The organism is Streptomyces mauvecolor (assembly GCF_039532965.1).
Taxonomy (GTDB): Bacteria; Actinomycetota; Actinomycetes; order Streptomycetales; family Streptomycetaceae; genus Streptomyces; species Streptomyces violascens.
This window is the reverse complement of sequence record NZ_BAAASQ010000010.1, coordinates 56,461-270,138: the sequence shown is the minus strand read 5'-3', so window position 1 is coordinate 270,138 and position 213,678 is coordinate 56,461. Positions and strand designations below refer to the sequence as shown.

Here is a 213,678-nt window from a genome sequence, read left to right as displayed (position 1 = left end):
CCGGACCCCCGCGGGGACTTCGTCCCCTGCACCCCTTTTCGGGGCTCCGCCCCGGACCCCCGTTCGCGCCTGAAGGGCGCTCGTCCTCAACCTCCCCCAAGGCCTCAAGGGCCAGGGGGACCCCCATGACAGGCTGAAGATCCCGGCGCCGACCAGGACCACCCCTGAACCACCCACGGCCCGCAGCCAAACCACCACCCATCCCCGGGGCGGGATGTCCGCAGGAGCATCCTGTCGAGGTGAGCCCTGCTCGGAGCGCGGGGGAACTGCTCGACCGGCCACCCTCGGCGGGGGCGTAGGGGGCGGCGGGGCTCGACCTCCAGCGAAACGGCGGGCACGGGCCCGGCGCCGGCGACCGGGGCCGGGCGGGACGCGAAGATCACTGGCCCCGGGGCGGGCATCTCGTGCGACGGCGCCATGGCCGGCTTTTACTGGACGTTCCGTACGGATTCCCGAGGCATCCCCAAGGAGAATCGTCACACCACCCCGATTGGCGACTCCGCGAAATCACACGAAGCGCTCCGCGCAACACACCCCCGGCCGCACCCACCACAAACATTTGAATACCCCCACACCCTCAATGTCAACGCACAGCAAATTCACAGAATTACGCCACAGAAAAGGGGTGCGGGGCCTCCCCCGAAGTTTCGGAGGGAAGCCCCGCACCCCTTTTGGCGACCTCTTTAAGAAGGCCTCACAAACCCTTTGCCCGGGTCGGCGAGATCAGTGACGGTCGCAGACCTTGCGCGCCTTGTGCCAGGTCTTCGTCCAGTACCCGGGGTGGACCTTGCCGTGCCGGTCACGCGTGGCCTTGTGCCAGGTCTTCGTCCAGTACCCCTTGACCACGTGGCACCTCTCCTTGCCACCGTGCGCCGCTGTCACGACCGTGTGCGACGGCGCGGCTTCCGCGACGCCGACCGAGGAGAAAGCCACTCCTGCGGTGAGCGCGGCAGTAGCAGCGCCGAGAGCGATCACTCGCTTGAAACCTGCAATCATGACTCCACCTTTCTGCTTAGTAGAACCATCCGACGAGCTGGACAACGACAGTTTTATCACCGATGTCTCGACGGAATACGAGTAGGGCTCGGGCGCGCGGGAGCGTGAAGAGGTGGCGAGTTAAACCCCGCACGCCCCCAGAAAAGCGCCCCCCTTTATTTCACCCTGGCATTGATGACATGTTCAATTCCAGGGCTCGGTACGCGAGCGATTTCAGCGACACCTCCGCGGAAAATGAGGAGGCCGAGCGGCGTCCTGATCCACGCCCCACTGGGACGCAGGACGGAGCCCCTGGAAGGGGGCCGGGAGCCGGTGAGCCCGGGCAGCGGGCGGGCCGGGGGGGGCGACTCACCCCCGGGAGGCGTACACCGCCTCGATCCCCGCCACCACCACCCCGAGCCCCTCCTCGAACCGCTCGTCGAACCCCTCGAACATCTCCACCCCCGCCGCCGCGGCGAGCGGATACGCCGCGAGCAGTTCCGCCCGCTCCGCCACATCGACGCCCGGCCCCCGCTCGCCCGGCCGCGGGTCCGAGCCCTGCTCCTCCTCGACGAAGCCCATCGTGTAGTGGTACGTCGTCATCGCGGCCCGTACCGCGTCGCGGAATGCGAAGCCCGCGTCCACCATCACGCCGAGGTACACCTCCATGGCCTCCGCATGGTCGGTGCCGGTGAAGCGCGCACCCCCGTACACCTTCGCCCCGTCGCGGTACGAGAGCAGCATCGCGCGCAGGGCACGGTTGAAGGCGCGGAGCCCTTCCTGCCAGCTGTCGGAGTCCGCGCCGGGCACGCCGTCGGCGGTCATGCGCCGGTACATGACCGTCGCCATCTCGTCGACCAGGTCCTGCTTGTTCTTGAAGTGCCAGTACAGCGCGGGGGCCTTGACATCGAGCTCCTTCGCGATGGCACGCAGGGTGAGCCCGTCCAGGCCCAGCTCGTTCAGGAGCCGCAGCGCGGTGTCGGCGACCTGCGCCCGGTCGATCTTCGTCGTAGCCACCTTGACAACTTAACACCGTTAAGCCCATGCTTCCGAACATGGAACTTAACAGCGTTAAGGAAACCGCCCCGACCGCCACTCCCGAGACCTCGGCCACCGCCTCCGAGACCCCGGCCACCCCCCTCCCGGCAGCCGGCGCAGCCGCCACCACCGACGTCCTCATCGTGGGTGCGGGCCCCACCGGCCTCACCCTCGCCATCGACCTCGCCCGCCGCGGCGTCCCCGCCCTGCTCGTCGAGAAGGCGGACCGGCTCTTCCCGGGCTCGCGCGGCAAGGGCATCCAGCCCCGCACCCTGGAGCTGCTCGACGACCTCGGCCTGGCCGAGACCGCGCTGCGGGCCGGCCGCGACTACCCGCGCATGCGCGACTGGGTCGGCCCGGACGGCACCGAGCGCGGCCGCGAGTGGGACATGATCGAGCGCGCCCAACCCACCGAGCAGGAGCCCTACGCCAACGCCCTGCTGCTGGGCCAGGCCCGCTTCCAGGAGCTGCTGTACGCGCACCTCAAGAGCCTCGGCGGCGATGTCGCCTTCGGGACCGAGGTGACCGCGGCCACCCAGGACGCCGACGGCGTCACCGCGTCCCTCGCCGACGGCCGCACCGTCCGCGCCCGCTATCTCGTGGCCGGCGACGGCGGCCGCTCCGGCATCCGGCGCGCGCTCGGCATCGCCATGGAGGGCGAGAGCGTCGACCCCAAGCCGATGCTCGTCGCGGACCTGACCGTCACCGACGACGCCGTCGTCGACGACCTCAACTGGCATGTGTGGACGCTCAGTCCGGACGGCGGCGCCGTGCTCTGCCCGCTGCCCGGCGAGCCCAACCTCTTCCAGCTGATCGCCCAGTACTCCGACGAGAACGCCGTCCCGGACACCAGCGACGCGGGCGTCCGCAAGCTCGTCGCCGCCCGCACCGCGGTCACCGAGGAACAGATCGCCGAGGTGCACTGGGCCTCCGACTTCCGTCCCCGCGCGGCCCTTGCCGACCGCTACCGGGAGGGCCGGATCTTCCTCGCGGGCGACGCGGCCCACATCCACTCCCCGGCCGGCGGCCAGGGCCTCAACACCAGCGTCCAGGACGCGTACAACCTGGGCTGGAAGCTCGCCCAGGTGCTCCGTCACGGCGCCCCGGACACCCTGCTCGACACGTACGAACAGGAGCGCCGCCCCATCGCCGCCGACGTGCTCGGCATGAGCACGCGGCTGCACCGTGCGGCCATCATCGGCGAGAACAGCCAGCGCAGTTCCGAGGTCCGCCAGCTCGGCCTCGGCTACCGCGGCGGCCCGCTCGCCACCGGCCGCGCGGGCGCCCTGGAAGCCGGCGACCGCGCCCCGGACGGCAGGCTGCCCGACGGCAGGATCTTCGACCTGCTCCGCGGCCCGCACTTCACCCTGCTCGCCTTCGACACCCCCGCCCCCGCCCTCGCCGGAGACCTGGTACGGGTGCACGAACTGGGCCCGTACAAGGCGTACGGACGCGGGCTCTTCCTGATCCGCCCCGACGGCTACGTCGGCTGGGCGGGCGAGGACGCCACCGGTCTCGACGACTACCTCACCTCGATCGGCGCGGCCGAACGCCCTTGACCTCAAGTCCGGTTGAGCTTCTACGGTCCTGAACCATGGACAACGACACGCTGACCACCCCCGAGACCGGCGCATTCACCCCCACCCACGACGACGCCGGGCTCGCCTCCCAGCCCATCGGCTACTGGGGCTGGGCCGCGAGCAACGCCGTGGTGACCCGCGTCCGCGGCATGCTCGCCGAGCAGGGCCTCACCCAGCCCCAGTGGTGGATCCTCAACCAGACGGCCACGGCCCGCCCGCGCGCCGAGGTGGTGACCATGCTCCAGGGCTACCTGGAGGTGGGCTCCAGGGCCGTCGCGGACGGCATCGACGAGCTCGTCACCCGCGGACTGCTCACCCAGGACGCCGACGAGCACATCGAACTCACCGACGCGGGACGGGAGTTGCGGGAGCGTACCGCCGCCCGCCAGGGCGAGATGCGCGAGCTGATCCACGCCGGGATCACGGACGAGGAGTACGTACGCACCCTCAAGGTCCTCCAGCGCATGATCCACAACGTGGACGGCAAGGCCTGGCACCACTGAGCCGCCCTCCCTGTTGCGCACGCCCCTCCCGTTCCCCTCCGACCGCCAAATCGACGCCCAGGCAAACCCGTCCCGGCACCAGATGAACGTGCCGCGTCGGGCAGCGGAACTCCGCCGCCGCGGCCCCTTTTCCGGGCCGCGGCGGCCCTACTCTGTCGACGCCAAGGCCCGCCGGGCCGCAGCGGAACGCCGGGAAGAGGAAAGCCGTGACCAACACCCTGCCGCGGGTACGAAGCGCCGGCGGCGGTCAGCCGCAGCGGACGGCGGAGCGCGCCCCGGTGGCGGCCCCGGTCTCCCGGCTCCGCGCGCTCGACGGGCTGCGCCTGGTCGCGGCCCTCATGGTCGCGCTGTACCACTACGGCGGCCGCTCCGGCGACATCAGCAAGGGCTGGGGCGCCTCCCCCAAGAAGCTGTTCCCCGCCACCCACGAGTGGTTCTCGTACGGCTGCCTCGGGGTGCAGATCTTCTTCATCATCAGCGGCTTCGTGATCTGCATGAGCGGCTGGGGCCGCCCGCTGCGCTCGTTCTTCGCCTCGCGCGTGGCCCGGCTCTACCCGGCGTACTGGGCGGCCCTGATCATCGTCACCGCGGTGTTCGCGCTGCCCTGGGTCGTCTACAAGACGGTCACGCCCAGCGAGTTCGTAGTGAACCTGACGATGCTTCAGATGCCGGTCGGCGTGCACCGCGTGCTCGGGGTGTGCTGGACGCTCTGGGCCGAGCTGCGCTTCTACGCGCTGTTCGCCGTGTGTGTCGTCCTGCCCGGCGCGACCCGCCGCCGCGTCGTGCTGTTCTGCGCGGGCTGGACGCTGGCGGCCGCGCTCACCGCGACAGCCGAACAGCCGTTCCTGAGCGCCGTGTTCATGCCCGAGTGCGCGCCCTTCTTCATCGGCGGCATGGGCCTGTACCTGCTGCACCGCAACCGGCGGGACGTCACCGCCTGGGGCATCGTCGCGGTGAGCTGGGCCATCGGCCAGCACTACGCGGTCGCGGGCCTGTGGCACAAGCCGAACCCGGCGGCCTTCTCCAACCGGCACGCCTCGGTGATCATCGCCATCATCACGCTGGGCTTCCTGCTGGTCGGCGCGATCGCCCTCGGCTGGTTCCGCTGGGCGAACTGGAGCTGGCTCACCGTGGCGGGCGCCCTGACGTACCCGTTCTACCTGGTCCACGAACACCTGGGCTGGGTGGTGGTGGGCATACTGCACCGCAAGCTGCACATCCCGGCCCCGGCCACCTTCGCCCTGACGATCGCGGCGATGCTGGCCCTCGCCTGGCTCCTCAACCGCTACGTGGAACGCTGGGCGACCCCGATGCTGCGCAAGGCCCTCACGGCCCGCCCGGCAACCCTCTGACCGGGCCGCTCAGTCGCCGTCCCCGTCGAGCAGGACATCCACGGGCAGCTTCAGGCTCACGCCCACGGACTGCGGCACGACCACGTTCTGACCCCGCTCGTAGCGGGAGCGGGTGCGGTAGGAGTCGCCCACCGGATCCGTGAGGACGAGCACCTCGCCGTGCTTGCGGTCGGCGACGACGTACACCGGGATGCCGGCCTCGGCGTACGTCTCGGCCTTGGTGACCAGGTCGTTGCCCCAGTTGGAGGACGTCACTTCCAGGACGAGGCGGAAGACGTTCGGGGCGTAGCAGTTCTTCGTGACCAGGGCGTCCTTGTAGTCGGCGTCGACGATGGCCCAGTCCGGCTCGGCGTAGTCGTCGGGGCCGGTACCGAGCCACACGCCAATACCTTGGAGTGACTTCAGACCCGCGTCCCGGCCCCCTGCCTGCCGGAACAGGTAGGCGATCTCGTCCAGAGCCTCTTGATGCGGACCGTCGGGCGGTGGTGTCACAACGATGCTCCCCTTGAGGACCTCCACGCGATGTCCGGGCAGCGCTTCCGAGAGGCGGTCGGCGGCTTCGCCGATCGTCATCTCGTTCAGTATTACGGCCACGGCATCCTCCATTCGGGAAACCACTCTCCACCGAGAGTAACCGGAGGCATCCCGCGTTCGCCTCCGGTCACCTATTCGAGGGACCGCGTCCGTCCCTGCCGGGGGCTGTCAAGCCTCGTCGAGTTCGCCGTCGAGAAGCCAGTCCACGGACAGCTTCGGAGTCACGCCCACCGATTCCGGAACCACCAGGTGCGTGCCGCGCTTGTACGAGGCGCGCGCCTTGTACGTGCCCTCATGCGGGTCGGTGAACAGCAGCACCTCGTCGTGCCTGCGATCCACCACGACGTAGACCGGGACCCCGGCCTGGGCATAGCACTCCACCTTGGGCCCGAGGTCGTCGGCCCAGTTCGACGACGTCACTTCCAGCACCAGACGGAAGACGTTGGGGGCGTAGCAGTTCTTCTGGACGAGGGCGTCACGGAAGTCCGCCTCGACGACGGAGAAGTCGGGGATCGCGTAGTCGTCGGGCAGCGCGGGCAGCCACAACCCGATGCCCTGGACGTACCTGAGCCCGGCCTGCCGTGCGCCTGCCCTGTCGAAAGCCACGACCAGCCAAGTCAACGACAGTGCGTGCGCGCCGTCCGGCGGCGGTGTCACAGTGAGCCTCCCCTGGAGAATCTCCACGCGGTGCCCGGGCGGCAGTGCGCTGGAGAGCAGGTCGGCGGCTTCGCCCAACGTCAGCTCGTGTTGCAGTACAGCCACGGCATCCTCCTTTTCAGGGCTCACTCTTCACGAGCGTAACCGGGGGCGTACGGGTTCCGCCCCCGGTCACCCTTTCGAGGGATTCACCCCGCGAGGAGCGGCTCAGAACGCGTCCGTGGGCACATACGTCCCCCACACCTCGCGCAGCGCGTTGCAGACCTCGCCCACGGTGGCGCGGGCCTTCAGTGCGTCCTTCATCGGGTACAGGACGTTGTCCTCGCCCGCGGCCGCCTTCTTCAGCCCGGCCAGCGCCGCGTCCACCGCGGCCTGGTCGCGCTCGGCGCGCAGGGCCGCGAGGCGGGCCGCCTGCTGGGCCTCGATCGCCGGGTCGACGCGCAGCGGCTCGTACGGGTCCTCGGTCTCGATCTGGAAGCGGTTGACGCCGACCACGACGCGCTCGCCGGAGTCGGTCTCCTGGGCGATGCGGTAGGCGGAGCGCTCGATCTCGCCCTTCTGGAAGCCGTGCTCGATCGCGTTGACCGCGCCGCCCAACTCCTCGACCCGCTCCATGAGTTCGACGGCCGCCGCCTCCACCTCGTCGGTCATCTTCTCGACGACGTACGACCCGGCGAAGGGGTCGACGGTGGCGGTCACGTCGGTCTCGTACGCGAGGACCTGCTGGGTGCGCAGGGCGAGCCGGGCGCTCTTGTCCGTCGGCAGGGCGATCGCCTCGTCGAAGGAGTTGGTGTGCAGCGACTGGGTGCCGCCGAGCACGGCGGCGAGGCCCTGGACGGCGACACGCACCAGGTTGACCTCGGGCTGCTGCGCGGTGAGCTGCACGCCCGCGGTCTGCGTGTGGAAGCGCAGCATGAGCGACTTGGGGTTCTTCGCGCCGAACTCGTCCCGCATCACCCGGGCCCAAATACGCCTGGCCGCACGGAACTTGGCGACCTCTTCGAGGATCGTCGTCCGGGACACGAAGAAGAAGGAGAGGCGCGGCGCGAAGTCGTCGACGTCCATCCCCGCGGCGACCGCGGTGCGTACGTACTCGATGCCGTCGGCCAGCGTGAACGCGATCTCCTGCGCGGGCGAGGCGCCGGCCTCGGCCATGTGGTAGCCGGAGATCGAGATGGTGTTCCACTTGGGGATCTCGGCCCTGCAGTACTTGAAGATGTCCGCGATCAGGCGCAGCGAGGGCTTGGGCGGGAAGATGTAGGTGCCGCGCGCGATGTACTCCTTGAGCACATCGTTCTGGATCGTGCCGGTGAGCTTGTCGGCGGCGACTCCCTGCTCCTCGCCGACCAGTTGGTACATCAGGAGCAGCAGCGCGGCCGGGGCGTTGATCGTCATCGACGTCGACACCTTGTCGAGCGGGATGCCGCCGAACAGGATGCGCATGTCGTCGACGGAGTCGATGGCGACGCCCACCTTGCCGACCTCACCGGAGGCGATCGCGGCGTCGGAGTCGTGACCCATCTGCGTCGGCAGGTCGAAGGCGACCGAGAGGCCCATGGTGCCGTTGGCGATGAGCTGCTTGTAGCGGGCGTTGGACTCGACGGCGGTGCCGAAGCCGGCGTACTGCCGCATCGTCCACGGCCGCCCGGTGTACATCGACGGGTACACACCGCGGGTGAACGGGTACGCGCCGGGCTCGCCCAGCTTCTCGGCGGGATCCCATCCGGCGAGGGTGTCCGGTCCGTAGACCGGCTCGATGGGCAGCCCGGATTCCGACTCGCGCGCCATGTGCTGTGCCTCCCGCTAGAGCTTTACTACTCACTGGTACCCGCCCTCGCGACGGACTGTAGCGGTGGGCGTGCGGCGGGTGGAGAGGCGCACGCTGGGAGCTTGCTCACAGGTTTCGTGATACGACCAGCTGCTTTTGCAACCGTTCGGCGCGGGAATCTGTCTCTGGGGACACCAGAGAATCAGGGGGGCGACCAATGCGCCGGAACCACCAGAGCACTCTCATAGCCAGAACCCTCGCCGCGGCCGCCGTCATCGCGGTGGCCGTCGGGTGCAGTCCGCAGAGTTCCAAGGCGGCCGACGCGGGCGCTCCCGCGAAGCCCGGCTCGCCGTCACCCGCGTCATCGTCGTCGGCACCGGCCTCGTCATCCCCCTCCGCCTCCACCGACGACAAGCCGGCCGGCTCGCCCGCCCCCACCGGATCGGCCACCACCGCGGCCAAGCCCGCGCCCAAGGTCCTGATGTCGAACGGCGCCAAGGGCGACCAGGTCAAGGAGCTCCAGGCCAGGCTCGCCCAGATCGGCTGGTTCGACGACACCCCCACGGGCACCTACGGGGCCGCGACCACGGCGGCCGTCACGGGCTTCCAGGGCAGGCGCGGGCTCGCCGAGACGGGCACGACGGACAGCGTGACCTGGGACAGGCTCCTCGCGATGACGACGAAGCCGACGGCCGAGGAGCTGGCCGGCCAGACCGTCAACAAGCCGACCGCCAAGCTCGATCCGCGCTGCATGACGGGCCGCGTGATGTGCATCAGCAAGACCAGCCGCACGCTGTCCTGGGTGGTCAACGGCAAGGTGCAGTCGACGATGGACGTGCGCTTCGGCTCGCAGTACACGCCGACCCGCGAGGGCGTCTTCAAGGTCTTCGAGAAGAGCCGCAACCACGTCTCGACGATCTACCACACGGCCATGCCGTACGCGATGTTCTTCAGCGGCGGCCAGGCGGTGCACTACTCGTCCGACTTCGCGGCGCGCGGCTACAACGGCGCCTCGCACGGCTGCGTCAACGTCCGGGACAAGGGCAAGATCGCGGCGCTCTTCGACGCGGTGCACATCGGGGACAAGGTCGTCGTCTACTGGTAGCCGCCGGGCCCCTGGTGGGGGCCGGGTCCAGGAAGGGAGGGCGCGGGCGGGACCGGGGGAACGTGTCCCGCCCGCGCCATTCGCGCGGAGCCGTGGGTACGGGGGGAACCCCGGCTCATCTGCGCCGCCGATGACCAGTCGGCTCACTCAGTACTGCGCCGCCGTCTCAAAAAACGTTACTGCCGGTTCTGACCTGCGCTTCGGTACGGGTTTCCAGCCCCGCGCGAGCGGGTTTCAGTTCGGTACGGCCGGGGTGAGCGCACCCGGCTTGAGCCAGTCCAGGAGGTGGCTGGGCGGGGTGGCCACGAGGCTCGGTTTGCCGCCGCCTCCGCCGCCGTTCTTGCCGGAGCCGTCGCCCTTGCCCTTGCCTTTGCCCTTGTCGCCCGGGGTCCCGTCACCCGCACCGCCGGACTTGCCGCCCTTGCCGTCGAGCAGCAGATCGCAGAACGCCTTCACCGCGGCCGGGCCGTGCGCCGCGGACTCCAGGCTGCGGCGCTTGGCCTGGTCGAGCTTGCCCGAGCGGTAGTCGCGGCAGTCGTCGGCCGTTCTGGCGAGCCACTCGCTGCTGCCATCGTTGTCGCCGCCCGTGCCGCCGGGCTGCGGGCTGCCGTTCTTGTCGGTGTCACCGGTGCCGCCCGCGGCCGAGCCGTCGGGGCTCGCCGGGTGCGAGGCGTCGCCGGGCGTGCCCGGCCCGGTGGACGGCCCGTGCCGGTCGGGCGTCGGGGAGCCCGGGGGCAGCGCGTGCGAGGGCGAGGTGGCGATGGGGCCCGGGGTCACGTCGGCGGAGACGGTCGAGGCGGGCGTGGGGTCCTGCTCGTCGAACGCGAAGGGCCCGGGCAGCACGCCGGTGCCCGCGGCGACGGCGACCCCGCCGAGCGCACAGCAGGCCAGCGCGGCGGCGAGGCCGAGCCGCACCGGGGCGAAGCGTCTGCGCCGGGGCGCCGGATGCACCTCGGCGACGCGTCCGACCCGTACGACACCGAGGGCTTCCGCGTCGGGGGCGCTTTCGGGGCGAGCCTTGCGGAAGGCGGCCAGGGCGGCCGCCTCGCCGGGGAGTTCGCTGGTGGCCGGCTCGTTGTGGGCGAGGGAACGCAGCAGGGCCGAAAGCCGTTCCGCCTCGGCGCGGGCCCGCTCGTCACCGGGCTCGACCCCTTCGCCGCGCAGCAGTCGCTCGGCGGCATCCCCGTCAAGCCACTCGTGCCGCTCGTCAGCCATCACATGTCCTTCTGCGTCCGGGCGCGCGATTGCGTCACACCGCGTTCCGGCGCACGCGGCGACGGCACGGCACCCAGCTCCTCCACATCCTGGGCCACGTCCCCCGGGGGGCCGTCCGCGCCGAGCAGTTCAGCAAGCCGCTTCAGGCCCCGGTGCGCGGCGGTCCGCACCGCGCCGGGCCGTTTGCCCAGGGTCTGCGCCGCGCTCTTCGCGTCCAGACCGACCACGACGCGCAGCACCACGGCCTCGGCCTGGTCCTGCGGGAGCTGGGCGATGAGCGCCATCGTACGTCCGGTACCGAGCGCCTCCATCGCCTCGTCCGCGGTGTCCGACGCGGCGGCGTGCGAGGCCAGCTCGCTCTCGTCGCCGCCGACGGCGGGCCGGCGGCCGCGCATGCGGATGTGGTCGAGCGCCCGGTTGCGGGCGATGCGGGCGGCCCAGCCGCGGAACCGGTCGGCGTCGCCCGTGAAGCGTTCGAGGTCACGGGCGATCTGGAGCCAGGCCTCGGAGGCCACGTCCTCGGTGTCGGGTTCGCCGACCAGCGTGCGGATATAGCCGAGCAGGCGCGGGTGCACAGCACGATAGACAGCACGGAAGGCTTCCTCGTCCCCGTCCTGTGCCCTGAGCACCGCGGCGGTCAGCTCCGCGTCGTCCCCCAGCAATCCCTGCACCCTGTCTTGACTGGCTCGTCCTGATGTCACCGCTGGTCACCACTGTCGCGTCCCCAAACGCGAATCAGCACGCTACGGCCTCGACGCCCCATAAGTCCATGACTTGTACAACCTGCAACAACCCGCTGACACAGCGGGGTGTGACAGAAAACGCACGCTCGGCGCTGAAGCAAGTACGGGGTCGCCACAACGACCCCGCCGGAAGACGGCCGGGGCCTCTCCTGTGGGGGGTGGCGGCCCCGGTCGTCCTCCGCACCCCGCGTCCGGTCCGGCCTCTCAGCCGAGCCGGTCGGCCAGGGCCTTGAATTCCTCCCAGTCCATCGCCGGCGTCCGCGCGTCCCACAGCTTCTGGGCCGTCGCCCGCAGCGGCAGCCGGATGCCGCGCGCCACCTGCTCCTCGGTCTGCGCGCCCGGGTTGTCCGACCAGACGGCGAAGCGCCCGCCCAGGATCTGCCCGGCGTACTTGGCATCCACGGGCTTGGTTCCGCGCACCACCGACGGCGTCCACTCCTCGTAGATCCGCTTGCCCGTCGGGTACTTGTAGCTCCCCGGCTCGCCCAGGACGTAGTACAGGTACTCGTCGTTGAGGTTGACCAGCGGGCGCCCCTCGGCGAGGAACTCCTCCGGCGCGCGCTCCCCGGGCTCCTTGCCGGTCCAGTACTCGACCTCGCGGCCCTGGTCGGCGGCCACCTTGCCGCCGGGGAAGAACCCGTCGTTCCACGCCTTGAAGGTGCGGCCGGTGCCGGCCGAACGGAGCGCCGCCGCACGGTCGTTGAGCCAGCCCGTCGCCAGGTCCTCGACGTCCGCCTTCGGTCCGTACTTGGCGCGGGCCGTCGCCGCGAGAGACGGAAAGGCGGTTTCGGGAGTGTCCGGTGCCTTCACCGCGAGCGCCTGGTACTCGTCGCCGCCCAGGTGCCAGTACGCCCCGGGGAACAGGTCGGCGTACTCGCGCAGCAGATCGTCCACGATGCGCCCCGACTCGGGGTTGGCGATGTCGATGGCGCCCCTGACCGGCTTGCCGTCCTTGTCGCGCAGCTGGAGGCCGGGGTGGGCGGCGAGCACCGCGCCGAGGTGGCCCGGCGAGTCGATCTCGGGCACCACCGTGATGTGCAGCTTGGTGGCCAGCGCCACGATCCGCTGGACCTCGCGCTTGCTGAGGTGGTCGCGCGAGACGACCTCGGGGTGACTGGAGGACTCGATGCGGAAGCCCTGGTCGTCGGAGAAGTGCAGGCCGAGCTGATTGAGCTTCAGGTCGGCCATCTGCCGCAGCTGGTCCTCGATCCAGGCCGCGCCGTACTGCTTGCGCGCGATGTCGAGGTTGAGCCCGCNCGTACTGCTTGCGCGCGATGTCGAGGTTGAGCCCGCGCTGCGGCTTGTCCGGCCGGTCCTCGACGACGCCCTCGGGCATCACCCCGCCGCCCTTGAGCGCCTGCTTGAGGGTGCGGGTGCCGTAGAACACCCCGGCGTCGTCGGGCCCGGTGATCTGCACCCGGCGGTCCCGGGTGGTCAGCGTGTACGACTCGGGCGCGGCCTTCTGGCCCTTGGGCGGCGGGGTCAGCGCCAGCTCGATGTCGCCCTCGCGCGGCTGCCCGCCCGTCGCGTAGTCGACGCCGAGCTCCTGGGCGAGCAGCTTGCCCTCGTCGGTGAGGCTCTCGCTGCCTACGGCCACGATCACCCGCGACGAGTCGACCGGCCGGAAGCCGGGGCCGCGCGCGGGCCGGTGTTCGCGTACCGACGGGATGGTGCGGGGCAGCGAGGAGATCGGGTAGATCGGCGACGGCGAAGGCAGCACCGAGGAGGCGCGCTTGTTGTCGATCGGGCCGCCGTGCCCGCCGTGGGTGTCGTCGTCCGGCCAGACCGCGATGATCAGCGCGAGCACCGCGATGCCCGCGAGGGCCACCTTCAGCATCAGCGCCCGTCGGCCGCGCGGCCGGTGCAGCCAGGCCGGACGGGAGCGCGGGGCACGCGGCCGGGAGGCGCGCGCCTCGGACGACGGCGAGGACGACCGCTCCGGGTCGCCGGGTCCCGGCATCCGGGCCCGTGACATCCTGAAACGCGACATCACTCAGAAACCTCCCGTCCAACAACAGTAAGGGCGAATCCGGGCACCCCGGATACCGCACCGACAACTGGGGTGAAGGTACGCCGAAGTGCCCGGGTGATCGTCCACCGTGCACGCGGCGGCTTGCCCGTCCGGGTGAAATTCGCGCAACCGTCGCACGGCCTCTGCTCCACGTGGATAGCGTGGCGGCACTCCCACCTCCCTTGCCACTCCAGTCTCCGTGCTCCGCAGCCCGTCCTGTTCCGTACTACCCGTCCCGCGCAGTGTTTCGAGGAGCCCACGCTGTCCAGCGATTCCCACGCCGGCCCCCGGAAGCGACCGCCGACACTCCATCACACTCCTCGTGCCCAGGGGCGGGCGGCCATACCGAATCAGGTGCGGGGCACATCCGTTCCGGCGGCCCCACCTCGGCCGGGCGGCCTCGACGGGTTCAACCGCGCTCCGCAGGGCTCGGCCGAAGCGGCCCTGCTCGTCTGCTGTGCGAGCCGCCGCTGGGCCGCCCGGATCGCCGCCCACCGCCCCTACCCCGACCTCGACGCCCTGCTCGCCGCGGCCGACGAGGCCAGCTACGACCTGAGCGCCGCCGACCTCGACGAGGCGCTGGCCGCCGAGTGCTCGCCGGGCCTGCACGAGAGCGCCCCGCAGGCCGCGCACACGGCGCTCGCGGCGGCGCACGCCGCATACGAGAGCCGTTTCCGGCACGCCTTCGTGATCTGCCTCGACGCGTTCAGCCCGACCGAGCACCTCAACCAGGTGCTGAGCGGGATCCGGCTGCGCATGAACAACGAGTGGGACGAGGAGCGCTCGATCGCCGCCGACGAACTGCGCCGGCTCGCCCGCGCCCGACTCGCCCACCTTGTGGCCGACCACCCCGAACATCTCGTGGCCAACCAGCCCGAATCCGACACCCCCGGCCCCGCACACCGCGTTCTCTAGGCCGTACGAGCCTGTTTGATTGCCTGTTTGATCACACCTATGGACCCGGCGCAAGGGAACCGACATCACGTCGCTACGATGACCGGGGCCGGTGGACCGTACCCGGCCGGGTCAGACCGACAGAGAAGCCGGCCGGCCCTAAACACCGCTCCCGGAGGGTTCTTCCGTGCCGGCTGGAACGCTGTACCGCGGCCGGGAAGGAATGTGGTCCTGGGTGGCTCATCGAGTCACCGGCGTCCTCATTTTCTTCTTCCTGTTCGTACACGTCCTCGACACCGCTCTCGTGCGTGTCTCCCCCGAGGCGTACGACAAAGTCGTGGCGACTTACAAGACGCCCATCGTCGCGTGCCTGGAGTACGGCCTCGTGGCCGCCATCCTGTTCCACGCGCTCAACGGCCTGCGCATCATCGCCGTGGACTTCTGGTCCAAGGGCCCGCGTCTCCAGAAGCAGATGCTCTGGTCCGTCGTGGTCATCTGGCTCGTGCTGATGGCGGGCGCGCTCTACCCGGTGCTCGGCCATGCCGCTCGTGAACTGTTCGGGAGCTGAGGACTGAGATGTCTGCCGAAACCTCTTCCGCTGCCGCGATCGGGGAAGTCGAGGGCGTGAGCCTGTACGACACCGATCACCCGGCCCCGCTCATCGAGGCCCCGCGCAAGCGCACCAAGAAGACCCCGAAGTCGACCCGTACGAACTTCGAGCTGTACGGCTGGCTGTTCATGCGGCTGTCCGGCATCGTCCTGGTCGTCCTGGTCCTCGGCCACCTGCTGATCCAGCTCGTCCTGGACGGCGGCGTCTCCAAGATCGGCTTCGCCTTCGTGGCGGGCCGCTGGGCGTCCCCGTTCTGGCAGGTCTGGGACCTGACCATGCTGTGGCTGGCCATGCTGCACGGCGCCAACGGCCTGCGCACCGTCATCAACGACTACGCGCAGCGGGACAACACCCGCTTCTGGCTGAAGATGCTGCTCTACACCGCCACGGTGTTCACCGTCCTGCTGGGCACGCTGGTGATCTTCACCTTCGACCCGAACATCCGCTAGGCCACGGGCTGAGGGACTGAGGAATTCTCTGATGAAGATCCACAAGTACGACACCGTCATCGTCGGCGCCGGCGGCGCCGGCATGCGCGCGGCCATCGAGTCGACGAAGCGCAGCCGCACCGCCGTGCTGACGAAGCTCTACCCCACCCGCTCCCACACCGGTGCGGCGCAGGGCGGCATGGCCGCCGCGCTCGCCAACGTGGAGGAGGACAACTGGGAGTGGCACACCTTCGACACGATCAAGGGCGGCGACTACCTGGTCGACCAGGACGCCGCCGAGATCCTGGCGAAGGAGGCCATCGACGCGGTCCTCGACCTGGAGAAGATGGGCCTGCCCTTCGGCCGTACGCCCAAGGGCGAGATCGACCAGCGCCGGTTCGGCGGTCACTCCCGCAACCACGGCGAGGCCCCCGTCCGCCGTGCCTGCTACTCGGGCGACCGCACCGGCCACATGATCCTCCAGACCCTCTACCAGAACTGCATCAAGGAGGGTGTGGAGTTCTTCAACGAGTTCTACGTCCTCGATCAGCTCCTGGTCGAGGAGGACGGCGTCAGGAAGTCCGCCGGTGTCGTCGCCTACGAGCTGGCGACCGGCGAGATCCACGTCTTCCAGTCGAAGTCGGTCATCTACGCCTCGGGCGGCACCGGCAAGTTCTTCAAGGTGACGTCGAACGCGCACACCCTGACCGGTGACGGCCAGGCCGCGTGCTACCGCCGCGGGCTGCCCCTGGAGGACATGGAGTTCTTCCAGTTCCACCCGACGGGCATCTGGCGCATGGGCATCCTGCTTACGGAGGGCGCCCGCGGTGAGGGCGGCATCCTCCGCAACAAGGACGGCGAGCGCTTCATGGAGAAGTACGCGCCGGTCATGAAGGACCTCGCGTCCCGTGACGTCGTGTCCCGCTCCATCTACACCGAGATCCGCGAAGGCCGTGGCTGCGGCCCCGAGGGCGACCACGTCTACCTGGACCTGACGCACCTTCCGCCGGAGCAGCTCGACGCCAAGCTCCCGGACATCACGGAGTTCGCGCGTACGTACCTGGGCATCGAGCCGTACACGGACCCGATCCCGATCCAGCCCACCGCGCACTACGCCATGGGCGGCATCCCGACGAACGTCGAGGGTGAGGTCCTGAGCGACAACACCACCGTCGTCCCGGGCCTGTACGCGGCCGGCGAGGTCGCCTGCGTGTCGGTGCACGGCGCCAACCGCCTGGGCACCAACTCGCTGCTCGACATCAACGTGTTCGGCAAGCGCGCGGGCATCGCGGCCGCGGAGTACGCGCACACCGCGGACTTCGTCGAGCTTCCGGAGAACCCGGCGGCGCAGGTCCAGGCGCAGGTCGAGAACCTGCTGTCGGCGACCGGCACCGAGCGTGTGGCGGTCATCCGCAAGGAGCTGCAGGAGACCATGGACGCCAACGTCATGGTCTTCCGCACCGAGCAGACGATCAAGACGGCGGTCGAGAAGATCGCCGAGCTGCGCGAGCGCTACAAGAACGTGTCCGTCCAGGACAAGGGCAAGCGGTTCAACACCGACCTCCTGGAGGCCATCGAGCTGGGCAACCTGCTCGACCTGGCCGAGGTCATGGCCGTCTCCGCCCTGGCGCGCAAGGAGTCCCGCGGCGGTCACTACCGCGAGGACTACCCGAACCGCGACGACGTCAACTTCATGCGCCACACCATGGCGTACCGCGAGGTCGCGGACGGCGGCAAGGACTCGATCCGCCTCGACTACAAGCCCGTCGTCCAGACCCGCTACCAGCCGATGGAGCGTAAGTACTGATGGCAACCCCGACGATGGACAAGCTCGCGGCGCTGGAGGCGGACAACGGTTCGCACCTGATCACCGTCACCTTCCGCATCCGCCGCTTCAACCCGGAGATCTCCGAGGAAGCGACGTGGGAGGACTTCCAGCTGGAGATCGACCCGAAGGAGCGCGTGCTCGACGGTCTCCACAAGATCAAGTGGGACATGGACGGTTCGCTGACCTTCCGTCGCTCCTGCGCCCACGGCATCTGCGGTTCCGACGCCATGCGCATCAACGGCAAGAACCGCCTCGCCTGCAAGACGCTGATCAAGGACATCAACCCGTCCAAGCCCATCACCATCGAGGCCATCAAGGGCCTCACGGTCCAGAAGGACCTGGTCGTGGACATGGAGCCGTTCTTCCAGGCGTACCGCGACGTGATGCCCTTCCTCATCACGAAGGGCAACGAGCCGACGCGCGAGCGTCTGCAGTCGCCGGAGGACCGCGAGCGCTTCGACGACACGACGAAGTGCATCCTCTGCGCGGCCTGCACCTCCTCCTGCCCGGTCTTCTGGAACGACGGCCAGTACTTCGGCCCGGCCGCGATCGTGAACGCGCACCGCTTCATCTTCGACAGCCGTGACGAGGCGGGCGAGCAGCGCCTGGAGATCCTCAACGACAAGGACGGCGTGTGGCGTTGCCGCACCACGTTCAACTGCACGGACGCGTGCCCCCGAGGCATCGAGGTCACGAAGGCCATCCAGGAAGTGAAGCGCGCGCTGATCACGCGCCGGTTCTAGCCTTCTGTACGGCCGTACGCACGACTGCGCCGAGGGCCCCGCACCTGGAACTCGTTCCGGGGGCGGGGCCTTTTGCGTTGCTACTTTCCGGTGGTCAGCCGGATCGTACGGACGAGCGGGGTGCCCTCGTACAGGTCCGGATCCGCGGTCAGCACCGGGCATCCGTCCGGCCACTCCGCTGACGGCCGGGCCAGATGGACGGCGTGCGCGAGGCGCCAGTCAAGCCCGCTGCGGACCAATGCCCCCACGGTGGACGCACCCGCGAAGTCCAGCGCCACGATGTCCACGGCCTCCAGGGCGCCCAGATGTTCGGCGACCCCTTCACGTTGCGCGTCCGCCGCCGCGAGGCAGAGTGCGGGGATGTAGACATGCCGGGTCGCAGCGTGGTCCGTGTTCGACACGAACTGCGAGGCCAGACGGTTGCCCGCGCCGAGGGCGAGGAGGGCCGACTCGTCGTAGACGACAGCCATGCTGGCGCTCACAGGCTGTCCACCTCGCGCCCGGCCTCCAGGTCCTGCCAGACCTTCTCGGCCCGGTCGTGGTCCGCCTGCGTGAGCTTCACACCGAAGTGCTTCTCGCAGTACGCCTTGGTGGCCTCGTAGCGGGCTTCCAGCTCCTCCTTGGTGGGAGTCGCCCCGGCCAGCTCTCCGAGCAGGTCGCGCATGGTCATCCCACGTTCACGGGCAAGCACCATGAGGCGGTCGCGGACGGCAGGGTCAACCTTGATCGTGGTGTCGGCCATGACCACAGTATACCTCCGGTATACCTCGGTGGGCCTCTCGAGTTGAAGAGTCACGACATGCCTTTCCTTGAGGGAACCGCCCCGGAGAGGTCCGGGCCGGACGTTCCACCCCGCTGCGGCCGTCACCCTCTGGGGTGAATTCCCATACGGGGATGAGGAGTTGGCCGCACAGGCCGTCTAAGTCCTCGCACTCCGCAGGGAAACACCCTGTGCCAGGCAGAAGAGGTGGCCGAGGGGATGCATCAGCACGGCTGCGGCGCACCAGGATGCGGTGCGGTCACGCATGAGCACGCTGCTGAAGGTGGAGAGAGCGCGGGCGGGCGTTGTACGGTAAAAGCGCATGAGGAGGTAGGTCCTTGTGTCGGCCCCCGGGTGTTCGCGCGCCGCGGGGGCTTTCCATGTCCGTCGTCCGCTGTTCGCGGTGTCGGCGACTGTACAGCCACGCTAAGTGAGCGACGCAAGTCCCAACTCCCGCCCCGAACACGGCGGTTCACCCCCTCGAACACCCGGCCTGACCTGCGGCTCGCCCAGCCGGGCAGGCGTCCGGGGCGATGCCGCGCAGTTCACCCGCCCGGGTGAAGAAGTCCCCCGTTGCGTAACCTTCGGAACGGAGCGCTACGACGTCGGCGGCACTGGCGAGACCGGGCGTTCGAAAAAGGTTTCCAAGGACACCGTCGCCTGCGTGCCGCTCACGCCGTCGATCGCGTACAACCGGCGCAGGACGTCCTGGAGTTGTTCGGTCGACGAGGTGCGGACCTTCACCAGGACCGAGGCGCTGCCCGCGATCACGTGGGCCTCCTGGATTTCGGGGATGGCGGCGAAGGCCGCCGCCGAGTCGCCCATCCATGACGTCGAGTCGACCATGACGAAGGCCAGTACGCCCTGATCGAGCGCCGCGGGGTCCACCTCGATCGTCGTGCGCCGGATCACGCCGCGCTCACGGAGTTTGCGTACACGTTCGTGTGCGGCGCCGGCCGAGAGGCCGATCTCCTTGCCCAGTGCCGCGTACGCCGTGGTCGCGTCCTGCTGGAGCAGGGCGAGCAGCCGGCGGTCCATCTCGTCCACGTTTCCCATGGCGAGACCATATCCTGTTCTGGCATAGTCGTGATTGATCGAATGTCATTCAGTATCGATGCGCCAGGGGGAGATTGTGTCCGATCAGTTCCGTACTCCGCTGTACGAGATCCTGGACGAGCGGTTCCGTACCGGGCGGTGTGCCGTCGGGGACGACCGGCTCGAAGTGCTCTATGACAACTGCCGCTGGGCCGAGGGGCCGCTCTATCTGCCGGCCTGGCGGCAGTTCGTCTGGAGCGACATTCCCAACGACCGGATGCTGCGCTGGGACGAACACACCGGGGCCGTCTCCCTCTTCCGCTCCCCCGCCGGGCACCCCAACGGCAACACGCTCGACTGCGAGGGGCGGCTCGTCACCTGCGAGCAGGGCAACCGGCGGGTCACCCGTACCGAGCCCGACGGGCGGATCACGGTGATCGCCGACCGCTTCGAGGGCAAGCGGTTCAACAGCCCCAACGACGCGGTCGTCCACTCGGACGGATCGATCTGGTTCTCCGACCCCGACTTCGGCATCACCAGCGACTACGAGGGTGTCCGCGCCGAACCCGAGATCGGCGGCTGCCACGTCTATCGCGCCGACCCCTCGACCGGCGAGGTGCGGCTCGTCGCGGACGGGTTCGATGCGCCCAACGGGCTCGTCTTCTCGGCCGACGAGCGTCAGTTGTACGTGTCCGACACACGGGGTGGATGCGTTCGGGCATTCGAGGTGGGGGACGGCGGGGTGTTGTCCGACGGCAGGGTGTTCGCCGAGGCGGCCGACGGGGTCAGCCGGTTCGACAATCTGCGGTTCGACGACGGCGGGCGGCTCTGGGCGGCCGCCATGGCGGGCGGGGTGCACTGTTACGACCCCGACGGCACGCTCATCGGGCGGCTCCTCGTCCCCGAGCCGGTCTCCAACATCGCCTTCGGCGGGCCCAAGAACAATCGGCTCTTCATCACCGCCAACACGTCCCTCTACTCGGCGGTGACGGGGGTGACCGGGCTGCCGCGTGTGCGGGGTTGAGGGCTCCGCCTCCCCGGCGTCCGCGGCGAGGCCGGAACCCTCCGGACCCGGCCGGGGGCTGTCCGATTAGGCTCTTGCCGTGCCAGCAGAGAACGCGCCTGAAGAGACGGACCCCGATGCGGCCGGGTCCCGCCCCGCCAAGGGCGAGCAGACCCGCACGCTCATCCTGGAGACCGCGATGCGGCTGTTCCAGGAGCGGGGGTACGACAAGACCACCATGCGGGCCATCGCGCAGGAGGCCGGGGTCTCGGTCGGCAACGCGTACTACTACTTCGCCGGCAAGGAACATCTGATCCAGGGTTTCTACGACCGGATCGCGGCCGAGCACCAGGCGGCGGTGCGGGACGTCCTGGACACCGAGACCGACCTCGAGGCCCGGCTCGCCGGGGTGCTGAGGGTCTGGCTGGACATCGCCTCGCCGTACCACGAGTTCGCGGCACAGTTCTTCAAGAACGCGGCGGATCCGGACAGTCCGCTCAGCCCGTTCTCCTCGGAGTCGGAGCATGCGCGGGAGGCGGCGATCTCCGTGCACCGGGAGGTGCTGGCGGGCACGAAGACGAAGGTGCCGGCCGAACTCGTCGATGTGCTGCCGGAGTTGATGTGGCTGTCGCAGATGGGCCTGGTCCTGTACTGGGTCTTCGACCGGTCTCCCGGGCGGGAGCGGAGCTATCGCCTTGCGGGGCGGGGGGCGAAGCTGACCACCCGGGGGGTGGCGCTGGCTCGGTTCCGGGTGCTGCGGCCGCTGGTGCACGAGGTGCATGAGCTGTTTACGGACTTCCTGCCGGGCATGTCCCAGGCGGCGGCCTCCCGAAAGCGGGGGTAGCCCGTCGCCCTGGCCCGGCGGCGTGCGCTGGGGCTCCGCCCCAGACCCCGATAGCCCCTCCCCCGCCCCTCCCCGCCCCTTCCCCAGACCCTCCGGGGGTGGGCGGGGTCGGCTGCTGCGGGCCGTGCGTGGTGCTCGCGCAGTTCCCCGCGCCCCCTGGCAGCAGCGATCCTGGCCCGCACGGCACCTTCAGCTCGTCCGGTTTCTTGCACACTGCGCCGGACAGGCGTACCCAGCCTGTCCTGGGGGTCCCCCTGGCCCTTGAGGCCTTGGGGGAGTCTGAGGACGAGCGCCCTTCAGGCGCGAACGGGGGTCTGGGGGCGGGGGGGACTACAGGCCCAGGGCCTGTTTCACCTCCCCCGCCACCCCCACCACATCCCCCGTCGGAGACACCCCGTACCCCGGATGCGTCCGCACCCACTTGTCCTCCAGCGCGTACCAGTCGACCGGCGTCGGCGGCCGCCCCGTCGTGAGGGACGTCGACAGGGTGTCGAAGTATGTGCGCCAGCGCAGCGTGTACAGGCCGCCCACCAGGCCGGACCACTCCCGGTTCGCATAGTCGCGCAGACCCCCGCCGTCCGCCGCCCCCCGCGGCCCCCACACCGTGAGCAGCGACACCGCGTCGTACGCCAGCTGATCCTTCTCCGCCGCCGTCGCCCCCCAAGACCGCGCGTCCGCGACCCAGCGGCCCAGCAGATGGCCCCGGTCCGTCGCCACCACCCGCTCGAGCAGGGCCAGGCAGCGGAACCAGTCTCCCGTCAGCTCGGCGAACCGGTCCTTGTTCTTCGACTCGTACGCCTCCCGGATCTGCGGGAGCAGGACCCTGGAGCGGTTGGACAGGGTCTGGCGCGTTACGTCCATCAGGTCGTAGCGGTACGCGGTCGTGCTGCGCAAAGGTGGTGCCACCGCCAGCAACGCCGGCAGTGCGGCGTCGAACTCTGCTCCGTCATAACGGAGTCGAGGAGGGGACCAGGATGCCGCCGACTTCGTCGTCAGGCTCGGGCGGGCGCCGAACAGGCCGTCCGCCCCCTCGCTCCACGAGTCCTCCCGCGTCGTGCCGTACGCCGTGCGGCGAAGGACGTCCCATGCCTGCGCCGCGTGCGCGTCGGCGGCGCCGTAGCGGTACGTCGGCCATTGCTCGAACCAGGTCTCCAGGTCGAGCGGGCCGTCCGTCCAGGGCAGGTCGGAGAAGAGGGCGAAGGCGGCCGGGTTGTTGTCCGCGCCCTCCGGCATCAGCGCGATGCCGTCCAGGGCACTGTCCGGCTTGGTGCGCCAGCTCTCGTACAGGGAAGCCCAGTCCGGGGTGTTGGCGCCCAGCGCCGTATGGCCGCCGAAGTTCCAGATGGAGCCGAACGCGTACGGCGCGCCCTCCCAGGACTGTTCGCGGTCGGTGACGGACGGGAAGCGGTCGGAGAGCCCGTCGACGATGAACAGCTTCGTCTTGTCGACCGCTTCGATGATTTCGCGGTGCGGGTTCTCCTGCCAGCCGAGCAGGTTCCAGATCGCCCCGGGGTGCGCGGTGCGCAGCGCCTTCTCGACGGCCTTGGCCGCCGCGCCGATCGGGACGTCGCCGGGGGTGCCGCCCTCGTGCAGCAGGTCCATCTTGTACATGGAGGTCGCGCCGAGCAGTTCGGTCTGTACGCGGTAGAACGTGGCCGCGATGCGGGCGAAGTGGTCGGAGCGCGGGTCCAGCCAGTCGGGACGGTTGAAGCCCACCCAGGTGCCCTGCGGCACGACGTGCGCGCCCGGGTTGCGGGTGGCGAAGCCGGGCGGGACCGTGCCGAAGTAGCCGGGCAGCACCGGGGTCATGCCGAGTTCGCGGAGCCGGCCCACGATGCGCGCCGCCAACTGGGCTCGCTGGTCCATCAGTTGCTGGGAGACCGGGCCGCCGAAGCCCGACATGTTCTGGAGCAGCCACCACGGCTGATGGGAAGGGCCCGGGATCCAGGATCTCAACTCCGCGTCCGCGTACCCGTGCTGGAGGAAGGTGCGGTGGTAGACGGAGTCCGCGCCGAGGTAGACGAGCACCTCGTTGTAGCCGTGCAGGGCCAGGACGTCGAGCTCGCGCTCCCAGTACGTCCAGTCGTGGTAGGTGCCGGTGTAGCCGTCGTTGGTGTCGTTGAAGACGAAGCGGTGGGTGACGTTGGCCGTTCTCTCGATGGGCTCGGGCACGGCCGGGAGCCGGCCCGGCAGCCGGGTCTGTTCGCCCGCCCAGGAGATGTGGGCGTGCGCGACTTGTCTCAAGTACGTGTGGAATCCGGCGAGTTGAACGGCCGGGGTGCTGCCCTCGACGAGGATCCGGCCGGCTCCGCCCGAGACGCGGAAGCGGTCGCGGCCGGCCGCGCGCGGCACCGTGCGGAAGACGACCTGGTCGCGGTGGCCGGGCAGCAGCCGGGCCAGCGCCCGCGCGGCGGGCCCCTTGGCGGCCACGGCCCCGGCCTCGGTGGCGAACCCGGTCTCGGTGCCCGCCCCGAGGGCGAGGGCCGATCCGGCGAGTGAGCTCAGGAGCGTACGACGGGAAAGGCGCATCCCCCGACGGAAGCAGCGTGTCCCAGCGCGGTCAATGGAGCAGAACCGGTGACTCCTTGGACAAAAGCCCTTTGGGTGAACTGCTTTGTCTCAAACCCCGCCGACATCGCGGGTTCGAACCTGTCGCTTCTCTTTCCCCGGTTCGAACCCGCCACTGCCGGCGCGCCGGTTCCCGACCGTCCCGAGCGGCCTCAGATCCAGCCCAGTTCCCACAGCCGCCACACGCCCGTGCCGTCCGACAGGTACTGCGAGCCGCTGACGTCCTTGCTGCCCAGGACGTAGTTCTTGCCCTGCCACAGCGGGATCAGCGGGACGTCTTCGGCGACCTTCTCCTGGAGCGCCTTGAAGTCGTCGGCGGCCCGGCCGCGGTCGGTGAACTCCTGGGTGCGCTGAATGATCTTGTCGGTCTCCTTGTCGGAGTAGCCGTTGTGGAGGCTGTTGCCGGTACCGACGAGCGGCTGGCCGAAGTTGTCCGGGTCGGGGAAGTCGGCGAGCCAGCCGGCCGTGTACGAGTCGTACTTGCCCTCGGCGTAGTTCTGCTGCATCTTCGTCCAGTCCGGCTCGGCGATCAGGTCGACCTTGAACAGGCCGTCCCGCTCCAGCTGCTTCTTGAGCTGCTCGGCCTCCGCGCCGTTCGCGCCGAGCTTGCGGTACGCCATGGTGAAGCGGACCGGGAGCTGCTCGCCCTGCAGGAGCGCCTTCGCCCTGGCCGGGTCCGGCTTCGGGTAGGCGTCGAAGAACGCGGTGCTGTGCCCGGTGAAGCCCTGCGGGATCAGCGAGAAGAGCGGGTCGACGGTGCCGCTGTAGACGGCGTTGGCGAGCGCCTCGCGGTCGACGAGGGCGGCGGCGGCCTCGCGGACCCTGGTCCTGGAGACCGGGCTCGGCGACTTCAGGTTGAAGTTGAGCTCGCGGATGTCGTAGCCCGGCGAGGTCGTGATGCGCAGGCCGGATCCGGGCGAGAGCTTGGCGAGCACCTCGGGCGGCATCTCGCGGTGGGTGACGTCGACCTGCTTGGCCTGCCAGGCGGCGTTCAGCTGGTCGGCCTCGGCGAAGTAGCGGACCGTGACGGGCAGCCCGTGCTTGGTGACCGCGCCCTTGTATCCGGGGTTGGGTTCCAGGCGCGCGCTGACCGGCTTCCCGTCGGAGTCCTTCTTGTACTCCTTGAGCAGGTACGGCCCGGAGCCGATCACCGAGTTCTCCTTGCGCAGCCCGTTCGCCGGGTACTGGCTGCTGTCCACGATCGAGCCCGCGCCGGTGGCGAGCTTGGACGGGAAGGTGGCGTCCTTGCTCTTCAGGTTGAAGGTGACCGTGTCCCCCTCGGCCTGCACCGAGCCGAGCATCGAGAACAGCGGGGCGGGGCCCAGCTTGTCGGCGATCTTCAGCATCCGGTCGAAGGAGAACTTCACGTCCTCGGCCGTCATCCTGCGCCCGCTGGAGAAGCTGATGTCGTCGCGCATCACACAGCGGTACGTCTGGAGCTTCTGCCCGACGAAGGTGCAGCTCTTCGCGGCGTCCGGGACCGGGGTCGTGCTGCCCTGCCTGAAGGTGAGCAGCGACTGGTAGACGTTGTTGTAGATCGCCCAGGAGCCGGCGTCGTAGGCGCCCGCCGGGTCGAGCGAGGTGATCACGTCGGTGGTGCCGACGACGATGGGGTCCTTCTTCGCCGTGTCGGACGGCAGCAGCTGCCATCCGCCCACTCCGGCGACCACCACAGCCGCACATGTCACCACAATCCGCATACGGATCGACCGCATCGCCGTGCTCTCCTCGGAACGCCCCACCCCTGGTCGGCGCACGGAGTCAGCACGCTGCGCCTGTGATGACGCTCACCCAATCACACGACCTTCACATTGTGGAAGGGTCAACCTTCCACTCACAGCTACTTATCGGCCGGGCGTGACGGAGCTCTCGGCGGCGGCCGTCCGTTCACTCCTCAGGTGGCGCAGCGAACGGAACCCGATGGCTCCCACGCCCGTCCCCAGGAGAAACGAGGTGACGGCGAGCGTCAGGTGGACCCAGAAGTAGGCGGTCGGGTCCCCGGCGGCGTCGAAGGCGAGCCCGCTGCCGTCCTTCCACAAGTTCTTCACGAAAGTGGTCCAGATGACCCAGCTCCACGCACCGAAGGCGAGCAGGAACCAGGAGAGAGGGCGGCTGAGTTTCATGCGTCCAGTATCGGCGTCGGCCGCCGGGCACCTCCGGCCGGGTGGGAGCTCCCGGCGGGTCATCCATACGATGATCGGATCGCTGGCCGCAGCCTGTACGTTCTCGAACGTGTCTGCCGTGAACGTTTCCCAGAGGACCGCGTCCCCGAGGCCCGCGTCCGAGAACACCGCGTACGAGAAGAGCGGGCCCGGGAAGAGCGCGTCAAGCCCTCTCGGATCGCGTCTTCGCGTGTCCGGGCGGCCCGCCTCGCTCGCGCTGTCCGTCGCCGTGGCCTCGGCCGCCGTGCTGCCCGCCCTCGCGGCGGGCCCCGCCGCCGCGCTGCCCCGGGACGACAAACCGTCCCCGTCCGCCACGCCCGGCACCCCGGGCAAACCCCCCAACGACCCGCCGCCCGCGGACATGTCGAAGGTCGGCGGCGACCAGCTGGGGCAGCCCGGCACCCAGGTGCGGCTCGGTCCGGGCGCGCCGGTGCTGCCCAAGGACGTGACCGGACGCTCCTGGATCGTCGCGGACGCCGAGAGCGGCCAGGTGCTCGCCTCGCACAACGCGCACTGGCGGCTGCCGCCCGCCTCCACCCTGAAGATGCTGTTCGCGGACACCGTGCTGCCCAAGTTCCCCCGCGACCAGCAGCACACGGTCACCCCGGCCGACCTCGCCGGGATGGGTCCGGGCAGCAGCCTGGTCGGGGTGAAGCCGAACCTGTCGTACTCGGTGCACGACCTGTGGCTCGGGGTCTTCCTGCGCTCGGGCAACGACGCCGTGCACGTGCTCGCCTCGATGAACGGCGGCGTGCCCAAGACCGTCCAGGACATGCAGGCCCAGGCCGACGAGCTCCAGGCGCTGGACACCCGGGTCGTCTCGCCGGACGGCTACGACATGCCGGGCCAGGTCTCCAGCGCGTACGACCTGACGCTGTTCGCCCGCTCGGGGCTGCAGAACAAGGACTTCCGCGAGTACTGCTCGACGGCGACCGCGAAGTTCCCCGGCGCCGAGGGCAAGGACAACAAGCGCGAGACACTGGAGATCCAGAACACCAACCGGCTGCTCACCGGCGACCTCGGGCTCGCCCCGTACAAGGGCATCGCGGGCGTCAAGAACGGCAACACCACCAACGCGGGCTCGACCTTCACCGGGGTCGCGGAGCGCAACGGCAAGGTGCTGCTCGTCACCGTCATGAACCCCGCCTCGGGGGAGGGCCAGGCCGTCTACAAGGAGGCGGCCCGGCTGCTCGACTGGGGGTTCGCGGCGAACGGGAAGGTCACCCCGGTCGGCGAGCTGGTCCCGCCGAAGTCGGCGACGGCCGGCACCGGGACCGGCTCGGGCAACGCCCAGGGCAGCGCGAAGAACCGGACCGGGCAGGCCGCCCCCGCCAAGGGCGAGAGCGGCGGGATCGGCATCGCGCTCGGCGTCGCGGGCGGTGCGCTGGTCCTGGTCGCGGGCGCGATCTTCCTGCTCAACCGGCGCTGGCCGATTCGGAAGCGGTGACCTCCGGGTCGTCCTCCTCGGCCGGGGTGGCCGTCCATGCCGCACAGAACAGGAGCAGCTTCGCCGTGAAGTTGATCCAGAGCAGCAGCGCGATGGGCACCCCGAAGGCCCCGTACATGCTCTTGGCGGCGACGCCCTTCATATAGCCGCCGAGCAGCATCTTCAGGAGCTCGAAGCCGACCGCGCCGAGCAGGGCGGCCACCATCAGGCGGCGGCGCGGCGGGTTCACCCCGGGCAGCAGTGTCAGGACGTACAGCAGGAGCAGGAAGTCGGCGAGGACGGCGACGACGATCGCCGCGATGCGCAGCAGCACCCCGCCCGCGGCGCTCTGGTCGATGCCGAGCCGGTCGGCGGTCCAGCCGATCGCGGTGGAGCCGATGGAGGACGCGGCCCAGGAGGCGAGGCCCGCGCCGCCGAGGCCGAGCAGGATGCCGCCGTCCTTGAGCTTGCGCAGAATGGGGTTCTCGCCCTCGTCGGCTTCCTCCGTCTCCCACACCGCGCGCAGGCAGCCGCGCATCTGCGAGATCCAGCCGATGCCGGTGAGGAGCAGCAGGGCGCCCGCGACGCCGCCGACCGTGCCCGCGTTGTCGATGAGCCCCTGGAGGTCGAGCTGGTCGGAGATTCCGGGGACCTGTTCGGCGATGGTGTTCTGGAGCTTGTGCACCTGCGCGGTGGACAGCAGCGCGGCCGCGACGGCGGCGCCGACGGTCAGCAGCGGGAAGACCGCGAGGAAGCTGATGAAGGTGATGGCGGCGGCGAGCCTGGACCAGTGGACCCGGTCGAGCCGCTCGTACGAACGCCAGGCGTGCGTCCGCGTGAGCCGGGCGATCCAGGGCCCGACGACGGGGAGTTTCTTCAGCCAGTCCATGACGTACGACTACCCTCTCCGGTACGGAAAACGAGGGTCCTTGTACCCCAGAACCGCAGGCAGGTGGCTAGGGCCATGCCGAAAACCGCACCCGAAAGGGTGTCGGCGCGGGGCGAGGTGAAGCCGAGGCCGTAGTGCGAGACGGCGATGCAGAGCAGTTGCACGAGGGCGCCCGCGATGTTCACCGCGAAGAACACGGCGTACTCGCGCCAGCCGACCCGGCGCCCGCGGTAGGTGCCGAACGCGTTGCCGAGGTAGGCGACCGTGCAACCGGCCACGAAGGAAAGGGACTTGGCGGCGATCGGGTCCCAGCCGAGCCCGGAGCGCAGCCACACGAACAGGCCGAGGTCGGCCGCGTACGCGCAGATCCCGGCCAGCGCGAAGCCGATCACCTCGGACCGGGCGACGCTCACAGATCGGCCACCGCGAGAGCGTACATCGTGATCCAGGCCAGGCCGATGACCGCGAGCGCGCGGTCGCGCAGGACGACGTCCTCGGGCGCCCCCGCGCTCCCCCGGTCGGCGAAGACGGCGTAGCGCAGGATCGCCCCGATGAAGGGGACCATCGACAACTGCCGCCAGGGCAGCAGCGATCCGTTGGACACGCCGCCGCTCTCCAGCGCCCACATGCAGTAGGCGAGGACGGCGACACCGGCGGCGAGCTGCCACACGAAGCGCAGATAGCCGGTGGTGTACGCGTTCAGGAGCGAGCGGGTGGCGGCCCCGCGCCCCTCCATCTGGAGGGCCTCGGAGTACCGCTTGGCGGAGACCATGAACAGCGCGCCGAACCCGGCGGTGATCAGGAACCAGCGGGACAGCGGGATGCCGAGCGCGACCCCGCCGGTCATCGCCCGCATCAGGAACCCGGTGGTGACGACCACGAGGTCGACGACCAGGACGTGCTTCAGCTTGACGCAGTACGCGAGTTGCATGACGACGTACCCGGTGAGCAGCGTGGCCGTCATCGTGTTGCAGGTCAGCGCGGCGGCCAGCGGGGCGAGCACGGCGAGGACCCCGCCGGCCGCGTAGGCGACCCCGACGGGCACCCGGCCGGCGGCGACCGGGCGGTGGCACTTGTCGGGGTGGGCGCGGTCGGCCTCGGCGTCGCGGGCGTCGTTGATGAGGTAGACGGCGGATGCGGCGGCCGTGAACAGGACGAAGACCATGGAGAGTTGCGCGATGACGTGCGCACTGGTCAGCCGTCCGGCGGCGGCGGGCGCGGCCACCACGAGCAGGTTCTTGACCCACTGGCGGGGTCGCGCGGTACGCACCAGACCGCCGGGCAGCGCGAGCAGGCGCCGGGCGGCCGAGACCGGCCCCGCCCCGTCGAGGAGTGCCGTGCCGGGCTCGGTCATCGGCGCCCCCTTTCGAGTGGTTGGCGCATCCAGGCCGCGCCGGCCCGCGCGGTGACACCGCCGAGCAGGGCGCCCGCCGCGATGTCGCTCGGGTAGTGCACCCCGGCGACCATGCGGGACACGCACATCGCGGCGGCCAGCGGTGCCACGATGCGCGCCCCGGCGGGCCGCAGGCCCCCGTACGCGACGGCGGCCGCGGCCGCGGAGCTGGCGTGCGAGCTGGGGAAGGAGTGCCGCCCGGCGGTACGCACCAGGGGCTCGGCCGCCGGGAGTTGCGGGCGGGGCCTGCGGACGACGCGCTTCACGCCCATGCTGGCCAGATGGGCGGCAGCGACCAGGGCGGTGCCGCGCAGCCAGGCGCCGCGCCGGTCCCGGTCGGCGGCGGCCGCGGCGAGCCCGGCCGCGAGCCACAGCGCGGCGTGTTCACCGGCCCGGGACAGCGCCCGGGCGGCGGCGGCCACCCGCGGATCCGTGCCGCAGTCGCGCAGTGCGGCCAGGAGCCGCTGGTCGGCGTCGGTGCACGACGACTTCTGCATCTGCCACCCCTCTTCCGTGACGTCGGCCCGCCAACTGGCCGTAGGCCACGGGCGACTCTCCTGCGAGAGGGGAGGCGATTCTTGGACGAATGAGTCTGACACTCAGATAATCACCCATTTCGGTTAGCGGTTTATCGGCAACATAGACGCAAGGAAGGCCGCACAGCAGCGGAGGAGGTTCTGACAAAAGGGATGACATAGGCGATACCGTCGCATTCATGTCTGCCGACACGTCACCCGACACCGTGCCCGCGCCCCCCGGCCCGCCGACGTCCGTGAGCGGCTGGGGCCGCACCGCCCCCACCACGGCGCGGCTGCTTCGCCCGCGGAGCTACGAGGAGGCTGCCGCCGCCGTCCGGGCATGCGGGGCGCGCGGCACGATCGCCCGCGGGCTCGGCCGGGCGTACGGGGACGCCGCGCAGAACGCCGGCGGCGCGGTCCTCGACATGACCGGCCTCGACCGCATCCGCCAGGTCGACGCCGAGGCGGGCATCGTCGTCTGCGACGCGGGGGTGAGCCTGCACCGCCTGATGGAGGTGCTGCTGCCGCTCGGCTGGTTCGTGCCGGTGACACCGGGCACGCGGTACGTGACGGTCGGCGGGGCGATCGGCGCCGACATCCACGGCAAGAACCACCACGTCTCGGGCTCGTTCGCCCGCCATGTGCGCGAGCTGGAACTGCTCACCGCGGACGGCACGGTACGGACCGTCACGCCGGGCAGCGAGCTGTTCGACGCGACGGCCGGCGGGATGGGCCTGACGGGCGTGATCCTGCGCGCGACGGTCCAACTCCTGCCCGTACGCACCTCGTTGATGGCCGTGGACACCGAACGGGCCGTCGATCTGGATGACTTGATGACCCGCCTGGAGTCGGGGGACCATCGCTACCGGTACTCGGTGGCGTGGATCGACCTCCTCGCGCGGGGCGCCAGGACCGGGCGGGCGGTGCTGACCCGCGGTGAGCACGCGCCGCTCGACATGCTGCCGCCCCGCGCCCGCCGCACCCCGCTCGCCTTCCGGCCGCGCCGGCTTCCGCCCGCCCCCGCCTTCCTGCCGGAGGGGCTGCTCGGCCGCGCCTCCGTCTCGGCGTTCAACGAACTCTGGTACCGCAGGGCACCCAGGCACCGCACGGGCGAACTCCAGCGCATCTCGACGTTCTTCCACCCGCTGGACGGGGTGCCGCACTGGAACCGCGTGTACGGACGGGGCGGCTTCGTGCAGTACCAGTTCGTCGTCGGGTACGGACACGAGGAGACCCTGCGTGCCATCGTGCGCCGCATCTCGCGGCACGGCTGCCCCTCCTTCCTCGCCGTCCTCAAACGCTTCGGCGAGGCCGACCCCGGCTGGCTCTCCTTCCCCCTCCCCGGCTGGACCCTGGCCCTCGACATCCCCGCGAACCTGCCGGGCCTCGGCGCCCTCCTCGACGAACTGGACGAGGCGGTGGCGGGCGCGGGCGGCCGGGTCTACCTCGCGAAGGACGCGCGGATGCGGCCGGAGGCGGTGGAGCGGATGTACCCGAAGCTGCCCCAATTCCGTTCCCTGCGGCGGGAGTTGGACCCGGAGGGAGTCTTCCGCTCGGACATGGGCCGAAGGCTGGGCCTGTGAGCCTTTACGCACCCCTCGGCCCGCTCGGCCCCCTCAGCCACATCCGGCCCTGCCAGGCCGCCCAACAACCTACGGAGCCCTGATGAAGGACGCATTCGGTACCCCGCAGTCCCTGCTCGTGCTCGGCGGTACGTCCGAGATCGGGCTTGCCACCGCCCGGCGCCTGGTGGCCCGCCGCACCCGTACGGTCTGGCTCGCGGGCCGGCCCTCCCCCGCCCTGGAAGCGGCGGCGGCCGAACTGCGGAAGCTGGGCCCGGACGTCCACACCCTCGCCTTCGACGCGCTCGACTCCGACGCGCACGAGGCCGCCCTCGGCAAGGTGTTCGCCGAGGGCGACATCGACATGGTGCTGCTCGCGTTCGGGGTACTCGGCGACCAGTCCCGCGACGAGGGCGAGCCGCTCGCCGCGGTACGGGTCGCCCAGACCAACTACACCGGCGCGGTCTCGGCGGGCCTGATCTGCGCGAAGGCCCTCCAGACGCAGGGCCACGGCTCGCTGGTCGTGCTGTCCTCGGTGGCCGGCGAACGCGCCCGCCGCAGCAACTTCATCTACGGGTCGAGCAAGGCGGGGCTCGACACGTTCGCCCAGGGTCTGGGAGACGCGCTGCACGGCACGGGGGTGCACGTCATGGTCGTACGCCCCGGCTTCGTCCGTACGAAGATGACGGCGGGGCTGTCCGAGGCACCCCTGGCCACGACCCCCGAGGCGGTCGCCCTGGCGATCGAGGCGGGATTGCGGCGGCGGGCGGAGGTGGTGTGGGTGCCGGGGGTTCTGCGGGTGGTGATGTCGGCGCTGAGGCATGCGCCGCGCGAGGTATTCCGCCGCCTCCCGGTATGACCCGGGGCTCCGGCGCCCCCTGTCGGGCTAGCGCAGCGAGGGGTGGTCCAGGGTCGTGGCCTGGGCCGGGACTGTCAGCGTGCCCACCCCGAAGGGGTAGTCGTGGAGCTTGCGCCAGACCCCGTCCGAGCCCTGCTCGTAGAGGGCGAACCCCTCGCACGTCCAGGACGCCGAGAACCCCGCCAGGGACTCGTACGCCAGATCCATCGCCGCCTCGGAGATCCCGTGCGCCACCGTCACATGGGGGTGGTACGGGAACTGGAGCTCACGCACCAGCGGCCCCGCCTCGTCCCGTACCCGCTGCTGGAGCCAGGCGCAGTCGCCCGCACCCTCCACCACCTTGACGAAGACGACCGGGGACAGGGGACGGAACGTCCCGGTGCCTTCGAGCCGCATCTCGAACGCCCGGCCCGCCGCCGCGACGGCGGCCAGGTGCGCCTCGATCTCCGGCAGGCACTCCGCCTCGACCTCGTGCGGCGGAAGCAGGGTGACGTGCGTGGGGATGCCGTGCGCGGCGGGATCCCCGAAGCCCGCGCGCCGCTCCTGGAGCAGGCTGCCGTACGGCTCCGGGACCGCGATCGAAACGCCGAGCGTTACGGTCCCCACGTCGTTCTCCTCATGGTGTCGGTCGGATGCTGTGTGCTGTGCAGTGTGAGTGTGACGGGATTGCCGTCGGCTGACCAGAGCCCTTCGGCAGGGCTCCGGCCGGGCCGTCCGGTTCAGTGCTTGGCGGGCAGCAGGCCGACCCTGTCGTACGCCGTCGCCAGCGTCTCGGCGGCGACCGTGCGGGCCTTCTCGGCGCCCTTGGCGAGCAGCGAGTCCAGCGTCTCGGGGTCGTCCAGGTACTGCTGCGTACGCGTGCGGAACGGCGTGACGAACTCCACCATCACCTCGGCGAGGTCCGTCTTGAGCGCCCCGTACATCTTGCCCTCGTACTCGGCCTCGAGGTCGGCGATCGTCTTGCCGGTGAGGGTGGAGTAGATGGTGAGCAGGTTGGAGACGCCGGGCTTGTTCTCGGTGTCGTACTTGATCACCGTGTCCGTGTCGGTGACCGCGCTCTTGACCTTCTTGGCCGTCGTCTTCGGGTCGTCGAGGAGGTTGATGAGGCCCTTCGGCGTCGACGCCGACTTGCTCATCTTGATCGACGGGTCCTGAAGGTCGTAGATCTTGGCCGTCTCCTTGAGGATGTACGGCGCCGGGACGGTGAACGTCTCGCCGAACCGGCCGTTGAAACGGTCGGCCAGGTCGCGGGTGAGCTCGATGTGCTGGCGCTGGTCCTCGCCGACCGGGACCTCGTTGGCCTGGTAGAGCAGGATGTCGGCGACCTGGAGGATCGGGTACGTGAAGAGGCCGACGGTCGCGTTGCCCGCGCCCTGCTTGGCCGACTTGTCCTTGAACTGGGTCATCCGGCTGGCCTCGCCGAAGCCGGCCAGGCAGTTCATGATCCAGGCGAGCTGGGCGTGCTCGGGGACGTGGCTCTGGACGAACAGCGTGCAGCGCTCGGGGTCGAGACCGGCGGCAAGGAGCTGGGCCGCGGCGAGCCGGGTGTTGGCGCGCAGCTCGGCCGGGTCCTGCGGGACGGTGATCGCGTGGAGGTCCACGACCATGTAGAACGCGTCGTGGGACTCCTGCAGCGCCACCCACTGGCGGACCGCGCCGAGGTAGTTGCCGAGGTGGAACGAGCCTGCGGTGGGCTGGATTCCGGAGAGCACGCGGGGACTAGTCGAGGCCATGCTCAGCATTCTCTCAGGTGGGCGCGCCCACGCGGAAACCCCGCGCTTGTGACCGGCCCCACAGGTGCCCCACCCCTGCGGGGGCCCCGACCCCGACCCCGCTCCTCACACGCGAGCGCCCTTCAGGCGCGATACGGGGTCTGGGGCGGAGCCCCAGGAAATCAGTTCAGCCCACCCACCCCGGAGGGGCCGGGGAAGGGGCGGGGAGGGGCTCAATCCAGGGGGAGCCCCGGGGCCGGGTACGAGGCCATCAGGTCGGCCACCTCGGCCCGGATCGTCGACAGGGCCGCCTCGTCGCCGGCCCGCCCCGCCGTCACCCCCCGGTCGATCCACTCCGCCACCAGCGGCATGTGCGAGACGTCCAGACCCCGGGACGTCAGGGACGGCGTGCCGATGCGGATCCCGGAGGGGTCGAAGGGCTTCCGGGTGTCGTACGGGACCGTGTTGTAGTTGACCACCAGACCCGCCCGGTCGAGCGCCTTCGCCGCCACCTTCCCCGGCACGTCCTTGGGCGTCAGATCCATCAGGATCAGATGGTTGTCCGTGCCGCCCGACACCAGGTCGAAGCCCCGGGCCAGCAGAGCTTCGGCCAGCGCCTTCGCGTTGGCCACCACCTGGTGCGCGTACGCGCAGAACGCGGGCTGCGCCGCCTCGTGCAGCGCGACCGCGATCGCCGCGGTGGTCTGGTTGTGCGGGCCGCCCTGGAGCCCGGGGAAGACCGCCTTGTCGATGGCCTTCGCGTGCGACTCCCGGGACATCAGCATCGCGCCCCGCGGACCCCGGAGGGTCTTGTGCGTGGTGGTCGAGATGACGTCCGCGTACGGGGCCGGGGACGGGTGGGCGCCGCCCGCGATCAGGCCCGCGATGTGCGCGACGTCCGCGACGAGCACCGCGCCCGCCTCCCGCGCGATCTCCGCGAACGCGGCGAAGTCGATGGTGCGGGGCAGCGCCGTACCGCCGCAGAAGATCAGCTTCGGGCGCTCCTTGAGGGCGATGTCGCGCACCTCGTCGAAGTCGATCAGGCCGGTGTCGGCGCGCACGCCGTACTGCACGCCCCGGAACCACTTGCCGGTCGCCGAGACGCCCCAGCCGTGCGTGAGGTGGCCGCCCATCGGCAGGGCCATGCCCATCACGGTGTCGCCGGGCTCGGCGAACGCGAGGTACACGGCGAGGTTGGCGGGCGAGCCCGAGTACGGCTGGACGTTGGCGTGCTCGACGCCGAACAGGGCCTTGGCGCGGTCGACGGCCAGCCTCTCGACCTTGTCGATGTTCTGCTGGCCCTCGTAGTAGCGACGGCCCGCGTAGCCCTCGCTGTACTTGTTCTGCAGGACCGTCCCCGAGGCCTCCAGGACGGCCGTCGAGACGTAGTTCTCGCTGGGGATCAGGCGCAGGGTGTCCGACTGGAGCCGCTCCTCGGCGGCGACGAGCGCGGCCAGCTCCGGGTCGGTGGCGAGCAGGGCGGGGTGGGAAAGGGGAAGGCTCATGGCGTCCTCCGGGTCCGTTGACAGGTTCCCGGGGTGCCCAGGCGGGCGGCACCTCGTGCGGCAGGCCGCGCACGGCTCCCCCGGGGTCGCTTCCCCGCTCGCCAGTCGCCGTGCGTACCGAACACCCTACCGGCCACCTCCGACGGCAAGGTTTCTTCGTCCGGCATCCGAGCGACGATAGAAAAGGGCACCACCAACGCCCCATGCCGCATGACGATCGGAGAACCCGTGTCGACACACGCCGTGACCGAAGACGCCATCCGTTCCGCCGAGGCACACAGTGCGCACAACTACCATCCCCTGCCCGTCGTGGTCGCCTCCGCCGAGGGCGCCTGGATGACGGACGTCGAGGGGCGGCGCTATCTCGACATGCTGGCCGGCTACTCGGCGCTCAACTTCGGCCACGGCAACCGCCGGCTCATCGACGCGGCGAAGGCCCAGCTGGACCGCGTCACGCTCACGTCGAGGGCGTTCCACCACGACCGCTTCGCCCAATTCTGTACGGAGCTGGCCGAGTTGTGCGGCAAGGACATGGTGCTGCCCATGAACACGGGTGCGGAGGCGGTGGAGACCGCCGTGAAGACCGCCCGCAAGTGGGGCTACAAGATCAAGGGCGTACCGGACGGGCAGGCGAAGATCGTGGTCGCCCGGGACAACTTCCACGGCCGTACGACCACGATCGTCAGCTTCTCCACCGACCCGGAGGCCCGCGCGGACTACGGCCCGTACACGCCGGGCTTCGAGATCGTCCCGTACGGCGATCTCGACGCGATGCGGGCGGCGGTCACCGACGACACCGTGGCCGTGCTCCTGGAGCCCATCCAGGGCGAGGCCGGCGTGCTCGTCCCGCCGGCCGGATACCTGGCGGGTGTAAGGGAGTTGACCCGCGAGCGGAACGTGCTGTTCATGGCGGACGAGATCCAGTCCGGGTTCGGCCGCACCGGGAAGACGTTCGCGTGCGAGCACGAGGGCGTGGTGCCGGACGTGTACATCCTGGGCAAGGCGCTGGGCGGCGGTGTGGTCCCGGTGTCGGCGGTCGCCGCGTCGTCGGAAGTGCTGGGCGTGTTCCGGCCGGGCGAGCACGGCTCGACGTTCGGCGGGAACCCGCTGGCCTGCGCGGTCGCCCTGGAGGTCATCGCGATGCTGCGCACCGGCGAGTACCAGCAGCGCGCCACCGAGCTCGGCGACCATCTGCACCACGAGCTCGGACTGCTGACCGGCGCGGGCGCGGTCGAGGCGGTCCGCGGGCGCGGGCTGTGGGCGGGCGTCGACATCAATCCGTCGTACGGGACGGGCCGGGAGATCTCGGAGAAGCTGATGGACCGCGGGGTCCTGGTCAAGGACACCCACGGCTCGACGATCCGGATCGCCCCGCCCCTGGTCATCAGCAAGGAGGATCTGGACTGGGGCCTCGACCAGCTGCGCGCGGTCCTGGCGGAGCGATAGCCGCCGGCGTCCTCATGGGGATGGGCAGTCGGAGCCGGAGCAGAAGACGCTGAGCGCGGTCTTCAGGGTCTGCTCCTGCTCGGGCCACGCCTCGGCGGGAGCCGCGGAGAGCACTGCGTAGTGCTGGCCGCCGGGCGTCAGGAACGCGTAGTCCACCACCTGGCGCCGGTGGCCGAGCTGCTGGTTGTCGTACGCGTAGACGAGCCGTGCGGCCCGCGGGGCGACCCCGGGCACGGTCGCGTCGTTGCCGAGGCCGATCTCCTGGTACCCGGGGTTCTTCGCCAGCTCCCCCGAGGTCTGCTTCAGGGCGTCGTACGGGCTCAGGCCCGCCTCGGAGACGAGGTACACCTGGATGAGGCGGGTGCGGTCGGCCGAGTTGTAGAACACGCCCTTGGACCCCTGGTCCTCACGGGTCCAGCCCTGCGGTACGTAGAGCCTGAACCCCCTCGGATCCTGGGTGAGCCGGAATCCTGCGGGCACGGTGGCGGCGGGCGCCGCGGATGCCGGGGCGGAGGGGCTGCTCTTGTCGTCGCCGGTCCGGTCCGGGGTGCCGGAGGGCGCGCCGGAGGCGGGCGGGCTCGCCGCAGCGTTCGGGTGGTGCGTCCCGCCGCGGGCCAGGAGCCAGCCGCCGCCCGCGCCGGCCACCACGACGAAGACCATCGCCGCCACGACGACGGCGACGGGCACGCGGCGACGGGGGCCCGGCTCGGGGAGCGCGGGCGGGACCGGGTGCGTGCTGTCGTACGGACCGTGGGGGCCGGGTGCCGGGGGCGGCACCTGCGGGACCGGCGGAGATGTGGGCGGAGGTACCGGTGGGGGCGGTGGAGCCGCCGGGGAAGCGGCGTCCCGAACCGTCTCCCACTTCTGGGTGGCCGCGTTCCAGCGGACCTCGTCGTTGCCGCCACTCACCAGGGCTCTCACATCCCGATCAGGTCGCGGACCCGCTGGACCAGCGTCTCGCCCGAGGCGAGGAGGCCCGTGAGGGCGGTGGCGCCGGTGAGCAGCTCGCCGAGGCGGGCGAGGCGGCCCGGGGTCGCCTGCCCTTCGGCACGGATCTCGTCCTCGGTCCCGGCGAGTTCGGCGTCCAGGGCGCGGGTCTGGTCGTTGCGTACGAGCTGGGCGAGTCCGGCCCTGAACTCCACGATGGCGTCCAGGAGTTGGAGGTGGGCGTCGTCGGGCGCGGCCGCGCGGTAGACGCTGGTCACCTTGTTGTGGTCGCCGACCGAGACGGACCCGGTCACCCCGCTGATGTGGACGGATCGCTGGTTCCGCTGCGTATTGCCGTCATCCGGTGTGGTCATCTCAGCCCTCGTTCCTGACGGTGTTGTGGTCGCCGACGCTGATCGCACCCCGGGAGTTCTCGATCATGACGCCGCCCTGTGCGACATTGACGATCTTCTGCTCGAACTGCCCGGTGTCGTACCCGGCTTCGTACAGGGCGCTGCGCACGCCACTGGTCACCCTGTCCTCGATGGACTTCACGTAGCGCCGGTAGTCCATCGTCTGGAAGAGGGAGGTGTCGGGCGCCGCGGCCAGTTCGCGCACCGAGCGGGCGGGGCCGTCGGGCAGCGCCCGGCCGTATCCACCGGTGAGGCGGTGCCAGGTGGAGCCGATCGCGCGGGCCACCACGAGCAGCGAGCGGAACGCGGAGCCCGGGGTGCGCATCAGGGCCCAGGCCGCCTTGCCCAGGGGGGCACGGCAGTTGAAGTCGTGGGCGGCGCGGTCGGCGCGGAAGAAGTCCTCGCGCAGCGGGGGCAGGACGTGCGGCGCGATCTCCAGGACCAGCATGCCGCCCTGCGTGTGGACGCGTACGAAAACGGTGGTGACGAGGTGTTCCTCCCAGCCGCCGACCCGGATCCGCAGGAAGTGCCTGCGCGCCTCGCCGCCCTCCTCCAGGGCGGCGGCGCGGTGCTGCTCGAAGTCGCCGTCGCGGTACGGGGCGTGGGCGCGCGAGGGGAGCCCGTCGACGGGCAGGAAGACGTACTCGGTGACTTCGAGCTGGCGCAGCCGGTCGCGTACGGCGAGGGCTTCGGCGGCCACCGTGGGCGCGGGGATGCGGAGCTGGGCGATGAGGGGTTCGACGATGCGCAGGATCTCGGCGTTGCTCACCCGGGCCGGGCTCCGGTCGCCGAGCGACGTGCGGGGGCGCAGCTGGATGGTGACCGACCAGGGGTCGAACGGGTCGCCCGCGCCGCGGAAGGGGGCGTCGGCGCGGTAGACCGCGAGGCGGGCGTGCTGCTCGACGCGGATCATCGCGGCAAGGCGCTTGAGCCGCCCGTTGTCGTTGTTCTGGGCGGGGTCGGCGGCGAAGTCCTGGAAGCCTTCGGACGACAGCTCGCCCGCCATGATCCGGGCGAACTGGAGGCGCTGCAGGCCGACGCAGAGTGCGATCACGGCGAAACAGCCGGCGACGCCCCAGGCGAGACCCGGGCTGAAGCCCTGGCTCGCGGCGTCGAAGGTGCCGCCGCCGAGCAGCCGGGCGGGGCCGGTGACAGCGGTGGGCACGGAGTTGGCGCCCTCGAAGCCGTCGCCGAAAGCGTCGTACCCGCCGTTGCCGCTGCTCCCGTACCTGTACGCGCCGTTGTGCGCATCGGAGTCGAACCCGCCGAACAGCGAGATGACCAGCACGCCGCCGAACAGCGCCAGGAGCACCCGGGCCCACCAGCGCAGGAGGAACGCGGGGACGGTGCGGTACCAGGGGGCGGGGCTCGCGGTGCCGCGGATGAGGCGGGCGATGCCGAGCTGGAGGCAGGGGCCGAGGACCAGGAGGAGGGCGGTCCGGGTGACGACCACGCCGAGTATCCAGACCACCAGGATGCCCAGCGCCCAGGCGATCTCCAGGTTCCGGGCGCGCAGTGCGTGCGCGAGGACGCGGGCGGCGTCGAAGCCGAGGGAGGGGGCGGTGACGCGCTCCTCGTGGACGTACAGCTCGTCGATGACGGCGTCGCGGTACTCCTCGTCGAGGTAGGTGCCGGCGGCCATGAGGCGGGTGGCCTCGCTGAGCGAGGGGTGCACCGGCGGGAGCCCGCCGGGCTGCCCCGCCGCCTGCGCCTGCTGCGGCACGTGAGCCTGCGTCATGTCCTGCTCCCCGGGGACGGTGGGCGTACTCGGCGCCTCACCAACCTCCTTCCCCTGAAGGTGAGTTCGAGGCGCGACCAGGGTGGACATGGTAGCGACGAGGCGGGGTGCACGCCGCTCTGTTCACACCGTCCCCACGGGTTCCGCGGAGGCACACGGAAGGGGCAGGGGGAGCACGGAGGGGGCGCATCGGGAGCCTCACTCGCGGCGCGGGCCGATGGGGCCAACTAGCCCTCTTGACAGGGGATTTGGTCTGGACCAATGATGCCGGTCATGCCGAGCCCCCGCATCGCCCGTCGCCGCGCCCGCCGCGCCGCCCTCGCCGTCCTCGCACCCGTGCTGCTGCTCGCATGCCTCGCCGGGCCCGCGCGGGCGGATGCCGCCTGGCCGGAGCCGGTGCCCGTCGTCTCCCACGTCGACACGGCGGACCCGGTCGTCTTCCTCACCATCGACGACGGCTGGAACCACGACCCGGCCGCGCGGCAACTCCTCCTGGACCGCCAGGTCCCGGCGTCCCTGTTCCTGCTGCCGGGGGCGTACTCGTACGACGCCGAGTACTTCCGTACGCTGCTCGACCACGGACCGGCCGCCGTCGAGAACCACACGGTGAACCACCCCGATCTGACGACGCTGCCGGAAGCGGGCCAGAAGTCCGAACTGTGCGGGGCGCGCGAGCAGGCCCTCGCCCAGTTCGGCCTCGAACCACGGCTGGCCCGGCCGCCGTACGGCGCCTACGACGCGACGACGCGGCGGGTGGCCCGGGAGTGCGGAGCGAAGGCGCTGGTCACATGGACGTACGACTTCACGACGTGGTCAGGGGTGACCCCGCCGACGCCCTCGCTGCGGGCGGGGGACATCGTGCTGCTGCACTTCAACGACACGGTGTCGGCGGACCTGGCGCGGGCGCTGGCCGCGGCGGACGCGGCGGGGTTGCGGGTGGCTCCGCTGCGGTCGTACGTGCCCGAGTGACACCCGGGAGTCCGCCCGGGGTCCGGGGCGCAGCCCCAGGGCTCGGCCTCAGCGGATCACGTGCGGTACGAACCTCGCGTACTCGTCCGTGACGAGCCCCGCGGACTCGCGGATGCCCAGGCCCGCCGGCTCGGACTCCACCACCCACGCACCCAGCACCACCCGGTTCCCCGAGAAGTCCGGCAGCGGGGCCAGCTCCTGGTAGCAGCAGGGCTCTTCGGGCCGGGCGGGGGCGGACCCCGGGGGGTGCAGGGTGACGCCCGCGCCCTCCCGGCCGAGCAGGGGCTTCGCGACGTAACCCGAACCGGAAGCCAGGTCCCGCGGTCCGTCCAGGTACGCCGGAAGCAGGTTCGGATGCCCCGGGTACAGCTCCCACAGCACCGCGAGCAGCGCCTTGTTGGAGAGCAGCATCTTCCACGCCGGCTCGATCCAGCACGTCGTCCCCGTGCCGCCCCCGTTGTCGAGGGTGTCGAGCACCTGCGGCCCGAACGCGTCCGAGGCCAGCCACTCCCACGGGTACAGCTTGAAGCAGGCCCGGATGAAGCGGAGGCGGTCGTCCACGAAGCGGCCGGTGATGCTGTCCCAGCCGATCGACTCGACCGACAGCGCCTCCGTGTCGAGGCCCGCCTGCTCGGCCGTCTCGCGCAGATAGGCGACCGTCATGAGGTCCTCGCCGAGCTCGTCGGTGTCGGAGTGGGCGAAGTGCACGGGCCCGGCCGGCAGCAGCGGCGCCTGCCGCTTCCACGCCTCGACGAGGCGCTCGTGCAGCGAGTTCCACTGGTCCGCGCCGGGGAAGCGGTCCTCCATCCAGAACCACTGCGCGCTCGCCGCCTCCACGAGCGAGGTCGGGGTGTCCGCGTTGTACTCCAGCATCTTGGCGGGTCCGGTCCCGTCGTACCGCAGGTCGAACCTGCCGTACAGCGACGGGAGTTCGCCCCTGCGTCGCCACGACTCCGCCACCAGGTCGGCAAGGCGGCCGTCCATGATGCCCAGGTCCGCGAAGCGGCCCTTCTCGACGATGTGGGCCGCCGCCGCCAGGCACATGGCGTGCAGTTCCTCGACGGTCTCCTCCAGCGCCTCGACCTCGGGCAGCGTGAACGAGTAGTACGCGCTCTCGTCCCAGTAGGGGCGCAGCGAGTCGTCGGGGTAGCGGGTCAGCGGGTAGATCAGGCCCTGTTCCTCGACGGTCCGCTGCCAGTCGGGGCGCGGTTCCGTCTCATGCCGTTCCATGCTCCAGCCCCTCAGCCGCCGCTGGAGTCGCTGTGGCCGCCGAACCCGCCGCGCGAGACGCCGGACTTGTCGAAGGAGCCGCCGGAGACCTTGCCGCTGCGACTGGACCCGCCGTAGTAGTACTGACCGGTGCCGCCGCTCTTGCACTCGTACTTCGGCAGTTCCTTGTACGTGACCGGGTTGACGCAGCGCCGGTCCGGCTCGTCGCTGCACGCGGTGAGCGTGGCGGCGAGCACTCCCATCCCGCCGAGCACCACCGTCGCGGACCTGAACCTTCGCATCGCGGATCTCCCCCGTTCTCCTGCCGACTCTGCTGTGGGACGTGTTTTGGCCACACACTAGTTCCCGGCCATCGGCGACCTGCCCCCGGGCTTTCCCCGCCCTCCGGACCTGCGGCTACAGTCCCCCCTGTGTTCTTCGGGATGATCTGCGCGCTTGCGTCCGCGGTCTGCTTCGGTACGGCCACCGTCCTCCAGGCCGCCGCGACGCGCGCCGCCGAGCCGGGTACGGGGGCGGGCGCCGGTTCCGGTGTCGACGCGGCGCTGCTCCTGCGCGCCGTACGCCAGTGGCGCTATGTCGCGGGTCTCGCGCTCGACGGCCTCGGCTTCGTCTTCCAGATCCTCGCGCTGCGCTCGGTGCCGATCTACGCGGTCGGCGCGGCGCTCGCCGCCTCGCTCGCGGTGACCGCGGTGGTCGCGGCCCGCCTCCTCAAGGTCCGGCTCTCCGGTACGGAGTGGGCGGCGGTCGGGGTGGTCTGCGCGGGCCTCGCCCTGCTCGGGCTTTCGTCCGGCGCCGAGGGCAAGGAGGCGGGCCCCGCCTCCCTGCACTGGTGGCTGCTCGGGGTGGCCGCCGCGGTGCTGCTCGCGGGCGCGGTCGGGGGCCGGCTGCCGGACCGCGCCCGGGCGCTGGTCCTCGGGCTCGGCGCGGGCTGCGGGTTCGGTGTGGTCGAGGTCGCGGTCCGGCTCATCGACGACCCCTTCGACCTGACGAACCCCGCGCTCTACGCCCTGCTGCTCGGCGGCGGAGCCGCGTTCCTGCTGCTCACGTCGGCGCTTTCGCGCGGCTCGGTCACCACGGCGACGGCGGGCATGGTCATCGGCGAGACCATCGGACCGGCCGTGGTGGGCGTGGCCTGGCTGGGCGACCGCACCCGGGACGGACTCGGCTGGCTGACCGTCACCGGCTTCGCGGTGGCGGTGGCGGGCGCACTCGCCCTGGCCCGCTTCGGCGAGGCCCCGGAGCCGGACGCGGAGCCCTCGCTCCAGGACGTGCCGGGGCGCTGAGACCGGCCGTACCCCCTACGGCCGTACACCTACGGCAGCACGTTGCACAGCGCGTCCAGCGCCCCCGCCCACCCCGAGTCCGACGGCGTCCCGTAGCCCACCACCAACGCGTCCCGTTCCGGGGTGAGCTCGGGGTGGCGGTAGCGGGAGAGGCCTTCCAGGGCCAGGCCCTGCCAGGTGGCGGCTCGGATGATGGAGCGCTCGGTGCCGGGCGGGAGCTCGACCAGGGCGTGCAGCCCGGCCGCGATGCCGCTGACCCGCGCCTCGGGGGCCCGCTCGGCGAGCGCGGTCACCAACTGGTCGCGCCGACGCCGGTAGTGCAGCCGCATGCCGCGCACATGGCGGTCGTACGCGCCGGACCGGATGAACTCGGCCAGCGTCAGCTGGTCCAGCGAGCCGTTCGCCCACTCCCCGCCCTTGGCCTGGACGACCTCGCCCACGAGATGTTCGGGCAGCACCATCCAGCCCAGGCGCAGCCCCGGAGCGAGGGACTTGCTCGCGGTGCCGATGTAGACGACGTGCTCGGGGTCGAGGCCCTGGAGCGCGCCGACCGGCTGGCGGTCGTAGCGGAACTCCCCGTCGTAGTCGTCCTCCACGATCAGCCCGCCCGTGGTGCGCGCCCAGTCGACGGCCGCCGCCCGCCGGTCGGGCAGCAGCGGCACCCCGATCGGGAACTGGTGCGCGGCCGTCATCAGCACCGCCCCCACCCCCTTCATCGCCCCCAACTCCTCGGTGCGGGTGCCCAGGTGATCGAGGGGCAGCGCCGGGGTGCGCAGGCCCGCGTCGGTCAGCACCTTCCAGTGGAAGTCGAGGCCGTACGACTCGACCGCCACCTCCCGCGCCCGGCGGGCCCGCAGCACCTTCGCCATCAGCATCAGGCCGTGCAGGAACCCGGAGCAGACGACGATGCGGTCCGGCGAGGCGTACACGCCGCGCGCCCGGGCCAGATAGTCCGCCAGGACCGTGCGCAGCTCGACGCGGCCGCGCGGATCGCCGAAGCCGAAGGCCTCGTCCGGGGCGTCGGTGAGCGCCCGGCGGGCCGCCTTGAGCCATTCGGCGCGCGGGAAGGAGGCGACGTCGGGCGAGCCCGGCATCAGGTTGTACGTGGGCCTGCGGCGGGTCGGCAGGCGCCGGGCGTGGCTCCGGTCGGGGCGGGCCACGGCGCGCTGGGCCACCGTCGTTCCGGAGCCCTGGCGCGCGGTGAGCCAGCCCTCGGCGACCAGTTCGGCGTAGGCGTCGGCGACGGTGTTGCGGGCGATCCCGAGGTCGGCGGCGAGCGAGCGCGAGGACGGCAGCCGGGTGCCGGGGGTGAGCCGTCCCCCGCGTACGGCTTCGCGCAGCGCGTCCGTGAGGCCCGAGCGCAGGCCCGCGCCGCCCACGTCGATGTGCAGATCGACACCGAGAGTTTCCGGAGAAGTGGCCCAGGATTTCACCATGGGAATGGACCATACCTGGGTGCCACACGCCCCGTACCTTCGTTCCATGACCACGAACGAGACCAAGACGTACGCACCCGAGCAGTCCCCCCGCCTCCAGTGGGCCAAGGCCGCGCCCGAGGTCTACAAGGCCATGATCAAGCTGACCGCCGCCGCCGAGCGCGGGCTCGACCCGGTGATCGCCGAGCTGGTCAAGATCCGCGCCTCGCAGCTCAACCACTGCGCCCTGTGCCTCGACATGCACTCCAAGGACGCGATCGCGGCCGGCGAGTCGGTGGAGCGGATCGTGCAGCTCAGCGCCTGGGAGGAGTCGGCGCACTTCTACACGGAGAAGGAGCTCGCGGCGATCGAGCTGACCGAGGCGGTCACGGTCCTCACCGACGGCTTCGTACCGGACGAGGTGTACGAGAAGGCCGCCAAGCACTTCGAGGAGACCGAGCTCGCGCAGCTCATCTCGACCATCGCCGTGATCAACGCCTGGAACCGCTTCGGTGTGACCTGCCGCGGCGCGGCCGGCCACTACACCCCCGGAATGTACAAGTGAGCTCAGTGGCACGGGAGTTCCAGGTCCCCGAGGGCGTCTACCTGAGCCTCGCGGGGCTCAGCGCGACCGCCAAGCGGGGCCTGGGCGACCCGGTCCTCGCCGAGCTGGTGATGATCCGTGCGTCCCAGCTCAACCACTGTGCCTTCTGCCTGGACATGCACCTCGCGGCCGCCCGCAAGGCCGGCGAGGCCGAGGAACGGCTCGGGCTTCTGGCGGCGTGGGAGGAGGCCGGCGACCTGTTCACCCGGCAGGAGCGCGCGGCCCTCGCCCTCACCGAGGCCGTCACCGTCCTCACTGGGGGCACCTCCCGGACGAAGTCTGGGGGAGGCTTCGTACCCGACGCGGTGTACGAGAAGGCCGCCGAGCACTTCACCGAGACCCAACTCGCCCATCTCATCGCGGCGATCACCGTCATCAACAGCTGGAACCGCCTGATGGTGACCCGCCGCACGGCACCCGGAGAAACCGAATGGCACAGCTGAACCCTGCCGCCGCCTTCCGCGCCCTGCACCAGGGGCGCACCCCCGGCGATCCGCTGATCCTGCCGGGACCCTGGGACGCGGCCAGCGCCCGGGTCTTCGAGGAGGCCGGCTTCCCTGCCCTGGCCACGCCGAGCGCTGGGGTCGCGGCGTCGCTGGGGTACGAGGACGGTTCGACGCCGGCGGACGAGATGTTCGCCGCCGTGACCCGGATCGTGCGGTCCGTGTCGGTCCCCGTCTCGGCGGACATCGAGGGCGGCTACGGCCTCGACCCCAAGGAGCTGGTGGACCGGCTCCTGGAGACGGGCGCGGTCGGCTGCAACCTGGAGGACTCCGCCCAGGGCGCCCTCAAGGACCCGGCCCGGCACGCCGGCTGGCTGGCCGAGGTGCGCGCGGAGGCGGGCGACCGGCTGTTCATCAACGCCCGCGTCGACACGTACATCCGCGGCCTGCCCGAGCTGGACGCCGCGATCGCGCGGGCTCGGGCGTACGTGGCGGCGGGCGCGGACGGCGTCTACCCCTTCGCGGCCCCGGCCGAGCACCTGCCGGAGATCGCGAAGGCGGTACCGGTTCCGGTGAACATGGCGGTCCTGCCGGACGCCCCGGGACCGCGCCGCCTCGGCGAACTGGGCGCGGGCCGCATCACGTTCGGCCCCGGCCTCCAGATCCGCGCGACGAACGCGCTGCGGGACATCGCCCGCCAGGTGCGCGAGCTGTAGCCGCCGTACGCAGATGAGGGTGCCCCCGGCCGCACAAGGCCGGGGGCACCCTCGCATCCGCGGACCCGCTACTCGTCGTCCGGCTCGTCCTGGGCGCGCAGACCCGCCACCCACATCGGCATCAGCCAGTGCACGACGAGGACGCCGAGGAGCACCCGGAAGACCGTCGTTCCCCCGAGGGCGCCGCCCGCCATCCCGTATCCGCCGACGGCGACGGCGGCGAGGAACAGCAGGGCGGTGGTGATCCGGTGGGCGCGGGCCAGGACCTCGCTGCGCTCGGCGCGCTGGCGCTCGTCCAGGGCCCGGCGGCGCAGTTCGAGCAGGCCGCGCGTCGAGGCGTTGATGGCGCCGGTGGCCACGCACCACGGCAGCAGCAGCGCGAGCAGCAGGCACACCGCGACCACCGAGTCGTCGAGCACGCTGGCCAGGAAGGCCGCCACGAACACGGCGGTCAGCGCGATGTGCACGGCGACCAGAACCCGCCTGCGCCCCGCCGTCGCGTACAGCGGCGCCGCCTCGCGCCGGTTCATGGTCTGCTGCATCCACCGGTCGTAACGCGTCAGCTGGGCGTTCATCACTGGTTCCTCCCGTAGGCCTCGTCGGTGAGCGGGCGGAACGGTTCGAGGGAGAACAGCGCCTCCACCGGAAGCCCGAAGTACTGCGCGATCTTCAACGCCAGGTCGAGGCTCGGGTTGTACTGCCCCCGTTCGATGTAGCCGATGGTCTGGTAGTGGGCGCCCACTGCCTCGGCCAGGCTCTGCCGCGACACCTTGCGCTCGGCACGCACCATCGCCAACCTGTTGTGCACCTGCTCGCTCATGTATAAGAAGTACTACATTGCTGAGCAGACACACAACAGCGGGGAGTTTTCATGTTTGGGCGCAAGGAGCTTGCGGTGCTGGTGCTGCGCGACGCGGACACCGTGGTGCGGGCGCTGCGTGAGGCACTGGAGGGGGCCGGCGAGGCGGAGCGGCCGGGGCTTGAGGCGGCCGTCGAGATGGCCGAGCGGGCGGCGGCCGTGCCGGACCGCGAGCTGCGTGCCCGCTGGGTGCGCGAGCAGCGGGCCTCGGTCGGTTACCAGGGGCCGGACGACGAGTCGGTGCACGCCGTCAAGGCGCTGCGCCAGGCCCAGCCGGGGCTCAGCCTGCTCTCCGCCGTACAGCTGACGAAGGACGCGGCGGCGAAGTAGCGGGAAACGGGCGAAGCCCCGGCAGTGGCTGCCGGGGCTTCGTCGGAAGACGTGCTGCTGGGCTCAGATGAGGCCGAGCTCGCGGACCGCGTCGCGCTCCTCGGTGAGCTCCTTGACGGAGGCGTCGATGCGCTTGCGGGAGAACTCGTTGATGTCCAGGCCCTGGACGATCGAGTACTTGCCGTCCTTCACGGTGACCGGGAAGGAGGAGATGAGGCCCTCGGGGACGCCGTAGGAGCCGTCCGACGGGATGCCCATGGAGGTCCAGTCGCCCTCGGCGGTGCCGTTGACCCAGGTGTGCACGTGGTCGATGGCGGCGTTGGCGGCCGAGGCGGCCGAGGACGCGCCACGGGCCTCGATGATCGCGGCGCCGCGCTTGGCGACGGTCGGGATGAACTCGTCGGCCAGCCACTGCTCGTCGCCCACGACCTCGGCCGCGTTCTTGCCGGCGATCTCCGCGTGGAAGATGTCGGGGTACTGGGTCGCCGAGTGGTTGCCCCAGATGGTCAGGCGCTTGATGTCGGAGACCGTGGTGCCGGTCTTCTTCGCCAGCTGCGAAATCGCCCGGTTGTGGTCCAGACGGGTCATCGCGGTGAAGCGCTCGGCCGGTACGTCCGGGGCCGAGGCCTGCGCGATGAGCGCGTTGGTGTTGGCCGGGTTGCCGACGACGAGGACCTTGATGTCGTCCGCGGCGTTGTCGTTGATGGCCTTGCCCTGCGGCTTGAAGATGCCGCCGTTGGCGGACAGCAGGTCGCCGCGCTCCATGCCCTTGGTGCGCGGGCGGGCGCCGACGAGCAGGGCCACGTTGGCACCGTCGAAGGCGACGTTCGCGTCGTCCGTGATGGTGATGTCGCGGAGCAGCGGGAAGGCGCAGTCGTCGAGCTCCATGGCGGTGCCCTCGGCGGCCTTCAGAGCCGGGGTGATCTCCAGGAGGCGCAGGTTGACCGGCACGTCCGGGCCGAGCAGGTGACCGGAGGCGATGCGGAAGAGCAGCGCGTAGCCGATCTGGCCGGCCGCGCCGGTGACGGTGACATTCACGGGAGTGCGGGTCATGGCGATCTCCGTTAGAAACAGCGGGTGGTGGGGGTGGTTGCCCCTCGTTTCCGGGCACCCCGTACGCCGGAAACCTGACGTGCGACCGTCTGAATCTTGACGTGAAGAGATGTCCAGCGGTCAGGCTATCCGACCCTGGGCGTCCCACACCCCCGTACACCTGTGGGACGCCTCACGCTGATCGATCATTGACCGGTAGTGGCCGTTCCCGCCTTGCCCGTGGCACCCGCGGCGGCCTTTCCGGCGGCGCAGCCGCTCTTCCCGCTCTTCAGCGTGGCGCACGCCTTCGCGGCCGCCGGGCCGTCGACGGCGAGCATCTTGGTGTACGTGTCGCGGTACGCGTCCGCCACCACCGCGTCGCCCGCCGTGCCGCCCGAGCTGATCTGCACCCGGTCCCCGGGGGCGACCTGCTTGAGGCGGGCCCAGGCGGCCCCGCACGTCTTGCTGTAGCGCACCTCGACGACCGCGACGCCGACCTTGGCGCTCCCTACCGTCTGGACCAACTTGTCGGTGCAGCCCATCGCTTCGGGGTCCTGACCGGTGCAGGAGGCGGCCACGCACTTGACCCCGGCGGGCAGCACGGGCGCCGACGCGGAGCGGCTGGGAGCGGGCTTGGCCTGCTGCTTGTCGTCGCTCCTGCCGAGGTCGGTGAGGAGCACGGCGGACGTGATGACGAGCAGCGCGCCGACCACCCCGGCCAGGAACATGATGATCCGGCGCCGCTGGTGGCCCGGGGCGGCGGGCGGCTTGGGGGCCCACTGCTTCGCCTGCTTGGGCCGCCGGTCGGTGAGCCCCGCGCTGGGCGAGTGGGCGCGCACCCCGCCCGGCGGCTCGACCGGCCCGAACTCGCCGAGCGCGGCGCGCGCCTGCGCGACCTGCGTGGCACCCATGGTGCGGTCGTGCCGCTGCTCGGAGCGGCTCCAGGCCCGCTCGGCCAGCTCCCACATGGTGGTCAGATGGACGGGGTTGGTGCCGGTCACCTCGGCCAGCGCGAGGACGGCCGCCCTGGGGGCGAGGAGGCGGCCACCGAGATACCGCTCCCAGGACGTCTTGCTGTACCCGGTCCGGTCGGCTATGGCGGCGACGCTGAGCCCGCTGCGGTCCACCAGCCTGCGCAGCTGGCTCGCGAACTCCCGCACCTGCGGATCGAGTTCCTCCGGCAGCGCCTTCCAGCGAGGCATCGCTTCCCCCAAATGTCCGTCACTACCCCCAGGGATGCACGGGCCCAGGATGTCAGTTCCCGCAGTGGTGCGCACCGGGACGAAGGAGGTGACTCGGGACGGGTGGGGAGGTTCAGGGGCGGGCGCCGCCCGGGGTGACAAGGCCGGTCTCGTACGCCACCACCACCGCCTGGGCCCTGCTGTCCAGGTCGAGTTTGCTCATGGTGCGATTCAGGTGGGTCTTGACGGTGGCCTCGCTGATGAACAGCTGGTCGGCGATCTCCAGGTTCGACATGCCGCACGCGGTCAGGCGCAGCACTTCGGTCTCGCGGGCGGTCAGCGCGCCGATCTCGGGCGGCGGCCCGTCGCCGGGCCGGGCGGCGCGGGAGGCGAAGGCCTCGACCAGGCGGCGGGTGACGCTGGGCGCGAAGAGACCGTCGCCGCCGCCGACCGCGGCGACCGCCGCGAGCAGCCGCTCGGGACCGGAGTCCTTGAGCAGGAAGCCCGCGGCCCCGGCGCGCAGCGCCTGGTAGACGTACTCGTCGAGGTCGAAGGTGGTCAGGATGAGGATGCGCGGCGCGGGGTCGGGGGCCTCGGCGAGGATGCGCCGGGTGGCCTCGATGCCGGTCGTGCCGGGCATCCGGATGTCCATGAGGATCACGTCGGGGCGCGTCGCGGCGGCCAGGCGCACGGCTTCGGCGCCGTCGCCCGCCTCCCCCGCCACCTCGATCCCGGGCGCGGCCCTCAGCAGACCGACCAGTCCGGCCCGGATGAGGAACTGGTCGTCGACGACGAGCACCCTGATCATCCCGATGCGTCTTCTTCCCCCTGAACCGCCCCTGCGGAGGTCGGCAGGGTCAGGGTCACGGCGAACCCGCCTCCACTCCGCGGGCCGATGCTGACCGACCCGCCGTAGAGCTTGGCCCGCTCCCGCATGCCAATCAAGCCGTGTCCACCACCCGTACGCACTCTGTCCAAAATCACCCCCTCCCGCTCGGCACCCTTGCCCTCATTGATGACGGAAACCGTCAACTGGTGCTGTTCATAATGGAGTTGGACCTCTGCCCGGGTTTTTCCGGCGTGCTTGAGTACGTTGGTGAGCGCCTCCTGCACCACGCGGTAGGCGCACAGTTCGACGCCGGGCGCCAGCGGGCGCGGGGTGCCCAGGGTGCTTACGGTGACCGGGGTGCCGCCGGCCCGGATGCGGTCGGCGAGCTCGCCGATCCGGTCCAGGCCCGGCATGGGGGCGGCGGGCGCCCCGTCCTCGGCCTCGCGCAGCACCTGGAGCATCCGGCGCAGCTCCTCCAGGGCCTCGGCGCTGGTGCCGGAGATGGTGGCGAGCGCGGCCCGCGCGGTGGCCGGGTCGGAGTCGAAGACGAATCCGGCGAGCCCGGCCTGCACGGAGATCACCGACATGTGGTGGGCGACCACGTCGTGCAACTCCCGTGCGATCCGGCCGCGTTCGGCGGCCACCTCGCGGCGGGCCCGCTCGGCCTGTTCGCGCCGGAGCTGACGGGCCAGTTCGGTGGAGCGGCGGGCCATCGCCCCGAAGCGGATCAGGACGAGCGCGAACACGAGGGCCTGGGTGACGACGGACGCCATGGACCCGCGCGGGCTCGCCGCCACCCCGGCGTAGACCCAGGCCCCCAGCATGAGCGCCCCGCAGGCCACCGCCGTACGCAGGGCGCACAGGGAAGCCACCGTGTACAGCGAGAGCATCGGCCCGAAGGTGACCACGACGGGCCAGTACCCGCCGGCCACGTACACGGCGAAGACGAGGTGCGTCCACAGCAGCACGGCCAGCGGCGCCCGCACCCGGAACGCGAGCGGCAGCCCGGCGAGCGCGACCAGCAGATATCCCCAGGCGTCCAGCGGATCCCAGCCCTGGCTCCCGGACTCCTTGCCGAGCACCGCGGAGGCCCCGGTCAGGGCCACGGCGATGAGCGCATCGGCGAATTGGGGGCGGATCCGCATCGTCGCAGGGTAACCCCGGTGCGACCAGCGGGACGTCAACCCGGCGCAGTACCGCGGGAGTTGTAGGTGGCAGGCATCTACTGCCGCTGTTCCAGGGGGAGTTCAACCCGACGTGGGACGACCGGGGGCCGCACCGGCCGTAGGTTTTCCAGCAGCGGGACGGCGCCGCCCCGCACTCGCCCGGGGGAGAGTGCGGGGCGGCTCGGTACCTCGCCCTACCGGACCGTGAAGTGCACCGCGTCCTCCAGGAACGGCACGTTCAGCCAGGGCCGGGGCTGGGCCATCAGGGACAGCAGCACGATGGCGAGGCCGAGCACCCCGTACGTGGTGATGTCGGTGAAGCGGGACCGGACGGCCAGCATGCCGACGGACGGCAGCGTCCAGCGCAGAGCCGCCCCCGCCAGGAGAGCGGCGCCGATGATGACGAGCCCGACCCGGAAAGCCTGGCCGAACGGTTCGGTCGCCACTATGAGGAGCCCGAGGCCGACCGCGCCCAGAACGGAGAGCAGCGGCCACTGGCGGGCGGGTGCGGACGCGTCCCCGGGTGCGGCACGGCCGCCGCCCTCGGGGCGCGCGGTGTCCCGTGTGACGGACGGGAACCGTCGCGAGCCGCCCTTGCGGGGCCGCGCCGCGGGCGTGTCCGCGGCGGACTCGCCCGCGGCCGACGGCTCCGCGTCCTTGGACGGTTCGGGACTCGTACCAGCACCCATGGGCCTCAGGCCTTTCCGGTCAGCCCGCGTCGGCGGCGAGCTCGGCCGCCTCGACGACGTTGACGAGCAGCTGGGCGCGGGTCATCGGGCCGACGCCGCCCGGGTTCGGCGAGAGCCAGCCGGCGACCTCGGCGACGCCCGGGTGCACATCGCCGACGATCTTGCCGCTCTCGTCGCGGCTGACGCCGACGTCGAGCACGGCCGCGCCCGGCTTCACGTCCTCCGGCTTGATGAGGTGCGGGACGCCGGCCGCGGCGATGACGATGTCGGCCTGCTTGAGGTGCGTCGACAGGTCACGGGTGCCGGTGTGGCACTGGGTGACCGTCGCGTTCTCGGAGCGGCGGGTGAGCAGCAGCGGCATGGAACGCCCGATGGTGACACCGCGTCCGACCACGACGACCTCGGCCCCGTTGATCTCCACGCCGTGCTTGCGGAGCAACTGGATGATGCCGTACGGGGTGCAGGGCAGCGGGCCGGGCTCGTTGAGGACGAGGCGCCCGAGGTTCATCGGGTGCAGACCGTCGGCGTCCTTGGCCGGGTCCATCAGCTCCAGGATGCGGTTCTCGTCGATGCCCTTGGGCAGCGGCAGCTGGACGATGTAGCCGGTGCACGCGGGGTCCTCGTTCAACTCCCGCACCACCGCCTCGATCTCGTCCTGCGTCGCGGTCGCGGGCAGCTCGCGCTGGATGGAGGCGATGCCGACCTGAGCGCAGTCGCGGTGCTTGCCCGCGACGTACTTCTGGCTGCCGGGGTCCTCCCCGACGAGCACGGTCCCCAGGCCGGGCGTGACGCCCCGCTCCTTCAGGGCCGCCACACGGACGGCCAGTTCGGATTTGATCGCTGCGGCGGTGGCCTTGCCATCGAGAATCTGGGCGGTCATGTTTCCCATTCTTTCAGGGCGACGCTTGATCGCCCAAGTTGCACTTGCACAACACATCCAGCAACCGGCTGGACAAACTTATGTCTCATTTAGAACGATGACCCGCGCAGTGCCGCGGGCAGTGCCGGGGGGCAATCCGCTCAGAACAGCTATTCCTCCGCTCGGGCCGCGTCGTCCCCGCAACACCAACGGAGGAAAATCCGTCATGAGCTTCGGCGACCCGAACAACCCCTACGGGCAGCAGCCCCAGCAGCCCCCGCAGGGCGGCAACCCGTACGGCCAGCAGCAGGGCCAGCCCGGCTACGGCTACCCGCAGGGCCAGCAGGCCCCCCAGGGCGTCCCGCCGCAGGGCTACGGCTACCCGCAGCAGCCCGGCCAGGCCCCCGGCCAGCCGCCGTACGGCGCGTACCCGCAGGCGCCCGGCACCCTCCAGGCCAACAACGGCTACATCAACGTGCCGGTGCTCGGCACCGTCGAGATCGCCTCGATGGGCCGCCGCCTGTGCGCGCGTCTGATCGACGGCGCCGCGATCGGTGTCATCCTCGGCATCATCATGACCGTCGGCCTGGCCAGCGCCGTCGGCATCGCCAAGGACTGCGACGTCAACTCGGCCGACTACCAGTCCTGCATGAACGACGCGGGCGCGAGCATCATCACCGTGATGTTCACCTGGATCGCCGTCATCGGCGCCTTCACGCTGCTGTACGAGTGGCTGATGGTCTCCATCCTCGGCGCGACCCTGGGCAAGCTGGCCCTCGGCCTGCGCGTGGTGAAGGAGAACACGGGCCAGAACCCGGGTCTGGGCGCGGGCTTCATCCGCTACATCATCCCGATCGTCGGCGCGTTCCTCTGCTACATCGGCGCCATCCTGGTCTACCTGTCGCCGTTCTTCGACAACTCCGGCAAGCTGCAGGGCTGGCACGACCGGGCCGCCGGCACGCTGGTGATCAAGAAGGCGTAACCGTCACCGTACGGTCGCTTCGGGCCGCGCTCCTTCCCAGGAGCGCGGCCCTCCGCATGTGCGGGGTCAGTGGAAGAAGTGGCGCGTTCCGGTGAAGTACATCGTCACGCCCGCCTTCTTCGCCGCCTCGACCACCAGCTCGTCGCGGACCGAACCGCCGGGCTGGACCACGGCCTTGACCCCGGCGTTCGCCAGGATCTCGAAGCCGTCGGGGAACGGGAAGAACGCGTCGGAGGCGGCGTAGGAGCCCCGCGCGCGCTCCTCGCCGGCCCGCTCGACGGCGAGCTTCGCGGAGTCGACCCGGTTGACCTGGCCCATGCCGACGCCGACCGAGGCGCCGTCCTTGGCGAGCAGGATCGCGTTGGACTTGACGGCCCGGCAGGCGATCCAGGCGAAGGCGAGTTCCTTCAACTCCGCCTCGGACAGGGCCGCTCCGCTGGCCAGCGTCCAGTTCGCGGGGTCGTCGCCCTCGGCCTGGAAGACGTCGGTCTGCTGGAGCACCGCGCCGCCGGAGACCGCCTTGAGGTCGCCGGGCTGGTGCGGGGTGCCGGCCACCTTGAGCACCCGGATGTTCTTCTTGCGGGCCAGCACCTCGACGGCGCCGTCCTCGTAGTCCGGAGCCGCGATGACCTCGGTGAAGATCTCGGCGACCTGCTCGGCCATCGCCACCGTCACCGGCCGGTTGACGGCGATGACGCCGCCGAACGCGGAGAGCGGGTCGCACTCGTGGGCCTTGCGGTGGGCCGTGGCGAGGTCGGCGTCGACCGCGATGCCGCACGGATTGGCGTGCTTGATGATCGCGACGCAGGGCTCGTCGTGGTCGTAGGCGGCGCGGCGCGCGGCCTCGGTGTCCACGTAGTTGTTGAAGGACATCTCCTTGCCGTGCAGCTGCTCGGCGTTGGCGAGCCCGCCGGGCTGTCCGTCGGTGTAGAGGGCCGCGGCCTGGTGCGGGTTCTCGCCGTAGCGCAGGGTCGACTTGCGCTCCCAGGTGCCGCCGAGGAACTCGGGCAGCGCGGCGTCGCCCTCCTCGGGCGCGTACACATTGGTCATCCAGGAGGCGACGGCCACGTCGTACGCGGCGGTGTGCTGGAACGCTTCTGCCGCCAGGCGCTTGCGGGCGGTGAGGTCGAAGCCGCCGTTCTTGACGGCGTCGAGCACGGCCGCGTACCGCTGCGGGCTGGTGACGACGGCGACCGAGGGGTGGTTCTTGGCGGCGGCGCGGACCATCGAGGGGCCGCCGATGTCGATCTGCTCCACGCACTCGTCGGGGCTCGCGCCGGAGGCGACGGTCTCCTTGAACGGGTACAGGTTGACGACGACCAGCTCGAAGGGCCGCACGCCGAGCTCGTCGAGCTGCGCGCGGTGCGCGTCCAGGCGCAGGTCGGCGAGGATGCCCGCGTGCACCTTGGGGTGCAGCGTCTTGACCCGGCCGTCCAGGCACTCGGGGAACCCGGTGAGCTCCTCGACCTTGGTGACCGGCACCCCGGCGGCGGCGATCTTCGCGGCGGTCGACCCGGTGGACACCAGCTCGACCCCGGCCGCGTGCAGCCCTTGCGCCAGCTCCTCGAGGCCCGTCTTGTCGTAGACGCTGACCAGCGCCCGCCGGATGGGCTTGACGGTGTCCGTACTAACCGAGTTCACCGATCTGAACCTTTCGTCCCTCAATGCGGTAGCCGTTACGGGCCAGGCGCCCCACGACATCGACGAGCAGCGCTCGCTCGACTTCCTTGATCCGCTCGTGCAGAGCGGCTTCATCGTCCTCGTCCCGGATCTCGACCACGCCCTGGGCGATGATCGGGCCGGTGTCGACGCCGTCGTCGACGAAGTGGACGGTGCACCCGGTGACCCTGGCGCCGTACGCGAGCGCGTCGCGGACGCCGTGGGCCCCGGGAAAACTGGGCAGCAGCGCGGGGTGGGTGTTGACCACCCGGCCGCCGAACCGGGCGAGGAACTCCTTGCCCACGATCTTCATGAACCCGGCGGAGACCACCAGGTCCGGCGCGTACGCCCCGGTGGCCGCGGCCAGCGCCGCGTCCCACTCCTCGCGTGAGCCGTGGTCCTTGACCCGGCACACGAAGGTCGGGATCCCGGCCCGCTCGGCGCGCTCCAGGCCGGCGATGGAATCCCGGTCGGCGCCGACGGCCACGATCCGGGCGCCGTATCCGTGCGGATCGGCGGCGATGGCGTCGAGCAGGGCCTGCAGATTCGTGCCGGACCCGGACACCAGGACCACAAGGCGGGCGGGGCGGTGCGTTTCGGGCGGGGAAGCGGACGCGGAGGGGGGCGGGGAGGCCACAGCGGGGCTCTTTCTCGCGGTCGTACGTCTTTGTGTGGTCGTACGAACGAATCGTGCCCCTCGATACGGGGAACTCTACGAAAGCGCCGACCGTCAGCAACGATACCGGCACACCGGACGGCCCCCACGGGACGGGGGCCGGACCGCCAGGTAGCGTCTGGGAGGACGCCGCGAGACGAGACCTGTCTCACTTACTTGTTTCACTTACATGCGAGATGTGACCCCCTGGCCCGACCGGCCGGTCGCGGGTCCGAGGGGAAGACGTTCACCAGATGCCGGACCGACGCCACCAGCTGTTCGCAGCCCGCCAGTCCTCCACCCCCGGCTCCCCTCACTCGACGGACCCGGGGAACTCGGGACCGGAGGGCACGGGAAGCGGCACGGGAGCGGGCCCCGCCGACGACAACCCCTTCGCCCCGCCGCCCGAGGGCCGCCCCGACCAGCCCTGGCAGCCGCGCCGCCCGGAATCGGGCGAGGGCCATGACCCTCAGCAGGGTTCGCCCTGGGGCAGCCAGTGGAGCAACCAGCAGCCCGGCCGCGCGCCCGGCGGCTTCGGCCAGCGCCCCGAGCGTCCGGAGGGCGGCCCGGGCCAGAACCCGCCGCCCCCGCCCGGCCTGCGCTGGGACCCCACGGACCCGGCCCAGCGCCGCGCCCGATACGCGCTGCTCTCCGGAATGTGGGCGTTCTTCTTCGCCCTGTTCGACATGCCGGAGGTCGCCCTGCTCCTGGGGGCGCTCGGCCTGTACTGGGCGATCAGCTCCCTGCGCGCCAGGCCGAAGCCCCCTCAGGCGCCGTCCGCCACGTCCCCGGCCCCCGCCGCCCCGGCGCCGCCGCAGGGCAGGCCGCAGATGACGGCAGCGGTGACGGGCCTGGTCACGGCGGTCCTGGCGCTGACGGTGGTGGCGTCGACCTACACGATGCAGATCGTCTACCGCGACTACTACACGTGCGTCGACGACGCCCTGACCAAGTCGGGCCAGCTGGCCTGCAACGACCTCCTCCCGGAGAAGCTGGTGCCGCTGTTCGGGGTGAAGGAGTAGCCCCTGCGGGGCGGGCTCACTCGGTCTCGGTGCGGTCCGAGCCGGGAGATTCGGTGTCGCGGACGGGATCGGGCTTCGGGGTGGGACCCGAGAGCGGTCCGGGGTCACCTCCCGCTACCCGCCCGGCGCCGAGCCCCTCCGGCGCGCGAGAAGCGGGGCCCCATGTGCCGGGCTCCGGTGCCGGGTCCACCGGCAGCCCGAGATACCGGCGCAGCTCGGCTTCGACTTCCGTCACCGACCCGGCGTCAGCCCCCGTGCGAGGAGCGGGGCCTGCGGGCTTCGGTGCCGGGTTCATGGGCAGCGGGAGGTCCGGCGGAAGTCCGGGGCCATTTCTCGGCGCTGACCCGGCGTCAGCATTCAGCCCCTCCGGCATGCGAGGACCGGAGCCCGGGGTGGGCCCCCAGGTGCCGAGCCCCCGCGCCGGGTCGGCCGGCAGCGTGCGATCCGGTCGCAGTCCGGGATCACCTTGTCGCGGTCCGGGATCACCTTCCGGCGCTGACGCAGCATCAGCACCCAGCCCCTCCGGCATGCGAGGAGCGGTGGCTGAGGTGGGCTCCCGGTCGCCCGGCCCCCGCGCAGAGTCCACCGGCAGCCCGAGATACCGGCGCAGTTCGGCGTCCGCTCCCGATACCGGTCCGGCTCCGCCTCCCAGCCCTTCCGGCATGCGAGGAGCGGCGGCCGGGGTGGCGCCCGGCTTCGGGAAGGAGCGGGGCGGGGAAGAAGGCGCTCCGCCCCCCGCCAAGGACGTGTCCGCCATCAGCCCGCCCGACGCCTCCTTCAGCGCGGCCCACCGCGCCTCCCGGGCCCCGTCCTCATGCCACAGCCCGGCCCCGCCCACCGGCGTGAAGTCGTAGTCGTAGTCGGCCCCGCCCCCCTGGGTGACCGGCGCCGCAACCGCCTTGCGCCGGCGCGGCAGCCGCGGCAGCCGTGCGAGCACCCCCGCCATCCGGTCCCGCACGGTGCGCCGCTCGGCAGAAACCCACCTCCGGCACCCCCTCAGGATCACCGCCCCCGGCACCCCCACACCCACCGCCCACAGCAGGGCCGCGCCCCCGGTACGCCACCAGACCGGCCCCAGCACGGCCAGCGCCCCCGTGCCCAGCGGCCCGCCCGCCACCGCCGCGAGCAGCGCGATCGCGCACCCGCACAACATCGCCCCGAGCAGGGCGGACCGCGCGGTCTCCAGACGCCCCCACCCCTCGGCGGCGGCCACCCGCGCGGTGAACCCGGCCAGCACAAGACCCGCGGCCAACGGCACCCCCACCGCGGCCCAGTTCCACCAGGAGCCCTGCCCGCCGGTCGGCACCGCGGCGAGCAGCGGGAAGTTCGGCAGCGCGGGCGTACCCACCACTCCCAGCGGGCTCGCCACCGCCCCCGTGCCGACGGCGAAGCCGGGACCGAGCCCGTACGACGCGCCCCACACCGCCGCGTTCGGCACCAGCGCGACGCCGAGCAGCAGCAGCGCGAACCGCCCCGACGTGTCCTCCGCCAGCCGCAGGAACGCGTCCTGGGCGTCGCCGAGGTGCCAGAGGAGCCCGGCTCCCGCGAGCAGCGCGCCGCCGCCGAGCAGTGCCGCGGTGGCGGCCCCGGCGGCCCGCGCGGCAACGCTCGTACGAGCGGCCAGGAGCATGCGCCGTACCCACGCCGGAACGCGGTCCGGGAGCGGCCCGAGCGGGCGGCCGTGCGCGGTCCAGACGCCGGCCCCGACCGCGAGCGCCACGGTGAGCGGCAGGTGCAGCATCGCGCCGAGCGGGGCGGCGGGCAGCGGCCCGGTGGCCGCATACAGCAAGGCGGCGAGCGCGATCGCGAGGTATCCGCCGGTCACGCCCCAGAACACGGTCCGCGCGGAGGGCAGCGGCCCGAGGCTGCCGTCCTCGTACGCCTCGTCGACGTCGGGCAGCCGCACGTCGCGGGCCATGCGGTGGGCGAGCCAGATCGGCAGCACCGTCAGGAGCAGCGGCACCAGGCCCACCGGGGCCGGTGTGCCGCTCAGGGTCGTGGGCCTGACCAGCTGCGCGCCATGGGCGAGCAGCCACAGGGAGGCGGCCGTGCGCAGGGCGCCGCCGAGCCCGTTGTCGGGGTAGGGGGAGCAGATCCACAGCATCATCACGAGCACGGCCAGGGCGCCGAGCCCGAGCCCCGCCGCGATCGCGCCGCGCAGCAGACAGGTGGCGAGTACGGAGGAGCGCGCCTGGGCGGAAGACAACGGCAGGCTGCGGTCGGTCACTTGGGTCACCCGGGCCATGCTGCCAACGACACGCGCTTTCTGCGCGTAACCGGCGAATGGCCGATGTGTCGCTCAATATACGGTTATGTACTTTTTCACCCGGGGCGATTCGAGCTGCGTCGCCAAGGGTGCAACAGCCGCTACGGCCTTCGCGGGGAGCCCTGGGAGCCCTTCATGACACAGAGCACGGCCGATACCAATGACACCGGTGCCAGACCTCCCCTGCCCACCCCCAAGGAACGGCGCCGCCTGCGGGAGGCGAAGGACCTGAGCGAGGCGCAGATCGCGACGGCCGTCGGCGTCACGCGGGCGACCGTGCGCTCCTGGGAGACCGGCCGCACCACGCCGCGCGGCCGCAAGGGCGACACCTACGCCCGGCTGCTCGCCACCATCGAGGCGGAGATGGCGGCGGTGGCCGGCCAGGACGACCTCGCCCCGGTCGGCGGCGGAAAGGGCTCCGGCTCCGATGGGCAGGACACGGGCCGTCCGGCCACCGCCGCCCGGGCCGAGCCGGTGAAGGGCAACCAACAGCCGGCGAAGCCGCACGCGGCGAAGACCCGGCCCGAGCCGGCCGCGAAGAAGGCCGCGAAACCCCCGGCCACCCCTCACGTCCGCCACGAGCACGCGGCCCCGCATCCCGCTCCGGCCCCCTCCGTGCCCGTCCCCGCCAAGGAGGCGCTCACATCCGGCGCGCCGGCCGGGGGCGCCGCCCACGCCGTGCCGGAGCAGCCCCCCGAGCCGGAGACCGCCGAGCCCGAGGGCGCACCCGAAGCACCCGCCCCGCCCGCCGACCCGCACCCGGATCAGACCGCCCCGTCGGTCCCGCGCACGCCCGCCGAGGCGTTCGACGCGCTGTACTGCTCCACCGCCTCCGACCTCGCCCGGCAGGCCTATCTGCTCACCGGGCGGACCCGTCTCTCGCGCGAGTCGGTGGAGCGCGCCTTCCATCTGGCCTGGGAGAACTGGCCCGAGGTCGCCACCGACCGGGACCCGGAGGGGTGGGTGCGCGCGGCGGCGTACGAATACGCGATGGCTCCCTGGCACCGCTTCCGGCGCGCCCACAAGCACCCCGACCAGCCGCCCATCGAGCCCGAACGCCGGGCTCTGCTCGACGCGCTGCTCGATCTCCCGCCCGCCTACCGGCGCACGGTGCTCCTGTACGACGGCCTCGGGCTCGACCTGCCGGAGACCGCCGCCGAGACGGAGGCCAGCACCCCGGCCGCCGCGAGCCGCCTGCTGCAGGCGAGGAACGCCATCGCCCGCCGGGTGCCCGCGGCGGCCGGAGCCGGGACGCCCGAGGCCCTCTCGTCCGTACTGCGCGAACGCATCGCCGATCTCGCGGCCGCCGGGCCCTCCTCGGTCACCGCACTGCCGTCCGCTCCGGCCGTACGCACCGGGAGCGAGCGGCGCCGCCGGTTCTGGACCCGGGCCGCGATCGCCTTCACCACGCTGATCGTCGGGGCGACGATGTTCACCGTGGCGACGGTGCCGCAATTCCACGTGCTTCCGGTGCCGCCCGGCGAACGCGTCGCCGGCGTCCCTGCGATCAGCGGCCCGCAGCGGCTGACCGGCGAGGACGTCGAACTGCGCGACAAGCTGCGCACGGCACCGGGCCGCGGCCCGTACCGCGTGTTCCCGGACATCCGCTGACGACCCGTGCCCGGGTACGCACGAGGGCCCGCACCCCCCGAGGAGTGCGGGCCCTTCATGCGTACCCGAGGAGCTGGGCTCCGCGAGACGGTGCTCAGCCGGCGAGGATGGCGCGCGCCAGCTTGGCGGTCTCGGTCGGCGTCTTGCCGACCTTGACGCCGGCGGCCTCCAGGGCCTCCTTCTTCGCCTGGGCGGTGCCGGAGGAACCGGAGACGATGGCGCCGGCGTGGCCCATGGTCTTGCCCTCGGGCGCGGTGAAGCCCGCGACGTAGCCGACGACCGGCTTGGTGACGTTGGCCTTGATGTAGTCGGCCGCGCGCTCCTCGGCGTCGCCGCCGATCTCACCGATCATCACGATCAGGTCGGTGTCGGGGTCGGCCTCGAACGCGGCGAGCGCGTCGATGTGCGTGGTGCCGATGACCGGGTCGCCACCGATGCCGACGGCGGACGAGAAGCCGATGTCGCGCAGCTCGTACATCATCTGGTACGTCAGCGTGCCGGACTTCGACACCAAGCCGATACGGCCCGGCTTGGTGATGTCGCCCGGGATGATGCCGGCGTTGGACTGGCCCGGCGTGATCAGACCGGGGCAGTTCGGGCCGATGATGCGGGTCTTGTTGCCCTTGGAGTTCGCGTACGCCCAGAAGGCGGCCGAGTCGTGGACGGCGATGCCCTCGGTGATGACCACGGCGAGGGGGATCTCGGCGTCGATGGCCTCGATGACGGCGGCCTTGGCGAACGCCGGCGGCACGAAGAGGACGGAGACGTCGGCGCCCGTCTTCTCCATCGCCTCGGCGACGGAGCCGAAGACCGGGACCTCGGTGCCGTCGAAGTCGACGGTCGTGCCGGCCTTGCGGGGGTTCACGCCACCGACGATGTTGGTGCCGTCGGCCAGCATGAGCTTGGTGTGCTTCATGCCCGTGGCGCCGGTCATGCCCTGGACGATGACCTTGCTGTCCTTGGTGAGGAAGATAGCCATGGTGGTGTCTTAACCTCTTCCCTTACTTCGCAGCCGCGAGCTCGGCGGCCTTGTCGGCCGCGCCGTCCATGGTGTCCACACGCTGCACCAGCGGGTGGTTGGCGTCGCTGAGGATCTTGCGACCCAGCTCCGCGTTGTTGCCGTCGAGACGGACGACGAGCGGCTTGGTGACCTCTTCGCCCTTCTCGGCGAGCAGGGCCAGCGCCTGGACGATGCCGTTGGCGACCTCGTCGCAGGCGGTGATGCCGCCGAAGACGTTGACGAACACGGACTTGACGTCCGCGTCGCCGAGGATGATCTCCAGGCCGTTCGCCATCACCTGGGCGGACGCGCCGCCGCCGATGTCGAGGAAGTTGGCCGGCTTCACGCCGCCGTGGTTCTCACCGGCGTACGCGACGACGTCCAGGGTGCTCATGACGAGACCCGCGCCGTTGCCGATGATGCCGACCTCGCCGTCGAGCTTCACGTAGTTGAGGTTCTTGGCCTTGGCGGCCGCCTCGAGGGGGTTGGCCGCGGCCTTGTCCTCGAGGGCCTCGTGCTCCGGCTGGCGGAACTCGGCGTTCTCGTCCAGCGACACCTTGCCGTCGAGGGCGAGGATGCGGCCGTCCTTGGTCTTGACCAGCGGGTTGACCTCGACGAGGAGCGCGTCCTCGGCGACGAAGGTCTTCCACAGGGTCACCATGGCCTCGGCGACGCCCTCGGCCACGTCGGCCGGGAACTTCGCCTGGGCCACGATCTCGCGGGCCTTCTCGATGTCGACGCCGTCGACGGCGTTGACCGGGACCTTCGCGAGGGCCTCGGGGGTCTTCTCCGCGACCTCCTCGATGTCCATGCCGCCCTGCACCGACGCCATGGCGAGGAAGGTGCGGTTGGTGCGGTCGAGGAGGTACGAGACGTAGTACTCCGCCTCGATCTCCGGGGACAGCTCGGCGATCATCACCTTGTGGACCGTGTGGCCCTTGATGTCCATGCCGAGGATGTCGGTGGCGCGGGCGACGGCCTCGTCCGCGTCGGCGGCCAGCTTCACGCCGCCGGCCTTGCCGCGGCCACCGACCTTCACCTGCGCCTTGACGACCGACTTGCCGCCGAGACGCTCAGTGGCCTCGCGCGCCGCCTCAGGCGTGTCGATCACTTCACCGGCCAGCACCGGTACACCGTGCTTGGCGAAGAGGTCCCTCGCCTGGTACTCGAACAGGTCCACGCGCGTCCGTCCCTTTTCAGTGGTATCGCGGTTCCGTTGTCTGCTGGGCGTGCCGCGAAGGGCAACGTGACGGCGCTGTCACTGAGGGAGGCGTACACGGTGTCCGAGCACGCGGCATGTCCGTCTCGCAGGTTATCTCTGGAGGACGTAGGTCCCTAAATCACAGATCACACCTGGGCGGTGATACCTGTCACAGATCACCTGCTCAGGGCGCGCCCCGGTACGGCCCCGCTCACGCCTCGGGTATCGGGAGCGGCCGCCGCTCGATCGCCGCGGCCATCACCTCGGGGAACAGGTCCGGAGTGCAGGCGAAGGCGGGGGCGCCGAGCGCCGCCAGGACCGCGGCGTGCTCGCGGTCGTACGCCGGGGCGCCTTCGTCGGAGAGCGCGAGCAGGGCCACGAACTGCACGCCCGACGCCTTCATGGCGGCGACCCGCTTCAGCATCTCGTCCCGTATCCCGCCCTCGTAAAGATCACTGATGAGAACGACCACGGTGCCGGCAGGACGGGTGATCTGCGACTGGCAGTAGGCGAGTGCCCGGTTGATGTCGGTGCCGCCGCCGAGCTGGGTGCCGAACAGGACGTCGACGGGATCGTCGAGCTGATCGGTCAGGTCGACGACGGCCGTGTCGAAGACGACAAGGCGGGTGGCGATCGACCGCATCGAGGCGAGAACAGCACCGAAAACCGACGCGTAGACAACGGACGCCGCCATCGATCCGGACTGGTCGATGCACAGCACGACGTCCTTCTTCACTCCGCGCGCCGCGCGACCGTAGCCGACCAGCCGCTCGGGCACGACGGTGCCGTGCTCGGGCAGGTAGTTCTTGAGGTTGGCCCTGATCGTGCGGTCCCAGTCGATGTCGCAGTGGCGGGGCCGGCTGATGCGGGCGCTGCGGTCGAGGGCGCCGGTGAGGGTGGCCCGGGTGCGGGTCGCGAGCCGCCTCTCCAGGTCCTCGACGACCTTGCGCACCACCGCCCGGGCGGTCTCCCGGGTGGTCTCGGGCATCGCCTTGTTGAGCGAGAGCAGGGTGCCCACGAGGTGGACGTCGGCCTCGACGGCCTCCAGCATCTCCGGCTCCAGGAGGAGCGTGGCGAGCCCGAGCCGCTCGATGGCGTCGCGCTGCATGACCTGCACGACCGAGCTCGGGAAGTACGTACGGATGTCGCCGAGCCAGCGCGCGACGGACGGCGCGGACGCCCCGAGCCCGGCACCGCGGTCCTTGCCCCCGTTCTTGGCGCCGCCGTAGAGCGCGCCGAGCGCCCCGTCCATGGCGGCGTCCTGGCCGGTGAGGGCGCACCCGGTCCCCTCGGCGCCGGGCTCCCCGCCGAGCACGAGCCGCCAGCGCCGCAGCCGCTCGTCAGCACTTGGTTGCATGCTGGTCATCAATTCCCCATCTCCACACAGCAGTTGAAGCAATCAAGGGCATCAGGTCAGGCAAAGCTGTCCGATCGATAGAGGTCATGGGAGCCCTGGCGCCCCAGCAACAAGGCCACCAACGGAAGTACGGCATCGGCGCGCGCGGCATCGAGCCCGGCCCCGAATCCGGGCACGCCGCCGTCACCGGGGCCGGTCCGCACGCCAGGACCGCGCCGCACCAGCTCCCCGAGCGTGCGCCGCACCCCCGCTTCGTAGGCGGCGAACGTCCTGCGCAGCAGGGGCAGTACGTCGGTGAACGCATCCGGCGCCACACGCGTCAGCCAGCCGTCGACCAGGCCGAGCAGCCGCTCGTCGTGCACCAGGAGCATGCCGCCCCCGCCGACGAACCCCTCGATCCAGGCGGCCGCATCGGCGGGCGGCGTACCGGGCGAGAGCGCGAGCCCCATGTGGCGGGCGGCGTCCTCACCATCCATCCGCCCGTCGTCGAGCAGCAGCCGCGCCGCGCGGCCACGAAGGAGCCCGGGAACGGTGTCGCGCGAGGCGAGCCGGCCGAGCACGCCGGCCCAGCGTTCACGGAGGCGGTCCGGATCCGGCAGAAGACCCAGAGCAGCATGGACGGCATCCAGATGCGTGCGCATCTCGGCGGCGCCGTCCCCGTCCAGACCGGCGCAGGCGGGCGGCAGCCCGACGCAGATGCGCTCGGCGAGGCCGGCCGCGACCTCGGCGAGCCCGGCGGTCGTGGTGCCGCGCACGTCCCCGTAGCGCAGGGTACGGGCGAGGGCGGGCAGGGCCTGGGCGAGATGGGCGACGTCGGTGTCGAGCGCGGCCCGGTCGGCAAGGGTGCGCATCACCACAGGCAGCGCGTCCGGCAGGTCGGCCAGCAGACAGAGCTCGGCAAGCGAGGTGATCGCACCCAGAGCGGTCGCCGCCACCGCATCCGACTCGGCCTTGGCCGTGGCGGCACCCTGCACGGTGGTGCCCCACACCCCTGCCTCGGCGACCCGCACCGCCAGCTCGGGCTCCCAGCGCAGCCGCCAGCTCTCCCTGAAGGTGCCGGTGGAGCGGGACCGGGCCGGCTCGCCCCAGCCGATGCCGAGCAGCCGCAGCCGGTGCAGCAGCCGGCTGCGCCCGGCGTCGGTGTCCTTGCGCAGGTCGAGGTCCAACTCCCGCTCCAGCGCCTCCGGTCTGAGCCGCAGGCTGCGCTGGGTGCGTACGAGATCGCGTTGGAGGGGCACGGCGGGCGCGGCGTCGGGCACCTCGCCGAGCACCTCCCCCACGACGAGCCGCTCCCGGATCAGGCCGAGCGGCACGTCGGAGCCCTCGCACATCACGGCCCGTACGGCGTCGGTGGTCTCGGCGAGGCCGGGCAGTGGGCGGCCGCGCATCGCGGCGAGCGTCCCGGCGAGCCGGACGGCCTCGATGACATGGGCGGACGAGACCTGGCGGTCCTCGCCCCGGAGCAGCCCGGCGACCTTGGTCATCCAGCGCTCGACGGGCCGGTCGGGGGCGCTGAACAGGTGCCCGTACCAGCCGGGCGAGTCGATGCCCGCGCCGTAGCCGCTGCGCCGGGCGAGCCGACGGTGCGTCCAGGGCACCCAGGTCAGCTCGGTCCTGACCTTGGGCAGCCCCTTGAGGAGGGCGCGGTCGCCGGCCGCGGTGAACTTCCCGGCCAGCGCGGGCACGTGCCAGGCCCCGCAGACAACGGCAACCTGATCCCCGAACTCCCGCACAGCAGAACGCAATTGAGTCCGCATATAAGCCTCGCGAACCAGATCCACCGCATGACCGCCATCGCCATAGGTCTCGCGCAGGACGGCCATGGCCTCGCCGAGGGCAGCGAACGGCGCCCGGGGATCGGCCGCGGCGTCGCGGTGCTCGACGACGTCCTCCCACCAGCGCTCGGGATCGTCGTACCCGGCGGCCTCGGCGAGCGACCCAAGGGGATCGACCCGAGGCCCGGGCCCACCCTCCTCCACCGCCTCCTCCCCCACGGCGAGCGAATGAGAAGCGGGCAGATCGATGAATCGGACCTGCGCCCCGTGCTCCAGACCCCACCGGATGGCGACCCACTCCGGCGAGAACTCGGCCATGGGCCAGAAGGCGGACCGCGCCGGGTCGTCGACGACATGGGCGAGCAGCGCGACGGGCGGCCGCATGGCTTCGTCGGCAGCGAGGTCGAGCAGGGCATCCCCCTCGGGCGGCCCCTCGACGAGCACGGCCCGCGGCCGGGCGGCCTCCAGCGCGGCCCGTACGGCACGCGCGGACCCGGGCCCGTGATGACGCACGCCGAGCAGCAGAGGCCCGGTCACGCAGACACCTCGCGGCAGGCGCGGTAGAAGTCCTTCCAGCCGTCCCGTTCACGAACGACGGTCTCCAGGTACTCCTGCCAGATGACGCGGTCGGCAGCAGGATCGCGTACGACAGAACCAAGAACGCCGGCAGCCACGTCACTCGCCCTGAGCACGCCGTCGCCGAAGTGGGCGGCGAGCGCGAGGCCGCCGGTGACCACGGAGATCGCCTCGGCCGTGGAGAGCGTCCCCGAAGGGGATTTGAGCTTGGTGCGCCCGTCAGCAGTCACGCCCTCCCGCAGCTCACGAAAGACGGTGACAACCCGATGGATCTCCGTCATGCCGTCGGGCACGGAGGGCAGGTCGAGCGAGCGGCCGAGCTGGTCGACGCGGCGCGAGACGATGTCGACCTCGTCCTCCGCAGTGGCGGGCAGCGGCAGCACCACCGTGTTGAACCGGCGCCGCAACGCGCTGGACAGCTCGTTCACACCGCGATCGCGGTCATTGGCGGTGGCGATCAGATTGAAACCCCGTACGGCCTGGGTCTCGGCGCCCAGCTCCGGGATGGGCAGCGTCTTCTCGGACAGGATCGTGATCAGCGTGTCCTGTACGTCCGCGGGGATGCGGGTCAGTTCCTCGACCCGGGCGGTCATGCCCTGCGCCATGGCCCGCATGACGGGGCTGGGCACGAGCGCGTCGCGGCTCGGCCCGTGGGCGAGCAGCTGCGCGTAGTTCCACCCGTACCGAATGGCCTCCTCCGGAGTGCCCGCAGTGCCCTGCACCAACAAGGTGGAGTCACCGCTGACAGCGGCAGCGAGGTGTTCGGAAACCCAGGTCTTGGCGGTGCCGGGGACGCCGAGCAGCAGCAGCGCGCGGTCGGTGGCGAGGGTGGTGACGGCGACTTCGACGATGCGGCGCGGACCCACGTACTTCGGTGTGATCACGGTGCCGTCCGAGAGGACGCCGCCGAGCAGATAGGTGGCGACCGCCCAGGGCGAGAGCCGCCAACGGACCGGGCGGGGCCGGTCGTCGACAGCGGCCAGCGCCGCGAGCTCGCCCGCGAAGGCGTGCTCGGCGTGCGGCCGCAGGGCGCCTTCCACAGCGGACTCGGCACGGGATTGACGATTCTCGGACTCGATTTCGGACACGGTCATGGCTCCCCCTCCAGATCGTTCGAGACGTTCGATCGGCTTGTGGTCACCACCGTGCACCACGCCACTGACAATGCCCCCTCAGCTCTGAATCGTCGCAGGTCAGAGCCGATTGTCAGTGGTCGCCCGTACCTTCGGGGACATGACTCAGCAGGGGGTGCGCTGGACGTCGGAGCAGGTGCTCGCACTGGCACCTGACGATGCGTCACGCAAGGCGGGAAGCAGGCTCGGCACGGCCGGGCCGTGGTCGGAGAGCGGGTGCGACGACGCGGGGGCGGTGTGGGGCCTGTGCAAGGGCAGCGGCAGCAAGCCGTACCGGACGGTGATCGACACAAGTGGCCCGGGATACAAGTGCAGTTGCCCGAGCCGGAAGTTCCCGTGCAAGCACGCGATAGGCCTGCTGCTCCTCTGGTCGACGGACGAACAGCCGATGCCGGGCGGAACGGCACCGGACTGGGCGGAGCCGTGGCTGAAGGGAAGGCGCTCGAAGAGGCCGGACCAGAGCTCAACAGAGCACGAGATAAACCCGGTTGACGAACGGGCGGCCAGGCGGAGAGCCGAGAAGCGAGCGGACCGAATCACCACCGGAGCCACGGAGCTGGAGCAACGCCTGGCGGATCTGCTGAGCGGTGGCCTTGCCGCAGCGGAGCGTCCTGGGTACGGCCTGTGGGAGGAGACGGCCGCCCGCATGGTCGACGCCCAGGCACCCGGACTGGCCGCACGGGTCAGGGAGTTGGGCGCGATACCGAGTTCGGGCCCGGGCTGGCCGACGCGACTGCTCGAAGAGTGCGCCCTGCTGCACCTCCTGGACCGAGCCTGGCTCGGCCGGGAAGGACTGCCGGACGCTCTGGCCGCGACGGTCCGCTCACGCGTGGGCGCGCCCACGGCCCCCCAAGGCCCGGCGATCCGCGACAACTGGCAGGTCCTCGCCCAGTACGACACGGCGGACGCGAAGCTCACGACGCGCAGGATCTGGCTGTACGGAAAGAAGTCGGGCCGCTCGGCGCTGATCCTGGACTTCGGCGCGGCGGGCCGAGCCCCGGGGATCGCACTGCCGGTCGGCCTGGCGGTGGACGCCGACCTGACGCCGTACCCCGGCGCAGGCCAGCTGAGGGCCGCCCTGGGAGAGCGGTACAGCACACCGTCCGAGCCCGACGGCCCGCCCCCGGGCGGCACGGCGACCGAAGCGGTCGAGCGGTACGGCCAAGCACTCCTGGACGACCCGTGGCTGGAGTCGTACCCGGTGACCTTGACCGAGGCGATACCGATCCCCCCGAAGGACGGCTCCGATGACTGGCAACTGGCGGACGAAAAAGGTGAGTTGGCCATACCTGTAACGCCCGGCACAGCAGCGCGCCCGGCTCTGTGGAAACTACTGGCAGTGTCCGGAGGCGCCCCGACAACGATCTTCGGCGAATGCGGCCGCAGGGGCTTCACCCCGCTGGCGGCGTGGCCGGAGGAAACGAGGGAACTGGTGGCGCTGACGTAGCGGCAGGGCATCGTCCGAACGCAAATCGAGGCACTACGGGCGGGTGCGTGTCCGGCCGGGTGGGGACGTGGTGGGGTGCCCCCGCAAGGAGGAGCGCTGGTTCTGGGGGGGATGTTCGGTGGGCGGAACTGCGCGACGTATGAGGAGGTACCCCGCCGCGTTCACGCCCCCACTCCCCGGCAGTGCGCTCCGTACCGGCGATGCCACAGCCCCGGCCCGCGGCATCCGCCCGCACGGCCGACCGAAGGGCGGCGCCGCCACCACGGAGGCGAATCCCAAGCGAAACGAAGCCATGGAAAGGGGACTGGATGTCCGGCTCAACTAGCTCCTGGGAGGAGCTGGTGACCTCGGCACTCCTCGGCACCGAACGGCGCCCGGCAGCCGGCGGGCCCGGGGAACTTCTCGATGCCGCCGCGGCGCAGACCGTGCGACGCAGGGCGGGGCTGGTTCCGGCGCCCGCGGGAGTACGTCCGCAGGCCGCACCACCGGACGAGCGGCCCGCACTGCCGGAGGCGGCCCGGCGGCGGCTCGCGATGCTGCTCGCCGACCGTTCGGCGCCCGCGCATGCCGGGGGCCGGCGCGGGAGCGCGCCAGACCTGGGCGAGCTGCTCCCGCAATGGCTGGCCATCGCCAACGAGCGGGGCCTGCGCGCACCGTCGGAGCTGCTGCCCACGCTCCTCGACGCGGCCCGGGCCCGCACGGACCTGCGCCCCCAGGCCCTGGCGTTCGCGGGCCCGCGCGGGCTGTGGCTGGCCCGGCTCAACCCGGAGTGGCGCTTCGCGCTGCGCGGCGCGTCGGGCAGCGCGGCGCTGCCCGACCCCGGGGACACCGAATCCGTACAACTCCTGTGGGACGAGGGCCTGTTCGCGGAGCGGGTGGCGCTGCTCGCGGCGGTACGGGCACACGCCCCGGAGGCGGGACGGGCGCTGCTCGCCGCGACCTGGGCGACGGAGCGGGCAGAGGACCGGCTGATGTTCCTGGACTCGCTGCGCGAGGGGCTCGCGGCCGCGGACGAGCCGTTCCTGGAGCGGGCGCTGGCCGACCGGAGCCGCAATGTGCGGGCGACGGCGGCGGAGTTGCTCTCGGCGTTGCCGGGTTCGGCCCTCGCGCGAAGGATGGCGCAGCGGGCGACGTCCTGTGTGTCCCTGGACCGGACGGGCGAGGGGCCGCTGGTCTCGGTGGAGGCGCCGCACGAGTGCGATGCGGCGATGCAGCGGGACGGGGTCGCGCCGAGGCCGCCGGCGGGGCGGGGTGAACGGTCGTGGTGGCTGGGCCAGTTGGTGGAGTCGGCTCCGCTGGACACATGGCCGGTGAGGCTCGGCGGGCGCACGCCCCGCGACATCGTGGCGCTGCCCGTGGCCGACGACTGGGGGGACGAACTGCATGCCGCGTGGTGCAGGGCGGCGGTGCGGCAGCGGGATGCGGAGTGGTCTCGGGCCCTGCTCGGCGCGCCGTCGGCCCCGCCTGGGGAGGGCGCGGGTACGGCGTCCTTGGCGGAGCGGGCCAAGCTCCTGTCGATCCTGGCGGAGGACGAACGGGCGGACTGGGTGGCCCGGTTCATATCCGCGCATGGCCTGTCGGAGGCATTCCAGCTGCTCGGGGTGTGTGTGGTGCCGTGGGCGGGAGCGCTGGGGCGGGCGGTGGTGGACGCGCTGGAGATCGCCCGGGACGCGGGGAGCTATCCGTGGAGCTTCAGCGGGGTGATGGGCCTGGCGGAGCGCTGCCTCGATCCTTCGGAGTCGCCCCGTCTGGAGGCCCTGACGGCCACGCCGCCGGAGGGAGAGGGGGCGTCGCCGGGGGCCGGGGGATACTGGGCGGAGGCGTTTCAGCGACTGGTGGCGACGTTGCGCTTGCGCGCGGCGATGCGGGACGAACTGTGCGGCTAGCCCGGCCCAAGGGGCTCCGCCCCGCATCCCCCGAACGGGAGGGGCTCCCATCGCGGCGGAGCCGCACAATGTCACAGTCCCGCGCCCCTGGCAGGGTCGATCCTGGCCCGCACCGGAGCACTTCAGCCTGTCCGGCACCTGAGGACGAGCGCCCTCAACGCGCCAACGGGGTCTGGGGCGGAGCCCCAGGATCGACCACCGGCCTCCGGGGCCAGCCGTTACGCTCCCGCCGGCTGGCGGACGTTCGCGTTGACCCAGGTGACGATCGACGCCGTGGTCGCCCCCGGCGTGAAGATCTCGGCCACGCCGAGTTCCTTCAGCGGCGGGATGTCGGCCTCGGGGATGATGCCGCCGCCGAAGACCTTGATGTCCTCCGCGTCGCGCTCCTTCAGGAGCTCCAGCACCTTCGCGAACAGCGTGTTGTGCGCACCGGAGAGGATCGAGAGGCCGATCGCGTCGGCGTCCTCCTGGATCGCGGTGTCGACGATCTGCTCGGGCGTCTGGTGCAGCCCGGTGTAGATGACCTCCATGCCGGCGTCACGCAGCGCCCGCGCGATGACCTTGGCCCCGCGATCGTGACCGTCGAGCCCCGGCTTGGCCACCACCACGCGGATCGGACCGGTTACACCCATCACTGCCTCCACATGTCCCACCTGCGCACCCCCGCGCCGAAGGGCCGGGGAAGTGAACGAACGTTATCCACAGCATCCCGCAACCCGCCGTTTCACGGTGGAGAGGGAGGGGGAAATCACACGTGGGACACGTTCGTTTTGCACCGTACCCGCATCAGTCGGCCCACCGGCACCGGCCGGACGGCGGTCGTGACGGGGTGGGCGCGGTCGCAAGGGGAGCCGCTACGAAGGCGCCGCACCACCGTGCTGTCAGCCGCGCAGCACGGTGGTCCGGCCCCTCGTAATTTCGGGGCCGGCTCAGGCGGGGGCCTTCACAGGCGGAGCCCCATGAGGGCATACGGGGGACGGAGCGGCCTCCTGTGTGCCATTCGGGAGGTCGCCGCCGTGCAGTTCTTTTCGTTACTGCCGCTGTGTGTGCGCCGGGCGTGGCTGTCGGCGGCACTGATCAGGGCCACCGCGCTGGATCTGGCCGTGCTGGCCGGGCACCTCCTCCTGTACCCCTCGGGCCTGACCCCCGAGCGGCATCCCGCGCCGGATCCGGCCGCCGCGCCGCAGCTGCCGACGGCCGGCCGCTCGCACCCGCCCGTGGTCCTGCTGCACGGCTTCATCGACAACCGGTCCGTGTTCGTGCTGCTGCGCCGCTCGCTGGCCCGGCACGGCTGGCGGCATCTCGAATCCCTCAACTACTCGCCGCTGACCGGCGACATCAGGGTTGCCGCCGAGCTGCTCGGCCGCCATGTGGAAGAGATCTGCGCCCGCACCGGCCACCGCGAGGTGGACATTGTGGGGCACAGCCTGGGCGGCCTGATAGCCCGGTATTACGTGCAGCGCCTCGGCGGCGACCTCCGGGTGCGTACGCTCGTGACGCTGGGCACCCCGCATTCCGGCACGCGCTCGGCACAGCTCGCGCATGCGCACCCGATCGTGCGGCAGATGTGCCCCGGCTCGGAGCTCGTGGAGGAACTGCGCAGGCCGGCTCCCGGAATCCGGACCCGGTTCGTGAGTTTCTGGAGCGACCTGGACACGCTGATGATTCCGGTGGAGACGGCCCGCATCGAGCACCCGGATCTGATCGCGCAGAACGTCAGGGTGACGGGGATCGGTCATCTGGCGATGCCGGTTCATCCGGCCGTCGCCGCAGGGGTGCGGCAGGCGCTGACCGCCGGGGAACCGGAAGCCGCCGCCGAGGACGCGTTCTCGGTGGCCTGAGCGGAACGCCCCCGAGCCGGAGCGGCACCGCCCAAGAAGGCCACCGGCCGCCCGCACCGCCGGAGAAGGGCTCCCACCGGCCGCCCGCGCTGCCCTGGAAAGGCACCCCTCCCACCGGCCGCCCGCGCTGCCCCCGGGGCCCCTCCCCCGTGGCCTGATTCAGCCTCCACATATCCCCGAACACCCCCCGCCCGTCCCCACTCCACCCCCGCCCCACCCCCGCAGCAACGTATCCGCACCCCACCATCCGTCGAACGAACTCCGAACACAGGGCCAAACCTCTGCCCACAGTCCACCGAAAGGCGGCTGATTGCCCGTTTCCCGTAACCAAGAAACCTGCCGAAGATTGTCGGTCTCGCATACCGCCGGGTACAGTCACGCCACTGCTGTCCCCGGGACCCCCGCCCCTTCGGGACCCGGCCGCAGGTTCTGTTGCCGAGGCGAGAGAGAAGTTGGTGACTGACCAGCACGCCCACGCCGGGTACGTCGGACACGACGGCTACCTCAGCGGCAGCAGTGGCCATGACGGCAACGGCGCCCACACCACGAGCACCGGAAGCTACGGCATCGATCCGCTCTTCGGCGCGATGCAGGGCGGCTACGCCGACCAGAACGGCTACGCGTCGGGCCAGACGGGCCAGTTCGACACCGGCGCCTTCGCCTCCCCGTACGACACCACCGGCCAGTGGACGGTTCCGGCCCAGGCCACGGCGTACGAGCCGGACGGCGCGACCAGCACGTTCAACGACACCGGAACGTTCAGCACCAGCACGTTCGAGACCGGAACCTTCAACACCGGCGCGTTCGACACCGGCACCTTCCAGACCAGCGCCTTCGGCACCGGACAGTTCGACACCGGCACGTTCACCACCCCGGTCTTCCCCACCCAGAGCTCCGGCACCGAAACGTTCCATACGGGCGCCTTCGACACGACGGGCCAGTGGGACGCCAACGCGTGGAACCAGGCGCAGGACACCGGTCAGTACGACAACACCGCGTTCACCTCGGCGTACGACACGACGGGGCAGTGGGCCGTGCCCGGCACGCAGTCCGAGACCGGCACGTACGACGCGACCGCATGGAACGCGATGGCGACGGCGGCCACGACGACGATGCCCGCCCAGCACGAGCCCCAACTCTCCTACGAGACAGCCGAGTTCTCCCAGGTGGAGCTCGCGGACGCGTTCCCGGACGAGTACACCGAGGCGTTCACCGACGAGCCCGCCCCCGAGCCGGAGCCCACCGGACCGCTGAACGACCTGAACACGGATCTGCCCGGCCCGGCCGTCCCCGGTTCGCGCGCCGAGGCCCGCCGCAGTGCAGGCCGTCGGCGGCGCAGCCCCGCCAAGCGATCGGCGCTGCTGACCGTCGCGGTTCCGTCTGTGTGCGTGATGGGGGTCGCGGGTGTCGCGGTCGCCTCCGTCGGCGGGCTCGGCGGCGGCAAGGACGACGGCGCCACCGTGACGGCCGCGGCCGACCCCGCGTCGGTCAAGCCGGTCGCCGCCAACACCAAGCTGGACACCCAGCTCGCCAACCTCAGCGCCGACGCGAACAGCTTCGCCGACCGGGCCAGCCGGACGCAGGAACGTATCGACCTCAAGGCCCGCCAGGACGCGGAGAAGAAGAAAAAGGAGGACGCGGCCGCCGCGAAGGAAGCCGCGCGCCCCAAGTTCGTCCTGCCGGTGACGCAGAAGGGCCTCAGCGCGTACTACGGGCAGGCCGGCGTCAACTGGATGTCGGTGCACACCGGCATCGACTTCCCGGTCTCGTACGGCACGCCGGTGATGTCGGCGATCGACGGCACGGTCCGCACGCAGTGGAACAGTGCGTACGGAAACATGGCCATAGTGACCGGCGCCGACGGCACCGAGACCTGGTACTGCCACCTGTCCAGCACCAAGATCCGTTCGGGTCCGGTGAAGGCCGGTGACGTCATCGCGTACTCGGGGAACTCCGGCAACTCCACCGGGCCGCACCTCCACTTCGAGGTGCGACCGGGCGGCGGCTCGTCGATAGACCCCCTGCCGTGGCTGCGCAGCCACGGCCTGGACCCGACGTAATCAGAAGCCCGGTCAGAGCTTTTCCACCGGCGCGTACCGCAGCAGCAGCTTCTTCGGGCGTTCGTCGCCGAAGTCGATCGTGGCCTGGGCGTCCGAGCCCGAACCCGTCACCGACATCACGGTGCCCAGGCCGAACTGGTCGTGCGTGACGCGGTCGCCGACCGACAGGGCGATCACCGGCTTGTCGTTGCCGCGCCGCGTCGCGAAGCCCGAGGGGCCCGCCTTGGAGCGCGACGAGGACAGCGAGTTGCCGATCCCGCCGCCGAGCGACTTGCCCGACACGGGGCCCGCCGGGGCCGCCATCGGACCGGTGCGCTTCCACTCCAGGTGCTGGACCGGGATCTCCTCCAGGAAGCGCGAGGCCGGGTTGTACGAGGGCTGGCCCCAGGCGCTGCGCATCGAGGAGCGGGTCAGGTACAGCCGCTCCCGGGCGCGCGTGATGCCGACGTAGGCGAGGCGGCGCTCCTCCTCCAGCTCCTTGACCTGGCCGAGCGCCCGCATGTGCGGGAAGACGCCGTCCTCCATGCCGGTGAGGAACACGACGGGGAATTCGAGGCCCTTGGCGGTGTGGAGCGTCATCAGCGTGATGACTCCCGAACCGTCCTCGTCCTCGTCGGGGATCTGGTCGGAGTCGGCGACCAGGGCGACCTTCTCCAGGAACTCGGCGAGCGTGCCCGCGCCCTCGTCCTCCCCGCGCTCCTGCTCGAACTCCAGGGCCACGGCGGCGAGTTCCTGGAGGTTCTCGATGCGGGTCTCGTCCTGCGGGTCGGTCGAGGCCTGCAACTCGGCGAGGTAGCCGGTCCGTTCGAGGACGGCCTCGAGGACGACGGCGGGTCCGGCGCCGGAGTCCACGATCGTACGGAGCTCCTCCATCAGCGCGTTGAAGCGCTTGACCGCGTTGGCCGAGCGGGCGGCCATGCCGTACGCCTCGTCGACGCGGCGCAGCGCCTGCGGGAAGGTGATCTTCTCGCGCAGCGACAGGGCGTCGATCATCGCTTCGGCGCGCTCGCCGATGCCGCGCTTGGGCACGTTGAGGATGCGCCGCAGCGGGACGGTGTCCTCGGCGTTCGACAGGACGCGCAGGTAGGCCAGGACGTCCCTGACCTCCTTGCGCTCGTAGAAGCGGACGCCGCCGACGACCTTGTAGGGCAGGCCGACCCGGATGAAGATCTCTTCGAAGACACGGGACTGTGCGTTGGTGCGGTAGAAGACCGCGACGTCGCCCGCCTTGGCCTCGCCCTTGTCGGTGAGCCGGTCGATCTCGTCGGCGACGAACTGCGCCTCGTCGTGCTCGGTGTCGGCGACGTAGCCGGTGATCTGCGCGCCCGGTCCCGCGTCCGTCCACAGGTTCTTCGGGCGGCGGCTCTCGTTGCGCTCGATCACCGCGTTGGCGGCGGACAGGATCGTCTGCGTGGAGCGGTAGTTCTGCTCCAGGAGGATCGTCGTCGCGCTCGGGTAGTCCTCCTCGAACTGAAGGATGTTGCGGATCGTCGCACCGCGGAAGGCGTAGATCGACTGGTCGGCGTCACCGACCACGCACAGCTCGGCGGGGGCCTGCGCCTCGCCGGAGGGACCCACCAGCTCCCGTACCAGCGTGTACTGGGCGTGGTTGGTGTCCTGGTACTCGTCGACCAGGACGTGCCTGAAGCGCAGCCGGTAGTGCTCGGCCACGTCCGGGAAGGCCTGGAGGAGGTGGACCGTCGTCATGATGATGTCGTCGAAGTCCAGCGCGTTGGCCTCGCGCAGCCTCGCCTGGTACATCGCGTAGGCCTGGGCGAGCGTCTTCTCGAAGCCGTCCGCAGCCTGGCCCGCGAAGGTCTCCTCGTCGATCAGCTCGTTCTTCAGGTTGGACACCTTGGCGCTGAACGACTTCGGCGGGAAGCGCTTGGGATCCAGGTCGAGGTCGCGGCAGACCAGGGCCATCAGGCGCTTGGAATCGGCGGCGTCGTAGATCGAGAACGATGAGGTGAAGCCGAGCCTCTTCGACTCGCGGCGCAGGATCCGCACACAGGCGCTGTGGAACGTCATGACCCACATCGCGTTGGCGCGCGGGCCGACCAGCTGCTCCACGCGCTCCTTCATCTCGCCCGCGGCCTTGTTGGTGAAGGTGATCGCGAGGATCTGGCCGGGGTGCACCCCCCGGGTCGCCAGGAGGTGGGCGATGCGGTGGGTGAGCACGCGGGTCTTGCCGGAGCCGGCGCCGGCCACGATGAGCAGCGGCGAGCCCGCGTGCACCACGGCGGCGCGCTGCTGTTCGTTCAGGCCTTCCAGAAGGGCCGCCGCGTCGATCGCCGGGCGCGGGGCGCCGCCGCGGTAGTACGCGTCACGGTCCGCGGGCGCGTCGAACTGGCCCCCGAACAGGTCGTCCGGCACCGCTTCGGGTGCGTGCTCATCAGGCAGCGCGGCGCCAGCCGCTCCGGTGGAGCCGATGCCTGCATCGGGGGGCGGCGGCGGGTGCTCCTCCTCGGAGGGCTGGAGGTCCGCCAGGAAGCTGTCGTCAAAGAGGCTGCTCATCGTCTCCCGAGTCTAGGCCGCCCCTCTGACACTCCGCCGCCGCCTTCGGAGAGACGATTCACGACTACGCACCGTAAAGGTCACGGGAATGTATCGGGCCTGTCGGACATCAACCTTCCCAGGGGCCACGGGAGTTGGCTAGCGTGCCGCAGCAAGCCGGGGAACGCCCCCGTCCGGAACGATCCGGAAGGAGGTGTCGGCCTTGCCCTCACACCGCAAGCCGCGCACTCGAATAGGCACTACCGCGCCCGCCCTGGGCGTGACGACGGCCGCGCTCGCCTCGGTGAGCCTGCTCGCGCAGAGCGCCGACGCGGCGCCCGCCGTACCCACCGGGCCGAAGCCGAGCATCGAAGAGGTGCAGAAGAAGGTCGACGACCTGTACAGACAGGCGGATCTCGCCACCCAGAAGTACGACGCGGCCAAGGAGGCGACGGCCACCCAGCGCGCCAGGGCCGACGCGCTGCTCGACCAGGTGGCGGCCGGCACGGCGAAGCTGAACGACACCCGGCGGGTGATCGGCAGCTATGCCGCGGCGCAGTACCGCGACGGCGGGGTCACCCCGACCATGACGCTGCTGTTCTCGGACGACCCGCAGGCCTTCTTCGACCAGAACCAGCTGATGGGCCGGCTCTCCGACGAGCAGCAGAAGACACTGAGCACGTTTGAGACGGAACGCGCGGCGAACGCCAAGAAGCGGGCCGAGGCGAGCCGGAGCCTGGCCGCGCTGACCACCTCGCAGCAGGTTCTGCGGGCCGGCAAGCAGGACGTGCAGACCAAGCTGGCGGCCGCCCGCACGCTGCTGTCGACGCTGACCGCACAGGAGAAGGCGCGGCTCGCCGCGGTCGAGAAGAAGAAGCAGGACGACGCCAAGCGCAGGGCCGCCGAGCTGGCCGCGCAGCAGGCGGCGGCCGCCGCTAAGAAGAAGGCCGCCCCGCCCGCCGGCCACGCGCCTTCCTCGCCCTCGGCGCCCTCGACGCCTTCCGCGCCCGGCACGACCAAGGCGGCCAAGGCGCTCGCCTTCGCCCGCGCCCAGATGGGCAAGCCGTATGTGTGGGGCGCGACCGGCCCGGCCTCGTACGACTGCTCGGGGCTCACCCAGGCCGCGTGGAAGGCGGCCGGAGTGGACCTGCCGCGCACCACCTGGGACCAGGTGAAAATGGGCACCCGGGTCGCGACGGCAGATCTGCAACCCGGTGACCTGGTCTTCTTCTACGACGACATCAGCCATGTCGGCATGTACATAGGCAACGGCATGATGATCCACGCGCCGCACTCAGGGGCTTACGTACGCGAGGAGTCGATCTACTACATGCCGATCTACGGCAGCGTGCGGCCCGTGTGACGCGGGCGGCCGGGCCTCAGGTCCAGAGCAGCGCGATGAAGATGTTCGCGACGGTGAGGCCGCCGACCACGCCGAACGCGGCCTTCTCGACCTTCTCCTCGTCCCGCTTCACATAGACCAGGCCCAGGATCACGATCAGGAACGCGAGCTTCACGCCGAGCTTGACGGTGTTCAGGGTGCTGCCGTCGGCCTGGTTCAGGCCGACCAGGGCGACCCCGGTGACCAGCATGGTCAGCGCGCCGTGCAGCATCGCCGGGACGAAGCGGGCGGTGCCCGCGCTCATCGCCTTCATCTGCGTCAGGAATCCGCCGAGCAGCGAAGCTATGCCGATGATGTGCAGGCCGACGACGACCTTGATGAGTACGTCCATGGGCCGGAGCCTAATTCCCTCGTAGCAGGCGCCGTGCAGCGGGTGGGGCCCGACCGGCACTTCGGTCACAGCAGGCGCGCACCCTGTGGACCAACGCCCCGGCTTCGGTCGATGCCGGTCACGCGAACGCCGGAAAGAGGCACTTGCTGTCATTGCGTCGCTCGGCCGTGTCGCCCAGGTTTAGCGTCCTCCACCAGGTGGCCGACTCCCCACCGCCGCCGCTCCACCGGGCGGCTGTCGGTCACCACCGCCGAAAGATCCGGCGGCGGGCCGTTCCCCCTGTGCGGTCCGTCGTCGGAACGGCTCCCCTCCCCGGAGCCGCAGCGCGGAAGCACTGCCGTACGGAAGGACGTGAAGGCCCTCGTGGCTGCGCACCGAAAGCCCAAGCAGCATCCGCTCACCGGCCCCGCCGCCCGCACCGCCGCGACGCTCGCCCTGGCGTCGGCGGCCACCGCCACCCTCTTCGAGGGCTCCGGGCACGCCGACCCGAAGCTCACTCCGGCGCAGGTCAAGGCCAAGGTCGACCAGCTGTACCAGGACGCGGAGGTCGCGACGGAGGCGTACGACGGCACGAAGGAGAAGGCGGACGCGACCGAGCGTTCGCTGAACGAGCTGCGCGACGAGGCCGCCCGCAAGACCCAGCAGCTCAACACCGCGCGCAACGCGCTGGGTTCGCTGGCGGCCGCGCAGTACCGCAGCGGCACGGTCGCCCCCGAGCTCCAGCTGATCCTCTCCTCCGACCCGAAGCAGTACCTGGACGACGCCGCGATGGCCGAGCGCGCCGGGGACCGGACGGCGGTCGCGGTGTCCGGGGTGCAGAAGCAGCTCGGCGAGCTCGACCGGCTGCGCACGACCGCCGACGGGAAGCTCACGGAGCTGCGCGCCCAGCAGTCCACGCTGCGGAAGCAGAAGAGCGACATCCAGTCGAAGATCACCTCCGCCGAGGCGCTGCTCGCCCAGCTCACCGCCCCGGAGCGGGCCGCCTACGAGGAGCCCTCCGCGGCCCCGGCCGACACCCGGGCCAGCCGCTCGGCCGACGCCCCGCGCGCGCCGATCGCGGCTCCCACCGAGCGCGCCGCGGCCGCCGTCTCCTTCGCCTACAGCGCGCTCGGCAAGCCGTACGTGTGGGGCGCGACGGGCCCCTCGTCCTTCGACTGCTCGGGCCTGACGCAGGCCGCCTGGCGCTCGGCCGGGGTGCAGCTGCCGCGCACCACGTACACCCAGATCAACGCGGGCAGCCGGGTGCCGCGTTCCCAACTGGCGCCGGGCGACCTGGTGTTCTTCTACTCCGGGATCAGCCACGTGGGGATCTACATCGGCGGCGGGCAGATGATCCACGCGCCGCACCCGGGGGCTCCGGTGCGGATCGCGCCGATCGACGAGATGCCGTTCGCGGGCGCCGCCCGGCCCGCGTGACCCAGCCCCTGACGGTACGTCAGACCCCTTGCCCCGGTTGCACCTTGGCGCCCGCTCCCATCTCCTTGGTCAGCCAGCGGAAGACGTCGGGGACCTGGGTCTTCCACACCGCGCTGGCGTGGCCGCCACCGTTGAGCTTGACCACGGTCACCGCGGTGGGCGCCTTGGCGGCCTTCTTCAGGGCGAGCCCGTCGTTGTAGCCGTCGGTCTGCTCACCGGAGACGAACAGCGAGATCCGCGGCGGGGTCTTGGCGTGCTTGAGGATCCACAGCGGGTTGGTCTCCTCGCGCAGCTTGGGGTCCTTCGCCGTGATGGAGTCCTTCTCGGCGGCCGGGTCGTTGTAGCCGGACAGGTCGACGCCGGCCCGGTAGCGGTCGGGGTGCTCGATGGCGAGCTTGGCGGCGCAGTGGGCGCCCGCCGAGTACCCGGCGACGGCCCAGCCCTCGGCGCGGGTGTCGGCGCGGAAGTTGTCAGTGACCATCTTGCGGACGTCCACGCTGATCCAGGTGTCGGCGTTGACGACCCCGGGCACGTTCGCGCAGCCGGTGTCCTTGCCGTCCAGGAGCGTGGTGCGCGGCGAGACCAGGATGAACGGCGCGACCTCGCCCTTCTCCATCATCGGCGTGAGCTGCTCCTGCGTCTTGAGCGTGCCGAACCAGGCGCCTATCGACCCCGGATAGCCGGGCAGCAGCTCGACGACGGGGAAGGTCTTGTCCTTGTACGCCGGGTCGTTGTACTGCGGCGGCAGCCACACCGCCACATCGCCCTCGACCCCGGAGACCTGCCCCTTGAGCGTGGTCTTCACGACGCCCTTGCCGACCTTGTTCGTGTACGGCTCGAACTTCTGCTTCACCTTGGGCTCGTCGGCCGCGTTCCTGCCGCCGGTGCCGTCGGGGCCGAGGTCGGGGGCGGCGTTCACATGGTTGCCGCCGCCGAGCAGGTCGTCCCAGGTGTCGTACAGGCCGTTGGCGTTGTTGACGAAGAGGAAGACCACCAGGATCGCGGTGACCTGGGCGAAGCCCAGCATGAGGAGCCGCGAGATCCAGCGTACGAAGGCCGGCCCGCCGATTCTGGTCCACAGGACGAGCGGCAGCAGCAGGGCTGCCACCGCCGCGAGGATCGCGATCACGAGGAAGGGGGTTCCGGTCAGGCTCATCACGCCCCCCTAGAGGGGCGGCCGCGAACACCAGTTGCCCGATTTACCAGCGTTTTACCAAAGGGTGACGCCCTGTGCCCGTCAATTCTCGCCCCGTACGCCACCGGCGCCCGTGGCCTGCACGACCGCCGCGTCACGACGCCCGCCATGGGTCCGCAGGCCACCCTTGGCGTCCTGCGCGCTCTTCGCGTTCTGTACGCCGCTGACCTGGCCGGACAGCCAGCGGAACACCTCCGGCAGGAGCGGCTTCCACACCACGTTCAGATGGCCCCCACCGGTCTTCTGCACCCACACCTTGGTGGGCGCCTTCGCGGCCGCGCGCAGCGCGAGCCCGTCCTCGTAGCCGTCGTGGGGCTGGCCGGTGAGGAAGAGCGAGGTCTTCGGCGGGTGCTTGGCGTGGGTCAGCATCCACAGCGGGTCGGTCGCGCGCCGCAGCGCCGGGTTGCCCGCCGTGATCGAGTCGGACTCGGCCGCCGGGTCGTTGTAGCCGGACAGCGAGATGCCCGCGCGGTAGCGGTCGGGGTGCTCGATCGCGAGCTTCGCCGAGCAGTGGGCGCCCGCCGATATCCCGGCGACGGCCCAGCCGTCCGCGCCCGTCTCGGCCCGGAAGTTGTCGGTGACCATCTTGCGGACGTCCACGCTCAGCCAGGTGTCCGCGTTCACGACGCCCGGCACGTTGGCGCAGCCGGTGTCCTGCCCGGCGAGCAGCGAGGTGCGCGGCGCGACCAGGATGAACGGCTTGACCTCGCCGTCGGCCATCAGCGGCCGCAGCTGCCCGGTGACGTCGAGGTTGGTGAACCAGTCCTTGGCCGAGCCGGGGTAGCCGGGCAGCATCTCGACCACGGGGAAGTCCTTGGCCTTGTACGCCGGGTCGTCGTACTGCGGCGGCAGCCACACATACACCTCGCCGTCCGCCCCCGAGACCCGGCCGGTCAGATGCGTGACCTGGACGCCGGTGCCCAGATTCGCATCGTCGGCCGGGGTGAAGTGCTGCTTGACGCGCGGCTCCTGGGCGATGCTGCGCCCGCCGGTGCCGTCGACGCCGAGATCGGGGGCCGCGCCGACGTGGCTGTCGGTGCCGAGAAGGTCCCCCCAGGTGTCGTAGAGGCCGTTCGCGTTGTTGACGGCGACGAACACCACGACGACCGCCGAGGCCTGGGCGACGAGCACCATGACGAGCCGCACGGCCCCGCGCACCACGACCGGCCCGCCGACCTTGTGCCAGACAACCAGCGGCACCAGAACGGCGAGCGCGGCCACCACGATCGCGGTGACGAAGAAGGGGGTCCCGGTCAGGCTCATCACGTCCGGCAAGAGTGACATGAGCGCGCCCGGGTTGCCGGTTTTGCCATGGTTTTACGAAGGTGAAATCGCCGGTCACCCCTGTACGGCGCCGGTGACGGGGGCTCAGACCAGCCGGCGTGCCGTGGCCCAGCGGGTCAGCTCGTGGCGGTTGGACAGCTGGAGCTTGCGCAGTACCGCCGAGACGTGCGACTCGACCGTCTTGACGGAGATGAACAGCTGCTTGGCGATCTCCTTGTAGGCGTAGCCCCGGGCGATCAGGCGCAGCACCTCGCGCTCCCGCTGGGTGAGCCGGTCCATGTCCTCGTCGACCGGCGGCGCGTCCGTGGAGGCGAACGCGTCCAGGACGAAGCCCGCCAGGCGCGGCGAGAACACCGCGTCGCCGTCCTGCACCCGGAAGATCGAGTCGACCAGGTCGGTGCCGGTGATGGTCTTGGTGACGTAGCCGCGGGCACCCCCGCGGATCACGCCGATCACGTCCTCCGCCGCGTCCGAGACGGACAGCGCGAGGAAGCGGACCGGGTTCTCGGCGGCCGCCATCATGGCCGCCGAGCGGCGCAGCACCTCGACGCCGCCGCCGCCGGGCAGGTGCACGTCGAGCAGCACCACTTCGGGGCGGGTCGCGGTGATCACCGTGATCGCCTGGTCGACGTCGGCGGCCTCGCCGACCACCTCGACGCCCGTGCTCTCGGTCTGGCCGATCTCCGCCTGGACTCCGGTGCGGAACATCCGGTGGTCGTCGACGAGGACCACCCTGACGTGGCGGCCTGTCGTTTCCTCGGTCATCCCTCTGCCCTCTCCATCTCCAGCTCGACCTCCGTGCCCCCGCCGGGCACCGAACGCAGCCTGGCCGTACCGCCGTTGCGCTGCATCCGGCCGATGATTGATTCTCGTACGCCCATCCGGTCGGCGGGCACCGCGTCGGGATCGAATCCGGGGCCCCGGTCCCGCACGGAGACGAAGACCGTGCGGCCCTCGACCTCCGCGTACACCTGGACGGCGCCGCCCTCGCCACCGTACTTGGCCGCGTTCACCATCGCCTCGCGCGCGGCCTGCATCTGTGCGGTCAGGCCGTCGTCCAGCGGGCAGTCGCCCACGACGACGACCTCCAGGGGGACGCCGTGCTTGTCCTCGACCTCGGCCGCCGCCTTCTTGACGGCCTCGGCGAGCGTCGCGGGCTCCTCCTCCTTGCCGGTGCCCTCCGGCTTGTACAGCCAGGCGCGCAGCTCGCGTTCCTGCGCGCGGGCCAGGCGCCGCACCTCGCCGACGTTCTCCGCGTTGCGCTGGATCAGGGTCAGGGTGTGCAGCACCGAGTCGTGCACGTGGGCGGCCACCTCGGCACGCTCCTGGGCCCGGATGCGCATCAGGCGCTCCTCGGACAGGTCCTGCGTCATGCGCACCAGGTAGGGCCCGGCTAGTAGGGCGATGCCGGCGAGCACCGCTATCGCCGCGGTCAGTACGTTGCCCAGCTGCGCGGCCGATCCGTTGACGACGACGAAGCCGGTGAGGCCGGTGCCGACCAGGGCGACCCCGGCAAGCCCCCGGGCCACCGGGAGCCACCGGCTGCGGCGGGCGCCCTCGGTCCAGCGGGCCCGGCGCGTGTTGTCGGCCTGGCGCCACACCAGGATGACGCCGACGCCGATGAGGATGCTGGGGAAGATGTACGGGTTGGCCCAGCCGCCCACGTCCACCTTGGACGCGAAGATCGCGGCGCCGAAGACCAGCGCGATCAGCGCGACGACCTGGCCCTTGTCGGGCTTGCGCAGCCTGCGCCGGCCGTCCGGGCTGACCTCGAACGCGGAGCGCGGCCCGGCCGTCGTACCGCCGAGGCCCAGCGGCACCACGAACCAGAACACCGCGTAGAGCAGCGCGCCGAGGCCGTTGATCGACAGCAGCCCCAGGAACGCCACCCGCACCCACACCACCGGGAGCCCGAGGTGCCCGGCGAGCCCGCGCGCGACGCCGCCGAGCATCCGCCCCTCGGCGGAGCGGTACAGCTTGCGGACCGGCGCTTCGTCGGCCTCGGGCGGCGACAGGCGGGGGGTGGCGACTGGCATGCCCCGATCGTCACACGGCCACCGGCCCGCGGGCATCAGGGTTGGCCCCCAGGCTTCCCTGAGGACAGCCCCCTCGCGCGGGGGAGGCCACCTCCCCCGCGCGAGGGGTGCCGGTCCTCGCGCCCTCGGGGGTGCTGCTCCTCGTCCCTTCGGGGACGAAATCAGGGTGAGGCCAGGGTCGGGGCGGGTGCCGTGGGGCGCGCGGGCCCGTCACCATGTACGTATGAGCACGCCGACCGAGACGCCCCTCGCGCCGCCCGATCCGGGCCCCGAGGCCCCGCAGCTGCGCCGCAGCAGCCGCAACAAGGTCATCGGCGGAGTCTGCGGCGGCCTCGGCCGGTACTGCGACATCGACCCGGTGATCTTCCGGATCGCGCTCGGCGTGCTGTCCGTGACCGGCGGGCTCGGCCTGGTCTTCTACGGGTTCGCCTGGCTCATCGTGCCCATGGAGGGCGAGGACGAGAACGAGGCCCGCCGCCTGCTCACGGGCCGCGTCGAGGGCGCGGCACTGGTCGCCGTGCTCATGGCCCTGGCGGGCTGCGGGATCTTCCTCACCATGCTGAGGAACGGCTCGGTGATGACGTTCGCCGTGCTGCTCGCGCTGCTCCTCGCGGGCGCGGCCGTCTGGTCGCAGCGCCGCTCCGCCACTCCTGCGGACACCTCGCTCGACCCGGTCGCGGCCCAGGCCGTGGCGGACGCCCCGCCCGAGACGAAGGCGCCGCCCGCGCCGTCCCCGCCGTCCTGGTGGCGGGACCCGATCGTCAAGGACGGCACCACCGGGCCGGTCCCGGGCGACTATCTGTGGGGCCCTGCGGACGCGGACGCGCCACCGGTCTCCAAGGCCACCCGCAAGGCCGCGAAGGCGGCGGTACGGGCGAGCCGGGGCCCGCGTCCCATCGGCGGGCTGATCTTCCTCACCGCGCTGCTGGCCTTCGGGGCCGGGTTCGGCGGCGCCCGGGACCACCAGCCGCTCGGGACCGGCCTGCAGATCGGCTTCGCGGCGGCGCTCGGGGTGTTCGCGCTCGGCCTGATGCTGAGCTCGTTCCTGGGCCGTACGGGGTTCGGCACGGTGTTCCTCGCGGTGCTCACGGCGGCGCTGCTCGCCGCGTCCGCGGCGCTGCCCAAGTCGATCGACTCGCACTGGGCCCGCACCGACTGGACGCCCGCCGCGATCGGCGACGTACGGCCGGGCTATCACCTCGGCACCGGCGTCGGCACCCTCGACCTGAGCCGGATCGCCGTGCCGCCCGGGCAGACCGTGACGACCGGCGCGGAGGTCGGCGCGGGCAGGGCGAAGGTCGTCGTACCGAAGGACGTGACCGTGAAGGTGAGCTTCGACATGGGGCTCGGCGACGTCCAACTGCCCGGCGAGAAGCCGGACGACATCCACATCGAGCCGGGTGAGAAGCGGACCGCGACACTGGCTCCGCCCGCCGGGGCCAAACCGGCCGGGACGCTCGAACTCCATCTCAAGGTCGGCGTCGGCCAGGCGGAGGTGGACCGTGCTGCGTCATGAATTCCGCCCGGGCCGGCTCGTCGCCGGGCTCGCGCTCGCCGCGACCGCCGTCCTGTTCGCGGGGGACGCGGCCGGGCAGTGGAACACCCCCTCACCGGTGGCGATCCCGCTGGTCTGCGGGGGGCTCGGGATCGCCTCGCTCGTGAGCTGGATCGACTACGGGGTGCGCAAGCGGCGCCGGTTGGCGAGGAGCGCGTCGGCGGAGAGCAACGGTGTCCCGGCCAGTACGAGCGGCAGCCAGGCCATCAAGTAGGCCAGGTCGTTGCCGTAGTAGTACGGGTTGGTCTGCCAGCTCACCGTGAGCCACAGGGAGAGCGAGATGAGCGCTCCGCCCAGTGCGGCGAGCCGCCCGAACAGGCCGATCAGCATGCCGATGCCGACGGCCAGCTCGCCGAACGCGATGGCGTACCCGAACCCCACGGGGCTCTTCAGAGCGAGGTCCACGAGGGCGGGGATGGCCGAGCTGTCCCGCACGCCACGCATCAGCTCGCCGATGGAGCCGGTGCCGGTCGCGTGGAAGAACGCGCTGTCCGTGAGCTTGTCGAGGCCTGCGTAGATGAAGGTCACGCCGAGGAAGACCCTCAGCGGCAGCAGTGCGTACGTGCGGGCCCTGGCCTGCAGGCCCCGGACCCGGTCCGCCCCGGCCCCCACCCTGGTCGCATGTCCCTGTGCCATGGCTGATCCCGCCTCCATCCCATTCGGCTGTCACCAGACGATACGGACGAGGGGAACGGGTGTCTCATTCCCACCCCGGAGGCCACGCGGGAAGGGGCGGGGAGGGGCCATCGGGGGCGGAGCGCCGGCGCACCCTGCCGAGTCGCCGCCCCACCCCTGAGGTCGCGCGGCGGGCCTCCTACTCGGCCACCTCCACAAGCACCCCGTTCGACTCCACCCCCGCCGCCGTCACCACCCGGACCTCCACCCGCCCCGCCTCCACGTCCACCGGCACCGGCACGGTCAGCACCCCGTCCGTCGGATTCGCGAAGCCGCCCGGGACGGGGATCAGGGGGACGTGCACATGGACCGGCCCGATGCGGACCACCATGCGGGCCAGCCGGTCCGGCGTGCCCGCGCCCGGCGGGACGAACCCCGCCCCGCGGATCTCGATGTCGTCCCCGGTACGGATCGGCGCGTCCAGGTCCCCCGCCTCCCGGGCCCGTACGACGGAAAGGACCACCGGACGGCCCCCTTCCGCGTATTTCCCGGCGAAGTACGTCATCGCGGAGATCAGCACCAGGACCGCCAACCCCCAAGGCAGGTCGGGGAGTTGATCCGGGCGGCGGGCCAGACGTACCGCCGCGAACAACACCGCGACCAGCGTCACCGCCACGTACTGCGCGTCCGCGAAACTGCCCCGTCCCGCGTCGTCGGCGAGGAGATCGGACCCGCGCGGCCGGTCGGCGCGTACCTTCTGCAGCCGCTGCCCGTGGATGCGCACCGTCACGACCCGGCGGACCACCACCGCGATCAGCGACACAAGGAACACGACCGTCAACAGGCCTGCGCAGCGGGACAGTTCGAGACCGTGTAAGACCTTCTCGCGCCCGGCCGGGCCGGAAGCCGCGGCCAGGCGCAGCGCGAGGAGCAGGACCGCGGAGGCCGCGAAAAGGACCCACGCCGCCGCGACCGTCCGCGAGGTGGAGAGCCGGTTGTCCTCGCCGAGCACGGGCGCGAGGAGACCGCCGCGCGCGCGGTGGAGGTACGCCACCGCCGTCAGCAGGACCGCCGCGACCAGCGCGGAGAGGAGCCCGGCGGTGCGGGCCGCCGTCCAGCCCGCACCGACGGCTGTGGCGGTCTCGGCGAGGGAGAGGGCGAACACGCCGCCCCACACCGTCGCCAGCGTGCCGCGCCACACCCGTTCCGGCCAGGTCCGGCCCGCCTCCCGGCCGCACTCGGCGACGAGCCGCGCGGACTGGGTGAGCTCGTCCGAGACCCACTGGCGGGACGCCCCGACGGAATGGGCGAGCGCCGCGGGCAGCCCTTCGCCCGCGGCGAGCCCGTCCCGCTTGGCGAGGAACGCCGCCACCGCACGCCGGTGCCCGTCCCGCGCGCCGTGCGCACAGTCACCCCCGCATTGCCGAGCCTCCTGCACTGCCACCGGGAACTCCGTCCGTGCGCCAAACCCCTTGAACCGTAAGCGAATTGTCGCGCACCAGAACCGCCCGGCGGTCGGCACCGCCTGGCCGGGCGGGTGATTGACGCACGATCAAATTGACGTACTACGACAGGAGTTCGGGCTCGTCCCGGCTGATCTGCCGCCACAGCGGCTGGTAGTTGATCCACGCCACGAGATCACTGCCGAGCTGGTCCCGGGTCGCCACCGCGTCCCGCCGGTCGATGAGTACGGGCTTGCCGGCCGCCCGCGCCGCGAGCTGCACCCGCGCGCAGCGCTCCATCGAGATGAACCACCAGGCCGCCGCGTCCACCGAGTCCCCGACCGTGAGCAGCCCGTGGTTGCGCAGCACGACCGCCTTGTACGAGGCGAGCGCCGCCGCGATCCGCCGGCCCTCCTCGGCATCCACGACCACCCCGGTGTAGGCGTCGTACACGGCGTGGTCCTCGAAGAACGCGCAGGCCTCCTGTGTGTACGGCTCGACGAACTCGCCCAGGGCCGCGAGGGCCCGCCCGTACGTCGAGTGCGTATGGACGACGGCGACCGCGTCGGGGCGGGCCCGGTGCACCTCGGCGTGCACGGTGAACGCGGCCTGATTGACGTGGTGGCCGCCCTGCACGACCTGCCCGTCTCCGTTGACCAGGACCAGCTCGCCCGCCGTGACATGCGCGAACGGCACCCCGAACGGGTTCACCCAGTAGCAGTCCGCCAGCTCCGGGTCCCGCGCGGTGACATGGCCCGACACGCCTTCCTCGTACCCGAACCGGGCGAAGAGTCTCAGGGCCCCCGCGAGCCGCTCCTTGCGGTGCTGCCGCTCATCGGCGGGGCTGTCGTGCACGGGCGGCAGATCGAACCGCAGCTGGTCCACCGGTATCGGCTGCGGTATCGGCTGGGGCATCTCAGTCATGGCCGGAAGCTACCTCGCGTTACCGCAGGTGAACAGAGTCGTGCGGCCCCGGCCTCAACAACGACGGCGCCGCCCCCGCGAGGGGCGACGCCGTCCGTACAGCCGTGGGGACTACTCCCACTCGATGGTGCCCGGCGGCTTGCTCGTCACGTCGAGGACGACGCGGTTGACGTCGGCGACCTCGTTGGTGATGCGGGTGGAGATCTTCGCGAGCACGTCGTACGGCATCCGCGTCCAGTCCGCCGTCATGGCGTCCTCGGAGGAGACCGGGCGCAGCACGATCGGGTGGCCGTAGGTGCGGCCGTCGCCCTGGACGCCCACCGAGCGCACGTCCGCGAGCAGCACGACCGGACACTGCCAGATTTCGCGGTCGAGGCCGGCCGCGGTCAGCTCCTCGCGGGCGATCGCGTCGGCCTCGCGCAGCAGGTCGAGGCGGTCCTTGGTGACCTCGCCGACGATGCGGATGCCGAGGCCGGGACCGGGGAACGGCTGGCGCTGGACGATCTCGTCCGGCAGGCCGAGCTCCTGGCCGACCATGCGGACCTCGTCCTTGAACAGCTTGCGCAGCGGCTCGACGAGCTCGAACTCGATGTCGTCGGGCAGGCCGCCCACGTTGTGGTGCGACTTGATGTTCGCGGTGCCGGTACCGCCGCCGGACTCCACGACGTCCGGGTACAGCGTGCCCTGGACGAGGAAGGCGACCTCGGGGCCGTCCTCCTGGAGGATCTCCAGCTGCGCCTGCTCGAAGACGCGGATGAACTCGCGGCCGATGATCTTCCGCTTGGTCTCCGGGTCGGAGACCCCGGCGAGCGCGGTGAGGAACCGCTCCTGCGCGTCGACGACCTTCAGCTGGACGCCGGTGGCGGCCACGAAGTCCTTCTCGACCTGCTCGGTCTCACCCTTGCGCATCAGGCCGTGGTCGACGTACACGCAGGTCAGCTGGGAGCCGATGGCCTTCTGGACGAGGGCCGCGGCGACCGCGGAGTCCACGCCGCCGGACAGGCCGCAGATCGCGCGCTTGGTGCCGACCTGCTCGCGGATGAGGGCGACCTGCTCCTCGACGACGTTGTGCGTCGTCCAGGTCGGCTCGATGCCCGCGCCGCGGTAGAGGAAGTGCTCCAGGATCTGCTGGCCGTGCGTGGAGTGCAGCACCTCGGGGTGGTACTGGACGCCGTACAGCTTCTTCTCGTCGTTCTCGAAGGCGGCCACCGGGACGACGTCCGTGGAGGCCGTCACCGTGAAGCCCTCGGGGGCGGCCGAGCAGGCGTCGCCGTGCGACATCCACACCGACTGCTCGGCCGGGGTGCCCTCGAAGAGGGTGGAGCCGATCTTGGAGACGGTCAGCGGGGTGCGGCCGTACTCACGGGCCCCGTTGTCGTCGACCGTGCCGCCCAGCGTGGTCGCCATCAGCTGGAAGCCGTAGCACATGCCGAAGACCGGCACCCCGGCCTCGAAGATCTCGCGGTCCAGGCGCGGGGCCCCCTCGGCGTACACGGAGGACGGGCCGCCGGAGAGGATGATCGCCTTCGGGTTCTTGGCCAGCATCTCGGCCACGGGCATGCTGCTCGGGACGATCTCGCTGTAGACCCGGGCCTCGCGGACGCGGCGGGCGATGAGCTGGGCGTACTGCGCGCCGAAGTCGACAACCAGGACGACGTCCGGGTTGCTGTCGGGCGCGGCTGCGGAGGGTGCTGCTGGCACGGGTGGCGGCCTTCCGGCGGTGGGAGGGGGTCGGTATTTGTCGATTCTACCGGGGCGGGCGGTGGCCGGTTCGTCTCACCATCCGAACCCGGATTGGCCCGCCTCCCGGGCGTCGGTCCATACTGTGCCCATGCGCAAGCACCAGACCTTCGTCTTTACCTATGGCACCCGGCCCGCCGGGCGCTGTGGGTACGTCGGTTCTGCTGCTTGAGCGACTGACAAGCGAACTTCCACAGAGCGCCCCGGGCCGACAAGGCCCGGGGCGCTCTGTTGTTTCCGGTCCTTGCCGACCCGGGGCGCCGCACCGAATTCCGAGGAGCCCCCGTGAACATGTCCGTCACCGAGAAGACCGGCGCCCGCACCGACGAGGCCGCGGCCGTGATCACCGGCGCGCGCGAGCGCATCGACGCGCTGGACGACCACATCATCGGCCTCGTCCAGGAGCGCATGGCCGTTTCGGCCGTCATCCAGGAGTCCCGCATCGCCTCCGGCGGCCGCCGGGTCAGCCTGAACCGCGAGATGGAGGTCCTGGCCCGCTTCCGCGATGCCCTGGGCAAGCCCGGTACCGCGCTCGCGATGACGATGCTGGAGCTGTGCCGGGGCCGCATCTGAGGCCGTATCTGAGTTCGGGCGCTCCTCACCCGTACGGCGCCGTGACCGCCCCCGGCCCGGCTTCGTTGGTGGGGTGTCCGTGCCAGCCAGGGGCGGGCCCGAAGAAACCACGCGTGGCTCCGCTGGGGCGTGTGACGCACTTGCAAGTGCGTCGTGGGACCTCGCCCCGGTGTGCGTGACCGGACGGCAGGGGACAGCAGCCCGGTCACCCCATAGGGGCGGCCGGTTCCGGGGACGCCCGGGGCCGGCCGCATCCGGCCGGATCGGTCGTGCCGGGCGCAGCCGTCCAGCACGACGCGAAAACAAGTCCCGTACCCCGCACCCCCGTTGCCCCCGGTGGCCCCCCCCCTCGCGCGCCCCGCACGCGCCGGGTCGGCCACCCCGGCACCCACAGACCAGCGGCGCACCCCCCGGCGCCGCCCCCCGCGGCACCGACGCTGCCCTGACGTCGGTGCTGACGGCCCGGGGCCCCGCCGGCCACCACGTACACATCGGCTGTACGTGCCGGCCGGCGGGGCCCTCCGTTCGACCGGCCTTCGTGGGGTCGGCCTTGGCTCGGTCAGCGGGACAGGACGTAGCAGGTAGCGGCGTGCTGCGTATCCCGCTTCCAGTTGTCCTCGCTGGGCCAGGTGTACCAGAACGCCCCCTCATCGACGTTCTCGCCGGCCCACGCGGAAGGCGCGTTACGGAAGGCCGTCGTGCACTCCGCGTCCGCCCGCCTCTTCAGCGCCGCGCTGCCGGGGTAGCCGTCGTCCTGGAGCCCGGGGCGGGCGAGGATGCGTCCGTCGTGCGCGTCCCCGCAGTCGGCCTTGACCACGAGGCTCCTGTCGGTCAGCCCCGTACCGAAGTCGACGCACGCCCCGGCCTTGGTCCCCCGGAGCTGGACGATGGCATCGGCCGCCGGGAGGACCTTGTCCGCGGCCGGTACGGCGCCGGGCGCCGAGGTGCCGTAGCCGTCGAGCGTCAGCTTGATGCGCAGGCCCTGCACCCCGGCGATCTCGCTCTGCTCACCCTTGGCGACGGCTGCCGACACATCGGTCTCGGCGGAGGTGACCCGGCCGTCCCGGTCCACGGTCATGGTGAGGGGGTAGCGGACCGCATTGACGGCATCGGCGAGTCCCCCGGCCGGAACGATGCTCTTCAGGAAGTCTCTGACGGACTGTCCGACCAGCTCGGTCCGGTAGCGGCGGCCACCGTCCGGCAGTGCCTCCTCCTTGGCCTCGCCGGTGGCCGCGAGGATTTCCAGCAGCGAGCCGTTGAACGGTGCCTGGTTGCCGCGCCAGGCGTTGGCGGCAAGCGCCGCGTATCCGTACGGGTCGCCGGTCAGAGGAGTGGTTCCGGTGTAGCGGAGCCAGTAGTCAGCCGTCGCCGAGCGGTAGTTGACGTTCTGGCGGTCAATGACCAGCCGGGCCGCCCGGTCGGTCTTGCGGCGATGCAGGTCGACATTGCCCAGCGCCTTCGCCGCCCCCTCCGGGAACCCCTCCCCCACGGTCCAGCCCAGCGAGCCGTCGGCGCGGCCGTCCGCGAAGTCCAGCTTGCCGGTGGTTTTCAGGACCGCGTCGGCGCCCTTCGCCGAGAAGGTGACGGTCTGCGTGAACATCGCGTTCTTCGCCGCCTTGGTCTGGCCGAGGGCCGCGTACGGGCGGGCGTCCAGGGGCTTGGAGAAGACCGGGTGGGTGGAGGAGGCGCTGGGTACCGCCGGTTTCGCGGCGGGGGCGGACGGGCCGCAGGCGGCAAGGAGCAGCGCTCCCGACGCCGCCGCGACACCGGCCGGCGCGGTACGGATTCTCATGGCAACTCTCCATGTCTACAAGGGAGTTCGGGAGAAGTCGGCAGGGCTTACGTGCGGCTGACCAGGCCGCAGCCCTCCGGGCGGTCCGGTGTCAGGTCCCTGCTGCGGTCGTACGGGTCGACGGGGGAGCCGCTCGGGGAGGGGCCCGACGGGGTCTCGTCGGCGAAGTCCGGGTGGAAATAGCCGTCGTTGCTGTCGCAGGCCGAGTTGGCGATGTCCACGTCGTAACTGACGATCCAGAGCTTTCCGGCGGTGGACCGCATGACGGACGGGTCGGAGACGTGGACGTCGAGGATGCGGCGCACGATCGTGCGGGCCACCTCCGTCGAGCCCGGTGCCGTCTTCACCAGGGGGTAGACGAAGGTGTAGTCGGCGTGCACGACGACCCCGCTCGTGGCGTCCTTGGCGACCGTCGTCCGGCCGCGGGTCTTGACCACGTCCCCGACGAGCTTGAGCTTCTTGGGGTCGAACCGGCTGAAGAAGTTCAGCGGGTCGTGGTCCTTGTCCGGCTTGGCCAGACCGGCGGCGAAGCGGCCGAGGATGTCCTTCTGCAGCGGGTCGATGAGCGCGAGGGCGGCGTCGGAGCGGCCGCCGCGCAGGGTCGCCGGGTTCAGGTTCGCGTCGATCAGGAGGTCGCGGGTGCGCGTCAGGCCCGCGGCCACCTGCTCCTTGGAGAGCCCGCCCAGGGCGGTGGCCTCGGGCAGCTCGATGCCGGCGGCTCCGTCCGCGTACTGCACGGCGGGCGAACCGCGGAACGGCTCCTTCAGGGTGGGGTGGTCCGGGTCGGAGAAGGAGGGGGCGGCCGTGGGCGCGGCGGTCTCCGGCGGGAGCTGGGCCGTCGTCGTGCCGCCGGAGCTGTCGTCGCCGGTGATCAGGGACAGCGCGCGGGACGGGTTCAGTGCGACAAGGAGGACGCCCGCGGCGACGAAGATCCCGAGCACGCCCCACATGCGGCGCTTGCGGCCGGCGCGCCCGTTCATCTCCTGCCAGGCGGGGCCGGTGCGCCACCCCTCCGGCTCGGCGGGGCGCCTCTTGCCCTTGCGGCCGCGGGACTGGCTCTCGGCGGCCTCCTGCTCCTTGCGCAGCCGCTCGGTCACCATCCGGGCCCGCGCCGAGGGCTCCTTGGGCGCGGACTTCCTGATGTCCTGCTCGGTGTCGCGGACGAACTGCTCCCAGATCTCGTCCGGCATCTCGTCCGGCAGCGAGTCGTCGCCCGACGACCCCTTCGAGCTCGGCGGCTTCTCGCTCACTTCTGGTGGCCCCTCTTGACATGTCCTGTGCGGCACACGCCGCGGCAGCGGTTCGACATGCGGAGCCGCGCGAAGGTTGCCGCCAGGGAGGGGTGGCGTGGATCACATAAGGATTTCGTGAAGGCAGGACAACCATTCACAGGAGTCACAGGTCATGCATGCGGAACCAACAGCCTCGCCCGTGTTCTGTTCACGCCGGAGGGGCTCCACCAGGTCTCCGATACGTAAGAGGCGCTGCACTCGGAGGGGGGTGCAGCGCCTCTTGCCGTGTGGACCGGCGGCGTTACTCGTCCGCCTTCGGCGGGACCGCCGGCATCCCCAGGAACGGCAGCTTCAGGGCGCCGAACGCCTCTGCCGGGACCGCCGGGGACTTCGGCTCGACCGGGGCGAGGCGGACATAGGCGGCACCCTGCGCGGGTCGCGGGTCCTCCTCGCCCTTGTTCGGCCAGAGCGACATCGCGCGCTCGGCCTGTGCGGTGATCGTCAGGGACGGGTTCACGCCGAGGTTCGCCGAGACGGCCGCGCCGTCGACGACCGAGATGCCGGGGTGCCCGTAGAGCCGGTGGTACGGGTCGATCACTCCGGTCGCGGCCGAGTCGCCGATCGGGCAGCCGCCCAGGAAGTGCGCGGTGAGCGGGGTGCCCATGAGCTCGCCGACGTTCGAACCGGCGAAGCCGTTGATCTCCGCGGCGATCGCGTTCGCGCCCTCGGTGGCCGCCCGGATCTGCTGGGGGTTGGGCGTGCCGTGCCCCTGCTCGGCGGTCAGCAGGCCCTTGCCGACGCCGTCCGGCTTGAGGTGGGTGGTGAGCGAATTGTCGAGTGACTGCATGACCAGGCCGATGATCGTTCGCTCGGACCAGCGGTGGTTGCTGATCGAACGCGCGAGGAGCAGGGGGTGCTTCGCCGCGTTCCCGAGCCAGTTGCGCACCCGGTTGACCCCGTACGGCACCTGGAGGATCGACATGCTGCCCATCGCGTTCGAGCCCTTGCCGTAGCGGACGGGCTCGATGTGGGTGTTCTCGTCCGGGTGGATCGAGGAGGTGATGGCGACGCCCCGCGTGAAGTCGACCCTGGGCGCGCCGTGCTGCTTGCGGTAACGCCGGCTGGTGGTCTGCGCACCGACGAGCGCCTCGGAGTTGGTCCGGGTCAGCTCGCCCAACCTCTTCGAGATGTACGGAAGGTGACCGCCCGCCTTCATCCGGTGCAGCAGGGTCTGGGTGCCGTAGGTACCGGCCGCGATGACGACGCGGCGGGCGGTGAACAGCCGTCCCGCGGAGTTCTTGCGGTCGGTGGGCAGGGTGGCGACGGCGTGGCCGCCGCGCGAGTCGCCGGTCACCGAGACGACGGTCGTCATGGGGTGGACGACCGCGCCCGCCTTCTCGGCGAGGTAGAGGTAGTTCTCGTTGAGGGTGTTCTTCGCGCCGTGCCGGCAGCCCGTCATGCACTCGCCGCACTCGGTGCACGCCGTGCGCGACGGACCGGCCCCGCCGAAGTACGGGTCGTCAACTACCGTGCCCGGCTTGGCCTTTGACGTACCGTCGGCATCCTGGCCGTCACCGAAGAAGACGCCGACCGGGGCCATGTGGAAGGTGTCGCCGACGCCCATGCGCTGGGCGGCGGCCTTGAGGTGGACGTCGGAGGGCGTCATCGTCGGGTTGAGCCGCACCCCGAGCATGCGCCGCGCCTGGTCGTAGTACGGCGCCAGCTCGTCCTGCCAGTCGGTGATGTCCCTCCACTGCGGGTCGTCGAAGAACTGCTTCGGCGGCACATAGAGGGTGTTGGCGTAGTTGAGGGAGCCGCCGCCGACGCCGGCGCCGCCGAGCACCATCACGTTGCCGAGCAGGTGGATGCGCTGGATGCCGTAGAGGCCGAGCTTCGGCGCCCACAGGTAGTTCTTGATGTCCCAGGAGTTCTTGGGGAGCGTGGCCGGGGTGAAGCGGCGGCCCGCCTCCAGGACGCCGACCCGGTAGCCCTTCTCGGTGAGCCGCAGCGCCGTCACCGAGCCGCCGAAGCCCGAGCCGATCACGACGACGTCGTAGTCGTAGCCGTGGTCGCCCCCGCCGTCCTCGTCCGGTTTCTGGGCTGGGGGTACCTGGGACATGGCTCTCCTCGTGCACAGGGGCGGACTGGTCTTCGTGGGACGGGGGGGTGTCCGGTGGGAGCTAGCGCAGGCGCAGGGCCTTCATCGCCTTGAGGCTGCGGCTCATGAAGGCCGCGTACTTCTCGTCGTCCATGCCGAAGGACGGGGCGAGGGGGAGGATGCGCTGCTGGGCGATGGTCTGGGCCTCGGTGTACTTGAGGATGCCCTCGGAGCCGTGCCGGCGGCCGAGCCCGGAGTCCTTCATGCCGCCCATCGGCGACTGGACGCTGCCGTAGGCGGGCGCGTATCCCTCGTTGATGTTGACCGTGCCGGTGCTCAGCCTGGCCGCCACCTCGTGGCCGCGGCGCGCATCCTTCGTCCACACCGAGGAGTTGAGGCCGTACGGCGTGCCGTTGGCCTGCTCGACGACCTCGTCCTCGTCCGTGAAGCGGTAGATCGAGACGACCGGTCCGAAGGTCTCCTCGCTGCACACCGCCATGGGGGCCTCGACGCCGTCGAGGATGGTCGGCTCGTAGAAGAGCGGTCCGATGTCGGGGCGGGCCACGCCGCCCGCGACGAGCTTGGCGCCCTTGGCGACGGCCTCCTCGACGTGCCGGGTGACGGTCTCCAGCTGGCGCTCGCCGACGAGCGAGCCCATGTCCGCTCCGTACGCGAGTGATCGACCGAGCCGCATCGCCTTCGTACGTGCGGCGAATCGCTCGACGAAGGCGTCGGCGATCGATTCGTGAACGTACAGTCGCTCGATCGAGATGCAGAGCTGTCCGGCGGAGGAGAAGCAGGCGCGGACCGCGCCCGCGGCCGCCTTCTCCACGTCGGCGTCGTGGAGGACGAGCATGGCGTTCTTGCCGCCCAACTCCAGCGACACGCCCACCAGTCGGGCCGCGGCGCCCTGGGCGACCTCGCGGCCGGTGCGGGTCGAGCCGGTGAACGAGACGTAGTCGGCGTGCTTGACGACCTCGGGGCCGACAACCGGTCCGTCCCCGAGGACGACCTGGAAGACCTCGGCCGGAAGGCCCGCCTCGATCAGCAGGTCCCGCGCCCACAGGGCGGTCAGCGCGGTCTCGGTGTCGGGCTTCATCACGACGGCGTTGCCGGCGACGAACGCGGGCAGCGCGTCGCCCACCGACAGTTCGAGCGGGTAGTTCCAGGGCGCGATCTGCCCGACGACCCCGCGCGGCTGGCGCAGCTCGGTGACCTTGGTCAGGGTGGGCACAACTCCCGTGTGCCGCTTGGGCTTCAGGTAGGCCGGGGCCTTGCGCCCGTAGTGCCGGGCGGCGACGGCGACGGCCTGCACCTCTTCGTGCGCGTGCAGGCGCGCCTTGCCGGTCTCCAGCTGGATCAGGTCGAGCACCTCGGCCTGGCGGGCGAGCACCAGGTCGTGGAAGCGGAGCAGCACGGCGGCGCGGGCGCGGACCGGCGTCGCGGCCCAGGCGCGCTGCGCCGCGCGGGCGCGCGCGAAGGCCTCGGCGACGTCCTCGGGCGTGGACTCGGGCAGGTCGGCCAGCTTCTCCCCGGTGAACGGGGTGTGGTTGGCGGTCCGTCCGGAGCCGGCCACACCCCGGGTGAGCTGGGCGACCAGCTGGCCCGTGACCACATCGGCGGCGGTGCGCGCGCCTGCTGGGGCCGGGGCGACCGGGTTGGTTCCGGCGGGCTTGAGGGTGGTCGTGGGCGAGGCCTGCGAGTCCGTCATGGGGGTGAGCGTATGCCCGCCGGAGCACTTTCGGTACCCGTCGGTAACGGGTTTTCGGACCCCCGGTAACCCCGCCAGCGATCACTGGCTACATAAGTGCTGATCAGCGACTTACGGCCACCGGAGGCCCCAGGGGTTACAGGTCGTGGATCTTCAGGCCGTCCGCGACCCGAGTGAACAGGTCCTCGCCGTCCTCGGCCGCCCTGCCCGCGGCCGGCATCGACACCCGCAGCCGCCAGTAGGCGGTCCCCTTCCCGGGTACGAGCAGCTCGTGGTAGCGGTAGCGGGTCGGGTTGGGGTCTGAGGAGCCCGAGTTCGGGGTGTAGTCGGTGACGATGTCGTACGACTGCTCACCCTGGTGCTTGACGGTGGTGGTGGTCACCTTGCCGTCCGTGAACTCGGTGCCGTTCTTGCCGCCCTTCTCGTAGTACGTCTTCCACGCCCCGGGGTCGCCGGGCAGCGTGTTGTGGGTCTTGTCGGTGGCCGGGTCGAGCCGGTCGACGTAGATCTGGAAGACGGCGCTCGGGTCCTTGTAGGTGACGTTGTCACCCTCGGTGCCCTGGGTGCGCGCGTAGTCGTCGGGGACGGTGACGTCCGCGTGCAGCACCTCGTTCTCGGGCCGGACCTGCCACCCCGCGGGCAGACCGCCGCCGCCGAACGGGTTCGCCAGGAGCAGTACGACCGCGACGGCGGCCGCCAACACCCCGCCGCCCAGCCCGAGTCGGGCCCTGCGGCTGCCGACGAGGACCGGCGGCACCCAGCGGCTCCCGCCGGTGGGTGCCCCGTCGGCCCCGTACAGCCGGGTCGCAGCGAGCGGGGCCGGGGCCGGGCTGGCGGCCTGCTCCAGCGTCGCGCGGATCTCGGCGGCGCTCGGCCGGGCCGCCGGGTCCTTGCGCAGGAGCTGCATGACGAGGGTGCCGAACGCGCCCGAACCCCGGGCGGGCATCTGCGGTTCGGCGGAGAGCACGGCCTGGAGGGTGGCCGGGGTGTTGCTGCGCCGGTACGGCGACATGCCCTCGACGGCCGCGTACAGGACCACGCCGAGCGACCAGAGGTCGGACTCGGGGCCGGGGCGCTGGCCGAGGACCCGTTCCGGGGCGATGAATTCGGGCGAGCCGACGAACGCGCCGGTCTCGGTCAGGCCCTGCTCGCCCTCGACCTGGGCTATGCCGAAGTCGGTGAGCACGACCCGGTCGCCGCGCCCGAGCAGCACGTTGTCCGGCTTCACGTCGCGGTGCAGGACGCCCGCCTCGTGGGCCGCCGACAGCGCGCCGAGCACGGCGAGGCCGATCCTGGCGGCCTCGCGGACGTCGAGGGTGCCCTCCTGGAGCCGGTCGGCGAGCGACTGGCCGCGCACCAGCTCCATGACGATCCAGGGCTTGCCGTCCTCCATGACGACGTCGTGCACGGTGACCACCGAGGGGTGGTCGATGCGGGCGGCGGCGCGGGCCTCGCGCTGCATGCGCAGATATACGTTGGCCCGTTCCCGCTCCCCCACGTGGTCGGGCACGCGGGGTTCCTTGACCGCGACGTCCCGGTCGACGACCTCGTCGCGGGCCCGCCAGACCGTGCCCATGCCGCCGTGCCCGAGCCGCCCCACCAGGCGGTAGCGGCCACCGAGCAGCCGCCCCGTGCCGTCGACGGTGCCGTCGCCGTCGGCGCGTTGCTGTTGCGTCGGCGCGTACGGCTTCGGTTCGTACGGTGTCTGCTGCGGTACCGGAGCGGGCTCCGGGGGCCGCAGGCCGTAGCTGGTGGGCTCGTTCGCCCGTCCCCCATCGTTGGTCATGTTCACATCCTGACGAACGGCGGTGCGGGGTGCCACATCGGGCTGTGTGCGGATGCACACCCGTGACAGAAGCACGCGGCAGCGGACGACTCAGGGGCCCGGCGCGAAGGAGTCGAGCGCGGTGTCGAAGGTCCGCTTCGCCTCGTCGAGCCGGTCGACCGGCGCCGACACCCACACGTCGTACATCCGCCCGAAGTCGTCCCAGCACTCGTCATAGGTGTGCCGGGCGCCCTCGGCCCGGGTGAATCCGTTCCAGGTGAACTCCCACAGTGCCGCGTCGCGCCCGTGATGGGTGGTCGCGGTGACCTTGCCGTCGCGGTAACCGGGGTTGCTGGCGGGCCCGTTCGCGGCCGCGAGTTTCATGACGGCGAGCGGGCCGCCGGAGACCGCGTTCTGGATGCGGATGCCGATCCGGAGGGCGCCGTCCGGCGACTTGTAGAACACGCGCTGCTCGTCGGTGGTACGCACGTACCCCTCGGGCAGGACGATCGCGAAGCCGTCCGGGTCGCGGACGAAACGGAATCCGTCGGGCACCGGCGGCGGGGCCTGCCGAGGGGGCGGCGGAGGAGGCGGTCGCCAGGAGGCGTCCGGCGGGGCGGCGCCGGTGCTCGGCGCGGACTGCTCCACCGAGGTGCGGCCGCCCCCACCGCCGCCGAGCGCGAGGACCGCGACGGCCGCGCCCGCCCCGGCGAGCACGATCACCAGGGCTGCTCCGACCAGCACGCTCCGGGCCTGCCAGGGTCGCGCGACGGGCGAGGGCGATGTGACGGGTGTGGCGGGGAGTTCGGGGGCCGGCGGCACCGGCTGGTCGACGCGCTCGGTCGGCACGTAGCGCGGTCTGGGGGTGCTGCCCGTCGCCGCGAACGTACGCAGCAGCGATTCCGCCTCCCCCGCGCCGAGCCGGTGCGCGGGGTCGCGCTCCAGGAGGCCGTGGACGACGGGGAGCAGCGGGCCGGCGGCCCGGGGCGGGCGGATCTCGTCGAGGACGACGGCGTGCAGGACGCCGCCCAACGAGTCGCGGTGGAAGGGGGATTCGCCGCTCAGGGCCGCGCACAGGAGCGCGCCGAGGGACCACAGGTCCGACTCGGGCCCGGCGCTGGCGCCCTGCATCCGCTCGGGCGCGGTGTATTCGGGCGAGCCGACGAACGCGCCCTCCTCGCTGATGGTCGAGGTGCCCGGCACCTGCGCGATGCCGAAGTCGGTGAGCACGACGCGTCCGCTGTCCTCCTCGATGAGGACGTTGGCGGGCTTGAGGTCGCGGTGCAGGACGCCCCGGGCGTGGGCGGTGGCGAGCGCGCCGAGGAGGGCGACCCCGATGCGCGCGGCCTCCTGGACCCCGACGGGCCCGGCGCAGGCGAGCCGGTCGGCGAGCGAGCCGCCGTCGACGAGCTCCATCACGATGTACGAACGCCCGCCCGCGCCGTCGGGGCCGGCCTCCTCGACGACGTCGTGGACGACGATGACGTGCGGGTGCTTGATCTGGGCGACCGCGCGGGCCTCGCGCAGCGCGGCGGTGGCGGGCGCGCCGCCCTCGGGGTGCAGTTCCTTGACGGCGACCTGGCGGCCGAGCAGTTCGTCCTGCGCGCGCCAGACCGTGCCCATCCCGCCCCGGCCGAGCCGCCCCCCGAGGCGGTAGCGCCCCGCCACCAGGCGGGAGTTGGGACGGACTTGGGGCTCTTTCGGATCCTGCTCTGCTGTGGGCACCGGGTTCCCCCTCGATCTCCCCGCACAGTGTGCAGGGCCCATCATGCCGCACCCCGGGCGGGCTCCGACGGCGTTCGCCGCAGGTGGGAGCAGCCCGGTCAGCCGCCGTTGGAGGAGGTGGGCTGCCAGCTCTGGAGCACCGTGTCGAACTGCTGGCGGATGGTCGCCCAGTCCTCGTCGGGGCCCGACATGTAGATGGCGTACTCGGGTTTGCCGCCGTCGGCGTAGTACATCTGGTCGATGGCGTGCCGCTTGCCGGGGAAGTCCTGCTTCTCGTAGTAGGTGAACTCCCAGAGGGACGACCGCTCCTGGTCCCGGAAGGTGTTGCTGTGCAGGGTGAGCCGCTTGTACTGCAGCCGCTCCTTCAGCGTCTTCTCCAGGTTGAGCATGTGCATGTACGGGTTCTCGAAGTCGGGCACCTTGTCGATGCTGATCCGGATGCGGTGCTTGCCGTTGTCCGGGGTGTAGTCGATCTCGGTGCCGTCCATCTGCCGCTTCCAGCCCTTGGGCACGAGCATGCTGAAGCCGGCCGGGTCCTTGACCCGCTGAAAACCGGCGGGCACCGACTGGTCGCCGCCGCCCGGCTTGCCGCCGGAGTCGGTCGTGGTGGGCGAGCCGGAGTTCTGCGAGCTGCCACCGCCCGAATCGCCCCTGCCTTCCTGGTACTTCATGTACGCGAATCCCGTGCCCACGCCGACGACCGCGGCCAGCACGACGACCAGAGCCACAGTGCGCCAGCGGCGCCTGCGCGGCGCGGGCCGGGTGACGGTCTGCGGGGCGGGCCGCTCCGGGGCCGGGCGCGGGGCCGCGTTGAGCTCGGTGGGCCCGGTCCGGGATTCGGCGGCCGAGCGCATGTCCCGCTCGGACAGCTGACGGGTCGGCACATAGGCCTGGGCGGCCTTGGAGGCGCGCCCCTCCATCGCGTCGAGGAACATCCGCTCGGCCTCCTCGACCGAGGGGCGGTCCTCCGGCTGCTTGCGGAGCAGCGCGACGATCACGGGGGCGAGCGCCCCGGCCCGGTCGGGCGCCGGGGGTTCGTCCTCCACCACGGCCTGCATGGTGGAGATCGGCGAGTCCCGGCGGAACGGCGACTCGCCCTGCACGGCGGCGTACAGCGTGGCGCCGAGCGACCACAGGTCGGAGGCGGGGCCCGGGTGGGCGCCCTGGACCCGCTCGGGCGCCAGGTAGTCGATGGAGCCGACGAGTTCGCCGGTCTTGGTGATGGTGACGTCGCCCTCGATGGCGGCGATCCCGAAGTCGGTGAGCAGGACCCGGCCGTCGCCGGCGAGCAGCACGTTGCCGGGCTTCACGTCCCGGTGCAGGACGCCGGCCGCGTGGGCCGCGCGGAGCGCGCCGAGGACGTGCAGCCCGATGCGGGCGGCCTCGCGCGCGTCGATGCGGTGGTCGTCGGCGGCCTTGACGGCGTCGGCGAGCGAGGGCCCGTCGACGTACTGCATGACGATCCAGGGCCGGTTGTCGTGATCGAGGACGTCATGGACGGTGACCACGCCGGGGTGGGTGATGCGGGCGGCGGCGCGGGCTTCCTTCTGGGTGCGCGCGTGCAGGATCGCCCGGTCGGCCTCGGCCACGTAGAGGGCGGCGGTGAGTTCCTTGACGGCGACGGTGCGGTGCAGCACCTCGTCGTGGGCGCGCCAGACCTTGCCCATGCCGCCGCGGCCTATCGCGTCGCCGAGCCGATAGCGCCCGGCGAGCAGCAGCCCCGCGCCGGAGCCGTTCGTGCTGTGAGTGTTTTCCACGTCCCCCGCCCGCCCAGACCTTTCCTACGAGGTCAGATTACGGAGCGGAATCCGGCCAGGGAACCTCGGGGCACCCAACCGTGACCATACGGACCGTTGGTCCCGCGGTGATCGGGTCTTTCGGCCGTGTTCCGCGGCGTACAAAACCGTCGAATCCCGTGCGTGCGGGGCGATTTCGGGGACTGCGCAGCGTGACCGGATGTCAGCGGATGGCCTGGTAGGCGCCGGTGGCCTGCCCGAAGATCTCCGTCACCTTGTCACGCTGCGCCTCCGGACCGATGACCTGGACCACGTGATATCGGCCATTGACGATCATGGCGAGATTGCGCACATAGACCTGGCGGCCGCTGCTGTCGCGCCAGGTGAACTGCCCCTCGGCCATGGACCGCTGCCCGACGTCGATGCGCCGCAGACCGGTGGAGGTGGACCAGCTGGAGTCCCGGAAGGGCTGGAGTTCGCGCTCCTTGTCGGCCTGGTAGGCCAGCGGATCCGAGCCGTTGTCCTTCACCGAGTCCCGCCCGGGAACGACGATCAGGATGAAATCACCCCCGACATACCGGACTTGCCCGGCATCGTTCATGGGCTGCCGCTGCCAGCTCTTGTCGACGCCGACCTGGAACCCCTCGGCGTCCTTGCGCACGGCGTAACCGGCGGCCGGGGTGGCACCGGTCCCGCCGGGCCCGGTGGTCTGCGTCTGCTGCGAGGGCGGCGTGCCGCCGGGCGTGGGCACTTGGGAAGCACGGCCGGGGCTCTGCTGTCCGTCGGTGTGCGGCGGGGTGACGCTGCCGGTGTTCTGCGCGGAGTCCGACCGCGGCATGAAGAGCACGGCGTACGCGATCGCCGCGGCGAGCAGCACGAGGATGAGCAGGAGAAGGACCCGGCCGAGCGACCTCGGTCTCCGGCTCCGTGGCGCGGCCTGGCGGTGACGGCCGTGTTCGGCGGGCGGGGCGACGGGCACGGGGGCGGCGCGCCGTCTGCGCCGTACGAGTTCGCCGCGGCGGCGCAGGATGGGGAGCCGCCTGGCGTCGGGCACGACGAGCGGGGCGATGCGGGTGCCCGCGTCCGGCTCGGGCGCGGACCGCACCAGCGAGCGCAGCCAGCCGCGCAGCTCCTCGAACTCCGGCCGTTCGGTGGGGTCCTGGCGCAGCAACGATTCGACGACCGGCCGCAGCGGTCCGCACTCCTCGGCGAACGCGGGCGGCTCCCCGCACACCATCTGGACGAGCTCGGCCGTGCTCTCCTCCGGGTAGGGGGCGTGGCCCTGCACCGCGCGGAACAGCAGGGCGCCGAGCGCCCAGAGGTCGGTGGCGGGGCCGATCGGCGGGGCGAGCCGCCAGTTCTCGTGCACGGGCCCGGCCTGCTCGGGCGCCCAGCGCTCGGTGACCGCCCCCACGACGGCCATCCGCGTGTGCCGGGCCCGCTCGGCGGCGAGCCGGTTGGCGGGGCCGCGGTAGGGGGCGTCGGCCTGGTCGGTCCGCTGTTCGGGCGCGGGTGTCCGTCCCTCGACCGCCGGGACGGGCAGCGGGGCGGTGGGGTGCGGCGCGGCAGGGTGCGGCTGACGCTGCGAGTCGGCCCGGAAGGCATCGGCCCGGAACCCCGGGGGCAGGGCGGGGGGTCTGGGAGCGGGAGCAGGGGTGGCCGACGGCGCGGTGCCTGAACTCCCTTGAGGTTTGTGGGAGTCGGCGTCACGGGTGGACGGGCTCCGGGGCTCCGCCGCCTGGCGGGGGGTGGGGCGCGGGACCCAGCGTCCGGTCACCGGGTCGTACTGGCGGCGGGTGCGGCCGGAGTCGGGGCTGCCCTGGTCCTCGGCGTACGGGCTGGCGGGGGCGCCGCTCGGGACCCGTACGCCGCGTACGGGGTCGTACATGCCCTGGTCGCCGGGGGCGTCGGGGGTGGCCCAGCTCCCTTCGAGTCCGGCCTGGCGGGCCTGTTCCGAGGGGGCCGTGCCTTCGGGCGCGCTGTCCGGGGCGGGACGCTGCACCGGGAGGTCCGTGCGGGCCGCGGCCCTGGCGCCCGCGCGGTACGCGGCGATCACCCCGGCCCGCGCGGCGGCCCCGGGCGATGCGGGGCGCGGGTCGGGATCACTGTCCGAAGTGCGGCCCGGTGCGGCTTCGTCGGGGCCGGCCGAGCGCTCGGCCGGTGGTACCTCACCGAACCCGTCGCCGTCGGGCGGGAGCGGCACCGGGGCGTACCCGCACAGCGCCTCCTCGGCGGCGCCCGCCGCGAGGCCGGTCAGCACCACCCGTCCGTCGTCGCAGATCAGCACCGTACGGGCGGTGATGTTGCGGTGCGTCCAGCCGTGCGCGTGCAGCACCGCGAGCGCGGTCAGCACGTCGGAGGCGACCTCGGCCGCGCGGAAAGGGTTCAGCGGACGATCGGCGAGCAGCGCCGACAGCGGGCGCGCGGCTACCAGTTCGCTGACGATCCAGAGCGAACCGTCCTGCGCGAACACGTCGAAGACCTGGTCGAGGCGGGGATGGTCGGGGATCCGGGCGGCCGCCTGGGCCGCCTCGACGGCCCGGCGCACGGCCGGATCGGCGGGCCGCCGGGTGGTCCGCCCGTAGCCGGGCGCGGCACCGTACCCGCTCCCGCTCCCGCTCCCGCGCATATAGGCGTCGGGTGTCCCGTACGCGTCGTCGCCGTCGAGCACCTCGGCGTCGACGACCTCGGGCAACGGGACCTGCCGGACCAGGACTTCCTGTCCGCTGTACGTGTCGAAGGCGCGCGTCTCGACGAGGTCGTAGGTGTCGTCGGGGGGCAGCGGCAGCCGATAGCGGTCGGCGAGCACCCGACCCGCATAGTCGTCCACGACGCCTCCCCACAGCGCGCTGTTCCCCCGGACCACGGACCTCAGTCCCGCCGCAACCCGTCAATTCCGGTCGTTTACCGGCTCATTGTGGCTGCGTACGGTCCGCGGGCTCTCACGATACGTGGCCCCGCCGCATCACGTCCGGGGGATGGGCGTTTCCCCGGGCGGGGTCAGGCGGGCTGGAAGGTGGCGAAGAACGCCGCCAGCGTCTGCTGGGTCTCGGGCTTCGACCAGTCCGCGTCCTTCGCCGAGAACATGATTCCGTAGCCCTGGCTGAGGCTGACGACGAAGCCCCGGTCCACCGAGTGGTACTTGGCCCCGCTGTCGTCGTCGTAGGTGAACTCCCAGTCGGCGGCGGGCCAGCCCCGGTAGTTCACCGCGGCTATCTTCACCCGCTTGTAGCCCGGCCTCGTCATGGACGACTCCTGGTCCGTCCAGTCCGCCACCGGGTTCGACTTGGGGCTGTCGGTCCAGCCGATCAGGAGGCGCTGGCCGTTGGGGCCGTTGAACCGGACGCCCGCATCGTCGGTCTTGCTGTACGACCAACCCGCGGGCAGGCCTATGGAGAAGCCCTGGCTCGACTTGTACGGAGTGGTGGCCGGGGCGCCCGTGCCGCCGCCGGTGCCACCGCCCTTGTTGTTGTCGCCGGTGCCCGTGCCGGTGCCGGTGTCGTCGCCCTTGCCGTCGCCCTGTCCGGCCGTGGCCGTGGAGCCCTGGCCGGACGGCGTGCCGCCGCCGGACGGATTCTGGCTGCCGGTGCCCTTCTTGCTGCTCGCCGGGGAGCCGGCGGTCGCGGGTCCACTCGCGGTCGGCTTGTCGCTCTTCGACTTGCCTGCGGAATCGTCTCCTCCGCTGAGCGAGACGGCGAGCACCGTGCCGAGTATGACGAGCGCCGCGACCACCGCGATGATCACCAGGGTGCGGCGCGGCACGACATCGGTGAGCGGCGCGCGCTGCGGGGGCACCGGGCCGGACGGCGTCCCGGATTTGGGCCGCGGCGCGGGCACCGCCTTGTTCCGGACGTCCCGCGCCTCGCGGGCGACCTGTGCCTTCTCCTTGGCCGACGCCTTGGCCTCGGCGGCCGCGTTCCGCACGGACTTGAGCGCGCCGCGCACCCGCTCGGCGGCCGCGTCGGTCTTCGGCTCACCGGGCAGCGGCGGCAGCGGAACCACTCGGGTCGCTTCGGGCGACACCGGCTCGGGAGCGGGCTCCGGGCGCTCCGGGGCGTTGAGCACCTCGGTGAGCAGCTTGTGCGCGGCAGCGTTGTCGAGCCGCTGCGCCGGGTCCTTGGCGAGCAGCCCGTAGATCACCTGCTCAAGGAGCGGCCCCGCGTTCTTCGGCGGATCGACCGGCTCGGTCATCACCGCGGTCAGCGTCGCGATCGCCGAACCCTTGTCGTACGGGGGAACGCCTTCCACGCTCGCGTACAGCAGCCCGCCGAGCGACCAGAGGTCGGCGGCAGGACCGGGCTTGTGCCCACGGGCCCGCTCGGGCGAGATGTACGAGGGCGCGCCGACGAGCATGCCGGTGGAGGTGATGGAGGGGTCGCCCTCCACCTGCGCGATGCCGAAGTCGGTCAGCACGACCCGGCCGTCCTCGGCTATCAGCACGTTCGACGGCTTGACGTCGCGGTGCAGGATGCCTTCCCGGTGTGCGGAACGCAGCACGTCGAGGATCGCGAGTCCCACCTCGGCGGCCCGGCGGGGCGTCAGCGTCCCGTCCTCGCGCACCGCTTCGGCGAGCGACTTGCCCTCGACGAGCTCCATCACGATCCAGGGCCGGTCGTCCTCGTCCACTACGTCGTAGACGGTGACGGCGGCGGTGTTGCGGATCCGCGCGATCGCCTTGGCCTCGCGCAGGGTGCGCGTGATGAGCCGGCGCTTCTCGTCCTCGTCGATGCTGGAGGGGAAGCGGAGTTCCTTGACGGCGACGGTCCGCCCCAGCGTCTCGTCGACGGCCCGCCAGACGGTGCCCATCCCGCCGCGCCCGAGCACCCCACCGAGCCGGTACCGGCCGGCGAGCAACCGGCCTTCACCGCCGCCCTTCTTGGGGGCTTCCGCCGCGGCAGCGGGCTTGGCGCCGCCGGGGCGGGCAGCCGACTTGGCGCCGGTGGAGGGGGTGGTGGCCTTGCCGTTGCCCGAGGGGGAGGTGGTCTTCGCGAGCGACTTGGCGTCCGTGGGCTTGGCCTCCGCGGGCTTCGTATCCGTCGTCTTCACGAGCGACTTGGCGTCCCCGGGCTTGGCGTCCGTGGGCTGCGCGTCCGTGGGCTGCGTGCTCGGCCTGGCTTCATGGGACTTGGCGGTCGGCTCGGAGGTCGGCTCGGCGTCGTCCACCCGCGGGCCCGCCTTGGCCGCCGACGTGGCAGCGGATCCGGCCTCGGCGGGCCCGGAACCCGGCTTGGCCTCCGTGTCCTTGCTGCCCGGCCCGGCATCGGAGGTGCCGGAGTCCGGCTTCGCATCGGCGGGCTCGGAGCCCGACTTGGCGTCCCCGGCCTTGGCAGTCAGCTTGGCAGCGGAGGCCGGCTCGGCCTCGGCCGAGCCACCCTCCGCGCTCGGCTCGGCAGCCGCAGCCGGAGCGCCCGGCTTCGCACCCTCCGCCTTGGCGTCCGGCTTCGCAACCGGCTTGGCGACCGACGTCCGGGGGTCCGGCTTGGTCTCCCCGGCAGCGGCATCGCGCCCGCCGCCCGCAGCGCCCGGCTTCGCATCCTCCGCCCGGGAACCCGAGTTGCCCTTCGGGGCAGCCGCATCCCGCCCGGCGTCCGACGACGTGCCCGCCGCCTTCGCCGGGCGCTGCCCGGACTTCGTGCCCGCCTCGCCCGAGGCGGACTCTGCGGGCGTCGACGACGCCCCCGGTTCCTGCCGCTCGTCCCGCTGGGGTTCCCGCGACTGCTCCGCCTCCGACATGCGTCCCCTCTGCGATTCCTGATCTTCGCCCGCGCCGGCCTCGGCCCGCGGCCTGCCGCGACCTGCCTCGTGGAGGCGGCCCGGCTCACCGCTCCGACCTGCTTGTCCTGCCGGGTGCCCGGCCGCACCGGAGCCGCTCTCGAACTCGGCGTCCGCACGAGGCCCGTAACCCGCCCTGGCAGAGCCCCCATTGTCCCTCACGCCAGGACCGGTGATGGTCCCGGGTCCGCCGTCCGCCAAGATGGCTCCGAAGGAAGGGAAGCCCGCCATGCCGACGCTCCGGGCGCTGCTCGCCGCACCGCTGGCCACGGCGCTGACCACGGCGCTGTGCGTGCTCGGCACAACGCCACTGACCGGCGGAGAAGCCCCTTCCGCCGCGCGCACCGCACTGGCCCGCCTGGTCACCGACGGCGGCGCACCGGCCGCCGCCCTGCTCGCCGAAGACGCCTCCGGCACCCGGTACCGCACTGCGGGCAGCACCCTCGGCCGCGCCGACCACTTCCGCGCGGGCAGCGTCACCAAGACGTTCGTGGCCACCGTCGTGCTCCAGCTGGCCGCCGAGGGCAGGCTGCGGCTCGACGACACCGTGGACCGGTATCTGCCCGGGCTTGTGCGCGGGCACGGCAACGACGGCCGCCACCTCACCCTGCGCTCCCTGCTCTCCCACACCAGCGGTCTCTTCAACTACACGGCGGACACCACCGTTCCGGTTCCACTGGGCCCCGACGAAGCCATTCGCACCGCGCTCGCCCACTCCCCCGGACCGTTGGGCACGTATGCCTACTCGAACACCAACTACGTGCTGCTCGGCCGGATCATCCAGGCCGTCACCGGCCGCACCTACGCCGCCGAAGCCGAACGCCGCATCATCACCCCCCTCCATCTCACCGGCACCTCCTTCCCGGGCACCCGCACCACGCTCCCCGAACCGCACAGCCGCGCCTACACCCCCGGCGGCCGCGACGTCACCGAACTCGACCCGCGCCAGGCGGGCGCGGCCGGCGAGCTGATCTCGACCCTCGCCGATCTCAGCCGTTTCTACGCGGCCCTCCTCGGCGGCACCCTGCTGCCCGCGCCTCAGCGGCGCGAACTGCTCGGCACCTCCGCCACCCGGGGCGTCTACGCGCTCGGCATCTATCCCCAGCGGCTCTCCTGCGGCCTGACGGTGTGGGGCCACAACGGCCACATATCCGGCAGCTACGTGCGCGCCGCCGCCACCCCCGACGGCCGCCACACCGCCGTCTTCCGTATCAACACCGATGCCCTCACCGACCCCTCCCTCGAACTCGCTCTCCTCGACGCCGAGTTCTGCCCGGCGTCGAGCTCCTGGAACCGAGCCCCGGGAGCCGAGTCCCTGGAACCGGTCTCCTAGACCGGCGCGATGTCCGGCGCGCCGAGCCGGGCCGCGTCCGCCGTCAGGTCGTCCGGCTGCCGCTGCGACTCCCGCTCCGCCTCCACCCGCTTCTCGTAGTGCTCCACCTCCTTCTCGATCTGCTTCTTGTCCCAGCCGAGCACCGGCGCCATCAGCTCCGCGCACTCCCGGGCCGAGCGCGTACCCCGGTCGAAGGTCTCGATCGAGATCCGGGTCCGCCGGGTCAGCACGTCGTCGAGGTGGCGGGCGCCCTCGTGCGAGGCGGCGTAGACGATCTCGGCGCGGAGATAGTCGTCGGCCGCGGCGAGCGGCTCGCCGAGCGACGGATCGGCGGTGATCAGCTCCAGGAGGTCCTCGGCCATCGAGCCGTACCGGTTCAACAGGTGCTCCACGCGCACCACATGGAGCCCGGTCCTCGCCGCGATCCTGGCCCTCGCGTTCCACAGCGCCTTGTATCCTTCGGCGCCGAGCAGCGGCACGTCCTCCGTGACGCAGGCCGCCACCCGCTGGTCGAGCGCGTGCACCGCCTCGTCGACGGCGTCCTTCGCCATCACCCGGTACGTCGTGTACTTGCCGCCCGCCACGACCACGAGCCCCGGCACCGGATGGGCGACGGTGTGTTCGCGCGAGAGCTTGCTGGTGGCGTCGGACTCCCCGGCGAGCAGCGGCCGCAGACCGGCGTACACACCCTGCACGTCGTCCCTGGTCAACGGCACCGCGAGAACCGAATTGACGTGTTCCAGGAGGTAGTCGATGTCGGCGCTCGATGCCGCGGGGTGCGCCTTGTCGAGGTCCCAGTCGGTGTCGGTGGTGCCGATGATCCAGTGCCGGCCCCAGGGGATGACAAAAAGCACGGACTTCTCGGTCCGCAGGATCAGCCCCGTATTCGAGTGGATCCGGTCCTTGGGCACCACCAGGTGGATGCCCTTCGAGGCCCGTACATGGAACTGCCCCCTCTCCCCGATCAGCGCCTGGGTGTCGTCGGTCCACACCCCCGTGGCGTTCACGACCTGCTTGGCGCGGATCTCGTACTCCCCGCCCGCCTCTCCATCCTGCACCCTGGCACCGACAACGCGTTCGCCCTCGCGCAGGAAGCCCACCACCCGGGCCCGGTTGGCGACGTGTGCCCCGTACGAGGCGGCGGTGCGCACCAGGGTGGTCACATAGCGCGCGTCGTCCATCTGGGCGTCGTAGTACTGCAACGCTCCGACCAGCGCGTCCTTCTTCAGCGCGGGGGCGACGCGCAGTGCGTGGCGGCGGCTCAGATGACGGTGCGTCGGCAGCCCTCTGCCGTGCCCGGACGACACGGACATCGCGTCGTAGAGGGCCACGCCCGAGCCCGCGTACAGCCGCTCCCAGCCCTTGTGCTGCAGGGGGTAGAGGAACGGGACCGGTTTCACCAGGTGGGGTGCGAGCCGTTCGAGCAGCAGCCCTCGTTCCTTGAGGGCTTCGCGTACGAGGGCGAAGTCGAGCATCTCCAGATAGCGCAGGCCGCCATGGATCAGCTTGCTGGAGCGGCTCGAGGTGCCCGATGCCCAGTCCCGCGCCTCGACCAGGCCGGTGGCCAGGCCCCGGGTCGCCGCATCGAGTGCCGTGCCCGCTCCGACCACCCCCGCGCCCACGACCAGCACGTCCAGCTCGCGTTCGGCCATGGCGGCGAGCGCCTGTGCGCGCTGCTCGGGTCCCAGTGTCGCTGTCCTCACGGCTTGCCTCCCGTGGATCGGGGTGGTCGCGCGGACCGGGTGGTCCGGCTCACATCCTCGATTCTGGACGGGACCGCCGACATCGGCCACCGCCTGTGGACAACACTCGGATTGCCGCGCTCTCCCAATGCCGTAAATCGGTCATATTTCCTCTTAGTCTGACATTCCGCACGCTCGTTCTGTCCACAGGGCTTGCGCTCCATGTCCCCTCCGGCTAAGGGAAAGGACGGCCACATGCCCGCAGATCTCGCCGTCATCGGACTCGGCCACCTGGGCCTGCCCCTCGCCCAAGCCGCCGTCGCCGCCGGCATCCAGACCGTCGGTTACGACACGGATCCGCGCGCCGTCACCGAACTCAACGCCGGACGCACCCACGTCGACGGCTCGTTCACCCCCGCCGACCTGCGCCGGATGCTCGCGGGCGGCTTCCGCACCGCGACCGACCCCGCCGAACTGGGCCGGGTCCGTACCGCCGTCATCTGCGCGCCCACCGCCTTCGGCGCCGACCACACCCTCGATCTCCGCGCGGTCGCCGAGGCCGCCCGCGCGCTGGCCGGGCGGCTGCGGCCGCACACCACCGTCATCCTGGAGTCGGCCGCCCACCCCGGAACCACCGGGGAGTTCCTGCGCCCGCTCCTCGAAGAGGGCTCCGGCCTGCGGGCCGGGCGCGATTTCCACCTCGCCTACTCGCCGAGCCGCACCGACCCCGGCAACCGAACCCACAGCTTCGCGGCGACCCCGAAGGTCATCGGCGGGCTCACCCCGGCCTGCACGGAGTCGGCCGCCGCGTTCTACGGCCGCCTCACCGACAAGGTGGTGCGCGCCCGGGGCCTGCGCGAGGCCGAGATGTCCAAGCTCCTGGAAACCAACTTCCGGCACGTCAACATCGCCCTGGTCAATGAAATGGCCGTGCTCTGCCACGACATGGGCATCGACGTCTGGGACGTCATCCGCTGCTCGGAGACCAAGCCGTTCGGCTTCCAGGCCTTCCGTCCGGGACCGGGCGTGGGCGGCCACGGCATCCCGCTCGACCCGGCCCCGCTGCCGTACGCGGGCCTGCGCATGGTGGGCCTCGCCCGCGAGATCAACGCGCACATGCCCGGCTACGTCATCCAGCGCTCCACCACGCTCCTGAACGAGCACGGCAAGTCGGCCCGCGGCGCCCGCGTCCTCCTGCTGGGCGTCACCTACAAGCCGGACTCCCCCGACCAGGAGGGCTCCCCCGCCGACGAGATCGCCGGGCGGCTGATGGATCTGGGCGCGCAGATCACGTACCACGACCCCCATGTGCCGACCTGGCGCGTCCACGACCAGCCGGTGCCGCGCGCGGACTCGCTCTACGAGGCCGCCGCCCACGCCGACCTGACGGTGCTGCTCCAGCACCACCACACGTACGACCTCCAGGGCCTGGCGGTCAAGGCGCAGCTGCTTCTGGACACCCGCGGCGCGACCCCGGCGGGGGCCGCCCACCGGCTGTGAAATCCCTGTGATCGGGCGGCTCCCCGGCTGCTACCCTGCGGCGTTCACTTGTCGCACAGCCGTGCGTTTTCGTCCCAGGGGGGACCGTCCATGAGCCAGCCCATCACGCCGCCACCCCAGCCGTCCGAGCCACAGCCGGACTTCGGATACCCGGCGGCCCCCGTAGCCCCGGCGCCGGTACGCAAGCCCGGCAATCTGGTGGGCGGCGCCCTCGCCGGGTTCGCCACCGCCGTCGTCACCGGGCTCGCCTACGGCCTCATCACCGGCTCCATCGAGCGGCAATTCGGTTACGCGGCCTTCGGTATCGGCTTCGCGGTCGCGCTCGCGACCTTCAAGGTGGGCGGGCGCAGCTTCTTGCTGTTCGTGATCTCGGCTCCCCTGGCAGTGGCCGCCACGTTCTTCGGCCAGCTCCTCGCGGTCGCGATGATCGAGACCAAGGACACGACCGAATCGGTCACGGACCTGTTCCTCAGCCACTTCGGCCTGCTGACCGACGCCTGGGGAAACGACCAGAGCATCCTCCGGTACGGGTTCCTCGCACTGGCCGTGGTCGGCGCTTGGGCCGGAGCGAGCCGCGCCACCGAATAGCGCGTTCAAGAGGGGCCCGTACCTCTCCGCGGTACGGGCCCCTCTGTTAATGCGGGCGGCACGCCCTTGGCGGGCGGCACGCCGTTCAAACGTCAGCGCTTGTGCTGCGCGTCCGCCACCGTGACCTCGACCCGCTGGAACTCCTTGAGCTCGCTGTAGCCGGTCGTCGCCATCGAGCGGCGCAGGGCGCCGAACAGGTTCATCGAACCGTCCGGCGTGTGCGAGGGACCGGTGAGGATCTCCTCGGTGGTGCCGACGATGCCCAGGTCGACGAGCTTGCCGCGCGGCACGTCCTCGTGGACGGCCTCCATGCCCCAGTGGTGGCCGCGGCCCGGCGCGTCGGTGGCGCGGGCCAGCGGGGAGCCCATCATCACCGAGTCGGCGCCGCAGGCCACGGCCTTCGGGATGTCGCCCGACCAGCCCACGCCGCCGTCCGCGATGACGTGGACGTACCGGCCGCCGGACTCGTCCATGTAGTCGCGGCGGGCCGCGGCGACATCGGCGACGGCGGTGGCCATCGGGACCTGGATGCCCAGGACGTTGCGCGTGGTGTGCGCGGCGCCGCCGCCGAAGCCCACCAGGACGCCGGCCGCGCCGGTGCGCATCAGGTGCAGGGCCGCGGTGTACGTGGCGCAGCCGCCGACGATGACCGGGACGTCCAGCTCGTAGATGAACTGCTTCAGGTTGAGCGGCTCGGCGGCGCCCGAGACGTGCTCGGCCGAGACGGTGGTGCCGCGGATGACGAAGATGTCGACACCCGCGTCCACGACGGCCTTGGAGAACTGGGCGGTGCGCTGCGGGGAGAGCGCGGCGGCGGTGACGACACCGGAGTCGCGCACCTCCTTGATGCGCTGCCCGATCAGCTCTTCCTTGATGGGCGCCGCGTAGATCTCCTGGAGGCGGCGGCTGGCGGTCGCCTCGTCCAGGTCGGCGATCTCGTCGAGCAGCGGCTGCGGGTCCTCGTACCGGGTCCACAGACCCTCGAGGTTCAGCACGCCGAGGCCGCCGAGCTCACCGATGCGGATCGCCGTCTGCGGCGAGACCACGGAGTCCATGGGGGCGGCCAGGAAGGGCAGCTCAAAACGGTAGGCGTCGATCTGCCAGGCGATCGAGACCTCCTTCGGGTCCCGGGTACGCCGGCTCGGGACGATGGCGATGTCGTCGAACGCGTACGCCCTGCGGCCGCGCTTGCCGCGCCCGATCTCGATCTCAGTCACGTTGTGTGGGCCTTTCCCTCTACGTCTGCATGCCCCAGTATCCCCGACATACGGGCGAGGGGCGGCCCCGGGAACTACCGGGGCCGCCCCTCGTCGGGTGCTGCGTGCTACTTCCTGCTGTAGTTCGGCGCCTCGACGGTCATCTGGATGTCGTGCGGGTGGCTCTCCTTGAGGCCCGCCGAGGTGATCCGGACGAACTTGCCGTTCTGCTGGAGCTGGGGGACGGTGCGGCCGCCGACGTAGAACATCGACTGGCGCAGACCGCCGACGAGCTGGTGCACGACCGCGGAGACCGGGCCGCGGTAGGGCACCTGGCCCTCGATGCCCTCGGGGATCAGCTTGTCGTCGGTGGACACGGCCTCCTGGAAGTACCGGTCCTTGGAGAAGGAACGCTGGTCGCCGCGGGACTGCATCGCGCCGAGCGAGCCCATGCCGCGGTACGACTTGAACTGCTTGCCGTTGATGAAGAGCAGCTCGCCCGGGGACTCCTCGCAGCCGGCGAGCAGCGAGCCCAGCATCACCGTGTCGGCGCCCGCGACCAGGGCCTTGGCGATGTCGCCCGAGTACTGCAGGCCGCCGTCGCCGATGACCGGGACGCCCGCGGCCTTGGCGGCGAGCGAGGCCTCGTAGATCGCGGTGACCTGCGGGACGCCGATGCCCGCGACGACGCGGGTGGTGCAGATGGAGCCGGGGCCGACACCGACCTTGATGCCGTCGACACCCGAGTCGATGAGCGCCTGGGCGCCGTCACGGGTGGCGATGTTGCCGCCGATGAGGTCGACACCCGAGGAGTTCGACTTGATCTTGGCGACCATGTCGCCGACGAGGCGGGAGTGGCCGTGCGCGGTGTCCACGACGATGAAGTCGACACCGGCGGCGATCAGCGCCTGGGCGCGCTCGTAGGCGTCGCCCGCGACACCGACGGCCGCGCCGACGAGCAGCCGGCCGTCCTTGTCCTTGGCGGCGTTGGGGTACTTCTCGGCCTTGACGAAGTCCTTGACCGTGATGAGGCCCTTGAGGATGCCGGCGTCGTCGACGAGCGGCAGCTTCTCGATCTTGTGGCGGCGCAGCAGCTCCATGGCGTCGACGCCGGAGATGCCGACCTTGCCGGTGACCAGCGGCATCGGGGTCATGACCTCGCGCACCTGGCGGCTGCGGTCCGACTCGAAGGCCATGTCGCGGTTGGTGACGATGCCGAGCAGCTTGCCCGCCGAGTCGGTCACCGGGACGCCGCTGATGCGGAACTTGGCGCACAGCTCGTCGGCGTCGCGCAGCGTCGCGTCCGGGTGCACCGTGATCGGGTCGGTGACCATGCCGGACTCGGAGCGCTTCACCAGGTCGACCTGGTTGGCCTGGTCCTCGATGGAGAGGTTGCGGTGCAGCACACCGGCGCCGCCCTGACGGGCCATGGCGATGGCCATGCGCGCCTCGGTGACCTTGTCCATCGCCGCGGAGAGCAGCGGGACGTTCACCTTGATGTTCTTCGAGAGGTACGAGGAGGTGTCGATCTGGTCGGGCGCCATGTCGGACGCGCCCGGCAGCAGCAGCACGTCGTCGTATGTCAGCCCGAGCGTCGCGAACTTCTCGGGCACTCCGTCGACGTTTGCAGTCATGACACCTTCCCCAATGGCCTTGATCGGTGCGGATGTCCATGCTAACGGGCTGTGCGGGTGTCTCATTCCACGAGCAAGATCATCGAGATTCTTTGTATGTTCGCACGTGGTTGACAGCGGGTTTGGCGCACCTGTCACGCGCCGAGGGACGGCCTACTGCTCGGCGAGCGCTCGCAGCCTGCTCAACGCGCGGTGCTGGGCCACCCGGACCGCGCCGGGCGACATGCCCAGCATCTGCCCGGTCTCCTCGGCGGTGAGGCCGACGGCGACCCGCAGCACCAGGAGCTCGCGCTGGTTCTCAGGAAGGTTGGCGAGGAGCTTCTTGGCCCATTCCGCGTCGCTGCTGAGCAGCGCGCGCTCCTCCGGGCCGAGCGAGTCGTCGGGCCGTTCCGGCATCTCGTCGGACGGCACGGCCGTCGAACCGGGGTGGCGCATCGCGGCCCGCTGGAGGTCGGCGACCTTGTGCGAGGCGATGGCGAAGACGAAGGCTTCGAAGGGGCGCCCGGTGTCGCGGTAGCGCGGCAGCGCCATCAGGACGGCGACGCAGACCTCCTGGGCGAGGTCCTCGACGAAGTGGCGAGCATCACCCGGCAGCCGGTTGAGCCGGGTGCGGCAATAGCGCAGCGCGAGAGGGTGGACATGCGCGAGCAGATCGTGCGTCGCCTGCTCGTCGCCGTCGACAGCACGGCGGACGAGTGCACCGATGACCCCTTGGGCCGCAGCCTCGTCGTCGCGCATCGATCCATGGTGCCCCGGCGTCGTCCCCTCCGTGGCACCGCGTCCGTAGTTGTGCACCGAAGCGTTATGAGCGGGTGCGCCGGAACTCATCCCCTGCACCCCCCTCCCGCTCGACCGACCTGTCCCCGAGGAACTCCACACCTACAAGGATGCGGCATCGCGGCGGAAGCATCACCTACTGCTGCCGTTCGCGGGGCGACCGGGCCCGCCCGCCCGACGGCGGACGGGGCTCCGACCGGCTGTTGCACCTGCCGTCAGCGCACCAGGCCCCAGCGGAAACCGAGCGCGACGGCGTGCGCCCGGTCCGAGGCGCCGAGCTTCTTGAACAGCCGTCGGGCATGCGTCTTGACCGTGTCCTCGGAGAGGAACAGCTCGCGGCCGATCTCGGCGTTGGAGCGGCCGTGGCTCATGCCTTCGAGCACCTGGATCTCCCGCGCGGTGAGCGTGGGCGCCGCGCCCATCTCGGCCGACCGCAGTCTGCGCGGGGCGAGCCGCCAGGTCGGGTCGGCGAGCGCCTGGGTGACGGTCGCCCGCAGCTCGGCGCGCGAGGCGTCCTTGTGCAGATAGCCGCGGGCCCCGGCGGCGACCGCGAGCGCGACCCCGTCGAGATCCTCGGCGACCGTGAGCATGATGATCCGGGCGCCCGGGTCTGCGGACAGCAGCCGACGGACGGTCTCCACGCCGCCCAGACCGGGCATGCGTACGTCCATCAGAATCAGGTCCGAGCGATCGGCACCCCAGCGGCGGAGGACTTCCTCGCCGTTGGCCGCCGTCGTCACACGCTCGACGCCGGGCACGGTCGCAACCGCGCGGCGGAGCGCCTCGCGGGCAAGCGGGGAGTCGTCGCAGACGAGGACTGATGTCATGGCCGCCCTCCGCAGCTGATGCGCGTCACCTTGAGCCTCCAGGCTGGGTACATGTGTCACCTGTGCGATTGACGCCCTCGGACACCTGCCCGAGCGCTTGTTGTTTCAATCGCCTCCGCACTCTCAACGACGGTCACTCGAAAGAGTTACGGGTCGGGCGGGCACGTTCGGCACTCTACGTGAGGAAGCGCGCACACAGGAGAGTGTCGCGAACTGTCCGCCCAACTTTTGGAGCTATGCCCCATTTAGCGGCTTTTCTTCCCTTTTCCTGGTGTCTGCGGCTAGATTCCCAATGAGTCATATTTACATCTACTTACACAGGAGATGTACCTTCGTCGGTACCTACGTTTCGGATGAGCCCCTGTGCGCACCCGTCCCGTACCGGCCCGCCCATCCGCCTCAGCACGGTTTCAAGGGGACAAGAGCAATGGCAGATTTCTCCCGGCTTCCCGGACCGAACGCCGATCTGTGGGACTGGCAGCTCCTCGCGGCCTGCCGTGGGGTCGACAGCTCGCTCTTCTTCCACCCGGAAGGCGAGCGCGGCGCGGCACGGAGCGCGCGCGAGAGCTCGGCGAAAGAGGTGTGCATGCGCTGCCCGGTGCGTGCACAGTGCGCGGCTCACGCCCTGGCCGTACGGGAGCCCTACGGCGTGTGGGGCGGGCTCACCGAGGACGAGCGCGAAGAGCTCATGGGCAGGGCGCGCAACCGCCTGGTGACGGCCGCCGCACCGGTCGGCGGCATGGAGCCCTCGTAGGCACTCCGGCGCGGACCGGATCAGAAGAAACGTTTCTGCACCGTTTGGTCCAGCGACGGCCGCAAAGCGGCGGCGGCTTGTGGCCGCGCCCCCTTGCCGCGCCTCAGCCGCGCGCGGCAGCCCGGGTCAGCTGGTCAAGCGTGGCCGCGACGGCCGGGACCTGTGCCAGGTCGGGCAGCGTGAGCGCGACGATCTCCCGCTCGACGGCGGGCTCGACCGTGACCGTGCGTGCACCCTTGGGCCGTACGGATTCGATGGCGAGCTCCGGCATCACCGCGACACCCAGCCCCGCACCCACCAGGCCGATCACCGCCGGGTAGTCGTCGGTCGCGAAGTCGATGCGCGGGGTGAACCCGGACTCCTCGCAGACCTCCACCAGTTGACGTCGGCAGCGCGGGCAGCCCGCGATCCAGGGTTCGTCCGCCAGGTCCCTGATGGCGACGGTGCCCGCCTCGGCCAGCGCGTGCCCCTCGGGCACCAGGCCGACCAGGCGGTCGACGAGCAGCGGCCGCACCACCAGGTCGTCCCACTCCGTGGCGTTCGAGCCGTAGCGGAAGGCGAGCGCGATGTCGCAGTCGCCCTCGCGGAGCATCTCCACCGAGCGCGGCGGCTCGGCCTCGACGAGCGAGACCCGGGTGCCGGGGTGGGCCGCGCGCAGGGCGGCGAGCGCGGTCGGCACGAGCGTGGAGGAGCCGCTCGGGAAGGAGACCAGGCGCACCCGGCCGGCCCGCAGCCCGGCGATGGCGGCGACCTCCTCCTCCGCCGCGGTCAGCCCGGCGAGGATGCCGGCGGCGTGCCGGACCAGGACCTCGCCGGCCTGGGTCAGGCGCATCTCGCGGCCGGTGCGGATCAGGAGCGGGGTGCCCGCGGACGATTCGAGGGCCTTCATCTGCTGGCTGACGGCGGGCTGGGTGCAGCCCAGCTCGCGGGCCGCCGCCGAGAAGGAGCCGGTGGCGGCGACGGCGCGCAGGACGCGGAGATGACGGGCCTCGATCATTCCTCAAGCATAAGCGAATCTTGGAGAGCGCGGCGATAAATCGGTCGCTGCTTTGAGTTTGGCTCGGCTAGCGTGCCTCTATGGAGCTTCTGTCTGTGAACCTGGGCCGGGCCAAGGCCGCCGGCTACACCGACGCCAGGGGCGGCGTCACCGGCATCGACAAACGGCCGGTGAGCGGCGCGGTCCGGGTGTTCGCTCCGGGCCCCAAGGGCGTGGGCGCCAGCGGTGTCGAGGGCGACGACGTCTGCGACCTGCGCCACCACGGCGGTGACCACCAGGCCGTCTACGCCTACGCCCGCGAGGACCTGGACGTCTGGGCCGAGGAGCTCGGCCGCGACCTGCCCAACGGCTCGTTCGGCGAGAACCTCACGACGTACGGCGTCGATGTGAACGATGCCCGGATCGGCGAGCGCTGGCGGATAGGCCGCGAGGTGGTCCTCGAAGTCGCCTCCGGGCGGATTCCCTGCCGGACGTTTGGGGGCTGGCTCGATCAGAAGGGCTGGGTCCGGCGCTTCACACAGGCGGCGCTTCCGGGCGCGTACTTCCGGGTGATCGAACCGGGCGAGATCCGTGCGGGCGATACGATCGAGGTGATCGAGCGACCGGATCACGAAGTTTCGGTGACCTTTTGGTTCCGGGCGTTCACGACCGAGCGGGCGCTCCTTCCGCGCACCCTGGCGGCGGGCGACGCCCTGGAGCCCGAGGCGATCGAGACCGTACGGAAGTACCTGGCCAAGCGGGACTCATAGCGGCCGGGGCCCGAGCCGTTCCCCTCAAGACCGCCACAGACCCCTCAAAGACTGTCGCTATTGGGCCAGTTCATGCGGGTCACGACCGGTTGGACGGCCGGGCGGGGGCGGTCATCGCACGCCTACCGGGGGCATTAACGTGCGCCTATGACGACTGCACTGATTACGGGAGCAACGGCGGGCATCGGCGCGGCGTTCGCGCGGCGCCTCGCGGCCGATGGACACGATCTGGTGCTGGTGGCCCGGGACACCAAGAGGCTGAGCGAGCAGGCCACCGAGCTGCACGACCGGCACGGCATCGAGGCCGAGGTGCTGACCGCCGACCTGTCCACGGAGGACGGGATCGCCGCGGTCGAGGCGCGGCTCTCGCAGCCCAGGCAGCCGGTCGATCTCCTGGTCAACAACGCCGGGTTCGGCAACAAGGGCCGCTATCTCGAAGTGTCCATGGCGGATGAACTCACCATGATCAAGGTGCACATCGAGGCAGTTCTCAGGCTGACCTCGGCGGCCACCGCCTCGATGCGCGAGCGCGGACGTGGCGGGGTCGTGAACGTGGCCTCGGTCGCCGCCTTCGTGCCGCGCGGCACCTACGGCGCGTCCAAGGCGTGGGTCGTGCAGTTCACCCAGGGCGCGGCCCGGGACCTCGCCGGGTCCGGGGTGCGCCTGATGGCACTGTGCCCCGGCTTCGTGCGGACCGAGTTCCACCAGCGGGCCGGCATGGGCACCGACAACATCCCGGGCTGGCTGTGGCTGGACGCCGACAAGCTGGTGGCGGCCGCGCTGACCGACCTCGCGCGCGGCAAGTCGCTCTCGATCCCCGACCCGCGCTACAAGGCGCTGATGGGCGCGGTGAAGCTGGCGCCGCGCGGCCTGCTCGGCGGCATCACCTCCAAGACGGGCCGGAAGTACGGCCCGAAGTGAGCCGGCCGCCGTGGCCGTGAGGGCTGCGGCGGGGCCTCACCCGTCCTCCGTACGGACGGTCGGGGAGGCGGAGTCGAGCACGAGCCGGCAGGTGGTTCCGTTCTGCCAGGTCACCCGGACGGTGTGGCCGGTGACCCGGATGTCGGCGAGGGTGTGGACCGGGCTCGGGTCCGGCTCGGCCGTGAGGGAGGCGAGCGCGATGAACAGGGTTGGTGCGGCGCCGGTCGTTCCGTGGAGCGCCCGGATGCCGGAGACGGGCCCGAACAGGGTTGGTCCTGCGGCGAGTTGGTGGACCTCTGCCGCGTAGCCGTGCGCGGGGTGCAACTGGGCGGTGCGGCCGGGGGTGGCGGCCCAGCCGGTCTGGCGGACGGGGGTGCCCGGTTCGGCCCCGGTGACGAGGTGGGCGCGGAGCTCGGCACGGCCGTGCGCGAGGGTGACCGAGACGATCCGCACGCCGGGCGGGCCCGGACGCGGCTCGGACAGGGACGCCGCCCAGCCGGGACCGCCGCCGAGCGGGACGGCCGGGCCCCGGGTGGTCGGCTCCCCCGCGGTCACCAGCCCGAAGTGGTTGTCGGGTACGCCGTCGAAGGTGGGCCCGGTGGCGGTCGAGTAGGCGAAGCGGGAGTAGCAGGGGTCCTCGTCCGGGCCGCCGTCCACATGGTGGTTGCTGCCGTGGTTGTGCAGGCGGACCAGGCCGTCCGCGGCCGTCGACTGGACCAGCAGGCCCGGCGGGCCGAGGGTCGTGGTGGCGTCCCCGGTCTCGGCGGGCAGCGGCTCCTCGACGGCCGTCCATACGGGGTGTTCGGGCGGCAGGAGCAGTCCGAGGTAGCCCTTGGACGCCCAGTACGGGGATGCGGGGCCCGAGTAGTGCTGGATCACCGGTGGGTACGGGCCGTGCCAGCCCAGGGTGAGCAGCCCGGCGGCGTCGGTCGCGCCCCGGCCTTCGGGCCGGTCGAGGAAGTATTTCAGGGTGCCCGAGGCCAGTCGGCGGGTGGCGCCCGGGCTGAGCGGGGTGTGGCCGGTGAGCGCGCCGAGCCAGGGTGCGGCCGCGGCGGCGAACCGGTAGGTCAGCGAGCGCCCGTACGGCATCGGCGCGCCGTCGGCGCCGAACAGGCGGCTGTGGGCATCGAGTTGGGCGTGCAGCCGGGGGCCGTAGCGGTCCAGCAGGTCCTGGTCGTCACTCAGATGGGCATGCAGAACGGGATAGAAGTGGAGGGCCCAGGCGTTGTAGTGGTCGAAGGAGCGGTTCGGTCCGTCGCTGTACCAGCCGTCGCCGAGGTACCACTGGTCGATGCGTTCCAGGGCGCGCTCGATGGCGGCCTTGGCACCGTCGGTCTCGATGCCGGCGTCCTGGAGGAATCCGGCGACGGTGAGGCCGAACAGCCACCAGTTGTTGTCCACCGGGGACGGGCCGAGGGCGGGCAGCAGCCAGTCGACGGCGCGCTGACGGGTGCGGTCGTCGAGCTTGTCCCACAACCAGGGGCGGGTGAGGCGGAGGCCGAGGGCGACGGAGGCCGCCTCGACGATCGCCTGCCGTACGTGGGTGGTGAGCGGCCAGGCGTCGGGAGACGCATGGCTCAACTCGCCTGTGGCGACGGGCAGTTGGGTGCCGGAGGCGAGCCCCTCGGCGTAACGGTCGAGGTGGCCGTGGGGGTCCTCGCCCCGGGCCCCGGCCACGCGGAGCGCTGCGAGCAGCCAGGTACGGGCATAGCCTTCCAGCCCGTCGGAGCGCGGCCCCGACCAGCTGGGCCGGGCGCCGGGCAGATGGATCAGCCCCCGCCGGGGCGAGGCGTGGGGCCGCACGGCCAGGAGCAGTTGATCCGCCGACCGCTCCCAGTGCGCACGGGTCCAGCCGGTGCAGGGGCTGAGCTCCCGGTTCTCGGACGGGGTGGGCATGGTGTCCCCCTGAAGCTGAAGACGGGAGTGGAGTGCGGGCACCCCGTCCCCGTCCCGTTGGATCTCTGGGAACTTAGAACTCGGTCTGATCGAACGTCAATGGATCGGACCGAATGATCGAAACTCCCATCGTTCGATCACATTGCATTAGGGTCTGGGCCCAACCGGGCCGCCACACCGCGAAGGGGATGCCGCTGTGCGTGAAAGTGCTGCTGAACGTCATGACCGACTGCTGGAGCTGGTGCGTGGGCGCGGCTCGGCGCGGGTGTCCGAGCTCGCCGCGCAGTTGGGGGTCTCGCCGGTGACCGTGCGGCGGGACGTGGAGCTCCTCGCCAACGAGGGGCGGCTCGACCGGGTGCACGGATCGGTGTCCTGGCCCGGCGCCGGGGAGGACACCCATCCCCAGGCCCCGGCCCACCTCCCGTCCCAGGGCCCCGGCGCGCGCGAGCTCGTCATCGGCATGCTGGCGCCCAACGCCACGTACTACTTCGCCGAGGTCATCCGGGGTGCGCACGAGGCGGCCGCCGCCGCGGGGGCGCGGCTCATCCTGCGGATCTCGGACTACCGGCCGCAGGAGGACGCGGGCCGGGCGGCCGGGCTGCTCGCGGCCGGGGCCGAGGGCCTCCTGATCGCGCCGGGCTGGAAGGAGCCGGACGACCCGGTCGAGCACGGCGCCTGGATCGCCGGCCTCCCGGTGCCGACCGTGCTCCTGGAGCGGCGCGGGGTGCCCGGCCGGGAGCTGGACGACCTGGACCGGGTCTGCTCCGACCACAGCCACGGCGTGCTCCTCGCGGTGCGCCATCTGCTGGGGCTCGGGCACAGCACGCCCCTGCTCGTGGCCCGCGCGGACAGCCCGACGGCGATCGCGGTGCGCGCCGGATACCGGTACGCGCTCGACGCGCTCGGCCTCAAGCCGCCGCTGCCGGTGATCGGTTCGGTGTCGGCCGAGGCGGACCCGGCCGGGTTCGAGCGGGCCGTGCAGGCGCTGCGCACCGCGGTCCTGGCCGGGCAGGCCACGGCGGCGCTGGTGCACAACGACGTGGACGCGATCCGGATCGTGCAGCGCCTGGCCGAACTGGGCGTACGGGTGCCGGAGAATCTGGCGCTGGTGGCGTACGACGACGAGGTGGCCGCCCTCGCGGACATTCCGCTCACGGCGGTCGCCCCGCCCAAGCACGAGGTCGGGCGGTACGCCGCCGAGCTGCTGATCGAGCGCCTGCGCGGCACGCCGGCAACGGGTTCGGGCGGGACCGAAGAAGCCCCGCGGCGCCATGTCGACCTGCTGCCGAGGCTGCGCGTGCGGGCTTCCTGCGGGGCTCCCTCCGACACGCTGGGAAGCCCGGCGAGCATTCAGTCCTGAGCCGCACCCGCCCCGCGACGACTCACACCGGCGACGCCACGCACGCGCCCCACCCCTCGCTCCCTCGACACCACACCACACCCCACCACGACCGTTCGAAACCTTTGAGGACCGTTCAACCTTTCTCTGATCTTTTTTCGATCAATCGAACTTTCGCTCTTGACTTCGGTCAGAACTGGGCCAAGGATCGCGGCCATCGCCTCGTCCCCTCACGTTCAGGAGCCGTTCCGTGAGCCGCAGTTGGACCAGATCGACCTCCGCCCTCGTCGGCACCGCCACCGCTCTCGCCGTGCTCACGGCCTGCGGTGGCGGGGACAGTGAATCGGGCGACGCGGGCAAGGGCACCGCCGACAAGCCCGTCACGATCACGTTCTGGGCCTGGCAGAAGGGGTCCAAGGACGTGGTGGACGCCTTCAACGCCTCCCACAAGAACATCCGGGTGAAGTTCGAGGAGATCCCCTCCGGAAATGCCGGCGGCTACGCCAAGATCTCCAACGCGGTGAAGGCCGGCAACGCCCCGGACCTCGTCACCGTCGAGTACCCGATGCTCCCGGAGTTCGTCAGCCAGGGCTCGTTCCAGGACATCAGCAAGTACGTCACCGACGACGTGAAGAAGCAGTTCCTGCCGCAGTCGATCCAGCAGACCACGCTCGGCGGCAAGAACTGGGCGATCCCCTTCGACGCCGCGCCCCAGGCGTACTTCTACCGCAAGGACTTCTTCGAGAAGAACAGGATTCAAGTCCCCAAGACCTGGGACGAGTTCAAGGCCGCAGCCCAGAAGGCCAGGGCCGCCGACCCCAAGGCGCGCATCGGCACGTTCTTCCCGGACGACCCGACCACGTTCGAGGCGATGGCCTGGCAGGCCGGCGCCCAGTGGTTCAGGGCCGACGGCGACACCTGGAAGCTCAACACCGCCGACGCCGCCACCAACAAGGTCGCCGACTACTGGCAGGGCCTGATCGACGACAAGCTCGTACAGAACGCGGTCTCCTTCAGCCCCGAGTGGACGGCCTCGCTCAAGGACGGCTCCACCGTCGGCTACCTCGGCGCCTCGTGGGGCGCGGGCGTCCTCAAGGGCACCCTGCCCGACCAGAGCGGCAAGTGGGCGGTGGCCCCCGTGCCCACCTGGGACGGCAAGCCGGCCAGCGGGATGCTCGGCGGCTCCACCTGGGCGGTGACCAAGGGCAGCACGAAGACCGAGGCGGCGCTCGCATTCGCCCAGTGGATGTCGACCACCCCGGATGGCATCGACGCCCGCATCAAGTCCGGTACGTCGAGCGCCTTCCCGGCCGACATCGCGCTGCGCCCGACCGCCAAGAAGACCTTCGACACGAGCTTCTACAGCGGCCAGGACATCTACCGGCTCTTCGACGCCGCGGGCAGCTCGATCAACGCCAACTGGGGCTGGGGCCCGAGCATGGGCACCACCAACACCACCCTCAAGGACCAGCTCGGCAAGGTCGCCGGCGGCTCCGTGAAGATCACCGATGCGATCGGGGCCGCCCACGACGCCACCGTCACCGAGCTGAAGAAGCGCGGACTGAAGGTCGAGGGCTGACCGGATGAGGCCCGGCACCACGGCCGCCGACACCGGGCCGCACTCCGACACGGCCACCGCACACACGGCGGCCTCACACACCGCAGCCGCGCACACCGAAGGGGCACCCGTGACGGCCGCACGCAAGGCATCTTGGGCCCGGCGGGCGCGGGGCCGGGCCACCGGCGCCGCGGCGGGCGTGCTGCTCACCCCCTTCTTCGTCCTGTTCACCGCCGTGACGGTGGTGCCGATCGGGTACGCCCTCTGGCTGAGCCTGTTCACCGAGAAGCAGTCCGGGCTCGGCTTCGGCGGCGCCGCCTCCGTCTTCAGCGGGCTCGACAACTACACGGCGGCCCTGGGCGACCGGGCCTTCCGCGAAGGCTTCTGGGTACTCGCCGGCTACTGCGTCGTGTACATCCCGCTGATGGTCGGCGGCGCCCTCGCGCTCGCGCTGCTGCTCGACTCGACGCTGGCCCGCGCCCGCCGCTTCTTCCAGCTGGCCCTGTTCCTGCCGCACGCCGTGCCCGGCATCATCGCCGCGCTGATCTGGGTCTACCTCTACACCCCGGGCCTCAGCCCCGTCGTGAAGGCCATGCACTCCGGCGGCATCGGCTTCGACTTCTTCTCCTCCAGCGGCACGCTCCCCTCCGTCGTCAACATCGCGCTGTGGGAATGGCTCGGCTACAACATGGTGATCTTCTACGCGGCGCTCCAGGCCATCGACCGCTCCGTCCTGGAGGCGGCCGTCATGGACGGCGCGGGCGAGTGGCGCACCGCGTTCGGCATCAAACTCCCGTTGATCCGCGCCTCGTTGGTGATGGTGTCGCTCTTCACCGTCATCGGCTCGCTCCAGCTCTTCACCGAGCCGCTGATCCTCAACCAGGGCGGCAGTTCCACGGTCACCTCCACCTGGACGCCCAACATGTACGCCTACACCGCCGCGTTCAGCCGCAACGACTACGGTCTGGCCGCGGCCTCGGCCGTGCTCCTCGCGCTCGCCGCGGCCCTGCTCTCCTTCGTCGTCACCCGCCTGACCCACCGGAAGGGGGCCAAGGCATGACCTCCCCCGCCGTACCCCGGCGGCCGAGCCGCTGGCTGTCCAGGACCGCGGTCAACGGCACGCTGCTGCTCTCCGTGCTCTACACGCTGTTCCCCCTGGTGTGGCTGGTCACGGCCGCGACCAAGGACACCGGCGGCCTGCTGTCCGGCGAGGCCTTCTCGTTCAAGGGCTTCGACCTCGGCCACAACCTGTCGCAGCTCGCCTCGTACAACGACGGCGTCTACTTCCGCTGGTACCTCAACTCCCTCCTGTACGCGGGCGGTGGTGCCGCGGTGTGTGCGCTGGTCAGCGTCGCCGCGGGGTACGCCTTCGACAAGTACGCCTTCCGTGGCAAGGAGAAGCTGTTCGGCGTCGTGCTGCTCGGCGTGCTCGTGCCCACCACGGCGCTCGCCCTGCCCATGTACCTCCTTGCGAGCAAGGTCGGCCTGGTCAACACGTACTGGTCGGTGCTGATCCCCGTTCTGGTCAACCCGTTCGGGGTGTATCTGTCCCGGGTGTTCAGCGCGAGCTACATCCCCGACGAGGCCCTGGAGGCCGCCCGTATCGACGGGGCGGGCGAACTGCGCACGTTCTGGTCGATCGGTCTGCGCATGGTGATGCCGGGCTTCGTGACCGTGTTCCTCTTCCAGTTCACCGCGATCTGGAACAACTTCTTCCTCCCCCTGGTCATGCTCAGCGACCAGAAGCTCTTCCCGCTGAGCCTCGGTCTGTACGCCTGGAACAGCAACACCCATGCCGAGCCGGGCTACTACCCTCTCGTCGTCACCGGCTCCCTCCTCGCCGTCATCCCCCTGATCGTCGCCTTCGTCTGCCTCCAGCGGCACTGGAGGGCCGGGCTCGCCGCCGGCAGCGTCAAATGACCGGCCCGGACACCCCGTTACCCCTGGCCAGCGCCTCGTGAGGAGCCCGAGTCCCACCATGCACCACACCACTGACAATCGGCCCGCTCTGCTGCTCGCGATGGGTCCCGGCATCGCGGACCGCCTCCTCACCGAGCGCCACCGCACCCGGCTCGCGGCCCTCGCCCGCACCGACCCGTACCTGGTCGCCGACGACCTCGCCGCGCCCCCGGCACCGGTCGCCGCCGCCCTCGCCGAGGCCCGGATCCTGCTCACCTGCTGGGGCGCGCCCCCGCTCACCGCGGACGTCCTGGACGCGGCCCCCCGTCTGCGCGCGGTGGTCCACGCGGCGGGCTCCGTCAAGCACCACATCACCGACGCCTGCTGGGAACGCGGCATCGCGGTGACGTCGGCCGCCGCGGCCAACGCCCTGCCGGTCGCCGAATACACGCTGGCCGCGATCCTCTTCGCCGGCAAGGAAGTACTGCGCTCGGCCCGGCGCTATGCCGAACTGCGCACCGCCCCCGAGTGGTTGAGCGAGACCGACCGCACGGGGAACTACCGCCGCACCGTCGGCCTGATCGGCGCGTCCCGCATCGGCCGCCGCGTCATCGAGCTGCTGCGCCCCTTCGATTTCGAAGTCCTTCTGTACGACCCGTACGTGAGCGGAACCGAAGCGGCATCGCTGGGCGTTGAGCAGGTGTCCCTGGACGCGCTGTGCTCCCGCAGCAGCGTCGTCTCCGTCCACGCGCCGCAGCTCCCCGAGACCCACCGCATGCTCGGCGCCCGCCAGCTGGCCCTGATGCCGACGGGTGCCACGCTGGTCAACACCGCGCGCGGCTCCCTGGTCGACGAGCCCGCCCTGCTCGCCGAGCTCCTTTCGGGCCGCCTGCACGCGGTCCTGGACGTGACGGATCCCGAACTGCCGCCCAGCGAATCCCCGTTGTACGACCTGCCGAACGTCCTGCTGACCCCGCACATCGCGGGCTCGCTGGGCAACGAGCTGCACCGCATGGCGGACCGGGCGCTCGACGAGGTGGAGCGGTTCGCAGCCGGTGTGCCGTTCGCGGATCCCGTAATCCCGGCGGCGCTGCACCACTCGGCGTGAGCCGCCACCCACAGAGCAAATGGCCTGAATATCACTAAACTGGATGTAATGCACCCCGAGCCAGCCGGGAGGAGTCATGACATTCGCACAGGTGATCGACTTCAAGACCGAACGGTTCAGTGACCTGGACCGGCTCATGGACCGCTGGGTCGAACAGACCAAGGGCAAGCGGACCGCATCGCACAGCCTTCTCGGCAAGGACCGCGCCGACGGGAACCACTTCGTCGAGGTCATCGAATTTCCCTCGTACGAGGAGGCCATGGCGAACTCGAACCTCCCGGAGACCGACCGGATCTTCGCCGAGATGGTCGCGCTCTGCGACGGCGCGCCCACCTTCACGGACCTGGATGTGGTGCGCAACGACCAGTTGAACGCGACAACCGCCCGCCGCTTCTTCCACGAGATCGCCACCGGCGGCAACCTCGACGCGATCGACGAGGTGTTCGCGGCCGACTACGCCGACCACGACATCATCAAGGAGCAGGACACGGTCGTGGGCCGCGACGAGATACGCGACGACATCATCGGGTGGCGCTCGGCCTTCGACTTCTCCTTCGACCTCGACCGGCAGATCTGCGAGGGCGACGACGTGGTGACGCTGTGGACCGTGAAGGGCACCCACACGGGCGACTTCCAGGGCCTCCCGGCCACCGGCAAGCAGGTCGCCTTCACCGGCACCACGATCTTCCGGTTCAAGAACGACATGATCCAGGAAGGCTGGTGGCACTACGACGTCATGGGCCTGATGAAGCAGCTGGGCATCGCGGGCTGAGCAGCCGGGATCTCCCGCAACGAGGACAACGGGGGCAACGGGGAAGGCCCCCGCCCCGCCGAAACGGCGGGAGCGGGGGCCTTCACACGTACTGCGGGCCCGACGTCGCGGACGTCAGTGGGAGTGGCCGTGACCGTGGCCGTGACCGGCCTCGGGCTCCTCCTCGGCCGGCTTCTCGACGACCAGGGTCTCGGTCGTGAGCAGCAGGGACGCGATGGAGGCGGCGTTCTCCAGGGCGGAGCGGGTGACCTTGACCGGGTCGATGACGCCGGCCTTGACCAGGTCGCCGTACTCGCCGGTGGCGGCGTTGAAGCCGAAGCCCTTGTCGAGCTCGCTCACCTTGGAGGTGATGACGTAGCCCTCCAGGCCGGCGTTCTCGGCGATCCAGCGCAGCGGCTCGACCACGGCGCGGCGGACGACCGCGACACCGGTGGCCTCGTCGCCGACCTTGTCCAGGTTGCCGTCCAGGACCTTGGCGGCGTGCACCAGGGCGGAGCCACCACCGGAGACGATGCCCTCCTCGACCGCGGCGCGGGTCGCGGAGATGGCGTCCTCCAGACGGTGCTTGCGCTCCTTGAGCTCCACCTCGGTGGCGGCGCCGACCTTGATCACGCACACGCCGCCGGCCAGCTTGGCGAGGCGCTCCTGGAGCTTCTCGCGGTCCCAGTCGGAGTCCGTGGCCTCGATCTCGGCCTTGATCTGGTTGACGCGGCCCTCGACGTCGGCGCTGTTGCCGCCACCGTCGACGATCGTGGTGTCGTCCTTGGTGATGGTGACGCGGCGCGCGGTGCCGAGCACCTCCAGGCCGGCCTGGTCGAGCTTGAGGCCGACCTCTTCGGCGATGACGGTCGCACCGGTGAGGGTGGCGATGTCCTGGAGCATGGCCTTGCGGCGGTCGCCGAAGCCCGGGGCCTTGACGGCCACGGCGTTGAACGTGCCGCGGATCTTGTTGACGACCAGGGTGGAGAGCGCCTCGCCCTCGACGTCCTCGGCGATGATCAGGAGCGGCTTGGAGGCGCCGGCCTGGATGACCTTCTCCAGGAGCGGCAGCAGGTCCTGGATCGAGGAGATCTTGCCCTGGTTGATCAGGATGTACGGGTCGTCGAGGACGGCCTCCATACGCTCCTGGTCGGTGACCATGTAGTGCGAGAGGTAGCCCTTGTCGAAGGCCATGCCCTCGGTGAACTCGAGCTCCACACCGAAGGTGTTGGACTCCTCGACGGTGATGACACCGTCCTTGCCGACCTTGTCCATGGCCTCGGCGATGAGCTCGCCGATCTGCTTGTCCTGGGCGGACAGCGCGGCGACGGCGGCGATGTCGGTCTTGTCCTCGATCGGACGGGCGGTCGCGAGCAGCTCGTCGGAGACGGCCTTGACCGCGGCGTCGATGCCCTTCTTCAGGGCGGCCGGGGAGGCGCCGGCGGCGACGTTGCGCAGACCCTCGCGGACCAGCGCCTGGGCCAGGACGGTCGCGGTGGTGGTGCCGTCACCCGCGATGTCGTTGGTCTTGGTCGCCACCTCCTTGACGAGCTGGGCGCCCAGGTTCTCGTACGGGTCGTCGAGCTCGACCTCGCGCGCGATGGTGACACCGTCGTTGGTGATGGTGGGGGCGCCGAACTTCTTGTCGATGACGACGTTGCGGCCCTTGGGGCCGATCGTCACCTTGACGGTGTCGGCAAGCTTGTTGACGCCGCGCTCAAGGGCGCGACGGGCGTCCTCGTCGAACTTCAGGATCTTCGCCATGGGAGCGGTTCAGCCCTCTCGAAAACTCGGGTTAATGACACTGCGCCCCTCGCCGCCCGGCAATCAGCGGGGTGACCAGGGGCGCAGCTCTCAAAGCATTCGCTTCGAACTCGAAGTACTCGCGTACTTCGGTGAATTACTTCTCGATGATCGCGAGCACGTCGCGGGCCGAGAGGACGAGGTACTCCTCGCCGTTGTACTTCACCTCGGTGCCGCCGTACTTGCTGTACAGCACGATGTCGCCGGTGCTGACGTCGAGCGGCAGACGCTCGCCGTTCTCGAAGCGGCCCGGACCCACGGCCAGGACGACGCCCTCCTGGGGCTTCTCCTTGGCGGTGTCCGGAATGACCAGGCCGGAGGCCGTGGTCTGCTCGGCGTCGAGCGGCTGGACCACAATGCGGTCCTCGAGCGGCTTGATGGCAACCTTGGAGCTGGCGGTCGTCACGATCCGGTCTCCCCCTTCGGAGATCTCACGGGGTTAACTGTCTGGGGTGGCGACCAGGTGGATCCGTCGTCGCGGGTGCCGGACCTGCCCGTCGCTACTTGGCACTCTCCGGTGGGGAGTGCCAGAAGCGAGACTAGGACGGTGATTAGCACTCGGTCAAGCGGAGTGCCAATCTGCCACCGCCACGGCGGACACTTCCCGGGCTTCCAGCCACCTGTGTGACCCTGGACGGCATGCGCATTCTGGTCGTCGAGGACGAAACCGGGCTCGCCGACTCGCTGCGTCGGGGCATCTCCGCCGAGGGCCACTGGGTCGACCTCGCGCACGACGGCCACCGCGGACTCGACCTCGCGCTCACCGGCGGGTACGACGCGATCGTGCTCGACCTGATGCTGCCGGGACTCAGTGGCTACGAGATCTGCCGGCGGATGCGGCGGCTCGGCGATCTCACCCCCGTCCTGATGCTGACCGCCAAGGACGGCGAGTACGACGAGGCCGACGGGCTCGACTCGGGGGCCGACGACTATCTGACCAAGCCCTTCTCGTTCGTCGTGCTGCTCGCCCGGCTCCGTGCGCTCGGCCGCCGGGCCGGGGCCGCGCGCCAGGACACCCTCCAGGCCGGCGACCTCACCCTCGACACCGCCGCCCGGCGCTGCCGGCGCGGCGAGCGCGAGATCGAGCTGACCGCCCGGGAACTCGCGGTCCTGGCCTGCCTGATGGCCGAGCCGGGCCAGGCCGTCGCCAAGCAGCACATCCTGGACGAGGTCTGGGACAGCGGCGCGGGAGCGGACGGCGGGATCGATCCGAACATCGTCGAGGTCTACGTCTCTTCGCTCAGGAAAAAGATCGATTCTCCGTTCGGCCGCCGATCGATCCTGACCGTGCACGGGGTCGGCTACCGGATGGCGCCCGATGGGGGCTGAGCCGCGGCGGTTCATGAAGCGGCTGCCGCCTCGGACCGTACGGGGAAAGGTCGCCGCGGCCGCCGCCCTCGCGATGGCGCTGCTGCTCGCCGCGGGCGGGATCTGGCTCTACATCGTGCTGCGCTCCAACCTGCTCGACAACACCACCGGCCGCACCGAGCTGGCCGCCCGCAAGGTCGCCGCCCAGGTCGACACCGGGACCGTACGAGCACAGCTGCCGCCGCCGGACGACGGCGTCGACCTCGTCGTCGTGCTCGACGAGCGGGGCCGGGTCACCGCCGCCAGCCAGGAGACCGGCGCCGCCGGGGAGCTGGCGGGGCTCCGCCCGCCGGACGGCCAGGACTCGGCGTCCCGGCTCCTGAAGGACGCGGGCCGCCACGAGGTCGCCGTCGTCGTACGCGCCCAGATTCCCGGCGGCCCCGCGAGCTATGTGTACGGGATGACCGTGCTCAGCGATGTCGACGACGCGACCGGCGCCATCGGATGGGCCCTGCTCGCCAGCGCCCCGCCGCTGATCGCGCTCGCCGCCGCCATCGCCTGGGCCGGCACCGGGCTCGCGCTGCGCCCGGTGACCTCGATCCGCACCGAGCTCGCCGAGGTCAGCTCCAGCGAACTGGACCGGCGGGTCCCCGACCCCGGCGGCGCCGACGAGATCGCGCTGCTCGCCCGGACCGTGAACGCCACCCTCGACCGGCTCGAACAGGCCCATGTCCGCCAGCGCGAGTTCGTCGCCGACGCCTCGCACGAGCTGCGCAACCCGATCGCCGCGGTCCGCTCCCGGCTCGAAGTCGCCCTGGCCGCACCGGACGCGGCGTCGGTGCGGGCCGCGCTCGACGACACCGAGCGGCTCCGGCGGATCGCCGCCGACCTGCTGCTCCTGGCCCGCCTCGACGCCCACCCGCAGCCCCTGGACGAGCCCGTCGACCTGACGCTGCTCGCGGCCGAGGACACCGCCCGCAGGCGGGCCGCCCGGGTCCCGGTCGAGCTGCTCGCGGACGCTCCCGTGCCGGTGCGCGGCGACCCGGCACAGCTGGAGCGGATGCTGGCCAACCTCGTCGACAACGCGGTACGCCATGCCCGTACGACGGTGCGGGTGCGGGCCGCAGGGGAGGGGGCGGACGCGGTCCTCGAAGTCACCGACGACGGGCCCGGCGTCCCGGCCGCCGACCGGTCCCGGATCTTCGAGCGCTTCGTACGCCTGGACACCGCCCGCGCCCGCGAGAGCGGCGGCACCGGGCTCGGGCTCGCGATCGCCCGCGAGATCGCGCGGGCCCACGGCGGGGAGCTGTCGGTGGGGGCGGGCCCGGGCGCGACGTTCACGGTGCGGCTGCCGGGGCGCCCCGAAAGCACGGATTCCCGACAGCCCCGGTCCCGGACGCAGAGGTCCCGGAACACGGGTTCCTGAAGGCGTCTTCAGGACTCTCAGGATTCCTTCAGCGCCCGGGGCACAGCATCGGTCGGCGTGAGCCACCGTCGAATGAGCCGCAGCCGAATCAACCGCCGTCGCAAGAAGCGTTCCGGCCCGATGCGCCTGGTGCGCACGCTCGCCCTGGCCGCCGTCGTCCTGGTGCTGTGCGCCCTGGCCGGCGGCTGGTACCTCTACCGCGATCTGGCCGGGAGCATCGGCACCTCGCACGCGCTCGGCGACAACGCGCCCAAGTCGGTGGGCGGGGACACCAACATCCTGCTGATGGGCCTGGACAGCCGCAAGGACCAGAACGGCGACGACCTGCCGCCCGAGGTCCTCGACAAGCTGCACGCGGGCAGTTCCGACATCGGCGGCTACAACACCAACACCCTGATCCTGCTGCACGTGCCGGCCGACGGCAGCAAGGCGAAGGCGTTCTCGGTGCCCCGGGACGACCTGGTCGACATCCCAGGGCACGGCCAGGACAAGATCAAGAAGGCGTACGGCCTGGAGAAGGCCCGCACCGAGGAGAAGCTCGCCGCGCAGGGCGTCACCGACAAGGGGAAGCTGGAGACGGCGGGCCGCGAGGCGGGCCGCCGGGCCGAGATCGAGACCGTACGCAACTTCCTGGGCGTGCCCATCGACCACTTCGCCGAGGTGAATCTCGCCGGGTTCTACCACCTGGCCGACGCCCTGGACGGGGTGACGGTCTGTCTGAAGAAGCCCGTGAAGGACAAGTACTCGGGCGCCGACTTCCCTGCCGGGAAGCAGACCCTGAACGGGCAGCAGTCCCTCGCGTTCGTGCGGCAGCGGCACGGCCTCGACGGCGGCGACCTGGACCGTACGCGCCGCCAGCAGGCCTTCCTCGCCTCGGCGACGCAGAAGCTCGACTCCGTCGGCACGTTCACCGACCCGGTCCGCCTCCTGAATCTGCTGAACGCGGCCAAGCAGGACCTCGTCACCGACAAGGGCTGGGACCTGATGTCGTTCGTCAAGCAGGCCAGGAACGTTTCGGGCGGGAATGTGGCATTCACGACACTTCCGATCGAGCGATTCGCCAAACACCGGGGCGAAGACGTCAATATCGTCGATCCGGTGAAGATCAAGCAGATAGTCGCGGAACAGACCAATCCGGTTCATTCGACGCCGCCCAGCGCACCCGAGGGCTCCCCGGCGCCGAGCAAGGCGCCACCCGCGCCCGCGCCCCCGGTCATCGACGGCGGCGGCATCCCGTGCGTCGACTGATCCGGGCCGGCGGTTCCGGCCCCGTCGCGGTCCGGCGCCGCCGTTCCGAGGCGCTGCTCCTGCTGCTCGTCGTCGCCGTGACCACGTTCGGCCACGCGGCGGCCGCGATGGCCATGACGGGCCAACTCCCGCGCACCACCTACGAGTTCGGGATCAGCATGGCGCTGATCGCGCTCGCCGGGCATCTCACGGTGCGCCGCTATGCCGCGTACGCCGACCCGCTGATCCTGCCGCTCGCCCTGCTCCTGTCGGGCCTCGGCCTGGTGCTGCTCTACCGGCTCGACCCCACGTACGCGCACAAGTTCAAGGCGGAGGCCACCGCCTCGGGCCAGCTCATCTGGACGGTCATCGGCTTCGCGGCCGCGCTCGCCACCCTGGCCGTACTGCGCGACCACCGGCGGCTCCAGCGCTACATCTACCTCTGCATGGCCACGGCCCTGGTGCTGCTCATGGCCCCGGCGTTCTTCCCCGGCGACACCTATGGCGCCAAGCGCTGGATCTACCTCGGCCCGTTCTCGCTGCAGCCCGGCGAGTTCGTCAAGATCATGATCGCGGTGTTCTTCGCCGGCTATCTGGTCGTGCACAAGGACTCCCTCGCGCTCACCGGCCGCAAGGTGCTCGGGGTCCGGCTGCCGCCCGGCCGCCAGCTCGCGCCGATCCTGACCATCTGGGTGGTGAGCCTGCTCGTCCTGGTCTTCGAACGCGACCTCGGCACCTCGCTGATCTTCTTCGGCCTGTTCGTGGTGATGCTGTACGTCGCCACCCAGCGCACCAGCTGGATCCTGACCGGCATCGTGATGGCGGCGGTCGGAGCGTTCGTGGTCGGCTCGACGGAGCCGCACGTCAAGGGCCGTATCGTCGCCTGGCTGCACCCCTTCGACATCTACAAGCCGCCCGCCGAACGCCCGCCGGGCCTCATCTCCGACCAGGCCGCCCAGGCCCTGTTCGGTTTCGGCAGCGGTGGCATGACCGGCACCGGCCTCGGCCTCGGCCACCCCGAACTCGTCGGCTTCGCGGGCCGCAGCGACTTCATCCTGACCACGGTCGGCGAGGAGCTGGGCCTGGCCGGGATGATGGCGGTCCTCGCCCTGTACGCGCTCCTTGTGCAGCGGGGTCTGCGCGCCGCGCTCTCCGCGCACGACGGCTTCGGCAAGCTGCTCGCCACGGGCCTCGCGGCGGCCCTCGCACTCCAGGTGTTCGTGGTGGCGGGCGGGGTGACGGGCCTGATCCCGCTGACCGGCAAGGCGCTGCCGTTCCTCGCCAAGGGCGGCTCGTCCCTGGTCGCCAACTGGCTGATGATCGCGCTGCTCATCCGGATCAGCGACAGCGGCGAACGACAGAGAGAAGCCGAACTCGACGCACCGGAAGGGGAGTTGGAGCTCGAACCACTGAGGGCAGGCACCCGGGCATAGAAGGTCAGAGGTAGTCCTCAAGCCGTCCCACCGTGAATCCCTGCGCCTGGATCTCGTCGAGCAGCCGCGCCGTCAGCCGGGTCGCGCTGGCGCCGCTCGCGCCGTGTTCCGGCAGGCGGGCCCGCACGATGTCGCCGGGCTTCAGACGACTGGCTCCCTCGGCGTAGCGCAGGCCGTCGGCCGTCATCGTGGCCCGGGCGAGGACGAGCGCGGTGACCCCGCACTCCTTCGCGGCCCGCAGGGTGCTCGCGTCGTAGGCACCGTACGGCGGCCGGAACAGGCGCGGGCGGGCGCCGAACCGGGCGGTGAGCCGGTCCCGCTGGCCGCAGATCTCGGCGCGCTGCTCGGGGTGGTCCAGGGTGCGCAGGTCGGGGTGGTCCAGGGTGTGGTTGTGCAGCCCGGCGCCGAGCGCGCGCAGCGTCTCGACGCGGTCGGAGGCGGGCGCGGCCATGCTGCCGGTGAGGAACAGGGTGACCGGGAGCCCCAGGTCGCGGACCATGCGAGGGAAGCCCGGGTCGGTGCCGGGCCCGTCGTCGAAGGTCAGGAAGACCACCTTCGTCCGCACCGGGACCCGGTCGACGACGTAGGGCAGGGCCGGCCGGACGGCGGGCGGGCGCGGGGCCCGGGCCAGTGGTGCGGCCAGGCCCCAGCGGCGGGCGGCGACCGCCCGCGTGTCGGGTCCGGCGTGCGGCACCACCTTGCGCGCGGCCCTGCGCCCGAGCCGCTCGAAGGGCGCGGCGGGCGCGGCCGGCTCCGTGCATCCGGTCAGCGGGCAGAGCAGCGCACCGGCGGCGAGCAGCCCGGCCAGGGCGGCCCGGAGCCGGTGCGCGCGCTTCACCGCGGCTCCCCGGGAAAGGTCACACGTAGTCCTCCAGACGGGCCACGGCGTACCCCTTGTCGGTGATCACCTTCATCACCTGCCGGATCATGTCGGGCATGGTCCCGTTCCAGTCCTGACGGCCGCGGAAGTGGGTCAGGACGATGTCGCCGGGGTGCAGGTCGCGGTCCCACTCGCGCCATTCCATGTGGTCGGTGAAGGCCTCGGCGGCCCACAGCGGCGCGGCCTTGATGCCGCAGGACTGGGCGGCCCTGAGGGTGTCCTCGTTGTAGTTGCCGTACGGCGGCCGGAACAGCCGGGGCCGTACGCCCGCCCATTGGCCGATCTTGTCCTGCTGGTCGCAGATCTCGTGCCGCTGCTCGTCGTAGGAGAGCGCGGGCATGTAGCGGTGGTTGAGGGTGTGGTTGTTGAGCGTGACCCCGAGGCCCTGCATCTTCCTGAAGTAGTCGTGGTCGTCCTTGACCAGGTAGTCGCTGAGGAACGCGCTGTAGGGGATGCGGAGTTCCTGCATCATCTTCAGGAAGGTGGGGTCCTTCTCGGCGCCGTCGTCGATCGTGAGGAAGACGATCCGGTCCTTGGTGGGGACGGTGGTGAAGACCGGCGGCAGCGAGTCCCCGCCGTCCGTCTCGAACCCGGGGCGGTTGGTGATCCTCGGCTTGACGGCGGGCGGCGGGGGCGCGAGCAGCGGCGGCTTGGCCAGCCCCCACTTCTTGACGGCCGCGAGCCGGGCGGCCTCGGCCTGCTTGAGCTGGTCGGCGTGGTCGGCGGGGCCCTTCTTGGCGGCCTCGGCGCCGGGGCGGCCGACCTCGCCCTCCTCGGAGGAGCAGCCCGAGGTGAGCAGGGCGGCGCCGAGGGCGAGGGCAAGACAGGCGACCTTCGTCCGTGATTTTCCCTTTTGTCGTACTAGTTGCATGGCGCCGCATCCTGTCAGGCGCGGGCCCCGCGACCCGGACGACACCGCCGCCGGCGGCCGCACCATCGCCCGCCTGGCCCACAGCGGGGCGGCGGCTGCACGACAATGACGGGGTGAACGACCTCGACACCTTCTCCCTGCTGCTCACCGACGAGGGCCGCACCCTGCTCGCATCGCTGCGGGACTACGACCCGTCCCAGGAGCTGGCGGTCGCCACCCGGCTGCGCCGCGAGCACGACGCCGGCCTGGTGTCGGCGGCGCTGGGGCAGGCACGGCTGCGGCAGCGGGCGGTGGCGAAGTTCGGCGCGGCGGACGCGTACCGGATGTTCTTCACGCCGAACGGTGTCGAGCAGTCGACCCGCACCTCGGTCGCCACCCACCGCGCGGAGGTCTTCGCCGCCCACGGCGTACGCAGCGTGGCGGACCTGTGCTGCGGCATCGGCGGCGACGCGCTGGCCCTCGCGCGGGCCGGGATCTCGGTCCTCGCGGTCGACCGCGACCCGCTGACGGCGGCGGTGGCCCGCGCCAACGCGGAGGCGCTGGGCCTCGCGGACCTGATCGAGGTGCGGTGCGCGGACGTCACGGACGTCGATACGTCGCCGTACGACGCGGTCTTCGTGGACCCGGCGAGGCGGGGTGGCCGGGGCCGCATTTTCGACCCGGAGGCGTACTCGCCCCCGCTCTCGTGGGCGGTCTCGGCCGCCCTCGCCGCCCCGTTCGCCGCGCTGAAGATCGCCCCCGGCATCCCGCACGAGGCGATCCCGCCGCAGGCCGAGGCGGAGTGGATCTCGGACGGGGGCGACGTGAAGGAAGCGGTGCTGTGGTTCGGCACCGGGGTGACCCCGGGCGCCTTCCGCGCCACCGTACTGCCCGCGGGCGCCGCGCTGTCGGCCCCGGCCCCGCTCGCCGCGCCGCCGGTGGGCCCGGTCGGCCGCTACCTGTACGAGCCGGACGGCGCGGTCATCCGCGCGCACCTGGTCGCCGAGATCGTCTCGCGGTGCGGGGGGCGGCTGATCGACGAGACGATCGCGTACGTCACGAGCGACGAGCCCTACGCGTCCCCGTACACCTCGGCGTACGAGATCACCGACCAACTCCCGTTCAACATGAAGAAGTTGAAGGCGTTGTTGCGGGAGCGGGGGGTGGGGGTGCTGACGGTGAAGAAGCGGGGGTCGGCGGTGGAGCCGGAGGAGGTGCGGCGCAAGGTGAAGCCGTCGGGGCCCCATTCGGCCACGGTGTTCCTGACGCGGGTGTCGGGGGCGCCGACGATGCTGATCGCAAACCCGCTCGCCCGCCCCACCCCGCCCCTCCCCTAAACCCTCCGGGGGCGGGGAAGAGTGAAGCCGAGTGTCCTGGGGCTCCGCCCCAGACCCCGTTCGCGCCTGAAGGGCGCTCGTCCTCAATCGCCGGACAGGCTGACGGTGCCGGTACTGGCCGGCACCGATCCTGCCAGGGGCGCGGGGAACTGCGCGACGGGGCTCAGGCGGCCCGCGCTCACCGTCCCGCCCCCCAAGCGGAGCCTATTCGAGGTCGGTCAGCTCGTCCGCGTACACCTGGGACAGGGGCTGAGGCCCCACATACTGCTGGCAGTTGCACTGCCCCGACTCAAAACGCAGCGGCTTCTTGGACTCGTCCCAGGCGACCGGAACCTCAACCCGCTCATGACACTTCCCCGCCTTGTCATGCTTGGCCAAGTGGTGCGTGCACCCGCACACCGGCTCCGGCGGCTTGTGCGCGGCCTCCACGGCGAGACGTTCCTGCTTGGCCGCCTCAAGCCGTTCCATCTTGCGCTCGTGCCGGGTACGCAGCGCGGTCCGGGCGTTGTCGATCGCCCAGCCGAACCCGCCCATCCAGAAAACGATCAGAATCCACCAGTACCAGGCCATTGCGGCCGTCCTTCCCCCGGGATGTGTCGCCGCATGCCTCTGCGGCGTCCCAAGGATAGGCCTGGGGTCAGCGCGATGCCCCGGGGGCCAGGGAGTGCAGCACCCAGCGCCGGTGGGCGGCCGCCTTCACGACGCCGACGAGCCCGGTCAGCCAGCAGATGAGGCCGAGCCCCATGCCGTAGACGACGAGCGCGTACGTGTCGTGGCCCGGGTCGGCGGTCGCGGGCAGCACCAGACACACGGCGAGGCCGCCCGCACACAGCAGCACCGAGGGAACCAGCCAGGCCAGGCTCAGGCCGGGCCTGCGCAGGTTCCGGTCGAGCACGGGATCGCGGTCCAACTCCCCCCATTGGCAAAGGAGTTCATGGATGCGGCGGTCCTTGCGCAGCCCGAACCCGACGGCGAACCCGGTCGGGATCATCACCCCGAGACCCAGCAGCAGGAACACCCCGCCGACGATCGCGGTGAGGACGTCGGTGAGTGAGGTGAGCGCCGCGCCGACCAGCGACCAGCCGAGCGCGAAGAGCGCCGCCCACAGCCAGTGCAGCCCGAGCCGCCCCACCCCCAAGTACCCCTTGACCAGCACCTCCAGGACCTGTGCCCGGTCGGCGAGCAGTGCGTTGCGGTCGGGCCAGGCACGTATCTCGACCGGGGGCGGCGAGGGCGGAAGCGGCGAACGGGGCGACATGCGCCAGAGATTATCGGGGGCGGCCCGGCCCCCGGACCCCACCCCGCGTCGTGTCCACAACAGGTGGCCGATGTGCGGCCCCCTCACGCCTCAGCCGCGTTCGAGCGGGTTGGCCGCCACGCGGTCCGGCCAGTCGCCCGCGACCAGACCGGCCGCCACGCAGTCCGGCTTGCGCGCCGCCTGGTCCCGGAAGAGCTCGACGAAGGCCGTGCCGAACCCCGTCCGCGGGTGGCTGCGGAGCAGCTCGGCCCGGAACTCCGTGCCGAACGCGTCAAGGGTGCCGCCGGACACGTCGGCGGTCGTGCCGATCTGGAGCAGGTGACTCTCCACGTCCTGCTCCGCGGGCACGTCGTCCCGCATGTGCAGCACGATGATCTCGGCCGCCCGGTCTCGCCGCGCCGCGTCCCAGCCGAGCCCGGCCGTGAACACCCGGGCGAGGTGGCCGCCGGCCTCCTCGAAGGGCAGCCTGTGACTGTCGAAGGGGTCGGTCAGCGCAAGGTCGTGCAGCAGAGCGGAGACGTACAACAGCTCGGCGTCGAAGGAGAGTTGACATGCCTGCGCGTACGCGGCACCGAAGACGTAGGCCCGTACGGAGTGGTGGTACAGCGCCTCGTCGGCATACTCGGCGCACACCGTCCGCGCGGCCTCGCAGGCCCGGCCCCCGGGCATGGCCACCCCGGCGATCCGTGTGCTGAACCCGGTCATGGTCCCCTCCCCGCACGGGCCCACACCCGCGTCGCCCTCAGGGTAAGGCGCAGGTGAAGCGGGTGCGGGCGAGGTCTCAACCGTCGAGACGCTCCTCCAGACGTACGGTCACGGTGTCACCCTCCCGCTTGCCGATCGCCTTGCGCACCTCGGCCTTCACGGGGAGTTTGTGGGTGCCGTCGCCCAGGGCCATGAACGAGCTCCGGAACGGATGACCGTCGACGGTGCCGCGGACCTTCACCAGGCCCCGGGTGCCGAAGAACTCGGCGGAACCGGGCCAGACGACGTACGTCCAGCCGCCTTGTTCCGGGCTCTTGACCAGCCTCGCGGTGAATTCCCGTTCCAGCCGCGCGGACATCGCGTCACGCATCCCGCAGCGCCTGGAGGTCGAGCTTCTTCATGCCCATCACCGCCGCCATGACCCGGTCGGACTTCTCCGCGCCCCGGCCGAGCAGTTCGGGCAGTTCGGCGGGGACGACCTGCCAGGACAGGCCGTACTTGTCCTTCAGCCAGCCGCAGGGTCCCTCTTCACCGCCCTCGCCCAGCCGCGTCCAGAACCGGTCGATCTCCTCCTGGGTGTCGCAGGCCACCGAGAGCGAGATCGCCTCGGTGAAGGAGAACTGCGGGCCGCCGTTGAGCGCGGTGAACCTCTGGCCCGCGAGCTGGAAGTCGACGGTCATGACCGAACCCGGCTCGCCCGGCGTCGACGCCGAGTAGTGCGTGATCCCCACGATCTTCGAGTCGCCGCCGAAGATGGAGACGTAGTGGTTGGCGGCTTCCTCGGCCTGGCTGTCGAACCAGAGGAAGGTGGTGATCTTCTGGGTGATCTTCGCGGACATCCTCGGCCTCCTTGGCGTTGCCCGGCCCCCTCTGGGCGGCATCAACAGGTAGACCGGCCCCGCCCGCGAAACTCATCGCCGTACGGCCCGGAAAATCGCCGCCTCTTCGCGGCCCGGCCGTACCAGCAGATCACCGCGGCCAGCGGGCGGCAACATTTCCCGGGGCGTCCCCCGAGGGGCCGGGGCCGAAGCCCCGGCCGCAGCAGGCCGAGGGCCTAGCCCTCGGCGATCTCCCGCACCTCCGAGGTGACGTCCCACTCCTTCTCGTGGACCTGGAGGAACCGCTTGGTCCACTCGATCGCCTCGGCCTTGTCCTTGGCCTGGATGATCGCGTAACCGCCCACGACCTCCTTGGACTCGGTGAACGGGCCGTCGGTGACGGTCAGTTGGCCGCCGTTCCAGCGGACCCGGGTGCCCTCGGCGGACGGGGTGAGCCCGGCCGTGTCGAGCAGGACCCCAGCCTTGGTCATCTCGCCGATCAGGTTGCCCATCCGCTCCATGAGCTCGGGGCTGGGGCCGCCCGCGGGGGCGTTGTTCTCATCGATGCGGACCATCGACAGGTAGCGCGGCATGATCGTCTCCGTTCTTCCGGTTCCACGGATCCCGATTCCACGGATCCCGATTCCACGGGTTCCGTTTCTGCGGCTCCGTGCGGGGCGGGGACCGTTTCCCCGCCTCTCAACTCATACGTCGAACGGGAGACGGCCCGATCGACACCGCCCCGGAAATCCCCCGGATTTTTTTCGGAACCGGCCGGGGCCGGTCCAGGAGCCCGGCCGGCAACTCGTCAGGAGCTCGTCAGGACGACCAGCCGCTGCGTCGCCCGGGTCATCGCCACGTAGCGGTCGACCGCCCCCTCGATGCCCTCGCCGAACTCCTCCGGGTCCACGAGCACGACCAGGTCGAATTCGAGGCCCTTCGACAGCTCCGGCGTCAGCGAGCGGACCCGGGGCGTGGCCGGGAAGGCGGGGGCCCCGATGACGCAGGCGACCCCGTCGGCGTGCTCGGCGAGCCAGCTCTCCAGGACCGGGTCGAGGTCCGTGACGGATCCGTGGAGCACCGGGATGCCGCTGCTGCGGATGGACGTCGGCACGTTGGCGTCCGGGAGCGCGGCCCGGATGACCGGCTCGGCCTCGGTCATGACCTCTTCCGGTGTGCGGTAGTTGATGCTGAGGGAGGCCACCTCGTTCCGGTCGAGGCCGATCCGCTCCAGGCGTTCCTGCCACGACTCGGTGAAGCCGTGCCGGGCCTGCGCGCGGTCGCCGACGATGGTGAAGCTGCGGGAGGGGCAGCGCAGGAGCAGCATCTGCCATTCCGCGTCGGTCAGTTCCTGGGCCTCGTCCACGACGATGTGCGCGAACGGTCCGGCGAGGAGGTCGGGTTCGGCAGTGGGCAGGGCGCTCTCGTCGATCAGGGTGTCCTGGAGGTCCTTGCCGCGCAGCATGCGCAGCGCGCCTTCGCTCTCGTCGCCGGCCGAGTTGAAGTTGGAGGCCGAGATGATCTCGTCGATGACGCCGGCCATGCGCTCGCGTTCGGCGGCGACCAGGGCGTCGTGCTGCCGCTTGCGCCGTTCCGCGTCCCGGTCGCCGAGCCGCAGCCTCGCCGCGTCCAGGAGCGGCAGGTCGGACACCGTCCATGCCGTGGCGTCCGCGCGCCGCAGCCTGCGTACGTCGTCGGGGGCGAGCCAGGGCGCGCACATCCGCAGGTAGGCGGGCACCGACCAGAGGTCGCCGACGACGTCGGCCGCCTCAAGGAGCGGCCACGCGCTGTTGAGGGTCTCGACGAGCTCCCGGTCCTGGCGCAGCACCGTGCGGAACTCCTCGGGCGTGACGTCGTCGCCGTCGTGCTGGTCGAACAGGATCGAGACCAGCGCCTCCCACACCAGCTCGCGGCCCTCGTTGTGCGGGGTGCCCGGGCCCGGCGCGTCGAACGCCTCGGCCCAGTCGCCGGCGGTCAGCCGGACGTCGGACCAGGGCGTGGTGACCGTCATGGCCTGGGTGGGCGGGTCCTCGTAGAACCGGACGGCCGTCTCGATCGCCTTCACCATGTCGGCGGACGACTTCAGGCGGGCCACCTCCGGGTCGCTCTCGTCCTTCGCCTCCGCCCCCTCGGTGACGAGGTCCCGCAGGATGCAGGTCTGCACGCCCTCCTCGCCGAGGCTGGGCAGGACGTCGGCGACGTAGTCCAGGTAGGGCCGGTGCGGGCCGACGAACAGGACGCCGCCGCGGCGGTGGCCGAGGCGCGGGTCGGAGTACAGCAGGTAGGCGGAGCGGTGCAGGGCGACGACGGTCTTGCCCGTGCCGGGGCCGCCGTCGACGACGAGGGCGCCGCGCGATCCCGCCCGGATGATGGCGTCCTGGTCGGACTGGATGGTGGAGAGCACGTCGCGCATCCGGGACGAGCGGTTGGTGCCCAGGCTCGCGATGAACGCGGACTGGTCGTCGAGGGCGGCGTGCCCTTCGAGCCCGTCGGCGCTGAACACCTCGTCCCAGTAGTCGCTGATCCGGCCGCGGGTCCAGCGGTAGCGGCGGCGGCTCGCCAGGCCCATCGGCTCGGCGTGGGTGGCCGCGAAGAACGGCTCGGCGGCGGGTGAGCGCCAGTCGAGCAGCAGCCGGCGGCCCTCGCTGTCGGTGAGGCCGAGCCGTCCGATGTAGAGGGGCTCGGCGTCGTCCGCGCCGACGATGCGGCCGAGGCACAGGTCGAGGCCGAAGCGGCGCAGCGCGCGCAGGCGGGCGGTCACGTGGTGGACCTCGACGTCCCGGTCCATCACGGCCCGGCCGACGCCGCCGGGCGCCTTGCGCAGGGTGTCGAGGCGGTCGGACAGCTCGGCGATCGTCCGGTCGAGGCTTTCCGCGATGGCGGCGAAGTGGCGCTCGTCGTCGCCGATCAGCGTCGGGTCGGCCTTGGCGGCAAGGCGGTCGGGAAGGTCGAAGGCGCTCGTGGTCAGGTGGTCCATGCCATCAGCTCCGAACAGCACACGCACTGAGTAAATCTCCCGTTTCCGCAGGTAGTGGCCTTAGGCGAGAGATTGTGCGGCAGCATGGGGGCCTTGCCGCAAGCCCCCCGGTGCGCTATATCTTGAGAGTGGCAGGGAGAGTAATTACTCCTTGCCTCTTCTTTTTGTGCCGTCCGTCGACGGGCGCGGCCCGGTCATGACCGGGCCGGAGCCGCCTAGACGTAGTCCTCCAGGCGGGCCACCGTGAAGCCCTGCTCCTGGATGTGGCGGAGCATGTTCGCGGTCATCTCCGTCATGGACGCGCCCTTGAGCTCCTTGGGGCCGCGGAAGTGCGCCAGGATGATGTCGCCCGGGTGCAGTTTCTTGTCACCGCGCTGGTACTGCATGTTCGTGATCTGCATCGACTCGCGCCACAGGATGATCGCCTGGAGGTCGCAGGACTTGGCGGCGGCCCGGGTGTTCTCGTTCCAGTTGCCGTACGGGGGCCGGAAGAGCCGGGGCTCCTTGCCGTACTCCTTGCCCAGCTTCTTCTCCTGGGTGCATATCTCGTTCTTCTGCGCGGCCTCGCCCAGCGTGCGCAGATTGGGGTGCGAGAGCGTGTGGTTCTCGATGGAGTTGCCGAGCTCCTGGAGCGGTTTGAAGTACCCGTAGTCGTTGCGGATGATGTCGTCGGTCAGGAACATGGTGAAGGGGATCTTCAGGTCCTTCATCATCTCGACGAACTTGGGGTCCTTCTCGGCACCGTCGTCGAACGTCACGAAGACGATCTTGTCCTTGGTGGGGATGTCGCTGACCACCGGCACCTCGCCGGGCTTCGCCTTCACCGGCTTCTCGGCCGGGGGCGTGGGCGGCGCGGCGAACGGCTTGAGCCCCCACTTGTGGTACGCGGCCTCGGTGCCGGCGGTGTCGCTGCCCGGGGGCGCCGCATCGCTGCCCTTCGCGGACGGCGCGGAGGAGGACGGCGTGCTGCCCGATCCACCGCCCGACGAGCAGCCCGCGACCGTCAGAAGTCCGAGGACGGCCGCAGCGACCGCCTTCTTGCGCACGAGCCAGCCCATGTTCAATTACCCGTCCGTTTCAGCCATCACCTGCTCCTAGCTTGATGCCGAAATCGGTTGCGGGGTTGCCTTGAACGATCAGGAAGCGGCACGCGCCGCCCCGGGAAGGCGGCTCAGCCGACCGACTCGAAGCGCCAGCGGTGCACCGGCCTGGCCACCAACTCCCCAGCGGGTTCCGGGAGTTCGGGCAGTTCGGCGTCGTAGGGCGCGTCCCACCAGGTGATGACGAGGACCCGGTCGCCGGGCGCGCGCAGGACCTCGCGGCGCAGTGGCGATGCGGCCACGGTCTGCTCCCGCACCCAGGCGAGGAGCTCGGCGCCACGGCCCTCGGCGGCCCGGGCCTCCCACATCAGCGCGACGGTCATGAGTACAGGTTCTTCTTGCTGACCTCGTGCACATGGTCGTGGTCGTGGGAGTGGGTGTGCGCCTCGCCCGGTACGTGCGGCTCGGTCACCGGGAGCGACGAGTCCGCCGAGAGTTCCAGGTCGGAGGCGGGACGGTTGCGGGCCACCATCTCCGCGCCGAGGGCCGCGACCATCGCGCCGTTGTCCGTGCACAGCCCGGGCCGCGGCACCCGCAGCCGGATACCGGCCCGCTCGCAGCGCTCCTGGGCGAGTGCGCGCAGCCGGGAGTTGGCGGCGACGCCGCCGCCGATCATCAGGTGGTCGACGCCCTCGTCCTTGCAGGCCCGTACGGCCTTGCGGGTCAGCACGTCCACCACGGCCTCCTGGAACGACGCGGCGACATCGCGCACCGGGACCTCCTCGCCCGCGTTGCGCTTGGCCTCGATCCAGCGGGCCACGGCGGTCTTGAGGCCCGAGAAGGAGAAGTCGTACGCCGGGTCGCGCGAGCCGGTCAGGCCGCGCGGGAACGCGATCGCCTTCGGGTCGCCCTCCTTGGCGAGCCGGTCGATGACCGGGCCGCCGGGGAAGCCGAGGTCGAGCACCCGGGCGATCTTGTCGAAGGCCTCGCCCGCGGCGTCGTCGATGGTGGCGCCCATGGGGCGGACGTCGGCGGTGATGTCGGGAGCGAGCAGCAGCGAGGAGTGGCCGCCGGAGACGAGCAGCGCCATCGTCGGCTCGGGCAGCGGCCCGTGCTCCAGCTGGTCGACGCAGATGTGCGAGGCGAGGTGGTTGACCCCGTACAGCGGCTTGTTCAGGGCGTACGCGTACGCCTTGGCGGCCGAGACGCCGACGAGCAGCGCGCCCGCGAGCCCGGGTCCCGCGGTGACCGCGATGCCGTCGAGGTCCTTCGCCGAAATCCCGGCGGTCTTCAGGGCGCGCTCGATGGTCGGCACCATCGCTTCGAGGTGGGCCCGCGACGCGAATTCGGGGACCACGCCGCCGAACCGGGCGTGTGTGTCCACGCTGGAGGCGATGGCGTCGGCGAGCAGCGTCGTACCGCGCACGATGCCGACGCCGGTCTCGTCGCAGGAGGTCTCGATGCCCAGTACGAGCGGTTCGTCAGCCATCAGTCAGTCTCTTCTGTTCCTTGGACGTGTTCCTGGACGTTCAGCCGCATCACGAGCGCGTCGACGTTGCCCGGCTGGTAGTAGCCGCGCCGGAAGCCGATGGGCTCGAAGCCGAAGCGCTCGTAGAGCTTCTGGGCCCGGGTGTTGTCCACGCGCACTTCGAGCAGGACCTCGTCGCACTCGAAGGCGGTGGCGTGCTTGAGCAGATCGGTCAGGAGGCGGGCGCCGAGCCCCGTGCCCCACTGGTCGCGCGCGGCGGCGATGGTCTGCACGTCGGCGAGGTCACCGGCCGCGGCGAGCCCGGCGTACCCCACGAGCCGCCCCTCGGCGTCCTCGGCGACCACATAGCGGCGGGTGGCGCCCGGCCCGCGCGCGTGCGCGAGCTCGGACCAGAACATCCCCGCCGACCAGGCGTCCTCGGGGAACAGCTCGTGTTCGAGTTCGAGCACCGGCGCGATGTCCCACCAGCGCATCTCGCGCAGCGAGGGACGGGAGCCGTCGTGAAGCGGCGTCGATGAGGGGCGGTGGTCGGGCGACGGGCGGGCCTGGGTCACTTGGGGGTGACCACCTTGTAGTTCTTGGGCACCTGCGCGTCCGGCCGGCGCAGGTACAGCGGCGTCGGCGGCAGGAAGGCCGAGCCCTCGGCGAGCTTCTCGGCGGCGAGGGCGGCGAGCGCGCCCGCCGACTGGTACTCGGGGCCGCGCGCCTCGGGGAAGGACTCCGGGTAGAGCAGGGCGCCCGCGCCGACGACGGGCAGGCCGCTCAGCTCGTCCGCGATGTCGGCGGGCCGGTCGACGCCGGGCTCGCCCGTGCGCGTACGGAAGTCGTCGTACCTGGCCCAGTAGACCTCCTTGCGGCGGGCGTCGGTGGCGACCGCGAAGGGGCCCTCGATGCCCGAGGCGTAGGCGAGGCCGTCCAGGGTGCACAGGCCGTGGACGGGGACGCCGAGCACCGAGCCGAAGGTCGCGGCGGTGACCAGGCCGACCCGCAGGCCGGTGTAGGGGCCGGGGCCGACGCCGACGACCAGGTCCGTCACGGCGCCGAGTTCCAGGCCGGCCTCGGCGAGCACCCGGTCGACGGCAGGCAGCAGGAGCTCCCCGTGCCTGCGGGCGTCGACCTGACTGGACTGGGCGACGACGGTGGTGCCGTCGTGCAGGGCGACGGTGACGGCGGGGGTGGCGGTATCAACGGCGAGCAAGAGCACGCGAACAGCCTACGACCAAGGCGGCGGGGGCACGGCGTCCTGCCCAAGCCGTCACGTGCTGCTACCGTCAGCCGCAGGTATGACCGTAGGCATGCACGTACGTACGAAAGGGGAAGTCCAGGTGGCAAGGAGCAGCACGGGGTTCGTGGCCGGGCTGACCGCGGCCGCTCTCGCGGTGGTCGGCTTCCTCGCCTACCAGGCCTCGGCGAGCGCGCCTCCGCGCTCCGCGCTCGCGGCTCCCGGCACCAGCGGGTCCCCGTCCGTGAAGCCGTCGAACGAGCCGCCCGCCGGCTCCCCCGCCAACAAGCCCGACCTCGCGGTGCCGGCGAATTCCGGCACCGGTGTCCGTGTCGTGTACGCGCTCGGCGCGAAGCGGGTGTGGCTGGTGGGCGTGACGAAGACGCCGAAGACGTTCGCGGTCGTGCCGTCCAGCATCAGCCCGAAGCCCGGCACGTACGCCGTGCTCTCGCGGACCGGCGGCAAGATCACCGGCTCGGACGGGGTGATGGTCGAGCACGTCGTGCGGTTCGCCATCAACGAGAACGTGACGATCGGCTTCAGCTCGGCTGTGGACGGCTCGATGACGAGCCCCAAGCCGGACAAGAAGGCCGGCGGGATCCGCATGACGCGGGCGGACGGCAACGCGATGTGGACGTTCGCGACCCGCAACTCGAAGGTCGTCGTCGTCCCGTAGTCGTCCCGGGCCGAGCCCGACAAACACCCGATAGGACTACGCGGCGTCCTGGCGCGCTTCACCCTCGCCGGCCGCCGGGGCGCTCTCGCGCGGCGGGGTCGACACGGCGGTGGCCGCGGCGCACGAGGCGAGCAGATCGTGTATCGACACCCCGAGCGGCACCGGGACGCCCCGCGGGGCCTGCGGCTTCGCTTCGCGTTCCGGCACGGTCATGGCGGCCTCCTGGGGCTGCGGAAGAAGGCGCGGTTAGGTAGACCTAACCAGGTCTCTGTCTCCATGTGACCATGCCCGGTGCGACCGGCGCAACACTTTGCCGACGTCTTGTCGGAATGTACGGCCCGCTCCAGCCGCACCCGGCCGCGGCCTCAGAGACTCTCGACCCCGGCGCCGGCCCAGCGGGGCCCGATTCCGGTGATCGTGACGATCCTGCGGTCGTCGTCGGTCTCACCCACTACGCGGTCGATCAGGACCTGGAGCCGGTCGTCGGACAGCTCCTCGACCTTGCCCTCGCCCCACTCGACGACCACCACGGACTCGGGCAGCGACACGTCGAGGTCGAGGTCCTCCATCTCGTCGAGCCCGCCGCCGAGCCGGTACGCGTCCACATGCACCAGGGCGGGGCCGCCGACCAGCGAGGGGTGCACGCGGGCGATGACGAAGGTGGGGGACGTCACGGCTCCGCGCACGCCGAGGCCCTCGCCGAGGCCGCGGGTGAGGGTCGTCTTGCCGGCGCCGAGCTCCCCGGTGAGCATCACGAGATCACCGGGGCGGAGCAGTTTGGCGATGCGGCGGCCCAACTCCTGCATTTCGGAAGGGGAGTTGAGGGTGAGGCGGGTGCCGGCGTCAGCCGCCGGGCTGCTGTGCGGTGCTTCCATACGTCCCAACGTTAGCGGCCTGCGGCACCGCGCCGACCCGGGCCAGGAGGTCCGCGAGGCGGTCGGTGACCGTCTCGGGGTGCTCCAGCATCACCAGGTGCCCGCCGTCCGGCACGATGACCAGCTCCGCGTCGGGCAGCAGATCGGCGATGGCCTCGCTGTGCGAGCTGGGCGTGACCAGGTCGCGGTCGCCTGCCAGGACCAGGACCGGGACCTCCGCGAAGATCGCCAGGGCGGCCGTCTTGTCGTGCTCGGAGAAGGCCGGATAGAACTCCGCGACCACGTCGATCGGGGTGCTCTCGATCATCCGCTCGGCGAACCGGGCCACCGCCGGGTCGACGTCCTTGGAGGAGAACGAGTAGCGCTTGATCATGCCCGCGAACAGGTCGGCCGTCGCCCGCCGCCCCCGCTCCACCAGCTCGGCCTGCGAGCCCAGCGCCTTGAGCACGCCCGGCAGCACCCGGCGCACCGCGTTGACCCCCGCCACCGGGAGCCCGTAGTTGACCTCGCCGAGCTTGCCGGAGGACGTACCGACGAAGCCGACGCCGACCACGCGGTCCCGGATCAGCTCGGGGTACTGGTCGGCCAGGGCCATGATCGTCATGCCGCCCATGGAGTGGCCGACCAGGACGAGCGGGCCTTCGGGAGCGGCCGCGTCGATGACAGCCTTCAGATCGCGGCCGAGCCGGTCGATGTCGACCGGGATGCCGTCGCGCTGGGCCTTGCCGCGGTCGGAGCGGCCGTGGCTGCGCTGGTCCCAGTGCACCGTGCGCAGCACCCCGCGCAGGGCGGCCCGCTGGAAGTGCCAGGAGTCCTGGCTGAGGCAGTAGCCGTGCGAGAACACCACGGTGACCGGGGCCGGGACCTTGCGCCCGAACAGCCGGCGCTTGCGCGAGCCGTTGGCGCCCGCCTCCGGCTCGACCTCGTCGGTCTCGTAGTAGAGGACCGTGCCGTCGTCGGCGACCGCCCGGCCCGGCATGCCCCGCAGCGATCCGTAGGGCCCGGACGCGTCGAGCGCGAGCCGCGCCTTTCTGCGCATGCCGCGCCCGACGGTGAGGCGCTCTATGGCGACACCCGCCGCCGCGCCCGCCGCGACCACGCCTATCGCGGCCCCCGCGATCCCGGCAAGACGCCAGTTCCCCACCGCCGACTGGGCACCCTGGACCGCGGATACGACGGCGTCCCCCGTGCTGCTCTCGCTCACCGTGCCGCTCCGCTCTTACTCGTCGTCGTCGGAACACTCATTCACGTAGACGCGGGGCACCCGTGAACCGATGCGCGTCACGATCTCGTAGCCGATGGTGTCGGCCGCCCGCGCCCAGTCCTCGGCCGTCGGCTCCCCGTGGTCGCCCGGCCCGAACAGCACGGCCCGGTCGCCCGGCTCGACCCTGTCCCCCTCAAGGTCGACCACGAACTGGTCCATGGCAATGCGGCCCGCCGCGGTACGCACTTTCCCGCCCACCAGAACCGGACCGCGCCCGGAGGCGTGCCGCGGGATGCCGTCGGCGTAACCGAGCGGGACGAGGCCGAGGGTGGTCTCGCTCTTCGTGACGTAGTGATGCCCGTAACTGACGCCGTGACCCGCCGGAACCTGCTTGGCGAGCGCCACCGAGGCCGACAGGGTCATGACCGGCCGGAGCCCCAGCTCGCGCGCGGTGCCGAGCTCCGGCGCGGGCGAGATGCCGTACATGGCGATGCCGGTGCGCACGAGGTCGAAGTGGGACTCGGGGAGGGTGAGCGTGGCCGGGGAGTTGGCGATGTGCCGCACCTCGGGGGTGACGCCCGCCTTCTCCGCGAACGCGGTCATCTCCTGGAACACCGAGAGCTGGGCCGCGATCGAGGGGTGGCCCGGCTCGTCGGCGCAGGCCAGGTGCGACCACAGGCCGGTGACGGTGACCCCGGGGGCGGCGAGCGCCGCGTGGACGAGTTCCGGCCAGTCGGCGGGCTGGCAGCCGTTGCGGCCGAGCCCGGTGTCGGCCTTGAGTTGAATCCTGGCGGTACGTCCGGCGGAGCGGGCGGCGTCCGTCACCTCGCGCAGCGCCCACATCCCACTCACCGAGACGTCGATGTCCGCCTCGACGGCCTCGCGCCAGGGGCCGCCCGGCGTCCACAGCCAGCACATCATCGGGCCCTCGATGCCGGCCGCGCGCAGCGCGAGGGCCTCGTGCGGCGTGGCGGTGCCGATCCACGCGGCGCCCGCCTCCTGCGCCGCCCTGGCACACGGCACCGCGCCGTGCCCGTACGCGTCCGCCTTCACCACGGCCATGAGCTGTGCGCCGGGCGAACAGGCGCGCAGCGTACGGACGTTGGCGCGCAGCGCGCCGAGGTCGATCTCGGCGCGGGCGCGCCCGGCGGGGTACTGAGTCATCGCGGTCATCGCGCCAAGTCTCTCAGAGCGCAGGGGGACTCGGATTGTGCCGCAGGACACATTGGCGGGGGCGGGCTCAGGTGCCCTCGCGGTGCCCCCACACGTAGACGGCGTCGCCCTGGCGCAGGGCGTCCCACAGTTTGCGCGCGTCATCGACGGCGAGGTTCACGCATCCATGGCTGCCGACGGAGGTGTACACGCTGTGGTAGACGGCGTGGAAGGCCTGGCCGCCGTCGAAGAACTGGGCGTACGGCATGGACTGGTGGTAGACCGACGACCAGTGGTTCTTGTGCCGCCAGTAGACCTTGTGCCAGCCGCCCCGGGTGGGCAGCGAGGCCCGCCCACTGCGAATGGGCACAGGACCGAAGGTGATTCTCTTCCCCTCCTGCACCCACATCAACTGCCGCGCCAGATCCACGCAGGCCACCCGCTGCGCCTTCACGGGGCACTGGTGCGCGGCGTTGGGATTCTTGCGCGCGGACAGGAACTGCATCCGGGACCAGGTGACCGGACCGGCGAACCCGATGGCCGGCGAAATCCCCTGCGCCTGCTGGAACTTGCGCACCGCGGCACAGTCGGCGGCGGACTGCCGCCCGTCCACCGTGAGCCCGAGCCACCGCTCGATCTGCTTCTGGTACGGGCCGGCCTTGGCGGTACAGCTGTCGGGCTTGGCGGCGACCTCGCTCTGCGGCACGTACTCGACGAGCCGGTACGCCCCCTCGGGCGCGGCCACCGGTTCGAGCCGGTCCTCGGCGGCGCTGGGCTGGTAGACGAGCGGGGGCAGCGCCTGATCGGGGGTGTCGAGCGGCCCTGCCTGCGAGTCGAGCGCCGTCCCGGGCACGAGGACCTCGGGGATGCCGGGGGCGGCGTTGCCGGGCGCGAGGTCACCGGGGGCGGGCGGAGCGGGCTCGCCGGGGGCGGGTTTGCCCGGTGCGGGGTTGCCCGGTGCGGGCGGGACGGGGGGTGCGGGGACTTCGAGCCGGCGAGGTGGTGGGGGCAGAGGGACGCCGGTACTGGGGGCGGCGGCCCCGAGCGCGAGGGCGGCGGCGAGCACCAGCCCGCAGGCGCCGAGGCTCTGCCGTTTCTTTGATGTTTGGAGCTTTTGCGTATTTTGTTCTTGGTTCATAGGCCCAGAAAACCCCCGGCTCCGGGCGTGTCGCGGAAGCCGCGCGGCGGATGTCACCCGGTGGCGGGGGTTGCCCTGGTGGCGGCGGGCCGCGAGAGGTCCCGCCAGGCCCAGCACGGCCCTCGAAAAATCCGGCCGGGCGGCGGGCCGGACCGTCACCCGCCTGTGGGCGGCCGGGCATCCCGCCAGGCGCAGCACCGGGCCGCGAACTCCTCCACGCTCGCGAAGACCCGGTCCGGGGTGGCGGGCTCCGGCCCGCCGGGGGCCGCGGCGAACGCCGCCGCGAGGGCCGCCGCCTGCACCCCGCCTCCGCGCCCGCCGGCGTATCCGAACTCGGCGAGCGCGCTCCAGAGATCACCGCGGTGCCGCCGCAGGGCCTCGGCGAGGCGCTGCGGGGTGCAGGCCTCACCCGGCACGACGTACGAGGACACCGCGCCCAGCCTCAACAGGCCTGCGCTGCAAGCCAGTTGACCGTCCTCGACGGCGACGACCTCCCTCTCGACCACCGCGATCCGCTCGACGGCCCCGAGGCCGCCGGTCCCGGCCCGGACGACCGCGGTGAGCTCGGCCGCCATGGCCGGGGGCGTGGGGACGAGCACGGTGGCGGGCCCGAGGAGCAGGGCGGCGATGCGGCCGGGTTCGAGGGTGACGTGGGGGTGGTTCATGCGGCCATGAAACCGCCGGGGGCGGTCGAGGGGGCTGAGCACACGCGGGGTGAGCCTGTTCAGCGGGCCGAGGGGCTTGCGCCGTTCGGCCCGCGGGCACCCGGTCGCGCCCGCGCGGCGGAGCCGCACAATGTCGCAGTCCCGCGCCCCTGGCGGGGTTGACCTTGGCGAAGTTGCCCGGCGGGCCTGCCTGGCCGGTCGACGACCAGGGACGCCGGCCCGACTTCGGCCCGTCATGGGGGTCCCCCCTGGCCCTTGGGGCCTTGGGGCCTTGAGGCCTTGAGGCCTTGAGGGAGTCTGAGGACGAGCGCCCTTCAGGCGCGAACGGGGGTCCGGGGGCGGAGCCCCCGAAAGGGGTGCAGGGGACGAAGTCCCCGCGGGGGTCCGGGGCGCAGCCCCAGGAGTCCAGCTCAGCCACCTCCCCCCCCCCCGGAGGCCACGCGGCGGAGCCGCAGAGTGTCACAGCGGGAAGGGGCGGGGTGGGGGGAAACTCACCCGCTCGACGCAGCCACATCCCGCCAGACCCCCGGCACCGCCTCCGCCACCCCATACGCAGTCGCCGGCGCCCCCCGCGAGGCATGGCGGCCGGCCAAGCCATGAAGATAGGCCGCCACCGACCCCGCGTCCCTCGCCCCCAGCCCCGCCGCGAGCAACGACCCCGCAAGCCCCGACAGCACGTCCCCGCTCCCCGCCGTGGCGAGCCAGGACGTACCCGTCGGGTTGACCCGTACCGGGCCATCCGCGTCCGCGACCAGCGTGGTCGACCCCTTGAGCAGCACCGTCGCCCCGTACCGCGAGGCCAGCTCGCGCACCGAGGCCAGCCGCTCCGCCTCGACCTTCTCGCGCGGCACCCCGAGCAGCGCGGCCGCCTCGCCCGCGTGCGGGGTGAGCAGGGTGGCCGCCGGGCGGCCCCGTACCGCATCGGGGTCGAGACCGCGCAGCCCGTCCGCGTCCACGAGGACCGGCACGTCCGAGCCGAGCACCTCATCGACACCAGGACCTTCCCCAAGCTCTCGGCTCCGCTCGAGCAGGGGAGCCCCCAACCCCAGCCCCGGGCCGACCACCCACGCCTGCACCCGCCCGGCCTTCGCGGGCGAGCCGTCCGACACGAGGGTCTCGGGGAAGCGCGCGATGACCGCGTCGCCGCCGGGCCCGACGTACCGCACCGCCCCGGCCCCGCCCCGCAGCGCGCCCGCGACCGCGAGGACCGCCGCGCCGGGATAGCGGGCCGAACCGGCGACGACTCCGACGACACCGCGCCGGTACTTGTCGCTCTCGGCGGCAGGGGTGGGCAACAGATCGGCCACGTCGGCGTGTTGGAGGGCTTCGACGGAGGGGACGGAGGGCAGGTCGAGGCCGATGGGGATGAGCCGGACGGCCCCCGCGTACTCGCGCGCCGGGTCGATGAGCAGCCCCGGCTTGTACGCCCCGAACGTGACGGTCGCGTCCGCCCGCAGCGCCTCGCCGGGCACCTCTCCGGTGCCCGCGTCCACGCCGCTGGGGAGGTCGACGGCGACGACGACGGCGTTGGACCCTCGCGCGGCCCGGGCGAGCGGGATCGCGTCGGGGCGCAGGCCGCCGCGGCCGCCGATGCCGGTGATGCCGTCCAGTACGAGATCGGCGACGGCAAGCACCTCGAAGGGGTCGTCGGCGACGCGGCCGCCGGCCCTCAGCAGCGCCGCCAGGCCTTCGGGGTGGGCGCGGTCCGGGTTGAGCAGCACCGCGCCGACACCCGCGCCCCGGCGGGCCAGGCGGGCCCCGGCGTACAGCGCGTCGCCGCCGTTGTCCCCGCTGCCGACGAGCAGCACGACCCTGACGCCGTAGACCCGGCCCAGCATGTCCGCGCAGGCCGCGGCGAGGCCGGCGGCGGCGCGCTGCATGAGCGTGCCGGGTGGGAGGTGGGCCATGAGCTCGCCCTCGGCGGCCCGAACGGTGTCGACGTCATAGGCAGTACGCATACCGCCCACTCTCCCTCACGCCACCCCTCCCCGCCGTGCCATTCGCGGCTCCGCCGCGTGCCCTTCGGGGTGGACCGGGACTCCGCCCCAGCCCGCGGCGAACTCCCCCACCACCCCCTGTCAGCTTCAGGAGCTGCGCCCCGGGCCCGTTCGCCTCATGTGGGTTCGGCTGCGGACCGTACGTGGTTGCTCGCGCAGTTCCCCGCACCCCTGGCAGGGGCGATGCCGGCCGGCACCGGCATCTTCAGCCCGTCATGGGTCCCCCCTGGCCCTTGAGGCCTTGGGGGAGTTTGAGGACGAGCGCCCTTAAGGCGCGAACGGGGTCTGGGGCGGAGCCCCAGGAAACCCGGCTTCACCCTTACTTCAACCACCGGAGGCCACGCCGCGGAGCCGCAGAGTGTCACAGCGGGAAGGGGCGGGGTAGGGAGAACTCAGCCCTCCGCGATCACCACCGCGGAAGCGACCCCCGCATCATGGCTGAGCGAAACATGCCAATGCCGAACCCCCAGCTCCGCCGCCCGCGCGGCGACGGACCCCCGCACCCGGAGCCGCGGCTGCCCGCTCCCCTCCACGTACACCTCCGCATCCGTCCACAGCAGCCCCGCCGGCGCCCCCAGAGCCTTCGCGAGGGCCTCCTTCGCCGCGAACCGAACCGCGAGCGAGGCGACCCCGCGCCGCTCACCGCTCGGCAGTATCAACTCGCTCTCCACGAACAGCCGTTGGAGCATCGCGGGGGTCCGCTCGATGGACTCCCCGAACCGCTCGATCTCGGCCACGTCGATCCCCACACCAATGATCACGCGCTCACTCCACCGTCACGGACTTGGCCAAATTGCGAGGCTGGTCGACCTCGTTGCCCCGCGCCGTGGCCAGCTCGCACGCGAAGACCTGGAGCGGCACGGTCGACACGAGGGGCTGGAGCAGCGTGGGCGTGACCGGGATGCGGATCAGATGGTCCGCGTACGGTGCCACCGCCTCGTCCCCCTCCTCCGCGATCACGATCGTCCGCGCTCCGCGCGCACGGATCTCCTGGATATTGGAAACGATCTTGTCGTGGAGCACCGACCGCCCCCTCGGCGAGGGGACGACCACAACCACCGGCAGATCCTCCTCGATCAGAGCGATCGGCCCATGCTTCAGCTCCCCCGCCGCGAACCCCTCCGCATGCATGTACGCCAGCTCCTTGAGCTTGAGCGCGCCCTCCAGGGCGACCGGGTAGCCCACGTGCCGGCCGAGGAACAGCACCGTGTCCTTGTCGGCGAGCGAGCGCGCCAACTCCCGTACGGGCTCCATGGTTTCGAGGACGCGGTCGACCTCGGTGGCGATCGCGGCGAGGTCGTGGACGACGGCCCGGATCTCGTCGCCCCACTTGGTCCCGCGCACCTGGCCGAGGTACAGCGCGACGAGGTAGCAGGCCACCAGCTGGGTGAGGAAGGCCTTCGTGGAGGCGACGGCGACCTCGGGGCCGGCGTGCGTGTACAGGACGGCGTCCGACTCGCGCGGGATCGTCGACCCGTTGGTGTTGCAGACCGCGAGGACCTTCGCGCCCTGCTCGCGGGCGTGCCGCAGCGCCATCAGGGTGTCCATGGTCTCGCCGGACTGCGAGATGGCGATGACCAGCGTGCGCTGGTCGAGAATCGGGTCCCGGTAGCGGAACTCGCTGGCCAGCTCCGTCTCGCACGGGATCCGCGTCCAGTGCTCGATGGCCAGCTTCGCGATCATTCCCGCGTGGTAGGCGGTGCCGCACGCCACGATGACGACCTTGTCGACCTCGCGCAGGACGGAGTCGGGGATGCGCAGCTCGTCCAGGGTCAGCGAGCCCGCCGCGTCGATCCGGCCGAGCAGTGTGTCGGCGACGGCCTTGGGCTGCTCGGCGATCTCCTTGAGCATGAAGTAGTCGTAGCCGCCCTTCTCGGCGGCGGAGGCGTCCCAGTCGACGTGGTACGCCCGGGTCTCGGCCGGCGCGCCGTCGAAGTCGGTGACCACCACGCCGTCCCGGCGCAGCTCGACGACCTGGTCCTGGCCGAGTTCGATGGCGGAGCGGGTGTGCGCGATGAAGGCGGCGACGTCCGATGCGAGGAAGGCCTCCCCCTCGCCGATGCCCACCACGAGCGGCGAGTTGCGCCGCGCGCCCACCACGACGTCCGGCTCGTCGGCGTGCACCGCGACCAGCGTGAACGCGCCTTCGAGCCGTCGGCACACCTGTCGCATGGCCTCGGCCAGGTCCTCGGCCGAGGAGTGGCACTCGGCGAGGAGGTGGGCGACGACCTCGGTGTCCGTCTCGGAGTCGAGCTGGTGGCCGCGCTCGGCGAGCTCGGCCCGCAGCACGGCGAAGTTCTCGATGATCCCGTTGTGTACGACGGCGACCCGCCCGGCGTTGTCCAGGTGCGGGTGCGCGTTGTCGTCGGTGGGCCCGCCGTGCGTGGCCCACCGGGTGTGCCCGATGCCGGTCGAACCGGCGGGCAGCGGCGCCTCCAGGAGCGCCTTCTCCAGATTGACCAGCTTCCCGGCCTTCTTCGCCGCGGCGAGCCCGCCGTCCGCGAGGACCGCGACGCCCGCGGAGTCGTATCCGCGGTACTCGAGCCGCTTGAGCCCCGCCACGACGACGTCCAGCGCCGACTGCCCGCCTACGTAACCCACGATTCCGCACATAGAAACCCCTCCATGGCCGCCCGACCAGCGACTCAAGGTGTCACTTACCGCCCCTGGCACCCTCTGGGGGCCGGTGGGGAGTGCCAGCTCCCACCGACCCACGCATCGAGCGCTTCGAGGCCACGAGTGCCCGAGTCCGGCCTCACGCGCGGGTACGTTCGCGTCCGTTCCCGTACGTACGCGGCGTGAAGGCCGGGTCCTCATGACCGAGCCACCTTGCCACGAGAACCGGCGACCGCCCGCTTCCAACACCGTCGCGGGGCAGGTGTGGCGCAGAACAAGCAGCCCGACGCGTGCCGCCGCGCCGCCGGGCACGGCGTGCGCACGCGCGGGACCCGGGCGGGTCTCGGCGCATCGTCGCCGCGGGCGCGGCGAGGGCCCGTAAGCAGGGCCGCCGTTTCATGCCCTGCGGCCCACGTGACCCACCCCACCCCCCACGCACGTCATACAGCCGCAACAATGGACCTGTGATCACTTCGCCGCCACGGAGCGCCCACCGCAAGCCGGAGACGACTCCCTACGTGGACCTCACCCGCGCAGAGTGGAGCGCCCTGCGCGACAAGACGCCGCTGCCGCTCACCGCCGACGAGGTCGAGCGGCTGCGCGGGCTCGGTGACGTCATCGACCTCGACGAAGTGCGCGACATCTATCTGCCGCTGTCCCGGCTGCTCAACCTGTACGTGGAGGCCACCGCCAATCTGCGCGGCACCCTCAACACGTTCCTGGGCGACGCGGGCAACGGGCACGGCACCCAGCGCGGCACCCCGTTCGTCATAGGGGTGGCGGGGTCGGTGGCCGTCGGGAAGTCGACCGTGGCCCGACTGCTCCAGGCGCTGCTCGCCCGCTGGCCCGAGCACCCCCGCGTCGAGCTGGTCACCACCGACGGCTTCCTGTACCCGATGGCCGAGCTCCAGCGCCGCGGCCTGATGTCCCGCAAGGGCTTCCCCGAGTCGTACGACCGCCGGGCGCTGACCCGGTTCGTCGCGGACATCAAGGCGGGCAAGGACGAGGTCACCGCGCCCGTCTACTCGCACCTGATCTACGACATCGTGCCGGACGAGCGTCTCGTGGTGCGCCGCCCGGACATCCTCATCGTCGAGGGCCTCAACGTCCTGCAGCCCGCCCTGCCCGGCCAGGACGGCCGCACCCGGGTCGGCCTCGCGGACTACTTCGACTTCAGCGTGTACGTGGACGCGCGCACCGAGGACATCGAGACCTGGTACCTCAACCGCTTCCGCAAGCTGCGCGAGACCGCCTTCCAGAACCCGTTCTCGTACTTCCGCAAGTACACCCAGGTCTCCGAGGAAGAGGCCCTCGACTACGCCCGGACGACCTGGCGCACCATCAACCGGCCCAACCTGGTGGAGAATGTGGCCCCCACGCGCGGCCGGGCCACGCTCGTCGTCCGCAAGGGACCGGACCACAAGATCCAGAAGATCTCGCTCCGCAAGCTCTGAATACGCGCAAGCCCCGACCAGGCGAGGAAACGTGCTGCACCTGCGACTGATCGTGCCCGCCGACCGGACCGACGAGGTCGTACGCACCGTGGAGTCGACGGTCGGCACCGCGCATCTGGTGGTGCTCCCGGGGGCGGCCCGCAACCCGGCCGGCGATCTCGTGCTGTGCGACGTGGCGCGCGAGGCCGGGGACTCCCTGATCGCCGAACTGCGGGCGATCGGCCTGGACCGGGACGGTTCGATCGCCGTCGATCACATCGAACTCTCGATCTCCAGGCGCGCCGACAAGGCCGAGGCGGAAGCTCCGGGCGAGGGCGCGGACGCGGTGCTGTGGGAGTCGCTCACCGACGCCACGCACGAGGAGTCCACACTGTCGGTCACGTACGTGGCGTTCCTCGCCGTCGCGACGATGCTCGCGGCGTGCGGGGTGATGCTCGACAACGCGATCCTGATCGTGGGGGCGATGGCGGTCGGCCCCGAGTTCGGGCCGCTGGCCGGGATCTCCACGGCGCTGGTGCGGCGCGCCCCGCGCCTGGTGTGGCGCTCGCTGATCGCGCTGGTGGTGGGCTTCGCCTCGGCGATGCTGCTCACGGCCGGCTTCGGCTGGCTGATGGAGGTGTGCGGGCTCTTCGACAAGTCGATGATCGAGGCGGCCCGGCCGAACACGGCGTTCATCTACCGGCCCGACTGGATGTCGTTCGTCGTGGCGTTCCTGGCGGGCATCGCGGGGACGCTCTCGCTCACCTCGGCGAAGTCAGGAGCGCTGATCGGCGTGGCGATCTCGGTCACGACGGTCCCGGCGGCGGCCAATGCCGCGATGGCGTTCAGCTATCAGGACTACGGCCAGACCTGGGGCTCCAGCTGGCAACTGCTCGCCAACCTGGGCGGCATCGTCCTGTCCGGCACGCTCACGCTGCTCGCCCAGAAGTTCCTCTGGGCGAGCCAGCGCAAGCGTCAACCGTCTTAGCCCAGAGCCGACTTGACGACGTCGGCGAGGCGGCTCGCGACCGAGCGGGCCTGCTCGATGTCGGCGGCCTCGACCATCACACGGACCAGCGGCTCGGTGCCCGACGGGCGCAGCAGCACCCGCCCGGTCGCGCCCAGCTCGCGCTCGGCCTCGGCGACGGCCGCGCCGAGCTCGGCGGAGGTGGACACCCGGGACTTGTCGACGTCGGGGACGTTGACCAGCACCTGCGGCAGGCGCTCCATGACTCCGGCGAGGTCGGCGAGCGTGCGGCGGGTGGCCGCGACGCGGGCGGCCAGCATCAGGCCGGTCAGCGTGCCGTCACCGGTGGTCGCGTGGTCCAGGATGATCACGTGGCCGGACTGCTCGCCGCCGAGCGCGTACCCGTGCTCCTTCATCGACTCCAGGACGTAGCGGTCACCGACCGCGGTCTGGACGAGCTGGATGCCCTCGCGCTCCATGGCGATCTTGAAGCCCAGGTTGGACATGACGGTGCCGACGACGGTGTTGCCGCGCAGCGTGCCCGCCTCGCGCATGGCGAGGGCGAGAACCGCGAGGATCTGGTCGCCGTCGACCTCGTTGCCCGCGCCGTCCACGGCCAGGCAGCGGTCGGCGTCGCCGTCGTGCGCGATGCCGAGGTCGGCGCCGTGCTCGACGACGGCCGCCTTCAGGAGGCCGAGATGGGTGGAGCCGCAGCCGTCGTTGATGTTGAGCCCGTCCGGCTCGGCACCGATCGTGACGACCTCGGCGCCGGCTCGCGTGAACGCCTCCGGCGAGACCCGGGCGGCCGCGCCGTGCGCCTCGTCCAGGACGACCTTGAGACCGTCGAGGCGGTTGGGCAGCACGCCGATGAGGTGCGCGACGTACCGGTCGAAGCCCTCGTCGTACGAGCGGACACGGCCCACGCCCGAGCCGGTCGGGCGCTCCCAGGGCTCGCCCGTGCGGTGCTGCTCGTAGATCGACTCGATGCGGTCCTCCAGCTCGTCGGCGAGCTTGTGGCCGCCGCGCGCGAAGAACTTGACACCGTTGTCCGGCATGGCGTTGTGGCTGGCGGAGAGCATCACGCCGAGGTCGGCACCCAGCACGCCGGTGAGGTACGCCACCGCGGGGGTGGGCAGCACACCGACCCGCAGGACGTCCACGCCCGCGCTCGCGAGGCCCGCGACGACCGCGGCCTCCAGGAACTCGCCCGACGCCCGGGGGTCCCGCCCGACCACGGCGGTCGGCCGATGCCCCTCGAAGGTCCCCGCTTCGGCGAGCACATGTGCCGCCGCAACCGACAGACCGAGCGCGAGCTCAGCCGTCAGATCCGAGTTGGCGACACCGCGCACGCCGTCCGTGCCGAAGAGTCGTCCCACGTCTGTCCTCCGAAAACCTGAAAGTGCGGGGTAGATACTGCCGGGGGTGAATAGACGAACGCCCCGGCAGCACGGAAGGTGCTGCCGGGGCGAACGAGAGCCGTAGTGGCAGGCGCGGATTTAGCGCTTGCTGTACTGCGGGGCCTTACGGGCCTTCTTGAGACCGGCCTTCTTGCGCTCGACCGCACGGTCGTCGCGGGAGAGGAAGCCGGCCTTCTTGAGGGCGCCGCGGTTGTTGTCGACGTCGGCCTCGTTCAGCGCACGGGCCACGCCGAGGCGCAGGGCGCCGGCCTGACCGGACACGCCGCCACCCGAGATGCGGGCGATGACGTCGTAGCGGTTGTCGAGCTCGAGCACCTTGAAGGGCTCGTTGACTTCCTGCTGGTGGACCTTGTTCGGGAAGTAGTCCTCGAGCGTACGCCCGTTGATCTTCCACTTGCCGGTGCCCGGAACGATCCGGACGCGGGCGATGGCGTTCTTGCGACGACCCAGGCCGGCGGCCGGCTGCGGGTCACCGAAGCGCGAAGCCATCGACTCGGTGGTGTACTCGCCCTCGACGGGGACCTCGGACTCGAAGGTGGTGACCTCCGCGTAGGTCTCTTCGCCCTCGACGGGGGTCTCGACAGTGGTCTCGGCCACGATGCTCCTCAGATTCTTTTCTGTCTTAGGGGGTGGCCGGAACTACTGCGCGACCTGGGTGATCTCGAACGGCACCGGCTGCTGGGCAGCGTGGGGGTGCTGGTCGCCCGAGTAGACCTTCAGCTTCGAGAGCATCTGACGGCCCAGGGTGTTCTTGGGGATCATGCCCTTGATGGCCTTCTCGACGGCCTTCTCCGGGTTGTTCGCCAGGAGGTCGTCGTAGCGCACCGAGCGGAGACCGCCCGGGTAGCCGGAGTGGCGGTACGCCATCTTCTGGGTCTTCTTGTTGCCGGACAGGTGAACCTTGTCGGCGTTGATGATGATGACGAAGTCACCCATGTCCATGTGCGGGGCATAGACGGGCTTGTGCTTGCCCCGGAGGAGGTTCGCGGCGGTGGTCGCCAGACGACCCAGGACGACGTCCCGGGCATCAATGACGTGCCACTGGCGAGTGATGTCGCCGGGCTTGGGGCTGTACGTACGCACTTCGTAGCCTTCGCTTCTTAGTGGATGGGGTCCAAACACACTGCACCCTGAAGCGATCATGCAGCTGGGACTCACAGTGCCGGGGACGCTGCCCGTATGCGAGTCACTGGTAACTGCTCCAGAGAACCTGCGTAAGGGCTCTTCGCGTGAGAACGACCTAGCCAATACGCATAACAAACCAGAAGACTACCCGGGCGCCCCCGGGCGGGTCAAAACCGCCCGGGACGCACCTGCCCGCATTCCGCCGCATCCGGCCCTGACCTGTGCAAACGCGCTAGCGGGCCCGCTCCACCCGGCGCTCGTCCCACACCGGCTCGGCGGTCTCCCGCACCACGCCGTCCGAGCCGAAGACCAGATAGCGGTCGAACGTCTTCGAGAACCAGCGGTCGTGGGTGACGGCGAGCACCGTGCCGTCGTACGACTCCAGACCGTCCTGGAGGGCCTCCGCCGACTCCAGGTCGAGGTTGTCGGTGGGCTCGTCGAGCAGCAGCGCGGTCGTGCCGGCGAGCTCCAGGAGCAGGATCTGGAAGCGGGCCTGCTGGCCGCCCGACAGCTTGTCGAAGGGCTGGTCCCCCTGCCGCTCCAGCTCGTACCGGCGAAGGACCGACATCGCGGCCCCGCGGTCCTTGGCGTGCTCGCTCCACAGGATGTCGACGAGCGTGCGCCCGAGCAGCTCGGGGTGTGCGTGGGTCTGCGCGAAGTGCCCGGGCACGACCCGCGCGCCCAGCTTCCAGTTCCCGGTGTACGCCACCGAGGCATCCCCCGCGAGCAGCCGCAGGAAGTGCGACTTTCCGGAGCCGTTGGAGCCGAGGACGGCGACCCGCTCGCCGTAGAAGACTTCGAGCGAGAACGGCTTCATCAGGCCGGTCAGCTCAAGGTTCTCGCAGGTCAGGGCGCGCACTCCGGTACGGCCGCCGCGCAGTCGCATGGTGATCGCCTGCTCGCGCGGCGGCTCCGGCGGCGGGCCCGCCTCCTCGAACTTCTTGAAGCGGGTCTGCATCGCGTGGTAACGGGAGGCCATGTCCGGGCTGATCGCGGCCTGGTTGCGCAGCCGCAGCACCAGCGCCTTCAGGCGGGCGTGCTCCTCGTCCCAGCGCCGCTTGAGCTCCTCGAAGCGCGCGAACCGCTCACGCCGGGCCTCGTGGTACGTGCCGAATCCGGCGCCGTGCACCCACACGTCCGTCCCGGCAGGGCTCGGCTCCAGGCTCACGATCCGCTCGGCGGCCCGCGACAGCAGCTCCCGGTCGTGCGAGACGAACAGGACCGTCTTGCGGGTCTCCCGCAGCCGCTCCTCCAGCCAGCGCTTGCCCGGCACGTCCAGATAGTTGTCCGGCTCGTCCAGGAGCAGCACCTCGTCGGGCCCGCGCAGCAGCGCTTCGAGCACCAGCCGCTTCTGCTCGCCGCCGCTGAGCGTGCGCACCTCGCGGAACTGGGCCTTGTCGTACGGCATCCCCAGGGCGGCCATGGTGCACATGTCCCAGACCGTCTCGGCCTCGTACCCGTGCGCCTCGGCCCAGTCGCTGAGGGCCTGCGCGTACTTCATCTGCGCGGCCTCGTCGTCGACCGTCATGATCAGGTGCTCGGCCGCGTCCACCTCGGCCGCGACCTTCCTGATCCGCGGCTGGGCGACGGAAACCAGCAGGTCACGCACCGTACGCTCGTCGCGCACCGAGCCCACGAACTGCGGCATCACGCCGAGCCCGCCGCTCACCGACACCGAGCCGCCGTGCGGCTGGAGCTCGCCGGAGATCATGCGGAGCAGCGTCGTCTTGCCGGCTCCGTTGGCGCCGACCAGAGCCACCACCGAACCCTCCGCCACCCGGAACGAGGCGTCGCCGAGCAGCACCCGCCCGTCCGGCAGGTAGTACTCCAGATGTGCAGCCTCAAGATGTCCCATGGGCGGATTGTCGCGCAGGCCCTGCCCCCCTGAACAATCGAATTAAGATGCGCGGCATGAGCTTTGGGCAAGGGGGACCCGCGTGGGGCCCGGGGGATCAGCAGACACCGGACTGGGCGGCGCTCGCCGATGCGTCGGCCGCGCGCAGTCGGCGCAAGAAGTGGCTGTTCATAGGCGGCGGCGCACTCGCGACGGCGGCGGTCGTCGCGGTCGTGGCCACCGTGATCGTGAACGCGGGCAGCAAGGACGACGGCAAGTCGGCCAGTGAACTGCCCTCTCCCCCGGCGCTGCCCAGCAACAGCGCGCAGCCGGGGCCCTCGTTCTCCCAGGTGGCCCCGCCGCCCCCGCCCAACCCGTACGACTACGTCTCCAACGCGAAGAAGGACACGGCGCCGCTGAGCGCCGACACCCTCTTCCCGGGCAAGAGCCTGGCCCTGGGCAGCGGCGCCTACGCCAAGGGCCCCACCGACAAGGTCACCGACTGCGCCTCGGTCACCCAGGGTTCGCTCGGCTCGGCCCTCAACAACAATGGCTGCCGCCAGGTCATCCGGGCCACGTTCACCAAGGACGGCATCGCGGTCACCGTCGGGGTCGCCGTGTTCGACACGGACACCGCCGCGACGAAGGCCAAGGAGCAGGCCGACGGCGGCATCGCCTCGCTCTACGGCTCGGGCGTGAACACGTTCTGCCGGGGCGGTTCGGTCTGCCGCAACACCACCAACTCCTATGGCCGCTATGCCTACTTCACGACCGGCGGCTTCGCCGACGGCAAGAGCGTGACGAAGAGCGATGCGGCCGTGTTCACGGCGGGCGACGAGCTCGCGAAGTTCACCTTCGACCAGATCGTCGCCCGCGGCCGCAACCAGGCCTCAGCAGCAGCCACCCGGCCCGCCGCCTGAACTCCCGGGCAGCGTGCGCAGGTTGCGCGCCTCCTTGCTGCGCGCCGCGAGCAACTCGTCGGCGGGGTAACCGACTTCCTCCAGGGTGAGGCCGTGCGGCTTCACCACATGGACGGAGGAGTCGCGCACCGCCGCCGCGAGGACCTTGCCGGGCCACTCGGGACCACGGTGGCCGTCGCCGACGTACAGCAGCGCGCCCACGAGCGAGCGCACCATGTTGTGGCAGAAGGCGTCCGCGCGCACGGTCGCGGTGACGATCCCGTCGTCGCCGCGCACCCAGGACAGCTCCTGGAGCGTGCGGATGGTGGTGGCGCCCTCGCGCTTCTTGCAGTACGCCGCGAAGTCGTGCTCGCCGAGCAGCGCGGCGGAGGCCGCGTTCATGGCGTCGACGTCCAACTCCCAGTCGTGCCACAGGACATGACCGCGCAGCAGCGGGTCGACACCGCCGACGTTGTCGGTCACCCGGTACGCGTACCGCCGCCAGATCGCAGAGAACCGCGCGTTGAAACCGCTCGGCGCCTCCTCGATCCGCCAGATCCGCACATCGTGCGGCAGCCGCCCGGCCATCCGCCGCAGCAGCTTCTCGCGGTGCTCGGCCCACACCGCCTCGGGCAGGTCGACGTGCGCGACCTGGCCGCGCGCGTGCACCCCGGCGTCGGTGCGCCCGGCGACGGTCAGGTCGTACGTCACGTCGGAGCGCGTCACCGTACGCAGCGCGTCCTCGATCTCACCCTGCACGGTCCTGCGCCCGAGCGGCTGCCGGGCCCAGCCGGAGAAGTCCTTGCCGTCGTACGACAGATCGAGCCGTACCCGGACGAGGCCGGGCTCCACCTCATCACTCACGTAACCGTTCCTCTCAAAGCATCCACACAGCAGAACGGGCCCGCCCCCCGAAGGGAACGGGCCCGTTCACCAGCCTTCAGAACGCTTACGCGTCCTTCGCCTCGGCGTCCTCGACGACCTCGGCCTCAGCAGCCTTGGCGTCGGACTCCTTGACGGCGCGCACGGTGGCGGCCTCGGCCTCGGCAACGGTCGCCTTCTTGGCGATCTCGCCCTCGACCAGCTCGATCACGGCCATCGGCGCGTTGTCACCACGACGGTTGCCGATCTTGGTGATACGGGTGTAACCACCCGGACGCTCCTCGTAGCGGGGCGCGATCTCGGTGAAGAGGGTGTGGACGATGCCCTTGTCGGTGATCGTCTGCAGCACCAGGCGACGGTTGTGGATGTCGCCCTTCTTCGCCTTGGTGATCAGGCGCTCGGCGACCGGACGCAGGCGGCGGGCCTTGGCCTCGGTCGTCGTGATGCGGCCGTGCTCGAAGAGCGACTTCGCCAGGTTGGCGAGAAGCAGACGCTCGTGCGCGGCGGAACCGCCGAGACGGGCACCCTTTGCGGGACGCGGCATGGTGTTTCTCCTAGTGATCTGCACCGGCCGTACGAGGTACCGATGTCAGTGTCCGAGCAGGGCGGTCGCCCTGTCGGAGACCCGCGCCCCGAAGGGGCGCGGGGAAGAGTCGATTTGCGACTCCATCGCGTGTGCGCGACCAGCCGAAGCCGGTCCGCAGACGAAGACCGATCAGTACTGCTCGGTCTCCACGAAGCCCGCGTCCGCGTCGTCATCGGCGCCGAAGGCGTCGGCAGCGGCCGTGGGGTCGAATCCGGGCGGGCTGTCCTTGAGCGCCAGGCCCATGCCGGCCAGCTTCGCCTTGACCTCGTCGATCGACTTCGCACCGAAGTTGCGGATGTCGAGCAGGTCCGCCTCGGAGCGCGCCACGAGCTCACCCACGGAGTGGATGCCCTCACGCTTGAGGCAGTTGTACGAACGAACGGTGAGCTCGAGCTCCTCGATCGGCAGCGCCAGGTCGGCGGCAAGGGCGGCGTCCGTGGGGGACGGGCCCATGTCGATGCCCTCGGCGTCGATGTTGAGCTCGCGCGCCAGACCGAACAGCTCGACCAGGGTCTTACCGGCCGACGCCATGGCGTCACGGGGACGCATGGCCTGCTTGGTCTCGACGTCGACGATCAGCTTGTCGAAGTCGGTGCGCTGCTCGACACGGGTCGCCTCGACCTTGTACGTGACCTTGAGCACCGGGGAGTAGATGGAGTCGACCGGGATGCGGCCGATCTCCTGGCCCAGCTGCTTGTTCTGTACGGCGGAGACGTAGCCGCGACCGCGCTCGACGGTCAGCTCCATCTCCAGCTTGCCCTTGCCGTTCAGCGTGGCGAGCACCAGGTCGGGGTTGTGCACCTCGACACCGGCCGGCGGGGCGATGTCAGCAGCGGTGACCAGGCCGGGACCCTGCTTGCGCAGGTACATCACGACCGGCTCGTCGTGCTCCGAGGAGACGACCAGCTGCTTGATGTTCAGGATGAGGTCGGTGACGTCCTCCTTGACGCCCGGCACGGTGGTGAACTCGTGCAGGACACCGTCGATCCGGATGCTGGTGACAGCGGCACCGGGGATCGAGGAGAGGAGCGTACGACGCAGGGAGTTGCCGAGCGTGTAGCCGAAGCCCGGCTCCAGGGGCTCGATGACGAACCGCGAGCGGTACTCGTCAACAACCTCTTCGGTCAGCGAAGGGCGCTGAGCGATAAGCATGTGGAGATCCTTCAGTCATGGGCACCCACTATTTGATGCCCTGCTGGGTTACTGCGTACTGCAAGGGTACGGGCGGCACGGCCCGAATGAGCCGTACCGCCCGAACCTCAAGGCAATCCTTGAAGCAGCCGTGCGTCAGACGCGGCGGCGCTTGGGGGGACGGCAGCCGTTGTGCGGCGTCGGGGTGACGTCCTGGATCGAGCCGACCTCGAGGCCAGTGGCCTGGAGGGAGCGGATCGCGGTCTCGCGACCGGAGCCCGGGCCCTTGACGAAGACGTCAACCTTGCGCATGCCGTGCTCCTGCGCGCGGCGGGCGGCCGACTCGGCGGCCATCTGCGCGGCGAACGGAGTCGACTTGCGGGAGCCCTTGAAGCCGACGTGGCCGGCGGACGCCCAGGAGATCACGTTGCCCGAGGGGTCCGTGATCGAGACGATGGTGTTGTTGAACGTGCTCTTGATGTGCGCGTGGCCGTGAGCGACGTTCTTCTTTTCCTTGCGGCGCACCTTCTTGGCAGCGCCCTGACGACCCTTGGGGGGCATGTCTTACTCCAGATGGAGAGGGGAGGTGATCGGTCCTACAGCGAAGACCGCTGAAAAGCGTCCGCTGTGGACTACTTCTTGCCCGGCTTCTTCTTACCGGCGATGGCGCGACGCGGGCCCTTGCGGGTACGAGCGTTCGTGCTGGTGCGCTGACCGTGGACCGGCAGACCACGACGGTGGCGCAGACCCTGGTAGCAGCCGATCTCGACCTTGCGGCGGATGTCGGCGGCAACCTCACGGCGAAGGTCACCCTCGGTGCGGAGGTTGGCGTCCACGTACTCGCGGATCTTGACCAGGTCCTCTTCGGCCAGGTCACGAACGCGGGTGTTCGGGTTCACGCCGGTGGAGGCGAGGATCTCCTTGGACCGGGTGCGCCCGATACCGAAGACGTAGGTGAGTGCGATCTCCACACGCTTTTCGCGCGGGATGTCAACACCGGAAACGCGTGCCATTTACTGGCTCCAGTTGTTTTCGGGGGTCTTCCGCAGCACCGCTCCCGACCGCCGTACTAGGTACGTTTCGGGTCCCCGGCCCCCGCCGGAGGTGTCACCAGCCGGGGAAACCGGCCAGGTGGATGCTGCGTATGTACGTTTTGCTCGCGTCGCGGGAAGAACTGCGAAATGCAGGTCGGTCGGCGTGCGTCAGCCCTGGCGCTGCTTGTGGCGCAGGTTGTCGCAGATGACCATGACCCGGCCGTGACGGCGGATCACCTTGCACTTGTCGCAGATCTTCTTGACGCTCGGCTTGACCTTCATGGGATGTCAGGTTCTCCGGGTCAGTGCCACCGCCGCTGGAACAGCGACGTGGGCAAGATCTACTTGTACCGGTAGACGATCCGGCCACGCGTCAGGTCGTAGGGAGAAAGCTCCACCACAACCCGGTCATCCGGGAGGATACGGATGTAGTGCATCCGCATCTTGCCGCTGATGTGCGCGAGGACCTTGTGACCGTTCTGGAGTTCCACCTTGAACATGGCGTTCGGGAGGGACTCGATCACGGTGCCCTCGATTTCGATGGCACCTTGCTTCTTGGCCACGCTTCGCCTTTCGAATCGGCTACCTTGATCGACTCCCGCAGCCGTGTGTGGACACACGGGTACACGAGAGCCGACGCATCAGTCTACGTCAGGGCACTCGAAAAGACGAATCAGATGAGTTTGCCCCAACGCGGAGATCGTTACGCCGCGCTCAGGCCAACGGGTCCGGCGCGGTCGTGACGCCGTACTCCGCCAGCTTCGCCTTGCCACCGTCCGGCATCGTCAGGACCAGCGGACCGTTCTCCGTCAGAGCGATCGAGTGCTCCCAGTGCGACGACCAGGAACCGTCCGTCGTGACGACGGTCCAGTCGTCCTCCAGGACCTCGGTGCGCGGCGTGCCCAGCGAGACCATCGGCTCGATCGCCAGGCAGAAGCCCGGGACCAGCTTCGGGTTGTGGCGGCCCAGCATGCGGCGCTTGTCGACGTAGTTCAGGAGGTGCGGGTCCATGTGCATCTCGGAGCCGATGCCGTGGCCCCCGTAGTCCTCGACGATCCCGTACTTACCGGTCGAGGGGCGCGGCTGGCGGCGGATGTACGACTCGATCGCGCGCGAGACGTCGAGGAGCTTGTTGCCCTTCTTCACCGCGGCGAGGCCGGCCCACATGGACTCCTCGGTCACCCGGGACAGCTCGATCAGCTCCGGCGCGTGCCCGGTGCCGACGAACGCGGTGTACGCGGCGTCACCGTGCCAGCCGTCGATGATCGCGCCGGCGTCGATGGAGATGATGTCGCCGTCCTTCAGGACGGTCTTGTCGTCGGGGATCCCGTGCACGACGACCTCGTTGACCGAGGTGCAGATCGTGGCGGGGAATCCGCCGTACCCCAGGAAGTTCGACTTGGCGCCGTGCTCGGCGATCACCTTGCGGGCGACCTCGTCCAGGTCCTTCGTCGTGGACCCGGGCACCGCGGCCTCACGGGTGGCGGCGTGGATCGCGGCGACGACCAGCCCCGCCTCGCGCATCTTCGCGATCTGCTCGGGGGTCTTGATCTCCACCATGTGCGGCTCACGCCTTTCTGGACAGGTACGGGTCACCAACAACGATAAGGCTTCATCGTCTGGTGCCGGAGACGGGCCGTGAGCCCGTACGCCCCATGGGCTCGGCCCCATCCGCCCCGGTCTTCGCCTACGGCCGTGCTCGCTTCTCGCGCAGTTCCCCGCGCCCCTCAGCGGGATCGTCCTGGCCCGCAAGGACCGCAAGGGCACCCGGGGACGCGAAACGGCCGCGGCACCCCCGGAGGGGCACCGCGGCCGTACAGCAGCGTGGAGAGGCGAGAACTACGCCGCTTCGCGGCGCAGCGCGTCCATCGCCTTCGTCGTGACCTCGTCGACCTTGCCGAGCGCGGAGATCGTGATGACCAGCCCCTGCGCACGGTAGTAGTCGATGATCGGCTCGGTCTCGCTGTGGTAGACCTCGAGCCGCTTGCGCACGGTGTCCTCGGTGTCGTCACCGCGCTGGTACAGCTCGCCGCCGCACTTGTCGCAGACGCCGTCCTGCTTCGGGGCGTTGTACGCCACGTGGAAGACGTGCGCGCTGTCGTTGCGGCAGATGCGCCGGCCGGCGATGCGCTTGACGACCTCGTCCTCGGGGACTTCCAGGTCGAGCACGGCGTCCAGCTTCACGCCGTCCGCCTTCAGCACCTCGTCCAGCGCTTCGGCCTGCACCACGTTGCGCGGGAAGCCGTCGAGCAGGAAGCCGTTCTCGGCGTCCGGCGCTTCCATGCGGTCCTTGGCCATCCCGATGGTGACCTCGTCCGGTACCAGGTTGCCGGCGTCCATGTACGCCTTGGCCTGCTTGCCGAGCTCCGTGCCCTGGCTGATGTTGGCACGGAAGAGGTCGCCCGTGGAGATGTGCGGGATCGCCAGATTCGCGGCAAGGAACGCGGCCTGCGTTCCCTTGCCTGCACCGGGCGGTCCGACGAGGACGATTCGCATCAGCGGAGGAACCCTTCGTAATTGCGCTGCTGAAGCTGGCTCTCGATCTGCTTAACGGTTTCCAGACCCACACCCACGATGATGAGGATGCTCGTCCCGCCGAGCGGGAAGCTCTGGACACCGCCGAAGATGATCAACGCCATTGTCGGTACGAGCGCGATCAGCCCCAGATACAGCGACCCCGGCCAGGTGATCCGGTTGAGTACGTAGCTCAGGTACTCAGCGGTCGGTCGGCCAGCCCGGATGCCCGGGATGAAGCCACCATACTTCTTCATGTTGTCGGCGACTTCCTCGGGGTTGAACGAGATCGCCACATAGAAGAAGGCGAAGAACACGATCAACAGGAAGTAGCTGACGATGTAGTAAGGATGGTCGCCCTTGGTCAAGTTGTCCTTGATCCAGGTCGCCCAGCCCGCCGTCGAGTTCGAGAACTGGACGATCAGCGCCGGAATGTAGAGCAGCGACGAGGCGAAGATGACCGGGATCACACCGGCCTGATTGACCTTCAGCGGGATGTACGTGGAGGTTCCGCCGTACGACCTGCGGCCGATCATGCGCTTCGCGTACTGCACGGGGATGCGCCGCTGGGCCTGCTCGACGAAGACCACGAGCCCGACCATGACCAGGCCGACGAGCACCACGGTGCCGAACTCGATCCAGCCGCCGGCGAGGTGGCCCTGCTTCTTGATGGCCCACAGGGAGCTCGGGAAGCTGGAGGCGATCGAGATGAACATCAGGATGGACATGCCGTTGCCGATGCCGCGGTCGGTGATGATCTCACCGAGCCACATGACACAGGCGGTGCCGGCGGTCATCGTGATGACCATCGTGATGGTGGTGAAGATCGACCGGTTCGGGATGATCTCGGTGGCGACCTGGCAGCCGTTGAAGAGCGCGCCGTTGCGGGCGGTGGCCACGAGGCCGGTGCCCTGGAGGATCGCCAGCGCGACGGTCAGGTAACGCGTGTACTGCGTGATCTTCGCCGTACCCGCCTGACCCTCCTTCTTGAGGGCTTCCAGGCGTGGGATCACCACGGTCAGCAGCTGCAGGATGATGCTCGCCGTGATGTACGGCATGATGCCGAGCGCGAAGATCGTGATCTGCAGCAGCGCACCGCCGCTGAACATGTTGACCAGGCTGAACAGACCGCTGTTCTGCTGGGCCTGATCCACACAGATCTGTACGTTCTTGTAGCTCACCCCGGGCATGGGCACATGCGTACCGAGCCGGTAGATCACGATGATGCCGAGTGTGAAGAGCAGCTTCTTGCGCAGGTCAGGCGTCTTGAACGCCTGGGCGAACGCGGTGAGCACGGTGCCTCCTGCGACCCCCGCGCAAGTGCGTCAGGGTGACGGTCTTGAGGATCGACGAATAAGGACTGAAGTCTTGGATCTGCCAAAAATCCGTACTGTAGCCGTCCAGGCACACAGCACGGAACTTAGACAGTGCACGCCACCTTACCGGCGACTATGCCCCCCTAGGAACGACCAACCGGGGATGCCCCATTTGAGAGGCATCCCCGGTCGGATGTTCAAGCCATCAAGCTGTCTCAGACGAGCTCGGTGACGGTGCCGCCGGCGGCGGCAATCTTCTCCTTGGCGGAGCCGGAGACGGCGTCAACCGAAACCTGCAGCGCCACGGAGATCTCGCCCTGGCCCAGGACCTTGACGAGGCTGTTCTTGCGCACCGCGCCCTTGGCGACCAGGTCGGCCACCGTGACCTCTCCACCCTCGGGGTAGAGAGCGCCGAGCTTGTCCAGGTTCACGACCTGGTACTCGGTGCGGAACGGGTTCTTGAAGCCCTTGAGCTTCGGGAGACGCATGTGGAGGGGCATCTGGCCACCCTCGAAGCGCTCCGGAACCTGGTAGCGGGCCTTCGTACCCTTGGTACCACGACCTGCGGTCTTACCCTTGGACGCCTCACCACGACCCACGCGGGTCTTGGCGGTCTTCGCGCCCGGGGCAGGACGGAGGTTATGGGCCTTCAGCGGGCTGTTCTCACCCATGTCAGTCAACCTCCTCAACCGTCACGAGGTGGCGGACGGTCTGCACCATGCCGCGGAACTCGGGGCGGTCCTCCTTGACAACCACGTCGTTCAGGCGCTTGAGCCCGAGCGAACGCAGGGTGTCGCGGTGGTTCTGCTTGCTGCCGATGTACGACTTCGTCTGCGTGATCTTGAGACGGGCCATTACGCACCCGCTCCCGCACGCGCACGAAGCAGAGCCGCGGGGGCAACGGCCTCGAGGGGCAGACCACGGCGAGCCGCGATCTCCTCGGGACGCTGCAGGCCCTTGAGGGCCTCCACGGTCGCGTGCACGATGTTGATCGCGTTGTCGGAGCCGAGCGACTTCGACAGGATGTCGTGAACGCCGGCGCACTCGAGCACCGCACGCACCGGGCCACCGGCGATAACACCGGTACCGGGGGAAGCAGGCTTCAGCAGGACAACGCCGGCCGCCTTCTCGCCCTGGATCGGGTGCGGGATGGTGCCCTGGATGCGGGGAACCTTGAAGAAGTTCTTCTTGGCTTCCTCGACGCCCTTGGCGATGGCCGCGGGAACTTCCTTGGCCTTGCCGTAACCGACACCTACGGTGCCGTCACCGTCGCCCACCACGACCAGCGCGGTGAAGCTGAAGCGGCGACCACCCTTGACAACCTTGGCAACGCGGTTGATCGCGACAACGCGCTCAACGTAAGCGGTCTTCTCGGCGGCAGCGCCACCGTCGCGACCCTTCCGGTCCCGCCGCTCGCCGCCACCGGCACCGCTTCCGCGGCGCTGGGGTCCAGCCATTGGATTTACCTCTCTCTGTTACGTCCGTTAGTCCCGGAACCGGGGCTTAGAACTTCAGCCCGGCTTCGCGGGCGGCGTCAGCCAGAGCGGCAATGCGCCCGGCGTACCTGTTGCCACCACGGTCGAACACGACGGTCTCGACGCCGGCGGCCTTGGCGCGCTCAGCGACCAGGGCACCGACCTGCTTGGCCTGCGCGGACTTGTCGCCCTCGCCGCCGCGGATCGAAGCGTCCAGAGTCGACGCCGACGCCAGGGTGTGACCCTTGAGGTCGTCGATGACCTGAGCGGTGATACCGCGGTTGGAACGCGTCACGACGAGGCGCGGACGCTCCGCCGTACCCGACACGTGCTTGCGGATGCGGACGTGGCGACGTGCCTTGGCGGCACGCTTGTAAGCGTCGCCCTTGGCGATCTTCACACCGTATGCCATGGCTTACTTACCAGCCTTTCCGACCTTGCGGCGGATGACCTCGCCGGCGTACTTGACACCCTTGGCCTTGTACGGGTCGGGCTTCCGCAGCTTGCGGATGTTGGCGGCGACCTCGCCGACCTTCTGCTTGTCGATGCCCTCGACCGAGAACTTCGTGGGCGACTCGACCTTGAAGGTGATGCCTTCGGGGGCCTCGACGGTGATCGAGTGGCTGTATCCCAGCGCGAACTCCAGGTTGGAGCCCTTCGCCTGGACGCGGTAACCGACACCGCTGATCTCGAGCGCCTTGGTGTATCCCTGGGTCACACCGGTGATCATGTTGGCCACCAGCGTGCGGGACAGGCCGTGCAGGGCCTTGTTCTGACGCTCGTCGTTGGGGCGGGTGACGTTCAGAACGCCGTCCTCACCCTTCACGATCTCGATGGGAGCCGCAACGGCGTGCGTGAGGGAACCCTTGGGGCCCTTCACGTGAACCGTACGGCCATCGATGGTGACGTCCACACCGGCGGGAACCTGGATGGGGAGCTTGCCGATTCGCGACATTAGCTTTTCCTCCGTTCCCGACTACCAGACGTAGGCGAGGACTTCCCCACCTACGCCCTTCTTGCCTGCCTGCTGACCGGTGAGCAGACCGTGCGACGTGGAGATGATCGCCACGCCCAGGCCGCCGAGCACCTTCGGCAGGTTGGTGGACTTCGCGTACACACGCAGACCGGGCTTCGAGATCCGCTTGATGCCCGCGATGGAGCGCTCACGGTTCGGCCCGAACTTCAGCTCGAGGACGAGGTTCTTGCCGACCTCGGCGTCCTCGACCTTCCAGCCGGTGATGAAGCCCTCCTGCTGGAGGATCTCCGCGATGTGCGACTTGATCTTGCTGTGCGGCATCACGACAGAGTCGTGGTACGCCGAGTTTGCGTTACGCAGACGAGTGAGCATGTCTGCGATCGGGTCAGTCATGGTCATGAATCGGCCTTCGGCCTCTCTCGCCGCGGTTTCCTGTATGCGCCATCCCTCTCCCCACTCAGTGGCGGGACGGGTGCGGTGCGGGGACCTACGGCGTAGTAAGTCGTTATGGGCGGCGGACGCCCAACCCCACAAGCCTACGGCATATGGAGGAGGGCATCCGCCGACCAGATACTTACCGAGAGCGTCCGGTAATTCCCAAGTCCCTAAGGACAGAGGGGAATTACCAGGAGCTCTTGGTCACGCCCGGCAGCTCGCCACGGTGAGCCATCTCACGAAGGCACACGCGGCACAGGCCGAACTTGCGGTACACGGAGTGGGGGCGACCGCAGCGCTGGCAGCGGGTGTACGCACGCACACCGAACTTGGGCTTGCGGGCAGCCTTCGCGATGAGAGCCTTCTTCGCCATCTCGCTTACGCCTCCTTGAAGGGGAAGCCGAGGTGACGAAGGAGCGCACGGCCCTCGTCGTCGTTGGTCGCCGTGGTGACCACGGTGATGTCCATACCCCGGGTACGGTCGATCTTGTCCTGGTCGATCTCGTGGAACATGACCTGCTCGGTGAGACCGAAGGTGTAGTTGCCACGGCCGTCGAACTGCTTCGGCGACAGACCACGGAAGTCACGGATACGCGGCAGCGCGAGCGACAGCGTACGGTCCAGGAACTCCCACATGCGGTCACCACGGAGGGTGACGTGGCAGCCGATCGGCTGACCCTCACGCAGCTTGAACTGCGCGATGGACTTGCGGGCCTTGGTGACGGCCGGCTTCTGGCCGGTGATCGTGGTGAGGTCGCGAACCGCGCCATCCATCAGCTTGGAGTCGCGGGCGGCGTCGCCCACACCCATGTTGACCACGATCTTCACGAGGCCGGGAACCTGCATGACGTTCTCGTACGAGAACTCCTCACGCAGCTTGCCCGCGATCTCCTCGCGGTACTTCGTCTTGAGACGCGGAGTGGTGGTGGTAGCCATCAGATGTCCTCACCCGTCCGCTTGGCAACGCGGATCTTGTTGCCCTCGTCGTCGAAGCGGAAACCGACGCGGGTAACGACCTTGTTGCCGTCCTTCTCCACGACGAGCTGAACGTTGCTCACGTGGATCGGGGCCTCGGTCGTCACAATGCCACCGGTCTGCGAACCGCGAGCGGTCTGGCCGGCCTTGGTGTGCTTCTTGACCCGGTTGACACCCTCGACCAGGACGCGGTCCTCGCGGGGGAAGGCCGCGATGACCTTGCCCTGCTTGCCCTTGTCCTTACCGGTGATGACCTGAACCAGGTCGCCCTTCTTGATCTTCATGCTTACAGCACCTCCGGCGCGAGCGAGATGATCTTCATGAACTTCTTCTCGCGCAGCTCCCGGCCCACCGGGCCGAAGATGCGGGTGCCGCGGGGGTCGCCATCGTTCTTGAGGATGACGGCCGCGTTCTCGTCGAAGCGGATGTACGAGCCGTCCTGACGACGACGCTCCTTGACGGTGCGCACGACGACAGCCTTGACGACGTCGCCCTTCTTCACGTTGCCACCGGGGATCGCGTCCTTGACGGTGGCGACGATGACGTCACCGATACCCGCGTAGCGGCGACCGGAGCCACCGAGCACACGGATGCAAAGGATTTCCTTCGCACCAGTGTTGTCGGCGACACGCAGTCGCGACTCCTGCTGGATCACGTCTATCTCCTGATCGTCTGCCGGTTCCCGGCGGGGGCCACGGTCCTCTTACGAGGTGCGGCCCCCGCCGAGCCTGGCGGAACTGACCTGAGGGAAACCCCTCAGATAATTACTTGGCCTTCTCGAGGATCTCGACGATGCGCCAGCGCTTGCTCGCCGACAGCGGACGCGTCTCCATGATGAGGACGCGGTCGCCGACACCGGCAGCGTTCTGCTCGTCGTGCGCCTTGAGCTTGTTCGTACGGCGGATGACCTTGCCGTACAGCGCGTGCTTCACGCGGTCCTCGACAGCGACGACGACGGTCTTGTCCATCTTGTCGCTGACGACGAGACCCTCACGGGTCTTGCGGAAACCGCGCTGCTCAGTCGTCTCAGTCACATTCTTCTCGCTCATCAGGCGCTCTCCACCGTCTCGATGCCCAGCTCGCGCTCGCGCATCAGGGTGTAGATCCGGGCGATGTCCTTACGGACGGACTTGAGCCGACCGTGGTTCTCGAGCTGGCCCGTCGCCGCCTGGAAGCGGAGGTTGAACAGCTCTTCCTTGGCTTCGCGGAGCTTGTTGAGAAGCTCCTCGTCGCCCAGCTCGCGCAGTTCGGACGCCTTGGTTCCGGCCGACATCACGCCTCACCTGCCTCGCGCCGGACGATGCGGCACTTCATCGGGAGCTTGTGAGCAGCTCGGGTGAGCGCCTCACGAGCAATCTTCTCGTTCGGGTAGGACAGCTCGAACATCACCCGGCCCGGGTGGACGTTCGCGACCCACCACTCCGGAGAACCCTTACCGGAACCCATGCGGGTCTCGGCAGGCTTCTTCGTCAGCGGGCGGTCCGGGTAGATGTTGATCCAGACCTTGCCGCCACGCTTGATGTGGCGGGTCATCGCGATACGAGCCGCCTCGATCTGGCGGTTGGTCACGTACGCCGGCGTGAGGGCCTGAATGCCGTACTCGCCGAACGCAACCGTCGTACCACCCTTGGCCATACCGCGGCGCTTGGGGTGGTGCTGCTTGCGGTGCTTGACCCTACGGGGGATCAGCATTTCGGTCAGGCCTCCGTTCCGGTGCTCTCAGCCGGAGCGGCGGCGGCGGGAGCCTCGGCCTTGGGGGCCTCGGCAGCCGGCGCAGCCTGCTGCGGCTTGCGGCCGCGACCGCCACGCTCGCCGCCACGGCCACCGCGGCCACCGGCCGGACGGTCGTTGGCGCCACCACGGGCCGGGCGGTTACCCGCACGGGCCGCTGCGTTCTCGGCGCGAACCTCGGCGATGTTCTTGACGTCGCCCTTGTAGATCCAGACCTTCACGCCGATGCGGCCGAAGGTCGTCTTGGCCTCGAAGAAGCCGTAGTCGATGTTCGCGCGCAGGGTGTGCAGCGGCACACGGCCTTCGCGGTAGAACTCCGAGCGGGACATCTCGGCGCCGCCGAGACGGCCACCGCACTGGATCTTGATGCCCTTGGCGCCGGCCTTCATCGTGCCCTGCATGCTCTTGCGCATGGCACGACGGAAGGAGACGCGGGAGGAGAGCTGCTCGGCAACGGCCTGAGCAACCAGCTGAGCGTCCATCTCGGGGTTCTTGACCTCGAGGATGTTCAGCTGGACCTGCTTGCCCGTGAGCTTCTCGAGGTCGCCGCGGATGCGGTCGGCCTCGGCGCCACGGCGGCCGATGACGATGCCGGGACGCGCGGTGTGGATGTCCACCCGCACGCGGTCACGGGTGCGCTCGATCTCAACCTTCGAGATGCCGGCGCGCTCCATGCCGGACGTCATCATCCGACGGATGGCGACGTCTTCCTTGACGTAGTCCTTGTACAGCTTGTCGGCGTACCAGCGGGACTTGAAGTCCGTGGTGATACCGAGCCGGAACCCATGCGGGTTAACCTTCTGGCCCATTACCGGGTTCCTTCCTTGCTGCTGACGACCACGGTGATGTGGCTGGTCCGCTTACGGATCCGGTAGGCACGGCCCTGAGCACGCGGACGGAACCGCTTCAGGGTCGGGCCCTCGTCCACAAACGCCTCGCTGATGAACAGCGAAGAGGCGTCCGTGTGGTCGTAGTTGTGCGCGGCGTTGGCAATGGCGCTGTCAAGCACCTTGCCTACCGGCACGCTCGCGGCCTGCGGGGCGAAACGCAGGACCGCCTGAGCCTCCGTGGCATCCATGCCACGGATAAGGTCCACCACTCGGCGGGCCTTCATGGGCGTAACGCGGATGTACCGCGCCTGGGCCCTGGCTTCCATGGTTGTCCTTCCAGTGTCTGTCATGGTCATTCCACCCCGCGTTAGCGGCGCTTCGACTTCCGGTCGTCCTTGACGTGGCCGCGGAAGGTGCGAGTCGGCGAGAACTCACCGAGCTTGTGGCCGACCATCGACTCGGAGACAAACACCGGGACGTGGGTCTTGCCGTTGTGCACCGCGATCGTGTGGCCGAGCATGGCCGGGATGATCATCGAGCGACGGGACCAGGTCTTGATGACGTTCTTGGTACCAGCTTCGTTCTGAGCGTCCACCTTCTTTACGAGGTGTCCGTCGACGAAGGGTCCCTTCTTGAGACTGCGCGGCATCTAAACCCGCTCCTAGCGCTTCTTGTTCGTCTTGCGGCGGCGGACGATGTACTTGCTCGATGCCTTCTTCGGCGAGCGAGTACGACCCTCCTTCTGACCCCACGGGGAGACCGGGTGGCGACCACCACTGGTCTTGCCCTCACCACCACCGTGCGGGTGGTCAACCGGGTTCATCGCGACACCGCGGACGGTCGGGCGGACGCCCTTCCAGCGCATGCGGCCGGCCTTGCCCCAGTTGATGTTCGACTGCTCGGCGTTGCCGACCTCGCCGATGGTGGCGCGGCAGCGGGCGTCGACCAGGCGAATTTCGCCGGACGGCATACGAAGGTGGGCCATCGTGCCCTCCTTCGCCAGCAGCTGCACCGAAGCACCCGCGGAGCGGGCGAACTTCGCACCGCCGCCGGGACGCAGCTCGATGGCGTGGATGGTCGTACCGACCGGGATGTTGCGCAGCGCCAGGTTGTTGCCCGGCTTGATGTCGGCCCCGGGGCCGTTCTCAACGCGGTCACCCTGGCTGAGGCCACGGGGCGCGATGATGTAGCGCTTCTCGCCGTCTGCGTAGTGCAGGAGCGCGATGCGCGCGGTGCGGTTCGGGTCGTACTCGATGTGAGCGACCTTGGCCGGCACGCCGTCCTTGTCGTGACGACGGAAGTCGATCACGCGGTAGGCGCGCTTGTGGCCACCGCCCTGGTGACGGACGGTCACACGACCGGTGTTGTTACGGCCGCCCTTGCTGTGCAGGGGGCGGACCAGCGACTTCTCCGGCGTGGACCGCGTGATCTCGACGAAGTCGGCGACGCTGGAGCCACGACGGCCCGGAGTCGTCGGCTTGTACTTGCGGATACCCATTTCTCAGTCCTCGTCCGATATTCGGACCAGGGCGCTCCGTTAGGAGGCCTGGCCGAAGATGTCGATACGGTCGCCCTCAGCAAGGGTCACGATGGCGCGCTTGGTGTCGGCACGCTTGCCGAAACCGGTCTTCGTGCGCTTGCGCTTGCCCTGGCGGTTGATCGTGTTGACCCCGGTGACCTTGACCGAGAAGACCGCTTCCACGGCCTGCTTGATCTGGGTCTTGTTGGAGCCCGGCTTGACGATGAACGTGTACTTGTTCTCGTCGAGCAGCGCGTAGCTCTTCTCGGAAACAACCGGCTTGACAAGAATGTCGCGCGGGTCCGTGAAGGTCTTGCTGGTGATCTCGGCCATCAGGCCTCGCTCCCCTCGTTGTCATCGGCCTTGGGGCCAGACACGAAGGACTCGAAAGCGGCCTGGGTGAAGACCACGTCGTCGGAGACGATCACGTCGTACGTGTTCAGCTGGCCCGGCTCCAGGATGTGGACCTGGGGCAGGTTGCGGGCGGACAGCCACGCGGCCTCTTCGGCGCGGTCGACGACCAGGAGCAGGTTGGCGCGCTCCGAGATCTTGCCGAACAGCGTCTTGGCGGCCTTGGTGGAAGCCGTGCCCTCGACCACGCCGGTGACGACGTGGATGCGGGAGTGGCGCGCCCGGTCGGAGAGGGCACCGCGCAGGGCGGCCGCCTTCATCTTCTTCGGGGTGCGCTGCGAGTAGTCACGCGGCACGGGGCCGTGGACGACGCCACCGCCGGCGAACTGCGGCGCACGGGTCGAACCCTGGCGCGCGCGGCCGGTGCCCTTCTGGCGGTAGGGCTTCTTGCCACCACCGCGGACTTCGCCACGGGTCTTGGTCTTGTGCGTGCCCTGACGGGCAGCTGCCAGCTGAGCGACGACGACCTGGTGGATCAGCGGAACGCTGGTCTTCGCGTCGAAGATCTCCGCGGGGAGCTCGACGGTACCGGCCTTGTCGCCTGCCGGCGAAAGGATGTCAATGGTGCTCATTACCTCAAGCCCCCTTGGCCGCGGTACGGACCAGGACGAGGCCGCCGTTCGGACCGGGGACCGCGCCCTTGATGAGCAGCAGACCCTTCTCCGCGTCAACCGCGTGGATGGTCAGGTTCTGGGTGGTGACACGCTCGTTGCCCATGCGGCCCGCCATGCGGGTGCCCTTGAACACACGGCCAGGGGTGGCGCAGCCACCGATGGAACCGGGCGAGCGGTGCTTGCGCTGCACACCGTGACCGGCGCCCAGGCCCTTGAAGTTGTGACGCTTCATGCCACCGGCGAAGCCCTTGCCCTTGCTCTTGCCCGTGACGTCAACCTTGACGCCGGACTCGAACACCTCGGCAGTGATCTCCTGGCCCAGCGTGTACTCGCTGGCGTCAGGGGTGCGGAGCTCCACCAGGTGGCGGCGCGGGGTCACGTCGGCCTTGGCGAAGTGGCCCTTGAGGGGCTTGTTCACCTTGCGCGGGTCGATCTCGCCGAAGGCGATCTGGACCGACTCGTAGCCGTCGACGTCGTTGGTGCGAACCTGCGTCACGACGCACGGCCCGGCCTTGATGACGGTGACCGGGACAACCCGGTTGTTCTCGTCCCAGACCTGGGTCATGCCGAGCTTCTCGCCCAGGACGCCCTTGATGTTCTTGCTCATCTCGGCCCGTCCCTTCAGAGCTTGATCTCGATGTCGACACCGGCCGGGAGGTCGAGGCGCATCAGCGAGTCAACCGTCTTCGGCGTGGGGTCGAGGATGTCGATGAGGCGCTTGTGCGTGCGCATCTCGAAGTGCTCGCGAGAGTCCTTGTACTTGTGCGGCGACTTGATGACGCAGTACACGTTCTTCTCAGTGGGCAGCGGCACCGGGCCCGCGACCGACGCACCAGTGCGGGTCACCGTCTCGACGATCTTCTTCGCCGAGGAGTCGATGACCTCGTGGTCGTAGGCCTTGAGCCGGATGCGGATCTTCTGTCCCGCCATGGCTACCTAGTAGTCCTTTGTCTCGTAACGCTCTGGAACCCGGGGGATCCACCGACTCCCACCTCCGACCCACGCGGTCGGGCGTGTCGCACTCCCTCTACGCAGAAATCCCATACGGAATTTCCCAACCAAGGGGATGCGGGCCACAGGACCTCGCAGACGGGGGCAGAACACCCACCGGACGCCTGGTTGGAGCCCCGCTGACACTTCCCGGAAGATTCCCGTACGTCCGCCCCTGAGCAGGGACGACGAGTACTGTGGGACTCGCTTCCGGTCCTCCCGGCGGGAGGCGCGCAGCATCGGCACTCAACCGAGCAACCCCGACAGTCTGCCATACAGGGCCATGGCCTGGCCAATCGCAGCCGGGAAGCGTACCCCACGTCACAGGGGCTCACGCATTCGGCACGCGGCTGGGCGCCCCTCGGCGGCATTCCCGCACGTCGACGAGGGTGCCCCGGGCCACATCCGGCCTCCCCCAGAAGTCGCCGACCCGAGTGGCCGCGACCACGACGGGCCGCCCGTCCGCGTCCGGATACGCCTGGTGGAACCCGGAGGCCCACGAGGGCTCGGCCACGAGCCCCGGGGGCCGCTTCAGACGCACGGCCTCGGAGCCGTCGGCGGCGAACACCACGCCGTTGCCCATGGCTGTGCGCGGCGCGCAATCACTTCGACTCCGCTGTTCTCGCAGCCCGTTGAGGGCGTTGAAGGCCGTCAACGCATCGGCGCCCGCACATCCGCCCAAGGGATGCGTACCGACACCCGGCTGTCCGGGTTCAGCTTGAGGGCGACATCCGGCGGCAGGGACGCCAGGAGCTGGGCGCAAGTGACGGGCTGCAGGTGGGGTGCCGCGCTCGGGGCGTGGTTCGGGGCGGTCAGCACGGGCACGAAGCGGCCCTGGGCATCGCTGTACAGGGCCAGCCCGGGTTCGGCCGTCGGCACCAGAAATACCGTCGCTCCGGCCAGGCGCCGGACCACGTCGGCGTCCGGCCCGTGGCCCGTCGCGGCCAGCTGCACCGCCGCGTCGACCGCGTCCGTGGGGACGGGAAGCCCGAGCGCCGTCGGGGACGGCCGATAATGGGGATTGCGCTGGAACACTCCCGGATCGCCCTGCGCATCGACCGGCCAGGCACCGATGACCGCGTACGGCGGAACCGTTCCCCTCGGGTCGTACGCCGGGTCGATGGAGTAGAGCCAGCTACCCGGCGCCCTTTTCGCCTGGGCCCGCAATTCGTCGGTCAGGACGGGTTCCGACGGTGCCATGTTGTTTCCGTTCATTACTGAATCCATCCAATTTTCTCCGTGCAGCGCGATTCGGCTGCTGGGGGCGTCATCGCCCGGTCCTAACGTCCATCCCGGTGGCAGGTCGAGACCGGGGACCGGGGGCGGGGCCGAGGCAACGGGCGGCCGGTAATGGGGATTCGGGGTGAATTTACCCCACTGCCCGTCAGGCGTTCGCTCCCACACCTCCTTGATGTTCTCCGTACGGACAACCCCAGGAAAGGCAACCTCCTGATCCGCGGTTCTGAAATTCTTGGGATGCGAAGCATTCACATCGATGCCGCCCGGCGCATCGACTTCGTATCGGTACTCCGGATACCACCCCAGATCGGCATCGCGAGTTGTTGACACATACGCCTAGTGCGTATTGTTGTCGACGAAGTCTTCCAAATTGGTATTGGAAGGATCCCAGGGGTGAAAACCGTCCCGGAATACCTGGTCCGGATGCCGTGTGTCGAATCGCCAAAGCGGTTCGTCGGAGGTTCGCCAGACGGCGTTCGCCGGGATCTTCGACACGTCCACCGACCGGTCGGCCGCCACCGCGAGCGGATCGGGCTTCTCCGGGGCGGGCGGTGCTTCCGGCTGCCGGGGAATCTCCTCGACCGGATGCCCGGCCGCGCCCTTTTCCGTCCCGGCTCGGGCCGTGTCCTCGACGCCCTCCCGCAGGCCGGCCTGGGCGGTCGACCGCAGCCCGCCGGCAACAAGCATTTCGGGATCGGCGAAGTTGGGAGCCAGCCGCCCGCCGAATTCAAGGGGATCCCGCTTGAAGTCGTTCGGTGGGCGGTCATGGAGACGAGGCCGGTCAGAGTGGTGGCGACGCCCTTCGCGTACTCGGCGGAGTGGAGGAGGTTGTAGGAGTCCTGGGGATTGAGAGTGCGGGCGAAGTTCAGGACGTCGGCAGTGCCCTTCACGACGCCCCCGGCGGCGTGGCCGAGCTCGATCGCGCCCCCGGCCATGACGTCCTGGTAGTCCCTGCCCAGACGGGACAGCGGCGGCGGTTCGGCCGGAGCGGAGGCGAGGGCCGCCCGGACCAGGCCACGCGCCAGGCCCGCGGCATCGTTGCGCTGGCGGCGCGCCTCGGCGAGGGTCTCCTGGGCGCCCTGCTGCTTGACGAGACCCGGGTCGGCGAACGGGCCGGGCCGCGGCCCGGGGTCCTGCCCGCTCCGTACCGTGGCGTTGTACGCGTCGACCTGCTTGTTGTACGCCGCGACCGCCTCCCGGGATTCCTTCTCGCCCTCCCGGTACACCTCGATGGCCTCCTGCGCACGATCCCCACGACTGGCGGGAACACCACCCCGTCCGGGCTCCCCGCATCGAGCGCGACCCCTGCCGGGCCGCCGACCGCGGGCACCATCACGTCCAACAGCCCTGCACCAAGCACCCGGGGTGAGTTCAGGGCGGGTTGGCCGAGGCAGTGCGGGTGCGACGCGGGAGTCGCGATTCGCCCTTCATCACCGGGTACGTTCCCGGCGGCCCCGCCCCGGAGAACCCCGAGCGACGCGACGGCGCAGGCCAGGACGCCGCTCCTCGATGGACGTCACCATCGCCGAGTGGACGCTCTCCACCGAATCCCTGCCCCGCTACGAATAACCCTCTCCACCCCCGCCACCACCCCCTCGGTAGCATCACCGGTGTCCCCCTCGGTACCCAGCGGACGGAACCCACGTGTACGACGTAAGCGGTCGCGCGCAGCGCGGCGGCCGGGGCGGGGTCTCCCGTCGCGCTCTTCTCGGTACCGCGGCCGCCGCCGGGCTCACGGCGAGCGTCGCCGGGTGCTCGGTTCCGGCGGCGCCGCGCGCGGCCCGAACCGCCGACGACACCCCCCTCGCCGCCCCCCGCACCCCCCTCCTCCTCCAGATCCTCGCCCACCCGGACGACGATCTGTACTTCATGAATCCCGACACCCAGCACACCCTCGACTCCGGGGTTCCGCTGGTCAGCGTGTACGTCACCGGCGGGGAGGCCAACGGGGACAACCGGGTGGTCAGCGACACCAGCGCGCCGGTGTACGACAAGGCCGCCTACTCCTCCGCCCGGCACCAGGGGCTGCGGCAGGCCTACGCCACCCTCCTCGGGCTCGACAAGTACACCCCCTGGGAGAAGTCCGTCACCGAGCTGCGCGGCGGGCACCGCGCCGAGGTCAACCGGCTCCAACACCGGGGCCGCAGCGTGGAGTTGGTGTTCCTCAACACCGCCATGCACACCCCGCTCGGGGGGCGGATGGGGCTGCCCGGCCTCTGGGAGGACCACCACCTCCAGCTGCCTGTCGTCATCGCGAAAGGGTCACCGCTCACCCAGGCCAAGGCCTACACCTACGACGACATGGTCGACGTGCTCGCCGGGATCCTCGACGACTACGCGCCCACCCTCGTCCAGACCCTCGACCCCGACCCCGACATCCAGCACAGCTCCCCCGCCAACCGCTCGCACGACTCCGAGCAGCCGGGGTACTCCGATCACGCCGACCACACCGCCGCCGCCTCCTTCGCCTGGGCCGCGATGATCCGGCACGCCGAGCGGGGCAACGCCTTCCTCGCCACCGCCTATCGCGCCTACTACAACCGGCACTGGCCCAAGAACCTCCCCCCGAAGGTGCTCGCCGAGAAGGCCGCACACCTTGTTCCGTACGGCGGGGACAAGGACTGGCAGTGCGGGAATCCCGGCGGCTGCGGGGACTACAACGTCGGCGGGAAGCGGCCCCTCACCAACTGGAAGGGCTGGGTGCGCTCCACCCACTACCGCCACCCCGGCACCCGGCTCGTCCTGTCCGGCGACGGCTCGTACGCCTACGGGGTGCTCGGGATGCGCGCCGTCCGGTGGAGCCGGAACGGCGACGACAGCTGGGGCGACCCCGAGGACCTCGGCGGCTCGCCCCTCGCTCCCGTACTCGGCGGCGCCACCCTCTCCGACGGGCGTCAGATTCTGTTCGGGCTGCGGTTCTCGTCCCTCCAGGGGCGGGCAGGCGCCAATACCCGGGAGATCGTCACGCTCGAACAGGCCTCCCCCGGCGGGAAGTTCGGAGCCTGGCGCGGGCTCGGCAATCCCGAGCGCGGGGACGATCGCGGGCGGCGGATCGGGACTCCGCTCGCCCTCGCCGCGCCGGACGGCCGCGTCCACCTCTTCGTGCGCAACGCCGACCGCGGCATCAGCTCGCGCGTCCGGGAGGCCGACGGCGCCTGGTCCCCCTGGCGCGACCTCGGCGGCGAGTCGGTACAGGAAGGGCTGAGCGGCGTCGTCGACGGGCGCGGGCGCGTGCACGTCTTCGCGGCCGGCGCCGACACCGTGCACCACTGGACCCAGGCCGCCCCGGGCAAGCCCCTCGCCCCCGCCCCATCGCGGCTCCCGCTCGCCGTCGACGCGGTGGCCCCGGTCCCGCTCGGCGACGGCGTACAGCTCCTGTACCGCACGTCCGCCGACGCCAGCAAGGCCCTCCAGGACCCCGGCTCCCCCGCCTCCCCGCACCTCACGTCCATAGAGGTGAACGGCCGCCCCGCCAAGCCCGTCGCGCTCGACGGGTACGGACCGGTCGGCGCCACAAGCGGGTTCGTGCTGGGTGCGGACGAGAAGGGGATCGTTCAACTGGCCCGGGAACAAAGGGTGTTCAAGCGCACCCGGGGTGCCGTACCCGTCGGCCTTCCCACCCTGTACGTACGGGACGGGCGCGCGCTCGCCGTCGGGCTCGGGGTCGACGCCCGGCCGTGGTCCTGGCGGCCGTAGAAACCCCGGCGACCCGGAGAACCCCCGGCGGCCCGGCCGCAAGACCCCGGGCAACGCGAAGAGCCCCGCACCTCGAAAGGTGCGGGGCTCTTCTGACAGCTCAGCGAGCTACCAGGTCAGACGGTCAAGTAATTACTTGACGATCTTGACGACCTGGCCGGCGCCCACGGTCCGGCCACCCTCACGGATGGCGAACTTCAGGCCCTCCTCCATGGCGACCGGCTGGATCAGCGCGACCGTCATGGCGGTGTTGTCGCCCGGCATGACCATCTCGGTGCCCTCGGGGAGGGTAACGACACCGGTCACGTCAGTCGTACGGAAGTAGAACTGCGGGCGGTAGTTGTTGAAGAACGGCGTGTGACGGCCACCCTCGTCCTTGGACAGGATGTACGCCTGGGCCTCGAACTCGGTGTGCGGGGTGACCGAACCGGGCTTGATGATGACCTGGCCGCGCTCGACGTCCTCGCGCTTGATGCCACGAAGCAGCAGACCGACGTTCTCACCGGCCTGGCCCTCGTCGAGCAGCTTGCGGAACATCTCGATGCCGGTGACCGTGGTGGTGGTCTTCTCGGTCTTGATACCGACGATGTCGACGGTCTCGTTGACCTTCAGGACACCACGCTCGATACGACCGGTGACGACGGTGCCACGACCGGTGATCGTGAAGACGTCCTCGATCGGCATCAGGAACGGCTTGTCGACGTCACGCTCGGGCTGCGGGATCGCCTCGTCGACGGCGGCCATCAGGTTCAGGACCGACTGGCCCCACTCCTTGTCGCCCTCGAGCGCCTTGAGCGCCGAGACCTTGACGACCGGCAGGTCGTCGCCCGGGAACTCGTACTCGGAGAGGAGCTCACGGACCTCGAGCTCGACGAGCTCCAGGATCTCCTCGTCGTCCACCATGTCGGCCTTGTTCAGGGCGACAACGATGTACGGAACGCCGACCTGGCGGGCCAGGAGCACGTGCTCCTTGGTCTGCGGCATCGGGCCGTCGGTGGCGGCAACCACGAGGATCGCGCCGTCCATCTGCGCGGCACCCGTGATCATGTTCTTGATGTAGTCCGCGTGACCGGGGCAGTCGACGTGGGCGTAGTGACGCGACTCGGTCTGGTACTCGACGTGCGCGATCGAGATCGTGATACCGCGCTGGCGCTCCTCAGGAGCCTTGTCGATCTGGTCGAAGGCCGAGGCCTCGTTCAGGTCCGGGTACGCGTCGTGCAGCACCTTGGTAATGGCGGCCGTGAGGGTCGTCTTACCGTGGTCAATGTGACCGATGGTGCCGATGTTGACGTGCGGCTTAGTCCGCTCGAACTTCGCCTTCGCCACTGAGTCCTCCTGTGGAGTGGTTCTGTACGCCTTGCTTCATCGGCGCCAGGTGATCTTTGCTGGGATGCCGGGGCCCGGGGCATTCACCGCAAACCTGATGGTTTACGCCGAATGCCCCAGTGGCTCCGGTGACAAGCCTAAAGCGTGAACTCGGAAGAGTTACTCGCCCTTGGCCTTCGCGATGATCTCCTCGGCGACGTTCCGCGGAACCTCGGCGTAGGAGTCGAACTGCATCGAGTAGCTTGCGCGACCCGAGGTCTTGCTGCGGAGGTCGCCGACGTAGCCGAACATCTCCGAGAGGGGCACGAGGCCCTTCACGACGCGGGCGCCGCTGCGCTCCTCCATGGCCTGGATCTGGCCACGGCGGGAGTTGATGTCACCGATGACTTCACCCATGTAGTCCTCGGGCGTGACGACCTCGACGGCCATCATCGGCTCAAGGAGCACGGGAGAAGCCTTGCGCGCGGCCTCCTTGAAGGCCTGCGAACCGGCGATCTTGAACGCGAGCTCGGAGGAGTCGACCTCGTGGTAGCCACCGTCGAGAAGGATGACGCGGACGCCAGTCATCTCGTAGCCGGCCAGGATGCCGAACTGCATGGCCTCCTGCGCACCCGCGTCCACCGACGGGATGTACTCCCGGGGGATGCGGCCACCGGTGACCTTGTTCACGAACTCGTACGACGCCTCGCCGCCCTCGATGGGCTCGATCGCGATCTGCACCTTGGCGAACTGACCGGTACCACCGGTCTGCTTCTTGTGGGTGTAGTCCACGCGCTCGACGGTCTTGCGGATCGTCTCGCGGTACGCGACCTGCGGCTTGCCGACGTTCGCCTCGACCTTGAACTCGCGACGCATACGGTCGACGAGGACGTCGAGGTGGAGCTCGCCCATACCACCGATGATGGTCTGGCCGGTCTCCTCGTCCGAGTGAACCTGGAAGGAGGGGTCCTCCTCCGCGAGACGCTGGATGGCGACACCCAGCTTCTCCTGGTCACCCTTGGACTTGGGCTCGATGGCGACCTGGATCACCGGCGCCGGGAAGTCCATGGACTCCAGGATCACCGGGGACTTGTCGTCGCACAGCGTCTCACCGGTGGTGGTCTGCTTCAGGCCCATGACGGCGACGATGTCACCGGCGCCCACCGACTCGATCTCCTCACGCTTGTTCGCGTGCATGCGGTAGATCTTGCCGATGCGCTCCTTCTTGCCCTTGACGGAGTTCAGCACCGAGGTGCCGGCCTCCAGGCGACCGGAGTAGATCCGGATGAAGGTGAGCTTGCCCAGGTGCGGGTCGCTCGCGATCTTGAACGCCAGCGCCGAGAGGGGCTCCTCGTCGGACGGCTTGCGCTTGACCACGACCTCCGGGTCCTTGACGTCGTGGCCCTCGATGGCCTCGACGTCCAGGGGGGAAGGCAGGTAACGGACCACGGCGTCGAGCAGGGGCTGGACGCCCTTGTTCTTGAACGCGGTGCCGCAGAACACGGGGGTGACGGTGGTGTCGCCGCCCTTGCCGGACGCGATGGTGATACGACGCACCGCGGCGTACAGCTGCTCCTCGGTGGGCTCGACGCCCTCGAGGAAGAGCTCCATGATCTCTTCGTCGTTCTCCGCGACGGTCTCGACCAGCTTGCCGCGCCACTCTTCAGCGGCCTCGGTGTGCGTGGCCGGGATGTCGACGACGTCGTACATCTCGCCCTTGGTCGCTTCCGCGGACCACACGAGGGCCTTCATGCGGACCAGGTCCACAACGCCCTCGAAGTTGGCCTCGGAACCGATCGGCAGCTGCATCACGATCGGGGTGGCGCCGAGGCGGTCCACGATCATGTCCACGCAGCGGTGGAACTCAGCGCCGGTGCGGTCGAGCTTGTTGACGAAGCAGATACGCGGAACGCCGTAACGGTCGGCCTGACGCCAGACCGTCTCGGACTGCGGCTCCACACCGGCGACACCGTCGAACACGGTGACCGCACCGTCGAGGACGCGGAGCGAACGCTCCACCTCGACCGTGAAGTCCACGTGGCCCGGGGTGTCGATGATGTTGATGGTGTGGTCGACGTCCTCGAGCGGCCAGTGGCAGGTCGTCGCGGCGGACGTAATCGTGATGCCGCGCTCCTGCTCCTGCTCCATCCAGTCCATCGTGGCAGCGCCGTCGTGGACCTCACCGATCTTGTACGAGACACCGGTGTAGAACAGGATCCGCTCGGTGGTGGTCGTCTTGCCCGCGTCGATGTGGGCCATGATCCCGATGTTGCGGACCTTGGCCAGGTCAAGTGAAGTGGTAGCCATATCGGCTCAGTCTTCTCTCGGTCTCGATGTGGGTAGCGACTACCAGCGGTAGTGCGCGAAGGCCTTGTTGGACTCGGCCATCTTGTGGGTGTCCTCACGCTTCTTGACCGCAGCGCCGAGGCCGTTGGAGGCGTCGAGCAGCTCGTTCATGAGGCGTTCGGTCATGGTCTTCTCACGGCGGGCGCGGGAGTAGCCCACGAGCCAGCGCAGCGCGAGGGTGGACTGACGGCCGGGCTTGACCTCAACCGGAACCTGGTAGGTCGCGCCACCGACACGGCGGGACTTGACCTCGAGGGACGGCTTGACGTTCTCCAGCGCGCGCTTCAGCGTGATGACCGGGTCGTTGCCGGTCTTCTCGCGGAGGCCTTCCATGGCGCCGTAGACGATGCGCTCGGCGGTGGAGCGCTTGCCGTCCAGCAGGATCTTGTTGATCAGCGAGGTGACAAGAGGAGAGCTGTAGACCGGGTCGATGATGACCGGGCGCTTCGGGGCGGGGCCCTTACGAGGCATTCTTACTTCTCCTTCTTGGCGCCGTAGCGGCTGCGAGCCTGCTTACGGTTCTTGACGCCCTGCGTGTCGAGGGAACCGCGGATGATCTTGTAACGAACACCCGGCAGGTCCTTCACACGGCCACCGCGCACGAGCACGATCGAGTGCTCCTGCAGGTTGTGACCCTCACCCGGGATGTAAGCCGTGACCTCGATGCCGGAGGTCAGACGCACACGCGCGACCTTACGGAGCGCCGAGTTCGGCTTCTTCGGGGTGGTCGTGAACACACGCGTGCAGACGCCACGACGCTGGGGCGAACCCTCGAGCGCGGGCGTCTTGTTCTTCTCGACCTTGTCCTGCCGGCCCTTCCGGACCAGCTGCTGGATCGTAGGCACTACTTCTCCGGTTTCTGTGTGCCGTAGTAAAACTAACCTGGAACACGTCTCCGACCCACGCGGTCGGGTGTGTCGAATACTGCAGACCCCCACCCAAAGGCAGGAGAAGCGCAGATTGCGGTGGCCGGTCCAGAAGCTCGCGCTGCGGACGTAGGCACACAGCGGAGCCCAGGCACACCCCAGGCACAAGGTCTGAGCGTACCTACCTCATCGACTTGGGTCAAAACAAATGCCGTCCACCCCGACACGCCGGTGAGCAGCCCCTCGGTCGCCCCGCCCGGATCACGGGTGCGCCGAGGGGCGCCGCTCAGCTGCTCGCCGAGCGGCGGGGGTGTACGCCCTGGGGGCGGGCACCGCTCACCGCGATGATCATCTCGGCCATCTCGACGAACTGCCGGCGGTGGCTGTCCGGGATGCCCAGGAGTTCGGCCGCCTCCGCGGGGGTGGCGCTGCCCCGCCCGCCGTCCGCGCCGCCCTTGCGGGGGCCGTCCGGCAGCGGCAGGTCCTCGGCCGTCACCCGGCCCGACTCGATCAGCATGTCCCGCAGCCCCACCCCCAGAACCCGCGCGAGGGCGCGCATGGTCTCCAGGTCGGGCAGGCTCTGCCGCTGCAGCAGCCGGGTCACCGCGGCCCGGTGGACGCCCGCGTCCTCCGCGAGCCGGGACCTGCCGCCGCCCCGCGGGCTGTCGATGTCGTATCCGCGCTCGCGCATCAGGTCCTCGACCCAGCCCGCAAACCGCTCCATATCCGAGCTTTTCTCGCCCATAGCACGCTCCCTCCGCAACAAAGCCGACCCTACCGTCCGTTCGCGCGCGCAATGACCAGCATGAAGTGCGAGTCCGCAACTAGCCACCCCACCGGGCAAAAACCCGGTATACGCAGGGCCAACCGGCCGGAAACAGGCCACGGAACGTTGATCCCTCACAACCAAGAGCAAGATTTGTTGCGCACTCGCACGCAATATCGGTACTGTTGATTGCGCCACCGCAACAAGAGGGACCGCAACCCCTCCCGCTTCCCGAGAGGGACTCCATCCCATGCCCGCACCCGCGCCCGTCCGCGCACCCCTGCCCCGGGGCGCCCACCCCGCCGCCCGGCGCTCCGAGGACTGGCGTACACACGCCGCCTGCATCGGCCTGCCCGACGATGCCGTCTTCGCCCGCGAGCCCGAGGCGGCCCGGCCCGCCCTGCGCGCCTGCGACATCTGCCCCGTACGCCGTTCCTGCCTGGAGGCCGTCGCGCCGCGCCACAGCTGGTTCGACGGCGTCAGCGGCGGGCGCCTGTGGCGCAACGGCCGACCGGTGAGGATCCCGGCCGGTTCCGACCGTCCCCACACCGCCGACCGCCCCCGTACGGCCGACCGCCTTCGCGCGCCCTCCGCCGGTTCCGGCCCGGACCGCCGTCCGGAGCCGCAGTCATGAGCACGAGCACAGGAGCAGCAGTCATGAGCCACCGCCCCGACCCCGCCGCCGTCTGGCTGGGCATCCTGCTCCGGCAGTTCCCCGAGCTGCACCAGGAGCTCGCCCCCAGCCGGGGCGCCCGCCCGCTCGGCGCCGGGCGCTCGGGCCGGCCCACCGCGCCGGCCGCGCCGATACGCCTGTTCATCTCCGACACCATCCGCGACATCACCGACGGAGTGGTGGAGCTGGAGGAGGCGGTCACCGAGAAGCTGCGCCTGCCGCGCCCGCCGCGCGGCACGGTCGAGCAGCGCCTGGCCCGGCTGATCGGTCTGCTCGACGAGATCGCGGCGCGCCCGGTCCTGGCCGAGCACGTACGGGGTGAGGCCCGCCGGATGGCCCGCCGCTGCTCGCTGGCCCTTGGCGACGCGGAGAGCCCGGTCCGCGTCGGAGGCCGCTGCCCGTACTGCGACTCCGTGTCCCTGCGCGTCTTCCCGCACCGCGAGACCGTCCTGTGCGTGAACCCGGGCTGCCGCTGCGCCGAGGCGGAGTGCGGCTGCCGTACGGACGCCGCGCACCGGCACTCCTGGGCGCGGGCCGACTGGCAGCGCCTCGCGGAAGCGACCGACATCGACCCGGCGGAACTGACGGCGGCTCAGGACGCGGAAGAACCGATGGAGGGGCTGACGGCGGGGCCGGCGGTGGCGCGCGACACGGAGGGGGTCTCCCGATGAGCCCGATGAATACGTCGCGCACGGCCACGCGTACGACTCCCCCCTACGCCCCGGCCGGGGCCCTCGTCACCACGGCGATGGCGGCCGAGGAGGCCGCGGTCGCCCCGGACACCATCCGCAAGTGGGTCCAGCTCGGGCACATCGCACCGGCGGGCCGCAGCGGCCGCTCCCATCTCTTCCACCTGGCGGACGTCTTCGCCGCCGAGCGGGCCACGCGCCGGCCCCACGAGCTCCGCGCCTGAATTCATCTCCGTACATACGAGTGCCCCGCAGCCGGGATGACTGCGGGGCACTTCTGCGTGCTCTGTGCGCGGCGGACCGCTAACGCACCCGGGGCCGCGGCGAACCGCTGCGCCCGGCCGGGCCGCGCACGTCCCACGCGGGCACCTGGTAGACCTGCGCGTCGGCCGGGGTGTCGTCCCCGAGGGTGGCCATGGCCTCCTGCCACCCGGTGACGAACCCGTTGAGCTCCGCGTCCCCGATGACCCGCTCCGCCACCTTGCCGACGACGGCGGAGAGCGCCCGGGCGACCTCGGGAGTGAAGGACCCGGCGGCGGCGGAGTCGGCGGCCACCTCCACAGTGGCGGTCACGACGTCCGAGACGCGCTCGCTGTACACACTCACCGCGTGACTCCTCCGCACCCCACGACCTGCTCGCTCATGCCACCCCCAGGTGCTCTTTGCCGGCCCATATGCCCTTCCGTGCCACTCCCGGGGATCTGTCACGAGATGCCCCAGAGTGCGCGACAACCACAAACCTAACCCGAGGAACTGACACTGTGTTCCCTGAGGGCCGGACCCCGGAGCCACCACGGTTCCCCGAGGGCCGCACCCCCGGAGCCCCCGGCGGACGGGGGTTCCGGCCGGAGGGCGTAATTGCGTACTCGAAACTCCAAGTTGCGAGCCCGGACGATCTCGTTCACAATAGGTGCAGCGGCGGAGCTGTGCCCCCAACCGGGGCGCGGCGTCCGCCGCTTCGCGTTGAGCGCTCCGGTGCGTACGGGCCGAACGGCAGCCCGCTCTCCCGCCCTCCGCACTGCCCCGCGCGGCCGTGCCCACCGGCCGCTCGACGCACGACGGCTCCGTTGGAAACCCCTTGGAAAGGAGGCTCGGTTGAACGAGGCCCTGCTGGCGTTCCCCGATGTGGAGCGCCTGATCGTCGACCACCTCAAGTACCGGCCGGAGCTGGCCGGGGTGGCGGTCGACAACCGCCCGCCCGCCAACTTCGACGGTACGCAGCAGGCAGTGCTCGTCTCGCGGACCGGCGGCGCCTGGGTCGACGACCTCCATCTCGACCAGCCGCTCGTCGAGTTGGAGGTGTACGGCAGGACCAAGACGGAGGCACACACCGTGTCGCTCTCGGTCCGCGCCGCGCTCCTCCAGCTCCGCGGCACCTCGTACGGCACCGCGGTCGTCACCGACGTCGTGGAGACCGAGGCGGTGCGCTGGCTGCCGGACTACAACCGGCCGGCCGGCAACCGCTACCTGACGACGGTGCGCCTGTCCCTGCGCCCGTCGTAACCCGCCCCTTCCACCACTGGGCCCCGCCGACTTCCGGCGGGGCCCTTCGCACATCCCGAACGAACCAGGAGAACCACCATGTCCGGAATGAACCCGAGCGAGATCCGCGTGGCCGGCACCGGCCGCATCTTCCTCGCCAAGGTCGGCACCGACGCCCCCGCCGACACCACCGCCGACTGGGGCACCGCCTGGCACGACCTGGGTTACACCAGCACCGACGGCGTGAAGTTCGGCCGCAAGGGCAAGACCGCCAACATCGACACCTGGCAGTCGCTGACCCCGGCCCGCACCATCTACACCGAGCGCGAACTGACCCTGAAGTTCGGCATGCTCCAGCTCAACGAGGACACCCTGCCGTTCTTCTTCGGCGGCGGCGAGGTCGTCGAGACCGCCCCGAACTCGGGCCTCTACAAGTACGAGATCCACAGCGACCAGGGCGAGGACGAGCGCGCGCTCGGCGTGGAGTTCACCGACGGCGCCGAGGTGCGCTACCGCTTCGTGGTGCCGCGCGGTCTGGTGACGGTCAGCGACGACGTCGACCTCAACCGCAAGGGCGCGGTGAAGCTGGGCGTCACCTTCACGGCCATGGCCACGAAGCCGGACGCGCCGCTGGCGACGTGGCTGATGAAGGACAAGGCGTTCGCTACGAAGTAGCGCGCCGGGGGCGGGGGTTGAAGCCCCGCCCCACCCGAATGGGGCGCCGCCCCACGCCCCCGTCGCCGGGGCGGCGCCCCTCTCCTTCCCCCCTTCTTCTCAATTACTTAGGAGCAGCACCATGTCCGGATTCGATGTCAACGCGGCCCGCGCCCAGCGCCTGGAGGCCCACGGGGCCGCCTGGTCCTTCCAGTTGGACGGCGACACCTTCGAACTCCCCACCGAGATCGGCCACCGCACGGCCCGCGCGCTGCGCGAGCTCGACGACAGCGACGTCGACGGGCTGCTCGGACTGCTCCTCGGCGAGGCGCAGTTCAAGCGGTTCCTCGACCACGACGTGACGATGCAGGACATCGCCGCGATCCTGGAGGCGTACGGCAAGGAGACCGGGCTCGGCCTGGGGGAAGACTGAGCCTCGACGCGTTCGCCGAAGAACACGCCGAGGCTCTGGAAGCCGACCTGCTGCGCCATTACGGCGTGGACCTGCTGGACTGGCACCGCGGGGCGGTGTCGTCCCGCCGCCTCGCGGTCCTTGTGAAGCACCTGCCACGCGACAGCGCGGTCAACCGCGACCTGCACGGCGAGGCGGTGGAGTGGGACGCGTCCACCCATCTGCTGGCCGCGACGGTGGACCACCTGGCGGTGGCGAACTGGATGACGGCGACGATCAATTCGGGCGAGGACGCGGACCCGCTGGAGTATCCGGAGGGGGTGCCGCGGCCGCAGCTGAACGGCGAAAGGCCGGATGCCGATGCCGCGCAGGATGAAGACCACCCGGCGCCGGGACAACCCAGCGCCGATCAACTGATGCGCTTCTTTTCCTGAGCCGGTAGCCATGCGGGGAAGCCTCAGAAGATGTTGTAGAAGATTACGTACACCCACAGCAGCTGGGGTATGAGGAAAAATCCTTCCAGGATCAGCATGGCCCGAGTTGTGAACTTCTGGCCAGGTTCTCCGTCCAGCCAGCCCTTCAGCTGCGCACGGTCGGAGTGCAGCGGGTCGTAGACGACCTCGACCTCGTCACCCGGCTCGATCGGCATCGAGTAGTTGGGGCGGGTCCGGTGCGTAGACCTTCTGCCGTCCTTCGTCACATATTTGATGGTCGATATTGACGCGTTCTCGTCCCACGAAATCCTCACACATTCCCCGGTGACGGTAACTCCGCGCTGCTTCAGTATGCGCGCCCGGGAGCGCGGAACCATGACGAAGGCATAAAAGAACGGAAGCGGAACTAACAGTCCGATTCCGATCACGATAATGACACCCACAGCAGTAATTCCCCCCTCAAGAGAAGCAAAAGAGAAGGTCATCTTAACACCCGAAATCACCACAAGATCGCCCCGATTGGCGAGAAATGGTACGAAATGTCAGAATCCACGGAAGCCCATCCCTCGCCAGCCAAGGGTCCCATTCCTGAATGGCTGAACGACCTCGGCAGATTGCACTACTTTTCGAAAGAAGAGGGGGATCTGCTCAAGTCCAAGGTGAATGGCCTGAGCGTCGGCCTGGATTACGTAAAGCTCGGCCTGGGCGTGACAGCTCTAGGCTTGACTGCCGTGAAAATCGACTTCACAGCACTCAAGATCGACGAGAAGGGAATCGTCCTCTTCGGCAAGCAGAAGGTCACTTGGCCGCACGCCAGGGACGACAAGGCCAAGGGCGAGTCCGCCGAAAAGGCCATGACGAAACGCATGGACAAGATCGATGCAAGGATTCGGGAGGTTTCCAGACTTCGCACGGCCGCCGCGAACAACCGCGACGACAAGTATCTGCAGAAGAAGTTCGCTCGAGATTTCGGCAAGCTGCAGAAGATGCAGAGCAAGATAGAAAAAGCACAACAAGAACTGAAACGAGTCCATGCGGCAGATGAATCCAAGAAAGGTAATACCCGAAAACTCCGCGACGACGAGAGCGGAGACATAGCAAGGACCGCGCAAGCCGTACAGAGGCTGACCGTTGCGATCGGCTAGCGAAGAGACGGGGTCGTTCCACCAAGGAGAGGAAGCCACATGTCCCTCGTCCAATCCCTAACCAGAGCCTCCGGCTCCCTAAAAGGATTCAAAACAGGAATCGACGGCGCCGGCCGCTCCGCCGGATCGCTCGGTAAGCAGGCCGGGACGGCCCATACCAACGTCGGGCGGATCAAGGGGGCCGCTCAGCAGTCCGCTCGTGAGCTCAAGGGGATGAAGACCGCCGCCGACCAGGCCGCCAAGTCGGTGGGGAAGGTCGGCAAGGAGGCCGGGACCGGTGGGGTTTCCATGGGGAAGCTCCAGGGCGGGCTCAAGAAGGCCGACGGGGGGTTCAAGGGGCTCAACAAGGCCATGAAGGGCAACGTCATCGGGATGCTGCTCGAACTCTTCGCCCCGCTCATCGAGAAGGTCGTCGCCATGGCGACCAAGTCGAAGGCCATGCAGAAGATCATGAAGGTCGCCTTCGACGTCATCGGCAAGGTCGTCGACACCGTGATGAAGGCGATCGGGCCGCTGATGAAGGCGACCGGGAAGGTCATTTCGTCGGTCTGGAACGGGATCAAGGGGGCTATTCTGCCCATCGCCCTGTGGATCGCCAGCTTCATCCCCGGCGCGTTCGACACCGTCAAGAACGCCCTGTCCGGCGCCTGGGGCGGGCTCTCCCGCTTCGCGGGGTCGGTCTTCGACGGGATCCTGTCGGCGGTGAAGTCCCCGCTCAACATGGTCATCGGGCTCATCAACTCCGCCATCGGCGCGCTCAACGGCATCCACGTCTCGATCCCCGGCTGGGTCCCGCTGGTCGGCGGGAAGACCTTCGGCGTCAGCATCCCGAGGATTCCGATGCTCGCGGAGGGCGGCATCGTCGCCCCGCGCAGCGGCGGCGTGCCCGCGATCGTCGCCGAGGCGGGTGAGTCGGAGGCGGTCATGCCGCTGTCGAAGCTGGACCGGCTGCTGAGCCGTACCGCGGCCCGTGCCGCGTCGGCCCCGGCCGGGCTGGGCGGGTACGGCGACGGGTTCCACATCGAGAACTACTACGCCACCCAGAGCACCGACCCCCAGGACACCGCCCGCGCCCTCCTCTTCCTCGCCAAGGCCCGGGGATGAGCCACACCACCCGGAACACCCCTCGGAGGGAGGACACCCATGGCCGCAGCCCCGGCCCATCCGCTCGCCAACTCCAGCGGCGCGTTCCGTAACTTCGGCGGCTCGGTCGGCCAGGCCGCCCGGGCCGCCGGGAGCGCCCGGATCGGCATCACCGGCGCCGCCCGTGCCGTCGACCGGATCAAGGCATCCACCGCCCAGGCCGGCAAGAGCATCAAGCAGTTCGCGACCGGCGCCGACGCGGCCGGCCGGGCCGCGGGGGCGCTCGGGCGGCAGGCTGCCGGGGCCGGCTCCGGGATCCTGAAGGTCAAGTCCGGCGCCCAGCGCGGCACCCGCGAGCTCAAGAACCTGAAGCGGAGCTCCGACGGTGCCGCCAAGTCCATCGGTCTTGCAGGCAAGGGCTCCGGCGCGCTCGGCAAGGTCGCCACCCTCTTCGGCGGCAATCTGAAGATCGCCGGTGCGGTCATGACCGCGGTCAACCTGGTCATGAAGGCCAACCCATGGGTCCTGGTCGCCACCCTGCTCGCCCCGTTCGCCGAGCAGCTCATCGAGTTCGCGCTGAACTCCGAGCTCGGACAGCAGCTCATGGAGACGGTGTTCTCCACCGTCGGCAGCCTCATCGAGACCGCCCTGACGTACATCGCTCCCGTCGTCACCGGCTATCTGACCGTCGTCCTCGGGTTCTGGAAGGGCCTCGCGGACGTCATCAAGCCGGCCCTGAAGTGGGTCACCACGTCCGTGCCGGGCGCCTTCCGCACCGTCAACTCCGCCATGGAGAAGGCACTTCACGGCATGGGCGGCTTCCTGGAGAGCGGCTTCCAGATGGCCGTCGGCGTCATCAAGGGCCCGATCAACGGGCTCATCGCCTTCGCCAACTGGGTCATCGACGGACTCAACAGCCTCAGCTTCACCTTCCTCGGCAAGCACTTCGGCGTCGACCTGGCCAAGATCCCGATGCTCGCCGAGGGCGGGGTCGTCTCCCCCCGTACCGGCGGCGTCCCGGTGATCCTCGCCGAGGCGGGCGAGGCCGAGGCCGTCCTGCCGCTGTCCAAGCTCGACGCGCTGCTCGCCCGCACCGCCGAGGCGGCCCGCACCGCGCGGCCCGCCGACCGCACCCCCCGTATCGAGCACTACCACGAGCCCGAGGGCCGCGGCTCGTACGGCATCGCCGAGGAACTGCTCTTCCTGGCGCACACGACGTAACCCAGAAGGTGAGGGCCAACCACCCATGCCCCCAGCACAGTTGACCACCACGACCGAACCCCCCGGCTCACTGATCACCCGCGACGGGCAGATCCAGTGGGCCGGACTTCTTTTCGGGCCCGGCACGGACTACGAGATCTCCGACAGCGGTCTCACCGGCTGGGCCGACCTCCCCGGCCTCGACAGCGGCGACGTGCTGCGCCCCGACCAGCACGGTGCCTGGCCCGGCGCCCAGTGGTCGCAGGCCCGTACCGTCACCGCGTCCGTCTGGCTGCTGCCCGACCAGCGCGAGCAGGCGGCCGCCGTGGCTCAGCGGTTCCGCGCCGCGACCTCCGTGCACGCGGGCGAGCAGTGGCTGGCCGTACGGCTGCACGGCGAGACGCTGGCCGTGCGGGCCCGGGTCAGCCAGCGCTCGATTCCGCACGACCGGATGTACGTCACGCAGGGCGCCGCCAAGGCGACCGTGCAGTGGGTCTGCGCCGATCCGCGCCGCTTCTCGCTCGACGTGCAGTCCGTACGCACCGGGCTTCCGCTGCCCGAGACGGGCCTGACCTGGGAACGGCCGCCCGCCCAGACCGTCGACCCGAACCAGCCGCCGCCCAAGCCCGACGAGGAGACCCGGCCGACCGGCGCCCCGGCCGCGCTCGTCGCCCCCACCGAGGCGCCGCCGGCCCCCGTTCCGGCCTCCGGCCTCGCCTGGCCGCTGGGGTGGGGCACGGCCAGGTCCACCGGGCTCGCCACCGCGTTCAACAGCGGCGACGCGCCCGCCAACCCGGTGATCGAGTTCCGCGGCCCGGTCCGCAAGCCGTCGCTGACCCGGCTCGGCGACGGGCTGCGCCTGGAGTACGACATCGCGCTGGCGGCGTCCGACGTGCTGACCGTCGACACCGGCGCGGGCACGGTGCTGCTCAACAACACCGCCTCGCGCATCCACACGGCCTCGGCCTGGTCCACGCCCGAGCAGCTCTTCCAGCTGGCGCCGGGCCAGAGCACGTTCGGCTTCCGCTGCGAGGCGGGCTCGGCCCCGGGCCCCGCCGGGCCCCAGCCGTCGGCGACGGTCACCTGGCGCAACGCCCACTGGTAAAGCGCGACCGCACCTCAACTTCCGTACACCACTTAGGAGTTCGCATGAACATCGGCAGTGCCTGGCTGCTCAACAGCACCGACGGCAACGGCGGGCAGTCCCGGCTCGACACCCGGCTCGCCCCGATCGGCACCATGGCCCCCGACGGCCCGCTCGCCACCCGGAGCGGCGTGATCCCCGGCTCCCCCGAGGGCCAGTTCCTCATGTCCGGCCTGTACGTCTTCGGCGACACGGCGGGCATGAGCGGCCTCGTGGCTCCCGGCCGGGCCGTCGTCCAGGGCCGCGCGGGCTCCGGCGCCTACCCCGTCTACATCTCCGAGTACACGAGCCTCACCTTCCTCGACGGCGACCCGGGCCTGCCCCGCGTCGACCTCGTCGTGCTGCGGGTGTACGACGACGCGGGCAAGACGGCCGCCGTCCTCGAAATCGTCCAGGGCGACTACGCCGCCTCCCCCGTCGCACCCCGCGTGCCGGAGGCGGCCCTCGCACTCGCCGAGGTCAGGGTGCCGGCCGGGGCCTCCGCGGGCAACGGCGGCATCGACTGGACCACCGCCGTGAAGGACCTGCGCCGGCCCACCGCGTCGGTCGGCGGCATCATCCCGGCGGGCGGACCCGCCTACCGCGGCTCCTACCCCGGCCAGTACCGCGACAACGGCGGCAGCCTGGAGCGCTGGAACGGTACGGAGTGGCGGCCCTACCCCGAGCCGCGCCCGGGCTGGCAGGACTACACGCCCGCCTGGGGCCAGGCCACCGCGGGCGCGCCGGTCCCGAAGATCGGCAACGGCACGCTGTGGGGCCGGTACATCAAGGACGGCCCGATCGCGCACTTCCAGGCCGCGCTCACCATCGGCTCCACCAGCAACTGGGGCGGCCCGGGCCGCAACGGCAACTGGTACCTGACCCTGCCGGTCCGCCCGGCGGGCCCGCGCGGTCTGACCGTCAACTTCCGCGCCCGCACCGGCGGCGACCCCGGCGGCTACTTCTACGGCGGCGCCGAGACCAGCACCGCCTACCACCCCAACGGCGTGGCCCGGAACTGGTCCACCATCCAGTCCAACGGCAGGCCGACCGGCGTGTGGGTCGACGCCGACGACCCGATGACGCCGGTGCCCGGCAGCTGGTACGAGGTGTGGGGCACCTACGAGGTCGCCCCGTGAACCGCGTGACGCCCACCGGCGACGTCACCTACCGCGCCCTGTTCTGCGATCTGCGCACCGACCGGGTCATCGACGCGCTGCCGCTCACCGAGGTCGAGTTCGACGACTTCATCGGCAAACCCGGCCAGCTGCGCGCCACCGTGCCGCTGCCCGACGCGGCGCTCGCGAAGCGGGCCCGCGGGGCGCTCCGGCCCGGCCGCACCGCGGTCTGGCTGGAGCGCGGCTCCGACATCTGGTGGGGCGGCATCCTGTGGACCTGCACCCCGGCCGGCGACGAGCGGGGCCGCCTGGAGGTGCAGATCCAGGCGGGCACCTTCGACTCCTACCTGGACCACCGCATCCTCTCGGGCGACCTGGCCTTCCCGGCCCCCGGCACGGACCAGTTCGAGATCGTCCGCGCGCTCCTGCGGCACGTCCAGGAACAGCCCGGCGGTGACATCGGCATCGCCCTCGACGAGGACCTGTCGGGCGTCCTCGGCAGCCACGCCTACAGCCGGACCGACCTCGCCCGGGTCCGCGAGCTGATCGACGCGCTCGCCGCCCTCCAGTACGGATTCGAGTGGCGGATCCAGTGCTACCGCGACTCCGAGACGGGCGCCCGGGTCAAGAAGCTCCAGCTGGGCCACCCCAAGATCCGTACCGGCTCGGTGCCGATCGTCCTGGACCGGCCCGGACCGGTGCTCACCTACAGCCTGCCCGCCGACTCGACCGTGCAGGCCAATGTGTGGCTGGCCCGCGGCGAGACCGCGAACAACAACAACGCCGCGGCCTCGCTGCCCCAGATGTCCGACCCGGCCGTCGCCGCCGACGACCTCGACGCGGGCTGGCCCCGCCTCGAAGGCTCCTCGGACCACAGCGGCATCTCCGACAAGGCCGTCCTGGACAGCCTGGCCCGGGCCGAACTGGCCCGCGCCCGGCGCCCGCAGGTCATCCCCGAGATCACCATCCGCGTGGACGGCCGCATCACCCCCGCCCTCATCGGCGCCTCGGTGCTGCTGCGCATCCGGGACGGCTGGCACCAGGACGGCGCCGACCCGCGCTACCGGGTCGTCGGCCTGACGGTGACGCCGCCCGGCCGCGGCCGCGGCGAGACCGCGAAGCTCTACCTGGAACTGGAGGACGCCTAGATGGCCGCGATCCCCACGGATCTCCTGGACCGCATCCGTGCCCTGGAACGCCAGGTCCGCGCCCTGATGGGCAGCGCCAACACCCGGCCCGCGATGGACCGGATCAGCGGCGGCAACGTCGTCATCAGCGACGGCGGGCAGCTCGCGGTGCGCAACCGCGACGAGCAGAAGGGCGCCGAGCTCCTCTACATCGGCCAGGTCTCCCCGGCCCGGCCCGGCGGCGAGGAGCAGCAGGGCTTCTTCGTGCGGCGCGACGACGGCTCCAAGGCCCTCACCGTGCACGCGGACGCCCCCGACCTCCAGCCCAACCAGTCGGTGAAGGTATTCGACCGCAAGGGCAACGCGCTGTTCGCCGACGACACCGGCGGCGAGGGCCTGGCCCGCCCGTACATCCCGTATCCGCTGCCCACCCCGGAGGACACCGGCCACTGGGAGGCCACCTCGGCCACCGAGTGGACCACCCTCTACAACGGCAACGCGATCGCCCAGCACCCGTATCTGTACTGCCTGATCGCGGCGACGCAGGGCGGCGAGGTCCGGCTGCTCGTCAACGGCGCCCAGGTCGGGCCGAGCGCCGCGGGAACGCTGGAGTTCACCGCGCCCCTCGGGGCCCCGTACGACAGCCCGGTGACCTTCCTGGTGCAGGCCAGGGCCACCGCGCCCGGCGCCGCCGTCCGCTGTTCGCCGCGCGCGCTGTACGGCGTCAAGTCCTGACCCCCGCCCGACAGTTCAAGGAGCCCCTCCGTGTTGCCCACCACCATTCCCACGGTGACCGTCACCGCCCGCTACCTCACCCCGGCGGGCCTCGCCCTGAGCGGCACGGTCACCTTCAGCGCCCCCACCCTGCTCACGCACACCGCGAGCGATGTCATCCTGGGCGGCCCGATCGTGGCCCCGCTGGACGCGGACGGCCGGATCAGGGCGGTCCTTCCGGCCACCGACACCCCGGGCATGAACCCGGTCAAGTGGCAGTACACGGTGACCGAGCAGCTCTCCGGCCTGCCCGCGAACCGCACGTACAACATCGTGCTCCCGGCCGCCCAGGCCACCGTCGACCTGGCCGACCTCGCCCCCGCCGACCCGCAGGCGCCCGAGTACGTCGCCGTGCCCGGCCCGCCCGGACCGGCCGGCGCGCAGGGCCCGGCGGGACCGGCGGGCGCGCCCGGCGTCGTGCGGTCGGTCAACGGCCGGAACACCGCGGACATCGTGCTCGCGCCCGCCGACGTCCAGGCGGTGGCCGCGGCTTCCGTCGGTGTCGCGAACGGCGTGGCCGCACTGGACGCGGCCGGGCGGGTGCCGGTCGCGCAGCTGCCGCCGGGCACGGTCGACCCGGTGTCGTCCGTCAACGGCAAGAAGGGCGCGGTCGTGCTGAGCGCGGCCGACGTCAACGCGCTCGACCAGGCGGCCGGCGATCTGCGCTACGTACGCCCGGAGGGCATCCCCGTCCAGTCGGTCAACGACCGCACCGGCAAGGTCGTCCTGGACGCGGCCTCCATCGGCGCCGCCCCGCTCGGCTCGGCGGTCCTGCTGACCGGCGCGCAGAGCATCGACGGCGCCAAGACCTTCACGTCCGTACCGTCCTCGGCCGCCGCCCCCACGGCCGCGGCCCATCTGGCGCGCAGGGACTACGTCGACGCCGTCGCGACGCCGGGCAGCTGGGCCCCCGGCGACCTCGGATTCAAGGCCTGGGGCTTCGACCCGGCGGCCACCTCCGGCAACCGCTCGCAGTACTGCGGCGCGGGCTCCGTCTATCTGATGGGCATCCGCCTCAACACCCCCGCCACCCTCAGCAGCGTCGCCTTCTACTGCACCGGCTACGTCGGCGGCACCCTCAGCGAGGCGACGTACGCGGGTCTGTACGACGCGAACGGCACCCGGGTCGGCATCACCGGCTCCCTCAAGGACGTCATCAAGGACGGCGCCACCGCCGTGTGCCCGCTGACCAAGGCGTACGACGCCCCGGCCGGCAGCTACTGGGTGGCGCTGCTCATCAACGGTCCCTCCGAGCCGGGCAAGGGCCCCGCGTTCGCGATGGGAGCGGGCGCGGGAGACCGGCCGGCCGGCTCCGCCCGGATGCCGAACGCCTTCGCCCGCTACGGCCGGCTGCCCGCGACGGGCCAGGCCGCGCTGCCGACCGGCTTCGCCCCGAAGTCCATCGTCACCGACACCAACTCCCTGTGGGCCGCCGTCGCCTGACCGGCCCCGCCCCACCCCGAAAGCCCCCCGACGCCGCGGCGCGGGGGGCTTTCGCCCGTCCCCACTCCGGCACTCCGAGAGGAATCACATGTCAACTCCCTTGTCCGCAGAAGCATTTGTGTCAGCACTGCGCGCCGAAGGCGTCGCCGTCGTCGAGGTCGACGGCTGGCGCGACCACAACCGCAACCACAAGGGCGCCTGGGGTCCGGTCAACGGCGTGATCGTCCACCACACCGTGAGCAGCGGCACCGACTCCTCCGTCCGCCTGTGCTACGACGGCTACGACGAGCTGCCCGGCCCGCTGTGCCACGGCGTCATCGCCAAGGACGGCACCGTCCACCTGGTCGGCAACGGCCGCGCCAACCACGCGGGCGGCGGCGACCCGGCCGTCCTGAACGCCGTGATCGGCGAGAACTACGACACCCGGCCCCCGGCCACCCACCAGCACGAGGGCAGCTCCGGCGCGGTCGACGGCAACGCCCGCTTCTACGGCTTCGAGTGCGTCAACCTCGGCGACGGCTCCGACCCCTGGCCGGCCGCCCAGCTCGACGCGATCGAGCGGGTCTCGGCGGCACTCTGCCGGGCCCACGGCTGGTCCGCGAAGAGCGTGATCGGCCACCTGGAGTGGTCGGACTGGAAGAGCGACCCGCGCGGCTTCGGCATGCCCGACATGCGCTCGCGCATCGCCGCCCGCCTGTCCGGGAAGCCGGACGACACCTCCGAGAGCGCCGCCGCCCTCGCCGCGGCGGCCCGCGCCGAGGGCCCGCGGCGCCACCAGCCCTTCCCCGGCGCCGAGTTCTTCACCGAGGGCCGGAACTCGCCGGTGATCACCGCGATGGGCCGCCGCCTGGTCGCCGAGGGCTGCTCGGCGTACGCGGAGGGCCCGGGCCCGCGCTGGAGCTCCGCCGACCGCGCCTCGTACGCCCTGTGGCAGCAGAAGCTCGGCTTCGACGGCGCGGACGCCGACGGCGTGCCCGGCCGCAGCTCCTGGGACGCCCTGAAGGTCCCGTACACCGCCTGATCCCCTTCCCCGTCGCCCGGCCCCCAGAAATGAGAACCCCCATGTCCGAAGCCGCCAAGCACGCCCTGCGCACCGTCCTGCAGACGGCCGTCGGCCTCGCCCTCGCGCTACCCGCCATCGTGGACGCCTCCGGCGTCTCCGCCAGCCTCCCCTGGGTCGCCGGGGTACTCGCCGTGGCCGGCGGGCTCGCCCGGGTCATGGCCCTGCCCGCCGTGCAGGCCCTGCTGCCCGGCTGGCTGCGCACCCAGTCCCAGCCCACGGGTGCCGCCGATGACCGAGCCTGACCCGGGTGACCCGGTGGCGGTCGCCCTGGAGCTGGAGCGCCTTCGCGGCACCCTGGAGGCCGGGTTCGCCCGGGTCGACGGGGCGCTGGCCCTCCTGGTGCAGCGCAGCGACCAGACCGACCGCCAGCTGGCCGACCACGAAAGCCGCCTCGACGCACTGGAGCGGGCCCGCTGGCCGGTCACCAGCATCGCCGCGCTCACCGCGGTGACCGGCACGGCGCTCGGCCTGTGGCAGATCGCCGCCCGCTGAAAACCCCGAAGGGCGCCCACCCCGCGCAAGCGGAGTGGGCGCCCTTCGGCAGACGTACGCCTTACTGGTTGTACGGACCGTAGTCGTAGTCCTCCAGCGGAACGGCCTGGCCGGAGCCCGTGCCGAACGGCGAGTAGTCGATGTCGTCGTAGCCGACGGCCGAGTACATCGCGGCCTTGGCCTCTTCGGTG

213 protein-coding genes, 3 pseudogenes and 1 riboswitch (1 of these 217 only partly in view) are annotated in these 213,678 nt (G+C 70.8%); of the genes and pseudogenes, 74 read left to right on the top strand and 142 right to left on the bottom strand.

Features of this window, described 5'->3' with window-relative positions; all coding sequences use genetic code 11:
* Nucleotides 1–723 precede the first annotated feature (723 nt).
* Entirely contained in the window at nucleotides 724–996 is a 273-nt protein-coding gene (locus ABD346_RS16185) for a hypothetical protein (protein WP_344375428.1), read from the bottom strand.
* Between the two features lie 348 nt (nucleotides 997–1,344).
* Entirely contained in the window at nucleotides 1,345–1,992 is a 648-nt protein-coding gene (locus ABD346_RS16180) for a TetR/AcrR family transcriptional regulator C-terminal domain-containing protein (protein WP_344375427.1), read from the bottom strand.
* Nucleotides 1,993–2,030: 38 nt separating this feature from the next.
* On the opposite strand from ABD346_RS16180, the gene ABD346_RS16175 reads away from it, so the two are divergent.
* From ABD346_RS16175 to ABD346_RS16165, 3 genes are all read left to right on the top strand, one after another.
* On the top strand, nucleotides 2,031–3,572 hold the full coding sequence (locus ABD346_RS16175; protein ID WP_344375426.1) for an FAD-dependent monooxygenase: 1,542 nt from the start codon (nucleotides 2,031–2,033) through the stop codon (nucleotides 3,570–3,572).
* A 35-nt stretch (nucleotides 3,573–3,607) separates the two neighbouring features.
* The gene (locus tag ABD346_RS16170; RefSeq protein ID WP_344375425.1) at nucleotides 3,608–4,096 is read left to right on the top strand and encodes a MarR family winged helix-turn-helix transcriptional regulator; all 489 of its coding nucleotides are present in this window, start codon (nucleotides 3,608–3,610) and stop codon (nucleotides 4,094–4,096) included.
* Nucleotides 4,097–4,302: 206 nt separating this feature from the next.
* On the top strand, nucleotides 4,303–5,448 hold the full coding sequence (locus ABD346_RS16165; RefSeq protein ID WP_381225716.1) for an acyltransferase family protein: 1,146 nt from the start codon (nucleotides 4,303–4,305) through the stop codon (nucleotides 5,446–5,448).
* A gap of 9 nt (nucleotides 5,449–5,457) precedes the next feature.
* Here the strand turns inward: ABD346_RS16165 and ABD346_RS16160 are convergent, their stop codons facing one another.
* The 3 genes from ABD346_RS16160 to ABD346_RS16150 form a co-directional block, all read right to left on the bottom strand.
* A complete protein-coding gene (locus ABD346_RS16160; protein WP_344375424.1) occupies nucleotides 5,458–6,042 on the bottom strand; it encodes a Uma2 family endonuclease in 585 nt (194 codons plus the stop codon).
* Between the two features lie 108 nt (nucleotides 6,043–6,150).
* Nucleotides 6,151–6,744, bottom strand: coding sequence for a Uma2 family endonuclease (locus ABD346_RS16155; protein ID WP_344375423.1), 594 nt, complete (start codon nucleotides 6,742–6,744; stop codon nucleotides 6,151–6,153).
* 102 nt (nucleotides 6,745–6,846) lie between these two features.
* On the bottom strand, nucleotides 6,847–8,427 hold the full coding sequence (locus ABD346_RS16150; RefSeq protein ID WP_344375422.1) for an acyl-CoA mutase large subunit family protein: 1,581 nt from the start codon (nucleotides 8,425–8,427) through the stop codon (nucleotides 6,847–6,849).
* A gap of 197 nt (nucleotides 8,428–8,624) precedes the next feature.
* On the opposite strand from ABD346_RS16150, the gene ABD346_RS16145 reads away from it, so the two are divergent.
* Complete coding sequence (locus ABD346_RS16145; RefSeq protein WP_344375421.1) at nucleotides 8,625–9,512, top strand: L,D-transpeptidase family protein; 888 nt, start codon at nucleotides 8,625–8,627, stop codon at nucleotides 9,510–9,512.
* Nucleotides 9,513–9,746: 234 nt separating this feature from the next.
* On the opposite strand, the gene ABD346_RS16140 is transcribed toward ABD346_RS16145, so the two are convergent.
* The 3 genes and pseudogenes from ABD346_RS16140 to ABD346_RS16130 form a co-directional block, all read right to left on the bottom strand.
* Nucleotides 9,747–10,727, bottom strand: a complete 981-nt coding sequence (locus ABD346_RS16140) for a hypothetical protein (protein ID WP_344375419.1) — start codon at nucleotides 10,725–10,727, stop codon at nucleotides 9,747–9,749.
* On the bottom strand, nucleotides 10,727–11,389 hold the full coding sequence (locus tag ABD346_RS16135) for an RNA polymerase sigma factor (RefSeq protein ID WP_344375443.1): 663 nt from the start codon (nucleotides 11,387–11,389) through the stop codon (nucleotides 10,727–10,729). The genes ABD346_RS16140 and ABD346_RS16135 overlap by 1 nt, the downstream gene beginning before the upstream one ends.
* 285 nt (nucleotides 11,390–11,674) lie before the next feature.
* A pseudogene (locus ABD346_RS16130) lies at nucleotides 11,675–13,307 on the bottom strand (beta-N-acetylhexosaminidase).
* On the opposite strand from ABD346_RS16130, the gene ABD346_RS16125 reads away from it, so the two are divergent.
* The 6 genes from ABD346_RS16125 (at nucleotide 13,204) to ABD346_RS16100 (ending at nucleotide 17,984) form a co-directional block, all read left to right on the top strand.
* Complete coding sequence (locus tag ABD346_RS16125; protein WP_344375445.1) at nucleotides 13,204–13,491, top strand: hypothetical protein; 288 nt, start codon at nucleotides 13,204–13,206, stop codon at nucleotides 13,489–13,491. The pseudogene ABD346_RS16130 and the gene ABD346_RS16125 sit on opposite strands and share 104 nt — an antisense overlap.
* 344 nt (nucleotides 13,492–13,835) lie before the next feature.
* Entirely contained in the window at nucleotides 13,836–14,396 is a 561-nt protein-coding gene (locus tag ABD346_RS16120) for a 2-oxo-4-hydroxy-4-carboxy-5-ureidoimidazoline decarboxylase (protein WP_344375418.1), read from the top strand.
* A 166-nt stretch (nucleotides 14,397–14,562) separates the two neighbouring features.
* Nucleotides 14,563–14,943, top strand: coding sequence for a succinate dehydrogenase, cytochrome b556 subunit (gene sdhC, locus ABD346_RS16115; RefSeq protein WP_344375417.1), 381 nt, complete (start codon nucleotides 14,563–14,565; stop codon nucleotides 14,941–14,943).
* An 8-nt stretch (nucleotides 14,944–14,951) separates the two neighbouring features.
* Nucleotides 14,952–15,434 carry a succinate dehydrogenase hydrophobic membrane anchor subunit gene (locus tag ABD346_RS16110; RefSeq protein WP_344375416.1) on the top strand — a complete coding sequence of 161 codons (483 nt, stop codon included), beginning with the start codon at nucleotides 14,952–14,954 and terminating at the stop codon, nucleotides 15,432–15,434.
* Between the two features lie 31 nt (nucleotides 15,435–15,465).
* Nucleotides 15,466–17,220, top strand: coding sequence for a succinate dehydrogenase flavoprotein subunit (gene sdhA / locus ABD346_RS16105; RefSeq protein ID WP_344375414.1), 1,755 nt, complete (start codon nucleotides 15,466–15,468; stop codon nucleotides 17,218–17,220).
* A complete protein-coding gene (locus ABD346_RS16100; RefSeq protein ID WP_344375413.1) occupies nucleotides 17,220–17,984 on the top strand; it encodes a succinate dehydrogenase iron-sulfur subunit in 765 nt (254 codons plus the stop codon). The genes sdhA and ABD346_RS16100 overlap by 1 nt, the downstream gene beginning before the upstream one ends.
* A gap of 80 nt (nucleotides 17,985–18,064) precedes the next feature.
* On the opposite strand, the gene ABD346_RS16095 is transcribed toward ABD346_RS16100, so the two are convergent.
* The 3 genes from ABD346_RS16095 to ABD346_RS16085 form a co-directional block, all read right to left on the bottom strand.
* Nucleotides 18,065–18,466, bottom strand: coding sequence for a PIN domain-containing protein (locus tag ABD346_RS16095; protein WP_344375412.1), 402 nt, complete (start codon nucleotides 18,464–18,466; stop codon nucleotides 18,065–18,067).
* Complete coding sequence (locus ABD346_RS16090; RefSeq protein WP_344375411.1) at nucleotides 18,463–18,726, bottom strand: hypothetical protein; 264 nt, start codon at nucleotides 18,724–18,726, stop codon at nucleotides 18,463–18,465. The genes ABD346_RS16095 and ABD346_RS16090 overlap by 4 nt, the downstream gene beginning before the upstream one ends.
* Before the next feature lie 615 nt (nucleotides 18,727–19,341).
* Nucleotides 19,342–19,791 carry an Lrp/AsnC family transcriptional regulator gene (locus ABD346_RS16085; protein WP_344375442.1) on the bottom strand — a complete coding sequence of 150 codons (450 nt, stop codon included), beginning with the start codon at nucleotides 19,789–19,791 and terminating at the stop codon, nucleotides 19,342–19,344.
* Between the two features lie 85 nt (nucleotides 19,792–19,876).
* On the opposite strand from ABD346_RS16085, the gene ABD346_RS16080 reads away from it, so the two are divergent.
* A complete protein-coding gene (locus ABD346_RS16080; RefSeq protein WP_344375410.1) occupies nucleotides 19,877–20,803 on the top strand; it encodes an SMP-30/gluconolactonase/LRE family protein in 927 nt (308 codons plus the stop codon).
* A gap of 178 nt (nucleotides 20,804–20,981) precedes the next feature.
* Nucleotides 20,982–21,626 (top strand): TetR/AcrR family transcriptional regulator, encoded by a 645-nt coding sequence (locus ABD346_RS16075; protein WP_189963133.1) that lies wholly within the window; start codon nucleotides 20,982–20,984, stop codon nucleotides 21,624–21,626.
* Nucleotides 21,627–21,956: 330 nt separating this feature from the next.
* On the opposite strand, the gene ABD346_RS16070 is transcribed toward ABD346_RS16075, so the two are convergent.
* The 3 genes from ABD346_RS16070 to ABD346_RS16060 all read right to left on the bottom strand — a co-directional run bounded on the left by ABD346_RS16070 (nucleotide 21,957) and on the right by ABD346_RS16060 (nucleotide 26,317).
* Complete coding sequence (locus tag ABD346_RS16070; RefSeq protein ID WP_344375408.1) at nucleotides 21,957–24,155, bottom strand: alpha-N-acetylglucosaminidase; 2,199 nt, start codon at nucleotides 24,153–24,155, stop codon at nucleotides 21,957–21,959.
* A gap of 191 nt (nucleotides 24,156–24,346) precedes the next feature.
* Entirely contained in the window at nucleotides 24,347–25,909 is a 1,563-nt protein-coding gene (locus ABD346_RS16065; RefSeq protein WP_344375407.1) for an ABC transporter substrate-binding protein, read from the bottom strand.
* Between the two features lie 129 nt (nucleotides 25,910–26,038).
* The gene (locus ABD346_RS16060) at nucleotides 26,039–26,317 is read right to left on the bottom strand and encodes an SCO4848 family membrane protein (protein ID WP_344375406.1); all 279 of its coding nucleotides are present in this window, start codon (nucleotides 26,315–26,317) and stop codon (nucleotides 26,039–26,041) included.
* Nucleotides 26,318–26,546: 229 nt separating this feature from the next.
* On the opposite strand from ABD346_RS16060, the gene ABD346_RS16055 reads away from it, so the two are divergent.
* Nucleotides 26,547–27,803 (top strand): D-alanyl-D-alanine carboxypeptidase family protein, encoded by a 1,257-nt coding sequence (locus ABD346_RS16055; RefSeq protein WP_465270251.1) that lies wholly within the window; start codon nucleotides 26,547–26,549, stop codon nucleotides 27,801–27,803.
* Here ABD346_RS16055 and ABD346_RS16050 read toward each other — a convergent pair.
* Genes ABD346_RS16050 through ABD346_RS16035 form a run of 4 tightly spaced genes read right to left on the bottom strand, consistent with a single transcriptional unit; the run spans nucleotide 27,772 to nucleotide 30,561 of the window.
* Entirely contained in the window at nucleotides 27,772–28,671 is a 900-nt protein-coding gene (locus ABD346_RS16050) for a YihY/virulence factor BrkB family protein (RefSeq protein WP_344375404.1), read from the bottom strand. The two genes, ABD346_RS16055 and ABD346_RS16050, sit on opposite strands and share 32 nt — an antisense overlap.
* Nucleotides 28,659–29,084, bottom strand: coding sequence for a GtrA family protein (locus tag ABD346_RS16045; RefSeq protein ID WP_344375403.1), 426 nt, complete (start codon nucleotides 29,082–29,084; stop codon nucleotides 28,659–28,661). The genes ABD346_RS16050 and ABD346_RS16045 overlap by 13 nt, the downstream gene beginning before the upstream one ends.
* On the bottom strand, nucleotides 29,081–30,025 hold the full coding sequence (locus tag ABD346_RS16040) for a decaprenyl-phosphate phosphoribosyltransferase (protein WP_344375402.1): 945 nt from the start codon (nucleotides 30,023–30,025) through the stop codon (nucleotides 29,081–29,083). Before ABD346_RS16040 ends, ABD346_RS16045 begins: the two co-directional genes overlap by 4 nt.
* A complete protein-coding gene (locus ABD346_RS16035; RefSeq protein ID WP_344375401.1) occupies nucleotides 30,022–30,561 on the bottom strand; it encodes a phosphatase PAP2 family protein in 540 nt (179 codons plus the stop codon). The genes ABD346_RS16040 and ABD346_RS16035 overlap by 4 nt, the downstream gene beginning before the upstream one ends.
* Nucleotides 30,562–30,779: 218 nt before the next feature.
* Between ABD346_RS16035 and dprE1 the strand changes: the two genes are divergently transcribed.
* Nucleotides 30,780–32,165: a decaprenylphosphoryl-beta-D-ribose oxidase gene (gene dprE1, locus ABD346_RS16030; protein WP_344375400.1), complete on the top strand. Its 1,386-nt coding sequence runs from the start codon at nucleotides 30,780–30,782 to the stop codon at nucleotides 32,163–32,165.
* Between the two features lie 82 nt (nucleotides 32,166–32,247).
* Nucleotides 32,248–33,003: a decaprenylphospho-beta-D-erythro-pentofuranosid-2-ulose 2-reductase gene (gene dprE2 / locus ABD346_RS16025; RefSeq protein WP_344375398.1), complete on the top strand. Its 756-nt coding sequence runs from the start codon at nucleotides 32,248–32,250 to the stop codon at nucleotides 33,001–33,003.
* 27 nt (nucleotides 33,004–33,030) lie between these two features.
* On the opposite strand, the gene ABD346_RS16020 is transcribed toward dprE2, so the two are convergent.
* From ABD346_RS16020 to ABD346_RS16010, 3 genes are all read right to left on the bottom strand, one after another.
* Nucleotides 33,031–33,609, bottom strand: coding sequence for a 2'-5' RNA ligase family protein (locus tag ABD346_RS16020; protein ID WP_344375397.1), 579 nt, complete (start codon nucleotides 33,607–33,609; stop codon nucleotides 33,031–33,033).
* 113 nt (nucleotides 33,610–33,722) lie between these two features.
* Nucleotides 33,723–34,736, bottom strand: coding sequence for a tryptophan--tRNA ligase (gene trpS, locus ABD346_RS16015; protein WP_344375396.1), 1,014 nt, complete (start codon nucleotides 34,734–34,736; stop codon nucleotides 33,723–33,725).
* Nucleotides 34,737–34,948: 212 nt separating this feature from the next.
* Nucleotides 34,949–36,220: a serine hydroxymethyltransferase gene (locus tag ABD346_RS16010; protein WP_344375395.1), complete on the bottom strand. Its 1,272-nt coding sequence runs from the start codon at nucleotides 36,218–36,220 to the stop codon at nucleotides 34,949–34,951.
* A 28-nt stretch (nucleotides 36,221–36,248) separates the two neighbouring features.
* Nucleotides 36,249–36,339, bottom strand: a riboswitch (ZMP/ZTP riboswitch).
* 91 nt (nucleotides 36,340–36,430) lie between these two features.
* Here ABD346_RS16010 and rocD point away from each other — a divergent pair.
* Nucleotides 36,431–37,666, top strand: coding sequence for an ornithine--oxo-acid transaminase (gene rocD, locus ABD346_RS16005; RefSeq protein ID WP_344375394.1), 1,236 nt, complete (start codon nucleotides 36,431–36,433; stop codon nucleotides 37,664–37,666).
* 12 nt (nucleotides 37,667–37,678) lie between these two features.
* On the opposite strand, the gene ABD346_RS16000 is transcribed toward rocD, so the two are convergent.
* The 3 genes from ABD346_RS16000 to ABD346_RS15990 all read right to left on the bottom strand — a co-directional run bounded on the left by ABD346_RS16000 (nucleotide 37,679) and on the right by ABD346_RS15990 (nucleotide 40,744).
* Nucleotides 37,679–38,353: a hypothetical protein gene (locus ABD346_RS16000; protein ID WP_344375393.1), complete on the bottom strand. Its 675-nt coding sequence runs from the start codon at nucleotides 38,351–38,353 to the stop codon at nucleotides 37,679–37,681.
* Between the two features lie 230 nt (nucleotides 38,354–38,583).
* Nucleotides 38,584–38,967 carry a hypothetical protein gene (locus ABD346_RS15995; protein WP_344375392.1) on the bottom strand — a complete coding sequence of 128 codons (384 nt, stop codon included), beginning with the start codon at nucleotides 38,965–38,967 and terminating at the stop codon, nucleotides 38,584–38,586.
* 1 nt (nucleotide 38,968) lies between these two features.
* Entirely contained in the window at nucleotides 38,969–40,744 is a 1,776-nt protein-coding gene (locus tag ABD346_RS15990) for a hypothetical protein (RefSeq protein ID WP_344375391.1), read from the bottom strand.
* 273 nt (nucleotides 40,745–41,017) lie between these two features.
* On the opposite strand from ABD346_RS15990, the gene ABD346_RS15985 reads away from it, so the two are divergent.
* A complete protein-coding gene (locus ABD346_RS15985; protein ID WP_344375390.1) occupies nucleotides 41,018–41,713 on the top strand; it encodes a polysaccharide deacetylase family protein in 696 nt (231 codons plus the stop codon).
* 48 nt (nucleotides 41,714–41,761) lie between these two features.
* Here the strand turns inward: ABD346_RS15985 and ABD346_RS15980 are convergent, their stop codons facing one another.
* The gene (locus ABD346_RS15980; RefSeq protein WP_344375389.1) at nucleotides 41,762–42,943 is read right to left on the bottom strand and encodes a glutathionylspermidine synthase family protein; all 1,182 of its coding nucleotides are present in this window, start codon (nucleotides 42,941–42,943) and stop codon (nucleotides 41,762–41,764) included.
* Nucleotides 42,944–42,954: 11 nt separating this feature from the next.
* The gene (locus ABD346_RS15975; protein ID WP_344375388.1) at nucleotides 42,955–43,224 is read right to left on the bottom strand and encodes a hypothetical protein; all 270 of its coding nucleotides are present in this window, start codon (nucleotides 43,222–43,224) and stop codon (nucleotides 42,955–42,957) included.
* 141 nt (nucleotides 43,225–43,365) lie between these two features.
* Here ABD346_RS15975 and ABD346_RS15970 point away from each other — a divergent pair, with 141 nt between their 5' ends.
* Nucleotides 43,366–44,226, top strand: coding sequence for a hypothetical protein (locus tag ABD346_RS15970; RefSeq protein WP_344375441.1), 861 nt, complete (start codon nucleotides 43,366–43,368; stop codon nucleotides 44,224–44,226).
* 29 nt (nucleotides 44,227–44,255) lie between these two features.
* Here ABD346_RS15970 and pdxR read toward each other — a convergent pair whose 3' ends face one another.
* The gene (gene pdxR, locus ABD346_RS15965) at nucleotides 44,256–45,662 is read right to left on the bottom strand and encodes a MocR-like pyridoxine biosynthesis transcription factor PdxR (protein ID WP_344375387.1); all 1,407 of its coding nucleotides are present in this window, start codon (nucleotides 45,660–45,662) and stop codon (nucleotides 44,256–44,258) included.
* Nucleotides 45,663–45,708: 46 nt separating this feature from the next.
* On the opposite strand from pdxR, the gene ABD346_RS15960 reads away from it, so the two are divergent.
* The 3 genes from ABD346_RS15960 to ABD346_RS15950 are packed head-to-tail and all read left to right on the top strand — an operon-like array spanning nucleotide 45,709 to nucleotide 47,404.
* The gene (locus tag ABD346_RS15960) at nucleotides 45,709–46,206 is read left to right on the top strand and encodes a carboxymuconolactone decarboxylase family protein (RefSeq protein WP_344375386.1); all 498 of its coding nucleotides are present in this window, start codon (nucleotides 45,709–45,711) and stop codon (nucleotides 46,204–46,206) included.
* 5 nt (nucleotides 46,207–46,211) lie between these two features.
* On the top strand, nucleotides 46,212–46,688 hold the full coding sequence (locus ABD346_RS15955) for a carboxymuconolactone decarboxylase family protein (RefSeq protein ID WP_344375440.1): 477 nt from the start codon (nucleotides 46,212–46,214) through the stop codon (nucleotides 46,686–46,688).
* Nucleotides 46,676–47,404 carry an isocitrate lyase/PEP mutase family protein gene (locus ABD346_RS15950; RefSeq protein ID WP_344375385.1) on the top strand — a complete coding sequence of 243 codons (729 nt, stop codon included), beginning with the start codon at nucleotides 46,676–46,678 and terminating at the stop codon, nucleotides 47,402–47,404. The genes ABD346_RS15955 and ABD346_RS15950 overlap by 13 nt, the downstream gene beginning before the upstream one ends.
* Before the next feature lie 68 nt (nucleotides 47,405–47,472).
* Here the strand turns inward: ABD346_RS15950 and ABD346_RS15945 are convergent, their stop codons facing one another.
* Both ABD346_RS15945 and ABD346_RS15940 read right to left on the bottom strand, forming a co-directional pair.
* Complete coding sequence (locus ABD346_RS15945) at nucleotides 47,473–47,979, bottom strand: hypothetical protein (RefSeq protein ID WP_344375384.1); 507 nt, start codon at nucleotides 47,977–47,979, stop codon at nucleotides 47,473–47,475.
* Nucleotides 47,979–48,224 (bottom strand): helix-turn-helix transcriptional regulator, encoded by a 246-nt coding sequence (locus ABD346_RS15940; protein WP_344375383.1) that lies wholly within the window; start codon nucleotides 48,222–48,224, stop codon nucleotides 47,979–47,981. The genes ABD346_RS15945 and ABD346_RS15940 overlap by 1 nt, the downstream gene beginning before the upstream one ends.
* A 51-nt stretch (nucleotides 48,225–48,275) precedes the next feature.
* On the opposite strand from ABD346_RS15940, the gene ABD346_RS15935 reads away from it, so the two are divergent.
* Nucleotides 48,276–48,593 carry a hypothetical protein gene (locus ABD346_RS15935; RefSeq protein ID WP_344375382.1) on the top strand — a complete coding sequence of 106 codons (318 nt, stop codon included), beginning with the start codon at nucleotides 48,276–48,278 and terminating at the stop codon, nucleotides 48,591–48,593.
* 63 nt (nucleotides 48,594–48,656) lie between these two features.
* Here the strand turns inward: ABD346_RS15935 and ABD346_RS15930 are convergent, their stop codons facing one another.
* The 6 genes from ABD346_RS15930 to ABD346_RS15905 all read right to left on the bottom strand — a co-directional run bounded on the left by ABD346_RS15930 (nucleotide 48,657) and on the right by ABD346_RS15905 (nucleotide 54,370).
* A complete protein-coding gene (locus ABD346_RS15930) occupies nucleotides 48,657–49,646 on the bottom strand; it encodes a malate dehydrogenase (RefSeq protein WP_344375381.1) in 990 nt (329 codons plus the stop codon).
* Nucleotides 49,647–49,831: 185 nt separating this feature from the next.
* Nucleotides 49,832–50,827: a helix-turn-helix domain-containing protein gene (locus tag ABD346_RS15925; protein ID WP_344375380.1), complete on the bottom strand. Its 996-nt coding sequence runs from the start codon at nucleotides 50,825–50,827 to the stop codon at nucleotides 49,832–49,834.
* A 112-nt stretch (nucleotides 50,828–50,939) separates the two neighbouring features.
* Complete coding sequence (locus ABD346_RS15920) at nucleotides 50,940–51,614, bottom strand: response regulator (protein ID WP_344375379.1); 675 nt, start codon at nucleotides 51,612–51,614, stop codon at nucleotides 50,940–50,942.
* Nucleotides 51,611–52,780, bottom strand: coding sequence for a sensor histidine kinase (locus ABD346_RS15915; RefSeq protein WP_344375378.1), 1,170 nt, complete (start codon nucleotides 52,778–52,780; stop codon nucleotides 51,611–51,613). Before ABD346_RS15915 ends, ABD346_RS15920 begins: the two co-directional genes overlap by 4 nt.
* A 215-nt stretch (nucleotides 52,781–52,995) precedes the next feature.
* The gene (locus ABD346_RS15910) at nucleotides 52,996–53,490 is read right to left on the bottom strand and encodes a DUF3017 domain-containing protein (protein ID WP_344375377.1); all 495 of its coding nucleotides are present in this window, start codon (nucleotides 53,488–53,490) and stop codon (nucleotides 52,996–52,998) included.
* Nucleotides 53,491–53,509: 19 nt separating this feature from the next.
* Nucleotides 53,510–54,370, bottom strand: a complete 861-nt coding sequence (locus ABD346_RS15905) for a bifunctional methylenetetrahydrofolate dehydrogenase/methenyltetrahydrofolate cyclohydrolase (protein ID WP_344375376.1) — start codon at nucleotides 54,368–54,370, stop codon at nucleotides 53,510–53,512.
* A 205-nt stretch (nucleotides 54,371–54,575) separates the two neighbouring features.
* On the opposite strand from ABD346_RS15905, the gene ABD346_RS15900 reads away from it, so the two are divergent.
* The gene (locus ABD346_RS15900) at nucleotides 54,576–55,331 is read left to right on the top strand and encodes an RDD family protein (RefSeq protein WP_344375375.1); all 756 of its coding nucleotides are present in this window, start codon (nucleotides 54,576–54,578) and stop codon (nucleotides 55,329–55,331) included.
* A gap of 66 nt (nucleotides 55,332–55,397) precedes the next feature.
* On the opposite strand, the gene purH is transcribed toward ABD346_RS15900, so the two are convergent.
* Together purH and purN are read right to left on the bottom strand one after the other, a co-directional pair.
* Complete coding sequence (gene purH / locus ABD346_RS15895) at nucleotides 55,398–57,032, bottom strand: bifunctional phosphoribosylaminoimidazolecarboxamide formyltransferase/IMP cyclohydrolase (protein WP_344375439.1); 1,635 nt, start codon at nucleotides 57,030–57,032, stop codon at nucleotides 55,398–55,400.
* A complete protein-coding gene (gene purN / locus ABD346_RS15890; RefSeq protein ID WP_344375374.1) occupies nucleotides 56,959–57,627 on the bottom strand; it encodes a phosphoribosylglycinamide formyltransferase in 669 nt (222 codons plus the stop codon). Before purN ends, purH begins: the two co-directional genes overlap by 74 nt.
* 272 nt (nucleotides 57,628–57,899) lie before the next feature.
* Here purN and ABD346_RS15885 point away from each other — a divergent pair, with 272 nt between their 5' ends.
* Nucleotides 57,900–58,667, top strand: coding sequence for a hypothetical protein (locus ABD346_RS15885; protein WP_344375373.1), 768 nt, complete (start codon nucleotides 57,900–57,902; stop codon nucleotides 58,665–58,667).
* A 16-nt stretch (nucleotides 58,668–58,683) separates the two neighbouring features.
* Here the strand turns inward: ABD346_RS15885 and ABD346_RS15880 are convergent, their stop codons facing one another.
* On the bottom strand, nucleotides 58,684–60,903 hold the full coding sequence (locus ABD346_RS15880; RefSeq protein WP_344375372.1) for a cell division protein PerM: 2,220 nt from the start codon (nucleotides 60,901–60,903) through the stop codon (nucleotides 58,684–58,686).
* A gap of 165 nt (nucleotides 60,904–61,068) precedes the next feature.
* Here ABD346_RS15880 and ABD346_RS15875 point away from each other — a divergent pair, with 165 nt between their 5' ends.
* Nucleotides 61,069–62,544, top strand: a complete 1,476-nt coding sequence (locus ABD346_RS15875; protein ID WP_344375371.1) for a sigma factor-like helix-turn-helix DNA-binding protein — start codon at nucleotides 61,069–61,071, stop codon at nucleotides 62,542–62,544.
* A gap of 94 nt (nucleotides 62,545–62,638) precedes the next feature.
* Here ABD346_RS15875 and sucD read toward each other — a convergent pair whose 3' ends face one another.
* The 5 genes from sucD to ABD346_RS15850 form a co-directional block, all read right to left on the bottom strand.
* A complete protein-coding gene (sucD, locus tag ABD346_RS15870; protein ID WP_344375370.1) occupies nucleotides 62,639–63,523 on the bottom strand; it encodes a succinate--CoA ligase subunit alpha in 885 nt (294 codons plus the stop codon).
* Between the two features lie 22 nt (nucleotides 63,524–63,545).
* A complete protein-coding gene (sucC, locus tag ABD346_RS15865) occupies nucleotides 63,546–64,724 on the bottom strand; it encodes an ADP-forming succinate--CoA ligase subunit beta (RefSeq protein WP_344375369.1) in 1,179 nt (392 codons plus the stop codon).
* 232 nt (nucleotides 64,725–64,956) lie between these two features.
* The gene (locus ABD346_RS15860) at nucleotides 64,957–66,111 is read right to left on the bottom strand and encodes a vWA domain-containing protein (RefSeq protein ID WP_344375367.1); all 1,155 of its coding nucleotides are present in this window, start codon (nucleotides 66,109–66,111) and stop codon (nucleotides 64,957–64,959) included.
* Between the two features lie 47 nt (nucleotides 66,112–66,158).
* Nucleotides 66,159–68,414, bottom strand: a complete 2,256-nt coding sequence (locus ABD346_RS15855) for a DUF5682 family protein (RefSeq protein ID WP_344375366.1) — start codon at nucleotides 68,412–68,414, stop codon at nucleotides 66,159–66,161.
* Complete coding sequence (locus ABD346_RS15850) at nucleotides 68,411–69,547, bottom strand: ATP-binding protein (protein ID WP_344375365.1); 1,137 nt, start codon at nucleotides 69,545–69,547, stop codon at nucleotides 68,411–68,413. Before ABD346_RS15850 ends, ABD346_RS15855 begins: the two co-directional genes overlap by 4 nt.
* Before the next feature lie 139 nt (nucleotides 69,548–69,686).
* Here ABD346_RS15850 and ABD346_RS15845 point away from each other — a divergent pair, with 139 nt between their 5' ends.
* Together ABD346_RS15845 and ABD346_RS15840 are read left to right on the top strand one after the other, a co-directional pair.
* Entirely contained in the window at nucleotides 69,687–71,033 is a 1,347-nt protein-coding gene (locus ABD346_RS15845) for an SWIM zinc finger family protein (protein ID WP_344375364.1), read from the top strand.
* A 308-nt stretch (nucleotides 71,034–71,341) separates the two neighbouring features.
* Nucleotides 71,342–72,919, top strand: a complete 1,578-nt coding sequence (locus ABD346_RS15840) for a DUF5691 domain-containing protein (protein WP_344375363.1) — start codon at nucleotides 71,342–71,344, stop codon at nucleotides 72,917–72,919.
* Nucleotides 72,920–73,137: 218 nt separating this feature from the next.
* Here the strand turns inward: ABD346_RS15840 and icmB are convergent, their stop codons facing one another.
* A complete protein-coding gene (icmB, locus tag ABD346_RS15835; protein ID WP_189762011.1) occupies nucleotides 73,138–73,551 on the bottom strand; it encodes a coenzyme B12-dependent isobutyryl CoA mutase small subunit in 414 nt (137 codons plus the stop codon).
* 384 nt (nucleotides 73,552–73,935) lie between these two features.
* Here icmB and ABD346_RS15830 point away from each other — a divergent pair, with 384 nt between their 5' ends.
* Both ABD346_RS15830 and ABD346_RS15825 read left to right on the top strand, forming a co-directional pair.
* Nucleotides 73,936–74,760: an alpha/beta hydrolase gene (locus ABD346_RS15830; RefSeq protein ID WP_344375362.1), complete on the top strand. Its 825-nt coding sequence runs from the start codon at nucleotides 73,936–73,938 to the stop codon at nucleotides 74,758–74,760.
* Between the two features lie 455 nt (nucleotides 74,761–75,215).
* Complete coding sequence (locus ABD346_RS15825) at nucleotides 75,216–76,820, top strand: M23 family metallopeptidase (RefSeq protein ID WP_344375361.1); 1,605 nt, start codon at nucleotides 75,216–75,218, stop codon at nucleotides 76,818–76,820.
* Between the two features lie 12 nt (nucleotides 76,821–76,832).
* Here the strand turns inward: ABD346_RS15825 and pcrA are convergent, their stop codons facing one another.
* Nucleotides 76,833–79,334, bottom strand: a complete 2,502-nt coding sequence (gene pcrA / locus ABD346_RS15820) for a DNA helicase PcrA (RefSeq protein ID WP_344375360.1) — start codon at nucleotides 79,332–79,334, stop codon at nucleotides 76,833–76,835.
* 202 nt (nucleotides 79,335–79,536) lie between these two features.
* Between pcrA and ABD346_RS15815 the strand changes: the two genes are divergently transcribed.
* Nucleotides 79,537–80,676 carry a C40 family peptidase gene (locus tag ABD346_RS15815; RefSeq protein ID WP_344375359.1) on the top strand — a complete coding sequence of 380 codons (1,140 nt, stop codon included), beginning with the start codon at nucleotides 79,537–79,539 and terminating at the stop codon, nucleotides 80,674–80,676.
* 16 nt (nucleotides 80,677–80,692) lie between these two features.
* Here ABD346_RS15815 and ABD346_RS15810 read toward each other — a convergent pair whose 3' ends face one another.
* Complete coding sequence (locus tag ABD346_RS15810) at nucleotides 80,693–81,046, bottom strand: hypothetical protein (protein ID WP_344375358.1); 354 nt, start codon at nucleotides 81,044–81,046, stop codon at nucleotides 80,693–80,695.
* Between the two features lie 363 nt (nucleotides 81,047–81,409).
* Between ABD346_RS15810 and ABD346_RS15805 the strand changes: the two genes are divergently transcribed.
* Complete coding sequence (locus ABD346_RS15805; RefSeq protein ID WP_344375357.1) at nucleotides 81,410–82,462, top strand: C40 family peptidase; 1,053 nt, start codon at nucleotides 81,410–81,412, stop codon at nucleotides 82,460–82,462.
* A 19-nt stretch (nucleotides 82,463–82,481) separates the two neighbouring features.
* Here ABD346_RS15805 and ABD346_RS15800 read toward each other — a convergent pair whose 3' ends face one another.
* The 4 genes from ABD346_RS15800 to ABD346_RS15785 all read right to left on the bottom strand — a co-directional run bounded on the left by ABD346_RS15800 (nucleotide 82,482) and on the right by ABD346_RS15785 (nucleotide 86,977).
* Nucleotides 82,482–83,618, bottom strand: coding sequence for an alpha/beta hydrolase (locus ABD346_RS15800; RefSeq protein ID WP_344375356.1), 1,137 nt, complete (start codon nucleotides 83,616–83,618; stop codon nucleotides 82,482–82,484).
* An 81-nt stretch (nucleotides 83,619–83,699) separates the two neighbouring features.
* Complete coding sequence (locus ABD346_RS15795) at nucleotides 83,700–84,920, bottom strand: alpha/beta hydrolase (RefSeq protein ID WP_381225944.1); 1,221 nt, start codon at nucleotides 84,918–84,920, stop codon at nucleotides 83,700–83,702.
* Between the two features lie 105 nt (nucleotides 84,921–85,025).
* The gene (locus tag ABD346_RS15790; protein ID WP_053728328.1) at nucleotides 85,026–85,706 is read right to left on the bottom strand and encodes a LuxR C-terminal-related transcriptional regulator; all 681 of its coding nucleotides are present in this window, start codon (nucleotides 85,704–85,706) and stop codon (nucleotides 85,026–85,028) included.
* The gene (locus ABD346_RS15785; protein WP_344375352.1) at nucleotides 85,703–86,977 is read right to left on the bottom strand and encodes a PspC domain-containing protein; all 1,275 of its coding nucleotides are present in this window, start codon (nucleotides 86,975–86,977) and stop codon (nucleotides 85,703–85,705) included. The genes ABD346_RS15790 and ABD346_RS15785 overlap by 4 nt, the downstream gene beginning before the upstream one ends.
* 223 nt (nucleotides 86,978–87,200) lie before the next feature.
* Between ABD346_RS15785 and ABD346_RS15780 the strand changes: the two genes are divergently transcribed.
* Nucleotides 87,201–88,493, top strand: a complete 1,293-nt coding sequence (locus ABD346_RS15780) for a PspC domain-containing protein (RefSeq protein WP_344375351.1) — start codon at nucleotides 87,201–87,203, stop codon at nucleotides 88,491–88,493.
* Nucleotides 88,480–88,746 carry a hypothetical protein gene (locus ABD346_RS15775; protein WP_189963012.1) on the top strand — a complete coding sequence of 89 codons (267 nt, stop codon included), beginning with the start codon at nucleotides 88,480–88,482 and terminating at the stop codon, nucleotides 88,744–88,746. The genes ABD346_RS15780 and ABD346_RS15775 overlap by 14 nt, the downstream gene beginning before the upstream one ends.
* Here ABD346_RS15775 and ABD346_RS15770 read toward each other — a convergent pair.
* The 4 genes from ABD346_RS15770 to guaA all read right to left on the bottom strand — a co-directional run bounded on the left by ABD346_RS15770 (nucleotide 88,650) and on the right by guaA (nucleotide 93,214).
* Entirely contained in the window at nucleotides 88,650–89,168 is a 519-nt protein-coding gene (locus ABD346_RS15770; protein ID WP_344375350.1) for a DoxX family protein, read from the bottom strand. The two genes, ABD346_RS15775 and ABD346_RS15770, sit on opposite strands and share 97 nt — an antisense overlap.
* 178 nt (nucleotides 89,169–89,346) lie before the next feature.
* Nucleotides 89,347–90,591 carry a hypothetical protein gene (locus ABD346_RS15765; RefSeq protein WP_344375349.1) on the bottom strand — a complete coding sequence of 415 codons (1,245 nt, stop codon included), beginning with the start codon at nucleotides 90,589–90,591 and terminating at the stop codon, nucleotides 89,347–89,349.
* Between the two features lie 121 nt (nucleotides 90,592–90,712).
* Nucleotides 90,713–91,513: a class II aldolase/adducin family protein gene (locus ABD346_RS15760; RefSeq protein ID WP_344375348.1), complete on the bottom strand. Its 801-nt coding sequence runs from the start codon at nucleotides 91,511–91,513 to the stop codon at nucleotides 90,713–90,715.
* A 111-nt stretch (nucleotides 91,514–91,624) separates the two neighbouring features.
* Nucleotides 91,625–93,214 (bottom strand): glutamine-hydrolyzing GMP synthase, encoded by a 1,590-nt coding sequence (gene guaA, locus ABD346_RS15755; protein WP_344375347.1) that lies wholly within the window; start codon nucleotides 93,212–93,214, stop codon nucleotides 91,625–91,627.
* 330 nt (nucleotides 93,215–93,544) lie between these two features.
* On the opposite strand from guaA, the gene ABD346_RS15750 reads away from it, so the two are divergent.
* Nucleotides 93,545–93,826, top strand: a complete 282-nt coding sequence (locus tag ABD346_RS15750) for a chorismate mutase (protein ID WP_344375438.1) — start codon at nucleotides 93,545–93,547, stop codon at nucleotides 93,824–93,826.
* 559 nt (nucleotides 93,827–94,385) lie between these two features.
* On the opposite strand, the gene ABD346_RS15745 is transcribed toward ABD346_RS15750, so the two are convergent.
* The 9 genes from ABD346_RS15745 to ABD346_RS15705 form a co-directional block, all read right to left on the bottom strand.
* Nucleotides 94,386–95,618 (bottom strand): hypothetical protein, encoded by a 1,233-nt coding sequence (locus ABD346_RS15745; protein WP_344375346.1) that lies wholly within the window; start codon nucleotides 95,616–95,618, stop codon nucleotides 94,386–94,388.
* A gap of 47 nt (nucleotides 95,619–95,665) precedes the next feature.
* Nucleotides 95,666–96,868, bottom strand: a complete 1,203-nt coding sequence (locus tag ABD346_RS15740) for a hypothetical protein (protein WP_344375345.1) — start codon at nucleotides 96,866–96,868, stop codon at nucleotides 95,666–95,668.
* Nucleotides 96,869–97,151: 283 nt separating this feature from the next.
* A complete protein-coding gene (locus tag ABD346_RS15735; protein WP_344375343.1) occupies nucleotides 97,152–98,969 on the bottom strand; it encodes a GMC oxidoreductase in 1,818 nt (605 codons plus the stop codon).
* A 61-nt stretch (nucleotides 98,970–99,030) separates the two neighbouring features.
* Nucleotides 99,031–100,659 (bottom strand): succinic semialdehyde dehydrogenase, encoded by a 1,629-nt coding sequence (locus tag ABD346_RS15730; RefSeq protein ID WP_344375342.1) that lies wholly within the window; start codon nucleotides 100,657–100,659, stop codon nucleotides 99,031–99,033.
* Between the two features lie 136 nt (nucleotides 100,660–100,795).
* Nucleotides 100,796–102,445, bottom strand: a complete 1,650-nt coding sequence (locus tag ABD346_RS15725; RefSeq protein WP_344375341.1) for a serine/threonine-protein kinase — start codon at nucleotides 102,443–102,445, stop codon at nucleotides 100,796–100,798.
* Between the two features lie 90 nt (nucleotides 102,446–102,535).
* Nucleotides 102,536–104,149, bottom strand: coding sequence for a serine/threonine-protein kinase (locus ABD346_RS15720; protein WP_344375340.1), 1,614 nt, complete (start codon nucleotides 104,147–104,149; stop codon nucleotides 102,536–102,538).
* A 98-nt stretch (nucleotides 104,150–104,247) separates the two neighbouring features.
* A complete protein-coding gene (locus tag ABD346_RS15715) occupies nucleotides 104,248–105,906 on the bottom strand; it encodes a serine/threonine-protein kinase (RefSeq protein WP_344375339.1) in 1,659 nt (552 codons plus the stop codon).
* A 202-nt stretch (nucleotides 105,907–106,108) separates the two neighbouring features.
* Nucleotides 106,109–108,715, bottom strand: a complete 2,607-nt coding sequence (locus ABD346_RS15710; protein WP_344375338.1) for a protein kinase — start codon at nucleotides 108,713–108,715, stop codon at nucleotides 106,109–106,111.
* Nucleotides 108,716–108,885: 170 nt separating this feature from the next.
* Nucleotides 108,886–111,618, bottom strand: a complete 2,733-nt coding sequence (locus ABD346_RS15705) for a protein kinase domain-containing protein (RefSeq protein WP_344375336.1) — start codon at nucleotides 111,616–111,618, stop codon at nucleotides 108,886–108,888.
* Between the two features lie 268 nt (nucleotides 111,619–111,886).
* On the opposite strand from ABD346_RS15705, the gene ABD346_RS15700 reads away from it, so the two are divergent.
* Nucleotides 111,887–112,990 (top strand): serine hydrolase domain-containing protein, encoded by a 1,104-nt coding sequence (locus ABD346_RS15700; RefSeq protein WP_344375335.1) that lies wholly within the window; start codon nucleotides 111,887–111,889, stop codon nucleotides 112,988–112,990.
* On the opposite strand, the gene ABD346_RS15695 is transcribed toward ABD346_RS15700, so the two are convergent.
* Nucleotides 112,987–114,693 (bottom strand): glycerol-3-phosphate dehydrogenase/oxidase, encoded by a 1,707-nt coding sequence (locus ABD346_RS15695; protein ID WP_344375334.1) that lies wholly within the window; start codon nucleotides 114,691–114,693, stop codon nucleotides 112,987–112,989. The two genes, ABD346_RS15700 and ABD346_RS15695, sit on opposite strands and share 4 nt — an antisense overlap.
* Nucleotides 114,694–114,927: 234 nt before the next feature.
* On the opposite strand from ABD346_RS15695, the gene ABD346_RS15690 reads away from it, so the two are divergent.
* On the top strand, nucleotides 114,928–116,172 hold the full coding sequence (locus ABD346_RS15690; protein WP_344375333.1) for a nucleotide sugar dehydrogenase: 1,245 nt from the start codon (nucleotides 114,928–114,930) through the stop codon (nucleotides 116,170–116,172).
* A gap of 90 nt (nucleotides 116,173–116,262) precedes the next feature.
* Complete coding sequence (locus tag ABD346_RS15685) at nucleotides 116,263–116,760, top strand: hypothetical protein (protein WP_344375332.1); 498 nt, start codon at nucleotides 116,263–116,265, stop codon at nucleotides 116,758–116,760.
* A gap of 92 nt (nucleotides 116,761–116,852) precedes the next feature.
* Here ABD346_RS15685 and ABD346_RS15680 read toward each other — a convergent pair whose 3' ends face one another.
* The 4 genes from ABD346_RS15680 to ABD346_RS15665 all read right to left on the bottom strand — a co-directional run bounded on the left by ABD346_RS15680 (nucleotide 116,853) and on the right by ABD346_RS15665 (nucleotide 121,194).
* Nucleotides 116,853–117,977, bottom strand: coding sequence for a GuaB3 family IMP dehydrogenase-related protein (locus tag ABD346_RS15680; protein WP_189963029.1), 1,125 nt, complete (start codon nucleotides 117,975–117,977; stop codon nucleotides 116,853–116,855).
* A 107-nt stretch (nucleotides 117,978–118,084) separates the two neighbouring features.
* On the bottom strand, nucleotides 118,085–119,590 hold the full coding sequence (gene guaB / locus ABD346_RS15675; protein ID WP_344375331.1) for an IMP dehydrogenase: 1,506 nt from the start codon (nucleotides 119,588–119,590) through the stop codon (nucleotides 118,085–118,087).
* A 153-nt stretch (nucleotides 119,591–119,743) separates the two neighbouring features.
* Complete coding sequence (locus ABD346_RS15670; RefSeq protein ID WP_053730357.1) at nucleotides 119,744–120,328, bottom strand: sigma-70 family RNA polymerase sigma factor; 585 nt, start codon at nucleotides 120,326–120,328, stop codon at nucleotides 119,744–119,746.
* Nucleotides 120,329–120,582: 254 nt separating this feature from the next.
* Nucleotides 120,583–121,194: a response regulator transcription factor gene (locus ABD346_RS15665; protein ID WP_003948568.1), complete on the bottom strand. Its 612-nt coding sequence runs from the start codon at nucleotides 121,192–121,194 to the stop codon at nucleotides 120,583–120,585.
* 427 nt (nucleotides 121,195–121,621) lie between these two features.
* Between ABD346_RS15665 and ABD346_RS15660 the strand changes: the two genes are divergently transcribed.
* Nucleotides 121,622–121,948, top strand: a complete 327-nt coding sequence (locus ABD346_RS15660; RefSeq protein ID WP_344375330.1) for a WhiB family transcriptional regulator — start codon at nucleotides 121,622–121,624, stop codon at nucleotides 121,946–121,948.
* A gap of 103 nt (nucleotides 121,949–122,051) precedes the next feature.
* Here ABD346_RS15660 and ABD346_RS15655 read toward each other — a convergent pair whose 3' ends face one another.
* The gene (locus ABD346_RS15655; protein ID WP_344375329.1) at nucleotides 122,052–122,945 is read right to left on the bottom strand and encodes a LysR family transcriptional regulator; all 894 of its coding nucleotides are present in this window, start codon (nucleotides 122,943–122,945) and stop codon (nucleotides 122,052–122,054) included.
* An 80-nt stretch (nucleotides 122,946–123,025) separates the two neighbouring features.
* On the opposite strand from ABD346_RS15655, the gene ABD346_RS15650 reads away from it, so the two are divergent.
* Together ABD346_RS15650 and ABD346_RS15645 are read left to right on the top strand one after the other, a co-directional pair.
* Nucleotides 123,026–123,694: an MOSC domain-containing protein gene (locus ABD346_RS15650; protein ID WP_344375328.1), complete on the top strand. Its 669-nt coding sequence runs from the start codon at nucleotides 123,026–123,028 to the stop codon at nucleotides 123,692–123,694.
* Between the two features lie 147 nt (nucleotides 123,695–123,841).
* A complete protein-coding gene (locus tag ABD346_RS15645; RefSeq protein ID WP_189963034.1) occupies nucleotides 123,842–124,615 on the top strand; it encodes an SDR family NAD(P)-dependent oxidoreductase in 774 nt (257 codons plus the stop codon).
* 36 nt (nucleotides 124,616–124,651) lie between these two features.
* On the opposite strand, the gene ABD346_RS15640 is transcribed toward ABD346_RS15645, so the two are convergent.
* Nucleotides 124,652–126,511 (bottom strand): DUF2264 domain-containing protein, encoded by a 1,860-nt coding sequence (locus ABD346_RS15640; RefSeq protein WP_344375327.1) that lies wholly within the window; start codon nucleotides 126,509–126,511, stop codon nucleotides 124,652–124,654.
* Nucleotides 126,512–126,707: 196 nt separating this feature from the next.
* On the opposite strand from ABD346_RS15640, the gene ABD346_RS15635 reads away from it, so the two are divergent.
* The 6 genes from ABD346_RS15635 to ABD346_RS15610 all read left to right on the top strand — a co-directional run bounded on the left by ABD346_RS15635 (nucleotide 126,708) and on the right by ABD346_RS15610 (nucleotide 133,187).
* Nucleotides 126,708–127,871 carry a substrate-binding domain-containing protein gene (locus ABD346_RS15635; protein WP_344375326.1) on the top strand — a complete coding sequence of 388 codons (1,164 nt, stop codon included), beginning with the start codon at nucleotides 126,708–126,710 and terminating at the stop codon, nucleotides 127,869–127,871.
* A gap of 229 nt (nucleotides 127,872–128,100) precedes the next feature.
* Entirely contained in the window at nucleotides 128,101–129,429 is a 1,329-nt protein-coding gene (locus ABD346_RS15630) for an ABC transporter substrate-binding protein (RefSeq protein WP_344375325.1), read from the top strand.
* A gap of 4 nt (nucleotides 129,430–129,433) precedes the next feature.
* Entirely contained in the window at nucleotides 129,434–130,468 is a 1,035-nt protein-coding gene (locus ABD346_RS15625; RefSeq protein ID WP_381225797.1) for a carbohydrate ABC transporter permease, read from the top strand.
* Nucleotides 130,465–131,328, top strand: coding sequence for a carbohydrate ABC transporter permease (locus ABD346_RS15620; RefSeq protein WP_344375322.1), 864 nt, complete (start codon nucleotides 130,465–130,467; stop codon nucleotides 131,326–131,328). The genes ABD346_RS15625 and ABD346_RS15620 overlap by 4 nt, the downstream gene beginning before the upstream one ends.
* Nucleotides 131,329–131,386: 58 nt before the next feature.
* Nucleotides 131,387–132,415: a hydroxyacid dehydrogenase gene (locus ABD346_RS15615; protein WP_344375320.1), complete on the top strand. Its 1,029-nt coding sequence runs from the start codon at nucleotides 131,387–131,389 to the stop codon at nucleotides 132,413–132,415.
* 76 nt (nucleotides 132,416–132,491) lie between these two features.
* Nucleotides 132,492–133,187 (top strand): ester cyclase, encoded by a 696-nt coding sequence (locus ABD346_RS15610; protein ID WP_344375318.1) that lies wholly within the window; start codon nucleotides 132,492–132,494, stop codon nucleotides 133,185–133,187.
* 114 nt (nucleotides 133,188–133,301) lie between these two features.
* Here ABD346_RS15610 and groL read toward each other — a convergent pair whose 3' ends face one another.
* Together groL and groES are read right to left on the bottom strand one after the other, a co-directional pair.
* Nucleotides 133,302–134,930 carry a chaperonin GroEL gene (gene groL, locus ABD346_RS15605; RefSeq protein ID WP_344375317.1) on the bottom strand — a complete coding sequence of 543 codons (1,629 nt, stop codon included), beginning with the start codon at nucleotides 134,928–134,930 and terminating at the stop codon, nucleotides 133,302–133,304.
* Between the two features lie 136 nt (nucleotides 134,931–135,066).
* A complete protein-coding gene (gene groES, locus ABD346_RS15600; RefSeq protein WP_053727656.1) occupies nucleotides 135,067–135,375 on the bottom strand; it encodes a co-chaperone GroES in 309 nt (102 codons plus the stop codon).
* 233 nt (nucleotides 135,376–135,608) lie between these two features.
* Here groES and ABD346_RS15595 point away from each other — a divergent pair, with 233 nt between their 5' ends.
* From ABD346_RS15595 to ABD346_RS15580, 4 genes are all read left to right on the top strand, one after another.
* Complete coding sequence (locus ABD346_RS15595; protein WP_344375315.1) at nucleotides 135,609–136,298, top strand: response regulator transcription factor; 690 nt, start codon at nucleotides 135,609–135,611, stop codon at nucleotides 136,296–136,298.
* A complete protein-coding gene (locus ABD346_RS15590; RefSeq protein ID WP_344375314.1) occupies nucleotides 136,288–137,703 on the top strand; it encodes a sensor histidine kinase in 1,416 nt (471 codons plus the stop codon). Before ABD346_RS15595 ends, ABD346_RS15590 begins: the two co-directional genes overlap by 11 nt.
* A gap of 72 nt (nucleotides 137,704–137,775) precedes the next feature.
* A complete protein-coding gene (locus ABD346_RS15585; RefSeq protein ID WP_344375313.1) occupies nucleotides 137,776–138,951 on the top strand; it encodes an LCP family protein in 1,176 nt (391 codons plus the stop codon).
* Nucleotides 138,939–140,363, top strand: coding sequence for an FtsW/RodA/SpoVE family cell cycle protein (locus ABD346_RS15580; RefSeq protein WP_344375311.1), 1,425 nt, complete (start codon nucleotides 138,939–138,941; stop codon nucleotides 140,361–140,363). Before ABD346_RS15585 ends, ABD346_RS15580 begins: the two co-directional genes overlap by 13 nt.
* 4 nt (nucleotides 140,364–140,367) lie before the next feature.
* On the opposite strand, the gene ABD346_RS15575 is transcribed toward ABD346_RS15580, so the two are convergent.
* On the bottom strand, nucleotides 140,368–141,201 hold the full coding sequence (locus tag ABD346_RS15575) for a polysaccharide deacetylase family protein (protein ID WP_344375309.1): 834 nt from the start codon (nucleotides 141,199–141,201) through the stop codon (nucleotides 140,368–140,370).
* A gap of 19 nt (nucleotides 141,202–141,220) precedes the next feature.
* On the bottom strand, nucleotides 141,221–142,114 hold the full coding sequence (locus ABD346_RS15570; RefSeq protein WP_344375308.1) for a polysaccharide deacetylase family protein: 894 nt from the start codon (nucleotides 142,112–142,114) through the stop codon (nucleotides 141,221–141,223).
* Between the two features lie 113 nt (nucleotides 142,115–142,227).
* On the opposite strand from ABD346_RS15570, the gene ABD346_RS15565 reads away from it, so the two are divergent.
* Nucleotides 142,228–143,430 carry a class I SAM-dependent methyltransferase gene (locus ABD346_RS15565; protein ID WP_417801263.1) on the top strand — a complete coding sequence of 401 codons (1,203 nt, stop codon included), beginning with the start codon at nucleotides 142,228–142,230 and terminating at the stop codon, nucleotides 143,428–143,430.
* 204 nt (nucleotides 143,431–143,634) lie between these two features.
* Here ABD346_RS15565 and ABD346_RS15560 read toward each other — a convergent pair whose 3' ends face one another.
* From ABD346_RS15560 to tsaB, 12 genes are all read right to left on the bottom strand, one after another.
* Nucleotides 143,635–144,000, bottom strand: coding sequence for a hypothetical protein (locus ABD346_RS15560; RefSeq protein ID WP_344375307.1), 366 nt, complete (start codon nucleotides 143,998–144,000; stop codon nucleotides 143,635–143,637).
* Nucleotides 144,001–144,067: 67 nt separating this feature from the next.
* The gene (locus ABD346_RS15555; protein ID WP_344375305.1) at nucleotides 144,068–144,688 is read right to left on the bottom strand and encodes a hypothetical protein; all 621 of its coding nucleotides are present in this window, start codon (nucleotides 144,686–144,688) and stop codon (nucleotides 144,068–144,070) included.
* 90 nt (nucleotides 144,689–144,778) lie between these two features.
* Nucleotides 144,779–145,393 carry an HD domain-containing protein gene (locus ABD346_RS15550; RefSeq protein ID WP_344375304.1) on the bottom strand — a complete coding sequence of 205 codons (615 nt, stop codon included), beginning with the start codon at nucleotides 145,391–145,393 and terminating at the stop codon, nucleotides 144,779–144,781.
* Between the two features lie 76 nt (nucleotides 145,394–145,469).
* Nucleotides 145,470–145,763, bottom strand: coding sequence for a DUF1905 domain-containing protein (locus tag ABD346_RS15545; RefSeq protein WP_344375303.1), 294 nt, complete (start codon nucleotides 145,761–145,763; stop codon nucleotides 145,470–145,472).
* Nucleotides 145,756–146,232 (bottom strand): VOC family protein, encoded by a 477-nt coding sequence (locus ABD346_RS15540; RefSeq protein ID WP_344375301.1) that lies wholly within the window; start codon nucleotides 146,230–146,232, stop codon nucleotides 145,756–145,758. Before ABD346_RS15540 ends, ABD346_RS15545 begins: the two co-directional genes overlap by 8 nt.
* Nucleotides 146,233–146,447: 215 nt before the next feature.
* On the bottom strand, nucleotides 146,448–146,804 hold the full coding sequence (locus tag ABD346_RS15535) for a YciI family protein (RefSeq protein WP_344375300.1): 357 nt from the start codon (nucleotides 146,802–146,804) through the stop codon (nucleotides 146,448–146,450).
* Between the two features lie 215 nt (nucleotides 146,805–147,019).
* Nucleotides 147,020–149,188, bottom strand: a complete 2,169-nt coding sequence (gene helR / locus ABD346_RS15530) for an RNA polymerase recycling motor ATPase HelR (protein WP_344375298.1) — start codon at nucleotides 149,186–149,188, stop codon at nucleotides 147,020–147,022.
* 215 nt (nucleotides 149,189–149,403) lie between these two features.
* Nucleotides 149,404–150,246 carry a polysaccharide deacetylase family protein gene (locus tag ABD346_RS15525; RefSeq protein ID WP_344375296.1) on the bottom strand — a complete coding sequence of 281 codons (843 nt, stop codon included), beginning with the start codon at nucleotides 150,244–150,246 and terminating at the stop codon, nucleotides 149,404–149,406.
* A 113-nt stretch (nucleotides 150,247–150,359) separates the two neighbouring features.
* Nucleotides 150,360–150,611, bottom strand: a complete 252-nt coding sequence (locus tag ABD346_RS15520) for a hypothetical protein (protein ID WP_344375295.1) — start codon at nucleotides 150,609–150,611, stop codon at nucleotides 150,360–150,362.
* The gene (gene tsaD / locus ABD346_RS15515; RefSeq protein WP_344375293.1) at nucleotides 150,608–151,717 is read right to left on the bottom strand and encodes a tRNA (adenosine(37)-N6)-threonylcarbamoyltransferase complex transferase subunit TsaD; all 1,110 of its coding nucleotides are present in this window, start codon (nucleotides 151,715–151,717) and stop codon (nucleotides 150,608–150,610) included. The genes ABD346_RS15520 and tsaD overlap by 4 nt, the downstream gene beginning before the upstream one ends.
* Nucleotides 151,717–152,190: a ribosomal protein S18-alanine N-acetyltransferase gene (gene rimI / locus ABD346_RS15510; protein ID WP_189963144.1), complete on the bottom strand. Its 474-nt coding sequence runs from the start codon at nucleotides 152,188–152,190 to the stop codon at nucleotides 151,717–151,719. Before rimI ends, tsaD begins: the two co-directional genes overlap by 1 nt.
* Before the next feature lie 77 nt (nucleotides 152,191–152,267).
* Nucleotides 152,268–152,921: a tRNA (adenosine(37)-N6)-threonylcarbamoyltransferase complex dimerization subunit type 1 TsaB gene (gene tsaB / locus ABD346_RS15505; protein ID WP_344375292.1), complete on the bottom strand. Its 654-nt coding sequence runs from the start codon at nucleotides 152,919–152,921 to the stop codon at nucleotides 152,268–152,270.
* Between the two features lie 145 nt (nucleotides 152,922–153,066).
* Here tsaB and ABD346_RS15500 point away from each other — a divergent pair, with 145 nt between their 5' ends.
* Nucleotides 153,067–153,615: a hypothetical protein gene (locus ABD346_RS15500; RefSeq protein WP_381225949.1), complete on the top strand. Its 549-nt coding sequence runs from the start codon at nucleotides 153,067–153,069 to the stop codon at nucleotides 153,613–153,615.
* Nucleotides 153,616–153,651: 36 nt separating this feature from the next.
* Here ABD346_RS15500 and ABD346_RS15495 read toward each other — a convergent pair whose 3' ends face one another.
* The 9 genes from ABD346_RS15495 to glmS form a co-directional block, all read right to left on the bottom strand.
* Nucleotides 153,652–153,828, bottom strand: coding sequence for a hypothetical protein (locus ABD346_RS15495; protein ID WP_344375288.1), 177 nt, complete (start codon nucleotides 153,826–153,828; stop codon nucleotides 153,652–153,654).
* 152 nt (nucleotides 153,829–153,980) lie between these two features.
* A complete protein-coding gene (gene tsaE / locus ABD346_RS15490; RefSeq protein ID WP_344375286.1) occupies nucleotides 153,981–154,490 on the bottom strand; it encodes a tRNA (adenosine(37)-N6)-threonylcarbamoyltransferase complex ATPase subunit type 1 TsaE in 510 nt (169 codons plus the stop codon).
* On the bottom strand, nucleotides 154,459–155,694 hold the full coding sequence (locus tag ABD346_RS15485; protein WP_344375285.1) for an alpha/beta fold hydrolase: 1,236 nt from the start codon (nucleotides 155,692–155,694) through the stop codon (nucleotides 154,459–154,461). Before ABD346_RS15485 ends, tsaE begins: the two co-directional genes overlap by 32 nt.
* 15 nt (nucleotides 155,695–155,709) lie before the next feature.
* Nucleotides 155,710–156,858, bottom strand: a complete 1,149-nt coding sequence (alr, locus tag ABD346_RS15480; protein WP_344375435.1) for an alanine racemase — start codon at nucleotides 156,856–156,858, stop codon at nucleotides 155,710–155,712.
* A 76-nt stretch (nucleotides 156,859–156,934) separates the two neighbouring features.
* Nucleotides 156,935–157,984 (bottom strand): L,D-transpeptidase family protein, encoded by a 1,050-nt coding sequence (locus tag ABD346_RS15475; protein ID WP_344375284.1) that lies wholly within the window; start codon nucleotides 157,982–157,984, stop codon nucleotides 156,935–156,937.
* Nucleotides 157,985–158,139: 155 nt separating this feature from the next.
* Nucleotides 158,140–158,649 carry a hypothetical protein gene (locus ABD346_RS15470; protein WP_344375282.1) on the bottom strand — a complete coding sequence of 170 codons (510 nt, stop codon included), beginning with the start codon at nucleotides 158,647–158,649 and terminating at the stop codon, nucleotides 158,140–158,142.
* Nucleotides 158,650–159,140: 491 nt separating this feature from the next.
* Complete coding sequence (locus tag ABD346_RS15465; protein WP_344375281.1) at nucleotides 159,141–160,607, bottom strand: NAD(P)H-hydrate dehydratase; 1,467 nt, start codon at nucleotides 160,605–160,607, stop codon at nucleotides 159,141–159,143.
* Nucleotides 160,608–161,038: 431 nt separating this feature from the next.
* Nucleotides 161,039–161,407, bottom strand: a complete 369-nt coding sequence (locus ABD346_RS15460) for a holo-ACP synthase (RefSeq protein ID WP_189963063.1) — start codon at nucleotides 161,405–161,407, stop codon at nucleotides 161,039–161,041.
* A 4-nt stretch (nucleotides 161,408–161,411) separates the two neighbouring features.
* Nucleotides 161,412–163,259 carry a glutamine--fructose-6-phosphate transaminase (isomerizing) gene (glmS, locus tag ABD346_RS15455; protein ID WP_344375279.1) on the bottom strand — a complete coding sequence of 616 codons (1,848 nt, stop codon included), beginning with the start codon at nucleotides 163,257–163,259 and terminating at the stop codon, nucleotides 161,412–161,414.
* Nucleotides 163,260–163,726: 467 nt separating this feature from the next.
* Here glmS and coaA point away from each other — a divergent pair, with 467 nt between their 5' ends.
* Together coaA and ABD346_RS15445 are read left to right on the top strand one after the other, a co-directional pair.
* Nucleotides 163,727–164,716, top strand: a complete 990-nt coding sequence (coaA, locus tag ABD346_RS15450; RefSeq protein WP_344375278.1) for a type I pantothenate kinase — start codon at nucleotides 163,727–163,729, stop codon at nucleotides 164,714–164,716.
* A 31-nt stretch (nucleotides 164,717–164,747) separates the two neighbouring features.
* Nucleotides 164,748–165,683: a DUF389 domain-containing protein gene (locus tag ABD346_RS15445; protein ID WP_344375277.1), complete on the top strand. Its 936-nt coding sequence runs from the start codon at nucleotides 164,748–164,750 to the stop codon at nucleotides 165,681–165,683.
* On the opposite strand, the gene glmM is transcribed toward ABD346_RS15445, so the two are convergent.
* The 4 genes from glmM to ABD346_RS15425 form a co-directional block, all read right to left on the bottom strand.
* Nucleotides 165,680–167,038 (bottom strand): phosphoglucosamine mutase, encoded by a 1,359-nt coding sequence (gene glmM, locus ABD346_RS15440; protein ID WP_344375276.1) that lies wholly within the window; start codon nucleotides 167,036–167,038, stop codon nucleotides 165,680–165,682. The genes ABD346_RS15445 and glmM overlap by 4 nt on opposite strands.
* A gap of 120 nt (nucleotides 167,039–167,158) precedes the next feature.
* Complete coding sequence (rpsI, locus tag ABD346_RS15435) at nucleotides 167,159–167,677, bottom strand: 30S ribosomal protein S9 (protein ID WP_161245589.1); 519 nt, start codon at nucleotides 167,675–167,677, stop codon at nucleotides 167,159–167,161.
* A gap of 42 nt (nucleotides 167,678–167,719) precedes the next feature.
* A complete protein-coding gene (gene rplM, locus ABD346_RS15430; protein WP_053727625.1) occupies nucleotides 167,720–168,163 on the bottom strand; it encodes a 50S ribosomal protein L13 in 444 nt (147 codons plus the stop codon).
* A gap of 274 nt (nucleotides 168,164–168,437) precedes the next feature.
* A complete protein-coding gene (locus ABD346_RS15425) occupies nucleotides 168,438–170,060 on the bottom strand; it encodes an ABC-F family ATP-binding cassette domain-containing protein (protein ID WP_344375274.1) in 1,623 nt (540 codons plus the stop codon).
* A 56-nt stretch (nucleotides 170,061–170,116) separates the two neighbouring features.
* On the opposite strand from ABD346_RS15425, the gene ABD346_RS15420 reads away from it, so the two are divergent.
* Nucleotides 170,117–170,959 (top strand): phospholipase D-like domain-containing protein, encoded by an 843-nt coding sequence (locus ABD346_RS15420; RefSeq protein WP_344375273.1) that lies wholly within the window; start codon nucleotides 170,117–170,119, stop codon nucleotides 170,957–170,959.
* Here ABD346_RS15420 and truA read toward each other — a convergent pair.
* The 35 genes and pseudogenes from truA to ABD346_RS38630 all read right to left on the bottom strand — a co-directional run.
* Entirely contained in the window at nucleotides 170,930–171,802 is an 873-nt protein-coding gene (gene truA, locus ABD346_RS15415; RefSeq protein ID WP_344375271.1) for a tRNA pseudouridine(38-40) synthase TruA, read from the bottom strand. The genes ABD346_RS15420 and truA overlap by 30 nt on opposite strands.
* 85 nt (nucleotides 171,803–171,887) lie before the next feature.
* On the bottom strand, nucleotides 171,888–172,364 hold the full coding sequence (gene rplQ, locus ABD346_RS15410; RefSeq protein WP_344375270.1) for a 50S ribosomal protein L17: 477 nt from the start codon (nucleotides 172,362–172,364) through the stop codon (nucleotides 171,888–171,890).
* A 171-nt stretch (nucleotides 172,365–172,535) separates the two neighbouring features.
* A complete protein-coding gene (locus tag ABD346_RS15405; RefSeq protein ID WP_010473911.1) occupies nucleotides 172,536–173,558 on the bottom strand; it encodes a DNA-directed RNA polymerase subunit alpha in 1,023 nt (340 codons plus the stop codon).
* Nucleotides 173,559–173,693: 135 nt separating this feature from the next.
* Complete coding sequence (gene rpsK, locus ABD346_RS15400; protein WP_003956432.1) at nucleotides 173,694–174,098, bottom strand: 30S ribosomal protein S11; 405 nt, start codon at nucleotides 174,096–174,098, stop codon at nucleotides 173,694–173,696.
* A gap of 71 nt (nucleotides 174,099–174,169) precedes the next feature.
* Nucleotides 174,170–174,550 (bottom strand): 30S ribosomal protein S13, encoded by a 381-nt coding sequence (gene rpsM, locus ABD346_RS15395; RefSeq protein WP_053727621.1) that lies wholly within the window; start codon nucleotides 174,548–174,550, stop codon nucleotides 174,170–174,172.
* 189 nt (nucleotides 174,551–174,739) lie between these two features.
* Nucleotides 174,740–174,853 (bottom strand): 50S ribosomal protein L36, encoded by a 114-nt coding sequence (rpmJ, locus tag ABD346_RS15390; protein ID WP_003956441.1) that lies wholly within the window; start codon nucleotides 174,851–174,853, stop codon nucleotides 174,740–174,742.
* 59 nt (nucleotides 174,854–174,912) lie between these two features.
* On the bottom strand, nucleotides 174,913–175,134 hold the full coding sequence (gene infA / locus ABD346_RS15385) for a translation initiation factor IF-1 (protein WP_003956442.1): 222 nt from the start codon (nucleotides 175,132–175,134) through the stop codon (nucleotides 174,913–174,915).
* A gap of 151 nt (nucleotides 175,135–175,285) precedes the next feature.
* Complete coding sequence (gene map / locus ABD346_RS15380; RefSeq protein ID WP_344375268.1) at nucleotides 175,286–176,131, bottom strand: type I methionyl aminopeptidase; 846 nt, start codon at nucleotides 176,129–176,131, stop codon at nucleotides 175,286–175,288.
* Between the two features lie 279 nt (nucleotides 176,132–176,410).
* Nucleotides 176,411–177,067, bottom strand: coding sequence for an adenylate kinase (locus ABD346_RS15375; protein WP_344375266.1), 657 nt, complete (start codon nucleotides 177,065–177,067; stop codon nucleotides 176,411–176,413).
* Nucleotides 177,067–178,380 (bottom strand): preprotein translocase subunit SecY, encoded by a 1,314-nt coding sequence (gene secY / locus ABD346_RS15370; protein ID WP_344375265.1) that lies wholly within the window; start codon nucleotides 178,378–178,380, stop codon nucleotides 177,067–177,069. The genes ABD346_RS15375 and secY overlap by 1 nt, the downstream gene beginning before the upstream one ends.
* Nucleotides 178,381–178,616: 236 nt before the next feature.
* Nucleotides 178,617–179,072 (bottom strand): 50S ribosomal protein L15, encoded by a 456-nt coding sequence (rplO, locus tag ABD346_RS15365; protein ID WP_053727617.1) that lies wholly within the window; start codon nucleotides 179,070–179,072, stop codon nucleotides 178,617–178,619.
* Nucleotide 179,073: 1 nt separating this feature from the next.
* Nucleotides 179,074–179,256, bottom strand: coding sequence for a 50S ribosomal protein L30 (gene rpmD, locus ABD346_RS15360; RefSeq protein WP_053682614.1), 183 nt, complete (start codon nucleotides 179,254–179,256; stop codon nucleotides 179,074–179,076).
* Entirely contained in the window at nucleotides 179,256–179,858 is a 603-nt protein-coding gene (gene rpsE, locus ABD346_RS15355) for a 30S ribosomal protein S5 (RefSeq protein WP_189963075.1), read from the bottom strand. Before rpsE ends, rpmD begins: the two co-directional genes overlap by 1 nt.
* Nucleotides 179,859–179,904: 46 nt before the next feature.
* On the bottom strand, nucleotides 179,905–180,288 hold the full coding sequence (gene rplR / locus ABD346_RS15350; protein ID WP_189963076.1) for a 50S ribosomal protein L18: 384 nt from the start codon (nucleotides 180,286–180,288) through the stop codon (nucleotides 179,905–179,907).
* 3 nt (nucleotides 180,289–180,291) lie between these two features.
* Nucleotides 180,292–180,831: a 50S ribosomal protein L6 gene (gene rplF, locus ABD346_RS15345; RefSeq protein WP_189963077.1), complete on the bottom strand. Its 540-nt coding sequence runs from the start codon at nucleotides 180,829–180,831 to the stop codon at nucleotides 180,292–180,294.
* 21 nt (nucleotides 180,832–180,852) lie between these two features.
* Nucleotides 180,853–181,251, bottom strand: a complete 399-nt coding sequence (rpsH, locus tag ABD346_RS15340; RefSeq protein WP_003966947.1) for a 30S ribosomal protein S8 — start codon at nucleotides 181,249–181,251, stop codon at nucleotides 180,853–180,855.
* Between the two features lie 223 nt (nucleotides 181,252–181,474).
* On the bottom strand, nucleotides 181,475–181,660 hold the full coding sequence (locus ABD346_RS15335) for a type Z 30S ribosomal protein S14 (RefSeq protein ID WP_003956452.1): 186 nt from the start codon (nucleotides 181,658–181,660) through the stop codon (nucleotides 181,475–181,477).
* Between the two features lie 5 nt (nucleotides 181,661–181,665).
* A complete protein-coding gene (gene rplE / locus ABD346_RS15330; protein WP_053727613.1) occupies nucleotides 181,666–182,223 on the bottom strand; it encodes a 50S ribosomal protein L5 in 558 nt (185 codons plus the stop codon).
* A complete protein-coding gene (rplX, locus tag ABD346_RS15325) occupies nucleotides 182,223–182,546 on the bottom strand; it encodes a 50S ribosomal protein L24 (RefSeq protein ID WP_053727612.1) in 324 nt (107 codons plus the stop codon). The genes rplE and rplX overlap by 1 nt, the downstream gene beginning before the upstream one ends.
* A 2-nt stretch (nucleotides 182,547–182,548) precedes the next feature.
* Entirely contained in the window at nucleotides 182,549–182,917 is a 369-nt protein-coding gene (gene rplN / locus ABD346_RS15320; RefSeq protein WP_053727611.1) for a 50S ribosomal protein L14, read from the bottom strand.
* Between the two features lie 109 nt (nucleotides 182,918–183,026).
* Nucleotides 183,027–183,311: a 30S ribosomal protein S17 gene (rpsQ, locus tag ABD346_RS15315; protein WP_008739702.1), complete on the bottom strand. Its 285-nt coding sequence runs from the start codon at nucleotides 183,309–183,311 to the stop codon at nucleotides 183,027–183,029.
* Nucleotides 183,311–183,535: a 50S ribosomal protein L29 gene (rpmC, locus tag ABD346_RS15310; protein WP_003966952.1), complete on the bottom strand. Its 225-nt coding sequence runs from the start codon at nucleotides 183,533–183,535 to the stop codon at nucleotides 183,311–183,313. Before rpmC ends, rpsQ begins: the two co-directional genes overlap by 1 nt.
* The gene (rplP, locus tag ABD346_RS15305) at nucleotides 183,535–183,954 is read right to left on the bottom strand and encodes a 50S ribosomal protein L16 (RefSeq protein ID WP_053727610.1); all 420 of its coding nucleotides are present in this window, start codon (nucleotides 183,952–183,954) and stop codon (nucleotides 183,535–183,537) included. The genes rpmC and rplP overlap by 1 nt, the downstream gene beginning before the upstream one ends.
* A 5-nt stretch (nucleotides 183,955–183,959) precedes the next feature.
* Nucleotides 183,960–184,802 (bottom strand): 30S ribosomal protein S3, encoded by an 843-nt coding sequence (gene rpsC, locus ABD346_RS15300; RefSeq protein WP_053727609.1) that lies wholly within the window; start codon nucleotides 184,800–184,802, stop codon nucleotides 183,960–183,962.
* Nucleotides 184,802–185,149: a 50S ribosomal protein L22 gene (gene rplV, locus ABD346_RS15295; protein ID WP_030359020.1), complete on the bottom strand. Its 348-nt coding sequence runs from the start codon at nucleotides 185,147–185,149 to the stop codon at nucleotides 184,802–184,804. Before rplV ends, rpsC begins: the two co-directional genes overlap by 1 nt.
* Before the next feature lie 41 nt (nucleotides 185,150–185,190).
* On the bottom strand, nucleotides 185,191–185,472 hold the full coding sequence (gene rpsS / locus ABD346_RS15290; protein WP_100578122.1) for a 30S ribosomal protein S19: 282 nt from the start codon (nucleotides 185,470–185,472) through the stop codon (nucleotides 185,191–185,193).
* 12 nt (nucleotides 185,473–185,484) lie between these two features.
* Entirely contained in the window at nucleotides 185,485–186,321 is an 837-nt protein-coding gene (rplB, locus tag ABD346_RS15285; protein WP_114037186.1) for a 50S ribosomal protein L2, read from the bottom strand.
* Between the two features lie 39 nt (nucleotides 186,322–186,360).
* On the bottom strand, nucleotides 186,361–186,675 hold the full coding sequence (gene rplW, locus ABD346_RS15280; protein ID WP_053727606.1) for a 50S ribosomal protein L23: 315 nt from the start codon (nucleotides 186,673–186,675) through the stop codon (nucleotides 186,361–186,363).
* The gene (gene rplD, locus ABD346_RS15275) at nucleotides 186,675–187,325 is read right to left on the bottom strand and encodes a 50S ribosomal protein L4 (protein ID WP_344375258.1); all 651 of its coding nucleotides are present in this window, start codon (nucleotides 187,323–187,325) and stop codon (nucleotides 186,675–186,677) included. The genes rplW and rplD overlap by 1 nt, the downstream gene beginning before the upstream one ends.
* A gap of 4 nt (nucleotides 187,326–187,329) precedes the next feature.
* Complete coding sequence (gene rplC, locus ABD346_RS15270) at nucleotides 187,330–187,974, bottom strand: 50S ribosomal protein L3 (RefSeq protein WP_344375256.1); 645 nt, start codon at nucleotides 187,972–187,974, stop codon at nucleotides 187,330–187,332.
* Nucleotides 187,975–187,988: 14 nt separating this feature from the next.
* The gene (gene rpsJ / locus ABD346_RS15265) at nucleotides 187,989–188,297 is read right to left on the bottom strand and encodes a 30S ribosomal protein S10 (protein ID WP_003948644.1); all 309 of its coding nucleotides are present in this window, start codon (nucleotides 188,295–188,297) and stop codon (nucleotides 187,989–187,991) included.
* Nucleotides 188,298–188,688: 391 nt separating this feature from the next.
* Nucleotides 188,689–188,940 (bottom strand): hypothetical protein, encoded by a 252-nt coding sequence (locus ABD346_RS15260; RefSeq protein ID WP_344375255.1) that lies wholly within the window; start codon nucleotides 188,938–188,940, stop codon nucleotides 188,689–188,691.
* A 68-nt stretch (nucleotides 188,941–189,008) separates the two neighbouring features.
* Complete coding sequence (locus tag ABD346_RS15255; RefSeq protein ID WP_344375254.1) at nucleotides 189,009–189,557, bottom strand: type VII secretion system-associated protein; 549 nt, start codon at nucleotides 189,555–189,557, stop codon at nucleotides 189,009–189,011.
* 159 nt (nucleotides 189,558–189,716) lie between these two features.
* Nucleotides 189,717–190,283, bottom strand: a pseudogene (locus ABD346_RS38635) (scabin-related ADP-ribosyltransferase); the annotation flags it as partial.
* Nucleotides 190,284–190,630: 347 nt separating this feature from the next.
* Nucleotides 190,631–190,822, bottom strand: a pseudogene (locus tag ABD346_RS38630) (putative T7SS-secreted protein); the annotation flags it as partial.
* A gap of 418 nt (nucleotides 190,823–191,240) precedes the next feature.
* On the opposite strand from ABD346_RS38630, the gene ABD346_RS15245 reads away from it, so the two are divergent.
* Entirely contained in the window at nucleotides 191,241–193,292 is a 2,052-nt protein-coding gene (locus ABD346_RS15245; protein WP_344375251.1) for a PIG-L family deacetylase, read from the top strand.
* 132 nt (nucleotides 193,293–193,424) lie between these two features.
* On the opposite strand, the gene tuf is transcribed toward ABD346_RS15245, so the two are convergent.
* From tuf to ABD346_RS15220, 5 genes are all read right to left on the bottom strand, one after another.
* Entirely contained in the window at nucleotides 193,425–194,618 is a 1,194-nt protein-coding gene (tuf, locus tag ABD346_RS15240) for an elongation factor Tu (protein ID WP_053731194.1), read from the bottom strand.
* A 159-nt stretch (nucleotides 194,619–194,777) separates the two neighbouring features.
* Nucleotides 194,778–196,904: an elongation factor G gene (gene fusA / locus ABD346_RS15235; RefSeq protein ID WP_189963081.1), complete on the bottom strand. Its 2,127-nt coding sequence runs from the start codon at nucleotides 196,902–196,904 to the stop codon at nucleotides 194,778–194,780.
* Between the two features lie 39 nt (nucleotides 196,905–196,943).
* A complete protein-coding gene (gene rpsG / locus ABD346_RS15230; RefSeq protein WP_053731192.1) occupies nucleotides 196,944–197,414 on the bottom strand; it encodes a 30S ribosomal protein S7 in 471 nt (156 codons plus the stop codon).
* A gap of 2 nt (nucleotides 197,415–197,416) precedes the next feature.
* Nucleotides 197,417–197,788, bottom strand: coding sequence for a 30S ribosomal protein S12 (gene rpsL / locus ABD346_RS15225; RefSeq protein WP_003948652.1), 372 nt, complete (start codon nucleotides 197,786–197,788; stop codon nucleotides 197,417–197,419).
* A gap of 307 nt (nucleotides 197,789–198,095) precedes the next feature.
* Complete coding sequence (locus ABD346_RS15220; protein ID WP_344375247.1) at nucleotides 198,096–198,554, bottom strand: helix-turn-helix domain-containing protein; 459 nt, start codon at nucleotides 198,552–198,554, stop codon at nucleotides 198,096–198,098.
* A gap of 271 nt (nucleotides 198,555–198,825) precedes the next feature.
* Here ABD346_RS15220 and ABD346_RS15215 point away from each other — a divergent pair, with 271 nt between their 5' ends.
* From ABD346_RS15215 to ABD346_RS15205, 3 genes are read left to right on the top strand one after another with little or no spacing between them, the layout of a single operon-like run.
* Nucleotides 198,826–199,209 carry a WhiB family transcriptional regulator gene (locus tag ABD346_RS15215; protein WP_344375246.1) on the top strand — a complete coding sequence of 128 codons (384 nt, stop codon included), beginning with the start codon at nucleotides 198,826–198,828 and terminating at the stop codon, nucleotides 199,207–199,209.
* A gap of 23 nt (nucleotides 199,210–199,232) precedes the next feature.
* Entirely contained in the window at nucleotides 199,233–199,919 is a 687-nt protein-coding gene (locus ABD346_RS15210; RefSeq protein WP_344375244.1) for a hypothetical protein, read from the top strand.
* A gap of 5 nt (nucleotides 199,920–199,924) precedes the next feature.
* The gene (locus tag ABD346_RS15205) at nucleotides 199,925–200,161 is read left to right on the top strand and encodes a hypothetical protein (RefSeq protein WP_344375434.1); all 237 of its coding nucleotides are present in this window, start codon (nucleotides 199,925–199,927) and stop codon (nucleotides 200,159–200,161) included.
* Nucleotides 200,162–200,240: 79 nt separating this feature from the next.
* Here ABD346_RS15205 and ABD346_RS15200 read toward each other — a convergent pair whose 3' ends face one another.
* Entirely contained in the window at nucleotides 200,241–200,543 is a 303-nt protein-coding gene (locus ABD346_RS15200; protein ID WP_344375243.1) for a hypothetical protein, read from the bottom strand.
* 489 nt (nucleotides 200,544–201,032) lie between these two features.
* Here ABD346_RS15200 and ABD346_RS15195 point away from each other — a divergent pair, with 489 nt between their 5' ends.
* The 4 genes from ABD346_RS15195 (at nucleotide 201,033) to ABD346_RS15180 (ending at nucleotide 202,919) form a co-directional block, all read left to right on the top strand.
* Nucleotides 201,033–201,440, top strand: coding sequence for a hypothetical protein (locus ABD346_RS15195; RefSeq protein ID WP_344375242.1), 408 nt, complete (start codon nucleotides 201,033–201,035; stop codon nucleotides 201,438–201,440).
* Nucleotides 201,441–201,518: 78 nt separating this feature from the next.
* Nucleotides 201,519–202,094, top strand: a complete 576-nt coding sequence (locus ABD346_RS15190; protein WP_344375240.1) for a phage tail tube protein — start codon at nucleotides 201,519–201,521, stop codon at nucleotides 202,092–202,094.
* 121 nt (nucleotides 202,095–202,215) lie between these two features.
* Nucleotides 202,216–202,506, top strand: coding sequence for a hypothetical protein (locus ABD346_RS15185; protein ID WP_344375239.1), 291 nt, complete (start codon nucleotides 202,216–202,218; stop codon nucleotides 202,504–202,506).
* Between the two features lie 65 nt (nucleotides 202,507–202,571).
* Entirely contained in the window at nucleotides 202,572–202,919 is a 348-nt protein-coding gene (locus ABD346_RS15180; RefSeq protein ID WP_344375237.1) for a hypothetical protein, read from the top strand.
* Between the two features lie 23 nt (nucleotides 202,920–202,942).
* Here the strand turns inward: ABD346_RS15180 and ABD346_RS38625 are convergent, their stop codons facing one another.
* Nucleotides 202,943–203,185, bottom strand: a complete 243-nt coding sequence (locus tag ABD346_RS38625; protein ID WP_425582996.1) for a hypothetical protein — start codon at nucleotides 203,183–203,185, stop codon at nucleotides 202,943–202,945.
* 273 nt (nucleotides 203,186–203,458) lie between these two features.
* Here ABD346_RS38625 and ABD346_RS15170 point away from each other — a divergent pair, with 273 nt between their 5' ends.
* The 11 genes from ABD346_RS15170 to ABD346_RS15120 all read left to right on the top strand — a co-directional run bounded on the left by ABD346_RS15170 (nucleotide 203,459) and on the right by ABD346_RS15120 (nucleotide 213,487).
* Nucleotides 203,459–204,064: a hypothetical protein gene (locus ABD346_RS15170; protein WP_344375235.1), complete on the top strand. Its 606-nt coding sequence runs from the start codon at nucleotides 203,459–203,461 to the stop codon at nucleotides 204,062–204,064.
* A 39-nt stretch (nucleotides 204,065–204,103) separates the two neighbouring features.
* On the top strand, nucleotides 204,104–205,168 hold the full coding sequence (locus ABD346_RS15165; RefSeq protein WP_344375233.1) for a phage tail family protein: 1,065 nt from the start codon (nucleotides 204,104–204,106) through the stop codon (nucleotides 205,166–205,168).
* 39 nt (nucleotides 205,169–205,207) lie between these two features.
* Entirely contained in the window at nucleotides 205,208–206,368 is a 1,161-nt protein-coding gene (locus ABD346_RS15160; protein ID WP_344375232.1) for a hypothetical protein, read from the top strand.
* Between the two features lie 25 nt (nucleotides 206,369–206,393).
* A complete protein-coding gene (locus ABD346_RS15155) occupies nucleotides 206,394–207,452 on the top strand; it encodes a phage distal tail protein (RefSeq protein WP_344375230.1) in 1,059 nt (352 codons plus the stop codon).
* A 44-nt stretch (nucleotides 207,453–207,496) separates the two neighbouring features.
* Nucleotides 207,497–208,609, top strand: coding sequence for a hypothetical protein (locus ABD346_RS15150; protein WP_344375229.1), 1,113 nt, complete (start codon nucleotides 207,497–207,499; stop codon nucleotides 208,607–208,609).
* Nucleotides 208,606–209,736, top strand: a complete 1,131-nt coding sequence (locus ABD346_RS15145) for a hypothetical protein (protein ID WP_344375228.1) — start codon at nucleotides 208,606–208,608, stop codon at nucleotides 209,734–209,736. Before ABD346_RS15150 ends, ABD346_RS15145 begins: the two co-directional genes overlap by 4 nt.
* Nucleotides 209,737–210,450 (top strand): hypothetical protein, encoded by a 714-nt coding sequence (locus ABD346_RS15140; RefSeq protein WP_344375226.1) that lies wholly within the window; start codon nucleotides 209,737–209,739, stop codon nucleotides 210,448–210,450.
* Nucleotides 210,451–210,480: 30 nt separating this feature from the next.
* Nucleotides 210,481–211,932, top strand: coding sequence for a phage tail protein (locus ABD346_RS15135; protein ID WP_344375225.1), 1,452 nt, complete (start codon nucleotides 210,481–210,483; stop codon nucleotides 211,930–211,932).
* Nucleotides 211,933–212,020: 88 nt separating this feature from the next.
* Entirely contained in the window at nucleotides 212,021–212,953 is a 933-nt protein-coding gene (locus tag ABD346_RS15130; protein ID WP_344375224.1) for a peptidoglycan-binding protein, read from the top strand.
* Nucleotides 212,954–212,994: 41 nt separating this feature from the next.
* Nucleotides 212,995–213,237, top strand: a complete 243-nt coding sequence (locus tag ABD346_RS15125) for a hypothetical protein (protein WP_344375222.1) — start codon at nucleotides 212,995–212,997, stop codon at nucleotides 213,235–213,237.
* The gene (locus tag ABD346_RS15120) at nucleotides 213,224–213,487 is read left to right on the top strand and encodes a hypothetical protein (RefSeq protein ID WP_344375221.1); all 264 of its coding nucleotides are present in this window, start codon (nucleotides 213,224–213,226) and stop codon (nucleotides 213,485–213,487) included. The genes ABD346_RS15125 and ABD346_RS15120 overlap by 14 nt, the downstream gene beginning before the upstream one ends.
* A 61-nt stretch (nucleotides 213,488–213,548) precedes the next feature.
* Here the strand turns inward: ABD346_RS15120 and ABD346_RS15115 are convergent, their stop codons facing one another.
* Nucleotides 213,549–213,678, bottom strand: partial view of a DNA-directed RNA polymerase subunit beta' gene (locus ABD346_RS15115; protein ID WP_114037211.1) — the 3' end only. It continues 3,770 nt past the right edge of the window; only the last 130 of its 3,900 coding nucleotides appear in the window; the start codon falls outside the window, past its right edge; it ends in the stop codon at nucleotides 213,549–213,551.

Bases quoted from the DNA above. Each gene is read 5' to 3' on its own strand.
- ABD346_RS15475 (WP_344375284.1), bottom strand. From the start codon at position 157,984: ATGAACCAAGAACAAAATACGCAAAAGCTCCAAACATCAAAGAAACGG.
- ABD346_RS15665 (WP_003948568.1), bottom strand. From the start codon at position 121,194: ATGACATCAGTCCTCGTCTGCGACGACTCCCCGCTTGCCCGCGAGGCG.
- ABD346_RS15120 (WP_344375221.1), top strand. From the start codon at position 213,224: ATGACCGAGCCTGACCCGGGTGACCCGGTGGCGGTCGCCCTGGAGCTG.
- ABD346_RS15690 (WP_344375333.1), top strand. From the start codon at position 114,928: ATGCCCGCAGATCTCGCCGTCATCGGACTCGGCCACCTGGGCCTGCCC.
- ABD346_RS15685 (WP_344375332.1), top strand. From the start codon at position 116,263: ATGAGCCAGCCCATCACGCCGCCACCCCAGCCGTCCGAGCCACAGCCG.
- rpsK (WP_003956432.1), bottom strand. From the start codon at position 174,098: ATGCCCCCCAAGGGTCGTCAGGGCGCTGCCAAGAAGGTGCGCCGCAAG.
- ABD346_RS15520 (WP_344375295.1), bottom strand. From the start codon at position 150,611: ATGACCGTCGCGCTGATGTGGGAGGCCCGGGCCGCCGAGGGCCGTGGC.
- ABD346_RS15810 (WP_344375358.1), bottom strand. From the start codon at position 81,046: ATGGACGTACTCATCAAGGTCGTCGTCGGCCTGCACATCATCGGCATA.
- ABD346_RS16050 (WP_344375404.1), bottom strand. From the start codon at position 28,671: ATGGACTGGCTGAAGAAACTCCCCGTCGTCGGGCCCTGGATCGCCCGG.
- tsaE (WP_344375286.1), bottom strand. From the start codon at position 154,490: ATGGAAGCACCGCACAGCAGCCCGGCGGCTGACGCCGGCACCCGCCTC.
- ABD346_RS15845 (WP_344375364.1), top strand. From the start codon at position 69,687: ATGACTCAGCAGGGGGTGCGCTGGACGTCGGAGCAGGTGCTCGCACTG.
- rplV (WP_030359020.1), bottom strand. From the start codon at position 185,149: ATGGAAGCCAGGGCCCAGGCGCGGTACATCCGCGTTACGCCCATGAAG.
- rplB (WP_114037186.1), bottom strand. From the start codon at position 186,321: ATGGGTATCCGCAAGTACAAGCCGACGACTCCGGGCCGTCGTGGCTCC.
- rplF (WP_189963077.1), bottom strand. From the start codon at position 180,831: ATGTCGCGAATCGGCAAGCTCCCCATCCAGGTTCCCGCCGGTGTGGAC.
- rpmJ (WP_003956441.1), bottom strand. From the start codon at position 174,853: ATGAAGGTCAAGCCGAGCGTCAAGAAGATCTGCGACAAGTGCAAGGTG.
- ABD346_RS15975 (WP_344375388.1), bottom strand. From the start codon at position 43,224: ATGCGAAGGTTCAGGTCCGCGACGGTGGTGCTCGGCGGGATGGGAGTG.
- rplP (WP_053727610.1), bottom strand. From the start codon at position 183,954: ATGCTGATCCCCCGTAGGGTCAAGCACCGCAAGCAGCACCACCCCAAG.
- helR (WP_344375298.1), bottom strand. From the start codon at position 149,188: ATGGACCACCTGACCACGAGCGCCTTCGACCTTCCCGACCGCCTTGCC.
- ABD346_RS15800 (WP_344375356.1), bottom strand. From the start codon at position 83,618: ATGAGCCTGACCGGAACCCCCTTCCTCGTGATCGCGATCCTCGCGGCG.
- ABD346_RS15535 (WP_344375300.1), bottom strand. From the start codon at position 146,804: ATGCCGCGCTACCTGTCGATGGTCCGCATCGATGAGAACAACGCCCCC.
- ABD346_RS15850 (WP_344375365.1), bottom strand. From the start codon at position 69,547: ATGACCGTGTCCGAAATCGAGTCCGAGAATCGTCAATCCCGTGCCGAG.
- ABD346_RS15930 (WP_344375381.1), bottom strand. From the start codon at position 49,646: ATGACCCGCACTCCCGTGAATGTCACCGTCACCGGCGCGGCCGGCCAG.
- ABD346_RS15785 (WP_344375352.1), bottom strand. From the start codon at position 86,977: ATGCCAGTCGCCACCCCCCGCCTGTCGCCGCCCGAGGCCGACGAAGCG.
- ABD346_RS15570 (WP_344375308.1), bottom strand. From the start codon at position 142,114: ATGCAACTAGTACGACAAAAGGGAAAATCACGGACGAAGGTCGCCTGT.
- ABD346_RS15550 (WP_344375304.1), bottom strand. From the start codon at position 145,393: ATGACCGGGTTCAGCACACGGATCGCCGGGGTGGCCATGCCCGGGGGC.
- ABD346_RS15160 (WP_344375232.1), top strand. From the start codon at position 205,208: ATGGCCGCAGCCCCGGCCCATCCGCTCGCCAACTCCAGCGGCGCGTTC.
- rplD (WP_344375258.1), bottom strand. From the start codon at position 187,325: ATGAGCACCATTGACATCCTTTCGCCGGCAGGCGACAAGGCCGGTACC.
- rplR (WP_189963076.1), bottom strand. From the start codon at position 180,288: ATGGCATACGGTGTGAAGATCGCCAAGGGCGACGCTTACAAGCGTGCC.
- ABD346_RS15560 (WP_344375307.1), bottom strand. From the start codon at position 144,000: ATGGCCTGGTACTGGTGGATTCTGATCGTTTTCTGGATGGGCGGGTTC.
- ABD346_RS15650 (WP_344375328.1), top strand. From the start codon at position 123,026: ATGGAGCTTCTGTCTGTGAACCTGGGCCGGGCCAAGGCCGCCGGCTAC.
- ABD346_RS15660 (WP_344375330.1), top strand. From the start codon at position 121,622: ATGGCAGATTTCTCCCGGCTTCCCGGACCGAACGCCGATCTGTGGGAC.
- ABD346_RS15770 (WP_344375350.1), bottom strand. From the start codon at position 89,168: ATGGCACAGGGACATGCGACCAGGGTGGGGGCCGGGGCGGACCGGGTC.
- ABD346_RS15545 (WP_344375303.1), bottom strand. From the start codon at position 145,763: ATGCGTGACGCGATGTCCGCGCGGCTGGAACGGGAATTCACCGCGAGG.
- ABD346_RS15170 (WP_344375235.1), top strand. From the start codon at position 203,459: ATGTCAGAATCCACGGAAGCCCATCCCTCGCCAGCCAAGGGTCCCATT.
- ABD346_RS16150 (WP_344375422.1), bottom strand. From the start codon at position 8,427: ATGGCGCGCGAGTCGGAATCCGGGCTGCCCATCGAGCCGGTCTACGGA.
- ABD346_RS15790 (WP_053728328.1), bottom strand. From the start codon at position 85,706: ATGACCGAGGAAACGACAGGCCGCCACGTCAGGGTGGTCCTCGTCGAC.
- ABD346_RS15700 (WP_344375335.1), top strand. From the start codon at position 111,887: ATGCCGACGCTCCGGGCGCTGCTCGCCGCACCGCTGGCCACGGCGCTG.
- ABD346_RS15185 (WP_344375239.1), top strand. From the start codon at position 202,216: ATGTCCGGATTCGATGTCAACGCGGCCCGCGCCCAGCGCCTGGAGGCC.
- ABD346_RS16145 (WP_344375421.1), top strand. From the start codon at position 8,625: ATGCGCCGGAACCACCAGAGCACTCTCATAGCCAGAACCCTCGCCGCG.
- rplE (WP_053727613.1), bottom strand. From the start codon at position 182,223: ATGGCTACCACCACCACTCCGCGTCTCAAGACGAAGTACCGCGAGGAG.
- rpsJ (WP_003948644.1), bottom strand. From the start codon at position 188,297: ATGGCGGGACAGAAGATCCGCATCCGGCTCAAGGCCTACGACCACGAG.
- rpsC (WP_053727609.1), bottom strand. From the start codon at position 184,802: ATGGGCCAGAAGGTTAACCCGCATGGGTTCCGGCTCGGTATCACCACG.
- ABD346_RS16010 (WP_344375395.1), bottom strand. From the start codon at position 36,220: ATGAGCCTTCCCCTTTCCCACCCCGCCCTGCTCGCCACCGACCCGGAG.
- ABD346_RS15705 (WP_344375336.1), bottom strand. From the start codon at position 111,618: ATGTCGGAGGCGGAGCAGTCGCGGGAACCCCAGCGGGACGAGCGGCAG.
- ABD346_RS15950 (WP_344375385.1), top strand. From the start codon at position 46,676: ATGGCACAGCTGAACCCTGCCGCCGCCTTCCGCGCCCTGCACCAGGGG.
- dprE2 (WP_344375398.1), top strand. From the start codon at position 32,248: ATGAAGGACGCATTCGGTACCCCGCAGTCCCTGCTCGTGCTCGGCGGT.
- ABD346_RS15405 (WP_010473911.1), bottom strand. From the start codon at position 173,558: ATGCTTATCGCTCAGCGCCCTTCGCTGACCGAAGAGGTTGTTGACGAG.
- ABD346_RS15725 (WP_344375341.1), bottom strand. From the start codon at position 102,445: ATGACCAACGATGGGGGACGGGCGAACGAGCCCACCAGCTACGGCCTG.
- rpsM (WP_053727621.1), bottom strand. From the start codon at position 174,550: ATGGCACGCGTTTCCGGTGTTGACATCCCGCGCGAAAAGCGTGTGGAG.
- ABD346_RS15525 (WP_344375296.1), bottom strand. From the start codon at position 150,246: ATGGGCTGGCTCGTGCGCAAGAAGGCGGTCGCTGCGGCCGTCCTCGGA.
- ABD346_RS16035 (WP_344375401.1), bottom strand. From the start codon at position 30,561: ATGCAGAAGTCGTCGTGCACCGACGCCGACCAGCGGCTCCTGGCCGCA.
- ABD346_RS15910 (WP_344375377.1), bottom strand. From the start codon at position 53,490: ATGGGTGCTGGTACGAGTCCCGAACCGTCCAAGGACGCGGAGCCGTCG.
- ABD346_RS15375 (WP_344375266.1), bottom strand. From the start codon at position 177,067: ATGCGAATCGTCCTCGTCGGACCGCCCGGTGCAGGCAAGGGAACGCAG.
- ABD346_RS16185 (WP_344375428.1), bottom strand. From the start codon at position 996: ATGATTGCAGGTTTCAAGCGAGTGATCGCTCTCGGCGCTGCTACTGCC.
- ABD346_RS16070 (WP_344375408.1), bottom strand. From the start codon at position 24,155: ATGCGCCTTTCCCGTCGTACGCTCCTGAGCTCACTCGCCGGATCGGCC.
- ABD346_RS16100 (WP_344375413.1), top strand. From the start codon at position 17,220: ATGGCAACCCCGACGATGGACAAGCTCGCGGCGCTGGAGGCGGACAAC.
- ABD346_RS15595 (WP_344375315.1), top strand. From the start codon at position 135,609: ATGCGCATTCTGGTCGTCGAGGACGAAACCGGGCTCGCCGACTCGCTG.
- ABD346_RS15990 (WP_344375391.1), bottom strand. From the start codon at position 40,744: ATGACGCAGGCTCACGTGCCGCAGCAGGCGCAGGCGGCGGGGCAGCCC.
- ABD346_RS15945 (WP_344375384.1), bottom strand. From the start codon at position 47,979: ATGAACGCCCAGCTGACGCGTTACGACCGGTGGATGCAGCAGACCATG.
- ABD346_RS15420 (WP_344375273.1), top strand. From the start codon at position 170,117: ATGAGCTTTGGGCAAGGGGGACCCGCGTGGGGCCCGGGGGATCAGCAG.
- ABD346_RS15615 (WP_344375320.1), top strand. From the start codon at position 131,387: ATGCACCACACCACTGACAATCGGCCCGCTCTGCTGCTCGCGATGGGT.
- ABD346_RS15940 (WP_344375383.1), bottom strand. From the start codon at position 48,224: ATGAGCGAGCAGGTGCACAACAGGTTGGCGATGGTGCGTGCCGAGCGC.
- rplX (WP_053727612.1), bottom strand. From the start codon at position 182,546: ATGAAGATCAAGAAGGGCGACCTGGTTCAGGTCATCACCGGTAAGGAC.
- ABD346_RS16170 (WP_344375425.1), top strand. From the start codon at position 3,608: ATGGACAACGACACGCTGACCACCCCCGAGACCGGCGCATTCACCCCC.
- ABD346_RS15925 (WP_344375380.1), bottom strand. From the start codon at position 50,827: ATGCCTCGCTGGAAGGCGCTGCCGGAGGAACTCGATCCGCAGGTGCGG.
- ABD346_RS15585 (WP_344375313.1), top strand. From the start codon at position 137,776: ATGAGCCGCAGCCGAATCAACCGCCGTCGCAAGAAGCGTTCCGGCCCG.
- ABD346_RS15260 (WP_344375255.1), bottom strand. From the start codon at position 188,940: ATGGGCAACGGCGTGGTGTTCGCCGCCGACGGCTCCGAGGCCGTGCGT.
- rplO (WP_053727617.1), bottom strand. From the start codon at position 179,072: ATGGGTGAGAACAGCCCGCTGAAGGCCCATAACCTCCGTCCTGCCCCG.
- ABD346_RS15670 (WP_053730357.1), bottom strand. From the start codon at position 120,328: ATGCGCGACGACGAGGCTGCGGCCCAAGGGGTCATCGGTGCACTCGTC.
- ABD346_RS16110 (WP_344375416.1), top strand. From the start codon at position 14,952: ATGTCTGCCGAAACCTCTTCCGCTGCCGCGATCGGGGAAGTCGAGGGC.
- ABD346_RS15760 (WP_344375348.1), bottom strand. From the start codon at position 91,513: ATGACTGAGATGCCCCAGCCGATACCGCAGCCGATACCGGTGGACCAG.
- sucD (WP_344375370.1), bottom strand. From the start codon at position 63,523: ATGGCTATCTTCCTCACCAAGGACAGCAAGGTCATCGTCCAGGGCATG.
- ABD346_RS15495 (WP_344375288.1), bottom strand. From the start codon at position 153,828: ATGACCGTGCCGGAACGCGAAGCGAAGCCGCAGGCCCCGCGGGGCGTC.
- ABD346_RS15425 (WP_344375274.1), bottom strand. From the start codon at position 170,060: ATGGGACATCTTGAGGCTGCACATCTGGAGTACTACCTGCCGGACGGG.
- ABD346_RS15220 (WP_344375247.1), bottom strand. From the start codon at position 198,554: ATGGGCGAGAAAAGCTCGGATATGGAGCGGTTTGCGGGCTGGGTCGAG.
- alr (WP_344375435.1), bottom strand. From the start codon at position 156,858: ATGACTCAGTACCCCGCCGGGCGCGCCCGCGCCGAGATCGACCTCGGC.
- ABD346_RS15980 (WP_344375389.1), bottom strand. From the start codon at position 42,943: ATGGAACGGCATGAGACGGAACCGCGCCCCGACTGGCAGCGGACCGTC.
- ABD346_RS15215 (WP_344375246.1), top strand. From the start codon at position 198,826: ATGCCCGCACCCGCGCCCGTCCGCGCACCCCTGCCCCGGGGCGCCCAC.
- ABD346_RS15905 (WP_344375376.1), bottom strand. From the start codon at position 54,370: ATGACCGCCCAGATTCTCGATGGCAAGGCCACCGCCGCAGCGATCAAA.
- ABD346_RS15640 (WP_344375327.1), bottom strand. From the start codon at position 126,511: ATGCCCACCCCGTCCGAGAACCGGGAGCTCAGCCCCTGCACCGGCTGG.
- ABD346_RS15920 (WP_344375379.1), bottom strand. From the start codon at position 51,614: ATGATCAGGGTGCTCGTCGTCGACGACCAGTTCCTCATCCGGGCCGGA.
- map (WP_344375268.1), bottom strand. From the start codon at position 176,131: ATGGTGGAGATCAAGACCCCCGAGCAGATCGCGAAGATGCGCGAGGCG.
- ABD346_RS15140 (WP_344375226.1), top strand. From the start codon at position 209,737: ATGGCCGCGATCCCCACGGATCTCCTGGACCGCATCCGTGCCCTGGAA.
- ABD346_RS15960 (WP_344375386.1), top strand. From the start codon at position 45,709: ATGACCACGAACGAGACCAAGACGTACGCACCCGAGCAGTCCCCCCGC.
- ABD346_RS15750 (WP_344375438.1), top strand. From the start codon at position 93,545: ATGTCCGTCACCGAGAAGACCGGCGCCCGCACCGACGAGGCCGCGGCC.
- purH (WP_344375439.1), bottom strand. From the start codon at position 57,032: ATGTCGTGGGGCGCCTGGCCCGTAACGGCTACCGCATTGAGGGACGAA.
- ABD346_RS15875 (WP_344375371.1), top strand. From the start codon at position 61,069: ATGACACAGAGCACGGCCGATACCAATGACACCGGTGCCAGACCTCCC.
- ABD346_RS15610 (WP_344375318.1), top strand. From the start codon at position 132,492: ATGACATTCGCACAGGTGATCGACTTCAAGACCGAACGGTTCAGTGAC.
- ABD346_RS15465 (WP_344375281.1), bottom strand. From the start codon at position 160,607: ATGCGTACTGCCTATGACGTCGACACCGTTCGGGCCGCCGAGGGCGAG.
- ABD346_RS15150 (WP_344375229.1), top strand. From the start codon at position 207,497: ATGAACATCGGCAGTGCCTGGCTGCTCAACAGCACCGACGGCAACGGC.
- ABD346_RS15625 (WP_381225797.1), top strand. From the start codon at position 129,434: ATGAGGCCCGGCACCACGGCCGCCGACACCGGGCCGCACTCCGACACG.
- ABD346_RS16060 (WP_344375406.1), bottom strand. From the start codon at position 26,317: ATGAAACTCAGCCGCCCTCTCTCCTGGTTCCTGCTCGCCTTCGGTGCG.
- ABD346_RS15745 (WP_344375346.1), bottom strand. From the start codon at position 95,618: ATGAGAATCCGTACCGCGCCGGCCGGTGTCGCGGCGGCGTCGGGAGCG.
- rimI (WP_189963144.1), bottom strand. From the start codon at position 152,190: ATGCGCTGGTGGGACATCGCGCCGGTGCTCGAACTCGAACACGAGCTG.
- ABD346_RS15735 (WP_344375343.1), bottom strand. From the start codon at position 98,969: ATGTCCCAGGTACCCCCAGCCCAGAAACCGGACGAGGACGGCGGGGGC.
- ABD346_RS16090 (WP_344375411.1), bottom strand. From the start codon at position 18,726: ATGGCCGACACCACGATCAAGGTTGACCCTGCCGTCCGCGACCGCCTC.
- ABD346_RS15555 (WP_344375305.1), bottom strand. From the start codon at position 144,688: ATGTCGCCCCGTTCGCCGCTTCCGCCCTCGCCGCCCCCGGTCGAGATA.
- ABD346_RS15470 (WP_344375282.1), bottom strand. From the start codon at position 158,649: ATGAACCACCCCCACGTCACCCTCGAACCCGGCCGCATCGCCGCCCTG.
- ABD346_RS16075 (WP_189963133.1), top strand. From the start codon at position 20,982: ATGCGGCTGTTCCAGGAGCGGGGGTACGACAAGACCACCATGCGGGCC.
- ABD346_RS15970 (WP_344375441.1), top strand. From the start codon at position 43,366: ATGATCTGCGCGCTTGCGTCCGCGGTCTGCTTCGGTACGGCCACCGTC.
- ABD346_RS15130 (WP_344375224.1), top strand. From the start codon at position 212,021: ATGTCAACTCCCTTGTCCGCAGAAGCATTTGTGTCAGCACTGCGCGCC.
- ABD346_RS15935 (WP_344375382.1), top strand. From the start codon at position 48,276: ATGTTTGGGCGCAAGGAGCTTGCGGTGCTGGTGCTGCGCGACGCGGAC.
- rpsQ (WP_008739702.1), bottom strand. From the start codon at position 183,311: ATGAGCGAGAAGAATGTGACTGAGACGACTGAGCAGCGCGGTTTCCGC.
- ABD346_RS15620 (WP_344375322.1), top strand. From the start codon at position 130,465: ATGACCTCCCCCGCCGTACCCCGGCGGCCGAGCCGCTGGCTGTCCAGG.
- ABD346_RS15795 (WP_381225944.1), bottom strand. From the start codon at position 84,920: ATGAGCCTGACCGGGACCCCCTTCTTCGTCACCGCGATCGTGGTGGCC.
- pcrA (WP_344375360.1), bottom strand. From the start codon at position 79,334: ATGAGCAGCCTCTTTGACGACAGCTTCCTGGCGGACCTCCAGCCCTCC.
- rplC (WP_344375256.1), bottom strand. From the start codon at position 187,974: ATGAGCAAGAACATCAAGGGCGTCCTGGGCGAGAAGCTCGGCATGACC.
- ABD346_RS15590 (WP_344375314.1), top strand. From the start codon at position 136,288: ATGGGGGCTGAGCCGCGGCGGTTCATGAAGCGGCTGCCGCCTCGGACC.
- ABD346_RS15210 (WP_344375244.1), top strand. From the start codon at position 199,233: ATGAGCCACCGCCCCGACCCCGCCGCCGTCTGGCTGGGCATCCTGCTC.
- rpsG (WP_053731192.1), bottom strand. From the start codon at position 197,414: ATGCCTCGTAAGGGCCCCGCCCCGAAGCGCCCGGTCATCATCGACCCG.
- ABD346_RS15165 (WP_344375233.1), top strand. From the start codon at position 204,104: ATGTCCCTCGTCCAATCCCTAACCAGAGCCTCCGGCTCCCTAAAAGGA.
- rplW (WP_053727606.1), bottom strand. From the start codon at position 186,675: ATGGCCGAGATCACCAGCAAGACCTTCACGGACCCGCGCGACATTCTT.
- ABD346_RS15125 (WP_344375222.1), top strand. From the start codon at position 212,995: ATGTCCGAAGCCGCCAAGCACGCCCTGCGCACCGTCCTGCAGACGGCC.
- rplQ (WP_344375270.1), bottom strand. From the start codon at position 172,364: ATGCCGCGTCCCGCAAAGGGTGCCCGTCTCGGCGGTTCCGCCGCGCAC.
- ABD346_RS16040 (WP_344375402.1), bottom strand. From the start codon at position 30,025: ATGACCGAGCCCGGCACGGCACTCCTCGACGGGGCGGGGCCGGTCTCG.
- ABD346_RS15900 (WP_344375375.1), top strand. From the start codon at position 54,576: ATGAGCTTCGGCGACCCGAACAACCCCTACGGGCAGCAGCCCCAGCAG.
- dprE1 (WP_344375400.1), top strand. From the start codon at position 30,780: ATGTCTGCCGACACGTCACCCGACACCGTGCCCGCGCCCCCCGGCCCG.
- trpS (WP_344375396.1), bottom strand. From the start codon at position 34,736: ATGGCCTCGACTAGTCCCCGCGTGCTCTCCGGAATCCAGCCCACCGCA.
- ABD346_RS16175 (WP_344375426.1), top strand. From the start codon at position 2,031: ATGGAACTTAACAGCGTTAAGGAAACCGCCCCGACCGCCACTCCCGAG.
- tsaD (WP_344375293.1), bottom strand. From the start codon at position 151,717: ATGGCTGACGAACCGCTCGTACTGGGCATCGAGACCTCCTGCGACGAG.
- rpmC (WP_003966952.1), bottom strand. From the start codon at position 183,535: ATGTCGGCCGGAACCAAGGCGTCCGAACTGCGCGAGCTGGGCGACGAG.
- guaB (WP_344375331.1), bottom strand. From the start codon at position 119,590: ATGACTGCAAACGTCGACGGAGTGCCCGAGAAGTTCGCGACGCTCGGG.
- ABD346_RS15155 (WP_344375230.1), top strand. From the start codon at position 206,394: ATGCCCCCAGCACAGTTGACCACCACGACCGAACCCCCCGGCTCACTG.
- ABD346_RS15915 (WP_344375378.1), bottom strand. From the start codon at position 52,780: ATGCGGATCCGCCCCCAATTCGCCGATGCGCTCATCGCCGTGGCCCTG.
- ABD346_RS15995 (WP_344375392.1), bottom strand. From the start codon at position 38,967: ATGACCACACCGGATGACGGCAATACGCAGCGGAACCAGCGATCCGTC.
- ABD346_RS15190 (WP_344375240.1), top strand. From the start codon at position 201,519: ATGTCCGGAATGAACCCGAGCGAGATCCGCGTGGCCGGCACCGGCCGC.
- ABD346_RS16065 (WP_344375407.1), bottom strand. From the start codon at position 25,909: ATGCGGTCGATCCGTATGCGGATTGTGGTGACATGTGCGGCTGTGGTG.
- ABD346_RS16140 (WP_344375419.1), bottom strand. From the start codon at position 10,727: ATGGCTGACGAGCGGCACGAGTGGCTTGACGGGGATGCCGCCGAGCGA.
- ABD346_RS15985 (WP_344375390.1), top strand. From the start codon at position 41,018: ATGCCGAGCCCCCGCATCGCCCGTCGCCGCGCCCGCCGCGCCGCCCTC.
- ABD346_RS15655 (WP_344375329.1), bottom strand. From the start codon at position 122,945: ATGATCGAGGCCCGTCATCTCCGCGTCCTGCGCGCCGTCGCCGCCACC.
- rocD (WP_344375394.1), top strand. From the start codon at position 36,431: ATGACGATCGGAGAACCCGTGTCGACACACGCCGTGACCGAAGACGCC.
- ABD346_RS15645 (WP_189963034.1), top strand. From the start codon at position 123,842: ATGACGACTGCACTGATTACGGGAGCAACGGCGGGCATCGGCGCGGCG.
- groL (WP_344375317.1), bottom strand. From the start codon at position 134,930: ATGGCGAAGATCCTGAAGTTCGACGAGGACGCCCGTCGCGCCCTTGAG.
- pdxR (WP_344375387.1), bottom strand. From the start codon at position 45,662: ATGGTGAAATCCTGGGCCACTTCTCCGGAAACTCTCGGTGTCGATCTG.
- ABD346_RS15540 (WP_344375301.1), bottom strand. From the start codon at position 146,232: ATGTCCGCGAAGATCACCCAGAAGATCACCACCTTCCTCTGGTTCGAC.
- ABD346_RS15780 (WP_344375351.1), top strand. From the start codon at position 87,201: ATGAGCACGCCGACCGAGACGCCCCTCGCGCCGCCCGATCCGGGCCCC.
- rpsE (WP_189963075.1), bottom strand. From the start codon at position 179,858: ATGGCTGGACCCCAGCGCCGCGGAAGCGGTGCCGGTGGCGGCGAGCGG.
- glmS (WP_344375279.1), bottom strand. From the start codon at position 163,259: ATGTGCGGAATCGTGGGTTACGTAGGCGGGCAGTCGGCGCTGGACGTC.
- rpsS (WP_100578122.1), bottom strand. From the start codon at position 185,472: ATGCCGCGCAGTCTCAAGAAGGGACCCTTCGTCGACGGACACCTCGTA.
- ABD346_RS15335 (WP_003956452.1), bottom strand. From the start codon at position 181,660: ATGGCGAAGAAGGCTCTCATCGCGAAGGCTGCCCGCAAGCCCAAGTTC.
- rpsH (WP_003966947.1), bottom strand. From the start codon at position 181,251: ATGACCATGACTGACCCGATCGCAGACATGCTCACTCGTCTGCGTAAC.
- ABD346_RS15885 (WP_344375373.1), top strand. From the start codon at position 57,900: ATGCCGGACCGACGCCACCAGCTGTTCGCAGCCCGCCAGTCCTCCACC.
- ABD346_RS15860 (WP_344375367.1), bottom strand. From the start codon at position 66,111: ATGACCAGCATGCAACCAAGTGCTGACGAGCGGCTGCGGCGCTGGCGG.
- ABD346_RS15205 (WP_344375434.1), top strand. From the start codon at position 199,925: ATGAATACGTCGCGCACGGCCACGCGTACGACTCCCCCCTACGCCCCG.
- sdhA (WP_344375414.1), top strand. From the start codon at position 15,466: ATGAAGATCCACAAGTACGACACCGTCATCGTCGGCGCCGGCGGCGCC.
- icmB (WP_189762011.1), bottom strand. From the start codon at position 73,551: ATGGGTGTAACCGGTCCGATCCGCGTGGTGGTGGCCAAGCCGGGGCTC.
- ABD346_RS15840 (WP_344375363.1), top strand. From the start codon at position 71,342: ATGTCCGGCTCAACTAGCTCCTGGGAGGAGCTGGTGACCTCGGCACTC.
- ABD346_RS15255 (WP_344375254.1), bottom strand. From the start codon at position 189,557: ATGGCACCGTCGGAACCCGTCCTGACCGACGAATTGCGGGCCCAGGCG.
- rpmD (WP_053682614.1), bottom strand. From the start codon at position 179,256: ATGGCCCGTCTCAAGATCACGCAGACGAAGTCGTACATCGGCAGCAAG.
- ABD346_RS15730 (WP_344375342.1), bottom strand. From the start codon at position 100,659: ATGACGGACTCGCAGGCCTCGCCCACGACCACCCTCAAGCCCGCCGGA.
- fusA (WP_189963081.1), bottom strand. From the start codon at position 196,904: ATGGCTACCACTTCACTTGACCTGGCCAAGGTCCGCAACATCGGGATC.